A 230,686-nucleotide genomic window follows, 5' to 3' on the forward strand; every position below is an offset into this window, starting at 1 on the left:
ACGAAACGGAGAAGGAATGGCGTGAGGCCAGGGGCAGGGCGCGCTTTCAGGGAGACCCCAGCGTGGCTGCGCTCAAGGTTTCTTTCTTTGGTCCGTTCTACGGAGGCTACAACGTGGTGAGCCTGGATGACGACTACCAGACTTCCCTGGTGATAGGCAACAGCTTGGACTATTTCTGGTTGCTTTCGCGCAGCAAGACCATGCCTGAGCCGCAATTCAGACGACTGCTTGAAAGGGCTCAGTCACTGGGCGTTGACCTGAGTCGTGTGCAGGTTGTCGCACAGTAGTTCAAGCACTGCAGCGATAGTTTGCAAAGCGGCAGCAAAAGGTACAGGACTTGGCAAGCAAAAAAAGCCGGCTCATGCGGCACCCCGTCTGGATTCAGTCAGTTCATGTTTGGCGTCGTGGCGCGGGACTGTGAGTGCCGTCGCCGGCCTTTGACCATTCGCCTTGATTGCTGCACGGCAATGTGTCCAGGTGGGCGATGTCTTCGACTGTGACTGCCCGATCCAAATAAATGCAGCCGGTGATCTGTCGCCCGCATCTTGCCTTGATGCGTATTCCGGTTGAACTGATTCCTCGCGCCGCAGGCGAGGCATGGTGTTGCATCGGACGATTGACTCCACCGCCTGAAGCTGTCAGCCTGAGCATTTCTTGGTGCACTGCTTCAGGCCGATTGCGACGGGCCGCCAGTGGTATATGCGTTCAATGCGGGAGTGCTCGAAGTGAATGGCACTCTTGTGAATCGTCAGCTTGCTTGAGGTAGGCGATCAAGTCGCTACGCTCCTTGGTGTCAGGGATTCCGGCGTATGTCATCGTTGTATCTGGTAGTACCTTCATGGGTTGGGTCAGGAAGCGGTCGAGTGTTTTTTCGTCCCAGATGAAGCCAGAATTCTTCATGGCATCCGAGTAAGCAAAGCCGGCAACCGTACCCGCACGCCGTCCCAACAGACCACAATGATGAGGCCCCACTCGGTCATATGCCAGCGCATGGCAGGCTGCGCAGCGGGTGTATATCTGCTCGCCGGGAAGTTTGTCAGGTGCAGCATGCACTGTCGCCGCGAACGACAGCATGCCAAGCAGCAGCCACCGTTCGGTGTTCATGATACGAATGCCGTGGGGACCGGTGCTTCGCCCACTGCCTGGCGCAGTATTGCCCAGTGCATGGCTTCATCACCCAGAATGCTGGCCGCAGCCTTGGATAGTTCTCGATTGCCGAACAAGGGAACGGCTCCCAGATAAGCACTGACGGCCCCTTGCTCCAGTCGTGCCGCAAAGCGCAGCACATCCTCCGGTGATTTCAGCTGATTTGCTGGGAAGTTGTAAGCAGTCTTGGGGACTGCCGGCTTGCCGCCCAGCTTTTCAACCGTCCTGGCTAGTAGTTCGGCATGCGCTTTGTGATGGCCCTGGAAGGTCAGGGCCAGATCCAGCACCGAGGGTTGCAGCAGTTTGCTTTCTGCTCCCAACTGATAAGCAGCGATGGCCTCCAGTTCTGCACTCAGGGCGGTGTTCAGGATTTGAGTGTCCTGGGCTTTTCCATCGCCGGTTTTGGCGGTTAGCGCTTCACGACCGGCTAGTAGCGCAACAGCGGCGCCTGAAAGCATCAGCCCGGATTGGCCAAGAAAGAGGCGGCGCGCCTCCTGTGGATGAGCGATATGCAAAAACGACATGATGCACTCCTTCGTAGGTGACGAGGCCTGCTTTGGGAGACCGAAAATCCGGCGTCCAGGGCAAGCACTCATCCATTGGATGGATCGGAGCGTCACCACGTTCCGCCCTTGTTGGCAGCAGGGCCGCGAATCAGATCGACACAGGAACGCTGGATGCGGATACACCATCCAATGGTCAAAGGAGGCGCACATGTCGCACACTCACCCTTCGAACCACAGCCCTGCGGTTGCCGATGCTTCGGATCTGGAGCTCGCTTTCAGAGCCGCAGCTGGCGATGAGGTGGCTTTCGAGGCCATCATGCGACGCCACAATCGCTTGCTGTTCCGCACCGCACGAGCCATATTGAAAAGTGACACGGATGCCGAAGATGCCGTGCAGCAGGCCTATTTGCAGGCTTGGCAGGCATTGGGAAATTTCAGGGCGGATGCCAGGTTGTCGACATGGCTGGTACGCATTGTCGTCAACGAAGCACTTGGACAGACTAGACGTCGTCAGTTGAAGATCGTGCCGCTGGAGTCCGCGATGGCATCGACCCAGCAGGTGGATACCAGTTGGCAGCAAGACGATATGGACCGCGGCCCCGATCGAACAGTCATGCGTTCGGAGTTGCGTCAAATCATGGAGGCGCGCATTGACCTGCTGCCCGATGATTTCCGCAGGGTTTTCATGTTGCGCGGCGTCGAAGAGATGAGTGCGCAAGAGGTGTCGCAGATACTGGAAATTCCAGAGGCCACGGTGCGCACGCGCTTCTTCCGTGCACGAAGCATGCTTCGTGAAGGGCTTTTACAGGATCTGGATATGGCGCTCAGCGACGCCTTCAATTTCGATGGGGAGAGGTGCAATCGCATCGTGTCCTTGGTACGGGCAAGACTACCCCAGCGTTAAGCACGCATGCTTGAATTATTGGTTCTGATGACCATGCAGCAGATGCAGACCGATTCGCAAGAGTGGATAGCAGATCTGCACTTCACTAACTCTGGATTTCTTCATGCGTAGACCTCCCTGGGGTGGACTCTCTACTTTTGAGTGAAGCGAAGATTCGAGGAGGCTTCAAAGCGTACAGCAGGTGGCGACATATGCCACGAAGCCGTCATACAGAAAAACTCACCGCGGAGACATTCCTGGAGCAGCAGCTGGAATCCAGGTGGATGGAGAAACTAGAGGACTGATTGACATTTTCGCAACGGCTGCTGCTGAGACACTTGTTGCATATCGATGATCATCGCTTCACATTGCATGCTTTTCCAGATTAAATATTGACAAAAGCGGTGTGAGTCGACTGTATGTAAGAGGGGGCATGCAGATGAACGATCTGGAGGTTGACGGGAATCGCCATCTCAATCATTTGATGAGATCAGGTGTGTGCGCAGAAGGAGTGGATCGAATACTGCGTGCGGTTCGCAAGCACCTGGGAATGGATATCGCCTTTGTCTCACACTTCGGCGCTGCCGAACGGGTGCTGAGGCACTTGGACAGTGTTTCGGGTGGACCGCTCTATCAAGGCCAGAGCATTCCCATGCAGGAGGGATACTGTCTGAAGGTCGTTCATGGCGAGCTGCCCGAATGCATTCCGGATACAAGTCGTGTGCCGGCGACTCAGCACATTTCTGCAACACACGCAATTCCAATTGGGTCCCATTTGAGTGTTCCCGTCCGTCTCACGGATGGGCATGTGTACGGGACGCTTTGCTGCTTCAGCTACCTCCCGAATCCAACGCTAGGGGAGCGCGACATGCAATTGCTGCGCGCATTTGCAGAGATCCTGGCTGATCGTATCGAAGAGCAGGCTGCCGAGGAGCAAGTCAAGGCACGGTTGGTCGGAGAGGTCCAATCCGCGTTGGCACACGGTGATCCGAGGATGGTTTTCCAGCCGATCTGCAGTCTGCGTGACAAGGCCATCTGCGGCTTTGAGAGCCTTTCGCGTTTTGATGTCGAGCCCAGGCATGCGCCGGATTATTGGTTCGATGTGGCAGACAAGGCCGGTTTGGGCATTGACCTGGAGTTGTGCGCTGTTTCCAAGGTGCTGCCAGCGCTGGAGCGGCTGCCTGCCAACTGCAGCGTAAGTGTCAACTGCTCGCCACAATTGCTGCTTAGCAGCAAATTCCATCAACTACTTGATGGCATTGGTGATCTCTCCCGTCTGGTCCTGGAGATCACTGAACATGCTGCGGTCAAGGATTACAAAGCTCTTGTCGTTGGGCTGGAGCCTTACCGTCGCCGAGGCGCGAAACTGGCGGTTGATGATGCTGGTGCAGGCTATTCCAGCATGCGGCACATCCTCAATCTCGAGCCCGAGATCATCAAGCTTGATATGAGTCTTACTCACTCTATCGATACGGATGAGAAACGGCGTGCACTGGCCAGAGGTCTCATCAGCTTCGCGCATGAAATAGGAAGTCTGGTGATTGCAGAGGGCGTTGAACGGCCGGAAGAGCTGGATATGCTGCAAAGGCTTGGAGTGGATTGCGCTCAAGGGTATTTGCTTTCCAGGCCACTTGAGATTGATGCCGCGGCGGTGTTCTCGCTTCACTAATCGGTGTGCTGTGGGATGTGTCGCTGCATGGGCGGTCGCATCGTTTAAGTGTCTGGCAACTGATCTCGTCCAGCAGCCAGGTGGCTTAGCTCGCTTCCTGCGCCTGCATCGAGCAGGCCTTGGCTTTCTCGTGACTCTTTGGCAGAGGGCACGGAGCTTCTGTTGACAGGTGCTTGGTCTGTGCCTGGCCCTAGCGTAAACATCTATTTAGTGCCATCAATCAATGCGAGCATACTGTTTGCAAATATCAATTGCACGAGGACGCTATGAAATGGCTACTTGTCAGTTTTGCGCTCATGGTATTGATGCTCTGCATCAGCTTTGTCGCGTCGGTCGCTGACGACCTGAGGCAAGGTAGCGACCAGGATTGATTGCCAGGGTCTTCAGGACCCCTCACGAGGCATTTCCGCACCATCGACTGCAATCGTCACGCCCATGATGTTGCGGTCGATTTCCATTGGGCGTCCAAATCTCTCAAGCTTGGCGATGTAGCTGCCTGGCTTTGCTGGAGCAGCTTGTGCGCCTGGGGCCTTGTTGTGCGTCTTCCAATGCCTAGGAATGCGTGGCAAGCGCGCTTGTGAACGGTGTTGATCTGAAATTCATAGATCAGGGCTGAAATCTCCAATAGCAAGCTTTGCGCCGTCGGCTCTGAGAAAACCCGAAGGAGTACCTTGCTGTCTCCAACCGGAAGCGGCTTTGGAGCGGCCTCGGGCAACTGCACACTGCATCGCAGCCGAATTGCTTGACCATTCACCACCAAGGACTCACTGCACCCATTGAGGGCGAGAAATGAGTGCGGCTGCATGGCGCTTCCGGCAGAAGAAATACCTGATTTCAGTGATTGCTGTTGTCATCTTTGCTGGGTGACATGTTTGTCACATTTTTTGACAATTAAGACTTTTGCATACCTATTGAAGTTTTGAACATGAATTTCGTTCGCTAAGTCTTGCTGTCAAACCGTCCTTGCCACCATCCCCTCGCAGATATGAACGCTCTTGCTCACCACCGGCCTGAGACAAATTTTCGTGGCCGTGTCCGGTTCACGGCCCTGCTAGGCTCGGCCATCTGGCTCACCGGCTGCGCCAGCCTGACCGGCCAAGCGCTTTCCACGGAAGAAATCCAGTCACAGGTTCAGGCCGATCGGCAGAGTCTTGGCAAGGACGTGGCTGCGCTTACCGGGCCAGTGAGCCTTGAAGAGGCCATTGCGAGAGCCATCAAATACAACGCAGCCCAGCGCCTGCGCGGTATGGAAGAGGCGGTGGCCCAGGGCACGGCCAATGTTGCCAAGTTCGACATGCAGCCCAAGCTGGTGGCCTCGGCTGGCTACCGCTACCGCGACAAGGACCTGATCAGCCGCAGCACGGACTCCGTCACGGGCGCGCCTTCCCTGGCCCATCCCTATATCTCGTCGGATCGCGAGTCGACCCTGGCTTCGCTGAGCTTCTCCTGGAGCCTGCTGGATTTCGGTCAGAGCTATTACGCTGCACGCCAGCACGCGGATCGCGCCCAGATTGCTGCCGAGCGTCGCCGCAAGGCCATACACACGCTGATCCAGGATGTGCGCATTGCCTACTGGCGTGTGGCTGCGGCCCAGGCTCTGGAGTCCTCGCTGCAGACCGCAGGCCAGGATGCAGACAGGGCCCTGGAAGACTCGCGCAAGGTCGAAGCGGAAAAACTGCGCTCCCCCATGGAGCCGCTGCGTTATCAGCGTCAGTTGCTGGAGAACATCCGCCTGCTGGAGGCCATTCAGCAGGAGCTGTCCTCCTCGCGCATCGAACTGGCTTCGCTGATGGGCGTGTCGCCTGCCGAGCTGAACCAGCCTTTGCGTGTGATCGAGCCTTCAGCCTCGAATGCCCGGCGCTGGCTGGAGCAACCGGTGGACAAGCTGGAAGACCGGGCCCTGCTGCTGAACCCGGATCTGCGCGAGAGCCTGTACAACGCCCGTATCGCCAACGAAGAGACCAAGCGCGTCATGCTGCGCATGTTCCCCGGCCTTTCCTTCAACTACGGTGTCAACAAAAGCAGCGACAGCTATCTGATCAACGACCGCTGGCAGGATGCCGGCCTGCAGATCTCTTTCAACCTGCTGGGATTGCTTTCCCTGCCTGCACAGCGTCAACTGGCTGACGCGGGTGTCCAGCTGGCCGATCAGCGTCGCCTGGCTACCCAGATGGCGGTATTGACACAGCTGCATGTGGCACGTTTGCAATTTGCAAACGCCGTGCGCCAGTACGAAAGAGCACAGACCATTGCCTCCGTGGATCAGCGTCTGTCCGAGCATGTGAACAATCAGGTGCAGGCCGACAAGCTCAATGCGCTTGAGCGGGTCTCCCAGCAGACCGCCACCATTCTTTCCGTGCTGCGCCGGTATCAGGCCCAATCCAATATGCAGGCCGCCAGCTCTCGCCTGCAAGCCACCCTGGGCATGGAGCCCGTGATCGAAGGCTCCGACAGCATGCCCTTGCCTGAACTCACACAGGCCGTGGGTAAATCGCTGCAAAGCTGGGACGCGGGCCAATTCCAATGAAGTCTTGCGCGTCTCCTTTGATTCTGGGCTTGGCGTTGGGCTTGTCTCTGGGCGCTCAGGCCCAGACTGGCCCGGCAGCCCAGAGCCTTCCCAAGACTCAGGTCCCCTTGCCCAGCGTGCTGGACCAGCGCGAGATCCGTGCCCAGCTTTCGCCGCGCCGCTACACCACTCTGGCAGCAGAGATTGGTGCCAAGGTGCAGCGCCTGCCCGTGGTTGAGGGGGGCGCATTTCGCCAGGGTCAGCTGCTGGTGCAGTTTGACTGCAGCCTGCCGCAAGCCCAACTGAACAAGGCCCAGGCGGGCGTGGATGCCACCGAGAAGACCTGGAAGGCCAACCAGCGCCTGGCCGAGCTGAACTCTGTTGGCAAAGTGGAACTGGATGTCTCTCAGGCCGAATGGAACAAGGCCAGGGCTGAAGTCGCCGCCAACCGCAGCCTGCTGAGCAAATGCCAGATCACCGCGCCCTATGCTGGTCGTGTGGCCGAGCAGAAGATCCGTGAGCAGCAATACGCGCAGCCGGGTCAGGCTCTGCTGGACATTCTGGACGACTCCGCGCTGGAGCTGGAGTTCCTGGTGCCCTCGCGCTGGCTGAGCTGGCTGCATCAAGGATCGGAATTCCAGGTGCGTATCGACGAGACCGGCAAAACCTATCCAGCCAAGGTGCAACGCCTGGCCGCGCGCGTGGACCCGGTGAGCCAGTCGGTGAAGGTCAATGCGGCCATTCACGGAAAATTCAACGAGCTGATCGCCGGAATGAGCGGGCAGGTGCTGCTGGCACCGCCCCAGACCGGCAAGCCCTAGACATTCAAATACAAGAGCATATTGCGCATGTTATTAAAAGGTTTCAGATCACTTCTGTGCTGAAGTCTAGATTTAAAAGGTGCAGCATGCTCATATTTTTATAGTCCGATGGCAAGAGACCGACAGCTCCAAGGAAGAGGGGGGGCCGGCGGTCTGAACCTGCAAGGCAGGCAAGCGCCATGCCACCTTCATACAGGAAGGACACTTTGATGACCCGCAAATCTCGCCCATTCTGGAACCGTCTGACACAGGCCATGACGGCGCAGGCCGTAAAGACCGATGTCCCTCAGCGTCTGCAGCCAGTCTCCGTCGTGCGACCGCTGGCATTGGAGCAGCGCTTTATGTTTGACGGTGCAGCAGCGGTGGATGTGGCACATGCGGCCACGGACGCTGCGGTGCCGGGGGGGGCGGAGCACGCGGTGGATACGGCCAGCGCACTGCGGCATGCACTGACTGCAGAAGCACAGAGAGCGGCCGAGGGTTCCTCAGGGGCACCACAACGCCAGGAAGTGGTGTTTGTGGACAATCGGGTTCAAGACTATCAGCAGTTGATAAGCGGCCTGAAACCGGGCACCGAAGTGGTGGTGCTCGACAGTAGCAAGGATGGTTTGCAACAGATTGCCGACTATCTGAACGGCCGCAGCGACCTTGATGCCGTCCACCTGATCAGTCACGGCGAGGCAGGCAAGATTCAATTGGGCCGTGACTGGCTCGACAGCAGCACGCTCGATTCACGCAGTGAGACTCTGGCTCGTATTGGTAGCGCCTTGAGCACCGATGGCGACATTTTTCTTTATGGCTGCAATGTGGGGTCGAGCAGCGTCGGCCAGAACTTTATCCTGAACATGGCAGGAAAGACTGGTGCGGACATCGCAGCCTCCAGCAATGCAACCGGTAGCGCTGCGCGAGGCGGCGACTGGGTGTTGGAAACCAGCACGGGGAGCATTGAGCAAAGCATTGTCTGGAAAACCCCGCCCACCGACTATGCAGGGTTGTTGGCTAATGGCACTCTGACTTTTACCAGTAACTCGAATGTGAGCGGCGGCGTCGCCCGGGACGGCCAAGGTGGTTCCAGCGACTTGCCGGGAATTACCCTGGAGATTTTCAATATTCAGGACACGGACGGGACCAGGGACACGCAGCCCGGCAGTGAAATCAAATGGTTTGACAATAGCTACCTGTCCAGTCCGCAGGCTGGGTACACGGCCCTGACCAATGAGCTGAACGCGGGCTCCAAAGGCATGGCGATCAAGTCCAGCGACGGCAGCCCTTTCCAGATCAATGGGTTCACCTATTACAACTGGGGCGAGACTGAAAACGCCACCTATACCGTAAAAGGCTATTTGAATGGTGCCGAGGTAGCCTCCCAGGAATTCACGGTCATATATGACAAGGTCCGACAAGCATCAGATGTTACGACCGTCAGCCTGGGTAGTGCGTTCGACTATGTTGCTGAAGTGCGCTTGTACATTTCCGCGGGCGGCTATCTCGGTGATCAATCGGCCTCCAATCATTCCATTAACAATATCCAGATCGCAGATGCTGTTGCGCCCCTTCCCTCCGCAACCATTGCGATGTCCCGCGCAGCGCTGAAAATCGGCGAAACCTCTACCGTCACCTTTGCCTTCAACATGGCGGTGACCGGTTTCACCACCGCCGACCTCACCGTACCCAACGGCACTATCACCGGATTGGCCTCCAGCGATGGTGGTCTCACCTGGACCGGTCTGTTTACGCCCAATTCCAGCGTCACCGACAGCACCAACGTGATCACCGTCAACCTGGCCGGTGTCAACGCCGTCAGCGGTGGCCTCGCGGGTGTCGGCACTGCCGACTCCGTCAACTACTCCATCGACACTGCAGCGCCGACCGTCGCCTCGGTGACCTCCAGCATCGGCAACGGCACCTACAAGGCCGGGGATGTGATCTCGGTGCAGGTGAACTTCGGCGAGAGCGTCACGGTGAGCGGCACGCCACAGCTGACCCTGGAAACCGGCAGTACCGATCGTACGGTCAACTACGCCAGTGGCTCCGGCACCAGCATCCTGACCTTTAACTACACCGTGCAGGCCGGCGATACCGCCGCTGACCTGGACTACATCAGCACCAGCGCCCTGGTGCTCAATGGCGGCACTATCCGCGATGTCGCCGGCAACGACGCCGTCCTGACCCTGGCTGCGCCCGGATCAGCCGGCTCGCTGGGCGCCAACAAGGACATCGCGATCAACTCCGCACCCAGCATCGGCAACCTCAACGGCGACACCGTCGCCTGGGCCGGGGCCGGCAATACGGTCACGCTCGATAGCAGCGCAAACGTCACCTTCAACGACACCGAGTTCGGTGCGCTCAATGGCGGCAACGGCGACTGGGCGGGCGCCATCCTGTCGGTGCAGGCCGTGGGCGGCGCACTGTCGTCGGATATCTTCGGATTCAACACTGTAGGTGCGAACTTCACCATCAGCGGCAGCACCCTGCAGTCGGGTGGGCAGACCTTCGCCACCTTCACCAGTACCGGCGGCGTGCTGACCATCACCTTCACCAGCAGCGGCACCAGCGCCACCACTGCGCTGATCAACGACGTGGTGCGGCACATCACCTACCGCAGTGACACCCCTGCAGGCGATGCCACCATCCGTTTCAGCCTGAACGACGGCTCTTCGACCGCGACGGCGAATACCACGGTCACCAGCGATACCATCTACATCACCAACACCACCGACACCGGCACCATCGATCGTTCCAATGGCGTGAGCTTCAGCGAGGCGGTGGCCATCGCCGCAGCCGATGGTACCGGCAGCCAGACACTGATCTTCACCAGTGCGTTCAGCAGCGGCATGAGCCTGGCCGGCAACCTGTCGATCGCCGAGAGCCTGACCATCAATGCCGACTCGGCCAGCGGCCTGAGCATCAACGGCAGCACCATCACCCTGGGCGGTGGCACCACGCTGAACTTCACCAACGCCACCGGCACCGTCACCATCGCCAGCACCCTGGCGGGCAGCGGCTCGCTGAGCAAGGCTGGTGCCAGCGGCACCCTTGTGCTGAGCAGCACCAGCAACGAAGCCAACATGTCCGGTGGCATCACCGTGACCGGCGGCAGCCTGCAGATCAGCAACGACGACCAGTTGTCCTCCGGCAACCTGACGCTGAACGGCGGTACCCTTACCAACAACTCCACGGGTTTCACCATCGACAACGCCATCGCCATCGGCGCATCGGGTGGCACCATCAATGTCGGCGGTGGTGGCGGGGCGACCCAGCTCACCCTGTCCGGCGTGATTTCCGGCAGCGGCACGCTGGTCAAGAACGGTCAGGCAATCCTGCAGCTCGACGGCAACAACACCTATACCGGTGACACCAGCCTGGTGGCCGGCACCCTGATCCTCAACCACGCCAATGCCCTGGGCACCACGGCGGGCGGCACGACCGTGGCCGCCGGCACCAGCGTGCGCGTCAATGGCGGGTTGACGGTGGCCGAAGCCTTTACGGTCAGCGGCACCGGCAAGACGGTGAGCGCCGTGGACTACGGCGCGTTGCACCTGCTCAGCGGCAGTTCCACCCTGAGCGGCAACATCAACTTCACCGGCGACAGCGACATCAGCGCCGCCAGTGGTTCCACGCTGACCCTGAGTGGCGCGCTGGGCGGCGGAGCCTATAACCTCAACAAGACCGGTGCGGGCACCCTGATACTGTCCAGCGCCGGCAACGAGGCGGGCCTGACCGGCGGCACTACCATCACCGCCGGCACGCTGACGGTCGCCAACGACGACCACCTGGCCGCCGGCACCATCACGCTGAACGGCGGTACCCTGGCCATCACCGGCGCGACCACCATCGACAATGCGATCACGGTGGCCTCCGCCTCCACCATCAGCGCCACCGCCAACGCCACGCTGAGTGGCGCCCTCAGCGGCGCCAATGCACTGACCAAGAGCGGCGCCAGCACCCTGACCCTGGCCGGTGCCAGCGGTGGCCACTTCGGTGCCCTCAACATCACTGCGGGGGGCGTGACCCTGAGCGGCGGCTCGGCGCTTGGCGATTCCAGCTTGGTGACCATGTCTTCAGGTACCACGTTGACGGTATCCAGCGCCGAGGCCATCGGCTCCCTGGCAGGCGCGGGCAGCGTGGTGCTGAATGGCGCGCTGACCATCGGCGGCGACAACGGCAGCGCGACCTATACCGGCGTGATCTCGGGAGCGTCCGGCCTGACCAAGGTCGGCAGCGGTACCCAGACGCTGACCGGCGCCAACAGCTACACCGGTGCCACCAGCATCTCCGCCGGCGGGCTGGCCATTGGCTCCGGCGGCGCCCTCGGCAACGACAGTGCGGTGACGGTGAGCTCGGGGGCTACGCTTACGTCTAACACCGCGTCGCTGGCAATTGGCTCGCTCGCGGGCGCGGGTGTTGTTTCCTTTGGCGCCAACACCTTCATCAGTGGCTCCAACAACAGCTCGACCACCTTCTCTGGCGCCATCAGCGGCTCGGGCACGCTGGGCAAGGCGGGCAGTGGCACCCTGACGCTGTCCGGCACCAACAGCGGCAGCTCGGCGGCGATCCTGGTCAATGGCGGCGCGCTGGCCGTTGCTTCCGATGCCAACCTGACCAGTGGCACTGTCACGCTCCAGAACAGCAACCTGCGTATCACCGGTGCCGGCACCATCGATAACAACATCGTCCTGAGCGGTGGTTCCGGCGGCATCGTCGCCGATGCGGCCGCGACCCTCAGCGGTGTCATCAGCGGTGGAGGCCTGCTTGCCAAGTCGGGCACCGGCACCCTGAAGCTCTCCGGCACCAACACCTACAGCGGTGCCACCAACGTGGCCAGTGGCAGCCTGATCGTGGATGGCGCGCTGTCCGCCACCTCCGGCGTGGTCGTCTCCAGCAGCGCGACCCTGGGCGGCAGCGGCAGCATCTTCGCCAGCAGCTCGACCAATACGCTGACGGTGGTGAATGGCGGCACCCTGTCTCCGGGCAATGGCGGGGCCGGCGCCCTGACCGTCAACGGCAACCTGGTGATGAACAGTGGCAGCACGCTGGCGCTGGATATCAGCGGCACCTCGGCCGGTAACCATTACGACCAGGTAATCGTCAACGGCACGGTTGACGTCACCGGCGCCACCCTGGCGGTGACTCATGCCTACGCCGCAGGCACCGGCGACAGCTACAGCATCATCGTCAACGATGCCGCCGACGCGGTGACCGGGACCTTCAGCGGTCTGTCCGAGGGCGGCGTGGTGACGGCCGGTGGCAACAGTACCCCGCTGACGGCCAGCTACATCGCGGGTACCGGCAACGACTTCACCCTCACCGCGCCCACCGCGCCGCGGGTAAACGACGTATCGTCCAGCACCGCCAACGGCACCTACAAGATCGGCGACACCATCACCGTCACCATCACCTTCGATACCACCGTCGATGTGACCGGAACGCCCAAGCTGCAACTGGAGACCGGCGACAGCGACCGGACGCTCAGCTACGTTTCTGGCTCGGGCACCACCACCCTGACCTTCGGCTACACCGTCCAGGCCGGCGACAGCTCCGCCGACCTCGACTACACCTCCACCTCGGCCCTGACCCTCAACGGTGGCACCATCAAGGATGGTTCCAGCCGCGACGCCATCCTGACCCTGCCAGCCCCCAGCACCGCCGGTTCCCTGGGGGCCAATAAGGCCCTGGTGGTGGACGGCGTGCGCCCGACGGCCAGCAGCATCTCGCTGAGCGATACCGCCCTGAAGGCCGGCGATACCGCCACCGTCACCATCACCTTCGCCGAAGCGGTGACAGGGCTGGATGCCAGCGACTTCACCGTGGCCGGCGGCACCATTGGTGCCCTGAGCAGCGCCGATGGCGGCTTCACCTGGACCACCACCTTCACCCCGACCAGCAACCTCACCAGCGGCACCAACGCCATTACCCTGAACAACACCGGCGTCACCGACGAGGCGGGCAACCTCGGTAGCGGTACCACCAGTTCGCTCAACTACATGATCGACACCCAGTTGCCGACGGCCACCATCGATGTCGCCAATACCGCACTGAAGGCCGGGCAGACCACCACCGTCACCATCACTTTCAGCGAAGCGGTGAGCGGGCTGGACACGGGCGACTTCACCGTGTCCAACGGTTCCCTCAGTTCCCTGAGCAGCAGCGACGGCGGCATCACCTGGACGGCCACCTTCACCCCTGCGGCCGGTATCACGGCCTCCACCAACCTGATCACCCTGAACAACACCGGCTTCGCCGACCTGTCAGGCAACGCCGGTGGCGGCATCACCAATTCGAACAATTACGTCATCGACACTCTGCGTCCGACAGCGACCATCGTCCTGTCCGATCCGACCCTGAGCGCCGGTGAGACCTCACTGGTGACCATCACCTTCAGCGAAGCGGTGACCGGCTTCACCCTGGCCGACCTGAACGCCAGCAATGGCAATCTGAGCAATCTGAGCAGCAGCGACGGCGGCATTACCTGGACGGCGACATTCACGCCGAGCGTCGGGATCAACGACGCCACCAACCTGATCATCCTGGACAATACCGGCGTTGCCGATCTGTCAGGCAACGTCGGCGCTGGTACGACCAACTCCGCCAACTTTGTCATCAATACTGTGCTGCCGACCGCCACCATCGTGGTTAGCGACAGCGCACTGAAGGTCGGCGAAACCTCGCTGGTGACCATCACCTTCAGCGAAGCGGTGACCGGCTTCACCAACGCCGACCTGACCATTGCCAACGGTACGCTGTCGGCGGTGTCCAGTGCGGATGGTGGCATCACCTGGACGGCGACCTTCACCCCGACCAGCAACATCACCGACGCCACCAACCTAATCACCCTGGACAACACTGGTGTGCAGAACGCTTATGGCAACGCTGGCAGCGGCACCACCGTCTCCAACAACTATGCCATCGACAATCAGCGTCCAACGGCCACGATTGTGGTGGCGGATGCGGCCCTGGGTGTCGGCCAGACCACCACGGTGACGTTCACCTTCAGCGAGGCGGTCACCGGTTTCACCCTGGCCGACGTCACGGTGGCCAACGGCACGCTCTCCGGCCTGACCACCTCGGACAACATCACCTGGACGGCCACCTTCACCCCGGCAGCAGGCATCACCGACACCAGCAACCTCATCACCCTGGACAACACCGGAGTGGCCGATGTGGCGGGCAACGCCGGCACGGGCAGCACCGATTCGAACAACTACGTGATCGACAGTCTGCGTCCGACCGCGACCATCGTCATCAGCGATACCGATCTGCGCCCCGGTGAAGCCGCCACGGTGACCATCACGTTCAGCGAAGCGGTGACCGGTTTCGACAACTCCGATCTGAGCGTCGTCAACGGCACTCTGAGCAATGTCTCGTCGAGCGACGGCGGCATCACCTGGACCGCCACCTTCACGCCGAACATCGGTGTCAGTGACGCCACCTACCTGATCGTCCTCAATAACACCGGGATTGCCGACTTGGCTGGCAACACCGGTACCGGTGCCACCAACTCGGCCAACTATGCGGTACAGACACTGGTGCCGACTGCCACCATCGTGGTCGCCGACACAGCACTCAAGGCCGGAGATACCTCGCTGGTGACCATCACCTTCAGCGAAGCGGTCAGCGGTTTCACCAACGCCGACCTGACCATTGCCAACGGCACGTTGTCGGCGGTTTCCAGTGCGGATGGCGGCATCACCTGGACCGCGACGTTCACGTCGACCAGCAACATCACCGATGCCAGCAACCTGGTCACTCTGAACAACGCCGGTGTGACCAACGCCTCGGGCAACGGCGGCGTTGGCACCACCGACTCCAACAACTTCGCCATCGATACGCTGCGCCCAACGGCGACCATTGTCGTGGCGGACACCAGCCTTGCGGTCGGTGAAACCTCGCTGGTGACCATCACCTTCAGCGAAGCGGTCAGCGGTTTCAGCAACGCCGATCTGACGGTAGCCAACGGCACCCTGAGCGCGGTCAGCAGCAGCGACGGCGGCATCACCTGGACCGCGACGTTCACGCCGACCAGCAACATCACCGATGCCACCAACCTGATCACCCTGGACAATTCCGGGGTGACTGACGCTGCCGGCAACGCCGGCAGTGGCACCACCGATTCGAACAATTACGCCATCGACACGCTGCGCCCAACGGCGACCATTGTCGTGGCGGATACCGCGCTGAAAGTCGGCGAGACCTCGCTGGTGACCATCACCTTCAGCGAAGCGGTCAGCGGTTTCACCAACGCCGATCTGACCATTGCCAACGGTACGCTGTCGGCGGTTTCCAGTGCGGACGGTGGCATCACCTGGACGGCTACGTTCACGCCGACCAGCAACATCACCGATGCCAGCAACCTGATCACCCTGGACAATTCCGGGGTGACTGACGCTGCCGGCAACGCCGGCAGTGGCAGCACCACTTCGAACAATTACGCCATCGATACCGTGCGCCCAACAGCGACCATTGTCGTGGCGGATACCGCGCTGAAAGTCGGCGAGACCTCGCTGGTGACCATCACCTTCAGCGAAGCGGTCAGCGGTTTCAGCAACGCCGATCTGACGGTAGCCAACGGCACCCTGAGCGCGGTCAGCAGCAGCGACGGCGGCATCACCTGGACCGCGACGTTCACGCCGACCAGCAACATCACCGATGCCAGCAACCTGATCACCCTGGACAATTCCGGGGTGACTGACGCTGCCGGCAACGCCGGCAGTGGCACCACCGATTCGAACAATTACGCCATCGACACGCTGCGCCCAACGGCGACCATTGTCGTGGCGGATACCGCGCTGAAAGTCGGCGAGACCTCGCTGGTGACCATCACCTTCAGCGAAGCGGTCAGCGGTTTCACCAACGCCGATCTGACCATCGCCAACGGTACGCTGTCGGCGGTTTCCAGTGCGGATGGCGGCATCACCTGGACGGCGACCCTGACGCCGACGGCCAGCATTACCGATACCACCAACGTGATTACGCTGGACAACACCGGCTATGTGGATGCAGCGGGCAACAGCGGTACGGGAACGACAGATTCGAACAACTACGCGATCGATACCCAGCGTCCCACAGCCACCATCGTGGTAGCGGATACGGCGCTGGCAGTGGGCGAGGCCTCGTTAGTAACCATCACATTCAGTGAAGCCGTAACCGGTCTGGATCTGTTCGACTTTAGCGTCGAGCATGGAGCACTGAGCAATCTGACGTCCAGCGATGGCGGTCTTACCTGGACGGCGACCCTGACGCCGACGGCCGGCATTACCGATACCAGCAATGTGATCACGCTGAACAACACCGGCTATGCGGATGCGGCGGGCAACAGCGGTACGGGAACGACAGATTCGAACAACTACGCGATCGATACCCAGCGTCCCACAGCCACCATCGTGGTAGCGGATACGGCGCTGGCAGTGGGCGAGGCCTCGTTAGTAACCATCACATTCAGTGAAGCCGTAACCGGTCTGGATCTGTTCGACTTTAGCGTCGAGCATGGAGCACTGAGCAATCTGACGTCCAGCGATGGCGGTCTTACCTGGACGGCGACCCTGACGCCGACGGCCAGCATTACCGATACCACCAACGTGATTACGCTGGACAACACCGGCTATGTGGATGCAGCGGGCAACAGCGGTACGGGAACGACAGATTCGAACAACTACGCAATCGACACCCAGCGCCCCACGGCCACCATTGTGGTGAGCGACACGGCGCTGGCGGTGGGTGAGAGCTCCACGGTCACGATCACCTTTAGCGAAGCGGTGACGGGGCTGGATCTTGGTGACTTCACTGTGGCCAATGGTGTGCTGAGCGACCTCAGCAGCAGCGACGGCATCACCTGGAAGGCCACCTTGACGCCGACGGCGGGCAATACCAGCGCCGGCAACCTGATCACGCTGGACAACAGCGGCGTGCAGGATGCAGCGGGCAACACTGGGGCGAACGTCACCACCTCCAATGCTTACGCCATCGACACCCAGCGCCCGACAGCCACCATTGTGGTGAACGACACGGCGCTGGCGGTGGGCGAGAGCTCCACGGTCATCATTACCTTCAGCGAAGCGGTAACGGGGCTGGATGTTGGTGACTTCACCGTTGCCAATGGCAGCCTGAGCAATCTGATGTCCAGCGACGGCGGCTTGACCTGGACGGCGACGCTGACGCCGACCGCCGGAATCACCGACACCACGAATGTGGTCACGCTGAGCAATACGGGCTATGTGGACACGGCCGGCAACAGCGGAACGGCAACCACAGCATCCAATGTTTATGCCATCGATACCCTTGCTCCGGTTGTGCCAGGAATTACTCTCGATCAAGCCACGCTGGTGAATGGGCGCCAGGTTTCGCCAACGGGCTTGGTCTTCATTTCTGGTCTGGAGGCGGGAGGAAGCTGGCAGTACTCCTTGGACAATGGCGTTTCCTGGATTGAAGGCCGCGGGAATTCCCTCAAGGTACCTGGTCTCGGTGCATTCAGCCTCTGGGTTCAGCAAAAGGACATGGCGGGTAATGCATCTTCGGTAACGTCACTCAGCGGCATTGTTGAACCGCTGGTACCTCCTGCCGTGCATGCTCCGTTTGCCTTTGCTGTGAGTAGTTCCTCTGATGGACTTGGTCTCACACCATTTCAACCTTCCGAGGTACCAGAGCCGAATGCTGATTTTCTGCATTCGGCGTCGATGATGCTTAGTTCCGTATCTCAAGACAAAGGGATGCCTCGTCAAGATAGCTGGTCTGAATATGGCCTTCCGCAGTCAATTGCAGGCGTCAATGACTGGATGTGGGCGTCGCTTTTCGCACCGGTAGAACCCAATCGCTCTGGATTTGAGCCGGCACCTGAGCAGTTCTCGGTCACGACTGGGGCCAGCATTCTGGATCTGAAGCCTGTTCTCCTGGCGTCAGAGAGCCCGTGGGATATCGAGTCGCTCCAGTTCAGCTTCGCCGGTAAGCAGGAGCTGCCCGGATGGGTGCGCTTGGACCGCCATAGCGGTCAGCTAACCATCAACGCACCCAAGGACCTCAGCACAATGCTTGTTCTGCAGATCAAGGTCAGCGATGGAAAGGGGCACGAGTCGGTGCGAACTGTCAAGCTGGTGGTCGGCGATGCACGGGCCACATCCAGTGTGCCCACAGGGCGAGCGGGACTGAGTGAAAAGATGGCAAATGCAGCGAGTCAGCAGGCGGGGACAAGGGTGTCCCAGTATGTCCATGGTTGATGGGGTCATGAGTACAGCAGATGAGGCGGTTGTGCCATGAACGCAGCCGTTTTTCCTCAGAGCGTGAACCCGGCAATGCTGCTGCTTGAGCTGGGGCATCGCGCCAGGGCTGCACGCAGTAATGCCGAACTGCGGTTTTTGCTGGTCAACGATAGCCGTTTGCTCGTACCTTACCGTCAAGCATGTTTGTGGCTGGATGACGGCGGGGTAACAGCCCTATCTGGCGTGGTAGAGACGGATAGAAATACGCCTTATGCCCAATGGCTGCATGCGGTATGCCAGTTTCTCCAGGCGCAGCAACCGATTCAGGTTCGGCGCATTGAACCGGCTCAGCTTCCTCCCGAGTTGGCAAGCTCATGGAACGAATGGCTGGGGCCCTATGCGGTATGGGTGCCTCTGCTGCAAGATAGCCAAAAGCCTGTTTCTAAAGGCGGACTGCTTCTTTCGGGAGCGCAGGCAATTGAAGAGCAGCGCTTTCCGCTTCTCGCCGAATGGGGTCATATCTGGTTTCATGCCTATTCTGCAGTGCAGGCAGGCCAGCCCAGATTCTGGCGAAAACCTGCGGCATCGAGAGTCAACGCCAAAAGCGGGTGGCAAAAAAAATCTACCTGGATCCTGGGCGGAATTTTTGTGCTTGGCGCTGTGCCTGTGCACATGAGCGTGCTTGCTCCTGGTGAGCTCGTTGCCGCGCAGCCTGTGGTGTTGAGAGCGCCTTTGGATGGCGTCATTGATCAAATTCATGTCCAGCCCAATCAAGTGGTACGTAAAGGCGAGCGCTTGTTTGGACTGGATGAGGCCCAGATCAGCAGTCGGCTGGAGGTTGCCCGGCAAGCTCTGCTGACCGCTGAAGCCGAATATCGACAATCTGCCCAACTGGCCTTGGGCGACGCTCGCTCCAAGGCTCAGCTTGCAGCGCTCGTCGGGCGCATAGGTGAGAAGCGCGCAGATGTGCAATATCTGAGCGATCAGCGTGAGCGCAGCCGGGTGCTGGCACCTGAAGATGGCATGGTTTTGTTTGACTCTCCCACCGAATGGCTAGGCAAGCCTGTGCAGACCGGCGAGCGGGTGATGCGTATTGCCCGGCCCGATGAGGTGGAAATCGAGGCCTGGGTTCCCATCGGTGATGCCATTCCATTGGCCCAGGGCTCCACAGTGAAGCTGTATCTGGCAGCGAATCCCATGGCAGGGCTGGAGGGCAAGCTACGGTATATGGCGTATGACGCCAATGCCAGGCCAGATGGCAGCTACGCCTATCGAGTGCGTGCGTCCATGTCGCTCGCCAAGGAGGAGGCCCGTATCGGCCTCAAAGGTACCGCCAAGCTGCAAGGCGATTGGGTACCCTTGGCCTACTGGGTTCTGCGCAAGCCCTGGGCCGTCCTGCGACAGTTTATTGCCTGGTAAGTCCCATGAGTACCGCATGGCCTGCTTTGCGTGAAGAACTGGACCTGCTTCCCGGTCCTGTGCTGCCCGATGGTCAACCGAGCTGGACCCTGCATGATCCCGTGCGCAACCTTTTCTTTCAGCTGGACTGGGCCAGCTTTGAGGTGTTCAAGCGCTGGCATCTGGGCGTCGCTGACGCGATTGTGCAAGATGTCTGTGCTCAAACGACATTGACGCTTCGTGAGGAAGACGTGAATGCGCTTTTGCAGTTTGCGCAGCGCAATGATCTGTTGGAGCCACTTCCCAATAGTGCCGGCACGCTGGCCGAGCGGTGGCAGTCCAGGCGTTCAAGCTGGATGCAATGGCTTTTGCATAACTACCTCTTTTTCCGGGTTCCGCTGATCAGGCCTGATCGCTGGCTGACACGGTGGGCGCCGCGGCTGGACTTTCTTTTCAGCCGAACTTTCGGCTGGAATACCTTGCTGGCTCTGTGCGCTGGACTTTGGGGCGTTTCCCGCGCGTGGGGTGTGTTTACTGCGACCTTGGTTGATTCGCTGACCTGGCAAGGACTGCTGGCCTATGGACTGACGCTAGGGTTTGTCAAGGTGCTTCATGAACTGGGGCATGGCTTGATGGCCAAGCGATTTGGATGCCGCGTCCCGACCATGGGTGTCGCCTTCCTGGTGCTTTGGCCGGTTGCATACACCGATACCAACGAGGTCTGGAAATTGACCCGGAGCGATCAGCGCCTCAAGGTCGCGGGCGCTGGCATCGCAACGGAGCTGATGATTGCCGCATGGGCCTTGCTGGCGTGGGTCTGGTTACCTGAAGGGACCCCCAAGTCCATGGCCTTTTTGCTGGCCACTACGACATGGGTCAGCACGCTGGTCATCAATGCAAGTCCGTTCATGCGTTTTGATGGATATTTTCTGTTGTCCGATTTTCTACAGATGCCCAATCTGCACTCACGTGCCTTTGCGCTGGCACGCTGGGATCTCAGAGAGAAATTATTCAAGCTCGGTGAACCTCCCCCGGAGTCTTTTACCGTTGTCAAACGTCGCGGGCTTATCTTGTTTGCCTGGGCTACCTGGATTTATCGACTGGTTCTTTTTTTGGGCATTGCCGCCTTGGTGTATCACTTCTTCATCAAGGTGCTGGGCATCTTGCTGTTTCTGGTGGAGATTGTGTGGTTCATTGCCAAGCCTCTCTGGTCCGAGATTGCAGCATGGCATTTGCGCTGGCCTCAGATCGTCCGTAGTCGAAGAGCACGTTGGAGTGGCATCGTAGCTTTTGTACTTGTTGCACTTTGCTGGCTGCCCCTGCCTGCCCCAATCCGTACGGAGGGTATGTTGCAATCCAGCGAGATATGGCCTTTGCATGCGCTTGATGCATCGCAGCTGCAGCAGCAAATGCTTGGCGACGCACGCATGGTCGAGGTTGATGCTCCAGTCTTTATGCTGGACTCCCCGGCTCTCAAGGCCGCTCAGGCTCGGAACGATGCGCAGAGGGCCCAGTATTCGCAGCAAATAGCGGCAGCAGGTTTCGACTCGGAGCTGCGCAGGGACTGGCAGATTCTGCAAGAGCGTCAGCTGCAGGCGGCCACTCAACAGCAGGCGGTGGAAACCGAAGCCAGTCGTTACCGTCTGCATGCCTCGGGCGCTGGAGTGCTGCGCGACGTGGATCCGGATCTTCGAACGGGAGACTGGCTGGCCCGGAATGAATTGCTGGGTAGAGTCGTTGGCAGCGATCGACTGGAGGTTCTTGTCTATGTGCAGGAAGAAGATGTTCAACGCATCAGCATCGGCGACAGCGCAATTTTTATCGCCGACGCTGGTGTGGGGCCGGTACTGGATTTGATGGTGCGCAGCGTTGATCGAGATGCGAGTCGCACGCTCTCGGAAGCTGCGCTGTCTGCGGCAGCTGGCGGCATGGTTCAGGTCCGAAGCATGCAAGGCACCCTATACCCGGAGCGTCCGGTCTACAGAGTGGTGCTGGATGTGGTGACACCGCTTGAAACGGACGCTGTTTTGCAACACCGTTGGCGTGGCAGAGTCAGCATTCGCGGCAAATGGGAAGCGGCTGCTGCGCAGTTTGTGAAAACTGCAACAAGTGTCTTTTGGAGGGAGGCAGGTTTTTAGCCTCAATCAATGACTGCAATGGGCGGCGATTCAACCGTTCGATGCATCCGCCCCGCAGCGGTCTGTGGCCGTACTCCTTGGTCGCGTGGAGTTTCACGGAGCGAAAATCGTGTGGCTTGCCGATCCTTCCTGCCGCAGCGAAGAACGGTGGGTGATTACTAAGGAAGGACGCTGTCAGCGTAAGCCTGCACGAGTGCCCAGCGTGCGTACGCGCTCTATCCAGGCGGCGCGCCTGGCAGCACTGGACTTGACCACCGGGCCGAAACTGTGCACGTGCACGGGCCGGATCCCGCTGAACTCAAGGATGCTCTGCTTCATTTGCCGGTGACCTGGCTGGCGTTGTATCCATCGGTAGTACCAAGGGGGAAAATCCATTGTCACAAGCAGTTCAGCAGTGCGGCCGGCCAGCAGGCGGTCCCACAATGCAGAGTTGGCCCGGTATTTGAAGGCGAAGCCTGGCAGGAAGATGCGATCCAGAAAGCCCTTGAGCAGTGCCGGTAGTCCGCCCCACCATATCGGATAGACCCACACCAGATGTTGCGCCCAGCTAATGTCGACCTGAGCGCCCCTCAGGTCGGCCTCCAGCGGCTGGCTGTGCTCGTATCCGTGGCGCAGGATGGGGTCGAATTGCATTTCACCCAGCTCCAGCAATCGGACCTCGGCTCCGGCGTGACGTGCGGCATCGGCATAGGTACTCGCCAAGGCAGCACATAGACTGTTGGAGGAGGGCTGGCCGAGGATGATGAGGATGCGACGGGACATGGTGATAGAGGAGGCTTGAGTTCGTGAGCCGTCAGCATCACCTTGTCCTTCGGGACAGAGTCAAGCCCTACTACGTCAAGTGGAGAGTTGCTCCGGTGAACGGCATGTCTTGGCACCGTCGCATGTGCTCAGTTCCATGGTCAATGCAGCCAGGGCTGCGTCGGCAGCTAGCAGCCGCGCCAGCTCGTCGGCAATGGCACGTCGCCGGGTCTGGAGCAGTGCCTGGACGGCGGCGGCACCGGCCGGGGTATCGATGCTGCGTAGCGGCTGTAGAGCAGCCAGACGAAAACCCAGCGCCAGGGCTTGGCGGATCCACTGCACGCGCTGCACATCTTCGGGGCCGTAGTTGCGGTAGCTGCCCCGGCGTGCCACGGTGCCGAGCAAGCCGTGCGCCTCATACAGGCGTAGTGCCTTGGGCGTGCAGCCTGTGAGCGCGGCGAGTTCACCGATACGCATAGGCGACTCCCGTACGCTTGGAAGCATGTGTCTTTTTTGCTGAAAGGGCTGTTGGCTCAGGTTGCATGAATGCTTGGAGTCGTTTGAATGTGTTGTGGGAGTTGTTGATCCATGAATTTCGAGTGTTCGCGACAGGCGGCTCACGGCTCTGGGCCTTGTCAGGGGCTATCGTGCGAATTTACGGCAATCCCATGGCTCGATAGCGGCAAATTTCGGTGCTGCCCTGGCAAACTGGCATGTCAGGTGTGCTCGCTTCGCGGGGGATGATGCAAGCGATTCCTAGGTGGAGTGGATTTGGTCTTTGTGCCGGTCTGTCTTGGTGCACGCATACAAGACAAGCGCCCGGTTTGTCGGCATGTTCAGAGCTTGTCGAGAATCTTCTGCTAACGGCTTGCCTCTGGTGAGCAATGCCTTGCAGCCGCTGCTTTTCTGCCCATATTGGCCGGGCTCGCGGTAGCGAGCGTTGAGGGGGAACTACGGGATGTCTCTGGCCAGGCCGAGGAGGGTAGTTGCAAGCTTCCATCGCATACCTGAGCTTTGGGGGGAAAGACCTGGAGGGCGCGAGCAGCCTGGGTGCGCAACTGGTAAAATCATTCAAATAACCTGTTTTTGGCCGTGTCAATGCTTGTTGATGACTCGGGCTTTTAATCCGTTGGTCGCGAGCTTCAATCTCGTGGAACCACTCGGAACCACTCAGAATACAGGCGCTACAGCTATAGAAGCGGTAGCGCCTTTTTCGTTTACCAGTTTTCATCGTGCGTGTAGCTGGCTCGAACAACAGAGTCGAGTCTGCTGATTTGGCCGTTGAAATAAAATTTCTGCTTGGCGCGTAGACGCTGCGCTGCTGGAAAAATCAAATGAAATCAATCGACTCCGTTAGCCCCACGCAAACCACAATCCCCAAGGTGGGCTTTGTTTCGCTGGGCTGCCCTAAGGCCTTGACTGATAGCGAGCTGATTCTCACGCAGCTCAGCGCCGAGGGTTACCAGACTTCCAAGACCTTTGAAGGCGCGGATCTGGTCATCGTCAACACCTGCGGCTTCATTGACGATGCCGTCAAGGAAAGTCTGGACACTATTGGCGAAGCTCTGGCAGCCAACGGCAAGGTGATCGTGACCGGTTGCCTGGGTGCCAAGGCTGGCAAAGAGGGCGGCTCCACCATGGTGGCCGAGGTGCATCCCAGCGTGCTGGCAGTCACCGGCCCCCATGCCACGCAAGAGGTAATGGACGCCGTGCACACCCACCTGCCCAAGCCGCACGATCCGTTCGTGGACCTGGTGCCTGGCAGCTTTGGCGACGCGGGCATCAAGCTCACGCCCAAGCACTATGCCTATCTGAAGATTTCCGAAGGCTGCAATCACCGCTGCACCTTTTGCATTATCCCCAGCATGCGCGGCGATTTGGTCTCGCGCCCGATTGGCGATGTGCTCAAGGAGGCCAAGGCGTTGTTCGAAGGGGGCGTGAAAGAGCTTTTGGTGATCAGCCAGGATACCTCGGCCTATGGTGTGGATGTGAAGTACCGCACCGGCTTCTGGGACGGCAAGCCCGTCAAGACCCGCATGCTGGAGCTTGCCGACGAGCTGGGCAAGCTGGCGCAGCAGCACGGTGCCTGGGTGCGTCTGCACTATGTCTACCCCTATCCCACCGTGGATGCGGTCCTGCCCTTGATGGCCGAGGGCAAGATCCTGCCTTACCTGGATGTGCCCTTGCAGCATAGCCACCCCGATGTCCTCAAGCGCATGAAGCGACCCGCGTCGGGCGAAAAGAACCTGGACCGTATCCGCGAGTGGCGCAAGATCTGCCCCGAGCTGGTGATTCGTTCCACCTTCATTGCCGGTTTCCCCGGTGAGACCGAGGAGGAGTTCGAGCATCTGCTGGACTTCATTCGCGAAGCCGAGATCGACCGTGCCGGCTGCTTTGCCTACAGTCCCGTCGAAGGCGCCACAGCCAACGAACTTCCCGGCATGTTGCCTGAAGAAGTACGCGAAGCACGTCGTGCGCGTTTCATGGAGGTGGCCGAGGAGGTCTCCACCAAGCGTCTGCAGCGTCGCGTAGGCCAGGTCATGAAGGTGTTGGTGGACAAGGCTGTCAGCCTGGGCAAAAAGGGCGGTGTGGGCCGGACCTATGCCGATGCTCCCGAGATCGACGGTGTGGTTCACATCCAGCCGCCCGAGAAGGCCAGCAAGACCTACAAGGTGGGCGAGCTGATCAGCGTGCGCATCGTGGGTACGCAGGGGCATGATCTGGTGGGTGTTCCGGTTTGAATTTTCATGGCGTCACTGTACGGCGCCATTTCAATCCAGTAGAGACAAAAGGCCGCGACTGCGGCCTTTTTTGCATCCGATATCTTGGCCTCTTGGTTGTCGCTCTTGCCTGCCAATGGCCTGCGGAAGATCCTGATGCAACGAAGGGCTCAGATTTGTCTCTGATCGGGGCAGCACCGCCTCCGGGGTCGATTTGAGATCCAAGACATGACGTCAGCACGAAACACTTTTCCTGGGAAAAGCGCTGCAGCATTTGTTATTCATGTGAGAAATTGCCTTTCTCGGAAGACAGCCTCTTGTCTGTAAAGAGGTTTCCATCGAAAGGTGACGAGCCTGATCTCGGCACTGTATCCACAGTTAGGGCTGCTTGGTTCCCCACCTGACCCGGTTGGCTGCTTCCCCATGCGAGGAGGCCCGTCACGCTCGATTATAGATGCAAAACCGACACAGCCCCGCGAGCTGTGAAATGAGATTCCAGGAGCTGGCTTGTTGGCATGCCCCGGCCCCGTAGAATCAGAGGCTATGTCTTATTTAGTGCTTGCTCGCAAATACCGGCCTCGTACCTTCACCGAAATGGTGGGGCAGGAGCACGTGGTTCAGGCTCTGACCAATGCGTTGACCCAGCAGCGCCTGCACCATGCCTATCTGTTCACGGGCACACGTGGCGTGGGCAAGACCACGGTGTCGCGCATTCTGGCCAAGTCTCTGAATTGCCAGGGCCTGGACGGTAACGGTGGAATCACCGCAACCCCTTGCGGGGTTTGTGCAGCATGCACTGAAATCGATAGCGGCCGTTTCCCTGACTACACCGAGCTGGATGCTGCATCCAACCGGGGTGTGGATGAGGTGCAGAGCCTGCTGGAGCAGGCGGTGTACAAGCCGGTGCAGGGGCGCTTCAAGGTCTTCATGATCGACGAAGTGCACATGCTGACAAACACCGCGTTCAACGCCATGCTCAAGACGCTGGAAGAGCCTCCGGAATATCTGAAGTTCGTGCTGGCCACGACCGATCCGCAGAAAGTGCCAGTCACTGTGCTCTCGCGCTGCCTGCAGTTCAATCTGCGCCCGATGGCGCCCGAGACGGTTCTGGAGCACCTGACCCATGTGCTGGACAAGGAAAGCGTGCCGGCAGAGCCTCAGGCGCTGCGATTGCTGTCGCGTGCTGCGCGTGGCTCCATGCGCGATGCGCTGAGCCTGACCGATCAGGCAATTGCCTTTGGCAGCGGTCAGTTGCAGGAGGCGACGGTGCGCCAGATGCTGGGCAGCGTGGATCGCAGCCATGTCTTTCGCCTGATCGATGCCTTGGCGCAGGGTCATGGGCGTACGGTGGTTGAAGTCTCCGAAGAGCTGCGCCACAACGGTCTGTCTGCTGCATCGACTCTGGAAGAAATGTGCACCGTGCTGCAGCGCATGGCCGTGTTGCAGGCCGTGCCCGATATGCCACTGGATGCCAGCGATCCGGAGGCCGCCGAAGTAGACCGACTGGCCAGTCTGATGCCGCGCGACGAGACTCAGCTGCTCTACAGCATCTGCCTGCACGGTCGTGCAGAACTGGGGCTGGCCCCGGACGAGTACGCTGCACTGACCATGGCGCTGCTGCGGCTGCTGGCCTTCAAGCCGGAAAACGCCGACGCCGGCATGGCTGAAAAAAAAACTCCGGCGCTGAGGCCTAGCCGGCCTGTTGTCCAGACTCCGACTCCGATTCAGCAGCCTCCGGCTTCACCGCCAGCGGCGATGGAGGCACCACCGGCCAAGGTTCAGTCCGTGCAGCCCGTTGTGGAATCCGCGCTGGAGTCCGCACCGGCACAGGAGCCCGCGTCAGTGGTCGGCATGGCCGAGCCAGAACAGATTCAAGCAGTTGCCGATCGCCCAGATTCAGCGGCGTATTCCGTAGCAGATCTGGTGGTGCAGGCCGTCCCGGAGTCGACCCGGTCGCCAGTTCCTGCGGTGATGCCTGAGTCTGCTGCGGTTCAGCAACCCACGCCCTTGGCGAATCATGAAGCAGTCGCAGAGGCTGGCCAGATGCCCGCCGACGATGCGTCCGAGAGCGCAGAGGGCACCGATATGGCTGATGCTCCCGAAGAGCAGGATGCCAGCGAGGCGGCCTGGGCAGGCATGCCCGATGAGGGCTGGTCTGACGATGGGCGCTGGGGCGATGATGCCGACCTGGATGTCGGCCAGCCCCTGCATGCCATGCCGCCCATGGAGTCTGACGAACCTGCGGCCCAGAGCGCAAGCGGCGGCTATGTCAGCACGGCCCAGGATGCCACCCCCGTGGAGCGCACAGCCGAGGGCGATCTGTGGTTTGGCGTGGTTCAGCAGTTGCTGCAGAGCGAGGCCGTGGTGGCCGTGGCGCGGCAGCTGGCGCTGCAGTCGCAGCTGCTGGGGCGTGAAGGCGATCTGTGGCGACTGCGCGTGGAGTCCAGCTCGCTCAATCAGGCTGGCACACGTGATCGTCTGCGTGCTGCGCTGGAAGCAGCCGGTCATGCGCGACAATTGCAGGTTGAGCAGGGGCCCGTGACGGACAGTCCTGCCCGTCGACTGGCCCTGGAAAGACAAGCCAGCCAGTTGCTGGCCGAGGACATTGTCAAAAGCAATCCGCAGGTTCAAGCCTTGATGCGAGACTTTGGAGCGAAAATCGTGCCCGGTAGCATCAAGCCCATATCTATTCAGCCTGAATAAGGCGTTTCAACAAAAGAAGGAATTCTCATGTTCAACAAAGGACAACTCGCCGGTTTGATGAAGCAAGCTCAGGCCATGCAGGACAACCTGAAGAAGGCTCAGGAAGAGCTGGGCAATATTGAAGTCGAAGGCGAATCCGGTGCCGGTCTGGTCAAGGTCGTGATGACCTGCAAGCATGACGTCAAGCGCATCACCATCGACCCCAGCCTGCTGGCCGAAGATAAGGACATGCTGGAAGACCTGGTGGCTGCCGCCTTCAACGCCGCTGTGCGCAAGGCCGAAGAGACCTCCAACGAGAAGATGGGCAAGATTACTGCCGGTATGCCCGGCCTGCCCGGCGGAATGAAGTTCCCGTTCTGACGGATTTCCCCCTGAGCGGCAGTGCCGCTTCCCCGGCTTAGGGCATGCGAGCGTTGTGGGCAGGGGAATGAATGGCGATCTGCGTAGTGGCAGATCGCCTTTTTTCTGGTGACTGAAAGGACAGGCCTGTGTCTGATGTGCAATCTCTGGACGCCTTGATCGAGGCCTTGCGCCGACTGCCGGGCGTGGGCATCAAGTCGGCGCAGCGTATGGCGTTTCATTTGCTGCAGCGTGATCAGGCTGGTGCGCTGCAGCTGGCGCGGGCGCTGGATTCTGCGGTGAACTCTGTTCATCACTGCGAGCGCTGCCATACGTTTACCGAAGGCGCTATCTGCAGCATCTGTGATGACGCCGGGCGCGACGGGGCCCGGCTGTGCGTGGTCGAGGCTCCGGCCGATCTGGCCGCCATGGAACGCACGGGGGCCTATCAGGGCTATTACTATGTGCTGATGGGGCGGCTGTCGCCGCTCGACGGCGTGGGTCCCAAGGAAATCGGCATGAAGCAGCTGCTGGAGCGCGCCTGTGACGGTGTGGTGCAGGAGGTGATTCTGGCCACCAGCTTCACGGCAGAGGGCGAGGCCACGGCCCATGCCATCAGCGAGGCGCTCAAGTCGCGCGGCATTCTGGTCACGCGGCTGGCGCGTGGCGTGCCGATAGGCAGCGAACTTGAATATGTGGACCTCGGCACGATTGCCCACGCGCTGGTGGACAGGCGCTGAAAATATTGCTTGAATTGGCTGCCAGCGCTTTTATATCGCGCGTGTGCCGCTATTGATTTCTTTGAATGAGTGGAGATGAAAAAGCCCGCTGGTTTTTGCGGACAGCGGGCTTTTTTGCGGGGGGCGAAACTTATTTGCGCTTCTTGGCTGGTGTGCCGCCACGTGCCTTGGGTTCGCTCTTGCCGCCACGGGGAGCGGGCGCGCTGCCGGCTCTGGTGTTCTTGCTGGCGGCTGCCACCTTGCTGCCGCCACGGGTATTGCGGGCTGACTCGCGTGGGCTGTCGTTGGCTTCGGCGCGTGCGCTGCGGGCTGCGCGGCTGGGCAGGTAGGCAATCAGCGACTGGCCGGGGCGCAAGGATGCCGTGGACTTGAGGTCGTTCCAGTCCGCGAGGTTGGAGACGCTGATGCCATAGCGGCTGGCCACGCTGACCAGGGTATCGCGCTTGCGCGCCTTGACCGTGGTGCGCACGGTCACGATCTCGGGGGCGAAGGAGATCTGGCCGTTGTCTGCCACATGGCCGGGCACATCGGTCTTGACGTTGGCATCGCGCGGCACCATCAGAGCCGAGCCGGCCTTGATCAGCATGCGTGGAGGGATGTTGTTGATGGCGCGCAGGTCGGCTTCACCCAGGCCTGCACGCTGGGCGGCTTCAGCCACGGTGATGGTGGTGGGCACGGTCCATACCGTCCAGCTGGCAAACTGGCCTTCGCTATAGGCCTGCAGATTGCGGCGGAAAACCTTGGCGTTGTCCCAGGGCAGCAGCACCTGCGGCGTGGCGCGCGCAAAGATCACCGGTTTGTGAAAGCTGGGGTTGAGCGCCTTGAAGTCCTTGACGCTCACATCGGCCAGCTTGGCCACCAGCTCAACGTCGATGTCGTGCGGCAGATCCACGGCCTGGAAATAGGGGTGGTTCTCGATGATGGGAAGCTCGGTGTTGAACTTCTCGGGCTCGGCCACGATGTTCTTGACGGCTTGCAGCTTGGGCACGTAATTGCGGGTTTCGGCAGGCATCTGCAGATCAAGGTAGCCCGCGGGCTGGCCCAGCTTTTCGTTGCGCTTGATGGCGCGGCCCACGCTGCCCTCGCCCCAGTTATAGGCGGCCAGGGCCAGATGCCAGTCGCCGAACATGTTGTAGAGCTTTTGCAGATAGTCGAGCGCGGCGCGGGTCGAGGCCAGCACATCGCGGCGATCATCGCGGAAGACATTCTGCTTGAGGTCGAAATAGGTGCCCGTGGCCGGCATGAACTGCCACATGCCGGCGGCCTTGGCGCTGGAGACAGCCTGAGGATTGAAGGCGCTCTCGATGAAGGGCAACAGCGCCAACTCTGTCGGCATATTGCGGCGCTCCAGTTCCTCGACGATGTGGAACAGGTATTTGCTCGACCGCTCCGTCATGCGCTGTATGTAGTCGGGGCGCGTGGCATACCACTGCTCCTGGTTCTGGACCAGATCCTGCTCAAGATTGGGCATGGCAAAGCCCTTGCGGATGCGAACCCAGAGATCGCCCGTGGCTTCAAGCTCCGCGACTTCAGAGCTGCCGACTTTGCCCTGGCCCAGGGGTTTGAGCGGGCCGTTCGGATACATGGGGTCGACGCTGCTGGTGGTGGCGCAGCCGGTCAATATCAGTGCGCTTGTCAGCAGCAGGGTGGATAGCAGCTTCATCAGAAAACGTTTTTCCATTGGCGCAAGGTAGACAGCACGCTGGCGGGCTCCTCGGGCCTGGTTTGAGGATCATGGTGCACGGCGGCTGCGATCACATCGGCAGCGCGGCTTCGCATGAACGGGTTGATGGCCAGCTCGGTCTGCAATGTGGAGGGCAGCGTGGGCTGCCCGTTCTTGCGCAGTTGCTGGCAATATTCCAGATACTGAGCCAGTTCCGGGTTGTTTGGTTCCACGGCTTGCGCAAATCGCAGGTTGGAAATTGTGTACTCATGTGCGCAGCACACCAGCGTGTTGCCGGGCAGGGCGGCCAGTGCGTCCAGCGAAGTCTGCATCTGCGCTGCCGTGCCTTCGAAAAGGCGCCCGCAGCCGCCCGAGAACAGCGTGTCGCCGCAGAACAGCAGGGGCTGGTCTTGTGCCTGTGTGCTGAAGAAGGCGATATGACCGCTGGTGTGTCCCGGCACATCGATGACCCTCCAGGGGCCGCCGAGCAGCTCCACGCTGTTGCCTCCCTGCACGCGTGTGACGGGCTCCGGCAGGGACTCGTAGGCGGGGCCCCAGACCGGGGCGCCGGTGGCCGCGCGAATGGCATCGATGCCGCCCACATGGTCGGCATGATGGTGGGTGACTAAAATGCCCTGCAGTTTCAGGCCCCGCTGTGCCAATGTGCTCAGCACAGGCTCGGCCTGACCCGGATCGACGACCACGGCATGTTCTGCATCGTGGAGCATCCAGATGTAGTTGTCGGAAAAAGCGGGAATGGGCAACAGGTTCATGAGCTGCAAAATTATAGAGATGCATCACTGGACGGATTCAGCCCTCGGGCACTATCTCCTGGAATGGGAGCAGCAGCGCTTTGACGAGGCGGTTGCGGATATCTTTGGCTACCACGCCTTGCAGCTGGGCTTGCCACAGCTGCAAGGCCTGCGCAGCAACCGCATGCCTCATCGCTGGCTGGCGCTGGAGGGCCTCGATCCCGTTCCGGATGCAAAAGCAGGCACTGTAGCGCAAGCGAAGGCGACCGCAGTGTCGCCGCCGCTGCCACCCGCTGATGATGCACAGAATTTTGCCCCGTTGGTGCCGGCGCTCAGAACCGCCCCGGAAGCCCTGCCTTTTGCCGAGGCCAGCCTCGATCTGCTGCTGATGCCGCATACGCTGGAGGCTTGCAACGATCCGCATGCCGCGCTGCGCGAGGCTGCGCGGGTGCTGGTGCCGGAAGGCAGACTGGTGATCAGCGGGCTGAACCCCTCCAGTCTGCTGGGCTTGCAGCGCCGGGTGGAGCGCAGTGCGGGATATTTGCCGGACTTGAGCCTGGGTGTGGGTTATTGGCGTTTGCGCGATTGGCTGCGTTTGCTGAGCTTCGAGATCGAAGCAGTGCAATTTGGCTGTTATCGTCCTGCCACTCAAAGTGAGAAGTGGCTGAGCCGCTGGCAGTTCATGGAAGGCCTGGGCCACCGCTGCTGGCCGGTGATGGGGGGCGTCTATTGCGTGGTGGCCGTCAAGCGTGTGCAGGGCATGCGGCTGATGAGCCCGAGCTGGCGCAAGAGCAGCGTGCCGGCCGGCATGAAGGCGCCCGTGACCCAGAAGCAGCCGCCGGACATGTCCTGGCGTAACAAGGAAGAAAATTGAATCAAGTTGTGATCTATACCGATGGTGCCTGCAAGGGCAATCCCGGCCCTGGCGGCTGGGGCGCATTGCTGCAGGCCGGATCGGCGCAGAAAGAACTCTTCGGTGGTGAACTGGGAACCACCAATAACCGCATGGAGCTCAAGGCCGTGATCGAGGCGCTGTCCGCGCTCAAGCGTCCCTGCGATGTGGTGCTGTATCTGGACAGTCAGTACGTGCGCAAAGGCATTACCGAGTGGATACAGGGCTGGAAGGCCAAGGGCTGGGTCACTGCTTCCAAGGAGCCCGTCAAAAATGTCGAACTCTGGAAGCAGCTGGACGCGCTGGTGCAGGGCAGCGGCCACCGTATCGACTGGCGCTGGGTCAAGGGCCATGCTGGAGACCCCGGCAATGAGCGCGCCGATGCGCTGGCTAACAAGGGCGTGGAGCTGGCGCTCAAGAACGGCTGAGCCAGGAGCCGGGCCAGCTGCGCTGGCTCAGCTCGTGATTTGTGCCAGCGCTTCTTGGATCTGTTGTTCGGATTCGGGGCGTACGATGCGCGCCACTTCCTTGCCGTCACGCAGAAAAATTAGCGTGGGCCAGAGCTTGACGCGATAGCTGCGGCCCAGCGGCCGGCCGGGACCGTCTTCCACCTTGATGTGCGCCACTTCCGGCTGGGCTGACAGCGCGGACTGCAACAGCGGCTGGGCGCGTTGGCAGTGGCCGCACCAGGGGGCGCCAAATTCCAGCAAATTCGCGCCCTTGAGCGCATCGATGGCCTGCCTTGTGGGTTCTGTGGCCCAGTGGGTGGCTTGGTATGGCATGAAATATTTCCCAGAATGGATCGAGGGTCGAAGACCAGGCAGAAAGTCCGTCTTCAGATCAGACCCTGCAGCAGCAGGACATTGACGGATTCTCCGGGCAGGACATCGCCGCGCGCATCGTCCAGCACGATGATGCAGTCGGCGGCGACCATGGAACTGAGCACGCCCGAGCCTTGCGGTCCCGTGGTGCGCACGGCGGTCTGGCCCTTCTCATCGAGTTCGAGCACGCCGCGCAGATATTCGGTACGGCCCGGGCGTTTGCGCAGGCGCTCGCTGCTGATCGCCTGCAGCAATGGCATGTGGGTGCTGCGTTCGCCTGCCAGCATGGCCAGGGCTGGGCGCACAAACATCAGAAAGCTCACCATGGCGGCCACCGGGTTGCCGGGCAGTCCCAGCAGCACAGCCGGGCGCTGAGTGGGCGGCGGATTACTCTGATTTTGGGGGCTGCTTGCGCTTGTCTTGATCGGGATGCCTGCCGATCTGGTCAGTGAGATTCCACCGGCGGGAGCGAGCAGGCCCACGGCCAGCGGCCGACCGGGACGCATGGCCACCCGCCAGAACTGCACGGTGCCCAGGCGCTGCAGCATCGCGCGGGTGTGATCGGCCTCGCCGGCGCTGATGCCGCCACTGGTCAGCACCACATCGGCCAGGGTGGCTGCTTCGCGCAGGCGGTCTTCCAGTGCGGCCGGTTCATCGGGCACGGCCCCCAGGTCCAGCACATGGGCGCCCAGTCGGCGCAGCAGCGCCTGCAGGCTGAAGCGGTTGCTGTCGTAGATGGCTCCATCGCGCGGCTCGGCGCCTGGGGTCAGCAGCTCGTCGCCGGTGGAGAAGTAAGCCACGCTGAGTCGGCGCCGCACGCTGACCTGGCCCAGTCCCAGACTGGCCAGCAGACCCAGGGCGGCTGGTGTGAGGCGCTGGCCGGCCTGCAGCGCCACGGAGCCTTGCTCCAGGTCTTCGCCGCGCAGGCGACGATTGGCGCCTGCACGCAGGGCACTGCCGTCAAACTGAATGCACTTCTCGTCAGAGCTGGCCTGCTCATGGGCGACTACGGTATCCGCACCCACCGGCATGACCGCACCCGTCATGATCTTCACGCATTCGCCCGCGCCAAGCCGGCCTTGCCAAGGTCTTCCTGCCAGAGCCGTCCCCACCACACGCAGCATCAGCGGCTGGCCGGACCACGCCTGCTCCAGTTCGCTGCCGGCAAAGGCATAGCCGTCCATGGCACTGTTGTCATGGGGCGGTACGTTGACGGGGCAGATCACATCGGCTGCCAGCACACGATCCAGGGCATCGGGCAGGGCGACGGTTTCCACCTCGGCGACCGCACCCAGCGGCTGCAGCAAGGCTTGCAGCTGTTGCAGCACCTGGTCAGTGGTCAGCGTCTGGGCGCTGGTGGAAGCGGCGGGTTGAAAAGTCGCAGTCATAACAGCAAAAAAATAAGAAACCTCATGACAAGATGCGGCCATGGGGCTGCGTGGCACTTTACGCTTGTGGCAGGTGGTGCCGGTGACTCAGGATTGGCGTTCGGGGGCGGTTTGCTCCAGATCAAGCAACTGGGCCAGCGTGTTGGCGTTGCTGAAGGCCTGCTCGTCTCCGGGGCGGTCAAATACGGCCTGGGCGCTGCGATGCTGGCCGGTCCAGGCGTCTATCTTGCGGCCGCCGCCGGTGATGAAGCGCTCAAGGCTGGAGGCGAGCCCTGCCCGCAGCAGGCAGAACACAGGCTGGGCGCGCAGTTGCGGCGGCAGCCCTGGCTGGGCATGCTCGGTATCCCAGCCGTGAGCGATGACGATATCGGCATCGCCACGCGACGCCAGCATTCGCGCAGCCAGATCGAGGGGCAGCAGCGGCGTATCACAGGGCACGCACAGCAGCCATGGCGTGCGGCAATGCGCGAGTCCGGCCATGAAGCCCGCCAACGGGCCGGGGTAGTCGGGCAGGCTGTCGGCGCAGACCTCGGCAGCCAGTGGCTGACCCAGCTCGGCGTAAGCCTCTGTATTGCGATTGGCATTGATGAGCAAGGGGCCGACCTGCGGAGCCAGGCGCTGCAATGCATGCAGTGCCAGTGGCAAGCCTTGAAAGCTTTGCAGGCCCTTGTCCACCCCGCCCATGCGCACACCGCGTCCTCCAGCCAGCACGCAACCGGTGATCTGTTCGGGGGCGATGCGTGAGTCAGCCACCGATATAGCTCATCTCGATGCGCCGACCTTGCCGCACCGGCGCCACATCGGGGGGCATTTCGCTGCGCATTTGCGAGTACCGATCATCGCGCTGCTGCCAGATGGGGGCAATGGCGGCTGCAATCTCGGCATCGCTGGCACCGGTGCGCAGCAGGCTGCGCAAGTCCCAGCCCTGGCTGGCGAACAGGCACAGATAGAGCTGGCCCTCGGTGGACAGGCGTGCACGGTTGCAGTCGCCGCAGAAGGCGTGGGTCACACTGCTGATGACGCCCACCTCGCCCAGTTGCGGATCATGTCGGCCGCTGGCATCGGCATAGCCCCAGCGCACGGCGGTCTCGCCCGGGGCGCTGGGGGCCAGCGGGATCAGCGACAGCTCGGCGCGCAGACGGGCTATGACCTCATCCGAGGGCAGTACCTCGTCCATGCGCCAGCCGTTGGTGGCTCCCACGTCCATGTATTCGATGAATCGCAGCGTGATGCCCGTGCCGCGGAAGTAGCGGGCCATGGGCAGGATCTGGTCGTCATTGGTGCCGCGCTTGACCACCATGTTCACCTTGATGTGCGACAGGCCCGCAGTCTGTGCAGCCTCGATGCCGGCCAGCACATCGGTCACGGGGAAGTCCACATCGTTCATGTGCCGGAACACGGCATCGTCCAGTCCATCGAGGCTGACGGTCACGCGGTTCAGACCGGCGTCCTTCAGGGCGCGTGCCTTGCGCGCCAGCAGCGAGGCGTTGGTTGTCAGTGTCAGGTCCAGCGGCTGGCCATCGGGCGTGCGCAGCTCGGCCAACTGGGCAATCAGGGCTTCGATGTTCTTGCGCAGCAGCGGCTCGCCGCCGGTCAGGCGCAGCTTGCGCACGCCATGGGCGACAAAGAGCCTGGCCAGGCGCGTAATTTCCTCGAAGCTCAACAGCGAGCTGTGGGGCAGATATTGGTAGTTCTTGTCAAAAACTTCCTTGGGCATGCAGTAGTTGCAGCGGAAGTTGCAGCGGTCGGTGACGCTGATGCGAAGGTCGCGCAAAGGCCGTCCCCATTGATCCTGCAGCAACCCGGTAGGGGCTTGCAGGGGGCTGGGGACGATTGCGTTGCGGGTCGCCGCACGTTCATCGACCAAAGGGATCACACGTTCTGCCATGGGCTCGATTGTGCCGCAAGCGCGAAGTCCGGGCCGGCTGCGGGCTTGTTGTGGCTTATCAAATTTGATAGCTGTTAGCGCTTGATGGTATTGCGGATCAGTCTTTTATAGTGGTTTCCGCGGGTTGCTGAGCGAGCGGCTTCCAGCCTTTGAACTCGGGGTAGAACTCGGCCACGCCGGGGCCGTTGAAGTCCCAGCCCAGGCACTGGCCCAGATGGCGTGGCGGCAGGCCCGAGCCATTGGGGCCGAACTGGTTGAGCACGGTGTGAAAAGCGGGCGTTGCCATATTGAACAGCAGCTCGCGCAGATGCGTGCAGCCCACCACCCCGCCCAGATTGTCGGCAATGGCACGGCGCCAGCCGCGGGCTATGCAGCAGCCCACCATCTTCTGCATGGACTTTGTGGCCTGGGGGCAGTGGCCCAGGGGGTGCTCGTCCATGGCGGCCTCTATGCCGTGCACCACCATGTCGGCATCGATGGTCAGGCGGATCCACATATGGTGAATCGGCTTGCCTGCCGGCACTTTGCGGCGGCCGTGCAGCTCGATGTCATAGGTTTTCTGGTCGATAAGCTCGGCTTCCACGTCCCACATGCCGTCATCGCGGGCATAGCCCCGGTATTTGACGTCGCGCATATTGATGGGGGCTGGCTTGCGGCTGGCACTGGGAGACAGGGGCATGGGGTATCCGTTGTTATGGCGGGCGACAACGACGCCATGTCGGAACTCGGCTGGGTCGCCCGCGATGATCTTGAGCCGGGTCTGGTGCATCAGACCCGGTTTCATTATCAAAGAGATAGCAGTCTTGTCCAGCACCAAGCGGACAGCGGGGCGGGACGGGGGACCCCGAGCCAGGCTGGCAGCGCTTAGCTGCTCGTGGGTATTTCCCCGGTGAGTGCGGCTGCCTTGAGTGCGGCCAGGTCGAGAACTTCCAGCTTGCCGCGGCGCAGTTGCAGCCAGCCGGCCTGCTGCAGCTCCTGCAGGATCTGGTTGGTAGTCTGGCGTGACAGGCCCAGCATGCGTGCAATCTGCTCCTGCGAGACGGCCAGCTCGCGGTGGGTGCGCATGCGGTCGGCCCATTGCTCGTGGCCCATGGCCATTTGCACCAGACGGCACATCACGCGCTGCGGTGCCGGCAGCACGGTCTGCTCCTCCAACGCGATCAGGCTGGCACGCAGCTTGTGGGTCAGCAGCAGGGCCATGTGGCGCCAGCAATGCGGGTTGGCATCCAGCCATTCGCGCAGCGGCGGTATAGGGATATGCAGCAGGGCGCAGGCGGTGTTGGCGCAGGCGTCGTTGGTGCGGGGCTCGCCATCGAAGAGGGCGATCTCGCCCAGCCAGCTCGGCGGCTCGATCAAGGTCAGCAAGGCCGTGCGGGTGTTTTCCTGAAGTGCTGCCGTGCCGGAGATGCTGAGCGAGCCCCTGGCCACCGCATACAGGCCGCAGGGGGCATCGCCGCGGCGAAACAGCCATTCGCCGGCGGCCAGCAGCCTTGGCTGGGCCAGTTGCTGCATCTGGGCGGTCAATTCCGGCGGCAGTGAGCGGAACCAGCGGCCGGCCTGCACGATGGCCCAGAGATCATTGGAGTTGACATGCTCGAAGCTGCCGCGATTGCGTGCAGTGGGCACTGAGGCCAGTACAGGCCTGGGTGAGGGGTTTAGCGCTTGTGTCGGTGGCATGACAGACGGCAAGGTTGATGCTGCGCCACCATGCTCTGACAAGCGACCAGGAGATACAGCGATGAAAACCCTAATCGATCAACTGTCGAACTACGCCGACTACCACCGCGACCCGCGCAATATCGTCACGCACTACATCGGTGTGCCCATGATCATGCAGGCGGTGGTGATTCTGCTGGCCAGGCTGCAATGGGGAGCGCTTGGCGGTATGCCGATCTCTCTGGCCCTTCTGGCAGCGGTTGCTGCAGCAGTGTATTACTGGCGGCTCGACGGGCGCTACGGCCTGTTCATGAGCGTGTTGCTGGCCGCCATGCTGGCGCTGGCGACTCCTGTCGCCGCGCAGCCCATGGGGAGCTGGCTGGCCTGGGGGCTGGGCCTTTTTGTGCTGGGCTGGGTGATCCAGTTCGTCGGTCACTACTGGGAAGGACGCAAGCCCGCTTTTCTTGACGATGTGATGGGTCTGCTGATAGGCCCGCTGTTTGTGGTGGCCGAGCTGGGTTTTGCTCTGGGGCTGCGCAAGGAGGTGCAGGCGGCGGTGGAGCAGCGCAGCGGTCCCGTGCGTCGCCGGCATCCGGTGAGCGCCTGAAATGCTCTCGTTCTGAGAGCTAAGTCGGCTATGTGCATATTGGTTTGAGTGAATTTTCATGGGTGTCGCGGCCGGCGGCGCCTGGCGGTAATACACAACTGCGCGTGCATCTTTCAAATATGTAATGCCTGCGTTAGGGTCATGCGCCTAAAATCGCGGGCTGACCCTCAGGTGCCGATGCTTTGTTGGCTCTGGCGGGCTTTTTGTATTACTTCTCCCAACCATCATGTCTCTGAACAATGTGACCCCCGGCTCCAAGACGCCTGAAGTCTTCAACGTCGTCATCGAAATCTCGGCCAACTCGGCTCCCGTGAAGTACGAAGTGGACAAGGAAACCGGCTGCCTGTTCGTGGACCGTTTCATGGGCACAGCCATGCACTACCCCGTGAACTACGGCTATGTGCCCAAGACCCTGGCTGGCGACGGCGACCCCGTGGACGTGCTGGTGATGACTCCCTTCCCCCTGCCCAGCGGTGTGGTCGTGCCCTGCCGTGCCATCGGCATCCTGGAGATGGAAGACGAGTCCGGCATCGACGGCAAGGTTCTGGCTGTGCCCACACAGAAGCTGCTGCCTTCCTACGACAAGATCAACCACCTCAGCGACATCCATGAGCTGACCCTGCAGCAGATCGCTCATTTCTTCGAGCACTACAAGGATCTGGAAAAGGGCAAGTGGGTCAAGGTTCTGGGCTGGAAGGGCGTGGACGTGGCACACAAGGAAATCGTGGACGGTATCGCCAACTACAAGGGCTGATCCAAACTAGTAAAGGGTCTCTAACCTTTACTTGCAGAGAAGCTTCGCAATCTGTATATATACAATTTGAAACGCACCTGGCGGATCTCGCTTGGTGCGTTTTTTTTATGGCCTGCATCGATAGATACGAGGGGGAGCGCATGAGTTGGAAGATTTCGGACTGGCGCGTGGGGACCAAGTTGGGCGTCAGCTTTACGGCGCTGGTGTTTTTCTCCGCATTGCTCGGCCTGGTGGCCTGGTTGCAGCTATCGAGCATTCATGCAGCGGGCCGTGAGGTTTCCGAAGTGGCGCTGCCCAGCGTCTACAACGCAGCCTCCATGCGCTCCGAGTACAACCGGCTGCGACGCCATGAGGCGGGCATCGCCACCGCTCGCACGCTGGTCGAGATCGAAGGCTACGAGCAGCAGATCCTGCAGCGCCTGAAAACCATCGCCGAGCAGGAAAAAGTGGTCAACGACCTGATTGCCAGCCAGCCGCTGCGCGAGGCCTACGAGGGCTATCAGGCCAACAAGGCGAATTTCCTGAAGCTGCACGAGCAACTGCTGGCGCGTGCTCGCGACGGCGACTACAACACCGTGGACAGCCAGGCCGGCATGGCCGACGAGCTGGGGCTGTTTTTTGCCGGGTTGTCCGAGCAGGCCTTCAGCCAGCTGGCGGAAAGCACGGGCAAGCTGATGACGCTGCAGCTCGAGAATGCGGCCCAGGCCCAGAAGGCCGAAAAGTCCAGTTTCGAGCTGGCCCGCTACTGGCTGCTCGGTACGCTGGCGCTGGTGGTGCTGTTTGCCGCCGTGGTCGGCATTGCGATGACACGTGCCATCACGGCTCCCGTGGCCACGGCAGTTGAGTTGGCGCAGGCCGTGGCTGCCGGCAGGCTGGGCATGGTGGTGAAGAACCAGCGCCGCGATGAAATGGGCTTGCTGCTCAATGCGCTGGAAGACATGCGTCGGCAACTGTCCTCCGTGGTTCAGGATGTGCGCGGCAATGCCCATGGCGTGGCCCTGGCGTCCAGTGAAATCGCCCAGGGCAATGCGGATCTTTCGGCACGCACCGAAAGCCAGGCCAGTGCCCTGGAGCAAACGGCGGCCTCCATGGAGCAGCTGGGTTCGACCGTGCGCCAGAACGCCGACAACGCCCAGACAGCCAATCAAATGGCAAAGAATGCCTCCGATGTCGCGGGTCGCGGCGGGGATGTGGTTGCCCAGGTGGTGGACACCATGAAGGGCATCAACGACAGCAGTCGCCAGATCGCCGACATCATCGGGGTCATCGACTCGATTGCCTTCCAGACCAATATCCTGGCCCTGAATGCGGCCGTGGAAGCGGCACGTGCCGGCGAGCAAGGCCGTGGCTTTGCCGTGGTGGCGGGCGAGGTGCGCACGCTGGCCCAGCGCAGCGCCGAGGCGGCTAAGGAAATCAAGCAGCTCATCCATGCCAGCGTGGAGCGCGTGGAGCAAGGTTCGCAACTGGTGGACAAGGCCGGCGCCACCATGGCCGAGATCGTGACGGCCATCGGCCGCGTGACGGACATCATGGGCGAGATCAGCGCAGCCAGCCGTGAGCAGAGCCAGGGCGTTGCTCAGGTGGGCGAAGCCGTCACCCAGATGGATCAGACCACGCAGCAGAATGCGGCCCTGGTGGAGCAGAGCGCGGCAGCCGCCGACTCTTTGCAGCGCCAGGCCAAGGCACTGGTCGATTCGGTGGCGATTTTTCAGTTGGGCAATCAGGCCCAGAGCTTTGCCACTGCGGCGCTGAACAATCGGGTCGAGCCGGCTGCAAAGGCCGGCATGAGCGCTGGCTCGAGGGCTGCAGCGTTAGTCGATCAAGGCCAGCGCAAGCCTGTGCCAGCGTCGGTCAAAACGGCTCAGCCCGCTTTGACCAATGATCAGGATTGGGAACAGTTCTGAGGCATTGCCGGTTTCAACGACTTCCGACTCAAAACCCCGATAGCGAATGCTGTCGGGGTTTTTTTACAAGCTTTCTTGAAACTGTCTTGATATTGATCAAGAAGAGGGGTGGCTTGATGCTTTTTCAGGGCTATGTAGGTTGCTATGGCATCGAGAATCTCGGCTGTCACTGGTCGGTAACCCTTAGTAACTCGAGTGCAACGTAAGTGACTGCCTACATGACTGTAAGCTCTTGAAGATAGGCAAGGAATATGAAACTGGAAACAATTGATAACATATGAGCTGCTATCAAGGACCATTCCATCTCTGGTATGCCATTCAGGGAGATATTTTCCGATCGAACAGAAAAATTGAATTCTTGTGCTTCGTGGGTATGGATTCAAAAGAAGTATTTATAAAAACTAATTGGTAATAGAGGGAGGTGCAATCAATGAAAAGCATCAAAATCTCCACGCGGATTCTCGGCACGTTCGGGGTTCTGGTCTTGCTGCTGGTCGTGGTGGTCGCCATGGCATTGCTGCAGCTGCGCTCCATGCGCTCCAGTGCTGAAACCATCACCGGCAATGCCCTGCCCAGTGTGGAAGTGATCAATACACTCAATACTGATCTGGCGCGCACCCGCCTGCTCGAGTTGCGGCATGTCAACAATGACGAGCCTGGCTATATGGCTCAGGTGGAAGCTCAATTCGAGCAATTGCAGAAACACCTGGCGGAGGCAAAAAAGCTCTATGAACCTTTGATTGTCACTGCCGAGGAGCGCGAGCTGTACACGCAGTTCCTGCGCGAACGGGAGCGTTACGTCGAATTGAACAAGCAACTGTTCGAAATTTCGCGTCGAGGCGATAAAGAGCAGGCCAAGCAATTGCTGGGAGGCGAATCTCTCAAGCTCTATGACCAGTCTTCGGTGACCCTGCAAAAGCTGATCAAGTTCAACAGCGATGTGGCAAGGGGCGAGACTCTGGCTTCGGAGAGAGTTTACGACCGGGCCGTGAGCATGCTTGCCCTGGCTGCCTTGATGGCGGTGCTGGTGGCTGCAGGGGCAGGCATCTGGCTGGTGCGTTCCATCCGTGCGCCGCTGGAGCAGGCGGTGCAGGCCGCGGACCGTGTGGCCAATGGGGATCTGAGCGGCGTCATCCGCGTGGAGCGAGAGGACGAAACAGGCCGCTTGCTCAGCGCCCTGGAGCGTATGCAAAGCAGTCTGGTGCAGACCGTGCGCTCGGTACGCCAGAACGCGGAAGGCGTGGCCTCGGCCAGTTCGCAGATTGCCTCGGGCAATGCTGATCTCTCCGGTCGCACCGAGGAGCAGGCCAGTGCGCTGGAGGAAACCGCCGCCTCCATGGAGCAGCTGGGCTCTACTGTGCGCCAGAACGCCGACAACGCCCGTGCCGCCAATCAAATGGCGGTAAATGCTTCCCAGGTGGCAGCGCAGGGTGGTGCCGTGGTGGCCGAAGTGGTGGAAACCATGAAGGGCATCAACAACAGCAGCCAGCAGATTGCCGACATCATCACCGTCATCGACTCCATCGCCTTCCAGACCAATATCCTGGCGCTGAATGCGGCCGTGGAAGCGGCGCGCGCCGGCGAGCAGGGCCGTGGTTTTGCCGTGGTGGCGGGCGAGGTGCGTACCCTTGCCCAGCGCAGCGCCGAGGCCGCCAAGGAAATCAAGGCCTTGATCAGCACCAGCGTGCAGCGGGTGGAGCAGGGCACGCAGCTGGTGGACAAGGCCGGTGCCACCATGGCCGACATCGTGTCGGCGATCAGCCGGGTGACGGATCTGATGGCCGAGATCAGTGCCGCCAGCCAGGAGCAGAGCCAGGGCGTGGCCCAGGTTGGCGAGGCGGTGACGCAGATGGATCAGACGACGCAGCAAAACGCGGCGCTGGTGGAGGAAAGTGCCGCCGCCGCCGGTGCGCTGCGCAAGCAGGCGCAGGATCTGGTTCAGGCTGTGGCCGTCTTCCAGCTGCCTGCCAGTGCGCTTCATGACCAGGCCCCCAAGGCTGCCGCCCCGGCGCGTCAGGCGCCTGTCCGTCGTGTGGCCGCCCGTCCTGCCACCATGCCGGCAGCCCCGCGCTCATTGATGGGAGGGGCTGTTGCTGGCGAATCCGCTGCTGCCCGTAATGCGCAAAAGTCCTCGCTGGATGAGGATGACTGGGAAACCTTCTGAATGTCTCCTGGAGTCTGAGCTTCAAGGCCGCTGCAAAGCGGCCTTTTTTGTCTCCGCCTTCAGGCCTTGCGCAGCGGACTATGGGCTTGCAGCTCTTCCACATATTGGGCCATGCCTTCGCTCTCGCGCTGCAAGAAGCGCTCGATGGCATCGGCAAAAGCGGGATGGGCCACCCAGTGGGCGCTCGGTGTCTCCACGGGCAGCAGCGCGCGGGCCATCTTGTGCTCGCCCTGGGCGCCGCCTTCGAAGCGGGCGAAGCCGTTGGCGATGCACCATTCGATGGGCTGGTAGTAGCAGGCTTCGAAATGCAGGCTGCCGATCCGCTCCAGAGCGCCCCAGTAGCGGCCATAGGCGACCTTGTTATTGATAGCTGCTTGCGCTTGTCTGCCGTCAAAAAACAATGGATCTGAATATGAAATCGTTGACTGCAATGCGTTAATAGCTATCAAACTTGAGGCTATGGGCTGTCCGTTGCGTTCGGCGATGAACATCACCCAGTTCTCGGGCATGGCCGAGGCCATGGCCGCAAAGAACTCCGGTGTCAGATACGGCGGGTTGCCATGTTCCAGGTAGGTGCGCTCGTAGCAGCGGTAGAAGAAGGACCAGTCCTGCGCACCGATGTCGCTACCTTGCATGGCTTTGAAGCTCACGCCAGCTTCGCGTATCTTGCGCCGCTCCTGGCGGATTTTCTTGCGCTTTTCCTGGTTCAGCGAGCCCAGAAAGTCGTCGAAGTCCTTCCAGCGGGACGGTGTCGCCGCAGTGCCGGCGCAGGTCTGCATGCTGGTGGGCAGAGTGCCGCCCGCAGCGGGGGGCGCGGGCGGCGTGTTCGTCCAGTGAAACTGCACCGTGCTGCGCTGCATCCAGCCGGCTGCGGCGCAGGCGGCAAGATCGTCGGCATCGCCAAACAGCAGGTGCAGCGATGACAGCTGCTGCTCGGCTGCCCAGGCCTGGACGGCATGCACCAGCGCCACGCGCAGCGCCTGGGTGCGTGCCAGAAGGCGGGAGCCTGGCACGGGCGTGAAGGGGACGGCCAGCAATCCCTTGGGGTAGTAAGGCAGGCCATGCTGCTGATAGGCGCGCGCCCAGGCCCAGTCAAACACGTATTCGCCGTAGGAGTGGGTCTTGATATAGAGGGGGCAGGCAGCCAGCAGCTCATCGCCGTCCCAGACGGTGATGACCCGGGCGATCCAGCCGGTATCGGGCGTGGCGCTGCCGCTTTGCTCCATGGCTGCCAGGTATTCGTGGCGCATGAAGGGCGTGGGCGTGGATTGAGAGGCCAGCAGCACATTCCAGGTTTGTGCGTCCAGCTGCTGCACGCTGGCAAGCACGCGAGTGATAATCTTGTTTTCGGCCATGCCCTGATTGTCGCGGGGGCTGGTGGCCTCACCGCCTAGCTTGCTTTTCATGACGCTTTCCATTTGCTGTGCCCAACGCAATTTTGTTGTGGGAGACCTCTCTGGCAATGTCCAGAAAATCATCGCCGCTGCTGCTGAAGCTTATGCCAACGGTGCTCGCCTGCTGCTCACGCCCGAGCTTGCCCTGTGTGGCTACGCGGCTGAGGACCTGTATCTGCGTCCGGCATTTTTGGAAGCCTGCGATGCGGCTCTGCAGCAGTTGCAGCAAGCCAGTGCCCAATGGCCGGGGCTGGCGCTGGTCATCGGTCACCCGCAGCGCGATGAGCAAGGTGAGAGACTGTTCAACGCCGCCAGCGTGCTGCGCGACGGCCAGCGGATTGCGCGCTATTACAAGCAGCTGCTGCCCAATTTTGGCGTGTTCGACGAACAGCGCTACTTTGCGGCCGGTGAAGAGAGCTGTGTCTTCGAGCTGGACGGCATCCAGGTCGGACTGCTGATTTGCGAAGACGCCTGGCATGCCGGCCCTGCGCGGGCGGCCGTGGCCGCCGGCGCCCAGTTGCTGGCCGTCATCAATGCCTCGCCGTTCCATGGCGGGAAGCCCTCCGAGCGCGAGGCGGTGATTGCGCAGCGCGCCATGGAAAATGCGGTTCCCCTTGTGTATGCCCATCTGGTAGGCGGCCAGGATGAAGTCGTGTTCGACGGCTGCTCGTTTGCGGTCGACGCCAGCGGTCAGGTGTCGGCTCGCGCGGCAGCTTTCGAGGAAGAGCTGCCCATGGTGGCTGCGCATGCGGGCGATGGCGGCGTGACGCTGATGGGCGAAGTCAGGCCTCTGCCGGGCCACCATCAGGCGCTCTGGTCTGCGCTGGTGCTGTCCGTGCGCGACTATGTGGGCAAGAACCGTTTCCCGGGCGCACTTATCGGCCTGTCGGGAGGCATGGACTCGGCCCTGGTACTGGCCATCGCCGTGGACGCGCTGGGTGCGGACAAGGTGCGCACGGTCATGATGCCTTCGCCCTATACGGCCGATATCAGCTGGCTTGATGCGCGCGAGATGTCCGAGCGCGTGGGCGTGGAGCATGAGGAGATCGATATCGCTCCGCAGTTCGAAGCCTTCAAGGCCGCGCTGGCAAGCACTTTTGCCGGACGCGCCGAAGACACGACCGAGGAAAATCTGCAGGCACGCATTCGCGGTACCCTGCTGATGGCCATGAGCAACAAGTTTGGCTCCATCGTGCTGACCACAGGCAACAAGAGCGAGATGTCCACCGGCTATTGCACGCTGTACGGCGACATGGCCGGCGGTTTTGCCGTCATCAAGGATGTGTTCAAGACCGAGGTGTTTGCGCTGGCACGCTGGCGCAATGCCAACGATCCCTTCGGCACGGGGCTCGATCCCATCCCCGAGCGCATCATCACGCGTCCGCCCAGTGCTGAGTTGCGCCCCGATCAGAAGGATCAGGACAGCCTGCCGGACTACGAGGTGCTGGATGCCATCGTGTCCCGCTACATGGAAAACAACGAGAGCATAAGCTCCATCGTCGCCGAGGGCTTTGCGCCTGCGGATGTGGAGCGGGTCACGCGTCTGATACAAATCAATGAGTACAAGCGTCGCCAGGCGCCGGTCGGTCCACGTCTGACGATGCGTAGCTTCGGCAAGGACTGGCGCTATCCCATCACCAACAAATTTCGCGCCTGAGGTTCTGCCTCCGGTGTTTTGCCGATTTCAATCAATTGAGGAACCAGCCCCATGAAAATGATTACTGCCGTCATCAAGCCCTTCAAGCTCGAGGAAGTGCGCGAGGCCCTGGCCGAGTGTGGGGTGAACGGTCTGACCGTGACCGAAGTCAAGGGTTTTGGCCGCCAGAAAGGCCACACCGAGCTCTATCGTGGCGCCGAGTATGTGGTGGATTTTCTGCCCAAGGTGAAGATCGAAGTCGTGGTGCGAGATGAAGACGTGGACCGCTGCGTGGATGCAGTCGTCAATGTCGCGCGCACCGGCAAGATTGGTGACGGCAAGATCTTCATCACCCCCGTGGAGCGGGTGGTGCGCATCCGCACGGGCGAGTTGGACGACACTGCTGTCTAAGTCGCCATGTCGCGCCCCGGTCATGCGCCCCAGTCAGAAAGCCAGACCTTGTGTCTGGCTTTTTTCATGGCCCGGGGGGTGGGTGTGCGCACTGCCTGCAGGCCGGCGAACGTCGCCCTGCAGAGAGTTTTCAGGGCTTAGATCACCGAGCGCAGAGGCGGTGTATCCAGCTGGCTGCCGGCATTCTGGACGAGATTTTGCAGCAGGGCAGAGGTGTCGCTGCCGCTTTCGACCAGGCCCATCTGCCACTCGCCCATGAAGCCGTTGCCCACGCAGGACTGAAGAAACTGCAGCATGGCGTCGTAATAGCCATCCACATTGAGAATGCCGACGGGCTTGTCGTGGTAGCCCAGTTGGCGCCAGGTCCAGACTTCGAACAGCTCTTCAAACGTGCCGATGCCGCCGGGCAGGGCCACGAAGGCATCGCTGCGCTCGGCCATCATGGCCTTGCGCTCGTGCATGTTCTTGACGATGTGCAGCTCGTCGCAGGCCTGGTTGGCCAGTTCCTTGTCGACCAGTGCCTGAGGGATGATGCCGACTACACGGCCGCCAGCTTGTTGCGTGGCTTCGGCCACCACGCCCATCAGGCCGCTGCGTCCACCGCCATAGACCAGCTGGCCGCCGCGCGAGCCTATCCATTGGCCCACGGCCTTGGCGACTTCGGTGAATTGAGGGTTGGTGCCGGGGCGTGAGCCGCAGTACACGCAAATGGAAAAAGCGGGTTGAGTCATACGATGAAACGGTGATAGAGAGCGGCAGCCCAGACGGCTCCGCAAAGGCACAGGGCCAGAAATACAGCGGCGCTGCCCATGTCCTTGGCTTTCTTGGACAGCTCGTGCCATTCGGGGCCGATACGGTCTATGGCTGCCTCTATGCCGGTATTGAGCAATTCCACAATGAGAACCAGTATGACGGTGCCGGCCAGCAGCGCTGTCTGCTCCCAGCCCTGGCCCAGCCAGAGCGCCAGAGGAAGCATGACAGCAGCACAGATTGCTTCTTGCTGAAATGCTTTTTCATGCCAGCCGGCCTTGAGGCCAGCCAGTGAGTAGCCGCCGGCATGCAGCACCCGGGACAGTCCGGTACGGCTTTTTTGCGGGTTGACGGGGTCGGGTGAGGAGGTGCTCATGGAGAGATCGGGTCAGCGGATGCGTTTGGGAGTTGGGGGCTGATGCACCAGCTGGGTGCCGGCCCAGGCGTCGTGCCAGAACTGCTTTCTGGGGTGAAAGCGGCTCAGCAGCGCCCAGATCAGAATCCAGCCCATGAGCAGCACCAGCACCTCCAGTGGCGGCAGGCCCAGCGGGTAGAGCAGGGCCAGCGGTGGCAGCCACCACATCCAGCTGGCTGCGTAGCGCAGCAGGGCGCGGGTTTGCGTCAAGGGGCGACCTTGTGTATCGACCACGCGGATATGCCAGGTCTTCATGGCCAGCGTCTGGCCCTTGCTCCAGAACCAGACAAAGTAAATCCCCAGCACCACCAGCATGAAGGCCTGCAGCAGATGCCGATTGTCGAGTGCATTGCGCGTCTGAGACAACGTGCCGAACAAATAGCCGGCGATGAACACCACGCCAAACAAAAGCATGCCCTCGTAGAGCCAGCAAGCCATGCGGCGACGCAGGCTTGGTGCTATGAAGTCAGGACTGGTTGAGGGTGCTGCACTGCCTTCGCGGATCGGGGTGTCTTGCTGCATGAGGGAATTGTAGGGTCCAGGTCAGCAGGCTTGAAACTCGGCTTGCCGCATCGGCACTGTCATTGGTGCGAGTCTTGACCTGGCGCATCCAGCGGAGGCAGGGTGATCGGGGTGGCGCGAGGAATGTCCACGGGAGCCGTCTCCACAATCACCGAGGGCGTACGGATGGGGTGCGTCTCCACCATGGCTGGGGTTGCGGGCACGGGCGGTGGTGGGTGATGAATGGTCGCGGGCGGAATCTTGGGCAGATTGGGGACGGTATTGGGGGAGGCCGTGGCAGCAGGAATGCGCGCCAGCTTCTTGGAGGGCACAGGCTTGATGGCCGGTGCGGCGCTTACCACCTTGGGGGTGGCGCGGGCGGCCAGCAGTCGCTTTTCTTCATCGCTCAGAGCCTGGTAGGCCTCCCACTGGGCCTGCTTGTCTGTCGCGAGCTTGTTGGTAATGGCGAAGTTCAGGCGAGCCTGGTTGCGCTGGGCGGCACTCAGGCCGGACCAGGCTTCCATGCGGTCATGAAGTTTTTGCTGTTCGTGCTCGCTGAGTTTGTCAAAGCCATCCGCCAGGGCAATCCAGCGGCGCTTCTGTACCGAGCCGATCATGGCCCAGCGCTCTTGCAGCGGCTGCAGAATCTCGCGCTGGTGGCTGCTGAGTTCGCCCCAGCGTGGACCCGAAGCCTGTGCCGATGCTCTCTGGCGCGTGGACGGGTCTGCATGCATGGATCTGGATGCAGCTACCGTGGCGGGGGGGACGGAGCTGGGTGCCAGCCTGACTTGCTGCACGACATTCCATCCTGTCCAGCTCAAGGCCACCAACAACAGCGCCGCCATGATGGCGGCGGTGATGTCGGGTTTCAGGAGGGAGCGCTTCTCAGTGGGCATCAAGGCAGAGGTGGCAGGCTGTTTAGTGTTCTGATGGGGTGGCTGCCGAGGTCTTGAGGTACTGGATGAAGCCAGGGTCAGAGTAGGCAGCAGGAGGCAGATCATCGGTCAGCAAGGCGGTATCGACCTCGGTGACTTCGCTCAGCATACTTTGTTCGGTGTCGGAGTTGTAGATTACCAGGCCCGCAATGAGTGCAAAAACGGGGATGGCCGAGACCAGGGTGCGCCACCAGCCGTTACCCTCGTCGGGGCTGCCCAGTGTCAGGGTACTGCCCTGGGCAGATGTCGCGGTACTAGTCTGAACGAGCAGTACAGACGCTTCGCGGCGGCGTATGGACACGGCTTGCTCACGGGAGGCGCGCAGACGTTCGGTGACTTCATACGGGAGCAAGGCTTCACCCTCACTCAGTCGGGCAGTGATTTGACGGGCGATACGGTCGACGGCCTGTTCTTGCCGGAGGGTGGGCACGGATTTCATAACTCGATTCCTTTGGCCTTGAGTGCCTTGCTCAATGTTTGGATGGCGCGAAAGCAATGGGTTTTGACGCTGCCTTCTGAGCAACCCATGGCGGCAGCGGTCTCCGCGACATCCATCTCTTCCCAGTAACGCATGAGAAAGGCCTCGCGTTGACGCGCAGGCAGCTCCTGTATCTCTTTTTCTATGCTTTGCAGTGTCTGCTTGCGTTCGGTTAGGCTCTCGGCATTGCTGGCGGCCGATTCGTCGCTGTTGGTGGCATAGGTTTCCAGCCAGTCGAAGTCGCTGTCTGAGTCTACGGAGGACTCCAGGTCGCTGAAGTGGGTGAAGACGGCTTTCTGGGTCTTCTGGCGGCGAAACCAGTCCAGGGTGCTGTTCGACAGGATGCGCTGGAACAGCATGGGCAGTTCATTGACCGGTTTGTCCCCATAGTGCTGGGCCAGTTTGAGCATGCTGTCCTGCACGATATCCAGGGCGGCCTCCTCGTCGCGGACGTGGAAAACGCTGCGTTTGAAGGCGCGCTTTTCAACGTCTTTGAGGAATGCAGACAGTTCTTGTTCTGTGGCCAAGAGAGAGTAACCCTGGAGAAAGCGGGAGTTAGGTAGTGGCGAAAGCGGCAGATTATCGCATCCGATGATGTTTTTTTGTGTACTGCATTTGAAGGTCTTGTTGCAGTGCGATAATGATCTTCAACTTAAAGAAGCAAACGGATCACGGTCCGGCGTACACACAAACGTCCATGGCATGTGGTCTTAAGTCCTAAACCGGCCTCACAAGGGCTTCAGGCTAAGGGCACCGAAGGTTTTTCGTTAGAGAAATTCACAAAGGTTGATCATGGAAATCTCCAAAGCCGAGCTGGCCTCTGCAGCCGCCGCATCGTCCCCCAAGGGTGCCCAGGAATTGATGGGCTCCGAAATCCTCATCAAGTCGCTTCAGGCTGAAGGTGTCAAGCACCTGTGGGGTTACCCCGGCGGGGCAGTTCTCTATATCTACGACGCGCTCTACAAGCAGGACAGCATTCAGCATGTGCTGGTGCGCCACGAGCAGGCGGCCGTGCATGCAGCCGACGGTTTTGCGCGTGCCACCGGTGAAGTGGGCGTGGCGCTGGTGACTTCCGGCCCCGGTCTGACCAATGCGGTGACGGGCATTGCCACCGCCTATACCGACTCCATCCCCATGGTGGTGATCGCGGGACAGACATCGACCAATTACATCGGTACCGACGCATTCCAAGAGTGCGACACCGTGGGCATCACTCGTCCCATCGTCAAGCACAACTTCCTGGTCAAGGATGTGCGCGAGCTGGCCGAGACCATGAAAAAGGCTTTCCACATCGCCCGCACCGGCCGCCCCGGCCCTGTGGTGGTGGATATTCCCAAGGACGTGTCCTTCAAGAAGGCGCTGTACACGGGCTATCCTGAGAAAGTGGAAATGCGCTCGTACAACCCTGTCAAAAAGGGTCATGCCGGCCAGATTCGCAAGGCTCTGCAGTTGCTGCTGACGGCCAAGCGCCCTTATATCTACACCGGCGGCGGCGTGCTGCTGGGCAATGCCTGCAACGAACTGCGTCAGCTGGTGGACATGCTGGGCTACCCGGTCACGAATACGCTGATGGGCCTGGGCGCCTACCCGGCCAGCGACCGGAAGTTCCTGGGCATGCTGGGCATGCATGGCACCATCGAAGCCAACAATGCCATGCAGAACTGCGATGTGCTGCTGGCCGTGGGTGCGCGCTTTGACGATCGCGTGATCGGCAATCCCAAGCATTTCATGTCGGTGGAGCGCAAGATCATCCATATCGACATCGATCCTTCCTCCATCTCCAAGCGCGTGAAGGTGGATGTGCCCATCGTGGGCGATGTCAAGGATGTGCTCAACGAGCTGATCGCCATGCTGCGCGAGTCGGCGCAGCGCCCTGATGAAGCGGCCGTAGCCCAATGGTGGACCACCATCGAAGGCTGGCGCAGCCGCGACTGTCTCAGCTACGACAAGTCCAATACCGAAGTCATCAAGCCCCAGTACGTGGTCGACACGCTGTGGAACATGACCAAGGATGCGGACGCCTACATCACCTCCGATGTGGGTCAGCACCAGATGTGGGCGGCGCAGTACTACCGCTTTGATGAACCCCGTCGCTGGATCAACTCCGGCGGTCTGGGCACCATGGGCGTGGGTTTGCCTTACGCCATGGGCATCAAGCTGGCCAAGCCCGACTCCGAAGTCTTCTGCATCACGGGCGAAGGCTCGATCCAGATGAATATTCAGGAGCTGGCCACTTGCAAGCAGTACAACACCCCGGTGGTCATCTGCGCGCTGAACAACCGCTTCCTGGGCATGGTGCGTCAGTGGCAGGAAATCGAATACTCGGGTCGCTACTCGAGCAGCTATATGGATTCGCTGCCCGACTTCGTGAAGCTGGCGGAGGCCTTCGGCCACCGTGGCCTGCTGATCGAAAAGCCTGCCGATGTCGAAGCTGCGCTGCGCGAGGCACGCCGCATCGTGCGCGAAGAAAGCAAGACGGTCTTCCTGGACTTCCGCACCGACCCGACCGAGAACGTGTTCCCCATGGTGCAAGCCGGCCGTGGCATCACGGAAATGCTGCTGGGCGCTGACGACCTGTGATGCATGGAAAGCCGATTTCCAATGAAATCGGCATCAAGCGCTTACATGTCGATCCCAAGTGGCTATATTTTAAATAGCATTTTTTGACGAATCTATTGTCCGCCGAGCCTGGCACTTACCGGTGTCAGGGGAGGGCGGCGAAAAGAGGAATCTCCCAATGAAACACATTATTGCCGTGCTGCTCGAGAACGAGCCTGGAGCACTGTCACGCGTCGTGGGCCTGTTTTCTGCCCGTGGCTACAACATTGAATCCCTGACAGTTGCACCGACCGAGGATCCCTCTCTGTCGCGCATGACCATCCTCACCACGGGCTCGGACGATGTGATTGAGCAAATCACAAAGCACCTGAACCGACTGATTGAAGTGGTTAAAGTGGTGGACCTGACCGAAGGTGCTTACACCGAGCGCGAGCTGATGATGGTCAAGGTGCGTGCCGTCGGCAAGGAACGCGAGGAAATGAAGCGCATGGCGGACATCTTCCGCGGCCGCATCATCGACGTGACCGAGAAGAGCTACACCGTTGAGCTGACCGGCGACCAGTCCAAGAACGACGCCTTCCTGCAAGCCCTTGATCGCACTGCCATCCTTGAGACCGTTCGCACAGGCGCCTCGGGTATTGGTCGTGGCGAACGCATTCTGCGTGTCTAATGGCTGCGTTGCACCACTTTTGAATCTGAACAAACCTTTTTAACCCCCTCAAGATAAGAGACCTGGAGCCATCATGAAAGTTTTCTACGACAAGGACTGTGACCTGAGCCTGATCAAGGGCAAGACTGTTGCCATCATCGGCTACGGCAGCCAAGGCCACGCACATGCTCAAAACCTGAACGACAGCGGCGTGAAGGTTGTGGTCGGTCTGCGCAAGGGCGGCTCTTCCTGGGACAAGGTCGGCAAGGCCGGTCTGACCGTGATGGAAGTGAACGACGCGGTGAAGGCTGCCGACGTGGTCATGATCCTGCTGCCCGACGAGAACATCCCCGAGGTGTACAAGAACAACGTCGAGCCCAACATCAAGTCCGGCGCTACACTGGCTTTCGCTCACGGCTTCAACGTGCACTACAACCAGGTCGTGCCCCGCGCCGATCTGGATGTGATCATGGTCGCCCCCAAGGGCCCCGGCCACACCGTGCGCTCCGAATACCTGAAGGGCGGCGGCGTGCCTTCCCTGATCGCCATCTACCAGGACAAGTCCGGCAAGGCTCGTGACGTGGCCCTGTCCTATGCTTCAGCCAACGGCGGCGGCAAGGGCGGCATCATCGAAACCAACTTCAAGGAAGAAACCGAAACCGACCTGTTCGGCGAGCAGGCCGTGCTGTGCGGCGGTGCCGTGGAGCTGGTGAAGATGGGCTTCGAGACGCTGACGGAAGCTGGCTACGCTCCCGAAATGGCTTACTTCGAGTGCCTGCACGAGCTGAAGCTGATCGTTGACCTGATGTATGAAGGCGGCATCGCCAACATGAACTACTCCATCTCCAACAACGCGGAGTATGGCGAGTACGTGACCGGCCCCGAAGTCATCAACGAAGAATCCCGCAAGGCCATGCGCAACGCCCTCAAGCGCATCCAGAGCGGTGAATACGCCAAGATGTTCATCAGCGAAGGCCGCCTGAACTATCCTTCGATGACTGCCCGTCGTCGCCAGAACGCCGATCACGCCATCGAGCAAGTGGGCGGTCAGCTGCGCTCCATGATGCCTTGGATCTCCAAGAACAAGCTGGTCGACCAGACCCGCAACTGATGCAGGCAAGTCATTCGGCGCAAGCCGGATGACTGTGCTTGGGCAAGAGGCCACCTTCGAGGTGGCCTTTTTTCATTCCGGATGCGATCTGTGTGGCGGGTACACTGGTGGCAGGGACATGGTCATGATGGCCGTGCTTGAAATACTATCGTTTTAATAGCTGCATGCATCTGACATGCAAGCACTGGAGGTCTGTTTGATGCAAAACAGCAATGATTCTGCCGATCTGAGTGGAATGCCGCGCAAGCCGCGCAAAGGCATTTATGTGCTGCCCAATCTGTTCACGCTGGCAGCGCTGTTTGGCGGTTTCTACGCCATCGTCATGGCCATGAACAACAAGTTCGAACTGGCGGCCGTGGGTGTTTTTTGCGCCATGGTGCTCGACAGTCTTGACGGTCGCGTGGCGCGCATGACGCACACGCAAAGCGCGTTCGGCGAGCAGATGGATTCGCTCTCCGATATGGTGTCCTTTGGTGCCGCGCCTGCGCTGATTGCCTATGAATGGGCCTTGCGTCCCCTGGGGCGCTGGGGCTGGATTGCCGCCTTTGTGTATTGCGCCTGCGCGGCACTGCGCCTGGCTCGCTTCAACGTGAATACGGCCGTGGTGGACAAGCGCTACTTCCAGGGCATGCCTTCACCTGCGGCAGCGGCTCTGGTAGCGGGCTTTATCTGGCTGACCAGTGCCTTGATGGTTTCCCATCGCGACGTGCCCATCTTTGGCGATGTGATTTCCTGGTTCGGGGGTTATCCCACGGACAGGGCCGATCTGTCCTGGATCATGTTCGCCATCACGCTGTTCGCAGGCCTGACCATGGTCACCAATATTCCCTATTACAGCTTCAAGGACATCGGCGGCGCCAAGAGCATGCCATTCGTCTCGCTGGTGGTGGTGGCCCTGCTGATGGCCGTGGTCAGCATCGAGCCTGCAACCATGCTGTTCCTGGTGTTTGTCGGTTACTCGATCTCGGGTTATGTGATCTACGCCTGGCGCCGTTCCAAGGGCGAGCAGGTCAGCATCGTGGCAACCTCCAAGGACGAGCCTGATGAGCGTGGTCTGCACGACGATTGAAGCGCGGCTCCAAAAAATCCTGGCCCTGTCAACTTTTCTTGTGTTAAAGTGAGCCGCATGCAAAACCTGTCGCTAGCTCTACTACTAATGTCCAACGGGCAGAGAAAGTAGCGCGCGCGTACAAACACACCCTACTTGGCGGCCCGTAGCATCAGCGACGGGCCGTTTTTGCTTTTGGGCGTCGCTGGAGCTGGGTTCAATTTCCTCTAATTTCGACTAAAGAGACTCACCATGTTGCAAAACCCTTCCACCAAATACCGCGCTTTCGCCCCCGTGCGTCTGACCGATCGCACCTGGCCCGACGCGGTCATCACCAAGCCCCCGGTCTGGTGCAGCGTGGATCTGCGTGACGGCAACCAGGCCCTGATCGAGCCCATGGACATCGAGCGCAAGGTGCGCATGTTCGAGCAACTGGTGAAGATCGGCTTCAAGGAAATCGAAGTGGGCTTTCCTTCGGCTTCGCAGATCGAGTTCGACTTCATGCGCAAGCTCATCGAGGAAAACCGCATTCCCGACGACGTGACCGTACAGGTGCTGACACAGGCGCGTGAGCACCTGATTCGTCGCACTTTCGAGGCGCTGGAAGGCGTACCTCGCGCCATTGTCCATCTCTACAACGCCACGGCTCCCGTGATGCGCCGCGTGGTGCTGAACATGAGTGAAGACGAGATCGTGGAGCTGGCCGTGACCAATGCGCAGATGTTCAAGGACATCGCGGCCCAGCACCCCAACACCAAGTGGACCTTCCAGTACTCGCCCGAAATGTATTCGGATACCGAGCTGGAGTTCTCCAGGCGCGTGATCGACGCCGTCACCGATGTCTGGCAGCCCACACCCGAGAACAAGTGCATCATCAACCTGCCCACCACAGTGGAGCATTCCACGCCCAATATCTTTGCCGACATGGTGGAGTGGACGCATCGCAACATCAAGCGCCGTGACAGCGTGGTGATCTCGGTCCATCCTCATAACGACCGCGGCACGGGAACGGCGGCAGCGGAGTTGTCCCTCATGGCCGGCGCGGACCGTCTGGAAGGCTGCCTGTTCGGCAATGGCGAGCGCACCGGCAATCTGGACGTGGTGAATGTGGCGCTCAATATGTATATCCAGGGCGTGAACCCCGGCCTGGATTTTTCCGACATCGACGATATCCGTGCAACGGTTGAGCATTGCAACCAGTTGCCCGTGCATCCTCGTCATCCTTACGTGGGTGACTTGGTCTACACCTCCTTCTCCGGCTCCCACCAGGACGCCATCAAGAAGGCTTTCGCCGCCCACAAGGAAGGCGATATCTGGGATATGCCTTATCTGCCCATCGATCCCAAGGACCTGGGTCGCAGCTATGAGGCGGTGATTCGCGTGAACAGCCAGTCGGGCAAGGGCGGCATTGCCTATCTGCTCGAAAGCGAATACGGGCTTCAGCTGCCTCGTCGCCTGCAGATCGAGTTCAGCCAGGTCGTGCAGCGCGAGATGGATGCCAGCGGCAAGGAATTGTCGGCTGCGGATCTGTGGGAGCTGTTCCAGCGCGAATATGGAGTCAACACCGTCAAGGCGCCTCAATATCGCCTGAGCGAGGCAGATGGCGTGGTCAATATGACTTCCCACATCGAGATCGCCGGAGAAAAGTATTTTTTGGAAGGCGAAGGTACGGGCCCCATTGATGCCTTCGTGCAGGCGTTGTCGGCTAACGTCGGTCGCAATGTGCGCGTGCTCAACTATGCCGAGCATGCGATTGGCGAGGGTGCGAATGCCAAGGCGATTGCCTATGTGGAATTGCGCGTGGACGATGCTCAGGTCTGCTACGGCGTAGGGGTGGATGCCAATATCGTTTCCGCCTCGTTGCGCGCCATCATCTCGGGAGTACAGCGCGTTACCGCTGTCGCTGAAGAGGCGGTAGCTGCATAAAAGGTTCAAAGCCGGTGTCGCCAAAAGCGCACCGGCTTTTTTGTCGGCAATCCTCCAGTCAAAACAGGTGCCTACCGGCGCCATCACATAGAGAGTCCCCACCATGTCCGATCAGCTCATTATTTTCGACACCACCTTGCGTGACGGCGAGCAATCGCCCGGCGCTTCCATGACACGCGATGAAAAGCTGCGTATTGCCCGTCAGCTGGAGCGTCTGAAGGTCGATGTGATCGAGGCGGGGTTTGCTGCGGCATCCAATGGCGACTTCGAGTCCATCCAGACCATTGCACGTGCCATCAAGGACTCCACGGTCTGCTCGCTCTCCCGCGCCAACGACCGCGACATCGCGCGTGCGGCCGAGTCGTTGAAGGATGCCAACCGCGCTCGCATTCATACCTTCATCGCCACCAGCCCGCTGCATATGGAGAAAAAGCTGCGCATGACACCCGAACAGGTGCTGGAGCAGGCCAAGCAGGCGGTGCGCTTCGGGCGCAATCTCATCGAAGACATCGAGTTCAGCGCGGAGGACGGCTATCGCAGCGAACCCGATTTTCTGGCGCGTGTGATCGAGGTGGTCATCAAGGAAGGTGCAACCACCATCAACGTGCCCGACACCGTGGGTTACGCGATTCCCGAGCTCTATGGTGAATTCATTCGCAACCTGCGCGAGCGCGTGCCCAACAGCGACAAGGCCGTCTGGTCCGTGCATTGCCACAACGACCTGGGCATGGCGGTTGCGAATTCTCTGGCGGGCGTGAAGATCGGCGGTGCGCGCCAGATCGAATGCACCATCAATGGTCTTGGGGAGCGCGCGGGTAACTGCTCACTTGAAGAAGTGGTCATGGCCATCAAGACGCGCAAGGACTACTTCGGCCTGGATGTGAATATCGATACCCAGCATATCGTGGCCGCCAGCCGCCTGGTCAGCCAGACCACGGGCTTTGTGGTGCAACCCAACAAGGCTGTGGTGGGAGCCAACGCCTTTGCCCATGCCTCCGGCATTCATCAGGACGGCGTGCTCAAGGCGCGTGACACCTACGAAATCATGCGTGCCGAGGACGTGGGCTGGGCGGCCAACAAGATCGTGCTGGGCAAGCTCAGTGGGCGCAACGCTTTCAAGCAGCGCCTGCAGGAGTTGGGGGTGGAACTGGACAGCGAAGCTGCCATCAACCAGGCCTTCACGCGTTTCAAGGAGCTCGCGGACCGAAAGAGCGAGATTTTTGACGAGGACATTCTGGCGCTGGTGAATGCCGAAGGAGCGGAGCACCAGGACAATCAGTTCCAGTTCATTTCGCTGGCCCAGCAGAGCGAAACAGGTGAGCGCCCACATGCCAGCGTGGTCTTCAGCAATGCAGGCCGGGAAATCAAGGCCAGCTCCGACGGCAATGGTCCGGTCGATGCCTCGTTCAAGGCCATCGAGTCCGAAGTCAAGAGCGGTGCAGAAATGGTGCTGTATTCCGTCAATGCCATCAGCGGCTCAACCGAGAGTCAGGGCGAGGTGACGGTGCGCTTGCAGCGCAGTGGTCGCGTCGTCAACGGAGTGGGTGCTGACCCCGATATTGTGGTCGCATCGGCCAAGGCTTATCTGAGCGCTTTGAACAAATTGCATAGCAATCAGGAAGTTGTTGCAGCACAAGGTTGACTGCTGGATTTATAATTTCACTCAGATTATCGAGAAGGTTGTGCAAGTGCTTGTCACTGCACAACTTTTTTGATTGAATTAAATCCTTACACCTTGTTGTCTGGAGTATCGCATGCAGCTGCTGCGTCCATTTCGCCTTGCAAAACTCACCCAGGTGGTGTCTTTGGCTCTGTTGAGCTGTGCTCTGGCTGCTCCGGCAGCGCATGCGGCGGCGCCCAAGAAAGACTCCAAAAAGCCCGTGGCTGCTGCGGCTTCTGCGAAGAAAGCGGCCAAGGAGCCGGCTGGTAAGGCTCGTGCTGCAGCCCAGCCCAAAAGCGCAAAGGTCGCCAAGGGCAAGCCGGAAAAGGCAGACGCCAAGCTTGCAAGCAAGAAGGGCGGCAAGACTGTTCTAGCAGCCAAGGCCGAAAGAGACGAGAAGACCGGCGGCAAGAAGCGTCTGGCCAGGGCAGGAGCCACCGGTGCTGCGGTGGCGGCGGCAGCAACTGCCGCGGCGGTCGAGCCCGCACGCCTGTCCTACGGGCAGATGGCGGGTCTTCACTCCGTCTCGGATCCTCTGGATCTGCAAAGCAGCGTGGCTTATGTGATCGACCAGGACACACATGAGGTCCTGCTGAGCAAGAACGATCAGGCCGTGCTGCCCATTGCCTCGTTGACCAAGCTGATGACCGGTCTGCTGATCTCTCAGGCCCGTCTGCCCATGGACGAGATGATCACCATCACGCAGGACGATGTGGATACCGAAAAGCACAGCAGCTCTCGCCTGCGTGTAGGTACCACCTTGACGCGCGCCGAGATGATGCATCTTGCGCTGATGTCCAGCGAGAACCGTGCTGCCCATGCCCTGGGACGAACCTATCCCGGCGGTCTAGCGCAGTTTGTGCAGCTGATGAATTCCAAGGCGCTGCAGCTGGGCATGAAGGACACGCGCTATGTCGAGCCCACCGGCCTGTCCAGCAGCAACCAGTCCAGCGCGCGCGATCTGGCGCGCCTGGTGGCGGTGGCCCATGCGGATCCGCTGATGCGCGAATACTCCACATCGCCCGGCTATGAAGTGGCCGTGGGTCGTCGCACGCTGCAGTTCAACAACACCAACCGTCTGGTCAAGAGCGACAACTGGGATATCGGCCTGCAAAAGACCGGCTATATCTCCGAAGCCGGACGCTGCCTTGTGATGCAGGCCCATGTGGCCGGGCGCAAGCTGATCATGGTGTTCCTGGATTCCGCAGGCAAGTTCAGCCGCCTGGCAGATGCCGAGCGAGTGCGTCACTGGATGGAAAGCAAGGGCCCCACAGCCAGCAACACGATTGCCAGCCGTATCCGCGGCTGAGCCTGGCGAGGGCCAGGTCCGTCAGCAAAAAAGCGCTACCTCGGTAGCGCTTTTTTATTGGGTCCATATCTGAAATGGCCTTCCAGCCCTTTTGCAGATGATTGCGAGATGAGCTCGCTCCAGTCATTGGAGCGAAGAGATTCAGCCGTGCTGGCTGCGGCTATAGGGGTTGGCCGTTGCTTGAGCCGGGGCCGGGCGTGTGCCGCTGAAACCCAGTGCCACGGAAATTTCCTGAACCGTGGCCTGCAGCCTGGGGGCCCAGCTCTCATCAAGGCGGTCTGCAGGGGCAGAGATGGACAGGCCTGCAATCAGCTTGCTCTGGTCGTCGTAAATGCCGGCGGCCATGCAGCGCACGCCCAATTCCAGCTCTTCGTTGTCGCGGGCAATGCCGTATTGGCGTACCTTGGCCAACTCATGTTCCAGGTCGCCCAGCTGGGTGATGCTGAAATGGGTCTTGCCTGGCAGGCCGGTGCGCATGGCGTAGGCGCGCACCTGCTGGGCGTCATCGGCCGCCAGAAACAGCTTGCCGTTGGAGGTCAGATGCAAAGGGGCATGGCCACCGATGGCGCGTACCACCTGCATGCCGGAGCGCTCGCTGTAGGCGCGTTCCACATAGACAATCTCGTCGCCCTGGCGCACGGACAGGCTGATGGGCTGCTGAATCTGCTTGTAAAGCTGACGCATGGGGGTCAGCGCCACTTCACGTACGTTCAGCCGGGCCTTGACCAGGTTGCCCAGTTCCAGAAAGCGCATGCCCAGGCGGTAGCTGCCTGATTCGGGGCGATCCACAAAGCGGCCCAGTGCAAGGTCATTGAGGATGCGGTGCGTGGTGGATGGATGCAGGCCCGTGCGTTCGCTGATCTCCTTCAAAGAAACCGCTTCCTCACGCGATGCCAGCACGTCGATCAACGTGAACATGCGTTCCAGAACCTGGACGCTGGGCTTTGCGGAGGCCGATAGGTCGTCTTTTTTCATGCGTTGGAGATACTTTGCGGGATGGGGGCATTCTAGCGGTGCTGCAGCCTTGCAGCCATGTCATCCGCTCATATATCCATGTGCAGTTTTTTGTGGCGTCACTCTTCAATTTGCGAGCGCACAATGCTCTGCCTGTCTACGCGTTGCCATAGCTCGCCCTGGCGAATCTCATGTGGCAAAAAGCTGGCCTTGTAGCGCATCTTCTGACTCTCGGAGATCCAGTAACCAAGATAGACATAAGGCAGGTTCATGGCCTTCGCCTGCTGAATTTGCCACAGCACATTGAAGGTGCCGTAGCTGGCGTGGTCTTCCGGATCGTAGAAGGTGTAGACCGCCGACAGCCCGTCCTCCAATACGTCCAGAATGGAGAGCATTTTGAGTGTGCCGGGCTGACCGTCTGCGCCCGGCTCGCGGAACTCGACCAATCGGGAGTTGACTCTGCTTTGCAGCAGAAACTGCGTGTACTGGTCCACGCTGTCGTTGTCCATGCCGCCGCCGCTATGGCGGTGCTGCTGGTAGCGTAGGTAGAGCTGGTAGTGCTCGTCGGAGTAGTGCAGGCGCTGAATGGAGGCGACAAGTTGCCCATGCTGTTTTGCAGCGCGCCGCTGGCTGCGGCTGGGGCGAAACTCCTGGGCCAGAATTCGCAGGGGAACGCAGGCCTTGCAGCCATCGCAGTAGGGGCGATAGGTGAACATGCCGCTGCGCCTGAAGCCCAGCGTGACCAGTTCCGAATAGGTGGTGTTCTGAATCAGGTGACTGGGTGTGGCGACCTGAGAACGTGCCAGCCGGCCCGGCAGATAGCTGCAGGGATAGGCTGCCGTGGCATAAAACTGCAGGGCATGTAGCGGGAGGTCGTTCGGGTGCGTCATGATCGGACTCGGCTGCAGATGCGGTGCGTCAAGCCTCAGTATGGCTCAGCAATTGTTCCCAGTATATGGGCCTGAATTGCCACTGCATATCGGGCAGCTGGGCCTGGGCTTGAACGGTTCGGGCGAACTGTGCTCTTGTGACTTCTCGAGCTCCCATGAAAGACAGATGTGCGGTGGCCTGCTGGCAGTCGATCTGCGGCACCTGATGAGCCCTGCACAGGGCCACCAGCGCCGACAGTGCAATCTTGGAGGCATCGGTCTGCAGTGCGAACATGGATTCGCCAAACACAGCTCTGCCCAGCGCCACGAAGTAAAGGCCGCCAACCAGCTGGCCATCAATCCAGGTTTCCACGCTATGTGCAGCGCCTTGCTGATGCAGCTCGGTATAGGCATCGACGATGGTTTGCACAATCCACGTACCGTCCTGTCCATCGCGCGGGGTCTGCGCGCAATGCTTCATCACCGCGGTAAAAGCGCTGTCGATGCGAATTTCACAGCGCGGATCATTGCGGAACTTCTGCAGTTTTTTGCGCAGACTGCGGTGCAGACGAAATTCGTCGGGGTGCAGGATCATGCGCGGGTTGGGAGACCACCAGAGCACCGGCTGTCCTTCGCTGAACCACGGGAAAATGCCTTGGCTGTAAGCAGTGCGAAGGCGTGCCGCATCCAGCGTATTGCCGGCGGCCAGCAGCCCGGGGATGGGATCCCGTTCCCCCCAGGTCTGATCGATGGGGGGGAATTCTTGTTCGGGCTGCAGCCAGGGCAGGGAGTGGGTCATTGGCAGTGGGAGTGGATGGACTGCCCTTAGTCTTGCACAGACTGAAGCGGTTTTGCGCGTCGCGGTAGATGACGGGTGCTGGCGTAATCCCGCTGTTGGAGGCAGAAATGAAAAAAGGCTTCCTGAAGGAAGCCTTTTTGCAGGGGAGCAGCTGCGGCAGCTGCCGCCACATTACACGCGCTTGCGGTATTCGCCGGTACGGGTGTCGATTTCGATCTTGTCTTCTTGAGACACGAACAGGGGCACGGCCACTTCGAAGCCGGTGGCGATCTTGGCGGGCTTCAGAACCTTGCCGGAGGTATCGCCCTTGACGGCGGGCTCGGTCCAGGTGATTTCGCGCACGATGGTGGTGGGCAGTTCGACCGAGATGGCCTTGCCGTCGTAGAACACCACTTCGGCAGTCATGCCGTCTTCCAGGTAGTTCAGTGCGTCAGCCATGTTTTCGGCTTCGACTTCGTACTGGTTGAACTCTTCGTCCATCCACACGTACATGGGGTCGGCGAAGTAGGAGTAGGTGCAATCCTTCTTGTCCAGGATCACGTTGTCGATCTTGTCGTCGGCCTTGAACACGTTTTCCGTGCCGAAGTTGCCGATCAGGCTCTTGAGCTTCATGCGCACGGTAGCAGCGCCACGGCCGCCACGAGCGTATTCGGTCTTCAGAACGATCATGGGGTCCTTGCCGAACATGATCACATTGCCTGCGCGGATTTCTTGAGCGATTTTCATGGCTTGCTTGCGTTTGAAAGGTTGGAGCCGCTCTACACGGCAGGCAAGCTGTTCGCAATGGTCGCTGGAGAAAGCAACGCATCAAAGGTGCGGCGGCGGGGCCTGCCGCATGTACCGCGGCGGGGCGCGACCCCGAAAGCAAGATCGCTCGGCATACCGGCTGCGACTGCCCTCAGAGAGGCAAAACGTGGATTTTAGCTTTTTTCGGCGACAAAAGCTTGAAGCTGTGCAATCAGTTCGGTTTGCTCCATCAATCTGGCGCGTGCAGCCCTGATGCAGCAGGCCCATTCGTCCAGCATTTGCCGGTTGAGCAAAGGCAATGCTTGCGGTGCGGTCATGCCATTCCAGGTGTGGTGGAAGCGCCTGAGGCTGTCCGGAGCCTGGAGCCAGTCCAGAAAAGCGTTCAGCTTGTCGTGGTGGGCGTTGTCATGCTGAGGGTAGATCTGCCAGACCATGGGCTGGCCGGCCCAGAGTGCACGGACCAGAGAGTCCTCGCCGCGCACCAGATTCAGGTCGCAGGCCCAGAGCATTTCGTCGAACCGGGCTTGAGGGCGGGCTGGCAGATAGACCGGCTGCATCTGCTGCGCTTCGGGTAGCGCCTGCACGGCAGTCGTGGCCCGTCCCGGGGTCACCAGCAGCCTGGCGTTGAGCGTCTGCTTGTCCGAGAGCTGCGCGAGCAACTGGGGCAGGGCGGCTGGCTCGTAGCAAAACAGCGAGACGGCACATTCGCCATGTTGAATGCCCTCTGTGTGGCGCCACGAGTCGCGCTGCGCCATGAAGGCCTGCTGGCGTTGTGCCAGATTCTGCTCGCGTACCAGCGAGCCGGTTGCCGCCGTAAAGCCAGGGTAGAAGAACCAGCGTGTCAGCCCTGAGGCGGGGCCGCTCATGATGCGTGAGGGCAGGCGATGGCAGCGCTCCACATAGTCTTCGGCCGAGAGATATTCGAGGTTGATCCAGACCGCAGGCTTGCTCTTCGACGCCTTGTCAGCAATGGCGTTCACAAATGCTGCAGGAATCTCGCAGCCGAATGCCTCGATGACCACATCGCCGATCGATGCAGGAGCGTCTGCGGCTTGCGCGGGCCAGGCATGCACGCTCAAGCCTGGCGGCCAGGGCCGGGGCGCCATCCATTGCAGTGAACTGGCATCGTCCATCCACAGGCGTACCTGCTGGCCGCGTGTAGCCAGTTCCGCAGCCGTGCGCCAGCACACGCCCACGTCGCCATAGTTGTCTATGACCTGGCAGAAGATGTCCCAGCTCAGTGATGGATGCTGTGGCGTGCTGGCGGATACGGCCAATGGTGCGAAATCGGGCATGGCTTCAGTCTTGATCGGTTGAGGCGCTCTGGCACAGGTGCTCGACCAGCAGTTGTGCGACGGGCGAGAGTGCATCCTGGGAACGTACGCAGAGCATGAGTTGGCGCTCGGCCCAGACTTCGTCCAGGCGGATGCAGCGCAAGGGCAGGGCGCCCATGTAGATATGGGCGCTGCCTTCGGGAAGAATGCCAATGCCCAGGCCGGCGGCCACCATCAGGCACAGCGCGTCATAGCCTGTCACCTTCATGCGCAGGCGCGGCTGCAGGCCCTGGTCGGCGGCAGAGCGGGTGATCAGATGGTTGAGCGCACTGTCGGCATGCATGCCGATCAGATCATGCTCGAGGACCTGCTCCAGGCGCAGCCTGTGCTCGCCGGCCAGCGGATGGGATTGGGGCATGACCACGGCCAGCCGGTCCCGGCGATAGGGGCGCAGGCTGATCTTGCTGCCGTAGCTGCCGTTGTTGAGCAGGCCGATATCGGCCTCGTTGTCGGCCACGGCGCGCGCGATATCGGTGCTCACGCGCTCCTGCAGCCGCACGTCCACCAATGGGTGCCGGCTCAGAAAGCTCTGCAGCTGGGCCGGCAGAAACTGGGTGATGCTGGAAATATTGGCCATCACGCGCACGTGGCCGCGCAGGCCTTGCTCGCCGCCCTGGGCGTAGTCCTTCATCTGCGTGGCGATGCCGTCCAGCTCGTTGAGCACGCCGCGCGCCATGTTCAGCAGTGCGTAGGCGGCGGCCGTGGGCTGGCTGCCCCGGTTGCTGCGTGTGAACAGCTCAAGCTGCAACTGGTCCTCCAGCTCGGCCAGGCGGCGGCTGGCGGCCGAGGGGGCAATGTGCTCACGTGCAGCGGCACGTGCGATGGCGCTTTCTTCCATCACGGCCACAAACAGGCGCAGGGTGATCGGGTCCAGTTTCATGAGGACTGCATTATCCCGCCTGGCTATGCCCAAATGCGATGGCAACTTCGCATTTCAGCGTTTTGCAGGACGGCTCTTCAAGGGCAAGATGATTGAAAAGCCGCTTTGCATGGCGTTGGTCAACGCAAAGCGGCACAGCAAGACAGCCATCAAGAGACAAACGGATGACGACGATGAATATCCAAGACCCCGCCACGCAGATCGCCACGCCGCGCGCGCTGGAAGGGGTGAAAGTGGTGGAAATGGGCCAGCTGATTGCCGGTCCCTTCTGTGGCAAGACCCTGGGCGAGTTTGGTGCCGATGTCATCAAGATCGAGGCGCCCGGTGCCGGCGACCCGCTGCGCAACTGGCGCCTGATCAAGGAAGGCACCTCCGTCTGGTGGCAGGTGCAGTCGCGCAACAAGCGCTCGGTGGCACTGGATCTGCGCCAGCAGGAGGCGCAGGCCGTGGCGCGCCAGCTGATCGCCGAAGCCGACGTGCTGGTCGAGAACTTCCGCCCCGGCACGCTGGAGGGCTGGGGTATGTCGCCCGAGGAGTTGCATGCCATCAACCCCGGGCTGGTGATCCTGCGCATCTCGGGCTACGGTCAGACAGGCCCCTATCGCGATCTGCCGGGCTTTGGTGTGATCGGCGAAGCCATGGGCGGGCTGCGCCACCTGACGGCCGAGCCGGGCCGGGTGCCGGTGCGCGTGGGCGTGTCGATAGGCGATACGCTGGCAGCCCTGCATGGCGTGATCGGCGTGATGATGGCTCTGTATCACCGCAAGGTGAACGGCGGTCCCGGCCAGGTGATCGACGTGGCCCTGCATGAGGCCGTGTTCAACATCATGGAAAGTCTGATCCCCGAGTACAGCGCCTTTGGTGCCGTGCGCGAGGCCGCAGGCAGTGCGCTGCCGGGCATTGCGCCCTCGAATGCCTATCCCTGCCAGGATGGCTGGGTGCTGGTGGCGGGCAATGGCGACTCCATCTTCAAGCGGCTCATGACGGCCATCGGCCGCCAGGATCTGGCGGATGCGCCCGATCTGGGCGACAACGCCGGCCGCGTCCAGCGCGTGGCCGAGATCGATGCCGCGATTGGCACATGGACGCAGGCACGCAGCGTGCAGACGGTGATGGACGAGCTGGGCGCGGCACGCGTGCCGGCCGGCAAGGTCTACACGGCCAAGGATATTGCCGAGGATCCGCATTACCGGGCGCGCGAGATGATTCTGACCCAGCGCACCCGCGATGGTTTCGAGCTTCAGGTGCCCGGCGTGGTGCCCAAGCTCTCGCTGACGCCGGGCACGGTGCGCAGCAGCGCCCCCCATGTGGGCGACGACACCGATGCCGTGCTGGCCGAGATCGGTCTGAGCGCCGAGCAGATCGCGCAGCTGCGCGCCAAGGGGATTGTCCAATGATGGCCGCCGACCTGAATACGACGGTGTGGACCGGTGCGGGTCGCCGCATCCACATGAACGAAGTCGGCACGCGCGACGGTCTGCAGATGGAGCAGGCCTTTGTGTCCACCGAGGACAAGATTGTGCTGGTCAACGCACTGTCCGAGGCCGGCCTGTCCAAGATCGAAGTCACGGCCTTTGTCTCGCCCAAGGCCATTCCGGCCCTGCGCGACGGCGAGATCGTGATGCGCGAGATCGTGCGTCGGCCGGGCACGGTCTATACGGCGCTGGTGCCCAATGTGCGCGGCGCGGAGCGTGCCATCGATTCGCAGACCGACGAGCTCAATCTGGTGATGTCGGTCAGCGAGACGCACAACCTCTGCAATCTGCGCATGCAGCGCAGCCAGTCCTTCGAGGCACTCAGGCAGGTGATTGCCGCGGCGCAGCAGGCGGCAACGCCCGTCAACCTATCGCTTTCCTGCTGCTTCGGCTGCCCCATGGAAGGCGATGTGGCCGAGGCAGAAGTGCTGGCCTGGGTGCAGCGCTTTGCCGATCTGGGTGTGCAGGGCATCACGCTGTGCGACACCACGGGCATGGCCTATCCCAACCAGGTGCACTCCATGGTCCTGGCCTTCAAGGCGCGCTGGCCGCAACTGGGCCTGACCCTGCACTTCCACAACACGCGCGGCATGGCGCTGGCCAATGTGCTGGCCTCCATAGCTGCGGGTGCGGATCGCTTTGACGCCTCGATTGGCGGTCTGGGCGGCTGTCCCTATGCGCCGGGTGCCTCGGGCAATGCCTGCACCGAAGAGATCGTGCATGCGCTGCAGCTCATGGGCTATGACACGGGCACGGACCTGGCCCGCATCGTCGCGGCCGCCCGCAGCCTGCCGGCACTGATCGGCCACGAGACGCCGAGCCAGATCGTCAAGGCCGGTGCGCGCTGGGACCTGCACCAGCCGCCAGCGGATTTTGCCGAGATCAAGGAACGCGCCCAGGCCAGGGCCTGAGGCTGATTTCGCCCCGCTGCATCGGCTCTTTCGGGGGAAGGAGCTGGTGCGGCTCAACATTCCAACAAGGAGACAAACATGACTGTTCAACGTCAACGCCTTCATTTCCTGCTTGCGGCGGCCGCTGCCGCCACCGGTCTTGCCGGTGCCCCGGCCATGGCCCAGGGCAGCTATCCCAGCAAAACCGTGCTGATGATCGTGCCCGCCGCTGCGGGCGGTACCACCGATCTGGCCGGCCGCATGGCCGCACAGGCGCTGGCGCCGGTGATCGGGCAATCGGTGGTGGTGGACAACAAGGGCGGCGGCAACGGCGCCATCGCCGCCAATCTGGTCAAGCGTGCCGATCCCGACGGCTATACGCTGCTGATGCAGTACTCGGGCTACCACGTCATCTCCCCGCACCTGACCAAGGCCAGAAGCTGGGAGCAAAGCGACTTTGCCCCTGTGGCCAATGTGCTGTCGGCACCGCAGATCATCGTCGTGCGCTCCGAGCTGCCGGTGAAGACGCTGGCCGAGCTGGTGAGCTACACCAAGGCCAACCCCGGCAAGCTCAACTACGCCTCGTCGGGCAACGGCTCGCTGCAGCATGTGACGGGCGCCATGCTGGAGCAGCAGGCCGGCGTGAAGATGGTGCACGTGCCCTACAAGGGCACGGGCCCGGCGCTGCAGGACTTGCTGGGCGGCCAGGTGGACCTGACCTTCGGCACCGCGCCTCCCTTCATGCCCCATGTGCAAAGCGGCAAGCTGCGCGTGCTGGCCGTGACGGGCAAGCAGCGCCTGCCCAGTCTGCCCAATGTGCCCACCACCGCGGAAGCTGGCTACCCGGGGGTGAACGCCACTTCCTGGTTTGCCGTGTTTGCGCCCAAGGCCACGCCACAGCCCGTGATCGACAAGCTGGCTGCCGATATCAAGAAGGTGGTGCAGGACCCCGCCTTCAGGAAAAAGGCCGAAGAGCAGGGCGCCACGGCAGACTATATGAACCCTCAGCAACTGGCGGCCATGGTCAAGACCGAATACGGCAACTGGGCGCAGGTGGTGAAGTCGTCCAAAATCGAAGCCGAGTAAGCTGCAGGGCGCAGGGATTGCCCTGAATCCCTTGCATCTAAAAATGGAGCTGCTACCGCTTGATTGATAAGGATCTCAGATTGAAAACTATCTGAGATTCAATCTCATCAAGCGCTGGCAGCTCCTTTTATCGATAGGCAGAACGCTGGCCTGGCGTTTGAGCCGCTTGCTGCAGGATTCGTCCACATGCGCAGACAATAGCGCCCATGTCTTCCACGCATTCCGCCGAACTGCTGGCCCAGGTGGCCGCGCTGCCGCCATTGCCGGGCGTCTATCGCTATTTCGATGCTGCCGGTGCCCTGCTCTACGTGGGCAAGGCCATCAACCTCAAGCGTCGCGTTTCCAGCTATTTTCAGAAGGAGCATGGCGGCACGCGCATAGGCCATATGGTCAGCAAGATCGCGCGGCTGGAGACCACGGTGGTGCGCTCCGAAGCCGAGGCGCTGCTGCTGGAAAACAACCTCATCAAGACGCTGTACCCCAAGTACAACATCCTGTTCAGGGACGACAAAAGCTATCCCTATCTCAAGATCACCGGTGTGGCCCACCGCGACGGCAAGGAGGGTGAACCCGCGTTTCAGGAATTTCCTCGCATCGCCTACTACCGTGGCGCGGTGGACAAGAAGCACCGCTACTTCGGCCCCTATCCCAGTGCCTGGGCGGTCAAGGAAAGCATTCAGCTGCTGCAGAAAGTCTTCCGGCTGCGCACCTGCGAGGACACGGTGTTTGCCAACCGCAGCCGCCCCTGTCTGCTCTATCAGATCAAGCGTTGCACCGGCCCCTGCGTGGATCTGATATCTCCCGAGGCCTATGCGCTGGATGTGCGCAATGCCGAGGCCATGCTGCGCGGCGAAACCAGCGAGCTGCTGCAGCAGCTCGAAGCGCGCATGATGGCGCATTCCGACAAGCTGGAGTTCGAGCAGGCGGCCGAGGTGCGCAACCAGCTCACGGCACTGTCGCGCGTGCTGCACCAGCAGGCGATCGAAACCACCGACGATAAGGATGTGGACATCCTGGCCGTGCGCGTGCAGGGCGGCCGCGCCTGCGTGAACCTGGCCATGGTGCGCGGCGGCCGCCACCTGGGCGACCGGCCTTACTTCCCGGCGAATCTGGGCGATGCCGCATCGGTCTACTCCAGCGAGGAAGAGGTGGATGCCGCAGCCGAGGCGCGGCCCGTGGAGGAGCTGGTGCTGGAGGCCTTTATCGCCCAGCACTATGTGGGCGTTGCCGTGCCGCCCACGCTCATCGTCAGCCATCCCGTGGAGAAGCGGCTGGTGGAGCTGCTGACCGAGCAGACCGGCGTGCGCATCACCGTGGTCCAGCAACCGCGCGAGCAGCGCCGCATCTGGCTGGAGATGGCGCAGAAAAATGCCGACATCCAGCTGGCCCGGCTGCTGGCCGAGGAAGGCTCGCAACAGGCGCGCACCCGTGCCCTGGCCGAGGCGCTGGACCTGCCGGTCGAGAATCTCGACGAGCTGACCATCGAATGCTTCGATATCTCGCACACCAGCGGCGAAAGCACCAAGGCGTCCTGCGTGGTGTTCCATCACCACAAGATGCAGAGCAGCGACTACCGCCGCTTCAATATCGAAGGCATCACTGGCGGCGACGACTATGCGGCCATGCGCCAGGTGCTCACGCGCCGCTACAAACCCGTGGCCGAGGCGCAGCGCGAGGCGGGCGGCGCCGAGCTGACCGGCAAGCAGCCGCATCTGCCCGATCTGGTGCTGGTCGACGGCGGCAAGGGCCAGGTCAGCATGGCGCGTGAGGTATTCACGGAGCTGGGGCTCGATCTGTCGCGCATCGTGGGTGTGGAGAAAGGCGAGGGCCGCAAGGTCGGCCTGGAGGAGCTGGTGTTTGCCGACGGGCGTGACAAGGTCTACCTGGGCCATGACTCGGCGGCACTGATGCTGGTGGCGCAGATTCGCGACGAGGCGCACCGCTTCGCCATCACCGGCATGCGTGCGGCCCGCGCCAAGGTGCGCACGGGCAGCAGCAGCCTGGAAGACATTGCCGGCGTGGGGCCCAAGAAACGGGCGCGATTGTTGCAGCGTTTTGGCGGCGTGCGCGGCGTGGCCGATGCCAGCGTGGACGATCTGATGACCGTGGAGGGCATTTCCGCAACGCTGGCCGAAGAAATCTACAAGGCGCTGCATTGATGCAGGCTGCGCGAGCGCTAATCCGCGCTGGCGCAGCCTGCTCGTGACACAATGACACCCATGTTTTTCACCATCCCTACTGTGCTGACCCTTACGCGGATCGTGGCGATTCCGCTTATCGTGGGGGTGTTTTACGCGCCGCTGGATCAGGCGACCCGCAACCTCATCGCCACCGTGATGTTCGTCGTGTTTGCCGCCACCGACTGGTTCGATGGTTATCTTGCGCGCAAGCTCAATCAGACATCGGCATTCGGTGCTTTTCTGGATCCCGTTGCCGACAAATTTCTGGTCTGTGCATCGCTGCTGGTGCTGGTTCATCTGCAACGCGCCGATGTGTTCGTGGCGCTGATCATCATCGGACGTGAGATCGCAATCTCGGCGCTGCGTGAATGGATGGCTCAGATCGGTGCCAGCAAGAGCGTGGCCGTGCACATGATCGGCAAGGCCAAGACCATGGCACAGATGGTGGCCATTCCCTTTCTGCTCTATGACGGAGTGGCGTTCGGCGTGATCGATACCGGCGTCTGGGGGCAGTGGCTGATCTGGATTGCAGCGGTGCTGACCGTCTGGTCCATGGTCTACTACCTGCAAAAGGCATTGCCCGAAATTCGTGCCAGGCTCTGAAATCCGGGGTGGGCCTCTCTGAAAGCGCTTGCTCATCAAGCGCTTTTTGCTATCTGGCGGGCTGCTTTCGGAGCAGCAAAAAGATTTTGCGGCTACGCATTGCATGACTTGATCGGACTGCAGATTTTGTCAATTGTTGTCAATCGGTGAAGCCGACACGGAAGAAGCTTGAAAAAAGCCGCTGTGGATGGCCGAACCCGCTCAAAAACCGCATAGAATCTGGTTCTGTCGCTGGAATGCGCAGCGCGAGTTGGCGTCAAAAATGTCAGCGGCTTCAGGTAAAAATGGGCTTGCCCATACACAGAAACTGATAGGCTGGCTTCCGTCTTTATCGCGACTGGTTTCTTGCTGCGCAAGGTTTGCGTTTGCAGAGACATTCCATTCACTTATTTCTCGAGAGGCATCTTGTGAATAAAACCGAACTGATTGAGCACATCGCTAACAACGCCGATATTTCCAAGGCCGCAGCTGCGCGTGCACTGGACTCCACGATCGACGCAGTGAAGAAAACACTGAAAAAAGGTGGTACAGTATCGCTTGTTGGTTTTGGCACATTTGCTGTTGGCAAGCGTGCAGCTCGCACTGGTCGTAACCCCCGTACCGGCGATTCCATCAAGATCAAGGCGGCCAAGGTGCCTAAATTCCGTCCGGGCAAAGCATTGAAAGATGCTCTGAACTGACACCCAGTTTCAGTGGGTCCTTAGCTCAGTTGGTAGAGCGGCTCCTTTACACGGAGTAGGTCGGCGGTTCGAGACCGTCAGGACCCACCACTAAAAAACTAAAGAAATCAAGGGCTTAGAGAAATCTAAGCCCTTTTTCTTTGCCCTCTCTACCAGCTCGAATAGCCGTCACAAGCCGCCTCTACCAACTGAAAATCGTTGTCTACCAACTCTGCAGGGATTAGTATGGCGCTCCTTTTTGGGAGGTTAGATGGCAGGCAAGAAGCAGTTTCCAAATGGATCGTGGCAGTACGTCTTCAAGAAGAAGGGCGTTCTGGATAAGCCGCTGTATCTCACGTTTTCCACAGAGGCAGAAGGCGATGAATATGCGGCCAAGTTGGAGGCGCTGCTAGCGCGCGGCATTGTTCCTCTTGAGCACAAAAAGACCGAACAGGTTTTGACCATCTCCGACCTTGTGGCCGACTACGAGCGCGAGGCCCATCCTTCGCCCAAGGATGTTGCATCGCTGAGAACCATAGTGCCGATCCATGGCACGGTGCGTTTGACTGAAATCAATGCCGCCTGGGTGGACCACTGGATCGCGCAGATGAAGCGCATTGATAAGGTAGCGCCCACTACGATTCACGCGAAAGTCGGCGCTCTGGCTCGAGCCACGGACTGGGGTATGCGCAAAGGCTTCCTCACCATGCCTGACCACGCACTTCGCTCGCTGCCAAGTGGCTATGCCCAATACACCAAGGCTGACGCGGCCGTGGCCGGCGTGCAGCGAAAAGACAATGAACGGGACCGTCGGCTTGAGCCGGGAGAGTGGGAAAAGATCTTGGGAGTGATCGCTACGGGTGTGCTGCCCCGCACACAGCGGCCCCTCGTGCTTGAGGGGCGGCGGGACAAAGTGGCGTTGAAGTGCATCACAGTGCTGGCGGTTGAGACAGCGATGCGGATGCGTGAGATGTACACGCTGCGCTGGAGCCAGGTGGATCTGCCGCACAAGACAGTTTTCCTGGACAAGACCAAAAACGGGGACAAGCGGCAAGTCCCGCTGTCGTCCGTGGCACTGGCGGAACTGCGCGCGTTCCAGCCAAGTGATGCCGGCCCTGCTGATTTGGTGTTCCCCTTCCTGCAGGGGGAGGAGTCAGCGAAGAAGCTGAATGAAACGACAGATTTCTTGTCGCGCCTTTTCGTGGATATTTTTGAGCAAGCCGGGGCGACGGGGCTGCTTTTCCATGACCTGCGCCACGAGGCGACGAGTCGCCTGTTTGAGCGCACCAAGCTCAGCGAGACGCAGATCATGAAAATTACTGGCCACAAGAGCCACAGAATGCTCATGCGATACGCAAACTTGCGCGGATCGACCTTGGCCGATGACCTTTGGTAAGCCGCTCTGAAGTCTGGTCAAGGATGACTTTTTCTGCATAGCGGTGCACATCACTGGTTCGCATCACGTAGGCGCGACCAATGCGGCCGGCCGGCAGCACGCCGCCGGCAATGAGTTTTTCAATGGTGGAACTATGCACCTGAAGAATCTCCGCCGCTTCTGTGACGGAGCAGGTGAAATTGTTTGTGGATTTGGTCATAGTGCTATCAAAAGTTAAGCCCCTCTCGGGGCTTTCTGCTTATTTTGGGGTGCGAGGTTCAGGGCTTGGAATGCCTGCAGGTAGAGGTCCCATAGGCGCTGGCCATCTGGGCAGCGAGCCTGCTTGCCGCCGGATAAGCCGGCAGCGCAGCAGGTAGGGCAGTTGAAGTGGTGGGCTATGTAGGCCTTGTCTTCTGGTAGGCCCACGGTGCTGGCGCTGGTCATCGCGGTTTCTCAATGCGCTTGAAGTCGATCACCCAGACCCAAGGGTTTGCGGCCCAGTCACCACCGGTGGACTTCCAAACCTCGGCAAACCAATCGCGCGGGTCTGCACCATCGGCCATGTTGGGGAACGGGCATCCTTCGGCCATGACATCCCCTCGGCTGATGGACTGCAGGCGCTCCACCCGCACTCCAGTGATTTCCAGCCAGACTCGGGCCAGATCTTTGGGCATGTGAATCGCTGGGGTGTACTTCACGCCTGCGGCCTTGTCGCTGCCGTCCTGGTAGTCGGCGGCAAAAACAACCTCATCGCTGCCGCAGACCGTGGCACACGGGCGAATGTCTCGCGCACATAGATGCGGTCGCCGGGCTGGCCCACCGGTGAGAACTGCTGCACATATGCAAGGTCGTTGGGTTGCAGGCTCCCCTCGTCCAGAAAGTGCGACACCTCTCTAATGGCAGCAGCAGCGCGCATCTGCTTCATCATGTGCTCGCTGAATGCGCGGCGCGTCTGGGTCTTCAGGTCGCTCAGGATGTCGCGCACCAAGGGCGCTTTGAACATCAAGCCGGTTTCTTTCATTGGGTAGCTCCCTAAAAGCAGAACCCCGCTCAGTGGCGGGGCTCGGGGTGGTTGATTGGTTCGCGCCATCTGTCGCGCTTGTCGCCTCGGTCGCGGGCTCGGCGGCTCATGCTTGGCCTTTCTGCGCCTGGGCGCGCTGCGTGGCTTTGAGGCCGCTGTCCCATTGGTCGATGTAACCGGCCATGTAGGCATGCTTCGCCCACAGCGGCCATTGCTCTCGGTCTTGGCCAAGCCACATAGCCTTGCCTTGTGACCGCGCGCGTCGGCCCATGGCCTCAAACCATCGCTTTCCTGCGAGTCGCTTAGACATGCTTGCCCCCTTGTGTCTGCTGGGCTGCCAGCTTTTCAAAATAGAAGACGATCGGCTCGCTGTTGAGCGTCACCAGTCCGTAGCGCACGGCGCGGCGGAATGTGGACACATCGCGCATCAGCACCTCATTGCTTCGCTGCATCAGCTCGCGCCAGCCTTCCAGCGTGAGGCTGTGCTTGTCGATGTTGCAGGGCGGGCATGCCGGATTCATGTTGGCCAGCGTGTCGCGCTCGGGGTGGTCTGGCGGGCAGTGGAGTTCCTTGGTAAATCCGGCGCGCTTGAACCAGTCATTGCGAACAATGGGCTCAACATGATCGGCATGCCATTTGTCACCCAGCAGGCTGCCGCAGTAGGCGCAGCGCCCGCCAAACTTCTCGCGCAGCTCGGCGCGCTGCTTTTTACTGAGCGCCATCTCCACCTCCCTGCTGGGCTACCTGGGCGGCGATGGCGGCTTCATCTTCCAAATGCAGCGGCCCGGTGCAGTACGGGTCGCGCTCGATGCGAGCCATGGCCTCACGAATCGCCCGCCGTGGCTCATCGCCGCAGACCTCCGAAACCACGCGCTCACGGGGCTCGCCCATGTGGTGCTGCACTGTTCGCCATCCCACATCGTCCCCGTCGCTGGTAGTGAAGCAGCGCAGGTCAATGCACTGGTCTTTGAGAAAGTCCAGCAGCTCCGTATCCCGCGCGTCTGCCTGCGCCTGGGGTGCATGCATGGGCAGAGGCGAGTGCTTCGGCTTTGCTGCCTGCTTTGCCCGGATGGCTTCGACCTTTGTCCAGATGCGCGCCAGCTTCGTCTCGCCGCATGCGTGCATGTCCAGGCCGCTGGCCAGGCACAGCGCCGCGAGCGTGACCATCACGCCGCCAGCCTCCTGCGCTGGTTCGCCAGCAGGCCGCCCGAATACATAATCCACCAGCTGATGCGCCTCGCTGGCCGTGCAGCCAAGCGACTGCACCAGCTCCAAGGACTCTTCCAGAAAGCGGTGGTTGCGCTCAATGTGGTCAGCGGAGATTTCAGGGCCGAAGCAGGTCATCATCCAGGGCTGCACACGCTGTTGGAACTTTTGCGAATACGCTGCTGGATCGGAGCGCAACGCAAGGGCTGCACGTGCAAAGCCAAGCACTCCAGGTGCGCCGGCGTGGTACTGGGTGCCGTGACCGAGCTCGGGGTATTTGCTCGGAGACTCTCCGAAATAGCACTCGCCGGCGTTCAGAGCTATCAACTCAGCATCTGTCGGCTCCACCGCCTGCGCTGCCGGTGCAGATGCTCCGGCCAGCAGGGTGCGCACGGTGTCGGCGGTGTAGCAGTCAGCATCACCAGTGATCGGCTTGCTGAATGAGTACCGTCCAGCGCTCGCGCTCCATTTCAGCTGGAAATCAGGCTCAGGCAGCACCACTTGCGCAGCTGCTGCCGGGGTGGCGGCAAGCGCGGCGCGGGCCAGCCATGCCCACCATGCATATCCGGTGCTTCGGTCTTTGTAAGCGCCATCCGGCCAGCATGCCAATCGCTCTGCGATATGGTCTTCACCTGCGTCATGCATCGTCTCTTTGACTATCCGCTCAAACGCCGCGCGCTCATCAGGCACTGCCACGGCTGCGGGCGCTGCCTGGGGTGCAATGCCTTCGCCGCGCGCCGACAGGAATGCGCAGAAGTTCGCAACGTCAACGGGATCGCCCTTGTCAACGTGGCCACGCAGCAGTCCCGACAGGTGCTGCTGGCTGCACTCGGTATCGTCCCAGCCGCCGTAGCCCTTGTCTCGCTGCTTCGCCAGCTTGGCCTTCATGAGCGATGCCAGTGCGTCGACAGCGGCATCGTCAGGATGTTGCGCGGCGAGCTGGTTGGCTTCGGCCTGTGCTCGGCCTCCGTCCAGTCCTGCATGCCATGCGGCTTGTTCTGCTGCGGCTGCCGTCTTCAGGCCGGCTTCAAACGCTGATCGGCCGTAGCCCAGCAGGTGCTGGCGATCTTGTCCGGTGACAAGGTTCAGGCTGAAAGGCGCCATGAGTGCTGTCAGGTGCAGCTCATCGCCAGAGGTCATCTTGATTGGCTGTTTCATGAGGGTGGCTCCCAGAATGAGAAAAGCCCGCGGCTGCGGGCTGGGGTGTTGGTGGTCAGGGCATGCAGCTCATGCCCGCTTCGATGAAGATGCGCGCCTGTTCCGCGTTGATGGCATTGCCGTAGGCGCGCAGGCGTCCCACTCTGGCGGGAGCCCCATGAGCCAGCGGGAATGTGCTGGGTTCTACTGGCCGCCACTTTCCATCCCGGCACAGGAGCCAGTCAGCAGCTGACCATGGGCCGTTAACCGGGCCGGGCCCGGCAGGAGCGTGAATGCCTGCTCGCTCAGCGGTTTGCCCCGCGTCTGCTCCGCTCGCGCCGCAAGGAATTCTGGCGATGCGCTGGCTGAGTGCCAGTCCCGCGCGCTGGGCGTTGCCCATGTCGCCAGTTGCACTTGGTGAGCTAGGCATGTCGCAACCTCCCCGCAAGCATGCTTCTCCTTGCGCTTTATTGCTTGCTCCGGTGATCCGCCTGGAGTACTGGCCGTTGGGGTCCCCCATCCTGCCAGGCATGCTGCCGCGGCTAGGTCCGGGCCATGGTTCCGCATTGCTTCCAGCAGGCCACCCTCGAAGGTCCTCACGCCCTTGTCTGCTAGGGCTGCTGTTGGAGTCGGCCATCCAGATAGCTGCACCGTGTCGTTCAAGTTCGCCATCCCGTGCCCTTGGGCTTTTTTCGCTGCGATGTATTCCGCCGAGTGCGCGGGAAATGTGTCGCGTGCCATTGGCGTGGGCCATCCAGTAGAGCCGGTCACGGATGTGCGGAGCACCGACGCCCGCAGACGGAAACGGGACCGCCCCGACCCTGTATCCCAAGCCTTCCAAGTCATCTTGTACAAGGTCGATCCAAGGATTTGCGTCACGGCTCGCAACCTGCTCTCCAAAGATTCCTGCAGGGCGGCGCTGTTCAATGAGGTGGAAGAAGTGCGGCCAAAGGTGCCGCTCGTCATCAAACCCAGCTCCTTCGCCTGCCGAGCTGAAAGGTTGGCAGGGACAGTAACCGGTCCAAACAGGTCGATCATCTGGCCAGCCGGCGCGGCGAAGTGCATAGGACCAGACACCGACGCCTGCGAAGAAATGGCACTGGGTGTATGGCTTGAGGTCTGAGGGGTGAACATCCTCGATGCTCCTTTCGTCAACGTCGCCTGGTGCTATATGTCCGGCGGCAATGAGGTTGCGCAGCATCTGTGCCGCGAACTTGTCTATTTCGTTGTAGTACGCCGGTTTCATGGCTCCAGAAAGCAAAAAGCCCGCTCAGTGGCGGGCCGGTGGATGAATAGGATGTGGTGGCTAGTGAAGTGCTTCTATCGCTTGAATCAAAATATCAGCTTGATTTTTGTTCCGCTTTGCTATTTCACCAAGCTGCTGGTCTTCAATAATCAGCATGGTCGTTGGGTGCCCATTGATAACAGGCTCTACGCATCGCAGATTGCAATCTGCAATATGGGCAGGCTTAGCTAGATCAAGTTGCACTACTTGCTGGAAGCCTGTTCTTGGAGCTGCTATGCCTGTGAGCTGGGTGACTTGGAGAGAGATAATCTCTCCGTCGCGGAATCGCTCGCGAAATTCAGCTTGCCCCACGAGATGCATATCGGGTGTGTAGATGGCTGCAAGCATGATTACTCCTTATCGTTGATTCAGCATGGACTCACCAAGCTTGATGAATTCATCTCTTAGTCCGTTGTTTGCAAATCGGTTAGTGTTTGCATGGTGGCGTACAGCGCCCATGGAGCGGTTATCGATATGTGAAAACAAGGTGCGCAGATATGATTCAAGCGTTTTACTGTCTTCAAAAACCCATGCTGATACCGTGTTGGTCATATAAGACTCCGTTGCTGAAGAGCTTTTATTGTATTTTGATTCTCCATTTCTTGTTATTGCTGAATTTTGTTTTAATAATGCTTCGTCATTTTATTGATTAACGGAAATCATTAATAAGATAATCAGCCGCCTGTAAGTCGTTGACGCCTATGGATTTATGGGATTATGTGAAGAAGATTGGCGCAGCAACAAAAAGCGTCGTATTTGCGGTATGTCGTCGTGCAGGTTGCTGCAATCTCCCTGTTCTTTGCTCAGTTAGTCGCATTTGCAGGTAATTGATAGGCAAGGGGCTGGCTAGCGATCAAGAGACGACTTTCTTGATTTCTTGGAGTTGCACTTCAAGCCAGCCTGCCTTGATGGCAAGCTCTTTGCAGAGCTGGGCGGCTTCTTGAAGGGGGTAAGGCTTGCTGCGAACTGCAGTGCGTTTTGCGGCGCGCAGCCACGCGGTTTCATCAAACGGCTCTGGAGGCTTGCCGCCGGCCTTCTGCGCCATTTGGCATAGCCGCTCGTGCGCCTGCATTGCCTCGTCGAGCAGGCCGGGCGCTATACCTGACACGCGCCAGCCCTTGTGCACGGACACGGGATCTGCCTTGGCGGCCAGCCGGCGCTGGCGCTCGAGCTCCATTCCTTGAGCTCGCATGGCGGCCATGCGGGAATCGGTGATGGGGTCGCCGTTGTGATTCACGAAAGTCAGACTCATGGGAGCCTCCAAAGAAAAGCCCGCTTGTCGGCGGGCAGATGATTCATTGATGTGGGCGCCTAGCCCTGGATATGCAGATCTATGAATAGATGATCAGTTGCTGGCGCTGGTAGCCGGCGAGGCGGGCAGGTCGCCCAGAGCGGTGCGGCCTTCGCCGCCAAGAGCCTCAATCAGGTCGGGGATCAGGCGCGACAGCTCGCCGGTGGCAATGGCTACATCGGTATCAAAGCCGCCGTCCTCTTTGCTGTTGCCGTCCATGACCGCATCCAGCAGCGCGATGTTCTTTATCTGCAGGCCTTCGGTCAGCACAAAGCTCACTCGGTCGTCCCAGGTCATGGCCACCTTGGTGGGTAGCTTCCCGTGCTCGATGTGCTGGCGGACTTCATCAATATCCAGCGGGTGACGGGCGTAGCGCACCACAGCCTTGGACTCGTCCGCAGCCTTCAGCTCCGTTTCGCGGTCGGCGGTGAAGCCGGCGGGCGGCTCCTGTGTCATCAGCCAATGTGCCATGGCGGCCTGTGGGCTGGTCTGGGTATCCAGCAGGGCCACCGCAAAGCCTGGCAGGCTTTCGACCAGCAGCGTCACCACTTCATCGGCGCGGCCCTGGGCGCTGGTATCGAGCACCAGCGTGCGCGCCTGCGGGTCGATCCAGACCCACATGCTGCCCTGCTTGGTGAAGGCCATGGGCAGCAGATCCAGCTTGGCCTCGTCCTTGAGGTCGCGCTTTTCCTTCTTGCCGGGCTTGCGGCCCTCGGTATTTTCGATGTGCTCGGCCTTCTCGTTGACCTTGCGATTGAGCACGCTGGCCGGCAGCACCTTGGCCTCGGTCATGAAGCGCATGACCCACTGCCCGGCCACGGACTCGACCAGCGGGCCGTGCTGCTCGCCGCGCGGCGGAACCCAGCCCACAGAGCGCTCCTGCGTGGCGCTGCACTCCTCGAAAACTGTCTTTCGCAGGGCATCCTCCAGCGCCTGCAGATCGCCTTGCCAGCTCTTGGCAATGCGGTAAATGATCATGCTCTTGAACATCTGGACTCCAGAAATAGAAAAAGCCCGCGGGTGCGGGCTTGGTGCGAGTGAATAGAAGGGTCCCAGGAGATAGGGAGCCGGGAAGGTGCTATTTGGGGCTAAGCGGCGTGGCGCAATGGGTAGAGGGCTTTTCAGCACAGAGCATTCTTGGTGAGCAATGCGTGCGCCCATCACATCGCTGTTTGGGTGCTTTGATCGTGGTGTTGGTCAACACTTCGACGGCCCGGGCACGCTGATGCTCATTGAATAGACTTGCGGATGACTTCACCTGTAGCGGGTAGTACGCGGTGCAGGTTTTCCACGCAATCAATGGGATCAACGAGTACACGAATAGTCGAAACAAGGTAGCCCCGTCATTTGGATTGTTCAGGAATGTTAGCTTATGTAACGGCTTTAATCATCCTAAATAATCACATCGGCTTTTCCTTCAAACACTGCACAGTCTTCTCGTCCAGCCACTCGGCATGCATGCCTGGGCAGGCGAACTCGTCGCGCAGGTTCTGGGCGATGGTCTGGGGCTCATCTGCCTGGGCATCTGGCACGGCCAGCCATGTAAGGCCCAGGCAGATGGCAACGATCAAGATCAGGGCTTCAAGCAGCTTTGTCATGGTTTCGTTCCTTAGCGCTTATCCAGAAAGCGCGAGCAGCTATCAAAATTGAACGATCAGACGGGCCAGGCCTCGGGTGTGAGGGCAATAACCACGACCGCGCCGATCAGGCAGAAGAGGCCGAAGCCGGTGAGAGCCCATTGCGCCGCGAGCAGCAGCTTTTGATTGGGGTGAGGATGAGCGGCCATTTCACAGGCCTCCCTTCTCGCGCAGGCGCTGAACCATGTCTTCATCGACAGGGTGTTGGTTGCTGTATGGATTCATCACGCAGCCCTCAATCCCATTGCTCGCCGGCGGCGCTTTCAACTTCGTCCGCGTCCATGTCCAGCTCGATAGAGCTGCGGCCAACGTAGAGCGCGAGCAGAAGGCCGTCAAACCTGCCCACAGCATCGGGAATGCTCTTGGGCGTGATGTCGCGGCCGTCCAGTTTCAGTGAATAGACCTCACCGTTTTTGTTGATGGACAGTCGCATGTCGGCGCTGTATTTGCTGCTAGTGCTTTCATCGCTATCAAGCGAAAGCCAGCCGCCGCCATACTCGCTTGGTTCGTAGTGAGCGTAGAAGGCTTCATGCCGCTCCTTGTGGAAGGCTTCGCGCGCCTTCCCAACCAACTCGGACAGCTTGATGCGCTCTGGCACGTCCGGGATGGAGCTTTTCAGGCCTTGAGCGATAGCTGTCTTGATGGTTTCAGCGTTCGCGCTCATGACGGCCTCCGTGACTGCGCTATTGGCCATAAGCTGGAACTTCGCCACATCATCAATTGCCAGCCCGTGGGGCATGGCGTCCTTGAGCTGGGTTTCAAGCGCCTTGCGGAACGGGCTGGAATAGTCGGTAGCGTCCCGGATGGCGGCACCGACAGCTTCGGCAATGGCCTTGTTTACCAGGGGCTGGATGCGCTCGGCGCTGACGGCCTGGGAGATGATGCTGGGCAAGTCCAAATCGATCTTGATTTCCATGGGGACTCCTGTGGAGGGTGGTTGGGGCAAAGAAAAAGCCCGCGAGCGATTGCTGCGGGCTTGAATAAAGAGCCGGTGACCTTTCGGGTCTGCCTGGGGAATGGTTTAGAGAGGGAGGGAGGAGATAGGCCCCAGACCCGGCGGAAAAGTTAGATGGCGCAGCTTCCTTCTGCCCGATGAGGGGCAGGCAGAAGAAATGCGCACTTGGGTTAATAAAAGGTGCTGCGCCATCTGGCGTGACCACTGTCGCCACGACGCAAGCGCCGAGTTCGTGACTGCCGCCAGCCCAGGCGAATTCCTGTGCTGCCGTACCTGCTCGAGCAGTCACGCCAGATAGCCCCCGCTACTTTCCCGGGGTGTTCATGATGGGCACCTAAGACCGGTGCAATTACCCTCTTGCAGTATTCCAGCCGGGCCTTGCAGGCCTGGTTTGTAAGAACCGGGGAGCCGACCCCCGACACCATCAAGAAAAAGAGCGGATCACCCGGCTGGCGGTCTGTCGGTGGCGGCATCTCGGATTGCCAAACTCCACGCCCGGTTTCAGTTTTTCAGTGCCGCGCTCTTTCTTGATGGCCCCGCTATAGCCCTGCGGGGGAGGGCACATGCATAGCCGCATGCTGGCGAATCGCTCACATTTTTGAATCTCCGTTACTCACGTAGGCACCTATGCATTCAGCAAGTGAGCCTTGATGAAGGGCCCGAAAAGTGGGTTGTCGCCTTTTTTGTATTCCAGGCGGATGCGGTCGCCGGGGTGGAAGCCACCAGGCGGCGCGATATGGGCATCCACTCGGACGTCAAATCCCATGTCTCCGCTGCGCACAGTCAGGCTCCAGGCCCCGCTGACGAATTGCTCGGCGCATTGCACAGTGGCACCCAGGAAACATGTCTGCAGAGTGGCTGTCACCACCTCGTCCTGCTTTGTGGCGGGAATCTTGGTGTCCACCTGCTTGGGCAGCTTGGCCCATGCGAGGGTTTCGTCGGCGCCATCACTGTTGCGCAGCGGGCGTAGCTCGCAATCCCTATAGACGACAGTGTTTCGCGGGTCGGGAGGGCAAGTAAGGTCGCCAAACTTGAAGGTGGAGAGAGGACGCCCCTCCCAGTCTGCAGGGATCGAATGGGCCCCCGGTGTGGCGCGGCTGAGAATTTCCAGCAGACAGCCGTTGTTGTTGGGGTATTCAAGATCGTTGACCACGATGGCCAGATCACCAAGACGACAGTTCATGGCATTCCTTGATTCAACTGTTTATTTATACAGTATTCTTGAGCGAATTGGGCCTGTAGGTCAACTCAAACGGAAGCCCTGCAAGCAAGGCTTTGGTTTGAACTCCGGATGCGCTCCGGACGGCGGCGCTAGCGCGCTGGGCGTTGTTGCTCTTGGCCTCCCTGAATGCCTCACCGCCGTATAGAACCCAGCGGATGGATTTCGCGTGGCCTTTCGATGTTCCTGTTGCCGATCCCATCCGGGGGCAGAGCAGTACTGACTAGAGCGACCGACGACCTTTTGTATCCCGCTGCCGCCCGCGGTGCCCTGTGTTTACCCAGCCGTGCGGCTGCATGAGCTTCGGTGCTGGCTCGATCACTTCGCACCCATCGCAGCGGTTTATTGCTGCGACGAGTGAATTGTTAGCTTCGGCGAACAATATGTCAATAGCTTAGGCTAACAAATTGGAAGCTTGAGCAAATTTTCAGAGATCCCCAGAAAGCCGCAGACGAAAAAAAGCCCGCTCATCGCGGGCTAGTCTCTGAGGCATATGGGTGCTGCTTCTCACCGAATCTCAATGGTCTCCAACATTTAAAACACCATCGAATCCGGCCCAACCGATCCGGCCACGCGGCAGATGCATTCCACCTCTTCCTTGGAGATAGTCATGGGGGCATAGCCGTTGTTGATGCTTAGCAGTTGGATTTCATCACCACGAATCCAGTTGAGTTCCTTGAGCAGACACTTGCCATCGTGAAGCTTCACAACGACATCACGGCCTGGCTGGGCTTCTATGCTGGGGGTGATGACGACGAATTCCCCGGCGCGGTAGCGCGGGTGCATGGAGTCTCCCTTTATGCGCAGGGCATAGGCCTGGGGGTCTCCCGTCCAGTATTCCACCCAGCCATCGGGAGTGGTGTCTTGCACCAGATAGCCGTCGTCTCCACCGCGTACGCTTCCTGTAATTGGCACTCTTCTTGATTTCTTCAGTTCTAGGGCGGGCTCCACATTCGAGTGCTCCGCAATTACAAGCCGAGAACCTGGAGCTAATTCCTTAGGGCCGATGCCTTCGGCTAGCCACGCTGGGGACACGCTCAGTTGGTACTCGGTGCAAATGATTTCTGCATGGGTTCTGCTGATTGAAGAGACCTTCTCAGGGTTGTTGAACCATGCGGAAACCGTTGGCCGACTCACATCGCACTTTTTGGCGATGTTGGCCATGACTCCGCGTTCCAGCGGCAGCTGGAAAACATCTCTGAGTCTTTCTTGAATGCTAGTCATTAGCTTAGCCTAACTTTTTATTTGTTAGCTTGGGCTTGCGTTGTTTGTTAGCTTGATCTAACATTCTGCGCATGAACACATCCGCAACCAAGGTAATTGACGCGCTCGGCGGGACGTTTGCCGTCGCACGGATCTTTGACATCAAGCCCCCCAGCGTCAGCGACTGGAAGAGGGATGGGATTCCTCGTGCTCGGGTTATGTACCTGAAGGCGGCATATCGCAAGGTGCTCGCTGGAATCGACTTGGCAGAGGCAACGGCCACGCATCGCCTGCGCCCATCCGACCAGGAGCTGGCTCAGCCATCCACCCAAGAAAAGGAGGTGGACGGCAATGACTGATTCCACCAAGCGCATCGCGCAACTCGCTCACCTGTCCAAGGCCCAGAAAGCCGCTCTTGGGGCCGTGCTCAATGCGCTGCAGGGCCTTTCCCCGGACGACGCCCAGGAGGTCTTGGATCACGCCATTGGTCATCTTGCTGTTGATGATCAAACTCCGATGTTCGCTCGCGGAATTTCGGGTCCGTTTGGCAAGCTGGACACCCCGATCAAAACGTGGATCGACTCGCACACAGACGCTCTGTTCAGGAACATTGCTGCCGCCCGCCAACAAGACGTGTCCAGTGCTCAGCGCGATTGCATCTATGCAGTCGTGCACAAGAAGACTTACACATTGATGGTGGCGGAGCGAGCTTTGCATGACGCCAATGCTATGGACATCCGCGAACAAATGGCAGTGCCATTTGCGGGCCGCGAATTCGGAGGGCGCGGCCGATGAGTCTGAATTCGACAATTTCACTGGTGGCGGTACCGCTGACCATGAGCAGCCGCGACATTGCGGAGCTGACCGGCAAGGATCACTTTCATGTAATGCGCGACCTGCGCGCCTTGCATGGACAGCTGGGTGCTTTGTTTGGCGGGTCTATCCATCCTTGGATACACCCCCAGAACGGCCAGACCTACGTCGAGTACCTGCTGGACAAGGACACCAGCCTGACCTTGCTGCTGGGCTACGACCCGGTGGCGCGCATGAAGGTAGTCAAGCGCTGGCAGGAGCTGGAGGCCCAGCAGCCTGCGCCAGCACAGCTGACGCGCATGGACATTCTCAAGCTGGCCATGGAGTCCGAGCAGGCCCGCATTCAGGCGGAAACGCAGCTGGCGCTGGCAGCACCTAAAGCTGAGTACGTGGACCGCTACGTGGCGGCCAATGGCTCTCTGGGTTTCCGCCAAGTTGCCAAGCTGCTGAATGCCAAGGAGCCGGAATTCCGCGCATTCCTTGAGGACAGCAAGATCCTCTACCGCCTGGCCGGCGTGTTGACCCCGTACCAGAACCACATTGACGCGGGCCGCTTTTCCATCAAGACCGGCGTTAGCCAGGTCAACGAGCACGCATTCAACACCACCAAGTTCACCCCTAAGGGCGTGGAGTGGGTTGCAGGCCTGTGGGGCAAGCACAAGGCCCGACAGGCCCAGGAAGCTGGGGTGCAGGCATGAGCACCATCATCATGGCGGCCTGCTGGCCCTTGCAGGGCATGAGCCCCAGCCAGAAGGCTGTCCTCATTTCTCTGGCTGACCAAGCGAACGACGACGGCGTGTGCTGGCCTGCAGTTGGGACCATCGCCGCACGCACCTGCTTGTCTGAGCGCGCCGTGCGCGATGCCTTGGCCTGGCTGCAAGCTGCTGGCGCTGTGTTCCGTGAGTACCGCCACAACACCAGCACCAGCTACACCGTCTGCCCCAAGCGTTTTGATCCGGCCAAGGCTCCGGCGGAGAGCAAGCGCACCACCAAGCGCAAAACCAATGTGGCGGCAAATGCCGCCCCCCCTGCGGCTGCCGCCCCCGGTGCAGATGCCGCCCCACCGGCAAATGCCGCAGTACCCCCGGCAAATGCCGCCCCAGCCCCGGCAGATGCCGCAGGTCTGGAGGGGCAAATGCCGCCCCCAAATCATCAGTTGAACCGTCACTTAACCGCCAATGAACCATCCCCGGCCGCTTCGCAGCCGGGCCGCGATGGAGCAGGTGAGCAGGAAGGCGAAGGGGAGACGGCTCTGCAGGCAGCCTGCCGGGAGACTTGGGCGGCTTACTGCGATGCCTACGTGGAGCGCTACGGGGTCAAGCCTGTTCGCAATGCTGCGGTGAACGCGAACGTGAAGACGCTGGTCAAACGCCTGGGCTACGAGGAATCGCCGCTGGTGGCTGCGTGGTACGTGCGCTGCGTGAACGAGACTTTTGTGACGAAGAACACCCACGGCGTGGGTGTGTTGGTCAACCAAGCCGAGAGCTATCGCACCCAGTGGGCGCGGGGCCAGGCCGTGACAGCAACGGCGGCGCAGGCTGCGGACAAGAGCAGCGCCAACTTTGACGCCATCGAGGAAGCCAAGCGCCTGACGCGCCAGCGCAAGGAGGGCGGCAATGCTTAACGAGCACGACACCGACTGGCTGCTTGAGGAGCTGGGCGCAACCATTGAGCTGTCCGGGCAGCAGATTCGCCCTGCGGCGCTGGCGCTGCTGGCATCCGATCTATCTCACATCGAGAAATCTCTGCTGCGCATGGCGCTGGCCCGCATTCGTGCCGAGCACAAAGGCCCGATCCTCACCGGCACCGTGCTGCAGTATGTGGACCATGCCATGGGCCGATTGCTGCCAGCGGAGGCCTATGCCTTGGCACTGTCCAGCTCGGACGACAGCGCCACCATCGTGTGGACGAACGAGATTGCCGATGCCTGGGCCGTGGCCGCGCCGCTGCTGCGTGCTGGCGACAAATTCGGCGCCCGCCAAGCTTTCATTGAGGCATACGGCCGCATCACCGGTGAGGCCCGCGCGCTGCGCCAGCATCCTGTGGTGCAGGTCAGCCTGGGTCATGACCCTGAGGGCCGCACCCGCGCTCTGCAGGAGGCCATGACTGCCGGCCGTCTGCCGGGCGGTTTGGAAGCGTTGACCGAGGATGTGCGTCACCAGCTGCAGCTGCCCGCCCCTCGATCTGCGCTGGCGCTGCCAGCCCCTGAGAGTGCACCAGCAGGCCCAGCGCGTAGCACGCTGCAGCAGTTGGCCAAGCTGCGCGATCACTTCGCCCGCAAGGCCGGTCGATTCACCCATGCCCAGGTCCTGGCTCGGGCAGACCGCATGCGCCTGAATCAGGAGAAGCGCAAAACTGCCGCCGCTGTGCTGGCCTACCAGCAGGGGGGCAGGTGATGAATGCCAAACGATTTACCAACGCACTACCTCGCAGTCAGGGACCATCTGGTGCAGCTGGCAATGACGCCGGGGTGGTGGCACTACTCAAGGCAAAGGGCTACGGAGTTGGAAGAGGAATCCGTGACACATGGTCACGGGCTGTGGCCGGGAATGCGGGAAGCGGTGCGGGCCGAGCTCAAGCGCCTGGGGTTCAAGCCGCAACCAAGCGATCTGGAGCCGGCGGAGCCAAGTACGGCAACAAGAAGACCGTCACCCCCGATGGGGTGAAGTTCGACAGCCGGGCCGAGGCACGCCGCTGGGGGCATCTGTGCATGCAGCTGCGAGCTGGGGAAATCAGCGATCTGCGCCGCCAGGTGGCCTATGAGCTGGTACCCGCCGTGAAGTTTGCGGACGCAAGCCGCGTCAAGCCCGCGATTCGCTACGTGGCGGATTTTGTGTACGTGGAAAAGGGCGTGGAGGTGATCGAGGACGTGAAGGGCGTGCTGACCACCGAATTCAAGCTCAAGCGCCATCTGATGAAGGCTCTGCTGGGCCTGGAAGTGAGGTTGGTCAAATGATCCAGCCTTTGAACCCCGCCTTCTTTGGCAAGGTCGTGCCGCTGGCCGGCGAACGCAAGCCCCCCAGCGTCTCGCGCATCACGCGGCTGGTGTGGCCTGAATATGAGCGCCTGGCGGACGGGCGCTACCTCATTGAGCGCTGGATGGAGAACCGCTGCTGCAACCGGGTGCAGGCTGGCGCTCGCACTGTCTACGTGTGTAACGACTACGGTGTTCTGGTGCCTGTAGAGGACTGGGGGCGCTCATGGTACTGAGCCGCTATGACCAAGCCTTAGAGATTGAGCGCGAACGCGCCTTAGAACGGCAGCGCCGCGACCGAATGCTGCGCGACTGGATAAAGCCACGCATCAAGCGAGTGGACGGCACATGGGTTTGCACTGGGCGCGGTACCACCGCGACAGGATTCAGCACCTTGGCGGCCTACAGCGCGTGGTTTATGGCGCAGTCGCAAAGCTTCATCTACACGACAACGAATGCCGCATATGGCGGGGCATTGGAGGGAGTGTCATGCTGATGCGCCGCGCCCCTCTCAAGCCCGGCAAGGGCTTCAAGTCTCGCGGCAGCTGGGCTGGCGCTGGGCTCCGTGACGAGCAGGACGAAGGCCACTACTGCGAGCCGGGCCAGGCTGCCAGCCGAGAGCAGCGCCTTGCTGATCGCGCTGCCCGTCAGATCGAGAGCGCCCTTGCTACGGCCAGCATGGTTCCCGGGAACGTCACCATGGCCCCAGGGGCTGGCACGACGGGCATCGTGGTTCCGAAAGAGCACGCCATAGAGAGCGAGCCCTACCGCCGCCTGGTGGCAGAGCTGCCTTGCTTTTGGTGCGGCATCAGCGGCTATAGCCAGCATGCCCACCTCAATTACGGCAAGGGCCTGGGCCTGAAGACCGACGACCGCACGGGCTTCCCGCTCTGCTGCAGTCGCCCTGGCATTGAAGGCTGCCATGTGGCCTATGACCAGTATCGACTGCTGGAGAGCGGAGGGCGAGAGGCCCACCGTGAGTACGGCATCGAGGCCGGCCGCTTTACCCGCGAGCAAATCCTGAAAGCTGGGCTCTGGCCCAAGAAGCTGCCGCTGTGGCAGGAATCCCCAAGAAAAACAAACTGATGGCCAGCTCCCCCCATATCTACAAGCGCTTCATTCTCCCGTCTGGAAAGGTTGTGGAGGTCCGCCGCATCGAGCAGGGCGCCAACCCCGAGGCGGTCGTTCGTGAAGTGAACGAGAACGATCAACTTGCGCCGCGTGAGGACACACTTACATTGCGCTTCCTTCTGACCCATTGCAAAAAAGCCCTTTGATGAACCAACCCCAAACCGATAACCGATGGCCAGATGGCACCCCTCGCAGCCAGGGCAATGCATTTGATGTCCTGTATCGCTCGCGGCATGCTCCGGACACTCCGGAGCCTGACTCCCGCCGCAAGGCTGGCGCCAAGCATGGCAGGGCCCTGCCTTTCAGCTTGCCGGGCACTCGTGTCCGCACACGTTGAGAGGACGAGCGCGTATGGATGAAGAACTGAATATGCAGGTGGCTGAACATGTCTACGGAATGACACGTCAGGCGATTGAGGCATTGCCGTGGGGTGTTCCTGATTTTTCCGGGGATAGGACGTGGGCTGCAGGGGTTGCGAATCGGATGCTGCGACAGCCGCGACCTGTGCTCTCGCGCTTCGATGCTGCGTTGAGCGAGGCCGCAAAAGCCTGGGGCTGGGGATCAAAGCCTGAGCACCAGGGGATCTCCGTGCTGCTCATCGTTTTAACGGCCGATGAGATCTGCAAGGCAGCGCTAAAGGCTATTCGCGGATGTGACGTCGAAGTATCGACTTGAGCTGCTGGTAGGGGTCGCCGGGCATACCATCGAGAAGGCTTGACCCCTTTTGCTGCAGCTCGTTATTGAAGTCAAACACGTCGTTCATCGTCCGTTCGTTTTGTGGCCGCTGCAGCCAACGGCGGATGATTTCAGCGTCTCGTTCGTTTTTCTTCATCTTTGTGAGTGCTTTAAAGCAAGGTTCAGCGCAGGTCGCATGGTTTTCCGCGAAATGTAGCAGAGGGCCTGCTTCATACCCCCTTGAAATCGCCTCGGCACTGTCGTTTCATAGCGCGCGCCGAGGCCGTTTGTGTGCGCCTGCGGTATGGCAGGGGAACACATGGCAAGCCCAATCATTGCATTCCTGGCGGGGGCCGGTACCGGCTATCTGAAGCAGCGTGACGTAGAGGACCAGCGCAAGCGGGACGATCAAGACCAGCAGTTCAGAAATGAGCAGCGCGAGGTCTGGCGCAAGCAGCAAGCCGAAGCGGACTCGCTGAATCAGTCCCTCAAGCAGGCCCAGGCCCCTGCTGAAGTCATGGACGGCCCTTTGGGCGATCAGAGCGCGGGCCCTCCGGTACCTGCGGCATTGACCCAGGGCAGCACTGGTCAGCCAGCGCCGCAAACCTTTCGCATGGTTGCGCCAGGGGTCAACAAATCTTTTTCCACCGCTGCGGAAGCCCAGCAGGCCCAGGCCGATTACGCCAAGCCCGAGGCGATGAATCAACGTGTGGTGGCGGCGTATCGTGGCGCCGGCCTGGTCGACAAGGCCCTTGAAGTAGAGCGCAACGTCAAGCAAGGTCAGTTTGCAGACCTGCAGTTCAATGAGGCCCAGAAGGCTGCAGTTGCCAAAGATGCCGACAGCAAGCTGCGTGCCGCGCTGGGTGGTGGAGCCCAAGGCCTGAGTTCATTTGCCAGCGAATCCGGCCTGTTCGGCGGTGCGAAGGTGGGCTTCGATACCGGCAAGGACGGCAGGGTGCAGTTCTATACGCTGGGCGCCGATGGCGCGAAGTCGCTGCTAGGCCAGCCGGTGGATAACACTCAGGAGGCACTGACTGCCCTGGTGTCTCCCCACTGGAAGAGTCTCGACACATCGCATTACCTGGACATGCTTCATCGCAATGCCCAGGCGCAGCGCGCGCAGGCGAACGACGACCGCAATTACGCGCTGAATGAGCGCAGGCTGAATGCGGACATCAGCCATCGGAGTCAGCAACTGGCTATTGCCGCCGGCAAAGCATCTGGCAAAGCTGCCGGAGCAGCTCCGGAGATCGATCTTCTCTATGGATTTGATCCTAAGCAGGCCATGGGAGAGGCGTACAACCGCGCTGCCAAAGCTGCTGATGCTGCTGCTGCCGAAGGAAAGCCAATGACCCAGCAGCAGGTTGCCCAGTATGCCCAGAATGATTTTGAAGCAATGCGCCGGGCAGCCGTCAATGGCAATCAGCAGCGCTTGGCTGCATCTGCTGTTTCAAGCGCGTTGAACTCAGTCAAGGACGATCCTGCAGCGTATGCGGACACATACAAGCAGGTCATCGCCAAGGGGATAACCGCGCAACAGCTGGAGCGCATGGGCTTCGCTTCCCCGGAGAAAGCCTCAGAAAAGTCTTCCGTAAAGCCAGTCGCTGCCGCGCCGATTGGGATGCAAGCGCCGGCAGGCCAGGCGAAGACAGCAGGCACCTTGTCGATCGCAGAACAGGAGGCGGCAAGTCGTGCGAACTATCAGCAGTTTCTGCGCGACTCCGGTTCGCAGTCGGTTGCGGCCCGCCAGGCGGAGCTGAGCGAGAAAAAGCGCCGGGAGCGCCAGGAAAAGGAAGCGCGAGACGCCGAACGCGAAGCCGAGCGCGCCGCTCAGAGGCGACAGATCGGAGCTGGGGCAGAAGCCCTCAAACGCGGCACGGCCGCTCGTGACCAATAAGGAATCAAGATGGCAAGCAAGAAGACTCCGAAGCTCCCCTATGAATCGGTAACGCTGAAGGACATTCCCGATGGGTTCTTCAGCGGCATGTACGACCCTCAAGATGTGCAGCCCGCTCCAACGGCTGAAGCGCCCAAAAGTCGCGGCCTTCTGGCCGTAGCCAACGACACGGTAATCGAAGCTGCCAATGCGGCCGCCGGTGGGTTGTCGTCTGCTGCCAACTTCATCAAGCCGGGCAACGCGGTATCGGGCTGGATTGACAAGAACATCATCCAGGCCGGTGAAGAGTCCCAGAGCGATGTGGTCAAGGCCTCAAAGAAGAAATTCCGTGAAGGGGTGGATAAGGCCGACGGGGTGATGGGTGAGCTGGGGGCTGTGGGCAGCTACATTGCCGAGAACCCTCTGCTGGCTGCTGCTCAGGCGGCAGGTTCCTTTGTGGGGCCCGGTGCCGCAGTCAAGGGGGCGGGCATGGCTGCCCGTACAGCAGGCCTGGGCGCCAAGGGGATCGAGCGCGCAGGCCGGGCTGGTGGCGTGGCTGCTGGGGCTGCTATGGCTGGCGGTGATGCAGCCGGTACCGCCTATGACCTGGCGATCAAGGCGGGGGCCACGGAAGAAGAGGCTACGGCCGCTGCACGCCAAGCCAGCGTGATTCCGGCCCTGGTGGGCGGTGCTGGTGGTGCCTTCGGTGCTGAAAAGCTGCTGGCTGGCGCCAAGGGGTTCGGCGGTGGTGCTGCTGCGCGAGCAGCCAAGACCGGCCTAAGCGAAGCCGCCCAGGAGGCCGTGGAAGAGGGTGTTACCCAATACGAGGGCCAGCGCGCTGCTGTTCCCTTTGATCCGAGCATCGACCCATCCAAGGGGGTGGCAGCAGCTGCCGGTATGGGCGCTGCGCTGGGGGGCATGACGGGCGCTGGCACTTCGCTGCTTACCGGTGGGCATGCGCCCGTCATGGATAACGCCCTGGATTCAGCCATCAATCAGCCGCAGCTGACTGTGGAGCAGGCACAAGCCGCTATCGACTCTGTATCAAATGGCACAGCTTCGCCTGATCAGCAGGCCCTGCTGGCGCAGTTGCAGGCCGACCGCACGGGACAGAACAACGTCAGCCCCATCATGGACATGGATGCACTGCAGCGTAATGGCGTGCCTCCCATTGGCCTGCTGGACGAGGTGGCCTTGAGCCGCGAGGGCTTGGGCGCCCCGGCGCAGGTCGTGCCAGAGCGTGGCGCGCTGTCACGCGCGGCCAACCTGTCCGCGGCGACGCAGCAGGCAACCCCCTTGACAACAGCCGCGGAGACGCAAGAACAGCAACAGTCAGCCCAGCCCACAGAAGGCGCAGACATGGAGACGGGGGAGATTTCCCCCGAAGCCCGCGTCGGCCAAATCCAGGAGCATCTGGACTTCCTGGCCCAGATGGGGCGCAGCCAGGGCTGGACCAACGAGGCCTTGGCGCAGCGCACGGCCTTGCAGCAGGAGCTGGATCTGCTCTCGCCTGCCCAGCGTATGGCGGATCTGAATGACCAGGCAGCAGAAGCGGAGGCCCGAGCCGCCGACTGGGCTGGCCGTCAATACCGCCCCAACCCCACGGAGCTGCCAGAGCATGTAGCCAAGGGTGGCCCGGCAGACATTCAGGAAGCGAACGAGCAGCGCCGGCTGAAGAACATCCAGCAGGCCCAACAGGAAGCGGCGGCAGCCCGGGCGCAGGTCGACCAGGTTGAAGGCGAAGGTAATGCACAGGCGCAACTGGCCGCGCAGCAAGACCGCGCCGCGCGCGTGGCCCAGGCCGCCCCGGACATCCTGAACAAGCAGGGCAAGCCCTTCACAGTCAAGCTGCCAGCAGTGAAGGCGGCTCAAGCGGCTGGCGCTGGATGGGAGCCTGTGAAGGTGGATGGCGGCTATGTCGTGCGCCAGGTGCAGCCCTCGGACAGCCCTGCACCCGCAGCGCCCAAGGCAGCGGCACCGGCCATGCAGGAAGCAACGGCCAAGGCTGAGGAAATCGCGCGCGAAGGCAACGCCCAGCGCCAGCAGGTGGCCCAAGCCGACCAGGACGCAGGCGCCCGATGGGATGCCATGCAGCCCGATGCGCAGCGCGCCGTGCTTGCGGCCGTGCCCAAGATGGCAAAGGTCATTCGCCAGAACCTGGAGGGCAAGGCCTGGGAAAAGATGAGCGCCGGCAACCGCGAAAAGGTGCTGAGTGCTATGAATTCAGAAGCTTTCATCGCAATGCAGAAAAGCAATGAAGCTATAAAAGAAGTAGCAAAACCATCGTCTTTGCAGTCACCTATCGACTACGAAGCCCAGGTTGCGGAATTGCTGGATCCCAAGCATCCACGATCCGAAGTGACGATTGCGGCTGGTGATGAAATCCCGGAATCCGTGCTCCGTGCTCAGACCTCCCGACGCAACGATCCGGGATATGTGATGAAGCCGGGCAAGGGCGGGACAGTTCTGCTCACGTCCAGCACCAAGAATGCGCAACCAGCGGCCCCGAAGGTCGAGGGCAAGGACCTGGGCAACGGCTGGGCCGCATTCGCCCCCGAATCTGGCACCAAGGCCGTGCCCCGTGCCCAGATGCCGCAGATCAAGGCCGAGCATCGCGGCGCCATGGTCAATTTCATGAACGCCAGGGGGATCGCGCACCAGGAGGAAACCGTGCCTGCCGCGAGCTTGAAGCCCACGCAGGCCGAGTTTTCGCGCGAGAAGGTGCAAAAGGCTCTGGGCTACGAGGGAGGCGACCGCTCCATTCTGGTTTCCAAAGACGGCCATGTGCTGGACGGCCACCACCAGTGGATGGCGGCGCGCGAGCAGGGCAAGGACGTGAAGACGATCCGCCTGGATGCGCCTATCGAGCAGCTGCTGGAGGCGGCCCATGATTTTCCCAGCAGCACCACCAGAGGGGGCGCTACCGATTCAAAGACTGAAGATGCTGGAAGCGGCGCGACGTTCACTCCGTCGGTGGGAACTGCAGTTGAAATCACCAGCGGCCTCTATCAAGGCAACAGTGGAACTGTGGAAAGCATCTCCGATACAGGCCGGGTGGTTGTTCGTGGCGATAACGCGCTGGCGACAGGATTCGCCACGACGGCTAGCGATCTGGCACCGTCAGCGCAGCAGGCTCCAACCTCTGGGCAGTTTCCTCTCGCAGAGGCAGACCGCAGCTACAGCGGAATTTCCCGATCTGGCTCGCAGCGTGCGAGGGCCGACCGTGAAGCATTCGAGCAGTTCATGGCGAAAGCCGAGCAGTCGGGAGCATCTGTCGCCACCACCGAAGCACAGCGCCAGGCAGCAAGCACCGCGCTGGAGGCCTTGCGCACTGACTATCTGGCCCAGTACCGCAGCCTGATGAATACCCGGTCCGGTGCCTATAGCGGCTTTGTTGCTGGTCGGGGCAACCTCAACAGCAAGCAGGCGAACAGCCGTAACGCCGCGCTGGACAAGGCAATGGAGCGCTTTGATAGCTGGGCCGGTGATAACGCTGATCGAGTGAGAAAGGCTGTGCTTGCCGCTCGCACCCCTGAGCAGGTAAAGGCCGATCGGGACAAAATGGCCGCCGACATGAAGGAGAAGGAAGAAAAAAGGGCTGCTAACCTGAAGGCGCAGTTGCTGAAGTTCCTGAGTTTCAAGAGCGGCGAGAGCATGCCTTATGGCAAGAACGCCATCATCACCCGTGTCAGCTATGACCGTGACGGTTACCCCAGCAGCCTGAACTTCAAGATGGCCGACGGCTCTCCGCTGACCGATGACAAGGTGGAACTGGTGGCCACGCTCAAGGATAAGGGTGAAACCTTGGAACAGGCCAAAACGCGAATTCGCGCTTTGGTCGATGAGTTGCGCGCCGAAAATCCCGAACTGGTCAAAGGCATTGGTGCAATGCGTACTGCAGCTTCAGCGAAAGCGGAGAAGCCGGCCAAAGAAGACTCCAGCCCTGCACCTGCTTCCTTTCTCGACCGACATAACACCATCGATGACGGCATCAACTCGGGCCAGCTGGCGCTGGATGACTACAAGAGTGCCTTTGCTGAGCTGGAATCCAACCCGGATGCGGTGCATGCCGAGCTGCAGAAGCTGACCAAGGACCAGTTGTTGCGCGCCGGCGGCCCGGCATTCGCCTATCGGATGGGAAGCGAGAAGAAGGACGCTATTGTCCTGGCCGCCTATCAAAAGATGCTGGACACCTACGCGCTGGGGCGCAGCTATGGGCCGAGCTTTCAAATCCTGTCTGCAGCCAATATTGCCAAGAACAAGGCCGACAAAGCCCAGGCGCTGCGCGAGCTGGTGGGCAACACCACGGCCGAAGACCTGGCCGCCCGGGCTGCTGAAATCAAGGCCATGCGCGATGAGTTCAAAGCCAAGCGTGCGGCCGAGGCCGATGCGCTGGCCAACCCCAAGACCTTGCAGGACTACCGCGGCTTCATGAACCATTGGGTCGATCAAGGAGACACCAGTGAAGCGGCCTATCTGCGCCTGACGCCTGAGCAGCGCCAGCAGTTTGATGCCCTGGAGGCAGAGCAGACCAAGGACCAACGCGAGGCGGAGAAGCGCCGGGCACGGGTCACGGTGCAAAGCGCAGGCAACACCACGGCCGGCGAAATCATCGCCACCAAGCACACAAAACACGGTCATGACCTGTTTGTGGTGCAGCTGGCCGAGCGCGTGGAGCGCGATGCTTACGACACCCTCAATAGCAGCGCCAAGCGCCTGGGCGGCAGTTACAGCAGCTATCGCGGCAATGGCGCCGTGCCTGGCTTCCAGTTCCGCAGTCGCGATGCGGCCGAGGCCTTCCAGAAGCTGGTGGCCGGCGATACAGAGCAGGCCCAGGATCTGGCCAATCAGCGCCGCGATGCTTTCGAGGATGACAAGAGCCAGACCACGGTAGAGCGCTTGCGCGCCATGGCTGAGGCTTTGGACCAGAGTGCAGACGAGCAGTTGGGGGCTGACCGCAAGACCAACACTGCCCGCCGGGCGCGCATGGCCAATGCTGCTGAGGACGCCGCGCGCGGTAGCAAAGCCTATGCCGGGACCATGCGCAACCTGGCTGACGCCATTGAGGCAGGCCAAGTCCAATTCCTGGATGGTGTTCGCACCAAGACCCAGCTGTCTCAACTTCTGCAGGCTCTGGGCTCTGCCAAGGTGCAGCAGCTGATGGCCAAGCATGGCTCTTGGGCTGCGGTCGAAGAGAACAAGCACGCGCCCATGGATGCCCAGACGGTTGACTTTGCCGAGTTCCCCCGCTTCACCATGTACCGCAGCGACCTTGCAGGCCTGGCGCGCCAGCTGCAGGAAATCGAGGGCGGCAAGAAGATGGGCGCGGCCCTGGCTCGCCTCGCAGATGATGTAACGGAGGCCTATACCAGCTGGGCGAAGGACAACCTACTGAGCGTGAGCCACTTCGGCAACAAGACCAAGGGAGGCTTTGCCGACTACTCCACCAAGGACATGGCCGAGCGCGCCATCAGGAAAAGCGGCCTGGTGGGCAAGGCTGTGGTCCTGCAGGTCAAGCGCGGCCAGAACCGAATCGTTCTGTCGCCAGGTGAGGCCATGCAGCAGGGCCTGTGGCAGGGTGACGGTGACAAGCGCATTCAGCTGGGCATGGAGTTTGTGGAGAATCTCGCCAAGCTGGGTAAGCGCAAAGGTTCCAAGGTGCTGGCGCTGCCTTGGCAGTTGGAGAGCACGCTGGAGAAGCGCCAGCGCCTGCAGCGCATGGGCATTCAGACACCCGCAGAATTCCGCAGCGCCCTGCGCGAGCTGCAGGCCTTGCGCCAGGAACGTGCCGAGCCTGACCGCATCAAGCAGCTAGAGCGCGCGATGGTCGGCCGTGCCAATGATGGCTTGGACTTCTTCCCAACTGGTGCGGCAGCAACTGCGGCGGCCATTGACGCCGCCGAGATTCAGCCGGGCATGGATGTGCTGGAGCCGCACGCCGGCATGGCGCACATTGCTGATGCAATTCGTGAGCAGACAGGCGTGGAGCCTGATGTGGGCGAGTTGTCCAATGCACGCCGCGAACTGCTGGAGGCCAAGGGCTACAACCTGGTTGGCTCGGATTTCCTGGAATTCCAAGGTAAGCAGTACGACCGTATCGTGATGAATCCGCCGTTTTCTGATGGGCGCGACATTCAGCATGTGCAGCATGCCTATGGCTTGCTCAAGCCCGGCGGCCGCCTGGTTGCTATCGTTGGTGAAGGTGCATTCTTCCAGTCCAACAAGCGCGCCGAGGGATTCCGCGAATGGTTGGACGAGCGTGGCGCCACGAATGAAAAACTGCCCGATGGCTCATTCATGGATCCCAGCCTGCCTGTGAACACTGGTGCTGCTGCGCGGATGGTGGTAGTCGACAAACCGGCCACATCAGCGGCTGGCGACAGTGATACTCGTTTCCGCCGCCAGGAGGCTGACGCTGATTTCGATGTGGAAGGCTTCCTGCAGGCTATGAACGATGGTCAGCCCGTGGCCCTGGCCCGGGCAGAGGCTATGAGCGCGGTACAGAAGACCGTGGATGCCATTCGTGCGGGCTGGGCCAATGGCCCCGAGGTCACAGTGGTGTATGACATGGCGGATCCCGCAATCCCAGCAACTGCGCGCCGTGCTGACCAAGCACAGCGCAGTGGTGGGGCCGATGGTGATCCCGAGGGCTTCTACTACGGGGGCAAGGCCTATCTGCTGGCCAACCAGCTGCACACCGACAAGGATGTGGCCCGTGTGCTGATGCATGAGGCGCTGGGCCACCATGGCCTGCGCGGCGTGTTCGGTACCGGACTGGACAGCGTGCTCGAGCAAATCGTGGCCGTGCGCCGTGGGGACGTGCGCCGTAAGGCCGCCGAATACGGCCTGGACTATGACAAGCCGGCACACCGCCTGCAGGCAGCGGAGGAAGTGCTGGCAGAGTGGTCCCAGAGCCGCCCCGAAATGGGCTTTGTGCGCCGCGCAGTGGCAGCCGTCCGCTCCTGGCTGCGCCAGCATGTGCCCGGTTTCAAGGGCATGCGGGTAACGGATGACGAGATCATCCGCTCCTATATCCTGCCTGCCCGTGGCTGGGTGGAGCGCGGTGCTGGCGCTGGAATGGCGCGTGACATCGCATTCAGCCGCACCAGCGCGACCAGCATGCCGGATGCCATCATTGGCAGCACACTGGGCACTGCCTCCTCGCATCCTGACTATGCCGCCGCCAAGGGCGGGAATATTGAGGCTGCCTTTCGCCTGGCCCAAGACATCGTGACTCCCGAGCTGGTGGCTAAGGTGCGTGCGGCGATTGGGGATACCAAGCCCGTGGTGGTACCAGTGGCGGCGGAGGAGGCCACAGGGCGCAACAGAATCCCTGTGGCAGCAGCCGGGGTGCTGGCCCAGCGTCTGGGGCTGTCCACTTCTGGAGCCATCGTGCAGGCCAATCGTGCTCACCGCACTGGCATGGACGGGCTGGATCGCATCTTTGCGCCCGTGGACTTCGCCGGCAAGGTGGAAGCCAAGCCCTACTTGCTTGTGGATGACACTCTCACCCAGGGCGGCACGTTCGCGGCGCTGGCAAGCCATATTCGGGAAGGTGGCGGGACCGTGGCCGGGGTCATTGCATTGACCGGCAAGCAGTACAGTGCAAAAATTCAGCCCTCTGCAGAATCTCTGGCATCTCTCCGGCAAAAACATGGTGACCTCGAAAACGAATTCCGCGCCGCCACCGGCTACGGCTTCGACTCGCTCACCGAGTCGGAAGCCCGCTATCTCGCGCGCTACGAACCGGCTGACCGACTCCGAGATCGAATCTCTGCAGAAGGACACCGAGGCCGCGCTGGCGAAGATCAAGGAAATGCTGGCCCAGGCTCACTAGAAGACGGCCCGCTCTTCAGCCGCTCGCGCCTGGCCGACATCAAGGACAGCGCGCTTACCCAGCTTGACAGCATCCTGAGCCACCCCGGCAAAGTCTCCATGTGGGACAAGACCGTGGGCACCATGCGCCATCTGGCTGAGCGCAATCCTTTTTTCAAACCCGTCTACGAATCCGCGCAGCAGAACATCGACGATGTGAGCATGCTCGCCAACGATGCCGCCGACCAAGCGCCGCGCATCCTGCCTCGAGTCGACAGCATGGGCGACATCGTGGGAAAGAACCGCAAGCGTCCGGTATCTGCTGCTGACAACAAGGCCGTGGCCCGCCCTCTGTTTGAGGGGACCCTGCTGTGGGCTCGCGACATCAACGGCCAGGCCTCCCTGGTGGAGGATCTGACCAAGAAGTACGCGAACCTGGGCGTGCACAACAAGGCAGCCATGCTGCTGAAGGCCAACCGGATCGACGCCGGCGTGCTCGCCATGTGGCAAGGCCTGCCCGCGCAGCAGTATGAAAAGCTGATTGACTCCCGTTTTGAGAGCAAGATTCTCAAGGCTGGCATTGTCTGGAGTGATAAGGAGCTGCAATCGCAGTTTGGCGCAACTCCGGATCAGATCAGACTGTACCGAGAGGCACGCGCGGCCATTGATCGCTCCATCGACATGACGGCCCGCGCCGACATGATGCGGACCCTGGGCGATGAATATGCCGCCATGCGTGATGCCGTGCTTGAGCAGCCGTCCATGGATAGCGCGGCCCAGCTTCTGCTGGACATGCTGGAGCAGGACGCCAAGGCCGTGCCCGACAACCGCGACCGCCTGGCGGTGCAGATGCAGCAGATCCGCAAGCGCCTCGAGGATGCCAAGGCTCTGCAGGACTCCGGCTATGCTCCGCTGTCTCGCTTCGGCCGCTACACGGTGGACGTGGTGGACGCCGCCGGCGAGCGCCAGTACTTTGGCATGTACGAGACGATCCGCGAGGCCAACACTGCTGCGCGCAACTTCCGCCTGACCTTCCCCGACGCCAAGGTGGAGCAGGGAACCATGAGCCAGCAGGCTTACAAGCTGTTTGCCGGGGTGACTCCGGAGAGCCTGGAGCTGTTCGGCAACATGCTGGGCCTGGACTCCGAAGGCAACGAGGCCCAGGACAAGGCATTCCAGGAGTATCTGAAGCTCACCAAGAACAATCACAGCGCGCTCAAGCGGATGATTCACCGCAAGGGCACGTCGGGCTTTTCTGAGGATGTGGGCCGCGTGGTGGCGAACTTTGTCTATTCCAATGCGCGCCAGGCTGCTGCTGGCTTGAACGTGGGCACGCTGGACAAGGCGATCAACGCCATCCCCAAGGACCAGGGCGAGCTCAAGGACCTTGCCATGGGCCTGCGCAGCTACATTCAGGATCCCCAGGAAGAGGGCCAGGCCGTGCGCGGCATGCTGTTTGCCCAGTACCTGGGCGGCTCGCTGGCTTCGGCATTTGTGAACATGACCCAGCCTTTCCAGGTGACGCTGCCATGGTTGAGCCAGTACGGCGGCATGAAGAAGGCCGGGGCGCAGTTGGCCCGCGCGCTCAAGGACATGGGTACCAAGGGCTTCCAGTACGAGGCCGACCTGGCCAAGGCCCTGCAGTCTGCCGAAGACGATGGCGTGGTCAGCCCCCAGGAAATCCACCAGTTGATGTCGCAGGCCCGCGGAGCAGGTGCGCTGCGCGCCGGTGATGGGACCGCTGCAGGGAATGCTCGAGCAACGGCTGCCAATGCATGGGAGCGCACCAAGGTGGCATGGGGCCAGCCCTTTGCCCTGGCCGAGCAGTTCAACCGCCGCAGCACCTTCATTGCCTCTTACCGACTGGCGAAGGAGCAGGGCATTCAGAACCCGTCCGCATTTGCACGCAAGGCGGTGCTGGACACCCAGTTCGTCTACTCCAAGGCTGTGAAACCGCAATGGGCACGGGGCACCATAGGCGGCACACTTTTTACGTTTAAGACGTACAGCGTGTCCTACCTGGAGCTGATGCAGCGCATGTGGACGCAGGGCGGCAAGGAGGGTAAGCGCGCCGTGGGCTGGTCAATCGCCATGCTGATGCTGATGGGCGGCGCTGGCGGTCTGCCGTTCGCTGAAGACATCGAGGACCTGATCGATGCCGGCGGGCAACTGATGGGCTACAGCATGAGCGTCAAGCAGTGGCGCAAGCAGTTGATGCAGGACGTACTGGGCAAGGAGCTGGCTGATTTCATCGAGCAGGGTGTGTCGGGTCTGCCTGGCGCGCCGGTGGACATTTCTGGCCGCCTGGGCATGGGCAACCTCATCCCCGGTACCGGCCTGTTCCTCGAGAAGCGCGACCACAGCCGGGACTTGTTGGAAATCATCGGCCCAGCCGGCGACTTGATCCAGCGCGCTGCCACTGGCGCTCGCAAGGCGCTCACAGGGGATATTGCTGGCGCTGCTCTCGAGGTATCGCCCACGGCCGTGCGCAATGCTGCCAAGGGCTACGACATGGCTGACAGTGGGGTCTACAAGGACAGCAAGGGCCGCAAGGTGATCGATGTGACGCTGGGCGAGGCCGTGGCAAAGGCTGTCGGCTTCCAGCCCAAGTCGGTTGCGGAGACGCAAGAGGCCACGGCCACCGAGCAGAACCTGATTGGGCAGAACCGCGCCATGAAGGAGCGCCTGACTGCTGACATGGCCCAGGCCGTGTATGACAAGGACGTGGAGCGACAGGCCGAGATTCGTGAGCGTCAGCAGGCCTGGAATCGTCGAAACCCGGAGAGCCCGCTTTTCATCGACAGGCGCTCAGTGCGTCAACGGGTGATCAAGATGCGCCAGACCAAGGCCGAGCGCGTTGCAGCAGCTGCCCCGAAGTCGATTCGCGCGAGCGTGCGTCAATCTTTGGCGGAAGCGCAAGGGCCCACAACAGCCCCTTGATCCGAGGTGTGGGCGTGAAGATAATGCGCCCACACACTCACTGCCCGGGGCGTGCGGTTCCTACCAAGGAACCTCGATGCCCATCACACACACAACGGCGCCGGCCGCATACGGACATGCCGCCACCTCTCGCACAGGAGGTGCTGCCGCATGAAGAACGAAACCATTGAGCTGATGGCGAATGCCGGCAACCGGACTACCGGCGGCGGCGCCATCGTGAGCTTTTTCGGCTGGCTGGCCTCTTCCAACGCCATCGGTATTCTGGGCCTGGTGGTGGCCATCATCGGGGCCCTGGTGAACTGGTACTACAAGCGCGAGGCTGATCGCCGCGCCGTGGCCCAGGCCGACCTGAACCGCGAGGAGCAACTGCTGCGCATCAAGCTGATGCGAACCACAGGTATGCCCACAGCCACACCTACCTGCCCAGAACGGGAAGCGGAGGTGGAGCTATGACGATGCCCACCGTGCTCAAACAGCGTCTGGTGCAGACCGCGCTGACCATCATGCTGCTGGGGGCTGGCGCTGCCAGCATGTTGCCGCCCGGTGAGCCTCAACCATCCGAGGCGGTGCTGCTCGCCATGGACATTGGCGCTTACTACGAGAGCAGCGGCCGGCACATCGGCAGGCCCTACGTGGACAAGGTGGGCAAGGGGCAGCCGCTGACGGCCTGCAATGGGGTAACGGGCCCGGAGGTCGTGGCTGGGCGCTATTACACCAAGACCGACTGCTTGCGGCTTGAGCTGCCCATGTACCTGGCGGCTGAAGCTGCAGCAAAGCGCATGTTCCGCTACTGGAGCACCTACAACGTGTGGGTGCAGGCCAGCCTCATCGACATGATCTACAACCTGGGCGAGGCGCAGGTGGCCGGCAGCACGATGCGTGCCCTGGCTAATGCCGGAGATCTGGATGGCGCTTGTGCCCAGATGCCCAAATGGGTACGTGGCACGGTCAACGGCAAGAGTGCCGTGCTGGCCGGACTGGTGGATCGGCGCGGCACGACAGCTGAGCTGTGCTCGAGCTGGGGTCGTGATGGGCACTTTATGGCCGGGGTTCTGCCATGAGTGTGAGAGCTATTACTCACATCGCTGCTGCCGCTCTCGCAGCTGCTGGCGTCTGGTACTTCCAGGAGGCCCGTCTAGGTGCGGACCTGGCCGACGAGCGCCTGCAGGCCAGCCAGTACCGCGTGCAGATCGCTGATGAGCGCACGGCCGCCGGCCGGCGTCTGCTGGCCGTGGAACGCACGGTCAACGACAAATACCAAGGAGCCCTGAATGACGCCATCCAGAAGCAGGCCGGCTTGCAGGCTGCTGCTGATCGCGCTCGCCGTGAGCGTGACGGCATGCGCAAGCAACTGTCCGATGCCGAGCAGCGACTTGCTGACGCTTCCCCCAGCGCCCTCATTGAGTACGCCTCTACCCTCAACTCGCTATTCGGACAGTGTGTCGAGCGATACACGGAGTTGGGGTTCAAAGCAGATGGCCACGCAGCTGATGCAGCAACCTGCCGCGCAGCCTGGCCAGTGATCCCCCAGACCAAGGAGAACCAATGACCCCCCGTTTGTATGAAGGCACCAAGCGCCTGCTGGCAACGCCCATGACCCGTGGCGCATACAACCAGTATCGAGGCTGGGAGACTCCTGCCGACGAGAACCCCAAGGACGAGGGCTACCTTGTCGAATATCAAGACGGCGGCAAGGCCAATGACGCCCGGCATGCCAACTACATCAGCTGGAGCCCAAAGGATGTGTTCGACCGCAGCTACAAGGAGCTGCCCGTATCCACCTTGCCACCCCACCAGCAGCGCGTGCTGGATGAAAAGCAAGAGTTGGACATCCGAATCACCAGGCTGGACGAGTTCATTCTGCGCAATGCGTTGTTCCGCCAGTTGGATCCCGAAGAGCAGGCCCGCCTGCGCCGCCAACTCGATGTGATGCGCGAGCTGGCAGTGATTCTGGGTGAGCGTATCTCTGCTTTCTGAGCCGTACGATCCGCCCAGGCGTTGTCCGCTTGATGGATCGCGCAGCTTCTTCCCGGGCGGATCGAGCCCCTGTCCTAGATAAGGGGTTTGGACAGTGCATTCCGCGACACACGGAACTGGCAATCCGAGCTGATGGCCAAGCAGCTAACGCAGCAACCTGGAGCGTGCTCGGGCCGGATATTTATTGGGGAGATCGGGTCATATTAAAGGCAAATTCCTAATTTCTTACAGGTGAAACCTTCTTTCCCAACTAGATCGTGGTGGTCGCCAGGGCCTTTTGTAATATCGCTGATAGCATTTTCCAGATGGATACGAATGGTGTTATTTGGTCCAAAACATCCATTGGACGTACCTATTCCCTGTTTGCATTTTTGAAGCTCCGCCTGAGTTAATCTCGTCGCGATACAAGAGCCCACCATCTGAGGGTTTCCGGCTGTGCTGCATTCTGCTGCAAGTTGTGCTTCTCTATTACCACCGAGTGCACCAGCAATTCCGCTGGGAGTGGTTGGGAATTGGGGTAAACCTCCTTGTTGCGGGTGAGGTTGGGGCTGGGGAAATGGCTGCTGCGGATAGGGTTGCTGAGGGTATGTTTGTTGTGGGTATGGAGTTTGAGGAGCTTGTTGCCATGGATCAGGAATCGCATATCCGAAGCTACCCATTCCGTCAGTGCATGGGTTGCCAACAGCTGTTTCAGTTATTGGAATTCCAGGTGGAAAATATTGCCACTGGCCCGCTTTGGGTCCATGTGAATATGAGCAAGTTCTTGACGCAAGGACTTCTGACGAATAACCAAAAACTAACGCCAATGCGATAATTTGGTAGCAGATTCTGATCATCTTCGCTCCTAGAAATTTAGGAGAAATAGTAAATACTGTTACTGAATGTCGTCAATGGTCATCAAGACAAGAGAATCAGCATTTCTGTCTGCTTTACGTCACGACGTTCTTGATGCCCCCTCTTGAAATCTTCCGCGACTTGTTGTTTCATTGCCCGCGCCCAATAGAGGGCATGCAAACGACAGGACTTGAGCAAGAAGCGCGCGTCACCTGATCAAAACGCCAAGACGGCCACGAAGCCTGTCTCAACACGCGCCCGTACTGCCTCATTCAAGGCCCCGGCTTCCAGCAAGAAGCCGCATGCGGCCGCCAAGACAACATCCCCCAAAAAAGCAGCCAAGCCCCTGACACCATTTCAGAAATGGTCGTTGGGTGTTGGCGCGCTTGATCAGTTCCTGGCATTTGTTCTGGAAGGCGGCCACATGGCCGATTTCTGCCGCCAGCACGAGTTTGCCTACACGACGATGCTGGACTGGATCAACGCCGACAGCTCACGTGCCGAGATGTACGCACGCGCACGCGAGGATCGATCGGACAAGCTGGCCGACGAAATAGTGGCGATTTCGGACGAGTGCGAATACGCACCGATCACGGACATGAGCACGGGCCAAACGATTGCTGTGGCCTTTGACAAGACCGCCGTGGCCCGCAACAAGCTGCGCGTGGATGCACGCAAGTGGATTGCCGCCAAGCTCAAGCCCCGCGTCTATGGCGACAAGGTGCAGGTCGAGGGGACTGTCGACCACAAGGTGATGAGCGATGACGTGCTGCTGCAGCGCCTGGCAAAGCTGGGTGTCTCTGTAGCCAGCATCGTGCCGGTGGGACCAACGGAGGGCGGCGATGCTGGCTGACTCCGTTCTGCACCTCACCCCAGAGCAGCGCATCGAGCTGGGCGGTCTGCTGGATGAGCTCGAGCGCCGCCGGCGCACTCGCATGCTCGAAACCATGTTTCCGGACACGGGGGCATTGCGCCGTGCGCTATATCCGCGTCATGTGCAGTTCTTCGAGCTGGGCGCGACCTGCAGCGAGCGGGTGTTTATGGCCGGCAACCGTGTGGGCAAGACCATGGCCGCCGGTACCGAGCTGGCTTATCACCTGACGGGGCGCTATCCCTGGTGGTGGGCTGGCCACCGCTTCACCAAGCCCGTGCGCGCGCTGATCTCCGGCGATACGCACGAGACAACGCGCGACATTCTGCAGCTCAAGCTGCTGGGCTCCACCACCGACAAGCCGGAGAACTTCGGTACCGGCCTGATTCCTGGCGATGCGATCACGGGCATCGTGTCGCGCACCCATGTGAAGGGAGCCGTCGAGCGCGCGATGATCCGCCACGAGAGCGGTGGCGAGTCGGAGCTGTGGATGCGCAGCTATGTGCAGGGGCGCGAAATTTTCCAGGGCTTCGAGCTGGACATCTTCTGGGCCGACGAGGAATGCCCCGAGGATGTTTACGAGGAGGGTCAGGTGCGTCTGATGACGCGCGAGGGTATCTCCATGCTGACGTTCACGCCACTGTCGGGCCTGACGGCTTTGGTGCAGCAGCTGACATCGCCCGACCCCGAGGGCAAGGTGATCGGCCGCGCGGTGGTGCAGTGTGGCTGGGACGATGTGCCCCACCTGACCGAAGAGGCCAAGGCCAAGCTGCTGTCGCGCCTGATGCCGCACCAGCGCGATGCGCGGATCAAGGGCGTGCCAGCTCTGGGCGCGGGCGCGATCTACCCGGTACCCGAGAGCGACATCGTGGTGCCGGACTTCCAGATCCCCGACTTCTGGCCCCGGGCCTATGGCATGGACGTGGGCTGGAACCGCACGGCTGCCGTCTGGGGCGCGCACGACCGCGACTCGGACATTGTTTACCTCTACAGCAACCACTATCGCGGCCAGGCCGAGCCATCTGTGCATGCGGCATCGATCAAGGCGCGCGGCGATTGGATACCGGGCGCTATCGATCCGGCATCGCGCGGCCGCAGCCAGAAGGATGGCGAGCAGTTGCTGCAGAACTATGTGGATCTGGGCCTGCAGCTGGTTACGGCCAATAACGGCGTGGAAGCCGGCATTTACCAAGTCTGGGAGCGCATGAGCACGGGCCGCTTGAAGGTCTTCAAGTCCATGCACGACTGGCTCAACGAATACCGCATTTACCGGCGCGACGACAAAGGGCAGATCGTCAAGAAGGACGACCACGCTATGGACGCGACGCGCTATCTCATTGTGACGGGGCTAGGTCTGGCCACCGTCAAACCCCGTGCCGCCGGCCAAGCGCGGCGCAAACTGTCCTGGAGGGTGACATGACCTCAATTCTCGGCCCACGCGGCACTCCCATGGTCGAGCTGGGCGGCGAGCGCGCCTGGCGCCAGCGCGTTCTTGGCGATGTGGTCTGCAGCTTTCAGTGGCTGGACCTGCGCGCCGCAGGCGATGAGACAGCGGACGGGGACCCTGAGCCCTGCATGGTGCTGTTTCCGGCCTTCCGACGCATGGAGACTGGCTCCTATGTGATTCCCCAGCGCAATGCCTATGCCTATGTGGATGCCAAGGGCAACCCCACGCCGCAGTTCATCAAGACCGCAGCGCTCGCGGCGGAAACCATGGGCTTCACGATGACGGACCGCAGCAGCATCCGCCGCATGCTGGACATCATCTGCGAGGGAATGCCGGATCTGGTGGATATGCCACTGGAGCAGCCACCCAGCCTGGAGGTCAAGCGTCACCGCCTGGGCATCGAAGTCACCGCCCGGGCCTATGGCAAGGACCTGCATAGCGAGGTGCTGTGATGTTTGAAGTGCGCGACATTCCCTCCAGTGCTCGAGCAGCAGACTCCTCGAGCAACGCCGATCAAGAGCAGCCCGCCGAGCGCGCGGCAGCTGGCAATGACGAACTGACCAGGCAGCGACACCGCACGCTGATGGAGCTGCTGAAGTACGAGAGCGAGCGCCAGGGTGAAGAGCGCCAGCAGATGCAGATCGATGAGGACTACCAGGATCATCTGCAGTGGAAGCCCGAAGATGCCCAGGCACTGATGGAGCGCGGCCAGGCGCCAGTGGTCTTCAATGAGGGACGGCAGACCATTGAATGGATCTGCGGTACCGAAAAGCGCATGCGCAAGGACTACAAGGTGCTGCCGCGCGAGCGCGACGACGAGGCCATGGCCGAGGTCAAGACCAAGCTGATCAAGTACACGGACGACGTGAACATGACCCAGTGGCACCGCAGCCGGGCTTTCCGACAGGCCGTGACTGCCGGCCTGAGCTGGCTGGAGGAGGGGGCCAACCGCGACCCCGAGGCCGAGCTGATCTATTCGGGCTGGGAGGACTGGCGCAACGTCTACCGCGACAGCCATAGCCGCAACATCGACTACAACGTGGACGCGCGCTATCTGTTTCGCCGCCGCGTGGTGGACCTGGACTGGGCCGTGGCCCAACTGCCGGGCAGTCGCGATCACCTGATGTCTCAGGCTGGCCGCCACGACGACGTGGATCCGGACGGGATCTGGTACCTGGGCGAGCGTCTGACCAGCGCCAGCGAGACGGAATGGGGCACGGCCAGCAACATCTACGGGGCGCGCGCGGCCTATATGTCCCGTGCGGGCTACTACGACAATAGCAGCCGCCGGTCGGTGGAGTTGCTGGAGTGCTGGTACCGCATCCCTGAGCGGGTGCCGGTGTTTGCGGACGGTCCATTCGCGGGCAAGGTGTTCAACCCGGCAGATTCGCGCCACGCCTTCGAGCAGGCTCAGGGCCGCGCCCGCCTGTATGAGGCCGTGAAGTTCCGCATGCGCCTGATGCTGTGCACCAAGGATGCGCCCTGCCTGGATATGGCGAGCCCCTTCAAGCACAACCGCTTTCTGATGGTGCCCATCTGGGGCTATCGCCGTGCGCGCGACGGGCTGGCCTATGGCGCCTGGCGCGGCATGCGCGACATTCAGGACGACCTGAACAAGCGCCGCTCCAAGGCGCTGTATGCCCTGAGCGTGAACCGCATCATTGCGGAAAAGGGTGCAGTGGACGACTGGGATGATTTGAGGGATGAGGCGGCGCGCCCCGACGGCATCATCATCAAGAACCCCCAGAGGGAACTGAAGTTCGACAACAACATGGGCGACTTCCAGGCCAATGTGGCCTTGGCCGCCCAGGATGCGCAGCTGATTCGCAATGCCGGCGGCGTGACCGATGAGAACCTGGGGCGCGATACCAATGCGAACAGCGGGCGCGCCATTCTGGCCAAGCAGGACCAGGGCTCGCTGACCACCAGCGAGTTCTTCGACAACCTGCTGCTGGCCATCCGCCAAGCCGGCCAGCTGCGCCTGAGCCACATCGAGCAGTTTTATACCGAGGAAAAGGTGATCCGCATCGTGGGCGAGGGTCAGCGCCCCATTGAATGGCTCACGATCAACCAGGTGGATCCTGCAACCGGCCAGATCCTCAACGACATCACGGCGCGCGAAGCGGATTTCATCGTGGATGCCCAGGACTATCGATCCTCAATGGCCCAGGCCGCGCTGGAGCAGATGTTTGGCCTGCTGGGTCAGATCGCCACCTATGCGCCCCAGGTGGTGCTGTCGGTGCTGGATCTGGTGGTGGAGTCTGCGGACATCCAGGGCAAGGAGGAGTGGGTGGCGCGCATTCGCAAGATCAACGGCCAGCGCGACCCCAGCAAGCCGCCCACCCCCGAAGAGATGAAGGCCGACCAGGATGCCCAGGCCAAGCAGGCAGAAGCAGAGCAGATGGCCAGCGAAACGGCGCGCACCCAGCTGGCCAAGATGCAGACCGAAATCCAGCTGGCGGAAGCCCAGATCAAGAAACTGGGCGTGGACGACATCCTGAAGAAGGTACAGACCATGCTGGCTGCGCTGGAAGGCGCCCAGATCGTGACCGCACAGCCCGGCCTCGCACCCGCTGCCGACGAAATCACCGCTGCAGCCGGCCTGGTTGATGACGGCATCAATCCCCCTGCGACCGCTGACGCCACACCCATGGCGCAGCCCCAACCCCAACCAATGACCCAACCGGTACCCACCGAGTAAAGGAGCCACTATGTCCATGTTTAGCGAAGAAGACCTGGCCGGACTGAGCGAAGCAGAGCGCGAAGCACTGCGCGACCTGGCAGAAGACGACCAGGATCTGCAGGCCACTGCGGGCGAGTCTGGTGAAGCCGGCGCGGCCACTGCTGCTGCTGATCATGATGATGATGACGAGAGCGCGGCAGCGGCAGCAGCTAACAAACCAGCAGAAGGTGCTGCGACTGGTGCCGATGACGCGGCTGCCGGCGCGGCCCCTGACGCCGGCGAAGCAGGCGCGGCTGACGATGACGCTGATGCAGCGACCCCCGCAACGATTCAGCCCGTGTCTCCTGCTGACGCTGACGAGCAGCGCACGGCCCTGCGCGCCGAAAAGGCCACCGCGCTGCAGCAGCTGCTGGATGGCGAGATTGACCAGGAGGCCTATCAAGAGGTCGAGTCCCGCGTGCAGGACAAGCTGGACGACCTGGCGCGCGCGGCAGCCGTGGACATGGCGCGCAACCAGATGCAGCAGGACGCCATGATGCAAGAGTATGGCCAGCACCTGGGCGCAGCACGGAAGGAACTGAAGGCAGCCGGCATCGATCTGGAAGGGGAGGCCGGCGCGCAGTTTGACCGTGCTATCCGCCTGTTTGCGCAGGATGCGATTGACCGCGGCCTGACTGATGCGATGGGCAATATGGCCGCTTCGCGCGACGCGCTGGCCGAAGCCCAGGCACTGATGCTGCGCCGCTTTGGCAAGGCCTCGGGCGCGGCTCCCGCTGCAGCACCTGCAGCTGCCGCACCAGCCGCACCATCCGCGCGCAAGCCTGCAGCTGCCGACCGTTCGGCACTGCCGCCCACGCTGGCCGGGGTTCCTGCTGCAGCAGACGCTTCAGTGGGTAACGAGTTCGCGCACCTGGATGGCCTGGAGGGCACGGCGCTGGAAAAAGCCCTGGCCCGCATGACGCCCGATCAACAAGAACGCTACCTGGGGGCCTGATGTCCGGACGCAGACTCATACGACAGATCAAGGCAGGCGAGAGCCTGTCTTTCGACGGCGGCCGCGTGGTGGTGACGCTGCGCCAACGCACGGGCCAACGCGCTGAGTTGAGCCTGCATCTAGAGGACGACGTGGTGGTGGACAAGCCCACGCACGCACGGGGCGACGAGCCCCGGGGTCACAAGACCCTGCAGTCGCGGCGCTACGCCCCCATGGGTACTTGATTTCCTGGAATTCAGGATTATTCTTTTTTCCTAGCTGCGGCGCCTTTGCTGGCGCCATCTTCATGCAGCAGATTGCCGCCGGGGGCCGTTGCCCGGTTCAAGCGCAAGACGCGCTCAGTGCTCGCAAGGGCAGGAGTTGCGTTATGCGTACATTGATCGGCGTCAACGACCCGCAAGCCGTCAAGAAGTGGGCCTCTCTGATGGCCGTGGCCATCAACAAGGAAAGCTATTGGTCCCGCAAATTCGTGGGCAATGGCAAGGATTCGCGTCTGCCCATCCAGCGAATCGATGACCTTCAGCAAGGCGCCGGTGACGAAGTGACCGTTGACCTGCTCATGCCCATCAACCAGGAACCCATCATTGGCGATGAAACCCTGGAAGGCAAGGAAGCGCCGCTCAAGTACTACACTGACCGTCTGCGCATTGACCAGGTGCGCGGCGGCGCGGATCTGGGCTCGCGCATGACCAAGAAGCGCACCCTTCGCGACCTGCGCAGCGATGCCAAGCGCGCCGGCACTGACTGGTGGAAGCGCCTGCAGGACGAGCTGTATTTCATCTACCTGTCGGGCTCGCGCGGCCATGGCACGGGCTTTGTCTGGTCTGCCAGCAATCCCTTCTTCCAGGTCAATCCCCTGACGGCACCCGACAGCCAGCACATCCTGTTCGGCGGCGCGGCCACGTCCAAGGCCTCGCTGACTGCTGGCGACACCTTCAAGCTGCGCCTGATCGATAAGGCCGTGGCCAAGGCCGAAACCATGGGCGGTGACGGTACCGACGAGCTGTCGATGATTCCCGTCTCCATCGAGGGCGGCAGTCACTACATCTGCCTGATGCACACCTACCAGGCCGACGCGATGCGCCAGGACGCGGGCACCGGCGGCTGGCTGGACATCCAGAAGGCAGCCGCTGCGGCCGAGGGCAACAAGAACCCCATTTTCCAGGGCACGCTGGGCATGTACAACGATGTGGTGCTGCACAAGCACCGCAACGTGATCCGCTTCAACGACTACGGCGCCGGCGGCAATGTGAACGCCGCGCGCGCGCTGTTCCTGGGCGCTCAGGCCGCGCTGATCGCTTACGGCGACAACGAAACCGGCACGCGCTTCCGCTGGACCGAGGTTTCCAAGGATCACGGCAACAGCGTTGCCATCGGTACCCACGCAATCATGGGCGTGAAGAAGGCCACCTACAAGTCCAAGGATGGCAACGTCCAACGCGACTTTGGCGTGATGGCTCTGGATACCGCCAACACCGACCCCAATGCCTGATGAGCCCGCGGCCCGCGCCGTGGGCCGTGGCTTCACCAGCCCTTTCCCTCATCAGACATAGGAGCTTCAAATGCCTAAATATCAATCCGATGTTGCGACCGGCAAGAAGGCTGTGCCGCAACCCTTCGACGCCAGCGTGCTGACGGTGGCAGTCGACCTGACTCTGCCTGCCGCGGCTCTCGTGGCCAACGATCTGCTGGAGCTGCTCGACATTCCCCCCAACGTGCAATTGGTGGCAGTGGACGTGGTGGCGCCCCAGCTGGACAGCAACGCGGCCCCCACGCTGGCTTTCTCGCTGGGCGTGATCAATGCAGCCGGCACTGACCTGGCTACGGTCTACGACACGGGCCTCAAGCTCGGCGTGGGCGCGGCGGGCTCCGTTGCCACAGCCAACTCGGCTGCGCTGGCATTCGCTAACCGCGACACCGTGCGCAAGCTGGGCCTGAAGGTGACCACAGCGGCCGCGACTTCTGCCACCGCCGGCAAACAAGTGCTGGCACTGGTCCGCATGCGTTATTGAGCCGCGCAGCCCCAGGCAATGAGTGTGTAAAGGGGCTGCGCCGTGCGCGCGGCCCTTTCTTTATTGAACCGGCAAGGAGTGCCACATGACCGCCATCCACGCATACCGCCGCACAGATCCCACGATCGTGGAGCTCTACGGCCAATCCATTCAGTTCAAGCCCAACGACAAGAAGGACGTGGTGGCCGAGGTGCAGCATGAAAAAGCCGCCGCGCGACTGCTGTCCATCACCGAGGCCTATCGCCTGTATGAGCCTGTCGAGCAGGGCGGCACTGTCGCCCAGCAGCTGACGGCCAGCCTTGGCTCCAGCGCGCCCACAGACGCCGAGGAGCTGCAGAAGGTGGTGGCCGACCAAACCAGCCAGATTGAAGCCCTGAAGCGCCAGGTGCACGAGCTGAACCAAGCAGCTGCCGCCGCTGCCTCTGCCGCTGAGTCCACCTCTGTCTCTGCCGATTCAGGCACTGGCGATGGTGCCAAGGCTGGCGAGGATGCCGACAAGCCTCTGCAGCAGGCATCCGGCGAGGGTCAAAGCACCAGTACGGATGAGAGCGCCAGCGAGTCGCCCTATGTGTTTGCCAACGAAGCGGGCGAAACCATCGACATCAGCGAATGGACAGCGGCTCAGATCCGCGCGTTCGCCGAGTCCAACGAAATCAACCTGCCCAAGGGCAACAGCGTGAAGGTGGGCGAGCTGCGCGACCTGCTGGCGGACGCCCTGCGCGCTGGCTCCAAGGAGTAATCAATGCCTATTGCAGCCAAAGACGTAGTTCAGCGCGGCGTGGTCACCACGCAGGACACCACCTCGATCCGCTGGCCTGTGGGCGAGTGGGTTCGTTACCTCAACGACGGACAGCGTGAAATCATGCTGCACCGCCCCGATGCCTTCAATAAGAGCGCGACCATCACCTGCGTGGCCGGTACCAAGCAGGCGCTGCCCAACGACGGTGCCAAGCTGATCGACGTGCAGCGCAACGCGACGACAACCAGCAAGCGCGCGATTCGCATCTGCAGCCGTGAGATTCTGGACGCCCAGATGCCCAACTGGCACAACATCACAGGCTCGGACGAGATCGTGCATTACATGTACGACCCGCGCGAACCCAAGGCGTTCTGGGTCTACCCGCCGGCCAATGTCACCGCCAAGGTGGAAATCAACTACTCGGCTACCCCTACGGACATCAGCGAGCCTGCGGCAGGCAGCGACTACACCGCCGTGGTGGGCAATATCTCGGTGGCTGACATCTACGCCAACGCGCTGCTGGATTACATGCTGTACCGCGTGTATCTCAAGGATGCGGACTATGCGGGCAACGGCGCGCGCGCCCAGGCCCACTACGCGGCATTTGCCACCGCGCTGGGCATCGAGCTCAAGACCACCATGGCCATCGCACCGGTGTCTGTCTCCAATCCCAACTTCCGCCAGGGCAGCAGCGCGGCCACTGCCGCTGCGACAACGGACGTTGCGAGCCGCTGATGCGCGATTGGGCGGACTTCTTCCCCGACGTGCTGCCGGCAGTCGAGCTGGGCACGCCTGAGCCGACCGTGGTGCACCAGTTGCGCCGCGCGGCCCAGGACTTCTGCCATCGCACGCGCGCCTGGCGCATGACGCTGGAGCCGATCATCACGGTGGACGGTCAGTCTGAATACGCCATCCCGCTGCCCGGGCAGAGCGCTCTGGTGCGGGTGGAAGCTGCAGAGCTGTCGGGGCATGGATCCCTGGCGCTGTGGCGACCGGGCCTGGGCGACGGCCAGTACCTGATGACACCGGATGCGCGAAAGGTGGTGTTGCACCGCCCTGTAGCCGCTGATCTGGGCCTGGTGCTGGAGGTGACGCTCAAACCGGGCGATATGTCCATGGGCATCGACGACGCGGTGTTTGATCAATACAGCGAAGTGATTGCTCTCGGCGCCGTGGCGCGCCTGCGCGGTGATCCCGTCTTGCGTGGTGACTTCAATGCGCGCTGCGAAACCATCAATGTCGAGGTGTGGCGTGGTCGGGCTGCGGTGCGCCCGCGCGTGCGCCCGTATTTCTGAGGGGTGGTGATGAAGGTTACGGTTTCTGGTTTCTCTGGCGCCGTGAATGCGCCGCACCCCAAGCTGCTACCGGAGACGGTGGGCACGGTTTCGTGGAACCAGAAGCCGGGGCGCGGCGACTTTCGGCCCTGGCGCGATCCGCTGGATGTGGCGACGGTGCCATCGGGCCGCAAGACCATTTACCGCTTTGGCCGCGATGTGGCCGAGGATGGTCGCTACTGGATGTCCTGGACGGGCATTGTGCATGCCGTGCGCGCCATGGTGGCCGATGACACGACGGAGCGCACCTATTACACCGGTGATGGCTTCCCGAAATGGACGGACAACACGATTGCGCTGGCTGGTGGCACCTATCCAGCAGCCTGGCGCAAGCTGGGCGTGCCCGCGCCCTTGGCTGCGCCTCTGTTGTCTACCTCTGGCGGCGCCAGCCCGGAAACCGAGGTGCGCTACTACGTCTACACCTATGTGACGGACAAGGGGGAGGAGAGCGCGCCCGGACCGGTGTCGGCTGCACTGACCGCGCCCACGGACGCGACAGTCACTATCTCGGCCATTCTTGGGCCACCTTCTGGTGCGTTTGTCATCAATCGCGTGCGGATCTACCGGACTCAGACGGGAACGACCGGGACCGCTGAATTCTTCTTTCTGCGCGAGATTGCTGCAGGTACGACGAGCACCACCGACGACGGGCGCACGCTGGGCGAGGTGCTGGAGACGGTGGAGTGGCTGGAGCCGCCCCAGGATCTGTCGTACCTGACAGCCATGTGGAACGGGATGATGGCAGGCATTAGCGGCAATGCGGTGCGCTATTGCGAGGCCTACAAGCCCTATGCCTGGCCCATGGCCTATGAGACTTTGCCGCCGGATGCCAAGCCGCTGGCGCTGGCCACCTTCGGGCAGCGGCTGCTGGTGCTGACTACGGCCGATCCGGTTCTGGTGGCTGGGACTTCGCCCGATAGCCTGGACGAGCAGCCGCTGGAGGTGGGCCAGGCCTGCCTGGCACCGCAGGCGGTGGTGAGCTTCGGTCATGGCGTTGCCTGGCCGGCCCCCGACGGCCTGGCTTACTACGGCGCTGGCGGGGCCAAGCTGGTCACTAATGGGCTGCTGACGCGCGATGACTGGCAGGCGATGAAGCCAGCCGGCATGGTGGCGGGTCTGTATGAAGGCCTGTTTCTGGGCTTCTACACCGACGCCGGCGGCGTGCGGCGCGGCTTTCTGGTGGATCCAATCAATCCCACGGGCATCTTCTATCTGGAAAAAGGCTATGACGCGCTGTACCTGGACCGGCTTCAGGATGCGCTGTATGTGCTGGATGGCACCAAGGTGCGCAAATGGGATGCGGGCGCGGCGCTGATGAGTGCGCGCTTTGTGTCCAAGGTGTTTGCCATGCCGGCGCCGGCGAGCTTTGGCTGGTGCAAGGTGGTGGCAGACGGCTACCCGGTGACGGTCAAGCTCAATGCCCTGGAGCTGAGCGCGCGCGAGGTGGCGGCGCATATCGCGACCTTTGGCCCGCGCTGTGTGGCGGTGAATTCCGGCAATAGCAGCGGAGTGCAGTTCACCTTGTCTGCGCTCGGGCCAGAAGCGTTTCGGCTGCCGCCCATTCCTGCGCGCGCCTGGCAGATTGATCTGTCGGGCCAGCAGGCGGTGCAGGGCGTGGCCCTGGCCCAGGCCGTGGAGGAGCTGCGCTAATGGCAACGACTCCCCGCAAGGATTTACCGGGTACCAACGCGCCGAACTGGAGCCAGCGCGTTACCGAGGAGCTGCGCGTGCTGATGGGGCGCGGCGGCAATGGCCGGGCACTGACGGCCAAGGACTTGATTGATTCCGGGATCGCCAAGCCCGGAGCGGGTGGTGGCCTGGTGCCCGGTGTGCCTGGAGGCGGCGAGACAGAGCCGGATCTGACGCCTCCACCAACCCCCACCGGGTTTGTGGCTCACGGAGCTATCTCCAATCTGGTCATTGAGCACGACCCTCCCATTTATCCGCAAGGTCATGGGCATGGAATGACAGTTGTTTACGGCGTTATCCAGAGTCCATCTAGTCCATTGCCGACTTTCGACAAGGCTGTTGAGCTGATGCGGTTTGCTGGAGCTGTTGCAAGCTATGCAAGCAACCCTGGGACAACTTGGCGTCTGTGGATCAAGTGGCTCAGCGCAGATGGCGTTCTTTCTGTTGACCCTGCTGGAGGTATCAATGGCCTCGAAGTAAGCACTGGACAAGATGTGAGCCAATTGCTAGATGTGCTCAACGGCAAGATCACCCAGAGCCAGCTCTACGCCACATTGTCTCGGGAGATTGACCTGATCAGCGGCACGGGCTCCGGCAGCGTCAATGCCCGCGTGCTGGCCGAAGCCCAGGCGCGCGCCCAGGCATTGGTTGCCGAGTCCAGCGCTCGTGCGCAGGCGATTGCCGCTGAGGCCGCAACCCGCGCGCAAGCCGTGGCCTCCGAGGCGGCAGCGCGCGGCCAGGATGTGGCAGCTATGGCTGCAGATTTGCAGGCTGCGGCCAACGACCTGCAAGCCCGTATTGATGCCGTGAATGCCCAGGTCTCGGACATCATCGGCGCAAGCGACTTCGACCCAGCCCAGGCCTATGAGGCGGGGCAGCTGGTCAAGTACCAGAACAAGCTCTACCGCGCCAAGGTCAACACCGTGGGCAACCTGCCCACGAACGCCACCTACTGGGATCTGGTGGGCGACTATGCCAGCCTGGGCGAAGCCGTAGCAGCGCATGCGGCGCAGCTGGCCGACCACGCCAACCGCATCACCCAGACCGAGCAGGGCCTGACTGCCGAAGCAACGGCGCGCACCACTCTGGCCGCCCAGCTGCGCGGCAACTACACCGGCAGCGATGTGGCCCAGGTCACATCTGGCCTGGTCTGGAGCGAGCGCCAGGCGCGAGTGTCTGGTGACAGTGCTAATGCTTCGGCCATTGATGCAGTCAAGGTGCGCATGCCCACTGGTACCGGAAAGGTGGCCAGCGAGGCGAGCGTGACCGATGAGGCGGCCGCCCGCGCTGCTGCCGATGCTGCAGCGGCTTCGCGCACCACCGCCATCGAGGCGCGTTTGCCTGCCGGTACAGGATCGCTTGCCACTGCGTCAGCAGTGACGGCGCTCGACACCCGAGTAACCGCTGCCGAGGGATCGCTAACCAACCAGAGCGGCCAGATCACCAGCCTGCAAAACAGCCTGGCAGAGGCTGGTGGCCAGAACCTACTCTACAACCCGAGTTTCGACGTGGAGGGTAGCGTCGCGGGTATCGCAGCCGGGTTTGCCAATGTCCGGTCGTCTGGAGTTACCGCCAATCCTAGCCTTGTCCCATCGTGGATAGATCCTGCTGGGCGCGCCCAGCGACTGGATTGCACGGGGCTGACGACCACGCTGTTTTCCGACATCTTTACAGACAGCAACTTCCGGCCGGCCGCAGTCGAGGGGCAGCGTGTTGCGCTTTCAGCCTATGTGCGCGCAAGCGCAGGCCTTACTGTGCGCCTGCATATCCAGGCCCGCGCCAGTCAGACCGCCACTGCTTTGCTGGCAACCTATAACGGCCCGGTAGTGACGCCGGGGGAGAGTGGTGCACGCATTACTGTGCTGTCCTCGGCTCTGCCGGCCGGCACTACTGCACTGGTCATCCTTTTGCGGGTACTGGGCTCGGCCACGGCAAGTGCGGGATGGGTGGAATGGGACCGTGCCCAGGTGGAGTTGGGTGCCACGGTTACAGGGTGGAGTGACAACAGCCAGGCGCGCGATGCGGCCACTAGCTCGGCCTTGTCGGGCCTGACTTCGCGCGTCACTGCCGCAGAAGGGAATATCACCTCTACCTCTGGCCAGGTCACCAGCCTGAGCAACACGCTGACCACCACCACCGGCACAGCCAATGCAGCCCAAGCGGCAGCGCAGGCTGCCAGTGATCTGGCCGGTGGCAAGGGCAAGGTGATTTACAGCACCACGGCCCCGGCTGTAGCTGACCGGCAGACGCAAAACCTGTGGATCGACACCACAGGCGGTGCCAACACGCCGAAGCGCTGGACGGGTAGTGCCTGGGGGGCTGTGACGGATAAGGTGGCCACGGACGCTGCAGCCGCTGCTGCGGCAGCCCAGGCAACTGCGAACACCAAGGCGGATGCTTCGGCACTGTCGGCGCTGGATTCAAAGGTGACTACGCAGGGCAACACCCTGACCAGTCAGGGCACGGCCATCACGGCGCTGCAGAATTCGATCACCAATGGCCCGGTGCTGCCCAGCGATTTCAGCGCCGGCCTTGGCAACTGGACTGCCTCGCGTCAAGGCGATCCAACCGCGGTGAACACCTTGCCTGGCTCCATCGTGACCGACGACGCCGACTTCGGCGTGTGCGCTCAGTTCAACAACTGGACCTCACTTGGAGCAGGCGTGCAGACCAAGGGCCTCGTGCAAGCCGTTCCAGGCCGCGTCTATCGTGTGCGGGCTCGCTTCAAGATCGTGGCGGCGCCGTCGTTCCCGGTTGGAATGAACATCGTTGCTTGCGGAAATACCGCCACCTATACAGCTGGCGGCGATGCCTTCAGCAACCCTGTAACCATCTCCGCCGCTGGGCAGATCGCGGAGATCACGGCCCTGTTCTCGGACAAGGCCGCGAATGCGGCGGGCGCTGTCGCCTGGGGTGCAACTGCCGTTCTCCTGCGCTTCGGGCTGCGCATGAATACAGCGCTGGCAAGCGGTTTGCAGCTGCGCGTGCAGTCGATCACGGTGGAAGATGCGACTGCTGATGCCGCGAATGCGGACGCCACCACGGCGCTCTCATCGCGTGTGACCACAGCCGAGGGTAACATTACCTCCACCTCCGGTGCTCTCACGACGCTGACCAATCGTGTAACGGCGGCCGAGGGCGTCAACGCTTCGCAGGCCACAGCGATCAGCGGCCTGCAAACGAGCGTGACCAATATCAACGGCACGCTGACCAGCCAGGGCAGTAGTATCACCTCGCTATCGAATTCGCTCGATGCGCTTCAAGGCGCTGGCGACAACCTGCTCAAGGCATCGAATGTGGAGCTGGTGCGAGCTGCTGGAGCGTACAAGATCGGCAGCTACATACCAGCGGAGGCGCTGACTCGCGGCGAGTATTACACGCTGGTCGCATGCATCACGCACACGCCTGCAAGTGGTGACACAACATCCTCTGTGGGGGCTTGGGTCAATGGTCAGCAAGGGATTACGACAAACCTTGTGCGCAATGGAAACAAGGTCATCGCAACCTATACCTTTGGCTTCAACCATGCGACTGCGCCGGGCACGTCGGTCGATTTCTACTACTACCCCAGCACGGTGACGAGTGGCGCGGCAACGGTGCATTGGGCCTGCTTGTACCAAGGCACGGTGGTGCCGCCCAAAGCATGGCAGCCAAGTGTTGCCGAGCTGGGGCAAGCGGTGCAAGGCAAGGCCGACGCCTCTGCTGTGTCCTCGCTGCAGTCCACGGTCACCCAGCAAGGCGACACCATCACCAGCCAGGGCAGTTCTTTGGCGGCGCTCAAGAACACCGTGGAGAGCCCAACCACGGGCCTCGGCAGCAAGGCCAGCAGCTCGGCCCTGACCGCATTGGACAGCAAGGTCACTGGCATTGACGGGCGGTTGACCAGCGAGACCTCGCGCATTGACTCGCTGCAGGTCAGTGTGTCGGAGGCGGGCGGGCAGAACCTGCTGCACAACCCCAGCTTTGAGCTGGAGGGCAGTCCTGCAGGCATGGCATCCGGATATTTCATCGGCCGTGCGACAGGTGTGACCGCTAATCCTTCCCTCGTCACTTCATGGTTGGAGCCGACTGGCAAGGCGCAGCGTCTGGACTGCACTGGGTTAGCTACGGCCTTGTATGCGGACATCTATCCCAATGCCAATCTGAAGCCGGGTGTTGTCGAGGGGCAGCGTGTTGCACTTTCCGTCTTTGTGCGGGCCTCTGCAGGGTTGGGGGTGCGAATTTATCTGCAGCCACGGGCCGATCAGACAACAAGTGCCAGCTTGGCAACCTACACCAGCGTCCTGGTGACACCGGGAGAGGGAGGCACGCGCATCACGCTGGTTTCGCCAGTTCTCCCGGCAGGCACTGCAGCAATGCACATGATTCTGCGCGTTTTGGGGACAGCCTCAATCAGCGCCGGCTACGTGGAATGGGACCGCGCCCAGATGGAGTTGGGAGCCACGGTCACAGCCTGGCGCGATAACGGCGTGGCCGGCCTGAGTGCCGTGAATGCTGCGGTGAATACCTTGGCAGCAGCCAGCGCGAATGCCGATGCGGCGCTGGCATCCCGCGCTACAGCGCTGGAAAGCCGCATGCCAACCGGTACCGGCCAGCTGGCTACGGCCGCAGCGCTGACGGCAGTGGACACGAGGGTGACGAACATCGACGGGCGCGTGACCAGCGAATCCTCTCGCCTTGATCAGGTGCAGGCGGCTGTGGGGTCTGCAGCTGCTGGTCTGCAGGCCTTGAATCCGATGGGCGGTGAGTCGGAATGGACCGCTGACGCCGGTAACGCAGCAGCCACATTTGTGACGGCTGCGGCGGCTGACGCCCGTGGTGGAGCGGTTCTGACTGTAGGCCATGCAACGGCCAGCGGCTTGAAATGGCTGCGCCACTTGCCCACGATCCCCTTTGACGACGCCAAGCTCTACAAGCTGACTGCACGTTATCGGCGCACGGTCGGCTCAGGCACCGTCTACTTGGGTATTGCTGCCCGTAACGCTGCCAATACGTTGTATGTGAACACGAACAACGCAGAGCTCTCTAACCTTAGCTCAGCGCACTATGCCGTATCCAATGCGGCCCCTGCGCTGGGAGCTTGGCAGACCGTGGAGTATTACTTCCAGGGGCGTGCGGCTGGCTCATCCACTGGGGCCGGCACCAAAGCCTCGCCGCGAACCATGGCGAACAAGACGGCGCTGCTGTCGCTGATGTTCCTGGGGAACTACAACGGTCAGGTGGGGTTTTGCGAGCTGGACTACATCACCCTGGAGGATGTGACCGCTGCAGAGCAGGCCTCGGCCGCCATCGCCACCGAGGCCACGGCCCGCGCGACAACCGACGGCTATCTGGGTGCGCAGTACTCCGTGCGCATGCAACTGTCCCAGGGCGGCCAGCAGGTGGTGGGCGGCTTCGGCATCTCGGGCACGACCAGCGACACGGCGGGCCCGCAGATTGATTTTGGAGTGCTGGCCAATTCCTTCTGGATCGCGGCCCCCAGCGGATCGCCTGCAGGCGTGAGTAACGTCAAGCCGTTTGTGGTGCAGACCACGTCGCAGACGGTCAACGGGGTTTCGGTGCCGGCCGGCGTCTATATGGATGCGGCCTATATCAACAACGTGACGGCGCTCTGGGCCCGCTTTGGCAACCTGGTGGCGGACACGATCCAAGCCACCAGCATCAGCGTGACCAAGCTCACGGGCGGCAATCTGTCTGTGGGATCTTGGATCAACTCCTCGAACTACGTGACGGGTTCGACGGGCTGGAGCATCAACTCCAACGGTCAAGCCGAGTTCTCAGGTGTGACCGTGCGCGGGACCATCTACTCGAGCGCAGGAACCATTGGCGGCATCACCATCAATGGCAATGGATTGAACTCGGGCGGCTACTCGGGCTACCTGTGGCCGCCGGCGGGGCAGAGTGGCTTTCACATCGGGCCTAACGGCATCTTGCTGGGTAACGCCAACAACGGCAGGTATGTCGAGATTCAGGCCAACGGAAACATTTTCATGCCTGGATTCAATGTCCAGAATGGAAATGCCACCTTCTTCGGGAATCTGTCCGGTGCATCTGGCACTTTCAGCGGCACGTTGACTGCGCAGCGTGTCATTTCCATGGAGAACCTTGACTACAACATCGCGACGGTTGCAGTAGGGGTTACGGCCGCGGATCAAGTCTCGCCTATCGATGGAGAAATTCTCGGCGTGACGGCACCAGCTGCTGATTGGAGTGCGACGTACATCGTCAGTTTTCACGCAGAGGTGAGGGCCGGCACCAGAGGGGTTTTGCGAATACAGGTGGATGGTGGCACGCAATTCGAGTTTTCGTTGAGCGAAGGCGGCATGAAGTCTTTCGGCTTCACGTTCTCGGGTAACGGGCTAACTCGTCGTGTGCGCCTCTATGTGGCCGGCAACAACACGGCACCTGTGTCATCGGTAATTGCCCGTTCCATTTCAGTAATCGTTTCCAAGAGGTAATTCACATGCGCTACGCAATGCACCGTTCTGGCGAAACCGCCATCTTCCAAATGCTGGAATGCCCTGAATCCATCGTCGCAGAGATCACGCCGCCTGGCGTGGTCTGTGTGCCTGTTGGCCTCGATGTCACAGACGCCACTCACCTGATCGTAGATGGCGTGCCCGTTCTGAAAACGGAGGTGGACGCACCAGTCAGCTGAACCATCCACGCTCCCTCAAAACGCTTGTCTCTATTTATTCCGAAGGATGAACAACATGACTGAAAACATTATCGGCATCCACGCTTCCCTGTTCGACGACGACTCGGGCGCGCCTATCACGCACTTTGTGATTGCCCAGTACACGATCCGCACGCTCAACTCGCCCGGCAGCCAAGCCGTGCTGCAGGGCTATGTGAGCCAGTCGGCGTTTCAAGCGGGCAAGCGCCCTCTGACCAGCCGCGTGATCGATGTGCCCCTGGTGCCGCCCGGTGGTGATGTGGTGCAGTGGTTGTATGAGCTGACGCCCACGGTCGAAGGGACCGACCTCTACGGCTCTGTGCCTGTGACTGCGAGCGCCTGATGGACTGGACGCCGCTGATTCACGCGCTGATCGCCATGCTGGCCCAGGCACTGGTCGGCCTGGTGCTGGGCAACTGGTGGTTGGGTGGCGCGCTGGCCTGTAGCTGGTGGCTGGCGCGCGAGCACACCCAGGCCGAATACCGATGGATTCGGGCATTTGCGGGCGGGCACCGCACGGGCATGCCCTGGTGGGGTGGGTTCGATCCGCGGGCCTGGAGTATGGGGAGCTTGCTGGATGCTGTTGTGCCTATGGGTGCATGCATAGCGGTGTTCTTGGCAGTCTCCTGATACCCCCTTGAATCTTGGGCAGGGCCGTCGTTTCATGTGCCCTGCCGGATTTGCTGGCGCTGGAGAACCAATGCGTGGATTGCTTGCTGTGGCCCTGGCCAAGCGTATCGGACTGCCCTTGACCGTTGATGTGGCGCGCGAGGTGGTGGCCGAGTGCCTACCGGATCTGTCCGTGGGCGCGGTGGCTGTGGAGCGGCGCGGCGACCTGGTGTTCCAGGCCGAGCAGCTGGGGCCGGATCCGGCCGCCGGCGAGCTGGCCGCCCAGCGCCTGCGGTTCCTCGAGGAAACCTTGCCCCATGGCGTGCCGGCCCATGTGCAGTGGGATGAGCTACGCCAGATTGAGCGCTCCGGACAGCTGCTGATTCTGACTGTGCGCCGCGATGGCCTGCTGTTGGGCAGCGTGTGGCTGAACCTGTATCAGGACCTGAATACGGGCGAACCGGTGGCCTGTGACGACATGCTGTTCATGGAGCAGGGCGCGCGCGGCGGAATGGTGGTAGTGCACCTGTGGCGCTATGCCGAGCGGGTGCTGGCTCAGCTGGGGCGCGTGCAGATGAGCTGCCATTCGCGCGAGGCCAACAATGCCGGCCGCCTGGCGCGGTTTGTGGGCGGACAGATCACCCACACGGGATTCTCGAAACGAATTGGCTGCGGCCAGGAGCGGGCGCAGCGCGCCGGAAAGGACTGAGCAATGGGAAAGAGCACCAAAGTAGACACCAGCGGGCAAAACGCGGCCGCGCTGATGCAGGCGCAGCTGTCCAAGGAGCAACTGGAATGGGCGAAGCAGATCTACGGCGAGACAGCCGATGAACGCGCCACGGCCACGGCGATTGCCGACCAGGTATCTCGCTCGCAGCTGGAAGCCCAGAACCTGCAGAACAAGGTGGCCCAGGCGGGCTATGAGGACTACACCAGCACCTACCGCCCGCTCGAGCAGAAGCTGGTAGCGGATGCCCAGGCCTATGACACTCCGGAGCGCCGCGCGGCCGAGGCTGCAGCCGCAAGCGCCGATGTGGAAACCAGTATCGCGGCCCAACGCGGCGCCACGATGCGTGCCATGGAGCGCTCGGGGGTGAACCCCGCCAGCGGCAAGGTGATGGCCATGGCCGGAGCTTTGGACATTGGCGCGGCCAAAGCCAAGGCCGGCGCGGCAAATGCCGCCATGAAGACTGTGGAGCAGCAGGGCTATGCCAGGCGCATGGACGCGGCAAACCTGGGGCGCAATATTGCAAGTGCTCAGGGCACAAGTGCCTCCATTGCTTCTCAACTGGGCTCAAATGCAGTAGGTAGCGCAGGGGCTGGGCTCAGTGCTGCCACAAGCGGGCAGGGGGTTTTGAATTCGGGATTCGCAGGCGCCCAGGCAGGGCTGGCTGGGGCTGCGAACACCTATAGCCAGATCAATCAGAACAAGATTGCAGCCAGTCAAGCTAGCGATGGCATCTGGGGAGCGTTTGGAAGTGCTGCAGGAAAGCTGGGCGCCGCAAAGATTTCAGCGACTGGCAGTCTGTTTTAGTCGCTCACTCAATGCAATCGAATACAAACTGATTGACTGTCGGCTTTCCTGATAGGCGTGCATGTAGCTTGTGCTTCTTGCATTCATTCTCAGCAAGGTCCTGAGCCTCCTGAACCAAGGCACTTCCACCACGGACGACGATAGTGCGCGGGCTGCTGCTGATGACTTGAGGTCCTGTGGCGCACCCCGACAGCACAATGCACGCAATACCGAATGCGGCAATCGGACAAGGTCTCATCTCTCTTATTCCTCCTATGTGAAGGAATGTAGCAGAGGGGGGCCTTGGGAGAGCAACAAGGACTGCGGCAAGCCTCTAGCAAAGCGCTAGGCTTCACTTCCCATACTGCTGCAGCATCTGTGCTTTTGCATTTTGTAATGCACTGCGCGATGCCGCAATATCGCCGACCTTGTCGACTAAACCTTGCTTAATTGCTTCCTGCGCAAAAAATCGGATTGATTTGTCAAATTGATCGTTGATCGGGCCGTTTAGGTCAATGCCTGCACGCTCTAGGTCGTGTATTGCGCTTTCAAGAGCTGTGTCGTACTCCTTCTTCATCAGATCTTCTTCACTGAGATTGTTCCGGGCTGGACTCAGCCAAGGCGGAATCTTCTCCCCCTTCAAGGTGTATCCCATTTGTTTCTCGCTGAGTGTGAAGCCAGTGGCCACCGAGCCAATGATTTTTCCATCAGCGGACATGCTTGCGGTCAATGCCCTATTTGGCCACTCACATTCAAATGCGAACGATTCGTCGTGCTCGCACTTGCCAGGAGATCCGTATCGTTTCTTGAAAGTGTCAAGCGTGACGGGCGCCGTATAAGTTAGCCTGACCCACTCAACAGTGAGTGCGTCATCGTCTTTCTGGGCCGCGATTTTCTTGTAGGCGCTGCTATCTTTTTCTTTCGCAAGCAATCTCTTCGCGGCAGGCCTCAGATCTGTAAAAGCTACACGAAGAGTGCCGCCCAACCCTACTCCTGAGATCTTGATGAATGCATCCTCTTCGGTCAGCCAAGCAGGCTTTAGCTTCTCGTATGTTGCGTTTGGGTACAGTCTCTTGATGTCGCCGAGCGTGGCGTGGTAGTTAATTCCCATGAGCACTTCTGCCTGTGTTGCCATGGTTGTAAGCATCAAAGTTGCAACCACTGTACCGATTGCAATAGTCCGAACAGCTCTCATTTCTCCCATTCCTCCCATGTAAAGGAATGTAGCAGAGGAGCAGCGGATGCCCGCCAGCCTATCAGTAGCCTTCAATCAAAGGCATTTCCGTCCCATCGACCGCAATCATCACGCCCGTGGTGTTGGAGTCGACCTCAATCGGGACGCCCCACATCTCATCGGGCTTGGCAAAAGCGTTGACGATGTTGAACTGACGCAGCGACGCGCGAGCGGATATCTTTAACTACATCGAAATGTTCTACAACTCGCAGCGCCGTCATTCGTCTGCAGCGGGGCTATGGCCCATCGATTTTGAACAGCGCTATTTCCAACGGCTCAAGAGTGTCTAGTCAAGCCGGGGCGATTCACATCTAAAGCTTTGCCCATAACCTGGTTGAGAAGGCTTTTGAAAATTACCAAGCAGAGGCTGCACAATTGAAATCAGTCAGGTAAAAATCGTCTGCAACCTTACGAATAAATTACTTTATCAATAGTATTTGATCAAAGAATATCTGTAAGAGAAATTTTATTTAACTCAAAGTTAAAATCCAAACAAAAATGAGAGTTCAGATGATACCTGTCAGCATCGCATATCTGACAGCTTGTGCTCTGGTTTTGACCTGCATTTTTCCATAAATGTTTTTTACATGTGTTGCCACAGTCAATGGGCTGATTTCCAAGTAGGACGCAATCTCTTGAGTGCTTTTTCCTTGAGCTATCAAATTCAATATATCTATTTCTCTTTCAGTCAGCGACTCGAATTTTCTGTGAGTGAAGATGTTTTCCCCATGCATAGCTGCATTGAATATTTTTGGAATGATTTTCTTCGCCACTCGGGGAGATATCGCAGCCCCACCATTGGCTACTTCCAGCACAGCCTGCAAATAGCTTCCAAACCATGAGTGCTTAACCAGATATCCAACAGCGCCTCGCTTAAGAGCATCCATAGCCGCATCGTCGTTTTCACTTGCGGAAATTGCAATGCATTGCACTTCAGGCCTTTTTAGTTGGATTGACTCCAGCAGCTCAACTCCTTGGCCTTCACCAATAGCTAGGTCGATGAGAAGCACATCGAACTCTTGTGAAAAGACGTTCTTGCGAGCTTCTTTGTAGCTGGAAGCCTGCCCTACCAGAAGAGTGCGCGGGTCACGCATGAGCTCCTGCGCGATCACGTTCCTGATGTGTCTGTCTTCATCGGCCAGAAAGACTCGCACAGGTTGGTTCTGCTGACCTTTCATGTCAGATGGCCACATACCACCGAAGGCAATAGATGCGCCTTCCGTTCTGCCGACGTCAGATCGCGAGCTCATAGATGCGTCGGATAGATACATGTTGCACCCCTGCAGGTAGATGGATTGGTTGGCAGTCCCGGGAAAATAAAATCTACCTTATTGAAAATCTACAAAAAACAAATAAAGAATATTTTGGTTTTATTTTTTACAAATTAAAACTCCAATATTTGGTATTAGCTTATGCAAATGAACAGAAATAGATGAAAACCCTTTGTTCTTGAAATAATCGATATAAAAAACAAAAAGAAATATAGATTACTTATTTTGACGCTGTAAGAATTTTTCCCTAGATGCTATATATTAAATAGCGTGACATGTACAAAATTCAAGGATGCGATAAGTTTTGTAGTAGATATTTTTCTTGAAGAAAATATTTACAAATAGGGTATTACTGTTTCTCATTCATTTTCTGAAACTGCCTCTACCGAAAGCCTGTTTTGGAAAGTAAATAAGCACTCCAAGACTTGATGACGGTTAACAGGAGCCTCTTGCAGATCTGCAATTGGTCTTTTGCTCACACACACTCTCTTTCACTTGTCTGAGAACTCGCTATTCAAAGGAACGATTATGAAAAAGTCTCTGATTGCCATGGCGGTTATTGCATTGGCTGGTGTTGCATCTGCTGCCGTTAGTGGCTCTAGCATCGCTGCAACAAACACGACGTCGAGCGCATCTTCAGCTACGGTGTCGGGTGCAGCCAGCTCGGGCAACGGTGCTGCGCTGAGCATGAATAGTGCAACCTCTGGTGCAACCTCCAACGCCAATGCTGCTGGTGGCGGCATTGCTGTAGGCCCTTACGGTGCTGGTGCTGCTGCGGTCAGTGGTGGCGCAACTACCTACGGTAACGTGAAGAGCCTTTCTGCAACTTCGGGCAACGCTGTTGCAGGTGGCGGTGCTGCGACCAACGCCAACGCAGGTTCTGCGGCCCTGGCTGGCTATAGTGCAGGCCCAGTCAGCGGCGGCGCAGCTGGTGCGGCCACTTCGCACACAGCCAACCAAGTTGCCACTGGCGCTGGCCCTGGTGGCGGACTGTCCTATGTGAACAGCAATGCAGGCACCACTTCCGGTTATGGCGCAACTTCGGCAGCTATCTCTGGACCTGGCGGCGCATGGACCAACACCGGATCGGGCGCAACTTCGGTGGGTACCGTCCATCAGAATGCCGGCTCCTGGGGTAACGCTGGCTACTTCTCCAACGGTGGCGGCACCTCCGGTACTGCTGGTGCAGGCTCTACTGCCAATGCCAACTAAGGCAGCTGTCCCAAGATAGTTGTGTTTGTCCCGGGCCTGGCTGCCTGGCCGGGCTCGGGCAACGTAGGAGCCAAGCATGAAATTCTCAATAGCTCTGTTAAGTCTTTGCGTTCCTTTGTGCAGTTATGCGCAAAGTGCCGACAGCAGCGCGCAAAGCTCCTCTAGCTCCTCTTCTGTGGGGGCGCAACAGAATCAGTCGGTCACCATTGTCAATCCGGTTGCTGCTCCGGCCGAAAGCCGCTCTGTAGCCACGATGGACAGCAGATCCACTTCAACGTCCGATCAAAAAATAACAACTAGCGGAACGACCACTCAGAACCTGAACAACACGGTATCCGGGACGTCCAAGAACATTGTGGAGTACACAGGCACTTACACCATGAAGAACGTTCCCAGCGTGAACGGCCCCAACCTCACGACCAGCAACGACACCTGCATGGGTAGCAGCAGCGGCAGTGCCAACGGCCCTGGCTTTGGCGTGAGCTTCGGCACAACCTGGACGGACGAGCATTGCAAACGCCTGAAAATGAGCCGTGAGCTCTGGAACAAGGGCATGAAGGCAGCCTCGCTGGCTATGGACTGCATGGATCCTGCCGCTCGCGTGGCACTGGAGATCACGGGTTCGAAATGCCCGCAATCCATGACCGCAGATGAGCGTCGGAAAAACTACGGGCCGGATGCTTCGGCACAGGGCAGCCCAACTCCTGCTGCTCCCTCAGAGGCTCAGTCGAGTTATGCACCGGAAATCACTCGCCCCACGGCTATCACCTCTGTGATGGATGACCCACGTACAGCACAGCTGTACGACAATTAGTGGGCGTGATTCCTATTCGAGGAGGCCGCTATGGGCAAGACTCTAGTTCTTTTAGCGATTGCACTATGTTGCGCTTCGTCTTTGGCTGCACCCGATTCCAGGGCCACCAATGAGCCGTTGAGCATTCAACGCCAGATCTTCGGAAGTGGCGAGCAAGGTGCAGCAGGCTCGCAGCAAGCAGAGCCAGTCGGTGACTATGGGGTATGGCATGTGCCGCAGTACCTGCCTGGTTACCCTACTGCAGCAACTATCTGGCCCCGCGCCATACCTGTGAAATGCAAGGACAGGCAATGCGAAGGCTATGTGATTACCCCGCAGATGGGGCCAGGTGAGTACCTGTTTTTCGTGCCTACAAGCGAATAGACTGGTCAAAGGCATAACAGGACGGCAGCACCCCATTGGTGCCGACGGCAACTCACCTAACAAGGGCGGCTTCGTGCCGCCCTTGTTGATTGCAGACTCACATCCCATGATGAGTCGTATGCACAAGCCAGTCCCCAGGCTGCTGGCTGACCAGCATGACAAGCGGAGCGTGATCTCAATCGAGATGCACGACATTGATCAGTGGCCGGCGGGGACCCAGAAAGAAGCATCTGAGCTGTTACGGTTTGCGCCGGTAAGCGTATTCGACGCGGCCCCAGCATAGGCCGGGTTCCTACCTGCCAGATGCTCTCGCTAGGTGCGTGCAAATGGCCCTGAATAAATGCCCCCGTGCAGCGCGCCGCTGGCGCAGCCTTTCCACAACTTGCTCACACTCGCGAATCGCCATAAAACTGTTCTCCGAATGCTCCCGAAAAGCTGCAGCAAGCGCTCGGCAGCGGTTGAGCTGGAATTAGGCGTTCTGGCGGCTTGTGGCGGCCTACTGTTGTTTACTGCACTAATAGGCGCTCGGAGTTGGTGTGGAAGGTTGGTCTTGTATGTAAGTTGTTGATTTTTATATTAAGTGTAAACCTTTACACGGAGTAGGTCGGCGGTTCGAGACCGTCAGGACCCACCACTAAAAAACTAAAGAAATCAAGGGCTTAGAGCGATCTAAGCCCTTTTTCTTTGCCCTCTCTACCAGCTCGAATAGCCGCCACAAGCCGCCTCTACCAACCGAAAATGACCAGCCTGAGCCCAGCTTGGTGCCGGCAGGAGAGCTCATGGCAACTTGAGAAAAGCTCGCGGTGGCGGGCCGAGGTTACATCGTTTCGGGCTTCTTACGCTCTCGCTCTCATGCCTGCTTTTAGAGTGTCTCTTGAGCTTTCTAGATCGGTGTCTCGCTCATCGGACAGGCATAGATAAGGTGAAATCAGAGCAAATGCCGATGAGAGTCTCAGGGTGTGAGTTTTGCAAAATTGGCTCCATTTCGCGTAACTGGTCGGGCTAGCATGCTTACGTGCTCGATGACAGGAGGCCAATCATGAAATCTCTATCTGCTATCGCGTTGCTGGTGGCCGCTGGCGCGCTGAGCGCCTGCGATGACAAAGCACCAAGGCCTGAACTGGAAACGCGGCCCCCGGCAATGGAGGGAATACAGCGACCACAGCCAGATCCTGGAGCTGCAGTGCCGAGGCCTGAGCCATCTCCTGCGAATCCAAATCCACGGCCTTAAAGACTGGGACTTGGATGGGACTGCTAGGAAGTCTGCTCATTTGGTTGTTTGTGCGGGCTCGCTTCGTTGTTGTTCCCGGTCACGATCAGCCAGAGGGTTGACGCTGTTGCCGGCCGTTCGCTTCCGGACCGTTTTTGTGGAAGACTGGTCTGCAGCCGGGCGATCGATGATGTAGCTCGGCGGGAAGTCCTGGGCGCTATAGCGCTCACGCATGCATGAGCATGCGCAGCAATGTCTATGGTTACCTCGCGCTCGCCCTTGGGCTGGATACGTTCAGCAGGTCTACAACTACCCACCCGTGGCTTCGCGCGGCACATCTCCCGAATGCCCGCGCGATAGTGGCGGGTCTTCGGGGGGCGGTGTTGGCATCGGGTGTGCCGATTGCGTCGGGGTCATGGTTGATCCCAGTGTCAATGGAGCGGCTGCTGGCATGCTCAATGCCTGTGCTGGCATCGCAGTCACAGGTCAGTCATCAGTTTGACAGGCAGTGCCCGCCCGAATTGAGATGTAAGCATGTGCTCCAGAAAACAAGCCCGCTTGGTGGCGGGCTGTTCAGCTTGAAAAGTTAGAGATTGCTGGTGCTGAAGATTCCAGTTCAGCGGTTTTGCTCATTGGCTTCATAGTGTTGGGTTGCTCCTACTTGTTGTGGGCTGGGCAGATGCGGTACCTTATAGATTGGGGCGACTGCGAGGGGGTAGCTGATTTGATTGCTGTGTTCCGAGAGGATCGGAATATCAACCAATTTGGCAGGACTCTTCACGCGACTCTCCCTGGCTAGGAGTTCGCCATGGAAACGATCGAACAGATGGCTGAAAGACACATCCGCGAGTCTGAAGCGGACTTGGTTCATATAGATGTGTTGATGAAGCGTGCACAGAAAATGAGTGCGAACGCTGCCGATCAAGTGGAAGCTGAGAGGCTTTTGGATCAGGCCATGAGGCAGCGCGCTAAGTTAGATATGCATCTTGCGGCCCTAAAGAGCAAGCAAGAGTCCGATTACAAGAAGCTGGCCGATGAGGGCAAGCGCTTTAAGGAGACGCTTGAAAAAATACGGTCGAATATTGAAGTGATGCTGGCTTCCTGGCTTTGAGCGCCAAGCAGTTGCGAAGATGGGCGACGCTCCGAGCGTTCCTGTGTGGAGCCGCAGTCGGCAAAGAAAATCTGTTGCGGGGTAAATCCTCCCGCACCTGTAGATCGCCCTGCCAGTCGATGGCGATGCACTAAATGATCATGTTCTTGAGCATTGCTCCCCAGAACGCCAAAAGCCCGCTCAGTGGCAGGCTGGGAAAGCTCCCGCTACAGGGTTTTCATAAAGCGCTGCGGCAGGTCATCTTGCAACTATGGGTCGAGGCTGGGATGAGTGCTCTCGATAGAGATATCTGGATAGCTTATTCCCGATACATGCACTTGATCACGTCCAGCATTTTTTGCCTGATAAAGAAGCTGATCGGCTTCTCTCAAGGCATGGTCCAGCTGGGATGGATCGGTGATTGATGCAATCCCAAAGCTCATGGTCAATTTTGTGCCAGAGAGAAGAAGGTCTTTATTCGAGCGGAGGTCTCGTCGGATGCGTTGAGCAATTTCTTCTGCATCTTGCAGTGCGATGTCGGTCAACAGAATCACAAACTCTTCACCACCGAACCTGGCGACGAGGTCGTGCTCTCTTGCATGGTTTTGCAGAGTCGCGGAGACAAGCTGCAGCACCTTGTCGCCACATTCGTGGCCCCAGATATCGTTGATTCGTTTGAAGTGGTCTATATCACAGGCCAGCACCGCCATGGGATAGAGCCTCATGTCGGTTAAAAGCTTCTGGGCATATTCATGGAAGGATCTGCGATTCAATGTCTGGGTCAAAGTATCAAGGTCACGTTCTTTCTGTAGTTTGCCAACAGTTTCTTTTGCAGCAATGGCGGTCATGACCAAGGTAAAGAGTATCGCGAAGTTCAATATGCTCACCAGTGTCAAGAGCCAATACGGCGATCTTGGAAATGACCGTGGATCCCGGTATCCCAGCAGCGAAATAATCATGGGTCGAGTAAGGGTGTAGGCTGTGAAAATGATGCTCAGCCAGAGCAGTGACTTGTCGAGCCAGTCAAATGAGTTTTTCCTTGAATAGACCTGGAGGACAGGTAGCAGCAAAACAAGACCTGAACCAACACTGAAGGAGTTCACTCGAGCCCAGACGTTGGGGCTGATCCGGCTGAAGTAATACAGCGCAGCTAACGTGATGCTGGCAATCAGTAGCGCTACAAGTGGCTGGGCCGATACACGCCATCTCTCTGCCCAACTTTTCGCAAGGCACCAAGCGCTCAGCAGGTAGAAACTGCCAATCAAGAGTGCGTAGCGAGTGAGCTCCTCCAGGGGCATCAAGGTTTGAGCTGCAAGAGGCAGTGCAGCGAGTGAATAGGCGCAAGATTGCCAAAGCAGAAAGCGCTGAGATCGTTGGGCGAGCCAGACAGCAACCAATATGACTGCCAGAACAAAGATCGCCAGAGGTGGCGTCAGAACCAAGAGGTCGTCATTCGCGAACATATGACCAGAGCCTCCTCGATCGAAGAGTGGTAGCGCCTGTTCCTTGAGCGCAAAGCGACAATCTGCTTTCACCGTACATGTGTTTCGCTATTGGTGCCGCAATTAATTACAGCGTGCGTCCTCCCTCATCTATGTCAGCCTGCTTCTTGTTTGGAGTGGTAAATCAGTCAAAATTTGTCAATGCCAAGATTTTTTCTGCGAATGAAAATCGTTCCAGGTTATTGATTCGCATTCGTCGCTGGCATGTAACTTCCGTGGGACTTCTGACTGTTATGCCGTAACCTTTTTAATCTTCCGGATCTGAATAGCCAGCCTGCCTTTATGGTCAGCTCCTTGTATTGCCGGGAGGCCTTTTGAAGGATGTACGGCTTGCTGTGTACTGCTGTGCGAAGCCATGAGGCTTCGTCGAAGGGCTTCGGTGGCTTGCCGCCTGCCTTCTGTGCCATCTGGGAAAGCCGTTCATGGGCCTGCCTTGCCCCATTCAGCTTCCCGGGTCGGATGCCGGTGACCCGCCAGCCTGTGTGAACAGGCGCAGGTTCCGCCTTGGATGCCAGGCGACGCTGGCGCTAGGTCTCCCCTCCTTGGGCGCGTATGTCACCACTGGCGAAGACCGTGGGCAGCAGATCCAGCTTAGGCTCATCCTTGAGATCGCGGAGCTCTTTCTTGCCATGCTTGCGGCGGTTGACCTTCTCGTTGACTTTGCGCTTGAGCACGCTGGCCGGCAGCACTTTGGTCTCGGTCATGAAGCGCACGGCCCATTGCGCAGCCAGCGGCAGGGCATCTTCCTGCACCTGCAGATTTTCTTGTCAGCTCTTGGCAATGCGGTAACTGATCATGCTCTTGAGCACCTGAGTTCCAGAAAAGCGAAACCCGTTGAGAAGCGGGTCGTGTTGTCGTTGAGGCGGGGGTAGGGGGAGCCGCGTGCCGTTGGAGGAGATCAGCAGGCCATGGGCGCGGCTTGGCAGCTCAAACACACGGAAGCGGCTATCAGGAATGCCCAGTGTGCGCTGCAACTCTTTGCAGTCATAGCTGTCCTAGGCGGGATGTGACGCTCTGCAGGCTCTCCAGGTGACAGGACTGGTCAGCCGAGCACCTTGCTTCACTGGGGATTCTGGTCATTGTTTCACTTTCAGGCATTGAACGGCTTTTTCATCCAGCGCTCGGTGTGCATGCCGGGGCACGTGAATTCATCGCTCAGCGTCTTGATGGGAAAGGTTGGCTCATCTGCTTGTGCGGGAGTGCTGGTCCGCCCATGCAGATGGCGGCGGTCAGGATCAATCCTGCAACGAGATTTTTCATGATTTCGCTCCGTAGCACCTGTCTATAAAGCGCAAGCAGCTATCTCGATTGAGTCGATCGCACTTACATCGGCCAGGCATCTGGTGTCTTGGCATTCACCACGGGAACGCCAATCAGGCAGAAGAAGTCAAAGAGGGTCAGCATCCACTGAAGCGCGATCAGCAGCTTTGTTCCAGGGACGGTGCTATCAGAAGCGCGAGGGCCAGGGTGCGGGTATGTGGCCATTTCACAGGTCCCCTTGGCAATCAGGCTCTGGAGCAGGGTGAGTGACTTTGCCAGTTGCTTGGCCTCATGGTGTGCGTCATGCAGGGCGTAGTGCTTTACGTCCACAAACTCGCCCACATCTTTTGCTGTGGGGTGAAGGTCGAGGATGGTTCGCATGTCGCGGTCAAAGAAGCATTCCCAGGGTAGTAGAGACTGCGAAGGATCATGTTGTAGAAGCCTGCTCTTCACATCGGGTGCTCGGGGGGGCGTCCTTGAGATGCCGACGACGAGGCCAAGGAGGACGCCGGATGGGATTGGATTAGGGCGTTCTGCGAGTAGCTTCCGTGGCCTGAACCAGGCGTCAAACAGTGAATGCCTCAGCAGTCGCGTGCGTGTGCGCCATCCTTGAATGTGGGTGCTCAGGAAAGTTGGAGACTTCTGCAAGTTGCTGATATTTCTGGAGATATGGACCTTTGCGCAGAGTGGCTAGGCGGTTCGAGACATTCAGCATCCGCCGCTACAGCGCAAAGAAGGCTTAGAGAGCTCCAAGCCTTCTTTGCGTTTTGGCGTTTATTGCTACTGGAGGTGACGGTTGTTCGGGGTATTTCTATGCAAGATGCCCTGGCTGGACAGCGGCAATGGAAAAGCTGGCAGTTAGAATGGACAGGATTAGCCTAACCCTGTTGGTGGAGGTTGGATGGCAGTTCTGTAGAGCATCAGTGCCCTGTAGAGGCCCGGTCGGTGGCGCAAGCGGGTCGCACGGCTTTCACCATTGTTAATGAGGCGAACGCAAGTTCGCCTTTATTTTTGCTGCCGCAGAAAGATTGACCATGTTCGAATCCATCCGCAAGCATTCCAAGTTCGTGATGATCTTGTTGTTCTTGCTGATCATTCCCTCTTTCATTTTTGTCGGAGTCAACCAGAACTATTTCACCGAGTCCAGCCAGACTGTGGCCCGCGTGGATGGGCATGACATCACCCAGCAGGACTGGGACAACGCTCACAGGGCTGAAAGCGACCGCCTGCGTGCGCAGAATCCGACCATGGATGCCAAGCTGCTCGACTCGCCAGAGGCGCGCTATGCCACGCTGGAGAAGCTGGTGCGTGATCGCGTGCTGGCAGCTGCTGCAGCCAAGATGCACCTGACAACGCCCGATGCACAGTTGGTGCGTACCTTGCGTGAAATCCCCGCGATTGCCTCCTTGCAAAAGCCCGATGGCTCGCTGGATGCAGAAGCCTACAAGGCTCTGGTCGGCTCGCAGGGCATGACTCCCGAAGGGTTTGAAGCCAATCTGCGTCGTGAACTGGCTCTCAATCAGGTACTGGGTTCCGTGTCTTCGACCAGCTTCACGACTGCCGCGCAGTTGCAGCAGGCCATGGACGCCCTGTATCAGCGCCGAGAAATTCAAGTTGCCCGGTTTGATGCCAGTGCCTTTGCAGGCAAGGTCCAACCCACGGAGGCCGAGCTCAAGGCTTTCTATGAAGCTCACACCAATCAGTTCAAACAGCCCGAGGCAGCAACGGTGGAATATGTCCAATTGGACCTGGCCGCTGTACAGCAAGGCATTGTTCTGAGCGAAGACGACCTGCGCACCTATTACAAGGAAAACGCCGCCCGTCTTGCCGGTCCCGAAGAGCGTCGTGCCAGTCACATCCTGATCAATGCGGCCAAGGATCTTCCGGCTGCAGAGCGTGAAAAAGCCAAGGCCAAGGCTGAGCAATTGCTGGCCCAGGTGCGCAAAGATCCCAGGAGCTTCGCCCAGGTAGCCAAGGCCAACTCGCAGGATCCCGGCTCTGCTGCCAATGGTGGTGATCTGGGTTACTTTGGCCGCGATGCCATGGTCAAGCCATTTGAAGAAGCCGTTTTCAAGATGAAGCAGGGCGACATCAGCGATGTGGTCGAGTCTGACTTTGGCTTTCACATCATCGAGCTGACCGGCATCAAGCAGCCCAAGGTGCCCTCGTTCGAGGAAATGCGCCCCAAGCTGGAAGCAGACCTCAAGCAGCAACAGGCCCAGCGCAAGTTTGCAGAGGCGGCCGAAGCCTTCTCCAACGCCGTTTACGAGCAGTCCGAAAGCCTCAAGCCTGTGGCCGAGAAGTTCAAGCTGAGCGTTCACAAGGCCGAGAACGTGACACGTGAGCCAGCCCCTGGTGCGCAAGGTCCTCTGGCCAACAAGCGTTTCCTTGAGGCACTGTTCTCCGCAGATTCTCTGGAGAACAAGCGCAATACTGATGCTGTGGAGCTGGCTCCCAGCAACCTGGTGGCTGGTCGTGTGCTGAGCTATGCTCCTGCGCATACTCAGTCCATGGATGAAGTGGGTGAGAAGCTCAAGCAGCTATATGTGACGCATCAGTCCGCAGAACTGGCCAAGCAGGAGGGCAAGGCCAAGATGGCCGAATGGAAGGCCAAGCCTGAAGCGGCTCAGCTGCCTGCGGCGGTCGAGGTAGGGCGCGATCAAGCCAGGGATCTGCCGCGTGAAGTGCTGGATGCGGCATTGCGCGCCCCCACGAATGCCCTGCCTGCATGGGAGGGTGTCGACCTTGGCAATGCAGGTTACGCGGTGATCAAGGTCAACCGCATTGCCCCGCGTCCTGCGCAAGATGCTCAGGTCCTGGAGCAGCAAAAAGCGCAGTTCACTCAGTGGTCTTCCATGGCTGAAGTCATGGCCTACTATGAGCAGTTGAAGAAGACTTTCAAGGTCCAGATCAAGGTTCCGCGTCCTCAGTAAGGCATTTAAATCAGGCGCGAGTTTATTTGCGGTCTGATTTATGCATTACAATAGATGCTTCTACGGTGGCTGTAGCTCAGTTGGTAGAGTCCAGGATTGTGATTCCTGTTGTCGTGGGTTCGAGTCCCATCAGCCACCCCAGAATTTTGAAAACGCTCTGCAGCGCAGAGCGTTTTTATTTGATGAGAGGTGTTTGCCTTGAATCGTTGCTAGTTCAGTGTTTATTGCTCTCAATTTTGATTTGATAGCTCAAATTCTGAAGTACAATAGAGACTTCTACGGTGGCTGTAGCTCAGTTGGTAGAGTCCAGGATTGTGATTCCTGTTGTCGTGGGTTCGAGTCCCATCAGCCACCCCAGTTTATAAAATGCCTCACAGGTTTTCTTGTGAGGCATTTTTGTTTTTGAAGCCCTACTTCCTTGCCAAACAGGCCCCTAGGCGCTGAAAGCCTCGTGAAGGCGGTTGGGCTTGTCCATTGCGCTACCTGCGTGTTATTGGCGCTGCACACCTTCAATTGCAGCCAGGGCAGAGTTGCGGCCGTCCCGCCAGCAGACGATGTGCAGCATCACTGCGGCAGGCGCAAGCGGTATCACTGGCTCGGCAGTTGCGGGGGACAAGCGCGGCGCCGTGCCGGCCATCCTTTCCTGTCGGCAGCATGGTGTCGGCCCTGGCGGCAAGGTGCTTCTGACGCTCAAGCTTCATTCCTGGGTTCGTATCGCAGCCATCCTGGTCCTGGATGTTGGGGGGGGCTGTTGTGCTTCGCCAAAGTCGGGTTCATATGAAGCTGCAGAAACAAAAAATCAGTTCAAGGCCGACGGGGTGTGGGCAGGAGCTTCACTTGCTTACACATCGAATACCTGTAAGCGATTGAATAACCTAGACTTATTGCTATGAAAAAGTTACTTGGAGTCTCGGCATTCGCGTTGTTCTTGTCTGGCTGCTACGCACATCACGGACATGGTGATGGGCACCGTCACCATGATGGGTTCTACGGGCATTCGCACGGTCACAAGCATCATGGTCATCGGTCAGGTGGTCATGGCGGGGGGGCATAAGCACCACGGCGGACGTGGGCACGGTCGACGCTAGGCCTGAAACACAAAAAAGCCACCTTTGAGGTGGCTTGGTTTATCTGGAGACTGTTTAGAAAGCGTCAGCGCTGTACTCGCCTTCGGGAGGGTTCTGGGACAGCATCCGCAGAACTTCTTCGGGAGAGCGCGGGTCAGGCATTGGCGTCATGATCTCTTGAATCGTCGCTTTGAGTTCAGGATAGGCGGCGTACAGGTAGGTCATGGCTACTCCTTGAAGGGTGGATTGAAGCTGATGTGTCCCTTTTTAACGTTTGACTGTGTCAGTTCGTTGACAGGAATGCAAGCCGTGAGGTGTGCCTGCAGATTTTCAAGCGGGCATTGCTCGGTCCTGCCGTTCGGTCGTTAGGCTGTCTGCCCGGGCAGGAAAAGGCTGCGCGTGCAGGGACTCGGATCGCATCGCCAGGGGGGGCTGAGGTCTGTATACGTCCAATCCGGGTCAGCGGCTCAGTGTATCGCTGCTGCGGAGGGCAGGCCGCAAACGTGATGGCGCAGTCGAGAAGCTCTGGCCTGTGCTCCGGTTGAGAGCCGTGCTTGTGATTGCACAACGGTGTTTGGCTGTGCTGCTGCGGTTGCCGACTTGATTGGCTTGATCGTGGAAAAAAGGCTTGGCTAATAGGAGAGGGCCGCTGGCTAGCTAAAACGCTGCAAGCCCTCGCTTGTCAGCGCCCCACGATGAAGAGGCGGTGCAGCGATTCGCCGCACCATGGGATGAATGATAATTGCAATTGAGAATCGTTTGCAAATAACCTTGCGATTCTCAAGACTATAGAAAGAAAGGGTCACTGCCTGGAGGCATGAAACTCAATTGCTCCACGAGTTACCGGATAGATACGGGCGAAGCCATGGGGCGCAAAGCAGGTTGAAGGTGCCGCTTGGAAGAAGGCTGGTGGTCTGAATGAAGCGCTCCAAGAGGCGGCTGAAAATAAGCAACACGAGTTCTAGTGGGCAGAGTCCGCTAGGCCAGCCAGCTGGCTTTTGTGTTGTTTCCTGGCGGGGATCATTACTGAATATCTATTCATGCTGTAAATTTATACATATATGCTACAATGCAGCCGTCGGGGAAATTATGCTGGCGCCTAGGAATGGTGGTTGGCCCCCGACGCGGAATATCGCGAGGTGGAGCAGTCTGGTAGCTCGTCGGGCTCATAACCCGAAGGTCGTTGGTTCAAATCCGGCCCTCGCAACCAATAAAGCCCTGGCCGGAAACGGTCAGGGCTTTTTGCCATCTTTCTGTCATATTTCGAGAGCAAGATACGCATCGCTAGGTTCAGGTTGTAGCACTGAAAGATGGCTTAACCCCTGGCTCCAATTCCCAAGCCCTGGCTGTAGCAGTCAGGGCTTTTTCTTTTGCCTTCTGTCAGCCGAGAGTTGGTTGTTGCGGTCAGGGCTTTGCCTCATCGACTTTTCTTGTTCCCTTGAGCCAGCCAAGGCTGCGCCCGAGTGGCATGCAGCACGGATGACGAGGGCTGCTTCATAGCTCGTGGAGAGCTCTTGCATGTGTCACCTTGGGCCGAAGGTGTGGAAGCTGGAGTTGCGGGGGCCGCCGGTTTTCTGCCATGAGGGCGCAAAGCATCAATGTTCCGTGCTGGCCTCAAAGGGGGTTGAGCGATTCTTGGTCGGTCAAGCCACAAATAAATATGATGGCGCGTATAAGCAACCGTGAGGCTGCGAAGTGTAGACAGACAAAAGGGGTTAGATCTTTCGATCTAACCCCTTGTCATTTGGTCGGAGCGGCGGGATTCGAACTCGCGACCCTCTGCTCCCAAAGCAGATGCGCTACCAGGCTGCGCTACGCTCCGAAGCCTCTATTCTAACTACAAAAAATTGCGCATCTTTTGAAAGTGGCGAATTTTTGATGATGAGGCGCTATTTATTTTGAACGAGGTGTCGTGGGGGCCGGGCCACGGTTGGCCAAGTGGCGGAAGGTGATACGGCCCTTGGTAAGGTCGTAGGGCGACATTTCCAAAGACACTTTGTCGCCGGCCAGAATGCGGATGTGGTGCTTGCGCATCTTGCCGCCGGTATAGGCAATCAGTTGGTGACCGTTGTCCAGCGTGACGCGAAAACGCGAGTCAGGCAGGACTTCCGTCACGGAGCCTTGCATTTCAATCAGTTCTTCCTTGGCCATTTGTTCAATCTCTCAGAAAAGGTCAGTTGCGGCGCTTGCTCGTCATCACCACGGAAAAGGCCTGAGCAGTACAAGTGCTCAGGCCTCAATGTGGCAAGGGCGCTGCGCTGTTTGCGCAGACCGAACAAAAGGCCGATATCCAATCAAGCCATGCTGTGAAACAGCATTCAGCTAAACATTGGAATTGTAGCGTCTCGCCTTCGCTTATGCCCTCATAAAGGGGTAAAGCGTCGCAGCGATGAGACGGGTGCATGGCTCTTTGTCATGACGCTTGCATCATTGAGATATCGTGCCTGGGCGGTGGCCTGGATGGGGTAAAACGCCTGTAGCCCTCAAAGATAGCCGCCGCTGTCGTGGTCTTGGCTAGAATCCTGTTCGACAGCTCTATAACTTTGATAGCAAAAATCCATTGTGTCTGATCGACTTGCCGTACTTTCCCAATATTTCTTGCCCAAGCAGGCGCTGACCGCGCTGATGGGAAAACTTGCGCAAGCCGAGGCCGGCGGATTGACGACGGCGGTCATTCGCCGCTTTATCCAGCGCTACCGGGTGAACATGGCCGAGGCCGCCAATCCCGATCCTGCCGCCTACAAGACCTTCAATGCCTTTTTCACGCGTGCGCTCAAGGACGGTGTTCGCCCTCTGGCGCAGGCCGACTGGATTTGCCCTGTAGATGGTGCGATCAGCCAGTTCGGCAGAATCGAAGGCGAGCAGATATTTCAGGCCAAGGGGCATCAATACAGTGCGACCGCCCTGGTGGGGGGCGATGCGGCTCTGGCCCGTCAGTTCGATAACGGCAGCTTTGCCACGATCTATCTGAGCCCGCGCGACTATCACCGCATTCATATGCCTTGTGCCGGCAAGCTGCGCAGCATGATCTATGTACCAGGGGATCTATTCTCGGTGAACCCGGCTACTGCACGTGGCGTACCCGGCTTGTTCGCGCGCAACGAGCGCGTGGTCTGCGTGTTCGATAGCGATCATGGGCCATTCGTGCTAGTGCTGGTGGGGGCGACGATCGTGGGCAGCATGGCAACGGTGTGGCACGGCCTGGTCAACCCGCCGCGCCCAGGCCATATCAAGACCTGGAATTACGATGGTGCCGAAGCGGTGATGCTGGCTAGAGGCGAAGAGATGGGTCGCTTCCAGCTCGGCTCCACAGTGGTCATGCTGTTTCCACAAGCGGCAGGCCTGCAGTTCAATCCGCAGTGGCAGCCAGCCGCGCCGGTGCAGCTGGGTCAGGTCATGGGCAATGCACAGGTCAAACTGGGCTGATAGCCGGAGGATTCCATAGAAAAAGCCGCTGATGCCATGAGCTCGGCGGCTTTCTTGTTTTGAGGGATCAAAGAAACCAGGTCAGTGGTTCAGGCCGGCGTTCGGTGGTGAACACCGTGGGTGCAAGACTCAGGCGATCGGGTTTTACCGGGTCGTCTTGACCTCGGAGGTAGACCATCAGTTCGCGTCTGCGCAAGATGACATGGCTGACGATTTCGCGTCGGCCATTCTGAGTGACCTCGGTGCCGGGGCGAAACAACGGCATATGAAACAGGCCACTGCGTGTGGTGGGCGGCGATGCCGCAACTTCATTGGAGGCGAGCTGCATGGGCTTTCCGTAGTAGTGGTGACTGCTTATCGGCAGCGAATCATCAAACTAAAGCTCGAATTGCCGGGCCTGATTCAACCGGGCTGGGCCAGGGCCTTGAGCAGCTCGGTCTCCATGCGCAACTGGCTGTTGTTGTCCTGCAGCTCCGGGCCTTCGATGAGGAAGGTGTCTTCCACGCGCTCGCCCAGGGTGCTGATCTTTGCCAGATGCACGCTGATATGGTGCTGGGCCAGGATGCGGGCAATGATGTAGAGCAGGCCGGCGCGGTCTGACGCTGAGATGGACAGCAGCCAGTGCTGGGCTTTTTCATCGGGGCGCAGGATGACGCGCGGAGCGAATGGAAAGCTTTTGACGCGGCGCGACAGCCGTCTTTGCGAGGGTGTGGGCAGCGGGCCGCCCCGCAGCAGTGTCTGCGTCAGATCGCTTTCCACCATGTGCATGAGTTCGCGGTACTGCTCCTGCATAGTGGGTGCGACGACCTGGAAGGTGTCCAGTGCGTAATCGTTGTTGGCCGTGTGCACGCGCGCATCGAGGATGGAAAATCCGGCCCGGTCGAAGTAGCTGCAGATGCGAGCAAACAGATCGGGCTGGTCGGGTGCATAGACCAGCACTTGCAGGCCTTCGCCGGCCAGCGACCGCCGCGCGCGCACCACGGGTTTGCCCTGGCCTACATGGCGTGAGAGATGGCGGGTATGCCAGGCGATGTCGGCCGCTTCATGGCGCATGAAGTAGCTCACATCCAGTGTCTCCCAGAGTTTCTTGTGGGACTCGAAAGGCTGTGCGGACAGGGCCAATTGCACCAGCGCCTCGCGTTTGCGGGCTTCGATTTCGGCGGCGGCATCCGGGGCGCGACCACCCAGCACGCGCAGGGTCAGTCGGTAGGTGTCTTCCAGCAGCTTGCCTTTCCAGGCACTCCAGACCTTGGGGCTGGTGCCGCGAATGTCGGCCACCGTCAGCAGGTACAAGGCGGTGAGCTTGCGCTCGTTGCCGACGCGTTCGGCAAAGGCGCGAATCACATCGGGGTCGGACAAGTCCTGCTTCTGGGCCACCTGGCTCATGGTCAGGTGCTCGCGCACCAGAAACTCGGCCAGCTCCGCATCGGCCTTGTCGATCTGGTGGGCGCGGCAAAAACGTTTGACCTCGACGGCGCCGATCACGGAGTGATCGCCGCCACGGCCCTTGCCGATATCGTGGAAGAGGGCCGCCAGATAGAGGATCCAGGGCTTGTCCCAGCCTGCTGCGAGCTGGGAGCAGAACGGATACTCATGCGCATGCTCGGCCATGAAGAAGCGCCGCACATTGCGCAGCACCATCAGGATATGCTGGTCCACGGTGTAGACGTGGAACAGATCATGCTGCATCTGCCCCACGATGCGGCGGAAGGGCCAGAGATACCGGCCCAGTACCGAGGTCTGATTCATCAGCCGGATGGCATGGGTGATGCCGCGCGGCTGCTGCAGGATTTTCATGAAGGTGGCGCGATTGACCGGATCGCGACGGAAAGCACTGTCCATCACATCGCGGCTGGCATACAGCGCACGCAGGGTGCGCGTCGACAGACCCGTCAATCCTTCATGCTGCTCATACATGAGAAAGGTTTCGAGAATGGCATGCGGATCGCGCTCGTACAGATCGTCGCTGACTACCTCGATGGTGCCGGCCTTCTCGCAGAATCGATCATTGAGCTGAATCAGCTCGTGCGAGCCGGGGTTCAGGCGTTCCTCGATGCTCATGCGCACGATCTGGCACAGCTGGGTCACCGCCTTGGCGGCCCAGTAATAGTGGCGCATCAGGGTCTCGCCAGCGCGCATGGCCAGCTTGCGGCCCTCCGGCGTGGTGGAGCGGTAGCCAAAGGCTTCGGCCACGGCGGTCTGCAGGTCAAAGACAAGCCGGTCCTCATGGCGGCCGGCAGCGGCATGCAGGCGTGCACGGATCAGGCTGAGCAGGGACTCGTTGGATTCGAGCTGCTGGACCTCGAAATGGGTGATCAGGCCTTGCTCGGCCAGCTCATGCCAGCTGTTGCCGAAGCCTGCGGCCTTGGCCAGCCAGAGCATGGTGTGCAGATCGCGCAGCCCGCCGGGCGATTCCTTGCAGTTGGGCTCGAGCGAGTAGGGCGTGAAGTCGTATTTTGCGTGGCGCTGGCGCATCTCCAGCAGCTTGCCTTCGACAAAGGCCTTGGGATCGAGCTGCGCGCGGAACTGCTGCTCGAAGTCGGCAAACAAGGCCTTGCTGCCGGTTATGCGGCGTGACTCCAGCATGGCGGTCTGCACCGTCAGGTCCTGTGCAGCCTCCTGCAGGCATTCGGCGATGCTGCGCACGCTGGAGCCGATTTCAAGGCCTGCATCCCAGCAACTGCTGATGAACTGTTCGATGTTGCTCGCAAATTCCACAGCTGGCTGTGCACTGCTTTGGGGCAGCAGCACCAGCACATCGATGTCCGAGTAGGGAAAGAGCTGGGCGCGCCCATAGCCACCCACGGCCAGCAGGGCAGCGCCTTGCGGCATCTGCGCGCGTTGCCAGAGGGTGCGCAGCAGACCATCGGCCAGTTCACTGAAATGGTGCAGCACTCCGCGCACGCTGCGTCTGCCCAGCGTGGGGTTGCGCAGCAACTCCATCTGCCGGGCCTTGGCCTCGCGGTATTGCTCGCGCAGGCTCTGTAGCGAGGTGAGGTCGGAGACGTCGGCAGAGTGGGCGTAGGAGTGGGCAGAGGAGGTCATGCGCAGTAGAAAAAAGCGTTTCAACAGGGCAAGTGCTTGAGCGTCACCTTAACCCAACTGACTTGGGCTTGAGGCCTGTGATGGCAAAAAGATGAGCGCATGGCGCTTGCAGCACAAGGTTTACAAGCAAAAAATATGCCGCATCCAGCTTTGGCCGGATGCGGCATGCAGATCAGCGGCAGCAGCGCGCTCAGGTACGGATGGCCGTGATGAAGTCGGGCGGAGTGGGCGAGCCATCGGACCAGGTCAGCACGTCATAGCCAGTCTTGGTGACGGCCAGCATCAGCTCCCACTGGGCGGTCAGGCTGCGATCCTTGGTGACCACGGTCCAGCCGTCGGGCATGGCCTTGATGTCGCGCTTGCCCAGATTCAGCATGGGCTCGATGGTGAAGACCATGCCTTCTTCCAGCACCATGCCTTCGCCGGGGCGGCCGTAGTGCAGCACCTGGGGCTCGTCGTGGAACACCTTGCCGATGCCGTGGCCGCAGTATTCGCGCACCACGGACAGGTTGTTGCTCTCCGCATAGGTCTGGATGGCGTGGCCGATATCGCCCAGCGTGGCACCGGGCTTGACCTGGGCGATGCCCTTCCACATGGCCTCGAAGGTCAGCTTGGATAGCCGCTTGGCAGCAATCGTGCCTTCGCCGATGATGAACATGCGGCTGTTGTCGCCGAACCAGCCGTCTTCGGTGATGATGGTCACGTCGACATTGACGATATCGCCCTTCTTCAAAGGCTTGTCGTTGGGGATGCCGTGGCACACCACATGGTTGACCGAGGTGCAGACATAGGCCGGATAGGGCGTCATGCCCGGAGGCTGATAGCCCAGGCAGGCCGTCTTGGTGCCTTGCTCGGCCATGCGTTTGGCACAGAGATCATCGATCTGCTGGGTGGTGATGCCGGGTTTGATGTGGGGGGTGATGTAGTCCAGCACATCCGAAGCAAAGCGGCCTGCAACGCGCATGCGCTCGATGTCTTCGGGGGTCTTCAGTGTGATGCTCATGGCCGCAATTATCCCATTGCGCGCTTGAACATGCAGGGCTTGTGGGTGTGAGCATTCGGACTAACCCCGAGGCACGGTAAAATCCGAGGCTCACCGAATTCAGCGCTTTGGCCCGGTCCTCTCAGGCAGAGGATTGGCCAGGACGCTTTTCAACAGCCTTCACATAAACAGGCCGCCACGTGACATTGCATCTGACACAGTTTGAGGGTGGAAACGCCCTGAGCTCGTTCCGCGCCCAACAGCTTCTGACCGACCTGGTCGCCATCCACCCCAAGATCACCGGCGTATCTGCACGCTTTGTGCACCTGGTTGCCACCGAGGGAGCAGTTGCGCCCGCATTGCAAGAGCGCCTGTCGGCGCTCTTGACTTATGGTGACCCCTATAAGGGCAGCGCAGAAGGCCTGGCTTTCATCGTCACCCCCCGCCTGGGCACCATCTCTCCCTGGGCTTCCAAGGCGACCGATATCGCCCGCAACTGCGGCCTGAATGTGTTCCGTGTGGAACGCATGACCGAGTATCGCGTGGACATGAAGTCCGGCCTGCTGGGCGGCAAGCCCGAGCTGTCGACAGAGCAGACCGCCCAGGTCGCCGCTTTGCTGCACGACCGCATGACCGAGTCCGTGTTTGCGACACGCGCGGAGGCCGAGCAACTGTTCACCACCCTGGCTGCACAGCCCATGGAGTTTGTGGATGTGCTGGGCGGTGGCCGCGCAGCGCTGGAAACCGCGAACAAGCAATGGGGCCTTGCCCTGGCCGAAGACGAGATCGAATATCTGGTCAACGCTTTCAACGATCTCAAGCGCAATCCCACGGACGTGGAACTGATGATGTTCGCACAGGCGAACTCCGAGCATTGCCGCCACAAGATCTTCAACGCCAAGTTCACCATCGACGGCGTGGAGCAGGAAAAGTCGCTGTTCGGCATGATCCGCAACACCGAAGCCTGCTCGCCCCAGCACACCGTGGTGGCCTATGCAGACAACGCTTCCATCATGGAAGGCCATGAGGTCGAGCGATTTGTCGCCAAGTTCGATGCCAAGGCAGACGCAGTCAGCGCGCCCAGCTATCAGAAGCAGGCGGCTACCAACCATGTGCTGATGAAGGTGGAAACACATAACCACCCCACGGCGATTTCGCCCTTCCCCGGTGCATCGACCGGCAACGGCGGCGAAATCCGTGACGAAGGCGCAACCGGCCGTGGCTCCAAGCCCAAGGCCGGCCTTACCGGCTTCACCGTCTCCAAGCTCTGGGGCAGCGAAATAGGCAAGCCCGAACATATCGCCAGCCCGCTGCAGATCATGATCGAAGGCCCTCTGGGTGGCGCGGCGTTCAACAACGAGTTCGGTCGTCCCAATCTGACCGGCTATTTCCGCGAGTACGAGCTGCAGGTCGGCGACATCACCCGCGGCTACCACAAGCCCATCATGATCGCCGGCGGCCTGGGCGTGATTGATTCCGAGCTGACCAAGAAGATCGAGTTCCCTGCTGGCACGCTGCTGATCCAGCTGGGCGGCCCCGGCATGCGCATCGGCATGGGCGGCGGTGCGGCAAGTTCCATGGCTTCGGGCACCAATGCGGCAGAACTGGACTTTGACTCGGTGCAGCGCGGCAACCCCGAGATCGAGCGCCGTGCACAGGAAGTCATCAACCATTGCTGGCAGCAGGGCGCAGGCAACCCCATCCTGGCCATCCACGACGTGGGTGCCGGCGGTATCTCCAATGCCTTCCCCGAGCTGACCAACGATGCCGGGCGCGGTGCACGTTTTGACCTGCGAGCCGTCAAGCTCGAAGAGTCAGGCCTGTCGCCCAAGGAAATCTGGTCCAACGAATCGCAGGAGCGTTACGTGCTGGCCATCGCTCCCGAATCGCTGGAGCAATTCACGGCCTTCTGCGAGCGCGAGCGCTGCCCGTTTGCCGTCATCGGCACGGCCACCGAAGAGCGCCAACTGGTGCTGGAGGACACGGCGGTCGAGTCCGGCGACCAGAAGTTCCCCGTGGACATGCCCATGAACGTGCTGCTGGGCAAGCCGCCCAAGGTGCACAAGGATGTGACCAGCGTGGAGCGCGAGCTGCCCGCCATGGACCTGACCGGCGTGCCGCTGGAAAAGGCCGTGATCGAAGTGCTGGCCCACCCTACTGTGGCTTCCAAGCGCTTTCTGATCACCATCGGCGACCGCGCCGTCGGTGGCCTGACCCATCGCGACCAGATGGTCGGTCCCTGGCAGGTGCCTGTGGCCGACGTGGCCGTGACCCTGGCCGACTACAAGGGCTTCAAGGGTGAAGCCATGGCCATGGGCGAGCGCACACCGCTGGCCGCCATCAATGCGCCCGCCTCGGGCCGCATGGCCGTGGCCGAAGCCATCACCAATATGCTGGCCGCGCCCATCGAGCTGTCCAAGGTGAAGATGTCGGCCAACTGGATGGCCGCCTGCGGCGAAGTCGGTGAAGACGCTGCACTGTACGCCACCGTCAAGGCCGTGGGCATGGAGCTGTGCCCTGCGTTGAACATCTCGATTCCCGTGGGCAAGGACTCCCTGTCCATGCGTACCCAGTGGAGCGAGAACGGCCAGACCAAGAAGGTGACCTCGCCCGTGAGCCTGATCATCACCGGCTTTGCCGCCATCGACGATGTGCGCACCACGCTCACGCCCCAGCTCAATGCCGGGGTGGAAGACAGCACCCTGGTGCTGATCGACCTGGGCCGCGGCAAGATGCGCATGGGCGGCTCCATCATCGGTCAGGTGCTCAATCAGTCGGGCAACGAAGTGCCGGATCTGGACGAACCCAAGGATCTGATCGCCATGGTGGATGCAGTGAACGCACTGCGCGCCAAGGGACTGATCCTGGCCTACCACGACAGGGGTGACGGCGGCCTGCTGGCCACGGCCGCCGAAATGGCCTTTGCCGGCCATGTGGGCGTGGCCTTGAATGTGGACATGCTGATCACCGAAGGCGATGGCATCTCCGACAGCCGCATGGACAGCGGCGAAGGCAAGAACTGGGGCAAGCAGGTCTCCGGCCGTCGCGAAGACCTGACCCTGCGCGCGCTGTTCAACGAAGAGTTGGGCGCCGTGCTGCAGATCAGGACGCAAGACCGTGCCGAAGTGTTGCAGGTGCTGCGTGAACATGGCCTTATCCAGTGCAGCCATGTCATCGGCAAGACCCGTCCTGCTTCGTCTCCTGTGGACGCCGGCAAGGGCGAGCTGCAGGTGTGGCGTGATGCGAACAAGGTGTTCGGCGCAACCCTGTCCGATCTGCACCAGGTCTGGGATGCCGTGAGCTGGAAGATCACCCAGCAACGCGACAACCCCGTGTGCGCCGACAGCGAGCATGCTGCGGCGGGCGAACCCAGCGACCCCGGCATGCATGTGCATCTGACGTTCGACCCTCAGGAGAATGTGGCAGCGCCCTTCATCAACGTGGCTGCCAAGCCTCGCGTGGCGGTGCTGCGCGAGCAGGGTGTGAACTCCCATGTGGAAATGGCCTACGCCTTCACCGAAGCCGGCTTTGATGCAGTGGACGTGCACATGAGCGACCTGCAGTCCGGCCGTGCGCAGCTCAAGGACTTCGCCGGCGTGGTGGCCTGCGGTGGCTTCAGCTACGGCGATACCCTGGGTGCGGGCATTGGCTGGGCGCGTTCCATCACTTTCAACGACCGTCTGTCCGAGCAGTTCCAGGCCTTCTTCGGTCGTACCGACACCTTCGGCCTGGGCGTTTGCAACGGCTGCCAGATGTTCGCCGAACTGGCCGACATCATCCCTGGTGCACAGGATTGGCCGCGCTTCACGCAAAACCAGAGTAACCGCTTCGAGGCGCGTCTGAGCATGGTGGAAGTGCTGGAGTCGCCCAGCCTGTTCCTGCAAGGCATGGCCGGCTCCCGTCTGCCCATCGCCGTGGCGCATGGCGAGGGCTTTGCCAACTTCCAGTTCCGTGGCAATGCCGAGCAGGTGGTCAAGTCCATGCGCTATGTGGACAATCACGGCCAGCCTACCGAGCAGTATCCGTTCAACCCCAACGGCTCGGCTGGCGGGCTGACCGCAGTGACCACGGCTGATGGCCGCTTCACCGCGATGATGCCTCACCCCGAGCGCGTGTTCCGCAATGTGCAGATGAGCTGGACTTCGGGCGACAAGTCCGAATTCAGCCCCTGGATGCGCGTCTGGCGCAACGCACGCAAGTGGCTGGGTTGATCCCCTGGCACTGCTAGTGCAATCAAAAGGCTCTGCATTGTGCAGAGCCTTTTTTCATGTCTCATGGCCTTATGGAGATCGGTTGCAGGCAAGGGTGAGTCGCTTTACGCGTTCTGTTGAAGGCCTGTGCCTAGATCGTTTCGAGCTGCTGCATCAGATGCTGGCGCATCAGCTCGGCCATCTTTGTGGCTGGTTTTGCGTCCACATGCCAGCTGCCGTGGCGGGTGAGGATCTCGAAGCCTCGTCGCATGTCCGGCACGTGGTGACTCAATGCATAGCCGATCAACTGCGCTTCGTGGCAGGCCATCTGGGCTTGCGGCACGGTTGCCGGTACCAATGAAGCCGCTGCCGCAACTGCCTCGCCATCCGGATGCTGATCGAAAATGTCTTGGCTCATGACTCAAGGCTCCAGCCAGGGCATGCTTGGCAGTCCCTGGCGTAGGTGTTGAATAGCGCATGCTTCAGCTGCACCGACTTCCTCGCCGCAGTCGCTGATGCTTTGACAGCATCAAGCCCGCAACATGCGGGAGCCAGTCAAAGGCCGCGAATGCCTGGCTCTGCAACAGATATTCCCAGCGTGACTGTTGCTGAGGCCGGCATGGCGACAGCTATCGAGCGGGCAACGCTGATTTTGGGCTGCTTCATGCATGTAAGGCGGGCGAATGCCTTGACTCTCAAGTCAGGCGTGCGTCCGGGCGCAGAGATGTAGCTGCTTCATGTCAAAATCCATCGATTGGTGTGAATAGGTGCAGTAGCTCTGTGCAAAGGGCTGCTGCTGTTTGCCGCTGGTGCAGCGTCGTTAGGCGGCGCCAGCATGGCTTGGGTATGACAATGGTACGCAAATGCGTATATTTGTCAATATTAAGTTACGCATATGGGTATTGGTTCGCGTTTGCGTGAGGAACGAGAACGCCTTGGTTTGAATCAGGAAGGGTTTGGCCAACTTGGCGGCGTGCGCAAGCAGGCGCAACTGCTCTATGAGAAAGACGAACGAAAGCCGGATAGCGAGTACCTTGCTGCAGTTGCCGCAGCAGGCGTTGATGTGCTGTTTGTGCTGACCGGCCAGCGTCAGTCAGATTTGCCAGCGGAGGATGCCAGCGAACAGCTTTTGCTGGATCACTTTCGACGCTGTTCCTCGGCTGCCAAACAGCATCTCTTGCAGTCTTCTATTTTGTTGGCAACGGGCCTGTCAGATGAAGTGTCCTCAGTGGCCGAATCACCGACCCGCAACCGGCTGCCAAGGCCTTGACATAGGGTGTGTGGCTTCGCAGGCGTCCTGGCCGGTTTGACCCAGAGAAGCCAGATCCTCAGTATCCATTCGACAGCCGCATGGGTAGCCAGCTGCTGTTGCGAGCAGCTTGAACGGCATGAGCACCTACGCCGGGTCAAGCTATTGGTAAGCAAAAGTAGCACGGATGCTAAGGTGTGGCGGCAGCGGAGTCGGCACTTGCATCTGCGGCGGTAGTGATGACTCCGGCAATTGCTTGAAAGCGCGGCGCTGCAAATGAGTGAAGAAGCCGGGTGATGCATGTCAGCCGGCTTCTTTATGTTCTGATTTTTTGTACGTTTTCATCGGCACAGTGCCGTGGCGATGATAGGCTGACGCATTGCGCGCAACGGTTTGCGCGGTCTGTCAAAACACGGTTTTTGCCGCGCTGAAAGCACTGTTTCAGCAAAGTGCGGACGAGGTTTTTCGAGGGTAGTCTCGCACTCGCCCTTGGTGCGTTAGCGCCTCGAACTATCAAGATATGGCGTCGATTCGGGACGGGAGACATTGGTGTCGCGTGTATTAGCAACGGAAGCGGAAGTTTTGGCACTGTCGCCGGATGCTGCGTCATCCAAGGCGGCCAAGGGACTGCAGTCCCTGAGCAAATGGCCGAACACAGGCAGCAATGATGCTGCGGTATGGGGGGAGTGCCAGGGCAGCGGCAGCAAGCCGTATCAGACTCAGGTCGATCTGAGCGGTCCGGCCTTCAAGTGCTCCTGCCCCAGCCGCAAGTTCCCCTGCAAGCATGGGCTGGCGCTGATGCTGCTGCGCGCAGGCGGCCAGGTGCCGGAGGGCGGCGAGCCCCCGGAGTGGGTCAGCAACTGGTTGGGTGGTCGTCAGCAAAAAGCCGAACAGAAAGAGGCCAAGGCGGCGGCCATTGCCGCTGCGCCGGTTGCCGATCAGGAGGCTCTGGCCAGACAGCAGGCCAAGCGCGAGGACAAACGCTGGGACAAGGTTGCTGGCGGCATGCATGAACTGTCGCTATGGATGCAGGACATGGTGCGCACCGGTCTGGCCAATCAGGCCGGCGACAGTCAGGCGCGCCAGCACTGGAACACCATGGCGGCACGCATGGTGGATGCCCAGGCCACGGGCATGGCCGCACGAATCAGGGAAGCCTGGGAGCTGGTGGACAGCCACCCGACCTGGCCGCGTGACCTGCTGGTGCAGCTTGGCCATTGGCAACTGCTGGTGGACGCGGTGCAGCGGCGTGACTCGCTGAGCCCAGAGGTGAAGGCCGACGTGATGGCTGCCCTGGGCTGGCCCATGGACAAGGCCGAAGTGCAGGCCCGTGGCGAGACCATCAGCGACGATTGGCGGGTGCTGGGCCAGCGCCTGATCGAGCGCGAGGGTCGACTGCTGGAGCGCCGCGTCTGGTTGCAGGGCCTCAATACCGGCCGCGTGGCCCTGATGCTGGACTATGCCCAGGGCGGGCGCGGGTTCGAGACGGCCTGGGTGAGCGGCGGCGCCTACCGCACAGCCTTGAGCTTCTACCCTGGCAGGGCGAGCTTGCGGGCGGTTGCCGTCAATGGGGTTGAAGCACTCGACAGCTGCGATGCCGCTGCCCTGGCGCTCAAGGCTCTGGGCGAACCTTTGCAACAACTGGGCGAGCGCATTGCCGCCAATGCGCTGCAGCCGGTGCAGCCGCTGTGGTGTGCGAATGCCCAGCTGCTGTATGCCGAGGGGCAATGGCTGGTGGGCTGGCCCACAGGGCAGAGCCAGGCGGCGCCGGTGCCAGCCGTAATTGCCGATGATGAAGCCTGGCGGCTGCTGGCGCTGAGCGGCGGCACGCCTCTTGCCCTGTTTGGCGAGTGGGAGTCCGGGCCGCAACTGGGGCGCTGGCGCTTGCTCAGCGCCTGGCAGCACGATGCTCACAGCCAGGCCTTGTCCCCCATCTGGCAGAACCAAGGAGAGATGCGATGAGCAGCGCCAATTTATGGGCTGCGCTGCAGCAGTCAAGTCTGGTCGGCGCGGACAGGCTGGCCGTACCTGCGGTGCTGACCGCACAGGTCGATACCGCAGCCAGCCCCGGTTTGCAAGCCATGCAAGCCGCCTGGCTGCAGCCGGCTGCATCAACGGCTGCGCAGTTGCTGAGGGCCAGCGCCGTCGCAGCCGTCCTGGAGCGGGCGGGCTGGCAACCCGGTGCGCAGGTTCGGCTCGGCGCACCTTTGAGCTCCCCGGCATTGCCTGCCGACGAGTCTCGTTGTGCGCCCGAGGATGAGCGCTTGCATGGCCTGATGCGTGATGTGTTGCAGCATGGGCCCGAGAGCATGCTCGCTCCCATGTTTCATGCCCTCGATCAGGCTGGACAGCGCTTGCCCTATGCGCTTCTGGTCGAGGCTTTGAACGAAGGCCGCCGTTCTGTGGAATTGCGTACCTGGCTGACGCCGGTGCTTGGCGAGCGAGGACGCTGGCTGGCCGGGCTCAACCCGCAATGGAGCTATGCCAGCGGCGTGCAGGAAACGGCCAATGCCGAGCTGATCTGGCAGGAGGGCTCCATCGAGCAGCGCGTGGCGCTGCTGCACAGCGAACGTGAGACCGATGCAGACCGGGCGCGCGCCAGACTGGAAGCCAGCTTGAAGGAGCTCAATGCCAAGGAACGTGCGCCCATGGTGCTGGCCCTGGGCGTGGGACTGTCCATGGCGGACGAGCCGCTGCTGGAAAAGCTGCTGACCGATCGCAGCAAGGAGGTGCGCGAGAACGCGGCCCGTCTGCTCTCGCGTCTGCCGCAAAGCGCGCACAGCCTGCGCATCACGGGCTGGCTGCAGTCCATGCTGAGTCGCAATGCCAAGGGGGAATGGCAGGTCGAGCCGCCCGAGGAGGGCAGCAAGGACTGGGAACGCGACGGCATTGCGCTGCAACCGCCAGCCTATATCAAGGGCGTGAAAGCCTGGTGGCTGCAGCAGATGGTGGAGCTTGCACCCCTCGATTTCTGGCTGCAGACCCTGGAGATGACGCCCGAGCGGCTCTGGGACTGGAGCCGCCGCAGCGACTGGAAGACCGCTTTGCGCCAGGGCTGGCTGGCGGCCCTGCGCGATCAGCCCGATGTGCGCTGGATTGCGCTGCTGCAGACCATGGAGCGCGATTCACGAGCCCAGGCGTTGCTGTCGGCCCTGCTGGACCGGCTGAGCCAGCAGGAGCGCGAAGCGCTGTGGCAGACGCAGTTGCAGCAGGCCAAGGGCAGCCTGGTGGACCGCATCAACACCATCGAGAGCAGCATGCCCGTGGTTGGCGTGTTTTCTCAATCCATGTCTGAGCAACTGATGGACGCTCTGGACAAGGCGCTGGGCGGCAAACAGGCCACAGGCAGCTGGCATAGCTGGCAGGCCGATCAGGCCGTGCTGGCCTGCGCGCGCCGACTGCATCCGGCCGTTCTGCCGCGCTTTGTGCGACTCTGGCGTCAGCCTCCGCAGGCTGAGGAACTTGCCGTGCCGCAGCCACCCGAGGCAACTGCTCCGTCAGGGCTGGCCGGGCTCTGGAAAAAGCTGGTATCCAAGGTGGCCGATGCGACCGAAGAGGTCGCCGCAGTGGCTGCGGAAAGCACCCTGACGCCCGAACAACAGGCGCGGCTGGAGCGCGCCCGTCTGCGCCCCTGGGATGACGAGCGCGTGCTCGAGCAACTCAACCGTATTGTCGATCTGCGCCTGGCCCTGCATGCTGCACTGAGCGCCTAAGCCTTCGAATTTTTCTGCATTCAACCCGAAAGTCACCATGAGCCAAGTACTACGTCAGCACGCCGAGGCGCAATTTGCCGAAGAACTCGATGCCCTGCAGAAGGTGGACGACCGTCCGCGCCCGCCCAACTGGAAGCTCTCGCCCTGGGCCGTGCTCCAGTATCTGATGGGTGGCAAGCTCAGCAACGGGTTTGAGCTCAGCCCCAAATACATCGGCAATCCGCGCCTGATGGAGATTGCCGTGTCCACACTGGCCACCGATCGTGCCTTGCTGCTGTATGGCGTGCCCGGCACGGCCAAATCCTGGGTGTCCGAGCATCTGTCTGCGGCCGTGAGCGGCGATTCGACCATGCTGATCCAGGGCACGGCCGGCACCAGCGAGGAGCAGCTGCGCTATGGCTGGAACTATGCCCAGTTGCTGGCCCACGGTCCGTCCGAGAAAGCACTGATTCCCAGCCCGCTGGTCAATGCCATGAAGTTGGGCAAGATTGCGCGCATCGAGGAGCTCACACGTATTCCCGCCGATGTGCAGGACACGCTGATCACCGTGCTGTCCGAAAAGACGCTGCCTGTGCCGGAGCTGTCCATGGAGTTCCAGGCCGTGCAGGGCTTTTCGGTCATTGCCACGGCGAACAATCGCGACAAGGGCGTCAACGAGCTGTCCAGCGCCCTGAAGCGCCGCTTCAACACTGTTGTGCTGCCTGTGCCGGCCTCGCAGGACGAGGAGGTGCAGATCGTCACCAAACGCGTGGCCGAGCAGGGGCGGGCGCTGCAGTTGCCCACCGAGCCGCCTGCACTGCAGGAGGTGCGCCGTGTGGTGCAGATTTTCCGCGAGCTGCGCCACGGCCAGACCGAGGACGGCAAGACCGTGCGCGTGAAGTCGCCCAGCTCCACGCTGTCCACGGCAGAGGCCATCTCGGTCATCAACAGCGGCATGGCGCTGGCTGGCCATTTCGGCGATGGCGTGCTGCGCGCGGCCGATGTGGCCTCGGGCCTGCTGGGAGCCGTGATCAAGGACCCGGTGCAGGACACGGTGGTATGGAAGGAATATCTGGAAACCGTGGTCAAGGAGCGTAGCGACTGGAAGGATTTGTACCGCGCCTGCCGCGAGCAACTGTAATTCGGCGAGCGGCTGCCACAGCCCTTGATACTTCGTTGCTTTGTCTCGCCGTAGCGCTGCTACTGTCTTCGACAAAGACGCCTCGTCTCAAGCGCGAATCTTCGATTCGCTGGGCTGTGCCAACCGCATTGAAATGCAGTCGCTCCTCAAGAATTTCTGATTGACCCAGCCCATGGCCACTTCCGCTGATTCTGTTCATTTCTTTGGCATACGCCATCACGGGCCAGGCTGCGCGCGCAGCCTGTTGCAGGCGCTTGAGGCCTTGCAACCCGATTGCCTGCTGGTGGAAGGCCCGCCCGAGGGGGAGGTGCTGCTGCCCATGCTGCAAAGTGCCGAGCTGCGCCCGCCGGTGGCCATGCTGGTCTATATGCAGGACGAGCCCAGCCAAGCCGCGTTCTATCCGTTTGCCGAGTTCTCACCCGAATGGCAGGCATTGCAGTGGGCCAGTCGCCAGGGTGTTGCCACCCGCTTTATCGACCTGCCCCAGACCCATGGCATGGCCATCGAGTTTGCGCGACGCGAAGCGCTGAAGAAGGCGGCTCAGGAAGCCGAGGAGACTGTGCTGTCGGCGGCTGTCCCGGACTCGGAGCAGGATGCCGCAGAAGCGCCAGAGGATGCGAAGGCCGCGACGCTGGCCGATATGCAGGACGGTGACGAGCATGAGTTGCAGTTGGACCTTCCGGCACCGGCCCCTCAACATCTGCACCGCGATCCGCTGGACTGGCTGGCCCATGCCGCAGGCTTTGACGATGGTGAGAGTTGGTGGAACCGTCTGGTCGAGGAGCGAGGTGACAGCGAAGCACTGTTTGAAAGCATTGGCGAGGTGATGACGGCAGCGCGCGAAGAGCTGGCCAAGGACGGCGAGCATTGGCGCGGCGAGGAATACATGAAGCGCGAAGCACTGCGCGAAGCCTATATGCGCCAGTGCATTCGCGAGGCGATCAAGGCCGGTCACCAGCGCATTGCCGTGGTCTGCGGTGCCTGGCATGTGCCGGCGCTCAAGGCCAGCGTGACGGCCAAGGCCGACAGTGCCCTGCTCAAAGGCCTGCCCAAGGCCAAGGTGATGGCGACCTGGGCCCCCTGGACCTACCGCAACCTGGCCAGCAGCAGCGGCTACGGCGCGGGCGTGACTTCCCCAGGCTGGTACCAGCATTTGTGGCAGTGCTATCAGCCCCCCCCGGATTTGGAGTCAGATCAGCCTCAAACTATTGATGGTAAAGCGCAAGCAGCTATCAAAAACGAGATTTCTCCAGCCACGCTGCGCACGGCGGGCTGGCTGACGCGCGTGGCCCATCTGCTGCGCGACAAGGATCTGGATTGCTCCAGCGCTCACATCATCGAGGCCACGCGGCTGTCCGAGAGTCTGGCGGCGCTGCGCGGCCAGCCCATGCCCGGCCTGGAGGAAATCAACGAGGCTATAGTCACCGTGATCTGCATGGGCGAGGACGCTTCGCTCAGATTGATCGACGAGGAACTGACCGTCGGTCATGTGCTGGGCCAGGTGCCTGCCGATGTTCCCCAGGTGCCGCTGCAGCGCGATATCGAGCAGCAGCAGAAGTCGCTGCGCCTCAAGCCCGAAGCGGAAAGCAAGTTGCTGGCGCTGGATTTGCGCAAGGACACCGATCTGGCACGCAGCCATTTTCTGCACCGTCTGCGTCTGCTCGGCATCGACTGGGGCGTGCGCGCCACCGATGCCCAGCGCAACCGGGGCACTTTCCGCGAAAGCTGGCAACTGCAGTGGGAGCCCGAGCTGGCGGTGCGCATCATCGAGGCCAGCGTGCACGGCGCGACCGTGGCCCAGGCGGCCACGGCAAAGCTGCGCTCCAGCCTGACGCCCGAGACCTCGCTGCCCGAAATCGCGCAGGCCATCGACGATGCGTTGCTGGCCGATTTGCCGCAGCTGGTCGAGGCCCTGATCGCCACGCTGGCACAGCGTGCCGCCACCACGGGCGATGTGGCCCAGCTTCTGCAGGCCTTGCCTCCGCTGGCCAATGTCTATCGCTATGGCAGTGTGCGCCAGACGGATACGGCCCTGCTGGCCGGCGTGATCGATTCGCTGGTGCTGCGCGCCGCCATCGGCCTGCCTGTCGCCTGCATGGCCATGGATGAGGATGCTGCGGCCGCCATGAAGACCAAGGTGCTGGCGGCGCACGAGGCACTGCGGCTGCGCACCAGCGACGGCGAGGCGCAGCAGGCGGTGGATGCCTGGCGCCTGGCACTGCGCAGCCTGGCCATGGGGGATGCTGCAGCGGCGCTGCTGCGCGGCATGGCCTGCCGTCTGCTGCTGGACGAGCAGTTGCTGGAAAGCGCTGAAATCGTGCGCCAGTTCAACCGCAATCTTTCGCTGGGTGCGGCACCTATGGATGTGGCGGCCTGGCTGGACGGTTTCCTGAACCGGCAGGCGCTGGTGCTGCTGCATGACGAGTCCATCTGGGGGGCCGTCGATGCCTGGCTCAGCGGTCTGGGTGAGGTGCAGTTTGCACAGATTCTGCCGCTGGTGCGACGCAGTTTCTCGAGCTTCAGCAATCACGAGCGGCAAAGCCTGGGCGACAAGGTCAAGCGAACGCCTGTGGGGGGCGCTGTGGCACCCGGTCCTGCGGTGGGCGCTGCGGACGATGCCGCGCCCTGGGATGAGTCGCGTGCCTTGCTGGCCTTGCCCGTGCTCAATGAGTTGCTGGGCTTGAATCTGTCTCAGGCGCTGATGGGCCAATCCCAAACAGCTACCGATTTTGATGCGGCTGCGGCCAAGGTATGACGATGAAGCAGACAGCAAATTTGGCAACCGAGCCGCAACAGGAATCCGAAGAGCTGCAGCCCACCACGCGGCTGCAGCGCTGGCGCATGGTGCTGGGCAGCCCCGCTGACGCGAGTTGCGGCGGTGTTGCAGGCCGCTTGCAGGAGATGGATCAGGCGCTGGCGGCCTTGTATGAGGAAGACAGCAAGCTGGCATCGCGCAGGGGCGGACGCGGCAACTCCTCGCCTTCGGTGTCGCGCTGGCTGGGCGATATCCGCAAATACTTTCCGAGCCAGGTTGTGCAGGTCATGCAGCGCGATGCCATGGAGCGCCTGAATCTGCGCGAGCTGCTGCTGCAGCCCGAGATGCTGGAGAACGTGCAGCCCGATGTGCATCTGGTGGCGGACCTGATTTCGCTGGGCTCGGTGATTCCGCAGAACACCAAGGCCACTGCGCGGCTGGTGGTACGCAAGGTGGTGGACGAGCTGATGAAAAAGCTCGAGGAACCCATGCGCAGTGCCGTGGCCGGGGCATTGGACCGCAGCCAGCGCAACCGCCGCCCGCGTCATGCCGAAATCGACTGGAATCGCACCATACGCGCCAACCTGCGCCATTGGCAGCCTGAGTACAAGACCATTGTTCCAGAGACGCTGATCGGCTATGGGCGCAAGGCGCGCCGCCCGCAGCGCGAGGTGATTCTGTGCATTGACCAGAGCGGCTCCATGGCCAACTCGGTGGTCTATTCCAGCATCTTCGGTGCGGTGATGGCCAGCCTGCCGGCCGTGGCCACCAAGCTGGTGGTGTTCGATACGGCCGTGGTCGATCTGACGGAAAAGCTCGACGACCCCGTGGATGTGCTGTTTGGCGTGCAACTGGGCGGCGGCACCGATATCAATGGTGCGGTTGGCTATTGCCAGGGGCTGATCAGCGAGCCGCGCAACAGCATTCTGGTGCTGATCTCCGACCTTTACGAGGGCGGTGTGGAGTCGGGCCTGTTGCGCCGCGCCAACGAGCTGGTGGAAGCAGGCGTGCAGTTCATCACGCTGCTGGCGCTCAGCGACGAGGGCGCACCGGCCTATGACGCGGAACTGGCGGCCAAGCTGGCAGCACTGGGCGTGCCCTCGTTTGCTTGCACTCCCGATGCGTTTCCGCAGCTCATGGCCGCGGCCATCCGCCGCGACGATGTGGCCGCCTGGGCGGCGACACAGGGCTTCAAGACCAGCAAATAAGAAGACCGCCCGAAGAAGGCTGCTCGTTGAGGCTCAGCCCGGCAGATCGATACCAAGCCTGGCCAGCCTGGCGGCCATCACATCGCGGCGGCGCGCGGCCTTGGCAGCGGTTTCGCTGACCGTCGCAATGGTCTTGGGGCCTTTGCCCGCTGCGGCCTTGACCAGTTCCGCCTTCTTGGCGGCCTCTGCGGCAAGTTTGCGGTAGCTGGCAATCAGTTCGGCATGAGCGATGGCTTGAGTCACAGGGTTTCCGTTCGATGAGGGCGCTCATTGTCGCTGCAAAGCCTTTGCCGTGCTGATTGCCTAGGCGATTGGCAACTTCCTGCCGCAGTCGCTGCACGGTTTGCAGGCATGATGATGGACATTGAAACCAACTGGGGAGTGCGATGGCAGGTGCCGGCCTTTTGATGCTGCTAGACGATATTGCAAGCATGCTCGACGACGTGTCTTTGATGACCAAGACCGCTGCGGGCAAGAGCACGGCGATTCTCGATGACGTGGCCACACAGACCAAGGTGGCGGTGCAGAAGACGGCCGGCGTGCTGGGCGATGATCTGGCTCTCAATGCCGAGCAGGTCACGGGAGTGAAGGCCAACCGGGAGCTGCCAGTGGTCTGGGCGGTGGCCAAGGGTTCGTTGATGAACAAGGCCATCCTGGTGCCGGCGGCACTGTTGATCAGCGCCTTTGTGCCCTGGTTGATCACGCCTTTGCTGATGGTGGGAGGCGCTTTTCTGTGCTTTGAAGGCGTGGAAAAGATCCTTGAGCTGTTTCACAAGCACCCAGAGCATGACGCGCATGACGCCGTGGTGGATGCTGAGGAGGCGGCCCATAAAGGTGTTGCGCCTTCATCGGTGCGAGCCGCACGTGAAAAGCAGATGGACCCGATGGAGTATGAAAAGCAGAAGGTCAAGGGGGCCGTGCGCACGGACTTTATTTTGTCGGCCGAAATCATGGCGATTGCGCTGGGTACGGTGTCTGCCAAGCCCATCTGGGAGCAGGCCTCGGTGCTGATCGCCGTGGCTCTTGCCATCACCGTGTTCGTCTACGGACTGGTGGCCGGGATCGTGCGCATGGATGACGTGGGCGGCTGGCTGATGGCCAAGGGCAGCAGCGCTGCCAAGGCCATGGGCCGTGGTCTGATTGCTTTTACCCCGTGGCTGATGCGAGGGCTGTCCATTGTGGGCACGGCTGCCATGTTCATGGTGGGCGGTAGCTTGCTGGTGCACGGCATAGAGCCGGTCGAACATTGGATAGAGCAGGTGATCGTGCCCACGGGCGGCATTGTGGCAGCGCTGGGACCGGTGTTGGTGCATGTGGCTGTTGGGGCCGTCATTGGCGGTGCGGTAGTGGTGTGCGTGGAGTTGTGGCACAAGCTGCGGCCAGCCAGGGTGGCTCATCCGAATTGACGACTACCATCACTGCTGACGCAAATTTTTGCGCTTCATCAGTATCTTGGGCGGACGTGGCCGATGGGCAACGTCCGCTTTTTTCTTTGCGGTGTTGGTGCGCGGGTTGACCTGGGACAAACCCGTGTGGGAGTGGCTTTGTTTCAATGGATGCCAAGGGATGCAAAGCATTGCACTCACCCAATTCTTCAAGGAAAGAACCCATGAAAAAGACTCTGATCGCGATTGCTGCTGTTGCCAGCGCCCTGACCGCAGGTACCGCTTTTGCCCAATCTTCGTTTGACGGCTCCAGCCCCTGGCAGGTTCGTGTGCGCGCTCTGCATCTGGACAGCGACAACGGTGGTGCTGCCGGAGACGCAGGCGTGAGCATCAACAACAAGTGGATGCCTGAGCTGGACGTGTCCTACTTCTTCACGCCCAACATCGCGGCAGAACTGGTGCTGACCTATCCTCAAAAGCATGATGTGCGCCTGAATGGCGGCAAGATCGGTTCGCTCAAGCATCTGCCCCCCACCTTGCTGGCGCAGTACCACTTCACCAACTTTGGGGCCTTCAAGCCTTATGTGGGGGCGGGCGTGAACTACACACGCTTCTCGAACGTGGACATCCTGGATGGTGCCGTGACCGTGAAGAAGAACAGCTTTGGCGGCGCGCTGCAGGTTGGCTTCGACTATGCGCTGGACAAGAACTGGTCACTGAACTTCGACATCAAGAAGGTGTATCTGGGTACCAAGGTCACAGGTGCAGGCGTGTTTGAAAACACCAAGTTCAAGGTTGACCCATGGCTGGTGGGTGTGGGCGTGGGCTATCGCTTCTGATAGCTTCACGGCAAAGAGTGTTCTCGTCTGCGGCCTTCTTCCCGCAGGCGAGGCACGCACCGCAGGCTCTGCGGTGCATCGGAGTCAGCAGGTCGGCATGGCCTGATGATTTCGGAGGCTAGGGTGTATGTTTAGATCGGTATTCCGCCAGCGCGGGATACCGATTTTTTTTGCTGAATTCTTTGGCCAGTATTGACTTTGTCAGCATTGCTGCATGCGCATGCAGTAAAAGGATCGCTGGCTTCAGTCCTACTTCTGCCGATTGTCGGCCGCGCTAGGCTGAGGGTCTAAAGCAGGCTTGGCAGTGATGGCGCGGGCAATGGCTGCATCGCGCGATCAGCTCTTCAGGAGGATCAGCATGCGCGCGACACCCGACAGGCAGGCAGCATCGATAGAGTTTGCATCACGCGCAGGGCGCATTCCATTGCCCCTGGCGTCCTCGTTGAGACCTCCACCGCTTCAGGGCGAGGGCTGCACCTTCATGGAGGCATATGCCCCCCCGACGCATCTGCGCTATGAACTGGCGCAGGGGCTGATGCAGCGGCAGGCGCAGATTTCTCCCAAGTTCCTATATGACGCGCATGGCTGCGCCCTGTTTGAGCAGATAACCGAGCTGCCCGAGTACTACCCCACAAGAACCGAGGCTGCCATCATGGCCCGCTACGACCTGGAGATCGCCCAGGCCATGGCGGGTTGCCAGGTGTTGATAGAGCTGGGAGCAGGCAATTGCGAAAAAGTGCGACGCCTGTGCCGCAGTGTGGGGCCGCAGCAGTTTCTGGGAGTGGATATTGCGGTCGAGTTTCTGCAGGCCGCCGTGGCCAGGCTGGAGCATGACTTTCCGCGACTTACGGCTCGTGCGGTTGCAGCGGATTTCACGGGGGACTGGCATTTGCCGTCAGGTGTGCCACAGACGCGGCGTGAACTGTTCTATCCTGGCTCCTCGATCGGCAACTTTGATACGCAGCAGGCTTTGCATATGCTCGGACATATGCATTCACTTCTGGGGGGCGACGGCGGGCTGCTGATTGGCATTGATCTGCCCAAGCCGGTACCGGTTCTGATAGCCGCTTACGACGATGGGCAGGGCGTTACAGCCGAATTCAATCTCAATGTGCTCAATCATGTGAACCGTCTGCTTGGCAGCGATTTCAATCTTCAGGACTGGGCGCATGAGGCGCGCTTCGACAGCCAGACATCGCGGATAGAGATGCATTTGCGCGCCCGTCGCCCCGTCATGGTGTGCTGGCCTCAGGGCCTGCGCTATTTTGCTCAGGGCGAGACCATCCATACGGAGAACAGCTACAAATACCCGCTGTCCGATTTCCTCTCCATGCTGGCTTGCGCGGGATTTGCCGAACCCAGGGTCTGGACCGATGAGCAGCAATGGTTTGCCGTCATTCATGCCCATGCCTGAAACCATGGCGCCTGTTGCCAGGGACTGGATAGTGCTGGCGCAGCAGTACGAGCGGGTGAGGGCCTGCACGCAAAAGCTGGCTGCGCCCTTGTCTGCAGAAGACGCCTGCGTGCAATCCATGCCGGACGCCAGTCCTGCCAAATGGCATCTGGCCCATACCAGCTGGTTCTTCGAAACCTTTGTACTGGCCGTGCACCAGCCAGGGCATCAGGCTTTTGACGGCAGTTTTCGCATGCTGTTCAACTCCTATTACCAGCAGGTGGGTGCACGCCATCCCAGAGCCCAGCGGGGCTTGCTGACCAGACCTGCTCTGGCGCAGGTCATGGCCTATCGCGCTGTGGTGGATGAGCAGATGCTGGCGCTGATGGCCGTCATGAAAGAGAAAAGCCCGACGACGCAGCAGGCTGTTGCTCAGCTCGTCGCATTGGGCTTGCAGCACGAGCAGCAGCATCAGGAGTTGATGCTCACCGATATCAAGCATTTGCTTTCTTGTCACCCGCTCTGGCCTGCTTATGCGTCAGATGGGATAGCAGAGGAGAATTTCATGCAGGCCTATGCTGATCTCACATGGCTGCCAGTTGAGGCGGGCATCTACAGCATAGGTCATGGTGGCGGTAGCTTTGCGTTTGACAATGAAATGCCCAGGCACAGTGTCTATGTGCAAGCTGCGCAGATTGCATCGAGGCCCGTGAACAATGGCGAGTTTCTGCGCTTTGTGCTGGATGGCGGCTACAGTCGGCCTCAATGGTGGTTGGCCGAAGGCTGGGACTGGTGCCAGGTCCAGCAACTGAGCCACCCCTGGTACTGGAGGCAAGCTCAAGATGGTGCGCGTGATGCGGGCTGGCAGGAGTTCAGCCTGTATGGCGTGACGGCTCTGCATGCGCTGAGGCCTGCCTGCCATATCTCCTACTTTGAGGCTGATGCCTATGCGCGCTGGGCCGGTGCGCGCCTGCCGACGGAGATGGAGTGGGAGGTGGCAATGGGGGCGCATGACTGGCCTGTGTCCTCGTCTGTGGGTCATGCCAGCCTGCATCCTGAAGTCTCAGGCGCTCATCATGGGGTGGCAACTGGCCAGGTCTGGGAGTGGACGCATTCGTCCTATGCCGCCTACCCGGGCTTTCGCGTGGCCGAGGGTGCCGTGGGGGAGTACAACGGGAAATTCATGGTCAACCAGTATGTGCTGCGCGGCGGCTCCTGCCTCACGCCTGCCGGTCATGCGCGGCTGACCTATCGCAACTTCTTTCCCGCAACGGCTCGCTGGCAGATGACGGGGCTGCGTCTGGCGCGCGATGCCTGAAGTCGCGCGCCAGACGCAGCCGCTTCAGACCTGTTCCAACGCCTGGTTCAGGTCGGCCAGCAGATCGTCAATATGCTCGATGCCCACTGACAGGCGCACCATGCCTTCGGTCACGCCGGCCTTGGCCAGTTCGTCCGCATCCAGCTGACGGTGCGTGGTTGAAGCGGGGTGGGTGGCCAGCGACTTGGCATCGCCTATATTGACCAGGCGCGTGAACAGCTGCAAGGCGTCCAGAAAGCGTGCTCCGGCGGCACGGCCTTCGCTGCCCTTGAGGCTGAACGACAGAATGCCCGATGCACGGCCGCCAGACTGTTTTTGTACGACGGCGTGGTCAGGGTGGTCCTTGAGGCCTGCATAGCGCACCCATTCCACTTTTTGGTGCTGTTGCAGTGTCTCTGCAATCTTCTGCGTGTTATCGCAGATGCGGTCCATGCGCAGAGCCAGGGTTTCAATGCCTTGCAGGATCTGGAAGGCGTTCTGCGGCGAGATGGCGGCGCCCATATTGCGCAGCGGAACGACGCGGGCGCGGCCTATGAAGGCGGCGGGGCCAAGCGCTTCGGTGTAGACCACGCCGTGATAGCTGACGTCGGGCTCGTTCAGTCGCTTGAAGCGGGCCTTGTGCTCGGCCCAGGGGAACTTGCCGCTGTCCACGATCGCCCCGCCAACGCTGGTGCCGTGGCCGCCCAGGTATTTGGTCAGCGAATGCACGACGATGTCCGCGCCATGCTCAAACGGGCGCAGCAGATAGGGAGAGGGCACGGTGTTGTCTACGATCAGCGGTACGCCATGCTGGTGGGCCACATCGGCCAGCGCACGGATATCGGTCACATTGCCCAGCGGGTTGCCGATGGATTCGATGAATACCGCCTTGGTCCTGGCGTCGATCAGCTTGCCGAAACTGGCCGGATCGCGTGGATCTGCAAAGCGTACCTCGATGCCTTGCTGCGGGAAGGTGTGGGCAAACAGGTTGTAGGTGCCGCCGTAGAGCGTGCTGGCCGATACGATGTTGTCACCCGCTTCGGCCAGGGTCTGGATAGCTGCGGTGATGGCAGCCATGCCCGATGCCAGGGCCAGTGCGGCAATGCCGCCTTCGAGCGCCGCGACGCGCTTTTCCAGCACGTCGGTGGTGGGATTCATGATGCGCGTGTAGATATTGCCCGGGACCTTCAGATCAAACAGATCGGCGCCATGCTGGGCGCTGTCAAACGCGTAGGCCACCGTCTGGTAGATGGGCACGGCCACCGCCTTGGTGGTGGGGTCGGGGGAATAGCCGGCATGTACGGCGAGTGTCTCTATGCGCATGTGTGTGTCTCTTTGGCAGGTTATTCGAACGCCGCAGCCAGAGCGTTGGCGTCATTGATTATGTGCAGGACGCTGACTTAGGAGAACGACCTAATGGCTATGTGCTTATGCCAGAGTGAAAGCGAGCGCTGTATTGGAATATTGGAGATACTTCTCGCCGGAGAATGGACGACGTTGAATTCACAGTTTCCTGCGCGGAGAACCTAAATTGGGCCAGCCTGCAGATTTGTACTTTGCCTTGATTGCGCCGGCTTGCGTGGTGCTGTTCGGGCTTGCCTTGTTGGCTTGCTGGTATGTGCAGCGCCGACAGCCGCGTGCGCTGTTCCTGCTCTGGCTGGTGGGCGGTTATGTGCTGCTCGCAACGGCTCTGGCTGCGCAAAGCCTGATGAGCAATGCACAGCTGAGCCAGTTTGCAATCGCCACGGCATGTCTGTACCTGCTGGGGACCTGGTCGCTGGCGCAAGGGGTTTCCTTGCGGCTGGGGTCTGCAGGAGCGAGTGTGCCAGGCGGTATTCTGGTGGCGGTCGTCGCCTTGTCCGTGCTGTACTATTTTTCCCGGATCGAAAATGATCTGTGGGTCCGCGTGCAGTGCCTGGCACTGGCCATGGCCTTGCAGCTGACCCTGGCCATGCCGGCGTTTCTCAAGGCCGATTCGTCAAAGGACTGGCTGGAGCGTGGCGTGCGCTGGGCCTATGGGCTCAACGTCTGCTATGCCTTGTTCAGGCCGGCGGCCGTAAGTCTGTTGCCCGTTCACGAAGTGCAGGAGCTGACCCGATCTGGATACTGGCTGCTCACCCAGGCCATAGCGCTTCTGTTTGCAATGTGGTTTGCCGTAGGACTGCTGGCATGCTCGGTCAGGGACGTGATGACGACATTGCGCGAAGAGCGCAACCGTGACTCTTTGACGCGCCTGCTCAATCGTCGTGCCTTCATGGAGGCCGCAGAGTTGCGCTTGGCCGATCAGCGGCTGGTGCCCTGGGCCGTGGTTGCCGTGGACATCGATCATTTCAAATACATCAACGACAACTGGGGCCATGCGGCCGGCGATCAGGTGCTGCAGCAACTGGCACAGTTGCTGACTCAGCAGGTCAGAGACTGCGATCTGGTTGCCCGCTTCGGCGGAGAAGAGTTTCTCTTGCTGCTCTCACGAGTACAGCTGTTCGAAGCGCAAGCCATTGTGGAGCGTGTACGTGAGCGCTTGCAAAGTCAGGCGCTCGGAGGATTGGCTGCGCAACTCAGGGTGACAGCCAGTTTTGGCATTGCTGCACTCAGTTCCGCGCAGGACTTCGAGCAGGCACTGGCTCGGGCTGATGCGCTGCTCTACAAGGCCAAGAAGGCGGGGCGGGATTGTGTCATGAGCTCTGCGCAAGACGAGAGCGAGCTGCAATGGAAAATGTTTGCCTGAATCCCGCTATCAGGCGCAGAGCCCATGGCGCTTTGCGGTTTGGGTTCTTTTCGCGATCTGAGGCTTGAACGTTCACGACCTCGGACTCCTGGGACCGCGTCGGGGAAGGACGGGTATTGTGCTTTCCCAGGCGGGCAGGTGGGCATAGATCACGACTGGAGCATGGGCGTCATTGGCGGCATAGCGTCGCTGGGCCGGGCTGAGTTCCGTGGCAGCCCAGTTGGAGGTGGTGGTGCGCTTGGACTTGCGAAAGCTCTGCTGGAGTACCAGCGCTGCGGCCGCACGCACACCCACCGATGGGCCATAGCCGAGCCGCTTGAAGCGGCTGTCCAGATCCTGAATATTGATCAGCGGCGCCCCCAGCCTGCGGGGCAGGGAGTGTTTGTCGTTATCGAGCCCGAAGCCGACCTTGCAGATATGTTCTGCAGCCAGCACCATGCGCGATACTTCCAGAGCCATGGGCCTGTGCAGCTGCAGCAGCCAGACCTGACTGGCCGTGGCAAGCTGCACCAGATGAGGGCCGTTGTCTTGCTGGCCAATATTGAAGATGGGTTTGCTTTCCGTGTCAAAGCCGAGCACGGGTTCGGCATTCATGGCCTTGAAGGCAGTCTCGAATTCGGCTTCGGACTGCGGAATGTGGATTGCATGTTCGGGCAATTCCAGAAACGGAGGGAGCAGGGCACTTTCGTCCTTGCTGGGAGCAATCAATCGGGGCATGCCGGTGATTACACACCAGCTTCGTGCTTATCCCCAGAACATGTGGTCTGGCCTGTGGGTAAATATCGGAATAAATGCGCAAAGCCTTGACTGGCAAGGCTTTGCATGTTGCGCCTAAAAAACAGGCAATCGATTCAGCGACGCTTAAACACGGGCTTGCGCTTTTGCAAAAAGGCCGTCACGCCTTCGAGGCTGTTGCCGGAGCGGGCGCAGGCCAGCATGGTTTCGCGCTCGGCACCCAGTTGCTGCTGAAGGTCCTGCCGGTGTGCCGAGTCACAGAGGTTTTTGATGCCCGCCAGGGAGTTGGTGGGGCCGCCGGCAAGCTCCTCGGCCAGCGCGGTGGCCGCCGTGAGCAGCTGTTCGGGATCGTGCACCTCGTCGACCAGGCCCATGCGCAGACAGTCCTCGGCCGCGATAGCGCGGTTGCTCATCAGAATGTATTTGGCCCTGGCAGCGCCGGCACGGCGGGTGAGATAGCCCGATACACCCAGATCCGGGCTCAGGCCGATGGCCGAATACCCTCCGCGTAAAAACATGTGACGGCTGGCCAGTACCAGGTCCGCACACAGTGCGAGCCCGATGCCGCCGCCTCCGACAGGGCCTTGCACGGCACTGATGACCGGCAGCGGCAAGCTGGCCAGCTGATGCATGACTGGATTGAGCACATCCAGCATGGCACCGATCAACGGTGCCAGTTGCTCTCGATGTACGCCAAATTCACTGATGTCACCTCCGACGCAGAATTGTTTACCGCTTGCAGAAATGAGCAGGGCGCCGATATCTGCGTTGCAGGCCTGCTGTACCACTGCCTTCAGGTCGTGAGCCATGGCCGTGCTGATCACGTTGCCCCGCTCGGGCTGGTTCAGAACCACATGACCTACGCCGTTGCGAACTTCCCAGAGAACCAGATCAGACATCAGGTGACCTTTCTTTCATATGGAGTCCGTAAGAAGGCCAAGACGCTCTTTGGCGTCTTGCGACTTTGGACAATGTGGGTGAATTGATGAAGCTGGCAGCGCACATGCTCTTGCTTCGGTTCAGGCTGCATTCGGTGGCACGCAGCTCATGCCTCGTCCTTGTTTCGGCGACCATGTCCCGCTGTCCTCAGACGCGCTCATACAGAGTGACCACGCAGGCTCCACCCAGGCCCAGGTTGTGCTGCAGGGCCAGGCGTGCCTCTGGCACCTGGCGTTGCTCGGCCTTGCCGCGCAGTTGCTGGACCAGTTCGGTGCACTGAGCCAGACCAGTGGCACCCAGCGGGTGGCCCTTGGAGAGCAGACCGCCCGAAGGATTGGTGACGAATTTGCCGCCGTAGGTGTTGTCGCCATCAAGCACAAACTTCTCAGCCCCGCCGACGGGGCACAGTCCCAGGGCCTCATAGGTCAGCAGTTCATTGTGGGCAAAGCAGTCGTGCAGCTCCACCACATCCACATCCGAAGGGCCGATGCCGGCTTGCTCATAGACTTGCCGGGCCGCGTTGCGGGCCATGCTGAAGCCCACGACTTCGCGCATATCCTGGGCCGCAAAGGTTTCAGGGCCATCGGTGGTCATGGCCTGGGCACGAATGCGCACGCTATGGTCCAGTCCGTGCTTGCGTGCATAGGCCTCGGACACCACGATGGCGGCCGCTGCGCCGCAGGTGGGCGGGCAGGCCATGAGTCGGGTCATCACGCCTTGCCACAGCATGGGCGCGGCCATGACTTCCTCCTCCGACACCTCGGTGCGGAACAGTGCCAGTGGATTGCGTGCCGCATGGCGGCTGGCTTTGGCGCGAATCTTGGCAAAGGTGGACAGCTTGGTGCCGTACTGTTCCATGTGGGCCTTGCCTGCCCCTCCGAAATAACGCAGTGCCAGAGGCACTTCGCCGTTGCCGACCAGTGCGTCCGTGGCTTCATCGAAGCGGTCAAACGGGCTGGGTCGGTCGGTGTAGACCGATCCCAGTGCGCCGGGATTCATCTGCTCGAAACCCAGGGCCAGCACACAGTCGGCAGCGCCGCTGGCGACGGCCTGGCGTGCGAGGAACAGCGCGGTGGAGCCAGTGGAGCAGTTGTTGTTGACGTTGACGATGGGGATGCCGCTCATTCCGACCTCGTACAGCGCGCGCTGGCCGGCAGTGGAGTCTCCGTACACATAGCCCACATAGGCTTGCTGCAGCGAGGCATAGGAAATGCCGGCATCGGCAAGCGCCAGTTGCGTCGCGGTTGAGCCCATCTGGAAATAGGGATCGCTCTTGCCAGGCTTGGCAAACGGAATCATGCCGACACCAGCAACAAACACATCGCGACTCATGGGGGCTCCTGCAAAGGGTTGGTACAGCAGCCATGCTAGGAAAACCTCTTGCATTTGCCCATTGCGGAGTACATCGTCGACATGTCAAAAGACCTCATGATGACTCAATGAAAACCCGCAAGAATATTCCCTATACCGTGTCGATTGAGCTGGTGCGAGGGATCGTGCAATCCATCGAGCGCAAAGGCCATGCGCCGGAGACTTTCCTGCTACAGGCCGGCATAGCACCAAAACTGCTGGAACAGGCGGGCGCGCGCGTCAGCTCGGATCAATACATCGCATTGATGTGGCGCGTGATCTCGGCGCTCAACGACGAAGCGCTGGGCCTGTTCTCGCGCCCGCTCAAGCGCGGCAGTCTGGAGCTGATAGCGCGTGTTGCCTCTGCGGAGCACACGGTGCAAGGGGCGCTGGAGCGCATGTGCGAAGTCCACAACCTGCTGCAGGACGATGTGGAAGTGAGTCTGCTGGTCAGGGCCGGTGAGGCCGCCATCTGCGTGCGTTCCCTGAGCAGCCAGCCTCCGGCCAATTTTCTGTACGAGTACCTGCTGCGCATACTGTGGCGTATCGCTTCCTGGTTGATGGGTGGCGGGCTCAAGGTGCGGCAGTTTGATTTTGTATTTGAGCGGCCCGACTATGTCAGGGACTATGGGGAGGCGTTTCCAGCCCCCATGTGCTTTGGGCAGACGGTAGCGGCGTTCTGGTTTGAGGCCGGTCTGCTTCGGCGTGTGTGCCGGCGCGACGAGAGCGCTCTGCGCAGCTTTGTCGCAAGCTGGCCTGCGGCAGCCGTCATTCCTGCGCGCGCTGGCAATGAGATTGCTGCCCTGGTGCATGCCTATCTGCAGCAAAGCCGCCCGCACTGGGTGGGGCTGGAGGCCACGGCAGCGGCGCTGCATATGTCTGCTCCTACCCTGCAACGCAAGCTGAGTGCGGCCGGCACCTCGTTTCAGGTCATCAAAGATGGACTGCGCCGTGATATCGCCATCTCCCGTCTGGGCTCCAGCACGGTCAGCTTTGCCACGCTGGCTGCGGATCTGGGCTTTGCCGATGCGGCTGCGTTCCAGCGTGCCTTCAAAGGCTGGACTGGGAGCCCGCCGGGCCTGTACCGGGTCAGAGCGGCTTAGAAGAGCAGTATTCGGGTGCACTCGCAGTAGCTCGTTCGAGCTGTGGAAAACCCTTGCGTGAAAGTCCTGAATATTTTTGCCAATCAAGTGATTGGTAAAAATATAAGACGCCGATATGCTGCATCTCATGCAAGCAGTTCATGAAGAAATTCCGACCGTCAAACGCGGACGCGGCAGGCCGCCCAAGTCTACCGAGGAGCGCAATGAGAGCGCGCGCCGCAGCGAGCTGGTGCGTGTCGCAGCCAGGCAGTTTCGCCTGCGAGGCTTTCACGGCAGCAGCACCCGCGACATCGCCGCTGCTGCAGGTATGCAGCCGGGGTCCATTTTTTACTTTTTTGAGAGTAAGGAAGCCATGCTGCATGCCGTTATGCGGGATGGGATGGCCCAGGCTGCGGATAGTCAGAACGCCGCACTGCAAGCGCTTGGGGCCCGTGCCAACGGAGTGGAGCGACTGCGCGCCTTGGTGCGTAATCACCTGCAGATCATGGTGGGTGGCGAGAGCGACTTCATCCCCGTGATGCTCTACGAATGGCGCTTGCTCAGCGATGCGCAGCGCATGGATGTGAGCGCACAGAAGGATGCCTACGAAGCGCAATGGATGCCCGTGCTGCAGGCGCTGCAGCGCACGGGCAAGCTCAAGGCCCGCCCCGAAATCGCGCGATTGCTGATCTTTGGCGCTCTGAACTGGACTGCGCAGTGGTTTTCCGAGGACGGCAGCCTGAGTCTGGATGCGCTGACCGATCAATCTCTGGCCTTGTTCATTGGAGAGAGCTGATGTACCAATCCGTTTTTCGTCCGGATTTGTTTGCCGGACAAGTGGTGGTGGTGACCGGTGGTGGCTCGGGGATAGGCCGCTGCATAGCGCATGAGCTGGCTGCGCTGGGCGCACATGTGGCACTGGTGGGGCGCGATGCACAAAAGCTGCAGAGCGTGCAGGACGAACTGGCGCAGCAGGGAGCTCAAGCCAGCAGCCACAGCTGCGATATCCGCGACGAGGCGGCAGTCAAGGCCGTGGTCGAAGAGATGCTGACCCGGCACGGTCGTATCGACGCCTTGGTCAACAACGCGGGCGGACAGTATCTCTCGCCGCTGGCGTCCATCAGCGCCAAGGGCTGGCAGGCGGTGCTGGACACCAATCTCACCGGCGGCTTTCTCATGGCGCGCGAATGCTACGCACAGCACATGGCGCGGCAGGGAGGCTCCATCGTCAACATGGTTGCCGATATGTGGGGCTCCATGCCGGGCATGGGGCATAGCGGCGCAGCACGGGCGGGCATGGTCAGCTTCACCGAAACCGCTGCAGTGGAATGGGCCGCGCAGGGGGTGCGCGTCAATGCCATTGCGCCGGGCTATATAGCCTCCAGCGGCATGGATCACTATCCGCCCGAGGCAGCGGACATGTTGCGAAAGATGCCGGCAACCGTGCCAGCAGGGCGCTTTGGCAACGAGGCCGAAGTCTCCGCTGCCGTGGTCTTTCTGCTCAGTCCGGCGGCCAGCTTCATCAGCGGAACGGTTCTGCGGGTCGACGGCGCCCGTCCTCAGGTGCGCATGGGCATGGGGCCGGTGGCTGCCAGTACCGAAGCGCAGCAGCGCAGTGCAGTGCGTGCATTTGACGGCTTTTCTCTCTACCAGACTCCCAAGGTGTTTCAGTCATGAGCGTCTTTGCATCCCAATGGAATGGCGGTGGCGAGTTGGCGCAGCAGCGCCGGGCTGCCACGCTGGGGCGCATCGCCGCGCTGCGAGAGCTGGAGCAGCGGGCGGCCCAGGCATCGCAGCGGGCCAAGCCGCAGTTTGAAAAGCGCGGCCAGTTGCTGCCGCGAGAGAGAGTTGCATTGCTGCTGGATGCAGGAATGCCATGGCTGCCGCTGTGCACGCTGGCGGGTTTCATGCAGGACCAGGACGACCCGGCCAAGTCGGTTCCCGGAGGCGGAATGCTGGCGGGCATCGGCTTTGTAAGCGGTGTGCGCTGCATGGTGGTGGCCAGCGATTCGGGCATCGAGGCCGGGGCCATCCAGGAAAAAGGCCTGGACAAGATGCTGCGCGTGCAGGAGATCGCCCTGCAGAACAAGCTGCCCTTCATTCATCTGGTGGAGAGTGCAGGCGCCAACCTCATGCGCTATCGTGTCGAGGGCTTTGTGATGGGCGGAGCCTTGTTTCGCAATCTGGCTCGGTTGTCCGCGGCAGGTTTGCCGGTCATTACCGTGCAGCATGGCTCGGGCACGGCCGGCGGGGCCTATATGCCCGGGCTGTCGGACGTGGTCATCATGGTGCGCGGTCGCTCGCGTGCCTTTCTGGCCGGGCCGCCCTTGCTCAAGGCGGCGACAGGCGAGATCGCGACCGAGGAAGAGCTGGGTGGTGCCGAAATGCACACCAGTGTCTCGGGGTTGGGCGAGTATCTGGCGGAGGACGACCGCCATGCCCTGGGCATGGCACGCGCCGTGGTGTCTCAGCTGTCCCAATGGAAAAAGCCTGAAGCTATATCTACACGGGAAGCTATTAATTCAGGAATCGTCGAGCCGCGTTACGACGCCGATGAGCTCTTGGGTCTGATGCCGGCACACCACCGCGAGCCGGTGGATATGCATGAGGTCATGGCGCGACTGGTGGACGGCTCCGAGCTGCTGCTTTTCAAGTCCGGCTACGGTGCGGCCACGCTGTGTGTGCAGGCGCATATCGGAGGCCATGCCGTGGGTCTGATCTCCAACAACGGCCCCATCGATGTGGCTGGTGCCAGCAAGGCCGCGCACTTCATTCAATGGATGTGCCAGTTGGGCCACCCCATCATCTATCTGCAGAACACCACGGGCTATATGGTGGGCAAGGACAGCGAGCAGGCCGGCATGATCAAGCACGGCAGCAAGATGATTCAGGCCGTGACCAACGCCACAGTGCCGCAGATCACCATCCAGTGCGGCGCCAGCTTCGGTGCGGGCAACTACGGCATGTGCGGCCGAGGCTATGCGCCGCGCTTTCTTTTCAGTTGGCCCGGCGCCAAGACGGCGGTGATGGGCGGCGAGCAGGCGGCCAGCACCATGCGTCAGGTCACCGAGGCCGCCATGGCACGCAAGGGCCTGGCCGTCGATGCCGAGCTGATGCAAAAGCAGTACGACCAGATCGTGGCCATGTTCGAAGCCCAGTCCGATGCGCTGGTCACCAGCGGCTTGCTGCTGGACGACGGCGTGATCGATCCGCGCGACACCCGCGCAGTGCTCTCGTTCTGCCTGCAGACCTTGCACGAAGCGCAGCAGCGCACCTTGCGCCCCATGCAGTTCGGGGTCGCGCGCATGTAGTGCCGCGCCTCTTCCCCCTTTTTTTCTTCCAAACAGGACTCGACGGAGACAAGCCATGCAATGGACCCATGAACATCTGGAAGTGCGCAAGACCCTGAAGCGCTATATCGACGAGAAGATCAATCCTCATGTCGATGAATGGGAGCAGGAGGAGATCTTCCCTGCGCACCAGGTGTTCAAGGGTCTGGGCGATCTGGGCCTGCTGGGCCTGACCAAGCCCGAAGCCTATGGCGGCTCGGGGCTGGACTACTCCTACAGCCTGATGATGGCCGAGACACTGGGCCATATCCGCTGCGGCGGTGTGCCCATGGCCATTGGCGTGCAGACCGATATGTGCACACCCGCACTGGCACGCTTTGGCAGCGATGCCTTGCGCGAGCAGTTCCTGGCTCCCGCCATTGCGGGCGATATGGTGGGCTGCATAGGCGTGAGCGAGCCCGGTGCGGGCAGCGATGTCTCGGGCATCAAAAGCCATGCCCGCAAGGATGGCGACGACTACGTCATCAGCGGCCAGAAGATGTGGATCACCAACAGCATTCAGGCGGACTGGATGTGCATGCTGGTCAACACCGGCGATGGACCGGTTCACAAGAACAAGAGTCTCATCATGGTGCCCCTGCGGGAGGGTCCGCGCGGCAAGCTGACCAAGGGCGTGGAAGTGGCGCAGAAGCTGCGCAAGATCGGCATGAACTCTTCGGATACGGGCCTGCTGTTCTTTGACGAGGTGCGCGTGCCGCAGCGCTACCTGGTGGGGCAGGAGGGGCAGGGCTTCATCTACCAGATGCAGCAGTTTCAGGAGGAGCGGCTCTGGGCCTCGGCCAGCGGCCTGCTCGCCATGGAGGACTGCATTCAGCAGACCATAGAGTGGGCACAGCAGCGCCAGATGTTCGGCAGCACCCTGATCGATCAGCAATGGGTGCAGTTCAAGCTGGCCGAGTTGCAGACCGAAGTCGAGGCCCTGCGTGCACTGACCTATCGTGCCGCCCAGATGTATATGGCGGGTCAGGATGCGCTGCAACTGGCAAGCATGGCCAAGCTCAAGTCGGGTCGGCTGACGCGCGAAGTGGCCGATACCTGCCTGCAGTTCTGGGGCGGCATGGGCTTTACCTGGGACAACCGTGTCTCGCGCCTTTACCGCGACGGGCGTCTGGGATCGATAGGCGGCGGTGCCGATGAGGTCATGCTGGGCATCATCGGCAAGACCATGGGGCTGATCAAGCGCCAGGCGCACTGAGGAGCAGCGCATGACTCAGGTGCTTGAAATCGAACGCCTGCCCTTGGGCAACGGCTTTGTGGAATGGTGGCGGCTGAACTCGCCGCAAACCCGCAATGCGCTGACCGATGAACTGGTGCAGGCCTTGCGCGATCACGCCACAAGAGCGCAGAAGGATTCACAGTTGCGCGTGGTCGTGCTGTGCGGCAACGGCGGGCATTTCTGTGCGGGCGGCAGCCTGGGAGGTTTTGCCAGCAGCATAGGCTCGCCGCTGCCTGCGAGGGCGCAGGACCCGCTGGTTCAGGTCAACCGGGAGTTTGGTCAGCTGCTGCAGCAACTGGCCGAGCTGCCCCAGCTGCTGATCGCCGCCGTGCAGGGCGCAGCCATGGGCGGCGGTGTGGGGCTTGTCTGTGTGGCCGACTGGGTGGTGGCGGATCAGCAGGCCGTCTTTGCCACGCCCGAGGTGACGCTGGGCATTGTGCCCGCGCAGATTGCACCTTTTGTGCTGCGCAGGCTGGGCGATGGCTTGGCGCGCCAATGGCTGCTGGGCGGTCAGCGCTGGTCCGCAAACCAGGCACAGCAGGCAGGCCTGGTTCAGACCGTGATCCAGGCCGCAGACGCTGCCCACTGGCAGAGTCAGCTGCAGCAGCAGCTCGAGATCTGCGCGCAGGCTGCACCGCAGGCGGTGGCTGCCACCAAAAAGCTGCTGGCAGCCATTGGCGGGCAAAGTCTGGATGCATCGCTGAACCAGGGCGCGCAGGCCTTTGCCAGAGCGCTGCGCAGCGCTGAAGCAGGGGCCGGGCTCAAGGCCTTTTCCAGCAAGCAGCCCGCTCCCTGGACCTGCAATGCAGGAGGCACATCATGAAGCGCATTCTGATTGCCAATCGTGGCGAGATTGCGCTGCGCATCATGGCCACCGCCAGGCGCATGGGCATAGAGACCGTGGCGGTGTACTCGGATGCGGATGCGGGAAGCCTCCATGTGCAACAGTCCACGCAGGCCTATGCACTGGGCGGGCTGACATCGGCCCAGAGCTATCTGGACGTGAACAAGCTGCTGGCAGCCGCCAAGGCGACAGGGGCCGATGCCGTTCATCCCGGTTACGGCTTTCTCAGTGAGGATGCGGGCTTTGCCCAGGCCGTGCAGCAAGCGGGCCTGATCTGGATTGGCCCACCGCCAGCCGCGATCCGTCAGCTCGGCAGCAAGGCCGCCGCCAAGCAACTGGCCAAGGCCCATGGCGTGCCCTGTCTGCCAGGCTACGAAGGTGACGACCAGAGCGATGCGCGCTTTGCCGACGAGGCAGCCATGATTGGCTATCCTGTCATGGTCAAGGCCGTGGCCGGTGGTGGCGGGCGCGGCATGCGGCTGGTGGAAAGTGCCCAGCAGCTGCATGCCGCTCTGAGCAGCGCACGTTCCGAAGCCCAGGCCGGCTTCGGCAATGGTGACTTGCTGGTGGAGCGTGCCGTCATGCACCCGCGTCATGTGGAAGTGCAGGTGTTTGCCGACGGGCACGGCCATGTGATTCATCTGGGGGAGCGCGATTGCTCGGTTCAGCGCCGCCACCAGAAGATCATCGAGGAAGCCCCCAGTCCGGCCGTCAACGCCGAGCAGCGCGAGCACATGGGCAGCTGCGCCGTGGCCCTGGCCAAGGCCGCGGGCTATGTGGGGGCAGGTACGGTGGAGTTCCTGGTCGAAGGCCGGCAGTTCTATCTGATGGAGATGAATACCAGACTGCAGGTCGAGCATCCTGTGACCGAGGCCTTGACGGGCCTGGATCTGGTCGAGTGGCAGATTCGCGTGGCGCGCGGCGAGGCCTTGCCGTTGACGCAGCAGCAGGTTCAGTTTGAGGGCTATGCCATCGAGGTGCGATTGTGTGCCGAAGACGAGAACTTTCAGCCCCAAACCGGCGTGGTGCGACATTTCTCGGCACCCGAGGCCGCCGTCTTCAGCCGCGCGCCGCTGCGCTTTGACCATGCATTGCATTCCGGCAGCGAGGTCACGCCCCACTACGACGCCATGCTGGGCAAGCTGATCGTCCATGCACCAACGCGAGAGCAAGCTATCGACAGGCTGATTCATGCGCTGGGCCAGCTCACGGTGCTGGGTTTGCCGACCAATCGCGCATTTCTGATTGAATGCCTGAGCGACGAGGTGTTCAGGCGGGGCCAGGCACTGATCTCCTATCTGGCGGGCGATGCGCCGCGCTTGCAGCAACTGCTGCGAGAAAAGGAAGCTCTGGCTCACCAGCAGTGGGGAGCGCTGTGCGCCGTGGGCCAAGGGCCGGGGCCGCTGGCCTGCAGCTATGTCCAGTTGCGCAAGCTGCAGCACCGGGGCCGGACGCGGGAACTGGCACTGTGGCCCGAGACCGCACAAAGCTGGCTGCTGCGGTGGCACGGCGCAGAGCCTGCGCTGCTGCAGGTCGACAGGTTGCTGGCCTATGGCTGGCGAGCGAGATCGGCGGGCCTGACCCAAATCGTGCAGGCCGTGCAACTGCCCGTCGGGCAAGGCGGGATGCGCTGGCATCTGCAGGCTGGTGGTGTGGACTGGTGGGTCGAAGATACAAGCTATGCCCCGCCCGAGCATGCAGCCGGAGCCGGCCAGACCGCAGAGCTGCGCGCCCCGTTCAACGGCCGTGTGGTGCAGTTGGGCGTGGAGACCGGGCAGGCGCTGAAGGCCGGCGATGTGGTCGTGGTCGTCGAGTCCATGAAGCTGGAGCACAGCCTGAGCGTGAAGGCCGACTGCCGGGTGGAGGCCGTGCTGGTCAATGCCGGCCAGCAGGTGGCGCCGGGCCAGGTGCTGCTGAAACTGGTGCCCATGTCTGGAGGTGCTGCATGACGGATGCCACTGAACGCGAAATGCTCTATGACATGGTGCGCCGCTTTGCGCGTGAGCATATCGCTCCTCATGTAACCGCCTGGGACGAGGCTGGCGAGTTCCCGCGCCAGCTCTATCGCCAGGCTGCCGAGCTGGGGCTGCTGGGCATTGGCTACCCCCAGGAGCTCGGTGGCACTGCGGCCACGCACAGCCTGCGCGCCGCCCTGTGGCTGGCGCTGTGCCGCCACGGCGGCAGCGGTGGCGTGCTGGCCAGCCTGTTGTCGCACAACATCGGCCTGCCGCCCGTGGTGGCTCTGGGCAGCGATGTGCTCAAGCAGCAGGTGGTTCCCGATGTGCTGGCAGGCCGCAAGATCGCGGCGCTGGCGATTACCGAACCTGGCGGCGGATCGGACGTGGCGGCACTGCGCACCAGGGCCAGGCGCGAGGGCGACGAGTATGTGATCGAGGGCGAGAAGACCTTCATCACCTCGGGCATGCGTGCGGACTGGATCACGGTGGCGGTGCGCACGGGCGAGCAAAGAGGTGCATCCGGCATCTCCCTGATCCTGGTGCCGGGCGAGAGTGCGGGATTGCGCCGCAGCCCGCTGCACAAGATGGGCTGGCAATGCTCGGATACGGCCCATCTGTTCTTTGATGGCGTGCGCGTGCCTGCCAGTCATCTGCTCGGGGCCGAGGGCGAGGGCTTTCGCGCCATCATGCAGAACTTCAACGGCGAGCGCCTGGGCATTGCCTGCGCTGCGCTGGGCTTTGCCCAGGCCTGCTATGACGAGGCGCTGGCCTGGGCGCAGCAGCGCCAGACCTTTGGCGTGACGCTCAATCAGCATCAGGTCATACGCCACAAGCTGGTGGACATGCAGCAGCGCATGCGCAGCACCGAGGCCTGGATCAACGCGGTCTGTGCACGTGCCGATGGCGGCGATAGCGGGGCGGACTGGGTGGGCGAGGTCTGCGTGCTCAAGAACCACGCCACCCAGACCATGCAGTTCTGCGCCGATACGGCGGTGCAGATTCTGGGCGGCATGGGCTTTATGCGCGGCACGCTGAGCGAGCGCATCTACCGCGAAGTCAAGGTGCTGACGATTGGCGGCGGCACCGAGGAAATCATGAAAGAGCTGGCCGCGCGCCAGTGGCGTATCTAGCGCGGCTGTTGCAGCGGCAGCTGTCGTTGTCGGGGAGTTTGAGCGAAATCAGCCTGAAACGCTTATGTGTAAAGCGTTATCAGCTTCTATTTAAGGAGCGATATGTCCGATAAAGCCATTATTACCTGTTCCATTACCGGGGTGCTGACCGACCCGAATCAGCATCATGTGCCTGTGACGCCAGAGCAACTGGCGCAGGAAGCACGCCGAGCCTATGACGCGGGCGCATCGGTGGTGCATGTCCACTTCAGGCGCCAGGAGGAGGGCAAGGGTCATCTGCCCAGCTGGGATCCGGCAGTGGCCAGGGCCTGCGTGGATGCCATGCGTGCAGCCTGCCCCGAACTCATCATCAATCAGACCACCGGTGTGGTCGGCCCCGATTACCAGGGACCACTGGATTGCCTGCGTGCCACGCGACCCGAGATGGCGGCCTGCAATGCGGGCTCGCTCAACTATCTCAAAACCCGCAGCAACGGAAGCTGGGCCTGGCCGCCCATGCTGTTCGACAATCAGCCCGCCAAGGTGCAGGACTTTCTCGATGTGATGGCCGAGACCCAGACGCTGCCCGAGTTCGAGTGCTTTGACGTGGGCATCGTGCGCTGTGTGGGCATGTATGTGGAAACCGGCATGTACCGAGGCCTGCCCGAATACAACTTCGTGATGGGGGTGGAGTCCGGCATGCCCGCAGACCCCGATCTGCTGCCCATACTGCTCAGGCTCAAGATCAAGGATGCGCCCTGGCAGACCACGCTGATCGGGCGCAGCGAGATCTGGCCCACCCATCTGCGCACGGCCGAGCTCGGCGGACATCTGCGCAGCGGACTGGAAGACACTTTCTATCTGCCGGACGGCAGCAAGGTCACATCCAACGCTCCGCTGATCGAGCAACTGGCGCGCTATGCGCGTGATGTGGGGCGTGAAGTCGCCACTCCCAGGGAGGCCAGGCAGATGCTGCACCTGGCGGCCTGAATCAGGGAGAAGTTGCAGATGAACACTTGTACTCCTCCTCGGTCCGTGGCGCAGGCACTGGCGCAGACCGTGGCCGCCCATCCTCACAGGAATGCCTATATCGACCAGGGGCGCAGCTATAGCTGGCAGCAGGTGGATGTCATGGCCAGCGCCTGGGCTGCCCATCTGTCCTCGCTGGGCCTGCGACCCGGTGAGCGCATCGGCATCATCCTGCCCAACGGTCTGCCCTGGGTGCTGAGCTATCTGGCTGCGGCGAAGACGCGGCTGGTCGTGGTGGGCCTCAGCGTCAGATACCGCGATGCCGAGCTGGACTTCATGCTGCAGGACAGCCAGGCCAAGGCCGTGCTTGCGCCGCGCGAGTTTGCCGGTTTCGACTACCAGAACTATCTGGCACAGGCCCGTCGGCGTCTTGCGGCGCTGGAGCACCTGTTGTGGGTGGATGAAGGATTCGAGCAAGCGCTGCAGTCCGGCGCGAAAGCCTTGCATGAAGGCACAGGTCCCGAACCGGATGACCTGCTGATGATCATCTACACCTCCGGCACCACGGGCAGGCCCAAGGCAGCGGGGCTGACACATCGCTCCCAGCTGGGCTCGGCGCTGGCGCAGCATGCGCATGTGAAGGCTGTGGCGGACGATGTGGTGCAACTGGCCATGCCGCTCAACCATGTGGGCGGCATCACCTGCGGCGTGCTGACCATGCTGCTGGCGGGCGGCACCTGCGAGCTGGTGCCCATGTTCAGCCCCGAGGCCGTCTGGAAAATGGCGCACCGGCATCCGCCGACCTGGCTGGTGGGCGTGCCTACCATGCTGACGCTGCTGCTCATGCATCCGCTTCTGGCAGAGGTGGATATGAGCCGGCTGCGCCTGGTCGTGGTGGGCGGATCAAATGTGGATCCGGTGTTGCTGCAGCGGTTGCAGCGGCAGTTTCCGGGCGTGGACATCATGAATCTCTACGGTCTGTCCGAGACTTCGGGGGCCATCGTGATGACGCCCTGGCAGGCGGATCAGCAGGCCCTGCTGCACAGCATAGGCAAGCCTTTGCAAGGGGCGCAACTGCGCGTGACGGGGGCTGATGGAGAGGAACTGCGGAGTGGCGAGGTCGGAGAGCTGTGGTTTCGCGGTGCGGGGGTGATTCCGGCCTATGTGGGGCAGCAGCAGGACGCAGAGGCGTTTGCCGGCGGCTGGCTGCATTCGGGTGATCTGGGGCTTGTCGATGAGCAGGGCCTGGTCCACCTCAAGGGGCGGCAAAAAGACATGTTCATACAGGGCGGTTTCAACGTCTATCCCAGCGAGGTGGAGAGCGTGATTGCCAGTCATGCGGGCGTGCTGATGGTCGCGGGCATCGGCGTGCCGGACCCCGTGCTGGGCGAGGTGGGGCGCTATTACATCGTGATCAGACCCGGTGCCGGCGTGACCGAGGAGGCGCTGCTCGCGCATTGCCGCCAGCAGCTCGCTGACTACAAGCTGCCGCGCCAGCTGGTGTTTCGTACCGAGTTGCCGTTGACCCCGGCAGGAAAGATCCAGAAAGCCTTGTTGCGAGCAGAGGAGTGCCGTCCATGAATGTGCAATTCGATTTTTCGGGCAGCCATGTGATGGTGTTTGGCGGCACCACAGGCATCAACCTGGGCATTGCCCAGCACTACGCGATGGCAGGAGCCAGGGTCTCGGTCGCCAGCCGCAAGCAGGCCAATGTGGATGCGGCCCTGGCGACGCTGGGGGCGCAGGCCTTTGGCGTGGTGGCCGATGTGCGCGATGAGCAGGCGGTGGGCGCGGCGCTGGCGCAGGCAGTGGCCTGCCATGGGCCGGTCGACGTGCTGGTGTCTGGTGCAGCCGGCAACTTCCTGGCACCTGCGGAGCAGATGTCGTCCAACGCCTTCAAGGTGGTGGTTGACATCGATCTGCTGGGCAGCTTTGATGTCGCGCGTCAGGCTCTGGTGCACCTGCGGCAGCCGGGCGCCAGCCTGATCTTCATCACCGCGCCGCAGTCCACCGTGCCCATGATGTACCAGGCCCATGTCTGCGCTGCCAAGGCTGGAGTGGACCATCTGGCGCGGGTGCTGGCGCTGGAGTGGGGGGGCAGGGGCATTCGTGTGAACGCCATTTCTCCCGGCCCCATCGAGGGCACGGAAGGCATGCGCCGGCTGGCCCCACAGGGGGCAGAAGGAGACGCTCTGGTACGCAGCATGGTGCCGCTGGGGCGCATGGGTACGACTGCGGATATCGCCCGGCTGGCGATGTTTCTGGGCAGTGATGCGGCCAGCTATATCTCCGGCACGGTCATTGCCTGTGACGGCGGGGCGCAGGGCCAGCTCTCGCCCATGGTTGCCGCCGCGGCGATGGCAATGCCGCAGCAGGCGTAGAAACACAACAAGAAAAAGCGTGGGTTATGGGTTCCGGGTTGCACACTATCAAGGAGACAAGCCATGATCGAGATGAGTCTGACGAAGGAGGCACGGCGCATCCGGCGCATTGCGCTGGGCGACCTGCTCTACCGCAGTGCGCGCAAGTTTGGCGGCCGCACGGCGCTGGTCGATGGTGCTGAGCGCATCAGCTATGACGAGCTGGATGCGCGAAGTTCGCGCTTCGCGCACTATTTGCTGTCGACGCTGGGTACGGGCAAGCAGATCGGCATGCTGTGCGCCAATTCCATAGACATGGTGGTGGCCTGCAATGCCATTCACAAGGCGGGGCAGGTGTGGGTGCCCGTCAATATCAAGCTGGAGGTATCGAGCATCGACTACATCCTGCGGCATGCTGAGGTGTCGGCAGTGGTGCTAGATCAGGAGTTGCTGGCCCTGCCCGGACTGGCCGAAATTCTGCAGCAATTGCAAGTGCCGCTCATCATCACGCGCCTGCAAATGCAGCAAGGACTGCCGGGCATATCGCTGACACAGGCCGAGGCAGGCCAGTCCGATGCTTTGCCCGAGGTTGATATTGACGACAACCAGGCGGCCTTGCTCATGTATACCAGCGGTACCACGGGCAATCCCAAGGGTGTAGTGCATTCCCATCTGTCGGTATACGCGGCGGTCAAGGGCAATATCGACGAGATGAAATATGGCGAGGCCGATGTGCTCAGCGGCTGGTTGCCCCTGTTTCATTGCGCCCAGCATGCGCTGGTGCAGACTGCGCTGGCGTCAGGCGCTTGCACCGTGCTCACGCGACAGTTTGTGCCGGCGGAGGTGGGGCAGCTGGTGATGAAGGAAGGTGTGACGATCTTTGTCGGGCTGCCCCTGATGTATGCAGCGGTGCTGGCCGATCCGGGTTTTGCGCCTACCACCATCCGGCAATGCATCTATGCCATGGCGCCTATTCCCAAACCCTTGATCGCCCAGATTGCGCAGCGCATGTGCCGCAATATCTCGCTAGCCACTGGGCAGACGGAGATATACCCGGCTACCATGACTTTTTACCCTTTGCTCAATGCCGAATGCGATGCCAATTTCTGGGGGCGCTCTCTGAGCACTTGCGAGACCGCCGTCATGGATGACGATGGCAATCTGCTGGGGACCTGCCAGGTCGGCGAGATCGTGCATCGCGGCCCCAATGCCATGCTGGGCTATTTCAAGGATCCCAAGGCGACGGCCGAGGCACAGAAGTTTGGCTGGCACCATACCGGCGACCTGGGCATGTGGGATGAGCAGGGTCGCATGGAGTTCATAGATCGCAAGAAGGACATGATCAAGACCGGTGGCGAGAACGTCGCCAGCGTGAAGGTTGAGGCCGTCGTGCTGGCTCACCCGGACGTAGCTGCCGCTGCCGTGTTTGGTCTGCCGCACCCTCACTGGAGCGAGGCGGTCTGTGCCTTTGTCATGCGCAAGCCGGGGGCTCAGGTGGATTCGGAGTCGATACTGGCCCATTGCCGCAATCATCTCAGCGGCTTTGAAGTGCCAAAGCTGGTCCATTTTGTGGAGGCCTTCCCGTCCACGGCGACGGGCAAGGTGCAGAAAAACGTGATGCGACGCCAGTTCGAGCAGGTGGCCAGAGAGCTCTGGGGCACCTGATATCCGGACTTGCTCCGCAAATGCTGCCAGGGCCTGCAAAAGCAGGCCCTGGTTTCACTCTGCGGTTTCCTGCGTCCAGGACAGTACCGGGTCGGCGCGTGTCTCGATGAGCTTGTTGCGGGCCTTGAGCAGCGGGTCCAGCATCTCCGGCTGAGGCACGATCCAGTATTCACCACGGTCAATGGCTGCAAAGACGCGGCTGGCGAACTCCTCGGTGTCCATACCGTTTTCGTCGAGCATATGGGTCATCATGCCGTGAAACTGCGCCGACGCCGCGTCAGGTGCTTCCCGGAAGATGGCGGTCCTGACGGGGCCTGGTGCCAGCAGCGAGACCTTGATTTGCGGCTCAATGGCCGCGAGTTCGCCAGCCAGACCTTCGGTCAGCGCCACCACTGCGAACTTGGTGGCGGAGTAGGGAGCCATCATGGCGCTGGGCAGAAAGCCGCCTACCGATGCTGTGTTGATGATGCGGGCAGGCCGGTTGGCTCTGAGCAGACGCGGCACAAAAGCGCGCAGACCATTGACGATGCCGTTGACATTGACTTGCCAGGCCTGCTGCCACTTGGCATCGCTGATCTCCCAGCTATTGCCGGTGCTGAGAACGCCTGCGTTGTTGAACAGCAGATCGACCTGACCGAAAGCTGCATAGGCCTTGTCGGCCAGCGCATCCAGCGACGCCTGACTGGTGACATCGGTGGCCACGGCCAGGGCCTGATCTCCAAGTTCCTGGGCGATTTTCTCCAGACCCGGCTGGTCGCGGTCTGCAAGCACGACCCTCATTCCAAGACTGACTGCCTTTCTGGCAAGGCCTGCACCAATTCCACTGGCGGCGCCGGTGATGACTGCAACTTTCATGATTTCCTCATTGGCTGAATTCGAATGAATTAAAGCATTCCCGGCATATCTGTATTTCCCGCGAATTCCCGCTTGACAGTTATTGAAGGTGTTTACAGTCTTTATTGACTGATTAAATTAAAAGATGAAATGACCTGCTTGACATATAAAAAACCTGGGCACAGTACGTCCGAATGAATTAATGGTTTTTACTAGGGACTGTAAACACAAACTTATTTTGTAAAGAGGAAAACTCAGAGTGATTTGAACTTGAAAAAAACAAAGAATCGCAATCCTCATCGCCAATTGGTGGCGGTCAGCCAGTATTGAGGTTTGAAAATGAATCCATTCATCAGTGGTTTGGAAGGAAAAGTGGTTCTGGTTACAGGTGGTGCCTCGGGCATAGGCCTGGCCAGCGCCCAGGCCCTGGCAGCCAGCGGAGCCAAGGTGGTGTGCGCCGATCTGCAGCAAAGCCAGGATTTGCCGCAGGGCTGCGAATTTCGCAAGCTTGACGTGAGCAGCGAGAAGCTGACCAATGAGTTGGTTGCTTACATGCTGGACCGCTATGGGCAGGTTGATGGGCTGGTGACTTCTGCTGGCATTTCCCGCGTGGGTGATCTGGAGAGCATGCTCTTGCAGGAGTGGGAGCAGGTACTGCAGGTCAATTTGACGGGGACCATGCTCAGTGCTCGTGCCGTGGCCAGCCACATGAAACAGCGCGGTCAGGGCTCCATCGTCACCATCGCCAGCATCAACGGCATGCTGGGCAACCCGACCAATCTGGCCTATTGCACCTCCAAGGGGGCGGTGATCCAGATGGTGCGCAGTCTGGCAGCGGATCTCGGTCCTTATGGGGTGCGGGTCAACAGCATCAGCCCCGGCTATATCCATACGCCCATGACCACCATGCTTGATGAACTGCCTGTAGGCCTGGCTTTCGAGGCCATGCATTTGCTCAAGCGGGCGGGCAGGCCGCAAGAGGTGGGTAATGCCGTGGCATTTTTGCTTTCCGATGTTTCTTCATTTATTACCGGGGTCAATCTTCCGGTAGATGGCGGATTCTCTGCAGCAAAAGTAATTAATATTTAAGGAATTCCAATGAAATATGACGTCATAGTGATTGGCTGCGGAATGTCCGGCATTCTGGCTGGTATTCATCTGAAGAACAGCGGGAAGAAATTCATTATTCTGGAAAAGGCCGGGACATTAGGGGGAACCTGGCGGGATAATACTTATCCAGGCCTGACTTGCGATGTGCCATCGCACGCCTATACCTATTCTTTCGAGCCAAACCCCGAATGGTCTCGGGTACTTCCACCCGGAGCCGAGATTCAGCAGTATTTCGAAGGCGTGTTCCAGAAATACGGTATTGCCGATTTTTCGCAGTTCGGCACCGAGATCACGCGTGCCGAATGGACTTGCGATGCCTGGACGCTGCAGGATCAGCATGGCAAGCAATACCAGGGCAAGGTGGTGGTTGCCGCCACAGGTGTGCTGCACCACCCCAACTATCCGCAGATCAAGGGCCTGGAGGAGTTCGAGGGGGACACGATTCACAGTGCGCGCTGGGATCATTCGGTACCGCTGGACGGCAAGAGGATCGCCGTCATCGGCACGGGATCAACGGGCGTGCAAATTGTCTCGGCACTGGCGTCGCGTGCCAGGGTGCGGCATTTTCAGCGCACGGCCCAATGGATTTTCCCGGTCGAGAATCCAGCTTTCAGCGAAGAGCAGCGTGCCGAATTCCGCAGCAACCGCGATCTGCTGGTTTACCTGCAGCGCGAACCTACTTATGTGGCCAATGTTGAACGCTTTACCGAGGGTGTGCTGGATCCGAATTCGGAACAGATTCAGGAAATTCAGAGAATCTGCCAGGACAATCTGGATGGTTCTGTCGCAGACGCAGCCCTGCGTGAAAAACTGCAGCCTCATTACCGGGCTGGTTGCAAGCGCCTGATTTACTCACCCGACTATTACAAGGCGATCCAGCATCCCGATTCCGAGCTGATCACCGAAGCTATTGCCAGGGTCGAGAAACAGGGAGTGCGTACCAGCGATGGCGTGCTGCATGAGGTGGACGTCATCGTCCTGGCCACGGGATTCAAGACCGACCGCTATGTGCGCCCCATGGATGTGACGGGCCTGAACGGAGCCACGCTGGAGCAGGCCTGGAGCGATGTGCCCACGGCATACAAGTCCATCTCGGTGCCGGGCTTTCCCAACTTTTACTTCATGAACGGGCCGACCTCTCCCGTGGGTAACTTCTCGTTGATCGATACCTCGGAAATGCAGTGGGGCTATATCTCGCAGCTGATAGAGCGTGGCCAGCAAGCCGGTGTGGCAGGGCTTTCGGCCAGGCCCGAAGCCCTGGCTCACTACGACCAGGAGCGCTTGCAGGCCGCCAAAGGCTCGGTCTTCGGCTCGGGTTGCAATAGCTGGTATCTGGACAGAAACGGTGTGCCCAACACCTGGCCCTGGTCGCAGTCGCGATTCAGGCAGGAGATGAGTGCGCCGGTGTGGCAGGACTATATCCACCACCAGACCGAAGAGCTTGTGGCCTGAGTGCCACCTTGCGCCCGTCCTGATCGGGCGCTCCATCAACTTCAAGGAGTCCCAATGCAGATACACCCCGAAATGGCTGCCGTGCTGGAGCAGTTCAAGGATGCTCCGCCCATGGATTTTGCGGCCACTCCGGTGCCCGAACTCCGCAAGCTCATGGACCACATGGCCTTCCAGCCTGCCGACCTGCCCATGCATGAGGTGCGTGAGATCGACATCCCCGGTGGCGACGGCCAGCCGCTCAAGCTGCGCCTGTACCGTCCCGGCACCGCGCAGGCAGCGCCGGTCATGGTCTATTTTCACGGCGGTGGCTGGTGCATAGGCACGCTGGAAACGCATGACAACCTGTGCCGCCACCTGGCGCGCCTGACCGGCATGAATCTTGTGTCGGTCGATTACCGTCTGGCTCCCGAGCATGTCTTTCCCGCCGCGCTGGACGACGCCTATGCCGCCACGCGCTGGGTAGCGCAGCATGCGGCCGAGCTGCATTGCGATGCGCGACAGCTGATGGTGGCGGGTGACAGCGCGGGGGGCAATCTGGCCGTCGCCACCTGCCTGCGCGCAAAAGAAGACGGCTGGAAAGGCATAGCCCAGCAACTGCTGTTCTATCCGGTCTGCGATGCGCATATGGATGCGCCATCACATGCGCTTTATGGACAGATGCCGTTTCTCACAACCGAAGCCATGGCCGCGATGTGGCGTCACTATCACCCTGTCATGCCTGCACATCCACTGGCATCCATCATGCAGTACCCCGATCTCGCCGGTTTGCCAGCAGTGGTGCTGGTGACTGCAGAGCTGGACATACTGCGCGACGAAGGAGAGGCCTTTGGCCTGCGCCTGCAGCAGGCCGGCGTACCCGTTTCCAGCCTTCGTGCGCAAGGCATGTTGCATGGGTTTGCCAACTTCAGCACCCTGGTGCCGGCAGTGGCAAAGTTGCTGCAAGAGGCTTGTGCAAAGCTGTCTTTCGGCAAGATATCGGCGGTTGGACAAGCCTGATACATGCAACTGTTCATGTATACAGTTATGTGTGATGGACGCCTCAGTTTTATCCCCGCATCATGTGGACGCTCTTGTGGAAAACTATGCTTTCAAGCCTTGAAACCCGCGCCAGATGGTGCTTTGCACGGATTGCCTAAAAAATAGACGATTTGATCAAGGGGATTGAGTCAAGGGTTTTTACCAGTGGTTCTGAGGCTGTAAAAAAGCCCGCCAACCGTTGCCGGTCGCGGGCTTTTTCTGTGGGCTCAAACGTGCTCAGGAAAGTTGCTGAGGCGTTGGGCGTGTGCGGTAGAACTGCATGGGAGACTCTTTCATTTCCTTGGCATGCTGGTTGAGCACTGACTTCTTCATCTTGCCCACCACATGCATCTCGCAGGGCTTGCAGTCAAAGCGCAGTGTGAGCTTTTCCTTGCCGTTGATCAGCTGCAGCGGCTCTGCCTTGATGGTGCCCTTGACGCCGATCACGCCCTTGGCCTGCTTGGGGCACAGGCTCATCGAGAAGCGCACGCAGTGCTTGGTGATCATCAGCGAGACTTCGCCTTCTTCTTCCTTGCTCTCGTAGGCGGCGTCGATGATCTTCACACCATGCTTCACATAGAAGTCATGGGCCTTCTGGTTGTAGACATTGGCCAGATAGGTCAGCGTGTCTTCAGGAAAAGGCACGGGCGGCTCCACGGGCTTGGCGCGGGGCAGACGCACAAAGCCGTCGGCGCGGGCCTGCTCCAATGCGGCAACGGCATCGCGACGCAGCTGGTTGAGCACCGAGGCGGGTACAAACCAGGGCTGGCTCAGGCTCAGTGAAATATCGTTCACTTCGAAAACCGTCGCGCCAAATCGTCCCAGTTGCTCGCGCAGCGTGGCTTCTGCCTTGGCTGGGTCGGTGGCGCTCTGGTGCTCATGCGCGATGGCGGCAGCCCCGACAAAGCCGTCCTCATCGGTCAGCGTCAGCGCGAAGCCGGCAGCAGCTTCCTTGAACTCGGCCCACAGACCGATGCGGCGTTCGCTGGACTTCTTCTCCAGTGTGCGCACCCAGTCCATATCGCGGTTGCGGTTGATTTCCAGGCCCTTGCGCAGATCCTTGAATTCGGCAATCTCGTTTTTGGGGAAGACACGCCAGATGCCTTTTTTGGCACTCACGCACTCGGCACGGTTGATGTGCACACCCACCAGTTCCTTTTGCAGATCGTAGTAGCACAGGCCGTCGCCGTTGTGCAGCTCGGCAGCCTTGTCGCTGGTCTCGATCTCGAACCATTTGTCGCCGACCTGGGTCACCCAGCCGATGGCACGACCCGGTGTCTTGGGCGTGTCGAAGGCGCCGATGTCATCCTTGCGGCCGTTGACGAAGTAGTCGGTGAACTCGCGGTTGAAATTCTGGTCCGGATCGGGTTCGAACGAGAAGGTGGTGCGGCCTGAGGACGAGCGCGCCAGCGGCTGATCCGAGAACTCGCGCTCCTCGATGATTTCGTCGAGCAGCTTGCGGTAATGGGCCGTGATGTTCTTTACATAGCCCATGTCCTTGTAGCGGCCCTCGATCTTGAAGCTGCGCACGCCGGCATCGATCAGGGCGCGCAGGTTATCGCTCTGGTTGTTGTCCTTCATGGACAGCACATGCTTTTCGTGCGCGATGATGCGGCCGCTGGCGTCCGTAACCTCATAAGGCAGGCGGCAGGCCTGGTTGCAGTCACCACGGTTGGCGCTGCGTCCGGTATGAGCATGGCTGATGAAGCACTGGCCCGAGTAGGCCACGCACAGTGCGCCATGCACAAAGTATTCGATGGTGGTGCGGCTCGGGTCTGTCGCGGCGCGCACGGCTGCAATCTGCTTCAGATCCAACTCGCGCGCCAGCACGATCTGCGACAGGCCGGCGTCCTGCAGAAAGCGGCCCTTCTCGGGCGTGCGGATATCGGTCTGGGTGGACGCGTGCAGCTGGATGGGCGGCAGGTCCAGTTCCAGCAGACCCATGTCCTGGATGATCAGCGCATCGGCGCCGGCGTTGTAGATCTGCCAGGCCATATCGCGCGCGCCCTGCAGTTCATCGTCGCGCAAGATGGTGTTGAGCGTGATGAAGATGCGGCTTCCGAAGCGGTGGGCATGCTTGATGAGCCGCTCCAGATCGCGGATGTCGTTGCCTGCCGTCGCGCGCGCGCCAAAGGCCGGTCCGCCGATATAGACGGCGTCCGCGCCGTGATTGACGGCTTCGATGCCGATATCGGCGTCGCGCGCCGGGGACAGGAGTTCGAGCTGGTGGGGCAGGAGAGACATAGGGGCAGGATTATCTCAGCAAGCCCCGGTTTCGGCACAGCGGCGGGTAATCGCCCGTATCAATGGCCGCGTGGGCTGAATGTGCGCGGAAATACCACGGGCCCGCTGCGGTCCGCCAGCCGGTAGCCCATGGCGGGGCGGTTCGACACGCCTTCCACATGGCCGGCTTCGACCAGAAAGTTCGCCGCCAGCATGCGGGTGCGAAAGCCGCTTTTGTCCACGCTGCGACCCAGCACGGATTCATAGACTTGCTGCAACTGGGGCAGGGTGAAGGGCTCGCTCAGCAAAAAAGCGGGCAGCGAGGTGTATTCGACCTTGCTGCGCAGTCTCTCCACAGCAGCCTGCAAGATGCTGCCATGGTCAAACGCCAGTGCGGGCCTGCGCAGTAATTCATCCACTTCGAACCATGCCACATCGGCCGCATTGGCGCCTTTGGTCAGTTGCAGCTCATGGGCGGGAATCAGCGCAAAGTACACATGGGTGGCTGACCAGCCACGCGGATCACGTGCCGCGCCGCCCCAACTGCCAAGCTGCTCCAGATAGGGGCTGTCCACACCCGTCTTCTCCCTGAGCTTGCGCGCGGCGCAGGCCTGCAGATCGGCATCGAGATCCACATTCACAAACCCTCCGGGCAGGGCCCATAGGCCGGGAAATGGATCGTCTTGATGACCTGGGCGTTGCACCAGCAATACATTCAAGCGGCCTTGCGCAATCGTGAAGATCACCACATCCACCGTGGTGTAAGGACGGGGAAAGTCCGGCGCTGGCTTGGAGTGATGCTGTGTAACGCTCATGAATCAGGCTTGACGGGATGAAGGATGGGTTGTATTGTACAACTTGCATAAGTTGTCCAATGCAACTTATGCAGAAACGTCCAGGCAGGCCCTGGCTGCCCTGCAGCGCAAGCAGCTGTCGATAGCCAGGCAGGCCGCCTGGAGCAAAGAGAAAAAGAGAAAAAGAGAAAAAGAGAATGAAAAACCAAAACACCACCACACGCAGCAAATTCCTCAGCCTGGTGCTGAGACACAGTCCCGAGACCATAGGCCTCAAGCTCGATGATGCGGGTTGGGCTCAGACCGATGAGCTGCTGGCCTGTCTGGCACGTTCCGGTCGACCCACCAGTCTGGTGGATTTGCAGACCATGGTGGCTGACAACAACAAGCAACGCTATTCCTTCAGCGCGGATGGCAAGCGCATACGCGCCAACCAGGGGCATTCCATCAAGGTCGAGCTGGGCCTTGAGGCAAGGCGCCCTCCGGCAGTGCTCTACCACGGCACGGCCACGCGTTTTCTGGACGCGATCTTCCATGAGGGCCTGAACCGGCAGTCACGCCACCATGTCCATCTGTCGGAAAGCGTGGAAGTGGCCGCTCAGGTCGGCAGTCGTCACGGCAAGCTGGCCCTGCTGCAGGTGGACGCCGCGCGTATGCAGGGCGAGGGCCATGTGTTCTATCGCTCCGACAACGGTGTGTGGCTGACCGATGTCGTCCCGGCCAGATATCTGCTGAAGCTGCCATCATGAAATTTGCAAAAATCATAGCGCTCGACGCAGATGGCGTGCTGCTGGACTACAACCTCGCCTATGCCTCAGCCTGGGAGCGGGTATTTGGCGAGCGTCCGGTGTTGAAGCAGCCTGACGCCTACTGGGCGATGGAACGATGGGATGTCGCCAGCCTGCAGGGCGAGGCTCTGAACCGTTTTCGGACCAGCCTTGATGCGCAGTTCTGGTCAAGCATTCCCGCGATTGCAGGTGCGCTCCAGGCTTGCGAGCAGCTGTGCGCCGCTGGTTACGAGCTGGTCTGTGTGTCGGCGATCAAGCCGCAGTTCGCCGAGGCCCGGCAGCTCAATCTGCGGCGGCTGGGTTTTCCGATCTCGCGTGTGATCGCCACCAGCGGCCGTGCCGATCCAGGTCCCAGCCCCAAGGCACAAGTCCTGGCGCAGTTGCAGCCCCTGGCATTTGTCGATGACTTTCTGCCGTATTTCGACGGTGTGGATGCCCGGATTCACAAGGCGCTGGTGCTGCGCGAGCAAGGCGGGTCGCCCAATACGGGGCCGGGTCTGCAGGCCATTGACTCCACTCACGACACTCTGTGGGACTTTTCCCATTGGTGGCTCAATCAATATCAAGAGGAACAGACATGAACCGAGATTACGAAATTCGATCTGTAGCCGATCTGGTGGCCCAGCTCGACCAGGGCTACCGCCCCAAATACCTTTGCTTCTGGGGCCATCAACCCGAAAAGAATGGCTTGGTGGGAAAGGGCTGCCTGAGCCAGTGGTTTCCTGCTCCATTCACCGTCGAAGGAGACCGCTTTGCCACGGCAGAGCATTTCATGATGGCAGGCAAGGCGCGGCTGTTCGGGGATGAAGAGGCGCGCGCGCAGGTGCTGGCTGCGCCGTCTCCGGCCAGTGCCAAGCAGATAGGGCGCAGCGTGCGCAATTTCGACGAGGCACGCTGGAAGGCGGAGTGCTTCGATATCGTGGTGAGCGCCAGTGTGGCCAAGTTCTCGCAGAACCCGGCCATGGGGGAGTTTCTGCTGAGCACCGGCGAGCGTGTGCTGGTCGAGGCCAGTCCGCGCGACCGCATCTGGGGCATCGGCATGGGCGCGGCCAATCCCGACGCCGAACAGCCGCGCAAGTGGCGCGGACAGAACCTGCTGGGTTTCGCGCTGATGGCCGCGCGTGCGCAGCTGAGAGCCGGACAATGAACACGCTGGAACGTTTTGAAGGTGCTCTGCTGGGGCTGGCCTGTGGTGATGCCGTGGGTACGACACTGGAGTTCCGGGCGCGCGGCAGCTTTGCACCGCTGACCGATATGGTGGGGGGCGGGCCGTTTTCGCTGAGGGCCGGACAGTGGACGGATGACACGTCCATGGCTTTGTGCCTGGCCGAGAGCCTGGTCGTCAAAAGCGATTGCGATCCCCGGGATCAGATGACGCGCTATGCCAACTGGTATCAGTGGGGCTACTGGAGTTCCACCGGCCACTGCTTTGATATCGGCATGGCAACGCGCGAGGCGATACAGCACTATCTGCGTACTGGCAATGCGCTGGCGGGCAGCGAGGATGCGCGCAGCGCAGGCAATGGCTCGCTGATGCGGCTGGCGCCGGTGGCCATGGCGTATGCCCTTGATGAACAAAGAGTGCAGGAGATGGCGGCGCTGAGCTCTCGCACCACACATGCGGCTGCGGAGTGCCTGGATGCCTGCCGTCTGTTTGCCGTGGCATTGAGCCGCGCCCTGCGGGGTGAAGGCAAGAAGCAGGTGCTGGATCTTGCCGCGCTGCCGTTTGGCAGCCCGCGCATCGCCGAAGTTGCACAAGGCAGCTGGCGCGGCAAAAGCCGCGAGCAGATCCAGAGCTCGGGCTATGTGGTGCACAGTCTGGAAGCAGCTCTGTGGTGTTTCGACCGGCACGAGAGCTTTGAAGCCGCCGTGCTGGAGGCGGCCAACCTGGGTGACGATGCCGACACCACTGCGGCCGTTGCCGGCCAGATTGCGGGTGCATTCTGGGGGCGCAGCGGCATTCCAGCGCACTGGCTGGAAAGACTGCATCAGCAGGCCGATATTCGCGCGCTGGCGCAATCGATTTATGCGCTGAATCAGGTACTGGCACGATAGATTTTGCGTGGCCATGCACCCTTCGCGGGAGCTGTTCACACCTTGCAAGTAGGTCGCAGGCCCCTGGTTGTCGCAGCGCAGGTCGCGAAAGCCGCTCCGAGCCTGCATGGTCTGCGGGTACCTGTGGCCGTGGTGAACTTGCCGGCCTCCAAAAAAGGCTTGCCCTGCAGCCAGGAAAGTCCGGCGCAGCGTGCACCACCCCTGTCAACGCGGCACAATCGAGGCGCTGGGCCGACGACGGTGCAAGAGCATGGTCGGCATGCTTCAGCCGAAATCCGAAATATACCCAGCAGCCGGAGCCTGTGCTCAACGCCGGAAGAGTCGGGCCTGCTCGGGCTTGCTAGCAATTGCTCCAATGGAGTTCTGGTCCTTAGACTCCAGGGTTTGCCCCTTCGCTTGCACATTGAGCTGGTATCGCAGGCTTTGCCGCTACGCTTGAGGCTTTGGCCTGACGTAGGCTTGCGTGCCACAGCCTTCCGCTTCATCAAGGAGAAAGCATGTCCATGACTGATCGCTCGGCCCAGAGCCGCCGTGTTCGCACCTCGTCTGCCCTGAACCTGGCCCTGGTCGCTGTGTCCCTGACGTCCGCCCATGCAGCGGATGCGGAAAAGCCTCTGGTGGTGCGCATCGCCCATGGCGGACCGCTCTCCGGTCCTATCGCTGCCTTGGGCAAGGATGAGGAAAACGGCGTGCGCATGGCGATTGACGAGCTCAACGCCCGCAAGCTGCAACTGGGCGGCCGTCCCGTGTACTGGAAGCTGGAGGCCGGCGACGATGTGGGCGACCCCGGCCAGGCCACGGCGCTGGCACGCCGCTTCTGCGACAAGAAGGTGGCAGCCGTGGTGGGGCATCTTCAGTCGGGCACGACCTTGCCGGCTGCCAAGATCTACAACGACTGCGGCATTCCCAATATCACCCCTGCAGCCACCAATCCCGCGATTACCGAGGCAGGCTATGACGACACCTTCCGCGTCATCGCCAATGACCGGGCCATGGTCAATGCCCTGCTGGACTATGCCGTCAGGCACCAGGGCGTCAAACGCATCGCGATCGTGGACGATCGCACGGCCTATGGACAGGGTATCGTCAAGCTGTTTGAAGCCGCAGCTGCCGAGCGCGATGTGCAGATTGTCGACAAGCAGTACACCAGCGACAAGGCCACGCAGTTTTCGTCCATTCTCACGGCCATCAAAGGCCGTAAACCCGATGCGATCTTCTTCGGCGGGCTCGATGCGCAGGCCGGTCTCATGCTGCGTCAGATGTCGCAGCTGGCCATGAATCAGGTGAAATTCCTGGGCGGCGATGCGCAATGCTCGGAGCGTCTGCCTGCCATGGCCGACAAGGTGCCGGCACTCAAGAATGTGGTTTGCGTGATGAGCGGCAGCTCCCTGGGCAATATGCCCGGCGGTCTGCTCTGGAAGCAGAAGTATGACCAGCGCTTTCCCGGCCAGTATCAGGTCTACAGCCCTTACGCGTATGACGCGACCATGGTGCTGGCCAAGGCCATGCTGAGTGCCGATTCAGCCCAGCCCGAGGCCTATCTGCCCCGCTTGCGCCAGACGCGCTACGAGGGGGTGACGGGGACGATTGCCTTTGATTCACAGGGAGAGTTGCAAAGCCCGCGGGTCACGCTTTATGGCTATGACTCCGGCGAGCGCAAGGAACTGGTGGTCAGCGGTCATTGAGCAGTATCGGTGTGGCTTGAAGGAATATCTGCCAAGCCTTCGTCTGTCAGGCGCATATAGCTATGGATTTTGATGTTTCCGTGCACGAACACTTCATGCACCAGGCACTGGAGCAGGCGCGCTGCGCCGCCGCTTGCGGCGAGGTGCCGGTGGGGGCCGTGGTCGTCAAGGACGGGCAGGTCATAGGCCGCGGCCATAACAGCCCGCTCTCGGCCCAGGACCCCACGGCCCATGCCGAGGTGCTGGCCCTGCGCGAGGCTGCACGGGCTCTCGGCAATTACCGGCTCGAGGGCTGCACGCTGTATGTGACGCTTGAGCCCTGCACCATGTGCAGCGGCGCCATGCTGCATGCGCGTGTGGATGCCGTGGTCTACGGTGCGGCCGAACCCAGGACCGGTGCGGCGGGGTCGGTGCTCGATGTCTTCGGCTACCCCGCCATCAACCACCAGACGCAGGTGCTGCGCGGCGTGCTGGCCGCGCAATGCTCGGCGCTGATGGCCGAATTCTTCCAGCGGCGACGCCAGGAAAAAAAGGCGCAGCAGCCGTACCCGCTCAGGGACTGGGCGCTGCGCAATGCCGATGAGGCGTTTGCCGACCTGCCCGCCTGGCCCTGGCAGTCGCAGTGGCGCAGCGACCTGCCGGCGCTGCAGGGCCTGCGCCTGTCCGTAGTCGATGAAGGACCTGAGGATGCTGCGCTGACCTGGCTGTGTGTGCATGGCAGCCCGGGCTGGGGCTATGGCTTCCGGCATCTGATGCCCGATTTGCTGGCTGCCGGTCATCGCGTGGTGGTGCCCGATCTGCCGGGTTTCGGCCGCAGCGACCAGCCCAAGAAAGACAAACAGCACAGCGCGCAGTGGCATTCGCAGCTCATCGTCGAGCTGATTGAGACGCTCAACCTGCGGCGGCTGGTCCTGGTCGGGCAGGGCGATGGTGGCCGTCTGGGTCTGGCTGCAGCGCAAGCCCTGCCAGAGCGCTTTGCTGGCGCGTGGCTGATCGGTACCTGGCCGCTGAACACGCAGCCGCAGCAGCGTCAGCAATGGTTTGAACAGGCAGCGCGCAAGCCTGGCTGGGATGTGGCCAGGGCCATGGCCGAATTGGAAGGGCGCAGCAATGCCGAAGAGGCCCGCGCCTGGAATGCCCCGTTTGTGCAGCCCGGCCATCGTGCCGCAGTCAAGGCCTGGCCGCGCCTGCAGACCAAGCTGGCTGAGCCGCCCGCCGATCTGCTGATGCATTGGGCGCTGACCGACAGATTGTGGCTGCAGCCAGCAGCCACTCAGCAGCTCGTTTCTGTCGCGCAATGGCAGGCCGCCTGGCTGCAATCCGTGCCGCAGTTGGCGGCGCAGGGCAAGGTCTGGCGGCAAACCCGGCATGGCGCTCCGGTTCCTGCAGCACAGCAGGGCGGCGGTGCAGCGGCTGTGGAATACTTTGCGCCGTAGCCCGATCGGTCCGTCCGGCGGAGCAAGAATCTGAACTAGGACTTACGCAAACCAGAATGCAACAAGGGCTCGCCTTCTGAGGCAGTCGCCCGGCCTGAACCAGTTTTGCGTAAGTCGTATGAACTTCTGAATCTGCGGATTCACTCACTTTTCATGGAGCATGCGGCCGATGGCCGCATGAAAAGGCTTTGGCAACCTCGCGCAAATCCCCAGCATCCACTGCAGCGTCCCAGCAGCAAGATCCGCAGCACCACGCTCACTCGCACGGGCATGAGCCGGCTCATCAGGCACATGTGCATGACGAGCACTGCAGCCATGAGCACGGTCACCACGATCATCACGACCATGTGTACAGCGCCGACGGCAGCTGCTGCGGCCATGATCACAGCCATGGCGGCAAACACATCTATATCTATTCGCCCTCGGGTGCGGTGCGCGACAAGGCAGCCTTCAAACGCGGCATCAAGCTGCTGGAGGCCCTGGGCCACGAGGTGGAGGTCGATGTCGATGCACTGGCCAGCAGCCAGCGCTTTGCGGGTGACGACGCCACCCGTCTGGCTGCTATCCACCGTGCAGCGGCCAGTGGGGCCGATGTGGCGCTGATTTCGCGTGGCGGCTACGGTCTCACGCGCATCCTGCCGGGCATCAAGTACAAGACTGTGGCCAAGGCGATTGCGGGCGGCACCAAGTTTGTCGGCCTCAGCGACTTCACGGCTTTTCAGCTGGCCATGCTGGCACAGACCGGTTCGGTCACCTGGGCGGGCCCCGCGCTCAATGCCGACTTCGGTGTGGACAGCAAAAAGACCGGCGAGCCCGTGGACGACATCATGCTGGACTGCTTCGAGGACCTGCTCAGCGGCCAGGGCGAGGGCGCTGGCTGGCAGATGCCCAGGATTGGCGAGCTGCCCAATGGCAAGCCCCAGCTCAAGGACTTTTACGTGCCCGGCGGGGCCACCTTGTGGGGTGGAAATCTGGCGGTGCTGGCGTCCCTGCTGGGCACGCCTTACTTCCCGCAGGTCGATGGCGGCATTCTGTTCATCGAAGACGTGGGCGAGCATCCCTACCGGATCGAGCGCATGCTGACGCAGCTGCTGCTGGCGGGCGTTCTGCAAAAGCAAAAAGCCATCGTCTTTGGCCAGTTCACCGAATTCAAGCTCACCACGCATGACAAGGGCTTCAAGCTGCAGACCGTCATCGACTGGCTGCGCATGCAGCTCAAGCGCCCCGTGCTGCAAGGCCTGCCCTTCGGTCATGTGCCCACCAAGGTGCTGCTGCCCGTGGGGGCGCAGGTGTCGCTGTCCGTGGAAGGGCGGGATGCGCTGATCTACTGGGGACATGTCTGACGGCAGATTGCCGCTGAGGCTGCTGGGGGCGTCGCCAGGGGCCTGCGCCTTGTGCTTGCACCTAAGCAATCTCTGTGTGATAGCTGTTAACGCCGGCTGCATATGAGCTGAATGCCAGTCTGGCTTGTATTTTGAGATCGGGAAGGACGCACGCATGGGCAAGACTGCACTGCAGTGGACCGAGGAAATGATGGCCCTGCTGGGCCAGGAAAAAGACGCCGTGCTGGCCGAACGCTGGGGAACATCGGCCAAGACGGTCAACCTCAAGCGCAATGCACTGGGTATTCCTGCCTTCGGGCATTTCCAGTGGACGCCGCAAGCGCTTGCTCTGCTGGGGCGGGAGGCCGATGCCGAAGTGGCAAGGCAACTGGGTATCAGCAAGGCCAGCGTGGTAGCCAAGCGCACCGAGCAGGGCATTGCCTCGGTAACGGGCGCTGCTGCCAGCAGCGCTTTTGACTGGTGCGACGAGGCTGTGGCTTTGCTGGGCACGGCATCCGATGCCAGGATTGCCGAGCAACTGGGCCTGAGCCGCCTGACGGTCTACAACGCTCGCATCGCCAGGGGTATTGCCGCAGCGGGTCGGGGAGCGGGCAAGAGTCGCGAGCCATGAACCGCGCCGACGCGCCAGTGACCGAGCCGGGGCTGAGCCGGCCGCAGGTCCTGCTGCGCGCGGTATTGCTGGGTTGGCTGTGGCTGGCGGCCCTGGCCGGCTTTTCCCATCTGCTGACGCGCTTGCCGCCCTGGGGCTGGCTGCTTGCAGTCCTGCTGCTGGTGTTGCTGCCAGCCTGGGGGCATTGGCTGCTCCTGATGCTGCGCAAAAAGCTGCTGCACTTGCAGTTCGCGCCGCAGGGGCATATCGGCCGCTGGCTTGGCGGCGGTTGGTGGCCGGCCTGCAAGGCATTGGCACTGGCCTTGCTGCTGTGCACCAGCTCACTCTGGCAGGCCTGGTTTCTGGCGTCCTGGGAATGGGGGCTGCTGGCGCTGGCTCCCTTGCTTTATGCCTTGCTGGCCTGTGGCATGCAGGCGGGCCTGAGGCGAGAGTTTTCATCCGCGGCCTTTGCCTGGGCCTGGGCTCAGCGTGGCGCCGGCTGGCTGCTGCTGGTGCTTCTGGGCGGGGGCTGGCTATGCGCCATGGCCAGTCAGCAGGATCTGGGGCGGGGGCTGGCCCCTGGCATGGAGCCCGAGGCATTGAATCATGCGCTGGCCCAGATTCACGCAGCGCCCTCTGGCCTGGTGCGCTGGGGGCTGGATGCCCTGCTGGCCGTGCAGCTGGCGAGTGGCGCCATGGCCGACCTGCCTCAAATGCCCGTCCTGCGCCTGGTGCTGCTGGCGCTGTTCGGCCCGGTAGGCGTGCTGCTGTGCCTGGGGCGCGCCATGCAGGGGGCATCGGCTTCCTCGGCCCTTTTGCTGCAGGCCAGGCCTTCGGGGGCAGTGCGCAATGCCGCCTCTTCGCCGGTCGCCTCTTCGTCGGCCGCGCCTTTGCTGGCCCTGGTTGCCGTGCTGGTGCTGGGCATTCTGGTGCAGACCACGGCCGTCCTTGATGGTCTGGCCCGTGCGCAGGAGAGCCCGCTGGCACTCAAGCGCCTGCCCGGGTGCGAGCGCATCGGGCAGCAGCTCTACCGCCTCGGCACGCTGGACGTCACGCGCCAGCAGGTCCTGCAACTGCTGGGCCGGGTCCAGGCCGGACAGGCCCTGTGCGAGAGCATCCCGCAGATGAACCGGCAGCTGGATGCCGCCGTCGAGCGCTATCTGGACTGGTATTTCAGTCTGGGGGCGGAGTGGGGGCGCATCCTCAGTCTGCTCACGGGCGATGTGAGCCAGTTTCTGCAGAACAAGCTCAGCGAAATCCTGGGAGCCACACCGGGGCTGGAGGGCTGGATGCAGACTTTGCAAAAGCAGGCACTGACCAGCGGTGCCGCTCTGGCCGAGGGCCAGCAGCGCATCGAGGAAACCCTGGCACGCCATCATCTGGCCCTGAGTCCCGAGCAATGTCTGGTGCGTGCTGAGGTGGCCAGCCTGCCTGCGCTGGAGCTGCTGGGCGATGCACGCCAGCGGCTGACGGCCAGCGCCCTGGTGGGCACGGGGGGCGGTGCTTTTGCCGCAGCCGTCGCGGGCAAAGCCATGGCCAAGGCCTCGATGAAGGCTGCCAGCAAGGTGCTGGCCAAGGCCGCTGCCAAGCAGGGTCTGGGCAAGGCCGGGGCCGCGGTAGCCGGTGCGGCCGTGGGCTCCGTCGTTCCCGGTGTCGGCACGGCCGTGGGGGCGGTGGCGGGTGCGGTCGCCGGTGTGGTGCTGGGCGTGGGGATTGACTGGGCGGCACTTTATGCCGAAGAACTGCTGACACGCGATGCCATGCGTGCCGATCTGCGTGCCGCGCTGGGTGAGCAGCTGCAGGGCCTGAGCCGGGCCATGGGCTGTCCATAGTCGACTCCGCAGTCGGGCGGGTGCTGCGCCATGAGCCGCAAAAACCTGTGCTGCGGGTGCTGTCTAGGGCTGCATTCCATCGAGCGCAGGCGTACAGTGAAGTTTCGCTGCAGGAGTTGCATATGCTCAATTACTCCCTCATGAAACCCGAAGGCATCTTGCTGCTGGAGCCCCATGGGCCCCTGACCGAGCAGGATTTCGACGGCGTCAGCCAGGACGTGGACGATTTCCTGGCCGAGCATCCCAAACTACATGGGGTGATGATCCAGTCCAAGGACTTTCCCGGCTGGGAAAACTGGGCCGGCTTCAGCGCCCATATGGGCTTTGTCAGAGAACATCGCCATCAGGTGGAACAGATCGCTCTGGTGACCGACAGTCATCTGGCGGGCATGGCCGAATTCTTCGGCAGGCATCTCACGCATGCCGAGGTCAGGCATTTCCCGTTTACCGAAGATGCCAGGGCCATGCAGTGGCTGCATGCGGCCTGAGCCGCCTGTATGAATCAGCCAGGCAACTTTGCCGCCGAGCAGCGGCAGAGTTGCCTGGATCATCCTATCCCTGCTTTCGGTGGCCGGTCGCCGCGCTTGAAGCATTCGCGCTGGCGGCTGCCTGCTGCGGGGCCTGTGCGTAGCGCTTGAATTCCATGGTGTAGGTGGCTCGGCCCTGTGTCATGGAGCGCAGATGCGTGGCATAGCCGAACATTTCCGATAGCGGCACCTCGGCCCTGATGGTCTTGCCGTCGCCCGCGATATCGTCCATGCCCTGCACGGCACCGCGGCGCGAGGACAGGTTGCCCATCACGGCGCCTGCGTATTCTTCGGGCGTCTCCACCTCGACGGCCATGATGGGCTCCAGAATCACCGGGTCGGCTCTCTTGCAGGCTTCCTTGAAGCCCAGGATGGCGGCCATGCGGAAGGCCTGCTCCGAGGAGTCCACCTCGTGGTAGGAGCCGAAGGTCAGCCGCACCCGCACGTCGACCACCGGGTAGCCGGCCATAACGCCCGAGTTCATGGCTTCGCGCAGGCCTTTTTCCACGGCAGGAATGAACTCGCGCGGAATCACGCCGCCCTTGATTTCGTCGACGAACTCAAAGCCCTTGCCCGATTCCAGCGGCTCGACGGCCAGCACCACATGGCCGTACTGGCCCTTGCCGCCGGACTGGCGCACGAACTTGCCGTCCACATCGCGGACTGCTTTGCGAATGGTTTCGCGGTAGGCCACCTGGGGCTTGCCCACATTGGCGGCCACATTGAATTCGCGTTTCATGCGGTCGACGATGATCTCCAGGTGCAACTCGCCCATGCCGGCAATGATGGTCTGGCCCGATTCCTCGTCGGTGCTGACTCTGAAGGACGGGTCTTCGGCCGCGAGGCGCGCCAGTGCCTGGCCCATTTTTTCCTGGTCGGCCTTGCTCCTGGGCTCTACGGCCTGGGCGATCACGGGTTCGGGGAAGGAGATTTTTTCGAGCACGATGGGCGCTTGCGGATCGCACAGCGTCTCGCCCGTGCTCACGTCCTTGAGGCCCACGCAGGCCGCAATGTCGCCGGCGCGGATTTCGTCGATCTCCTGGCGTGCATTGGCATGCATCTGCACGATGCGGCCTATGCGCTCCTTTTTACCCCGGGTCGGGTTGTAGACCAGATCGCCCTTGGCCAATACGCCCGAGTAGACGCGTACAAAGGTCAACTGGCCCACGAAGGGGTCGGTCATGAGCTTGAAGGCCAGGGCGGCGAATCTTTCATCGTCGCTGGCATGGCGTATCAGCGTGGTGCCGGCGCTGTCATCTTCGCTATGACCTTCGACGGCAGGAACATCGAGCGGCGAAGGCATGAGCTCGACAATCGCGTCGAGCAGACGCTGAACGCCCCGGTTCTTGAAGGCCGAGCCGCAGAGCATGGGCTGAATTTCGGTGGCGATGGTGCGCAGGCGCAGGCCGGTGATGATGTCCTCGGCACCGAGGTCGCCACTGTCCAGGTATTTTTCGGTCAGGGCTTCATTGGCCTCGGCAGCAGCCTCAACCATCTTCTTGCGCCATTCCTGTGCGCTGGCCAGAAGCGCTGCGGGGATCTCCTGGTACTCGAATTTCACCCCTTGTGACTCGTCGTCCCAGAAGATGGCCTTCATCTTGATGAGGTCGACCAGACCATGAAAATCGGCTTCGGCTCCGATGGGGATGACGATGGGAACGGGGTGGGCCTTGAGGCGGTCCACCATCATCTGGCGCACACGAAAGAAGTCGGCTCCCACGCGGTCCATCTTGTTGACGAAGGCCAGGCGCGGCACCTTGTACTTGTTGGCCTGGCGCCAGACGGTCTCGGACTGCGGCTGCACGCCGCCCACGGAGTCGTAGACCATGACAGCGCCGTCGAGCACGCGCATGGAACGCTCGACCTCGATGGTGAAGTCCACGTGGCCGGGTGTGTCGATGATGTTGATGCGATGGGCCGGGAAATTGTGCTCCATGCCCGACCAGAAGGCCGTGGTGGCTGCTGAGGTGATGGTGATGCCGCGTTCCTGCTCCTGCTCCATCCAGTCCATGGTGGCAGCGCCGTCATGGACTTCGCCGAGCTTGTGGTTGACCCCGGTATAGAACAGTATGCGCTCGGTGGTGGTGGTCTTGCCGGCATCGATATGCGCGGAGATGCCGATATTGCGATAGCGCTCTATGGGCGTGTGGCGAGCCATGATGACCTCCCTGAAACACAGTTATGAAACTGAAGCGCCGGCACCAGGGTTGCGGAGCCGGCAAGCAGAGGAAATGCATCGGAAATACTAGAGAGATGGCTACAAACTCACTGCCAGAGTGGGTATGGCCCGTGGCATAAAACCAAAAAGCAGGCCGTGGCCCGAGGCCTGTAGCCTGGCAGGCATCCGGCTTTCCCTTCATTCAAGAACAAGGACTTGTGAACATGACAGAGCAGAGTATTCAGACAGCCGCCCACAAGATGGTCTACATCCTGGTGGTGGAGCAAAGCTTGCGTGCTGGCGAGGCAATGAGCGAGAAAGCGCTCGCTTCCGACCTGCAAAAGCATGGCATCGGCGAAGGCGAGGGTCAGTCTGCGCTGGACTGGGCCGTCGCCAGGGGCTGGCTGCAAAAAGCAGGCGGCGAGGTGCGCTTGACCGAAGCCGGCTTCGATATGAATTTCACACAGTAGCGGCAGGGCAGCGGCAACCGCCCGTGCACCTATTCCAGATAAACGCCTTTTTCCTTTTTGCGCGCCCGCATGCCGGTGCGCAGGAACAGCTCGCTGCCGCCCTGCACGGCCAGGGGCTGGCCGGGCTTGCCGCCGTCCTGGGCCAGGTGGGCATCGGCGCGCGCATTCCAGTGCTCCCGCAGATCCTGCAGGGCAAGGCGCTCTGTTTCGGTCAACTGCGGATGCTGCTCCAGGAACTCCTGCAGATACTGGCGCGCATCCTGCTCCAGTTGCTCGCGCGTGGTCGCCAGCGAGATATAGCTGATGTCATCGTCGCGCCCGCTGGTGTGCGTGCCCAGCAGATAGCAGCCGATATAGTCGCCCCGGGGCTGACCCACGGCCGGGTCCTGGCTGAGTTTCTTGAACAGACTGAAGGGCCACATGCGCTGAATTCCTTGGGACTGACGCAAACAGGGACGCACGATAGGCATGAAACACCATGCCTGATCCGAGTCTGCGTAAGTCGTTTACCTAACACCGGGCCAGAGCCCAAACAGGTATTGTCGCCCATGACTGGAAGCGATCAGCATGTGGATGTTGCGCACCGGACGCATGACAAGAGGCGATATGGGAGACATCACTTCGGCGGCAGAGCCCTCTGCCCATCCCTGGCTCAGGCGCTCACTGCATCTGGCGGCCGCGGCCTGCGGACTGGTTTTGCTGGCAGGGGCCGCGTTGGCAGTCTATGGCGTGCGGGCCCAGCCGCGCATGGATGGCAAGCTGGTCCTCACCGGGCTTGAGCGCAGCGTGTGGGTCAGACGCGACGAGTCCGATGTCACGCATATCAGTGCCCGGTCGCCGCAGGATGTCTGGCGGGCCCTGGGCTTTGTCCATGCGCAGGAGCGCGGCTGGCAGCTGGAGTTCAACCGTCGTCTCATGCAGGGGCGGTTGTCGGAGATTCTGGGGCCGGCCACGCTGGAGCTGGACAGGCTGATGCGTGCTCTCGATGTTCATGGCGCGGCGCGTCGCCAGTATGCGGCGCTGCCGCCCTCGGTGCAGGAGGCCTTGAAGGCCTATAGCCAGGGTATGGCTGCCTTTTACGCCAGGCCCTCGCAGGCTGCCGCGCCGGAGTTCCTGCTGCTGGGCACCAGGGCCGGCGCCTGGGAGCCGGAAGATACCGTGGGCTGGGCGCTGATGATGGCGCTGGACCTGGGGGGCAACTGGGGCAACGAGTTCGCGCGTCTGAATCTGCTGCAGGTCCTGAGCACCGAGCAGCTGTGGCAGCTGATGCCGGCCTATCCGGGCGAGCCGCCCGCGACGGCGGTGGATCTGGCCAGCCTGTACCGCCAGCTCGGTGTTTACCGGGAGGCGGATGTCCAGCCCAAGGTCTCGGCACCCGCCGGGCAGATGCAATCAGCCTTGCAGCAATGGGCGGCCTCCATGGCGAGGGATATGGGTACGAATGACGGACTGGGCAGCAACAACTGGGTGGTGGCCGGCAGCAAGACCCGAAGCGGCAGGCCCTTGCTGGCCAACGATCCGCATCTGGGGCTGAGCGCTCCGGCCATCTGGTATTTCGCGCGCCTTCAGTCGCCGCAGGGCCGGGCCGGCGACGGCAGCGTCCTGAGCGCGCTGGATGTGACGGGGGCCACCTTGCCCGGCATGCCCTTTGTGGTGCTGGGCCGCACGACGCAGGTGGCCTGGGGCTTCACCAACACCAACCCCGATGTGCAGGACCTGTATCTGGAGCAGATCAACCCGGCCGACGCCAGCCAGTACCGCACGCCCACGGGCTGGGAAAAATTTGCTGTGCGCGAGGAGGTCTTCAAGGTCAAGGGCCAGGGCGATGTCAGGGTGACGCTGCGCAGCACGCGCCATGGCCCCGTGATCAGCGACGCGCAGCAGCAATACGGCAAGGTCATCAACACCGATCGCTATGCGCTGGCCCTGCGCTGGGCGGCGCTGGACACGGACAACCGCACGGTGGAGGCCGGCCTCAGGGCCAACGGTGCCCGGACCGTGTCCGAACTGTTCGAGGCGTTTTCCATCTACCACTCGCCCATGCAAAGCATTGTGGCGGCCGATGTGCAGGGACATATCGGCTTCAAGGCAGCAGGCCGGGTGCCTTTGCGTGCGCCTGACAATGACTTGCGCGGCGTGGCGCCGGCGCCCGGCTGGCTGGCGCGCTATGACTGGCAGGGCTGGCTGGGCTACGACCAGACGCCCCAGGACGATGGCGGCACGCGGGGCTTTGTGGCCACGGCCAACCAGCGCGTGACGGAGGCTGGCTATGCGCATTTTCTGACCCAGGACTGGAGCCTGCCCTACCGTCACCAGCGCATAGAGCAGTTGCTGGCGGTCGGCAACCAGCATGATGTGGCCAGCATGGCGGCGATCCAGAACGATGTGCAGTCCCTGGCCACCCGGGCCTTGCTGCCTGTGCTGCGCAAGGCGCAATCGAGCCACGCCCTGGCAGCGCAGGCACAGCAACTGCTGGCGGGCTTTGACGGACAGATGGAGCGGGACAGGCCCGAGCCGCTGATCTTCTCGGTCTGGGTCGACGAGCTGACGCGCGCGCTGGTGATTGCGCGCATTGGCGAGCGGCGCTTTGCCATGACCTATGGCAAGCGGGACTTCCGTGCCGGGCTGCAGGGAATGCTGGCGCGCAATGACGCCTGGTGGTGCGCGCCGCTGAGCTGCGAGCAACAGGCAGGGCAGGCGCTGACCCGCACGCTTGACAAGCTGCAGGCCGCCTATGGCGAAGACCCGCGCCAATGGCGCTGGGGCGCTGCGCATCCAGCGCTCAGCGCGCACAAACCCTTGGGCGCGGTGGCGGCGCTGGCCGGCGTGTTCAATGTGAGCGTGGCCTCGGGCGGTGATACCTATACCGTCAACGTCGGGCAGTACAACGCCAACCCCCAACCATCCGATGCCAAAGGCCCGCTGGGAGGGCGCTTTGTCAGCCGTCATGCGCCGTCGTTGCGTGCTATCTACGACCTCGGTGATCCGGAGTCATCTCAGTTCATCTACCAGACCGGGCAGAGCGGGCTGGCACTGTCGGACCGCTATGCCGACATGAGCGCGGAATGGGCCGATGGACGCTACCGCAAGCTGCAGATGCAGCCGGGGCGCTGGCGCCATGTGCTGGAGCTGCAGGCTCGGTGATGCATGAGGCACTATGAATAAATGAGCTTGTAGCGCCTGTTCTCATTGGATTTCAGATATATAACAGTTTGAAATCAAATCATGTCATGCGCTAAAAGCTCTTACTTGAATAGCGATTGATCAGCGCAGAAAGTCCTCGATCAGCCTGGCCACGGCCTCTGGCTGGTCGTGGTGCAGCATATGGCTGGCGTCCTGCACGCGGGCTATCTCGCATTGCGGGATGTGGCGAATGCGTTCGTGGTATTGCTCCAGCGTGTAGCGGCCCTGGTGCCACTGGCCCAGGCTGTCGTCCGAAGCTTCGACCGACAGGGTAGGCGCGCTGATGGCAGTCAGGCAGGCCAGGGCTTCGTCCACGCGGTAGAGATAGGGGTTGGAGAGCTTGTGTGCGGCGTCGCCCAGAATATGCCAGCGGCCCTGATCATCGGGGGCCGACCAATGGTGAGCCAGCCATAGCGCCTTGTCGCGTGGCAGGCGGCGATTGGTTTTCTGCAGACGATTGGCAACGGCCTCCACGCTGTCGTAGGGGGAGAGCCCCATGCCGCCTGCCCGCTGCTCGCGCAGCTGATCCATCCATTGGGCCAGACGCCCGGGGGCCTGGTCGGGCGTTGTGGGCGCCATGCCGAAGCCTTCGAGATTGACAAAGCGGCGTATGCGCCCGGGCCGCGCACCTGCAAACATGCAGGAGATGTTGCCGCCCATGCTGTGGCCGACCAGGTCGATGGGCCGATCGGGCGAAATCTGCTCCAGCAGCATGTCCAGATCGGCCAGATAGTCGGTGAAGTAGTAGCTGTCACAGGGCTCGGTGCTGCGGCTCAGGCCGAAGCCGCGCCAGTCGTGGGCAACGATGCGGCGGCCCTGCACAAAGGCGTCACTGAAGGCGTCGACCACAAACTGATAGGAGGCGGCCACATCCATCCAGCCATGGGCCAGCACCAGCACGGGCAATTCGGGATCGATTCCGGAAGCTGGCTCGGGCTCCCAGCTGCGCAGGTGGTAGTGCATATTGCGCACGGGCAGCATCTGCGAGCGCCACTGGCGGCGCGGCTGATAGGGCGGGATATCGGTGAGCTGGCCGGTCTGCGTGGGGGTGTGCGTTGTCATATTGTCTCCGTTGTTTTGATTATTGCTGCGCTTGCAGCATGGCCCGTCGTGCGCGGGACAGCTGTGTCAGCAAAAACAAGGAGTCTGCCCTGATCTTGCCCTGACCTTGTACTCTCAGGCCCTAAACTTGGAAGCATGACTTCTGCTGCATCCACTTCCCGTCTTTCCATGAATCCCGTTGCTCTGGGGCAGAGCGATTTGCGCGTCAGCCCCATCTGCCTGGGCACCATGACGTTTGGCGAGCAGGTCGACGAAGCCGAAGCCTGGCGCATCATGGATCGAGCCGTGGAGCGCGGCGTGGATTTCTTCGACACGGCCGAAATGTATGCCGTGCCCGCCCGTGAGGCCACCTTTGGCGCGACGGAATCCATCATCGGCCGCTGGTTCAAGGCCCGCCCCGGCATGCGCGAGCGGATCACGCTGGCCAGCAAGGTGGCCGGTCCCTCGCGCGGCATGCCCTGGATCCGCGAAGGCTCGGGCCTGTCGGCGCAGGACATCGTGCGCTCCTGCGACGCCAGCCTTGAGCGCCTGCAGACCGAGGTGATCGACCTCTACCAGATCCACTGGCCCGAGCGCCATGTGCCGGCCTTCGGCGCCATGTATTACGACCCGCAAAAGGAAAGTTCGCTCACGCCCATCCACGAGCAGTTGCTGGCGCTGGCTGGTCTGGTCAAACAAGGCAAGATTCGCCATATCGGTCTGTCCAACGAGACGCCTTATGGCGTGCATGAGTTTGTGCGCCTGGCAGAACAGCATGGACTGCCGCGTGTGGCGGCGGTTCAGAACCCTTATTGCCTGATCAACCGCAGCTATGAGAACGGGTTGGACGAAACCTGTCACCGTCTCGATGTGTCGCTGCTGGCCTATTCGCCGCTGGCCTTTGGCCTGCTGACGGGCAAGTTCGACCAGTTTGCACCGAGCGAGGCCGGTGCACCCAAGCAGGCACGCATCGCCAGGTATGAGTCAGTGCAGAGACAGCGCTGGGGTCGCCCCGATGCGCTGGCCGCTGCGCGCCGCTACAACGCGCTGGCGCGCAAGCACGGCCTCACCCCCACGCAGCTGGCATTGGCTTTCTGCTACACCAGGTGGCAGGTGGCCAGCACCATCATCGGCGTGACTTCGGTGGCCCAGCTCGATGAGGATCTCGATGCCTGGGGAACCGAGCTGCCAGTCGAGCTGCTGGCTGAAATCGACCGCATCCGCTGGGAGATGCGCGATCCCGCTGTCTGACGCTTTATTGAGGGAGAATGGCTGATGGCCCATATCGAACATGCGCCACTAGCTATCAAAATTGAATCATGGCAAAAAAAGACAAAAACGCCCATGTGAGCGAGACTCCGGCCACGCAGATGCTCAAGGCCCACAAGGTGGAGTTCACCGAACACCCCTATGACTATGTGGAGCATGGCGGCACCGAGGAGTCGGCGCGTCAGCTGGGGCTGGACGAGCATGCGGTCGTCAAGACCCTGGTGATGCAGGATCAGGATGCCAAGCCGCTCATCGTGCTCATGCATGGCGATTGCAAGGTATCGACCAAGAACCTGGCGCGCCAGATCGGGGCCAAGAGCGTGGAGCCCTGCAAGCCCGAGGTGGCCAACCGCCACAGCGGCTATCTGGTGGGCGGCACCTCGCCCTTCGGCACCAGGCGCGAAATGCCGGTCTATATCGAGGAAACCATACTCGCGCTGCCACGCATCGCCATCAACGGCGGACGGCGCGGCTATCTGGTGCAACTGGCGCCTGAGGTCTGCACCCTGTTGCTCGATGCCCGGCCGGTGCACTGCGCGCTGGCAGAATAGGGGGCTGGTTAGCCGGGGCAGACGCCGGCTGGCAAAAAAGCAAACAACTAGAACATACGCAATCAGGAATCTACAACGGCATTGCTATCGACAAGACAGCATGCACGGTCCGAACTTGCGTAAGTCGTGACAACAATCGGTTCCGCCGACTTTGGTTGGCGAGCCTAAGGGCCAGTCTCTGGCCGAGGAATTCCTTTGAACGCCCTCTATCCCGTTATTGCCGTCATCGCGGCCTATCTGATTGGTTCGCTGTCTTTCGCCGTCATCGTCAGCCGCGTCATGGGCCTGAACGACCCGCGCACCTATGGCAGCGGCAACCCCGGGGCCACCAATGTGCTGCGCTCGGGAAGCAAGGCGGCGGCGGCTGTCACGCTGCTGCTGGATGCACTCAAGGGTCTGGTGCCCGTGCTCCTGATCAAGGCCTTCGGCGAGCCGTTCGGTCTGGGCGACAGCACGGTGGCATTGGCCGGCCTGGCCGCTTTCCTGGGCCATCTGTACCCGGTGTTCTTCGGCTTCAAGGGCGGCAAGGGCGTGGCCACGGCGCTGGGCGTGCTGCTGGGCATCAGCGGCTGGCTGGGTCTGGCGACGGCGCTGACCTGGGTCATCGTGGCCGTGTTCTTCCGCTATTCCTCCCTGGCCGCGCTGGTGGCCTCGGTGTTCGCGCCCGTGTACTACGTGCTGTGCAGCGGCATCGTCTGGGATGCGGAAACGCCCATCACTGCCGCGATTGTGGTGATGGCGATCCTGCTGGTCTGGCGTCATCGCGAAAACATCCAGCGCCTGATCGCCGGCAAGGAGTCCAGGCTGGGCCAGAAAAAGACCGAGGGCTCCAAGCCTGCAGAGGGCGCGGCCCGCAAGAGCGGCAAGAGCAAGCATCGCTAGGGCGCGGCTGCTACATTTCGCCGGGGCCGCCTTCAGGCCTCTTCCATTCAAGCGCAAGAAGCTCCTGATTAAATAGCAAAAAGATATGGCTTCCAGCCCATCGCAGCGCGACTACAGCGCTCCCTGTCCTGGTTGTGGCGCACCGGTCCACTTCGCCAGTGCGCAATCGAGTTTTGCCGTCTGCGAGTTCTGCCGCAGCACCGTGCTGCGCGATGGCGAGACGCTCAAGCGCATTGGCTCCATGGCCGAGGTGTTCGAGGACTACAGCCCGCTGCAGCTGGGCGCCTCGGGCATGGTCAAGCGCAACGGCAAGCCCGAACCCTTCACCATCGTGGGGCGCGCGCAGTACAAGAGCGCGGCTGGCAGCTGGTCGGAATGGGTGGCTGTACTCAGCAATGGCGAGCTGGCCTGGCTGAGTGAGGACAACGGCAGCTTTGTCTTTGCCGTGAACTGGCAGCCGCCGGGCTGGAACGTGACCGAGTTCCAGCAGCGCGAATGGCGCATGGGCCGCGAGCTCAAGGCCGGCACGGAATCCTTTACCGTCACCAGCATTCAGGATGCGCAGCTGATGGCGGCTCAGGGCGAGCTGCCCCAGTTGCCCCAGCTGGGCAAGAGCTTCAAGCTGGTGGAGCTGCGCAGCGACAAGAACCAGATTCTCTCCATCGACTTCAGCGACAAGACACCGGCCTTCAGCCTGGGGGCGGCCGTGGCGCTGGAGGCTTTGCAGATGCAGGGCCTGCGCAGCAGCGCCCAGCAGAAAACCCAGGGGCGCCACTTCAACTGTCCCAAGTGCGGTGCCGTGGTGCCCGTGCGCTTTGATACCACCAAGGCCCTGAGCTGCCCCAGCTGCGGCAGCCTGATCGACATGTCCAAGGGCATGGGGGCGGAGCTGAGCTATGCCGAGCAGCGCAGAAAGGTCAAGCCTCTGATCCCGCTGGGCAGCGAGGGCACGCTCGACGGCCTGAAATGGCAGGTTGTGGGCTTTCAGAGGCGCAGCGGGCGTGGTCTGGGCGAAGATGAGGACGACAGCTTCACCTGGGACGAGTACCTGCTCTACAACAAGAAGGCGGGCTTTTCGTTCATCGTCGATTCGGAAGACGGCTGGAGCACGGCCCGCGTCATCACGGGTGCTCCCAAGCTCAGCAAGAACGGCGCCACTGCCACCTATCTGCAGCGCAAATACCAGCGCGACTACGCCTACCTGGCGGAGACGGAATATGCCGAGGGCGAGTTCTACTGGCCCGTCTTCAAGGGCGCCAAGTCCAGCAATGTGGACTTTGCCAATGGCGGCAAGCAGTCCACGCTGGCGCTGGAGACCGCCAATCAGGAAACCACCTGGACCCACGGGCAGCGTGCGTCGGCAGAGACCATTGCCCAGGCCTTCGGCACCGGCAAGCTCAAGGATCGCTCCCAGGTCAGTCCTCTGTCGGACAGCGGTTTCAGCTGGGGCACGATCCTGTTCTGGCTGTTCCTGCTGCTGTTCATCCTGCCGTTCCTGCGCGCCTGCATGTCCAGTCCCAACTGCGACCCGCGCACAGATCCCAACTGCACATACAGCCGCTCCAGCAGCGGCTCCTACGGTGGTTACACCTCGGGTGGCAGCCATAAATAAGCGTCGCTGCTCTCACAGGCAGGTCCCCTATCTCATTACAGGAGAGACATCATGAATTTCGACTGGTTCAGCGCCCAGAACTTCTTCGGCTCCATCATCTACGCCCTGGTGGGCGTGGTGGTGTTCTGGCTGTGCTTCATCATCATCGACAAGATCACGCCCGTGGACATGTGGGCCGAGATCGTGGAGAAGCACAACAAGGCGCTAGCCATGGTGGTGGCGGCCATGTGCCTGGGGATCAGCATCATCGTCGCTGCGGCGATACATTGAGGCTCCCCCTGAGGCGCTGCGCGCCTTGCTCCTCTCTCTACGCGCTGGGCGCTAGGGGAGGGAGACGACAGCTTCGCTGCGGGGCGGCGGGGCCGCCCAGGCCCTTGCTCGCTGTCCCTGGCAGGCAGAGGACGGCGCGCCTGTTTTACGGTTAAAGGAATTAGATGACTTCGATGGTGGCCGAGGAGCATAGCGCTGGCCAGGGGCCGCGGCCCATTGATGTGGCGCTGCTGGCCAGCGTGTTCGTGATTGCGGCCTGCGGCCTGCTCTATGAGCTGGCAGCAGGCGCGCTGGCATCCTATCTGCTCGGCGATTCGGTGCTGCAGTTCTCCACCATCATCGGCACCTATCTGTTTGCCATGGGCATAGGCTCGTGGCTGTCGCGCTATTTCGAAGACCAGCTGCCTGCGCATTTTCTGCGTGTGGAGCTGATGGTGGCGCTGGTCGGCGGTGCCTTGCCGGCCGTGCTGTTTCTGGCCAATGCCTATGCGCCGGGCGCGTTCCGCTTTCTGCTCTACGGCATGGTGATGGTGGTGGGCACGCTGGTGGGGCTTGAGATTCCGCTTGTCATGCGCATTCTCAAGCGCAATGCATCGCTCAAGGATCTGGTCTCCAAGGTACTGACCTTCGACTATCTGGGTGCCCTGGCCGTGTCGCTGGCGTTTCCCATCGTGCTGGTGCCCAAGCTGGGGCTGGTGCGCACAGGTCTGCTGTTCGGCTTCATGAACGCGGCCATTGCCGTGTGGGCCCTGGTGCTCTTCAAGCATGAGCTGCGCAATCTGCGTGCCCACGCCTGGGCCTGTGCGCTGGTCCTGCTGGCCCTGGGCGGCGGCATCGCAGGCGCGGATCAACTGACCCGGCTGGCCGACGACCATTTCTACCAGGACCGCATCGTGCTGAGCAGCAGCTCGCCCTATCAGCGTATTGTGGTGACGCAGGGACGCCAGGGCGCGCGCCTGTATCTGAACGGCAATCTGCAGTTTGCCCAGAGTGACGAGTACCGCTACCACGAAGCGCTGGTCCACCCCGCCATGGCCGCACATGGCGCACCGAAGAAGGTGGCGGTGCTGGGCGGCGGCGACGGCATGGCCGTGCGCGAGGTGCTCAAGTACCCGGGCGTGGAATCCGTCGTGCTGGTGGAGCTGGACCCGGTCATGACCGATTTGTTCAAGAGCAATGCCATGATGACGGCGCTCAATGGCAATGCGCTCAACGACGCCCGCGTGAGCATCGTCAATACCGATGCGTTTCACTGGCTGCAGGAAACTGCGGACACCTTCGATGTGATCGTGGTGGACTTTCCCGATCCCACCAACTTCGCCATTGGCAAGCTGTTCACCAATAGTTTTTATTCGCTGCTGGACAAGCGTCTGGCAGCCAGCGGCTATGCCGTGATTCAGACCACCTCGCCGCTGATTGCGCGCCAGAGCTTCTGGACCGTGGTGCAGACCGTGGAGTCCGTGGGTCTGACGGCCAGGCCCTATCACGTGCATGTGCCCAGTTTTGGCGAATGGGGCTTTGTGCTGGCCAGCCACCGTCCCTGGCGCGAGCCAGAGGCCTTGCCTGCCGGCATGCGTTTTCTGACCCTGCCCACGCTGCGCCTGATGTTTGACTTTCCTCTCGATATGGCGCGCGTGTCGACCGAGGTGAATCGCCTGTCCAATCAGGTGCTGGTCAACACCTATGAGCGCGAGTGGGGCAAGGTGGAGCATTGATGCCGAACTATCTGCATCGGCGTGACTGGCTCAGGCGGGCGGCAGCCGGCGCTTTCGGTGCGGCCGGCCTGGCCGGCTGCAGAAAGGAGCTGCCCAGGCTGGAAGATCTGCCAGGTGGCTTCAGCGGCGTGGCGCTGGAACGTGGTCATGGTCTGCGCCCTTTCTGGCAGCGCCTGGCGCAGGGGCTGGAGCTGCCCGCACCTGCCGTGGTGCACCGGGCGCCGGTCGTGATAGCCGGTGGCGGCATGGCCGGGCTGGCTGCGGCGCGCGCGCTGGAGCTGGCAGGCGTTCAGGGCGCAGCCTTGCTCGATACCCAGACCGCCGTGGGTGGCAACAGCCAGGGTGGGCAGGTCAAGGGCATAGCCTGCCCCCTGGGCGCCCACTATCTGCCCGTGCCCGGCGACGATGCCCATGAGGTGCAGGACTGGCTGGAGGAGCTGGGCGTGCGCCAGCGCTTCGCCGGCCGCTGGCGCTACGACGAGCGCTATCTCTGCCATAGCCCGCAGGAGCGTCTGTACTGGCAGGGCGGCTGGCACGAAGGGCTGCTGCCGGTGCAAGGCGTGAGCCAGCGCACGCTGGAGCAATATGCGCTGTTTGAAAAACAGGTCGAGGCAGCGGCTCGGGCGGCGGCTTTCGCCATGCCTTCCATCCGTGTCTGGAAGCGCGAAGCGGGTCTGCCAGCCTCTCATGCCATGCTCGATGCGCAGCGTTTCGATCAGTGGCTGGCAGCGCAGGGCCTCGATGACGAGCGTCTGCTCTGGTATCTGGACTACAGCTGCCGCGATGATTTCGGTGCCGGTCTGAGCCGTGTCTCGGCCTGGGCGGGGATTCACTATTTTGCCAGCCGCCATGGTTTCCACGCGCCGCGTCCGCAGTCCGAGCATGAGAGCGAAGCGGATGGCGAGCAGGTGCTGACCTGGCCACAGGGCAATGGCTGGCTGGCGCAGCAACTGGCGGCGGGACTGAAAGCCACACAGCTGCAGACCGATTGCAGCGTGCTTGCGGTCACCGAGGACGCGGGCGGCGTGCAGATCGAGGTTTATCACCATGGCCGCCAGCAGCATGAACGCTGGCTGGCGCGCCATTGCGTGGTGGCGCTGCCCAGCTTTATTGCTGCAAGAGTGCTGCGCAATGCGCCCGATTTTCTGCGTGCCGTAGCGGCTCGCCTGGACTGGGCACCCTGGCTGGTGGCGAACATCCATATCGACCGACCGCTGGCCGACTACCCCGGCGCCGAGCCCGCCTGGGACAATGTGCTGTACCGCGATGGCAATGCAGGCGGGCTGGGCTATGTGGATGCTGGCAATCAGCGACTGGACCGAATCCGCAGCCAGCCCACGGTACTGAGCTACTACCAGGCGCTGGGGGACTGGGCCGATGGGCGTCGGCAATTGATGCAGCAGCCGTTTGCCTTCTGGCGCGAGCGCATCGTGAACACGCTGAGCGAGCCGCACCCAGACTTGCTGCAGCATGCCACACGCATGGAAATCACCCGCTATGGCCATGCGATGGCGATTCCGCGACCTGGCGATCAGCAGATGCTGAGCGAAATAGCAGTCAAGTTCAGTGCCAGCAAGCGTAACCTGCTATTGAATGGGGAGCGAGTGCAAGGTCTGCCCACGCCTGCGACGGCGCGGCTGAGCCTTGCGCATTCGGACTGGGCCGGCTATTCGGTACTGGAGGAGGCGTTCACGCGTGGCCACCATGCCGGCCTGATCGCTGCACAAGGCGTTTAGAAAGGGTTAGCGTCTGCTGCCCGGCAGCTTGACCATGCGGTACAGCTCGGCATTGCCGCGTGCACTGTGAATGCCCAGCTGTGCCATGGAGCGCAGGTCCAGATCCAGCGTCAGCGACGAACGAGCCAGCGCGGAGGTGATGGCCGGCCTGCGTCCGTCCGGATGCCAGATGGGCGGGTACATGCTGTGGCCGTCGCGGTCGATCACGCTGGCAATCTCGGGTTCTTCCAGGCTTTTTCCGCGGCGCAGCACCACGGCCACTTCGCCATTGTCCAGCTGTACATAGGTGCCGGGCGGGTACAGGCCCACGACATCAATCAAGGCCTGCTTGACCTCATCGGCGTATTGGCCGCCCTGCTGCAGCACTTGCAGAGACTCGGTGGCCGAGCGGCCGCTACGGGTCTTGCGTGGGCTGATCAGGGCTGCATAACGGTCTACCGTGCCCAGAATGCGGACCAGACGCTCCAGCGGCTGCAACTGTGCCAGCGGCGCGGGCTGCAGCACCACATGGTGGTATTGCACGCTGTCCAGCCAGAGCGGGTCACGCACCATGAGCCGCTCCAGCATCAGCCGGCCCTCTGTGGGGTGCTGCTTGACGGCTTCGGCCTGCTGGCTGCTCAGCGGTGTACGTTGCTCGGCCAGCTGGTTCTGCAGCACGGTCATGCCGATGTTCATGGTCAGGGCGGCCCGGATCAGCATGTCGCGCTCGGATTGAGGTAGGTCAAGCTCCTTGGCAAGGATATGGCACAGGCCCGCGCAGACCACGGCGTGAGACGGGCTATAGCCCACGGTTGTCGAGCTGGCACGCTGAAACATCAGATACAGCGCGGCATCGCTGTCCTGCGTGATGAGGTCTTGCAACCACAGATCAAGCTGGTGCAGCTTGATGGCAAAGCCTGGGATGCGCAGCGGCTCGGTCAGCAGAACCGCGAGTGCGGCCTCCAGATCCGACCATAGGCCCAGCAGGTCTTCATAAGGGTCGTCGTAGCGTGCGTGCATGGGCGAGAGGCGGGTTCAGTTCTTTTCCAGAACCATCTCATTGCCCTTGCGGGTCATCTGAAACCGGGTCAGCAGGCTGTTGCCCAGCAGCACATAGGGCATGGACTGGGGGGCAACTACGGCCTCTATGCCGTAGACCTCCATCTCGCCCAGTTTGACGCTGTCGAGCTTGATGCGCCAGCCTTGGGCAGTGCCGTTGGCTGTGCGCATCAGGACGGGGACACCCTGCTCGTAGGGCAGGCCCATGCGATCGGCATCGGCGCGGCCTATGGCAATGGTGCTGGCGCCGGTGTCCACCATGTACTGCATGGTTTTTCCATTGATATAGCCGCGATCCACAAAATGGCCGCGCGAGTCGGCGATCAGGACCAGCCGGCCCGAGCGCGCGGCGCCGCCAATGCCGCCCCGGCTGCCCACGCTGACCGGAGCATCGCCCAGGCGCACGGTCTGGCGCCGGCCCTTGATATCCACCACGGCGGTGTCGCCGCTGATCTGCAGCAGGCGCACCTCCTTGTGGCTTTCGTTGACGGCCAGCGCCTTGGGGGCACTGCCATCAATGACCAGCAAGGCCTTGCTGCCCAGCACGCCAGTCAGGGCTACGGACTGTCCAAAGACACTGCTGGAGGCCACAGCGACTGAAAGCATGAGCCCCATGCGACGCAGGCGGGAGGCGCTGGGCAAGGAGCTGAGCCGGCCGCGTCGCCCTGTGGCAACGGCCTCGCCCCCCTCCCACAAGGCGAGGGAAGGGGAAGCAGCGGAGCTGCGCAGGGGGGGCTTCATTCAATCGCGGAAGTTGTTGAACGACAGAGGGTGGTCGGCCAGATCCTTGCGGATCAATGCCATGGCCGCCTGCAGGTCGTCACGCTTGGCTCCGGTGATGCGGACCTTCTCTTCCTGAATGGCGGCCTGCACCTTGAGCTTGCTTTCCTTCATCAGCTTCTGGATCTTCTTGGCCAGCTCGGACTCGATGCCGTTCTTGACCTTGATGAGCTGCTTGACCTTGTCGCCGCCAATCTTCTGTGCCTTCTGGATGTCCAGGAAGCGCACATCGACATTGCGCTTGGTCAGCTTGTTGCGCAGCAGATCTTCGACTTGCTGCAGCTGGAACTCGGCATCGCCGTAAATGGTGATTTCCTTGTCCTTGAGTTCGACGGCGGCCGATGTGCCCTTGAAGTCGAAACGGGTGCCAATTTCCTTGGTGGCGTTGTCAACGGCGTTCTTCACTTCGACGAAATCGGCTTCGCAAACAGTGTCAAAAGAAGGCATGTGTAATTCCTATCAGTATCAGAGCGGTAAACAGCCACAGTGCGCCGGGCCGTGATGTGCTGCTTGCCAGCAGCAGAGCAGGCGCAGTGCGACAATTGGATGGATGTTAGTCGAGAAAAATGTTCCCCTGCAGCATTGCAACACCTTTGGCATTGCCGCGCGCGCCGAAACGCTGGTGCGCATTCGTAGCCAGGACGATATCCGTCAGTTTCTCGCCGACCCGCTATGGGGGCGGCAGCCTGTGTTCGTCCTTGGCGGTGGCAGCAATGTGGTGCTCACGGGCGACGTAGCCCCCGTGGTGCTCAAGATGGAAATCATGGGCATGCGGCTGCTGCGCGAAACCGACAAGCACTGGATTGTCGAGATCGGGGCGGGCGAGCGCTGGCATGACATGGTGGCATGGACGCTGGCACAGGGCTATACAGGCCTTGAAAACATGGCCCTGATTCCAGGCACGGTAGGCGCGGCCCCGGTGCAGAACATCGGCGCTTACGGGCTGGAGCTGCAGGATCGCTTCGACTCCCTGGACGCGATCGATCTGGTCACCGGCGAGCAGTTCAGCCTCAATGCCGCGCAATGTGCCTTCGGCTACCGTGACTCGGTGTTCAAGCATGCACCGGCTCAGCCCAAGTACTGGCCCGTGACGGGCTCGACGGCTGTCCCTCGCGGCCTGGGACTCAAGGGGCGGGCGGTGATTACCCGGGTGCGTCTGGCGCTGCCCAAGAGCTGGCAGCCGGATCTGGGCTATCTCGATCTGCAGCGCAAGCAGGCGGAAAAAGGCATAGAGCAGCCGACTGCGCAGCAGATCTTTGAATGGGTCTGCGAGATTCGTCGCGCCAAGCTGCCGGACCCAGAAGTCATCGGCAATGCGGGAAGCTTCTTCAAGAATCCCACGGTGACGACCGAGCAATGCGCGGACATCATCGCGCGCGAGCCAAAGATTGTTCACTATCCCATGGATGATGGCTCCATCAAGCTGGCGGCCGGCTGGCTGATCGATGCCTGCGGCTGGAAAGGCAAGACCATGGGCCGGGCGGGCGTTTACGACAGGCAGGCGCTGGTGCTGGTCAATCGCGGAGATCGCCACAGCCTCGACGCCAGCGTGACCGGCGGCGAGGTGATGACGCTTGCAGGGGCAATTCAGACCAGTGTCTACGAGCGCTTTGGCATTCGCCTGGAGCCCGAGCCGGTGGTGATCTGACTTGGTCGGTGCCAACAAAAAATGGAGCCAGGAGGCTCCATTTCTGATGGTGAAGAGCGCTTATTTCCAGAAGGCTGGGCGCAGCAAAATGCCCGAAATACGGTAAGGAGCCTTGGGCTCGACCGCCAGCTCCATGGGTACAAAGCCCTTGGTGCAGCTCAGCAGCACGCTGGTGGCCAGAGGTGTGGAGCTTTCCATGCGGCCAACCGCCTGGCAACTGCCGACGCCGGTGCGCACGGAGTCCAGGGCTTTCTGCACGGTGTCGATGGGGGAATTCTTGAGGAACTCCTCGTTGAAATTGTTGGCAGCCAGCTTGGACTTGCCGTCCATGGCTGCGACAACTGCCTGCAGGCGCTTGCGCAATGCGGCGTCTGCGGCCGCGGCATCCACATTGGCAGGGGCTGCCTGGGCTGCAGGTGCAGCCTGCGGCGCAGCGGCCTTGGCGGCGTCGGCTGCAGCGGCATCGGGCTGGGCCTGCGCTGCAGTCATGAAGCCGGCGGCAGCCAGCAGGGCGGTCAGACAAACAGCATTGCGTGTTTTGGTGGTAATCATCCGTTGAGCCTTTCGTCAAACAACGAGAGGCACTGTAAACCTTCTGCAAGCTTGATTTCGATAGACGGCAAACTGTTTTTTGTGAATAAATGGCAAAGACCTGATGCTGGCTGTGACGGCGGTGCGACTTTGTTGCAGCGCAGACAAGCTTGTTTGTCAGGGTTACTGCTTGCCGATGAGGCTTGTGCACTGCCTAAAATCTGTTGCACTGCAATAGCTCAATTGACGACGGGGCCGACCCCCAGAACATAAAGGACTTGCGATGCAAGAAAACAAAGAGGGCAAAGAGGGTGATGTCCAGGTGGGGAGCCAGCGAATCATCAAGAAGTATCCCAATCGCCGCCTCTACGACACGAATACCTCTTCATACATCACTCTGGCCGAGGTCAAGCAACTGGTCATGGATAGCGAGCCGGTGGTCATCAGGGATGCCAAGACCAATGAAGACCTGACGCGTTCCATCCTGCTGCAGATCATTCTGGAAGAAGAAGCGGGCGGGGCTCCGATGTTCTCCGAGGCCATGCTGGCCAACATCATTCGCTTCTACGGTCATGCCATGCAGGGCTTCATGGGGAGTTACATCGAAAAGAATGTGCAGATGTTCACGGACTTTCAAAGCAAGCTTGCGGGCCAGTCCCAGGGCATGAACCCCGAGGCCTGGAAGCAGTTCATGAGCATGCAGCCTCAAGCCATGCAGGGTTTGATGGGCAGCTATATGGAGCAGTCCCAGAACATGTTCACGCAGATGCAGGAGCAGATGCAAAAGCAGACGGAACAGATGCTGGGCGTGTTCGGCATCAAGCGCTGAACGAAAACTGCTTTTCCATAGCGGGCCAACGGCCCGCTTTTTTTGTGTCTGTTGCTGGCGTCTGCCTGTGCTAGTCCTAATTGACGATGTTTGCGATTGTCGCTGGTCGAACAATGATTTCGTTGCTTCGGAATCGCGAGTGGGCAAGGAAGAAGAACGATCAGAGAAGTTCAATGACAGGTAGATGCATGGTGGATGCATCCAAGGAGACTAGGCATGAAGTTAGGAGAGGGACCCCGTTTGCTGGCGGTCTTGGCTGCAGGTGCATTGTTTGTTGGGGCGGTCTGGGCCAAGGCGACGCCCGATGAACTGGCCAGGCTGGGCAAGTCGTTGACCTGCACGGGAGGAGAAAAAGCCGGTACAGCCAGTGGTGTGCCCGAGTTCACGGGGAAATGGCTGGGTACGCCACCTGGCATTCAATACAACCCGCATGCTGGCCAGCACCCGGTGGACCCCTATGCCGGTGAAAAGCCTTTGTTCATTATCACGGCTGAGAATCTGGCTCAGCATGCCGAGCGCCTTGCAGAAGGCCAGAAGGCCATGTTTGCCAAATACCCCAGGACCTATCGCATTCCGGTCTATCAGGGGCATCGCGACTTCCGCTTTTCGGATGCCGTCTGCGCGGCGGCCCGAAAGAACGCCCAGGATGCGGTGATGAACGCAGACGGTCAGGGCACAACGGGTGCGGTCAAGGGAGCGCTGCCCTTCCCGTTCCCCAGAAACGGACTTGAGCTGGCCTTCAACAATCTTTTGCCATCGCGTGCTTTCACCGAACACACGCTGCGTGACAACGCCAATGTGCTGGCCGATGGAAGCATCGTCTGGGGTCGTGCCGACAATCGCGCCTTCAGCCAGGTCAACGACCCGGCCAACGCAGGACAGCCACTGAGCAGTCCCATGTCCCAGGGCATGAATGCAGTCAAGCTGCCAGAGCGTGAGAAGGGCGGCGTCAGCGTAGTGTCCGAGCCGGTTGAATTTGGCAAGGAAAAGCGCCTGGGCTGGAGCTATGACCCCGGCACACGTCGTGTGCGCCAGATTCCCGAATACGGCTTCGATCAGCCTCTGTCGGGCACCGGCGGCAAGCTGACGATTGACTCCGATCGTCTGTTCAACGGCTCGCCCGAGCGCTACAACTGGAAGTCACTGGGCAAGAGGGAAGTCTATGTGCCGGCCAATGCCTACAAGATTCACGGCAGCAACGTGAAGTATGCCGATCTGCTCAAACCCGGTCATGAAAACCCCGACTACATGCGCTACGAGCTACGCCGTGTCTGGGTGCTGGAGGCTTCGCTCAAGGATGGCTATCGCCACATGTTCGGCAAGCGCGTGCTGTTCCTCGATGAAGATACCGGCCAGGCGCTGATGAGCGATTACTACGATGCACGTGGCCAGTTGTGGCTGCAGGCGGTGGTCAATCATTACTACGCCTTCGACGCCCGGATCTGGCATGCGGGCACCAGCTTTTATCACGACCTGAACTCTGGCGGCTATGTGGCCTACAACCTGTTCCAGGAACGCCCCCAGGGGCCTGTCTTGAACAAGGGCAATATGACTGCGGCCATGTTTACGCCCGAAGCGGCGCGTAACGCGGGCAACTAAAAAATGAATCCGGTAAACAGCCTGTGGCGTACTTTGTGTGGCTGTGGGCTTTTGCCATTCAAGCCAGGAGGCGCTTGCACCTCCTTTTTTATCTGGCCGTAGCAATGCCCTGCTCAGGGCTTGGAAAAAATCAAGAGGAGACAGAGGATGACAAATCGTTTGCAGGGCAAGGTGGCGCTGGTCACTGGTGGTGCCAGTGGTGTGGGTCTGGAGGTGGTGAAGCTGCTTCTTGGTGAAGGCGCCAAGGTCGCATTCAGCGATATCAATGAAGCGGCGGGGCAGCAACTGGCGGCTGAATTGGGAGAACGCTCCATGTTCGTCCGCCATGACGTGGGCAGCGAGACGGACTGGACGCTTGTGATGGCGGCGGTGCAGCAACGTCTTGGCCGGCTCGATGTGCTGGTCAACAATGCCGGCATCCTGCTGCCTGGCGATATGGAAACCGGGCGTCTGGAGGATTTCAGCCGCCTGCTCAAGATCAACACCGAGTCGGTCTTCATCGGTTGCCAGCAGGGCATTGCGGCGATGAAGCAGACAGGGGGCTCCATCATCAACATGGCCTCGATATCCAGCTGGCTGCCCGTGGAGCAATACGCCGGCTATAGCGCCAGCAAGGCAGCTGTGTCGGCACTGACCCGTGCCGCTGCCCTGAACTGTCGCAAGCAAGGCTATGCAATTCGCGTCAATTCCATTCATCCTGATGGCATCTATACGCCCATGATGCAGGCTTCGCTGCCAAAGGGCGTGAGCAAGGAAATGATCTTGCATGACCCCAAGCTCAACCGCGCCGGCCGCGCCTATATGCCTGAGCGTATCGCGCAGTTGGTGCTGTTCCTGGCCAGCGACGAGTCCAGTGTCATGAGCGGTAGCGAGCTGCATGCCGATAACTCGATTCTGGGCATGGGACTATAGATGAGAGCTTGAACCTGACCGTCCCCGGAAGGCCTTGAAGCGTTTTCAAGGCCTTTGCCGTTTTGCTGGGTAGGATGATGCAGGCAATGGTCTTGGACGGTAAAGATGCAGCCGTTCAAGTTCGGTTGGGTTTTGAGAGGATACCTTCATGAAATTGGGTTACACAATCATCTACGTCCCGGATGTCTCGGCATCGCTGGAATTCTTTAACCGGGCATTCGGCATACAACAGCGTTTTCTGCATGAATCCGGAACCTATGGCGAGCTCGAGACAGGGCAGACCACGCTGGCATTTGCCGTCCATGAGCTGGGCGCGTTGAATTTTCCTGGAGGCCATGTCGAAGCGCACAGCTCTGCCAAGCCATTGGGATTTGAAATCGCGCTGGTCACTGAGGATGTGGAGGTGGCCCATAGGAGCGCGCTGAGCGCAGGCGCCATCGAGATGGCCGCTCCGACGGCCAAACCCTGGGGGCAGATGGTGTCTTATCTGCGTTGCCCTGACGGCACCGTGGTGGAGCTTTGTACGCCCATGGCTGCCTGAGCCGGAGAGATGCTTGCCCGCAAAGGCGCAAGGTCCGGGTCGGGTCTCCCGCACTGTTTGCAAGATCGCAAACATGCGGTGCAAGTTGCACGCTGGCAGAGTTCGAGCAGGCAGATCTCTGTGCCGCCTGGCCCGAGCGAGCCTCGAGCAGCAATGCTGTCCCGAGACAAGAGACACTGCGCGGGCACATGGCGGCTCTGTGACGATGGGCCAGGACCAGCCCCATCGGCAGTCATTTCCATGCTGAGGCGGTTTAGTATGGTTTTGATAGCTGTCAACGCTTTATGGGCAAGGTATTGCTTCTATATACTCACATTTTTTTGTGAACAGGGGAAGCAATGCTTGCGCGATGGTCTGGTGCTTTGGTGCTGTCGGCTTGGCTGTCAGTTTTGGGTTGTGCGCAGGCTCAGCCCAGCGAAATGGTCAATGCCGCGAAGACAGGCGATGTCGCGGCACAGTACGAGTTGGGAAAGGCCTATCTTTACGGCAATGGCGTGGAAAAGAATGCCGACGATGCCTTGCGCTGGCTACGTCTGGCTGCTGAGCACAATCACGCGCCGTCTCAGTATCTGCTGGGTCTGGTCTATGTGCTGGGTGCCGAAGGTGTGAAAAAAGATCCTGAGGCAGGCCTGGCACGCATTCATCAGGCTGCAAACGCTGGAAATCTCGATGCGCAGAACCTGCTGGGAACGATCTATCTAAAAGGCGAAACAGTTGAGAAGGATGCCGCAACAGGTGTCGCATGGCTGGAGCGCGCCGCACGGCAGGGCTCTGTGACGGCACAAAATGGCCTGGGCTTTGTCTACCGCAAAGGCGAGTTGCTGCCTCAGGATTTGCAGGCCTCGTTTCGCTGGTATCTGAAGGCGGCCCAGCAGGCCGATGTGCTCGCGCAGTTCACGGTGGCCGAGATGTATTACCTTGGCGAAGGCGTGGAGAAGAATCGTGCCGAAGCCGCGAAATGGCTGGCCCCGCTGGCAGACAAAGGCGTGCAGAAAGCCCAATTGCTGCTGGGAAAGATTTGCTTCGAAGGCCAGGGTGTGGACCCCGACTACAAGCGGGCCGTGCTGCTGCTGCACGCTGTGGCCATCCGCGGCTCGGGCGAGGCTTACTATGAACTGGGCCGCCTGTTCGAACAGGGAGAGGGCGAGTATCGCAACGAGAAAGAAGCGATTGCCTATTACACCCAGGCGCTGAAGTACCAGCATGCGGCGGCGGCGCAGCGGCTGGGGCAACTCTCCGCTTCATCGCCCAAGTCGGCGGAGTTTGCGCAGTCCATGGAATACATGGAGAACCTGAACTCGGCACTCAAGGGCAATGTTCTGGCCCAGTACAACGTCGGTGTCTTTCAATATCTTGGCAAGGGCTTTGCACAACCCAACTACACCGAGGCCGCCAAGTGGTTCACCATGGCAGCCAATCAAGGCTATGCCAAGGCCCAGTACAACCTGGGCACCTTGTATGAAAACGGCGAGGGTGTGGGCAAGAGCCTGGCTCAGGCGCTGAAGTGGTATCGGCTGGCCGCCGAGCAGCAGGATGCCCCTGCCCAGTACGCGCTGGGAACTTTGTACCGGGACGGTCTGGGTGTGAAGAAGAATGCCAAGCAGGCTCGTGAGTGGTTGCAGCGCGCCGCAGAGCAAGGCCATGCACCGGCACAAAAGGCTTTGGCACAGCTCTGACCGGGTGCCGGGGGGCATGCCTCCCGGCCTCGGTTGATCGGAGTTATGGCGGCTAGGCCAGCTCCGAGATTTCGATGAGGTTCAGGTCGGGATCGCGCAGATAGATGGAGCGGATTCGGGATGTGGCTCCGGTGCGCATCACGGGACCTTCTGCGATGGGGATGGACAACTGCTCCAGGCGTTTGATGACCTCGTCCAGCGGCACGGAGGCCAGAAAGCACAGATCCAGAGCTCCGGGTACCGGCGTATGAGCCTTGGGTTCGAACTCGTGCCCTTTCACATGCAGATTGATCTTCTGCTGACCGAACACAAAGGCCTTGCGCTCCACGGGCGGAGTGCCGCCGATGAAGGATTCCAGTCGCATGCCGAGGACTTCGGTGTAAAAGCGTATGCATTGCGCTTCATTGGCCGTGGTGAGAACCAGGTGGTCGAGGTGACTGATCGTGACAAGGCTACTCTCTGGTTGTGAAAACGAGTGTGAGGGCACGCGAGCTCGCGTTGCAGGGGAACGGCATGAGCA

General features: G+C 61.1%; 195 protein-coding genes, 5 tRNA genes, 1 other RNA gene and 3 pseudogenes (1 of these 204 running past the window's edge). 131 read left to right on the top strand and 73 right to left on the bottom strand.

Annotated elements, in window-relative coordinates:
* On the top strand, positions 1-287 hold the 3' portion of the coding sequence (locus tag NOX35_RS09480) for a lipocalin family protein (protein WP_371878541.1). Its footprint begins 157 nt before the window's first position; 287 of the gene's 444 nt are visible here — the last part of the coding sequence; the start codon falls outside the window, past its left edge; it ends in the stop codon at positions 285-287.
* Between the two features lie 418 nt (positions 288-705).
* Here the strand turns inward: NOX35_RS09480 and NOX35_RS09485 are convergent, their stop codons facing one another.
* A complete protein-coding gene (locus NOX35_RS09485; protein ID WP_256496463.1) occupies positions 706-1,104 on the bottom strand; it encodes a cytochrome c family protein in 399 nt (132 codons plus the stop codon).
* On the bottom strand, positions 1,101-1,670 hold the full coding sequence (locus NOX35_RS09490) for a ferritin-like domain-containing protein (RefSeq protein WP_256496906.1): 570 nt from the start codon (positions 1,668-1,670) through the stop codon (positions 1,101-1,103). Before NOX35_RS09490 ends, NOX35_RS09485 begins: the two co-directional genes overlap by 4 nt.
* Positions 1,671-1,860: 190 nt before the next feature.
* Here NOX35_RS09490 and NOX35_RS09495 point away from each other — a divergent pair, with 190 nt between their 5' ends.
* The 7 genes from NOX35_RS09495 to NOX35_RS09525 all read left to right on the top strand — a co-directional run bounded on the left by NOX35_RS09495 (position 1,861) and on the right by NOX35_RS09525 (position 22,256).
* Positions 1,861-2,556, top strand: a complete 696-nt coding sequence (locus NOX35_RS09495) for an RNA polymerase sigma factor (protein WP_256496464.1) — start codon at positions 1,861-1,863, stop codon at positions 2,554-2,556.
* A 412-nt stretch (positions 2,557-2,968) separates the two neighbouring features.
* Positions 2,969-4,204: an EAL domain-containing protein gene (locus NOX35_RS09500; RefSeq protein WP_182286437.1), complete on the top strand. Its 1,236-nt coding sequence runs from the start codon at positions 2,969-2,971 to the stop codon at positions 4,202-4,204.
* A gap of 985 nt (positions 4,205-5,189) precedes the next feature.
* On the top strand, positions 5,190-6,731 hold the full coding sequence (locus NOX35_RS09505) for a TolC family protein (protein WP_256496465.1): 1,542 nt from the start codon (positions 5,190-5,192) through the stop codon (positions 6,729-6,731).
* Positions 6,728-7,531, top strand: a complete 804-nt coding sequence (locus tag NOX35_RS09510; protein WP_342760609.1) for an efflux RND transporter periplasmic adaptor subunit — start codon at positions 6,728-6,730, stop codon at positions 7,529-7,531. The genes NOX35_RS09505 and NOX35_RS09510 overlap by 4 nt, the downstream gene beginning before the upstream one ends.
* 209 nt (positions 7,532-7,740) lie before the next feature.
* The gene (locus tag NOX35_RS09515; protein ID WP_256496467.1) at positions 7,741-18,738 is read left to right on the top strand and encodes an Ig-like domain-containing protein; all 10,998 of its coding nucleotides are present in this window, start codon (positions 7,741-7,743) and stop codon (positions 18,736-18,738) included.
* A gap of 75 nt (positions 18,739-18,813) precedes the next feature.
* Positions 18,814-20,139, top strand: a complete 1,326-nt coding sequence (locus NOX35_RS09520; protein WP_256496468.1) for an efflux RND transporter periplasmic adaptor subunit — start codon at positions 18,814-18,816, stop codon at positions 20,137-20,139.
* A 5-nt stretch (positions 20,140-20,144) separates the two neighbouring features.
* Positions 20,145-22,256 (top strand): site-2 protease family protein, encoded by a 2,112-nt coding sequence (locus tag NOX35_RS09525; protein WP_256496469.1) that lies wholly within the window; start codon positions 20,145-20,147, stop codon positions 22,254-22,256.
* Positions 22,257-22,430: 174 nt separating this feature from the next.
* On the opposite strand, the gene NOX35_RS09530 is transcribed toward NOX35_RS09525, so the two are convergent.
* Entirely contained in the window at positions 22,431-23,018 is a 588-nt protein-coding gene (locus NOX35_RS09530) for an NAD(P)H-dependent oxidoreductase (RefSeq protein WP_256496470.1), read from the bottom strand.
* Positions 23,019-23,093: 75 nt separating this feature from the next.
* Positions 23,094-23,474 carry a MerR family transcriptional regulator gene (locus NOX35_RS09535; RefSeq protein ID WP_182286444.1) on the bottom strand — a complete coding sequence of 127 codons (381 nt, stop codon included), beginning with the start codon at positions 23,472-23,474 and terminating at the stop codon, positions 23,094-23,096.
* Positions 23,475-24,331: 857 nt separating this feature from the next.
* On the opposite strand from NOX35_RS09535, the gene rimO reads away from it, so the two are divergent.
* Positions 24,332-25,738 (top strand): 30S ribosomal protein S12 methylthiotransferase RimO, encoded by a 1,407-nt coding sequence (gene rimO, locus NOX35_RS09540; RefSeq protein ID WP_182286445.1) that lies wholly within the window; start codon positions 24,332-24,334, stop codon positions 25,736-25,738.
* 323 nt (positions 25,739-26,061) lie between these two features.
* On the opposite strand, the gene ffs is transcribed toward rimO, so the two are convergent.
* An RNA gene (gene ffs, locus NOX35_RS09545) (signal recognition particle sRNA small type) lies at positions 26,062-26,157 on the bottom strand.
* A 103-nt stretch (positions 26,158-26,260) separates the two neighbouring features.
* Here ffs and dnaX point away from each other — a divergent pair.
* The 3 genes from dnaX (at position 26,261) to recR (ending at position 29,499) form a co-directional block, all read left to right on the top strand.
* Positions 26,261-28,420, top strand: a complete 2,160-nt coding sequence (gene dnaX, locus NOX35_RS09550; protein ID WP_256496471.1) for a DNA polymerase III subunit gamma/tau — start codon at positions 26,261-26,263, stop codon at positions 28,418-28,420.
* Between the two features lie 27 nt (positions 28,421-28,447).
* Entirely contained in the window at positions 28,448-28,780 is a 333-nt protein-coding gene (locus NOX35_RS09555) for a YbaB/EbfC family nucleoid-associated protein (RefSeq protein ID WP_003066189.1), read from the top strand.
* A 128-nt stretch (positions 28,781-28,908) separates the two neighbouring features.
* Entirely contained in the window at positions 28,909-29,499 is a 591-nt protein-coding gene (gene recR, locus NOX35_RS09560) for a recombination mediator RecR (protein WP_043007509.1), read from the top strand.
* 130 nt (positions 29,500-29,629) lie between these two features.
* On the opposite strand, the gene NOX35_RS09565 is transcribed toward recR, so the two are convergent.
* Positions 29,630-31,162 carry a transglycosylase SLT domain-containing protein gene (locus NOX35_RS09565; protein ID WP_182286447.1) on the bottom strand — a complete coding sequence of 511 codons (1,533 nt, stop codon included), beginning with the start codon at positions 31,160-31,162 and terminating at the stop codon, positions 29,630-29,632.
* Positions 31,162-31,935 (bottom strand): hydroxyacylglutathione hydrolase, encoded by a 774-nt coding sequence (gloB, locus tag NOX35_RS09570; protein WP_182286448.1) that lies wholly within the window; start codon positions 31,933-31,935, stop codon positions 31,162-31,164. Before gloB ends, NOX35_RS09565 begins: the two co-directional genes overlap by 1 nt.
* Before the next feature lie 19 nt (positions 31,936-31,954).
* Here gloB and NOX35_RS09575 point away from each other — a divergent pair, with 19 nt between their 5' ends.
* Positions 31,955-32,788, top strand: a complete 834-nt coding sequence (locus tag NOX35_RS09575) for a class I SAM-dependent methyltransferase (protein WP_182287147.1) — start codon at positions 31,955-31,957, stop codon at positions 32,786-32,788.
* Positions 32,785-33,234: a ribonuclease HI gene (gene rnhA, locus NOX35_RS09580; RefSeq protein ID WP_003056672.1), complete on the top strand. Its 450-nt coding sequence runs from the start codon at positions 32,785-32,787 to the stop codon at positions 33,232-33,234. Before NOX35_RS09575 ends, rnhA begins: the two co-directional genes overlap by 4 nt.
* A 27-nt stretch (positions 33,235-33,261) precedes the next feature.
* Here the strand turns inward: rnhA and NOX35_RS09585 are convergent, their stop codons facing one another.
* From NOX35_RS09585 to NOX35_RS09610, 6 genes are all read right to left on the bottom strand, one after another.
* Positions 33,262-33,588, bottom strand: a complete 327-nt coding sequence (locus NOX35_RS09585; RefSeq protein WP_256496472.1) for a thioredoxin family protein — start codon at positions 33,586-33,588, stop codon at positions 33,262-33,264.
* Positions 33,589-33,641: 53 nt separating this feature from the next.
* Positions 33,642-35,015, bottom strand: coding sequence for a molybdopterin molybdotransferase MoeA (locus NOX35_RS09590; RefSeq protein WP_256496473.1), 1,374 nt, complete (start codon positions 35,013-35,015; stop codon positions 33,642-33,644).
* A gap of 87 nt (positions 35,016-35,102) precedes the next feature.
* Positions 35,103-35,768, bottom strand: a complete 666-nt coding sequence (gene mobA / locus NOX35_RS09595; protein WP_256496474.1) for a molybdenum cofactor guanylyltransferase MobA — start codon at positions 35,766-35,768, stop codon at positions 35,103-35,105.
* On the bottom strand, positions 35,761-36,903 hold the full coding sequence (gene moaA / locus NOX35_RS09600; RefSeq protein ID WP_256496475.1) for a GTP 3',8-cyclase MoaA: 1,143 nt from the start codon (positions 36,901-36,903) through the stop codon (positions 35,761-35,763). The genes mobA and moaA overlap by 8 nt, the downstream gene beginning before the upstream one ends.
* 97 nt (positions 36,904-37,000) lie before the next feature.
* A complete protein-coding gene (locus tag NOX35_RS09605) occupies positions 37,001-37,687 on the bottom strand; it encodes a DUF2889 domain-containing protein (protein WP_256496907.1) in 687 nt (228 codons plus the stop codon).
* 80 nt (positions 37,688-37,767) lie between these two features.
* A complete protein-coding gene (locus NOX35_RS09610; RefSeq protein WP_256496476.1) occupies positions 37,768-38,580 on the bottom strand; it encodes a Crp/Fnr family transcriptional regulator in 813 nt (270 codons plus the stop codon).
* Between the two features lie 61 nt (positions 38,581-38,641).
* Between NOX35_RS09610 and NOX35_RS09615 the strand changes: the two genes are divergently transcribed.
* From NOX35_RS09615 to NOX35_RS09630, 4 genes are all read left to right on the top strand, one after another.
* The gene (locus NOX35_RS09615; RefSeq protein WP_256496477.1) at positions 38,642-39,166 is read left to right on the top strand and encodes a DUF962 domain-containing protein; all 525 of its coding nucleotides are present in this window, start codon (positions 38,642-38,644) and stop codon (positions 39,164-39,166) included.
* 226 nt (positions 39,167-39,392) lie between these two features.
* The gene (gene ppa, locus NOX35_RS09620; protein ID WP_182286454.1) at positions 39,393-39,920 is read left to right on the top strand and encodes an inorganic diphosphatase; all 528 of its coding nucleotides are present in this window, start codon (positions 39,393-39,395) and stop codon (positions 39,918-39,920) included.
* Between the two features lie 140 nt (positions 39,921-40,060).
* Positions 40,061-41,824, top strand: coding sequence for a methyl-accepting chemotaxis protein (locus NOX35_RS09625; RefSeq protein WP_256496478.1), 1,764 nt, complete (start codon positions 40,061-40,063; stop codon positions 41,822-41,824).
* 430 nt (positions 41,825-42,254) lie between these two features.
* A complete protein-coding gene (locus NOX35_RS09630; protein ID WP_256496479.1) occupies positions 42,255-43,988 on the top strand; it encodes a methyl-accepting chemotaxis protein in 1,734 nt (577 codons plus the stop codon).
* Between the two features lie 59 nt (positions 43,989-44,047).
* On the opposite strand, the gene NOX35_RS09635 is transcribed toward NOX35_RS09630, so the two are convergent.
* Complete coding sequence (locus tag NOX35_RS09635; RefSeq protein WP_182286457.1) at positions 44,048-45,394, bottom strand: GNAT family N-acetyltransferase; 1,347 nt, start codon at positions 45,392-45,394, stop codon at positions 44,048-44,050.
* Between NOX35_RS09635 and NOX35_RS09640 the strand changes: the two genes are divergently transcribed.
* Positions 45,393-47,039, top strand: coding sequence for an NAD+ synthase (locus NOX35_RS09640; RefSeq protein ID WP_256496480.1), 1,647 nt, complete (start codon positions 45,393-45,395; stop codon positions 47,037-47,039). The genes NOX35_RS09635 and NOX35_RS09640 overlap by 2 nt on opposite strands.
* A gap of 51 nt (positions 47,040-47,090) precedes the next feature.
* Complete coding sequence (locus NOX35_RS09645; RefSeq protein WP_003056652.1) at positions 47,091-47,429, top strand: P-II family nitrogen regulator; 339 nt, start codon at positions 47,091-47,093, stop codon at positions 47,427-47,429.
* A gap of 137 nt (positions 47,430-47,566) precedes the next feature.
* Here NOX35_RS09645 and NOX35_RS09650 read toward each other — a convergent pair whose 3' ends face one another.
* From NOX35_RS09650 to NOX35_RS09675, 6 genes are read right to left on the bottom strand one after another with little or no spacing between them, the layout of a single operon-like run.
* Entirely contained in the window at positions 47,567-48,160 is a 594-nt protein-coding gene (locus NOX35_RS09650; RefSeq protein WP_182286459.1) for a TIGR00730 family Rossman fold protein, read from the bottom strand.
* Positions 48,157-48,555 carry a diacylglycerol kinase gene (locus tag NOX35_RS09655; RefSeq protein ID WP_182286460.1) on the bottom strand — a complete coding sequence of 133 codons (399 nt, stop codon included), beginning with the start codon at positions 48,553-48,555 and terminating at the stop codon, positions 48,157-48,159. The genes NOX35_RS09650 and NOX35_RS09655 overlap by 4 nt, the downstream gene beginning before the upstream one ends.
* A gap of 12 nt (positions 48,556-48,567) precedes the next feature.
* Positions 48,568-49,116: an RDD family protein gene (locus NOX35_RS09660; RefSeq protein WP_256496481.1), complete on the bottom strand. Its 549-nt coding sequence runs from the start codon at positions 49,114-49,116 to the stop codon at positions 48,568-48,570.
* A gap of 59 nt (positions 49,117-49,175) precedes the next feature.
* Positions 49,176-49,991 carry a DUF3106 domain-containing protein gene (locus tag NOX35_RS09665; RefSeq protein WP_256496482.1) on the bottom strand — a complete coding sequence of 272 codons (816 nt, stop codon included), beginning with the start codon at positions 49,989-49,991 and terminating at the stop codon, positions 49,176-49,178.
* A 22-nt stretch (positions 49,992-50,013) separates the two neighbouring features.
* Positions 50,014-50,469 (bottom strand): DUF3619 family protein, encoded by a 456-nt coding sequence (locus NOX35_RS09670; RefSeq protein ID WP_182286463.1) that lies wholly within the window; start codon positions 50,467-50,469, stop codon positions 50,014-50,016.
* The gene (locus NOX35_RS09675; protein ID WP_182286464.1) at positions 50,466-51,035 is read right to left on the bottom strand and encodes an RNA polymerase sigma factor; all 570 of its coding nucleotides are present in this window, start codon (positions 51,033-51,035) and stop codon (positions 50,466-50,468) included. The genes NOX35_RS09670 and NOX35_RS09675 overlap by 4 nt, the downstream gene beginning before the upstream one ends.
* Positions 51,036-51,300: 265 nt before the next feature.
* Between NOX35_RS09675 and NOX35_RS09680 the strand changes: the two genes are divergently transcribed.
* The 7 genes from NOX35_RS09680 to pbpG all read left to right on the top strand — a co-directional run bounded on the left by NOX35_RS09680 (position 51,301) and on the right by pbpG (position 60,770).
* Positions 51,301-53,088, top strand: a complete 1,788-nt coding sequence (locus NOX35_RS09680) for an acetolactate synthase 3 catalytic subunit (RefSeq protein ID WP_182286465.1) — start codon at positions 51,301-51,303, stop codon at positions 53,086-53,088.
* A 157-nt stretch (positions 53,089-53,245) separates the two neighbouring features.
* Positions 53,246-53,737 carry an acetolactate synthase small subunit gene (ilvN, locus tag NOX35_RS09685; RefSeq protein ID WP_182286466.1) on the top strand — a complete coding sequence of 164 codons (492 nt, stop codon included), beginning with the start codon at positions 53,246-53,248 and terminating at the stop codon, positions 53,735-53,737.
* 73 nt (positions 53,738-53,810) lie between these two features.
* Entirely contained in the window at positions 53,811-54,827 is a 1,017-nt protein-coding gene (gene ilvC, locus NOX35_RS09690) for a ketol-acid reductoisomerase (RefSeq protein WP_003056637.1), read from the top strand.
* 199 nt (positions 54,828-55,026) lie between these two features.
* On the top strand, positions 55,027-55,896 hold the full coding sequence (gene pssA / locus NOX35_RS09695) for a CDP-diacylglycerol--serine O-phosphatidyltransferase (protein WP_087865766.1): 870 nt from the start codon (positions 55,027-55,029) through the stop codon (positions 55,894-55,896).
* 231 nt (positions 55,897-56,127) lie between these two features.
* Positions 56,128-57,801 carry a 2-isopropylmalate synthase gene (gene leuA, locus NOX35_RS09700; RefSeq protein ID WP_182286467.1) on the top strand — a complete coding sequence of 558 codons (1,674 nt, stop codon included), beginning with the start codon at positions 56,128-56,130 and terminating at the stop codon, positions 57,799-57,801.
* Between the two features lie 103 nt (positions 57,802-57,904).
* A complete protein-coding gene (locus NOX35_RS09705; RefSeq protein ID WP_182286468.1) occupies positions 57,905-59,443 on the top strand; it encodes a 2-isopropylmalate synthase in 1,539 nt (512 codons plus the stop codon).
* A gap of 112 nt (positions 59,444-59,555) precedes the next feature.
* The gene (gene pbpG, locus NOX35_RS09710) at positions 59,556-60,770 is read left to right on the top strand and encodes a D-alanyl-D-alanine endopeptidase (protein WP_182286469.1); all 1,215 of its coding nucleotides are present in this window, start codon (positions 59,556-59,558) and stop codon (positions 60,768-60,770) included.
* 141 nt (positions 60,771-60,911) lie between these two features.
* Here the strand turns inward: pbpG and NOX35_RS09715 are convergent, their stop codons facing one another.
* The 6 genes from NOX35_RS09715 to NOX35_RS09740 form a co-directional block, all read right to left on the bottom strand.
* The gene (locus NOX35_RS09715) at positions 60,912-61,745 is read right to left on the bottom strand and encodes an IclR family transcriptional regulator (RefSeq protein WP_182286470.1); all 834 of its coding nucleotides are present in this window, start codon (positions 61,743-61,745) and stop codon (positions 60,912-60,914) included.
* Positions 61,746-61,843: 98 nt separating this feature from the next.
* On the bottom strand, positions 61,844-62,614 hold the full coding sequence (locus NOX35_RS09720; protein WP_003066251.1) for an arginyltransferase: 771 nt from the start codon (positions 62,612-62,614) through the stop codon (positions 61,844-61,846).
* A gap of 28 nt (positions 62,615-62,642) precedes the next feature.
* Complete coding sequence (aat, locus tag NOX35_RS09725) at positions 62,643-63,392, bottom strand: leucyl/phenylalanyl-tRNA--protein transferase (protein ID WP_256496483.1); 750 nt, start codon at positions 63,390-63,392, stop codon at positions 62,643-62,645.
* 171 nt (positions 63,393-63,563) lie between these two features.
* Positions 63,564-64,118, bottom strand: coding sequence for an elongation factor P (efp, locus tag NOX35_RS09730; protein ID WP_003056627.1), 555 nt, complete (start codon positions 64,116-64,118; stop codon positions 63,564-63,566).
* Between the two features lie 194 nt (positions 64,119-64,312).
* The gene (earP, locus tag NOX35_RS09735) at positions 64,313-65,434 is read right to left on the bottom strand and encodes an elongation factor P maturation arginine rhamnosyltransferase EarP (RefSeq protein ID WP_256496484.1); all 1,122 of its coding nucleotides are present in this window, start codon (positions 65,432-65,434) and stop codon (positions 64,313-64,315) included.
* A 4-nt stretch (positions 65,435-65,438) separates the two neighbouring features.
* A complete protein-coding gene (locus tag NOX35_RS09740) occupies positions 65,439-66,353 on the bottom strand; it encodes a LysR family transcriptional regulator (RefSeq protein ID WP_182286482.1) in 915 nt (304 codons plus the stop codon).
* Positions 66,354-66,517: 164 nt separating this feature from the next.
* Between NOX35_RS09740 and NOX35_RS09745 the strand changes: the two genes are divergently transcribed.
* The 8 genes from NOX35_RS09745 to NOX35_RS09780 all read left to right on the top strand — a co-directional run bounded on the left by NOX35_RS09745 (position 66,518) and on the right by NOX35_RS09780 (position 74,642).
* Entirely contained in the window at positions 66,518-67,750 is a 1,233-nt protein-coding gene (locus NOX35_RS09745) for a CaiB/BaiF CoA-transferase family protein (RefSeq protein WP_182286483.1), read from the top strand.
* The gene (locus NOX35_RS09750) at positions 67,747-68,739 is read left to right on the top strand and encodes a hydroxymethylglutaryl-CoA lyase (protein WP_256496485.1); all 993 of its coding nucleotides are present in this window, start codon (positions 67,747-67,749) and stop codon (positions 68,737-68,739) included. The genes NOX35_RS09745 and NOX35_RS09750 overlap by 4 nt, the downstream gene beginning before the upstream one ends.
* Before the next feature lie 78 nt (positions 68,740-68,817).
* The gene (locus tag NOX35_RS09755; RefSeq protein ID WP_256496486.1) at positions 68,818-69,804 is read left to right on the top strand and encodes a tripartite tricarboxylate transporter substrate binding protein; all 987 of its coding nucleotides are present in this window, start codon (positions 68,818-68,820) and stop codon (positions 69,802-69,804) included.
* 206 nt (positions 69,805-70,010) lie between these two features.
* Complete coding sequence (uvrC, locus tag NOX35_RS09760) at positions 70,011-71,963, top strand: excinuclease ABC subunit UvrC (RefSeq protein ID WP_256496487.1); 1,953 nt, start codon at positions 70,011-70,013, stop codon at positions 71,961-71,963.
* 60 nt (positions 71,964-72,023) lie between these two features.
* Complete coding sequence (gene pgsA / locus NOX35_RS09765; RefSeq protein WP_019043474.1) at positions 72,024-72,587, top strand: CDP-diacylglycerol--glycerol-3-phosphate 3-phosphatidyltransferase; 564 nt, start codon at positions 72,024-72,026, stop codon at positions 72,585-72,587.
* 407 nt (positions 72,588-72,994) lie between these two features.
* A complete protein-coding gene (locus NOX35_RS09770; RefSeq protein WP_003056615.1) occupies positions 72,995-73,267 on the top strand; it encodes an HU family DNA-binding protein in 273 nt (90 codons plus the stop codon).
* A gap of 14 nt (positions 73,268-73,281) precedes the next feature.
* Positions 73,282-73,357, top strand: a tRNA-Val gene (locus tag NOX35_RS09775).
* A gap of 160 nt (positions 73,358-73,517) precedes the next feature.
* On the top strand, positions 73,518-74,642 hold the full coding sequence (locus tag NOX35_RS09780) for a site-specific integrase (protein ID WP_256496488.1): 1,125 nt from the start codon (positions 73,518-73,520) through the stop codon (positions 74,640-74,642).
* On the opposite strand, the gene NOX35_RS09785 is transcribed toward NOX35_RS09780, so the two are convergent.
* The 17 genes and pseudogenes from NOX35_RS09785 to NOX35_RS09865 all read right to left on the bottom strand — a co-directional run bounded on the left by NOX35_RS09785 (position 74,590) and on the right by NOX35_RS09865 (position 85,596).
* Entirely contained in the window at positions 74,590-74,841 is a 252-nt protein-coding gene (locus NOX35_RS09785) for a helix-turn-helix domain-containing protein (RefSeq protein ID WP_256496489.1), read from the bottom strand. The two genes, NOX35_RS09780 and NOX35_RS09785, sit on opposite strands and share 53 nt — an antisense overlap.
* Before the next feature lie 220 nt (positions 74,842-75,061).
* Complete coding sequence (locus NOX35_RS09790) at positions 75,062-75,295, bottom strand: hypothetical protein (RefSeq protein WP_256496490.1); 234 nt, start codon at positions 75,293-75,295, stop codon at positions 75,062-75,064.
* A 20-nt stretch (positions 75,296-75,315) separates the two neighbouring features.
* Positions 75,316-75,642, bottom strand: a complete 327-nt coding sequence (locus NOX35_RS09795; RefSeq protein WP_256496491.1) for a hypothetical protein — start codon at positions 75,640-75,642, stop codon at positions 75,316-75,318.
* A gap of 106 nt (positions 75,643-75,748) precedes the next feature.
* On the bottom strand, positions 75,749-75,880 hold the full coding sequence (locus NOX35_RS09800) for a hypothetical protein (protein WP_256496492.1): 132 nt from the start codon (positions 75,878-75,880) through the stop codon (positions 75,749-75,751).
* A gap of 64 nt (positions 75,881-75,944) precedes the next feature.
* Complete coding sequence (locus tag NOX35_RS09805; protein WP_256496493.1) at positions 75,945-76,364, bottom strand: HNH endonuclease; 420 nt, start codon at positions 76,362-76,364, stop codon at positions 75,945-75,947.
* Complete coding sequence (locus NOX35_RS09810; protein ID WP_256496494.1) at positions 76,351-78,006, bottom strand: hypothetical protein; 1,656 nt, start codon at positions 78,004-78,006, stop codon at positions 76,351-76,353. The genes NOX35_RS09805 and NOX35_RS09810 overlap by 14 nt, the downstream gene beginning before the upstream one ends.
* 55 nt (positions 78,007-78,061) lie before the next feature.
* On the bottom strand, positions 78,062-78,415 hold the full coding sequence (locus NOX35_RS09815; protein ID WP_256496973.1) for a hypothetical protein: 354 nt from the start codon (positions 78,413-78,415) through the stop codon (positions 78,062-78,064).
* A gap of 360 nt (positions 78,416-78,775) precedes the next feature.
* A pseudogene (locus NOX35_RS09820) lies at positions 78,776-79,231 on the bottom strand (DNA cytosine methyltransferase); the annotation flags it as partial.
* A 60-nt stretch (positions 79,232-79,291) separates the two neighbouring features.
* Entirely contained in the window at positions 79,292-79,618 is a 327-nt protein-coding gene (locus NOX35_RS09825; RefSeq protein ID WP_256496495.1) for a hypothetical protein, read from the bottom strand.
* Positions 79,619-79,627: 9 nt separating this feature from the next.
* Positions 79,628-79,822 carry a hypothetical protein gene (locus NOX35_RS09830; protein ID WP_256496496.1) on the bottom strand — a complete coding sequence of 65 codons (195 nt, stop codon included), beginning with the start codon at positions 79,820-79,822 and terminating at the stop codon, positions 79,628-79,630.
* Positions 79,823-80,123: 301 nt separating this feature from the next.
* Entirely contained in the window at positions 80,124-80,522 is a 399-nt protein-coding gene (locus NOX35_RS09835) for a hypothetical protein (RefSeq protein ID WP_256496497.1), read from the bottom strand.
* A 93-nt stretch (positions 80,523-80,615) separates the two neighbouring features.
* A complete protein-coding gene (locus NOX35_RS09840; RefSeq protein ID WP_256496498.1) occupies positions 80,616-81,551 on the bottom strand; it encodes a recombination-associated protein RdgC in 936 nt (311 codons plus the stop codon).
* A gap of 410 nt (positions 81,552-81,961) precedes the next feature.
* Positions 81,962-82,159, bottom strand: a complete 198-nt coding sequence (locus NOX35_RS09845; protein ID WP_256496499.1) for a hypothetical protein — start codon at positions 82,157-82,159, stop codon at positions 81,962-81,964.
* 56 nt (positions 82,160-82,215) lie between these two features.
* Positions 82,216-82,392 carry a hypothetical protein gene (locus NOX35_RS09850; protein WP_256496500.1) on the bottom strand — a complete coding sequence of 59 codons (177 nt, stop codon included), beginning with the start codon at positions 82,390-82,392 and terminating at the stop codon, positions 82,216-82,218.
* A gap of 41 nt (positions 82,393-82,433) precedes the next feature.
* Positions 82,434-83,114 carry a hypothetical protein gene (locus NOX35_RS09855; protein WP_256496501.1) on the bottom strand — a complete coding sequence of 227 codons (681 nt, stop codon included), beginning with the start codon at positions 83,112-83,114 and terminating at the stop codon, positions 82,434-82,436.
* Positions 83,115-83,778: 664 nt separating this feature from the next.
* Positions 83,779-84,336: a hypothetical protein gene (locus tag NOX35_RS09860; RefSeq protein ID WP_256496502.1), complete on the bottom strand. Its 558-nt coding sequence runs from the start codon at positions 84,334-84,336 to the stop codon at positions 83,779-83,781.
* A gap of 570 nt (positions 84,337-84,906) precedes the next feature.
* Complete coding sequence (locus tag NOX35_RS09865; RefSeq protein WP_256496503.1) at positions 84,907-85,596, bottom strand: S24 family peptidase; 690 nt, start codon at positions 85,594-85,596, stop codon at positions 84,907-84,909.
* A 71-nt stretch (positions 85,597-85,667) separates the two neighbouring features.
* Here NOX35_RS09865 and NOX35_RS09870 point away from each other — a divergent pair, with 71 nt between their 5' ends.
* The 10 genes from NOX35_RS09870 to NOX35_RS09915 all read left to right on the top strand — a co-directional run bounded on the left by NOX35_RS09870 (position 85,668) and on the right by NOX35_RS09915 (position 91,168).
* Complete coding sequence (locus tag NOX35_RS09870; RefSeq protein ID WP_256496504.1) at positions 85,668-85,934, top strand: helix-turn-helix domain-containing protein; 267 nt, start codon at positions 85,668-85,670, stop codon at positions 85,932-85,934.
* Positions 85,927-86,370 carry a hypothetical protein gene (locus NOX35_RS09875; protein ID WP_256496505.1) on the top strand — a complete coding sequence of 148 codons (444 nt, stop codon included), beginning with the start codon at positions 85,927-85,929 and terminating at the stop codon, positions 86,368-86,370. Before NOX35_RS09870 ends, NOX35_RS09875 begins: the two co-directional genes overlap by 8 nt.
* A complete protein-coding gene (locus NOX35_RS09880) occupies positions 86,367-87,086 on the top strand; it encodes a phage antirepressor KilAC domain-containing protein (protein WP_256496506.1) in 720 nt (239 codons plus the stop codon). Before NOX35_RS09875 ends, NOX35_RS09880 begins: the two co-directional genes overlap by 4 nt.
* On the top strand, positions 87,083-88,012 hold the full coding sequence (locus NOX35_RS09885; protein ID WP_256496507.1) for a helix-turn-helix domain-containing protein: 930 nt from the start codon (positions 87,083-87,085) through the stop codon (positions 88,010-88,012). The genes NOX35_RS09880 and NOX35_RS09885 overlap by 4 nt, the downstream gene beginning before the upstream one ends.
* Positions 88,005-88,784 carry a hypothetical protein gene (locus tag NOX35_RS09890; protein ID WP_256496508.1) on the top strand — a complete coding sequence of 260 codons (780 nt, stop codon included), beginning with the start codon at positions 88,005-88,007 and terminating at the stop codon, positions 88,782-88,784. The genes NOX35_RS09885 and NOX35_RS09890 overlap by 8 nt, the downstream gene beginning before the upstream one ends.
* Positions 88,784-89,344, top strand: coding sequence for a DUF1064 domain-containing protein (locus tag NOX35_RS09895; protein WP_256496509.1), 561 nt, complete (start codon positions 88,784-88,786; stop codon positions 89,342-89,344). The genes NOX35_RS09890 and NOX35_RS09895 overlap by 1 nt, the downstream gene beginning before the upstream one ends.
* Positions 89,341-89,598 (top strand): hypothetical protein, encoded by a 258-nt coding sequence (locus NOX35_RS09900; protein WP_256496510.1) that lies wholly within the window; start codon positions 89,341-89,343, stop codon positions 89,596-89,598. Before NOX35_RS09895 ends, NOX35_RS09900 begins: the two co-directional genes overlap by 4 nt.
* A gap of 253 nt (positions 89,599-89,851) precedes the next feature.
* Positions 89,852-90,448 carry a hypothetical protein gene (locus NOX35_RS09905; protein ID WP_256496511.1) on the top strand — a complete coding sequence of 199 codons (597 nt, stop codon included), beginning with the start codon at positions 89,852-89,854 and terminating at the stop codon, positions 90,446-90,448.
* Positions 90,448-90,639, top strand: coding sequence for a hypothetical protein (locus NOX35_RS09910; protein ID WP_041744171.1), 192 nt, complete (start codon positions 90,448-90,450; stop codon positions 90,637-90,639). Before NOX35_RS09905 ends, NOX35_RS09910 begins: the two co-directional genes overlap by 1 nt.
* 205 nt (positions 90,640-90,844) lie before the next feature.
* Positions 90,845-91,168 (top strand): hypothetical protein, encoded by a 324-nt coding sequence (locus NOX35_RS09915; RefSeq protein WP_256496512.1) that lies wholly within the window; start codon positions 90,845-90,847, stop codon positions 91,166-91,168.
* On the opposite strand, the gene NOX35_RS09920 is transcribed toward NOX35_RS09915, so the two are convergent.
* Entirely contained in the window at positions 91,134-91,325 is a 192-nt protein-coding gene (locus tag NOX35_RS09920; protein ID WP_256496513.1) for a hypothetical protein, read from the bottom strand. The two genes, NOX35_RS09915 and NOX35_RS09920, sit on opposite strands and share 35 nt — an antisense overlap.
* Positions 91,326-91,487: 162 nt before the next feature.
* On the opposite strand from NOX35_RS09920, the gene NOX35_RS09925 reads away from it, so the two are divergent.
* The 6 genes from NOX35_RS09925 (at position 91,488) to NOX35_RS09950 (ending at position 105,776) form a co-directional block, all read left to right on the top strand.
* Complete coding sequence (locus tag NOX35_RS09925; protein WP_256496514.1) at positions 91,488-93,065, top strand: hypothetical protein; 1,578 nt, start codon at positions 91,488-91,490, stop codon at positions 93,063-93,065.
* Between the two features lie 9 nt (positions 93,066-93,074).
* Positions 93,075-103,799, top strand: a complete 10,725-nt coding sequence (locus NOX35_RS09930; protein WP_256496515.1) for a PLxRFG domain-containing protein — start codon at positions 93,075-93,077, stop codon at positions 103,797-103,799.
* Between the two features lie 150 nt (positions 103,800-103,949).
* The gene (locus NOX35_RS09935) at positions 103,950-104,252 is read left to right on the top strand and encodes a holin (RefSeq protein ID WP_256496516.1); all 303 of its coding nucleotides are present in this window, start codon (positions 103,950-103,952) and stop codon (positions 104,250-104,252) included.
* Positions 104,249-104,860, top strand: a complete 612-nt coding sequence (locus NOX35_RS09940) for a lysozyme (protein WP_256496517.1) — start codon at positions 104,249-104,251, stop codon at positions 104,858-104,860. Before NOX35_RS09935 ends, NOX35_RS09940 begins: the two co-directional genes overlap by 4 nt.
* Positions 104,857-105,348 carry a hypothetical protein gene (locus tag NOX35_RS09945; RefSeq protein ID WP_256496518.1) on the top strand — a complete coding sequence of 164 codons (492 nt, stop codon included), beginning with the start codon at positions 104,857-104,859 and terminating at the stop codon, positions 105,346-105,348. The genes NOX35_RS09940 and NOX35_RS09945 overlap by 4 nt, the downstream gene beginning before the upstream one ends.
* Positions 105,345-105,776: a hypothetical protein gene (locus tag NOX35_RS09950; RefSeq protein WP_256496519.1), complete on the top strand. Its 432-nt coding sequence runs from the start codon at positions 105,345-105,347 to the stop codon at positions 105,774-105,776. The genes NOX35_RS09945 and NOX35_RS09950 overlap by 4 nt, the downstream gene beginning before the upstream one ends.
* A 203-nt stretch (positions 105,777-105,979) precedes the next feature.
* On the opposite strand, the gene NOX35_RS09955 is transcribed toward NOX35_RS09950, so the two are convergent.
* Positions 105,980-106,612 (bottom strand): hypothetical protein, encoded by a 633-nt coding sequence (locus tag NOX35_RS09955; RefSeq protein WP_256496520.1) that lies wholly within the window; start codon positions 106,610-106,612, stop codon positions 105,980-105,982.
* A 368-nt stretch (positions 106,613-106,980) separates the two neighbouring features.
* Here NOX35_RS09955 and NOX35_RS09960 point away from each other — a divergent pair, with 368 nt between their 5' ends.
* The 18 genes from NOX35_RS09960 (at position 106,981) to NOX35_RS10045 (ending at position 127,198) form a co-directional block, all read left to right on the top strand.
* Positions 106,981-107,463, top strand: a complete 483-nt coding sequence (locus NOX35_RS09960) for a hypothetical protein (protein ID WP_371878542.1) — start codon at positions 106,981-106,983, stop codon at positions 107,461-107,463.
* Positions 107,453-108,901 (top strand): terminase large subunit domain-containing protein, encoded by a 1,449-nt coding sequence (locus NOX35_RS09965; RefSeq protein ID WP_256496522.1) that lies wholly within the window; start codon positions 107,453-107,455, stop codon positions 108,899-108,901. Before NOX35_RS09960 ends, NOX35_RS09965 begins: the two co-directional genes overlap by 11 nt.
* Positions 108,898-109,380 (top strand): hypothetical protein, encoded by a 483-nt coding sequence (locus NOX35_RS09970; RefSeq protein WP_256496523.1) that lies wholly within the window; start codon positions 108,898-108,900, stop codon positions 109,378-109,380. The genes NOX35_RS09965 and NOX35_RS09970 overlap by 4 nt, the downstream gene beginning before the upstream one ends.
* Positions 109,380-111,629, top strand: coding sequence for a portal protein (locus tag NOX35_RS09975; protein ID WP_256496524.1), 2,250 nt, complete (start codon positions 109,380-109,382; stop codon positions 111,627-111,629). Before NOX35_RS09970 ends, NOX35_RS09975 begins: the two co-directional genes overlap by 1 nt.
* A 10-nt stretch (positions 111,630-111,639) precedes the next feature.
* Positions 111,640-112,605, top strand: coding sequence for a gas vesicle protein GvpG (locus NOX35_RS09980; protein ID WP_256496525.1), 966 nt, complete (start codon positions 111,640-111,642; stop codon positions 112,603-112,605).
* On the top strand, positions 112,605-112,829 hold the full coding sequence (locus NOX35_RS09985; protein WP_256496526.1) for a hypothetical protein: 225 nt from the start codon (positions 112,605-112,607) through the stop codon (positions 112,827-112,829). The genes NOX35_RS09980 and NOX35_RS09985 overlap by 1 nt, the downstream gene beginning before the upstream one ends.
* A gap of 143 nt (positions 112,830-112,972) precedes the next feature.
* On the top strand, positions 112,973-114,097 hold the full coding sequence (locus NOX35_RS09990) for a N4-gp56 family major capsid protein (protein WP_256496527.1): 1,125 nt from the start codon (positions 112,973-112,975) through the stop codon (positions 114,095-114,097).
* A gap of 70 nt (positions 114,098-114,167) precedes the next feature.
* Positions 114,168-114,617 carry a hypothetical protein gene (locus NOX35_RS09995; RefSeq protein WP_256496528.1) on the top strand — a complete coding sequence of 150 codons (450 nt, stop codon included), beginning with the start codon at positions 114,168-114,170 and terminating at the stop codon, positions 114,615-114,617.
* 85 nt (positions 114,618-114,702) lie between these two features.
* A complete protein-coding gene (locus tag NOX35_RS10000; RefSeq protein WP_256496529.1) occupies positions 114,703-115,356 on the top strand; it encodes a hypothetical protein in 654 nt (217 codons plus the stop codon).
* A gap of 3 nt (positions 115,357-115,359) precedes the next feature.
* Positions 115,360-116,091, top strand: coding sequence for a DUF6682 family protein (locus tag NOX35_RS10005; protein WP_256496530.1), 732 nt, complete (start codon positions 115,360-115,362; stop codon positions 116,089-116,091).
* Positions 116,091-116,651, top strand: coding sequence for a hypothetical protein (locus tag NOX35_RS10010; RefSeq protein ID WP_256496531.1), 561 nt, complete (start codon positions 116,091-116,093; stop codon positions 116,649-116,651). The genes NOX35_RS10005 and NOX35_RS10010 overlap by 1 nt, the downstream gene beginning before the upstream one ends.
* A gap of 9 nt (positions 116,652-116,660) precedes the next feature.
* Complete coding sequence (locus tag NOX35_RS10015; protein ID WP_256496532.1) at positions 116,661-118,340, top strand: hypothetical protein; 1,680 nt, start codon at positions 116,661-116,663, stop codon at positions 118,338-118,340.
* A complete protein-coding gene (locus tag NOX35_RS10020) occupies positions 118,340-124,837 on the top strand; it encodes a DUF1983 domain-containing protein (RefSeq protein ID WP_256496533.1) in 6,498 nt (2,165 codons plus the stop codon). Before NOX35_RS10015 ends, NOX35_RS10020 begins: the two co-directional genes overlap by 1 nt.
* 5 nt (positions 124,838-124,842) lie before the next feature.
* Positions 124,843-125,037, top strand: a complete 195-nt coding sequence (locus NOX35_RS10025) for a hypothetical protein (RefSeq protein WP_256496534.1) — start codon at positions 124,843-124,845, stop codon at positions 125,035-125,037.
* A gap of 55 nt (positions 125,038-125,092) precedes the next feature.
* Positions 125,093-125,398, top strand: coding sequence for a hypothetical protein (locus tag NOX35_RS10030; RefSeq protein WP_256496535.1), 306 nt, complete (start codon positions 125,093-125,095; stop codon positions 125,396-125,398).
* Entirely contained in the window at positions 125,398-125,685 is a 288-nt protein-coding gene (locus NOX35_RS10035; RefSeq protein ID WP_256496536.1) for a hypothetical protein, read from the top strand. Before NOX35_RS10030 ends, NOX35_RS10035 begins: the two co-directional genes overlap by 1 nt.
* Positions 125,686-125,755: 70 nt before the next feature.
* Positions 125,756-126,373: a GCN5 family acetyltransferase gene (locus NOX35_RS10040; RefSeq protein WP_012837629.1), complete on the top strand. Its 618-nt coding sequence runs from the start codon at positions 125,756-125,758 to the stop codon at positions 126,371-126,373.
* A 3-nt stretch (positions 126,374-126,376) separates the two neighbouring features.
* Positions 126,377-127,198, top strand: coding sequence for a hypothetical protein (locus tag NOX35_RS10045; protein WP_256496537.1), 822 nt, complete (start codon positions 126,377-126,379; stop codon positions 127,196-127,198).
* A 331-nt stretch (positions 127,199-127,529) separates the two neighbouring features.
* On the opposite strand, the gene NOX35_RS10050 is transcribed toward NOX35_RS10045, so the two are convergent.
* A complete protein-coding gene (locus NOX35_RS10050; RefSeq protein ID WP_256496538.1) occupies positions 127,530-128,447 on the bottom strand; it encodes a hypothetical protein in 918 nt (305 codons plus the stop codon).
* 119 nt (positions 128,448-128,566) lie between these two features.
* Here NOX35_RS10050 and NOX35_RS10055 point away from each other — a divergent pair.
* A pseudogene (locus NOX35_RS10055) lies at positions 128,567-128,701 on the top strand (IS3 family transposase); the annotation flags it as partial.
* Positions 128,702-128,917: 216 nt separating this feature from the next.
* On the opposite strand, the gene NOX35_RS10060 reads toward NOX35_RS10055, so the two are convergent.
* A complete protein-coding gene (locus NOX35_RS10060) occupies positions 128,918-129,682 on the bottom strand; it encodes a LuxR C-terminal-related transcriptional regulator (RefSeq protein WP_371878528.1) in 765 nt (254 codons plus the stop codon).
* A 528-nt stretch (positions 129,683-130,210) separates the two neighbouring features.
* Between NOX35_RS10060 and NOX35_RS10065 the strand changes: the two genes are divergently transcribed.
* The 4 genes from NOX35_RS10065 (at position 130,211) to NOX35_RS10080 (ending at position 134,392) form a co-directional block, all read left to right on the top strand.
* On the top strand, positions 130,211-130,894 hold the full coding sequence (locus tag NOX35_RS10065; protein ID WP_256496539.1) for a hypothetical protein: 684 nt from the start codon (positions 130,211-130,213) through the stop codon (positions 130,892-130,894).
* A gap of 379 nt (positions 130,895-131,273) precedes the next feature.
* Complete coding sequence (locus NOX35_RS10070; protein WP_256496540.1) at positions 131,274-131,708, top strand: hypothetical protein; 435 nt, start codon at positions 131,274-131,276, stop codon at positions 131,706-131,708.
* Positions 131,709-131,738: 30 nt separating this feature from the next.
* Positions 131,739-132,071, top strand: coding sequence for a hypothetical protein (locus NOX35_RS10075; RefSeq protein ID WP_256496541.1), 333 nt, complete (start codon positions 131,739-131,741; stop codon positions 132,069-132,071).
* Between the two features lie 2,018 nt (positions 132,072-134,089).
* On the top strand, positions 134,090-134,392 hold the full coding sequence (locus NOX35_RS10080; protein WP_256496542.1) for a hypothetical protein: 303 nt from the start codon (positions 134,090-134,092) through the stop codon (positions 134,390-134,392).
* Positions 134,393-134,640: 248 nt separating this feature from the next.
* Here the strand turns inward: NOX35_RS10080 and NOX35_RS10085 are convergent, their stop codons facing one another.
* From NOX35_RS10085 to NOX35_RS10100, 3 genes and pseudogenes are all read right to left on the bottom strand, one after another.
* Positions 134,641-135,834, bottom strand: coding sequence for a diguanylate cyclase (locus NOX35_RS10085; RefSeq protein WP_256496543.1), 1,194 nt, complete (start codon positions 135,832-135,834; stop codon positions 134,641-134,643).
* A gap of 605 nt (positions 135,835-136,439) precedes the next feature.
* Positions 136,440-136,631 (bottom strand): annotated as a pseudogene (gene rdgC / locus NOX35_RS10090) (recombination-associated protein RdgC); the annotation flags it as partial.
* Positions 136,632-137,196: 565 nt separating this feature from the next.
* On the bottom strand, positions 137,197-137,514 hold the full coding sequence (locus NOX35_RS10100; RefSeq protein WP_182287337.1) for a hypothetical protein: 318 nt from the start codon (positions 137,512-137,514) through the stop codon (positions 137,197-137,199).
* 653 nt (positions 137,515-138,167) lie between these two features.
* On the opposite strand from NOX35_RS10100, the gene NOX35_RS10105 reads away from it, so the two are divergent.
* From NOX35_RS10105 to NOX35_RS10115, 3 genes are all read left to right on the top strand, one after another.
* Positions 138,168-140,066 carry a SurA N-terminal domain-containing protein gene (locus NOX35_RS10105; protein WP_256496544.1) on the top strand — a complete coding sequence of 633 codons (1,899 nt, stop codon included), beginning with the start codon at positions 138,168-138,170 and terminating at the stop codon, positions 140,064-140,066.
* 65 nt (positions 140,067-140,131) lie between these two features.
* Positions 140,132-140,207 (top strand) — tRNA-His (locus NOX35_RS10110).
* Between the two features lie 140 nt (positions 140,208-140,347).
* A tRNA-His gene (locus NOX35_RS10115) sits at positions 140,348-140,423 on the top strand.
* Positions 140,424-141,208: 785 nt separating this feature from the next.
* Here the strand turns inward: NOX35_RS10115 and NOX35_RS10120 are convergent.
* Positions 141,209-141,358 carry a hypothetical protein gene (locus NOX35_RS10120; RefSeq protein ID WP_182286543.1) on the bottom strand — a complete coding sequence of 50 codons (150 nt, stop codon included), beginning with the start codon at positions 141,356-141,358 and terminating at the stop codon, positions 141,209-141,211.
* Between the two features lie 908 nt (positions 141,359-142,266).
* On the opposite strand from NOX35_RS10120, the gene NOX35_RS10125 reads away from it, so the two are divergent.
* Positions 142,267-142,343, top strand: a tRNA-Met gene (locus tag NOX35_RS10125).
* A gap of 535 nt (positions 142,344-142,878) precedes the next feature.
* Here NOX35_RS10125 and NOX35_RS10130 read toward each other — a convergent pair.
* Positions 142,879-142,955: transfer RNA gene (locus NOX35_RS10130), tRNA-Pro, on the bottom strand.
* Positions 142,956-143,026: 71 nt separating this feature from the next.
* Entirely contained in the window at positions 143,027-143,284 is a 258-nt protein-coding gene (infA, locus tag NOX35_RS10135; protein ID WP_003056533.1) for a translation initiation factor IF-1, read from the bottom strand.
* A 411-nt stretch (positions 143,285-143,695) separates the two neighbouring features.
* On the opposite strand from infA, the gene asd reads away from it, so the two are divergent.
* Positions 143,696-144,559 carry an archaetidylserine decarboxylase gene (gene asd, locus NOX35_RS10140; protein WP_256496545.1) on the top strand — a complete coding sequence of 288 codons (864 nt, stop codon included), beginning with the start codon at positions 143,696-143,698 and terminating at the stop codon, positions 144,557-144,559.
* 67 nt (positions 144,560-144,626) lie between these two features.
* Here asd and NOX35_RS10145 read toward each other — a convergent pair whose 3' ends face one another.
* The 3 genes from NOX35_RS10145 to map form a co-directional block, all read right to left on the bottom strand.
* Positions 144,627-144,887, bottom strand: a complete 261-nt coding sequence (locus NOX35_RS10145) for a hypothetical protein (RefSeq protein ID WP_182286562.1) — start codon at positions 144,885-144,887, stop codon at positions 144,627-144,629.
* Positions 144,888-144,961: 74 nt separating this feature from the next.
* On the bottom strand, positions 144,962-147,604 hold the full coding sequence (locus tag NOX35_RS10150) for a [protein-PII] uridylyltransferase (protein WP_256496546.1): 2,643 nt from the start codon (positions 147,602-147,604) through the stop codon (positions 144,962-144,964).
* 190 nt (positions 147,605-147,794) lie between these two features.
* Positions 147,795-148,607 (bottom strand): type I methionyl aminopeptidase, encoded by an 813-nt coding sequence (map, locus tag NOX35_RS10155; RefSeq protein ID WP_256496547.1) that lies wholly within the window; start codon positions 148,605-148,607, stop codon positions 147,795-147,797.
* 179 nt (positions 148,608-148,786) lie between these two features.
* Between map and purL the strand changes: the two genes are divergently transcribed.
* Positions 148,787-152,797 carry a phosphoribosylformylglycinamidine synthase gene (gene purL / locus NOX35_RS10160; protein WP_256496548.1) on the top strand — a complete coding sequence of 1,337 codons (4,011 nt, stop codon included), beginning with the start codon at positions 148,787-148,789 and terminating at the stop codon, positions 152,795-152,797.
* A gap of 130 nt (positions 152,798-152,927) precedes the next feature.
* Here purL and NOX35_RS10165 read toward each other — a convergent pair whose 3' ends face one another.
* Positions 152,928-153,194 (bottom strand): hypothetical protein, encoded by a 267-nt coding sequence (locus NOX35_RS10165; RefSeq protein WP_256496549.1) that lies wholly within the window; start codon positions 153,192-153,194, stop codon positions 152,928-152,930.
* A 477-nt stretch (positions 153,195-153,671) separates the two neighbouring features.
* Between NOX35_RS10165 and NOX35_RS10170 the strand changes: the two genes are divergently transcribed.
* The 6 genes from NOX35_RS10170 to NOX35_RS10195 all read left to right on the top strand — a co-directional run bounded on the left by NOX35_RS10170 (position 153,672) and on the right by NOX35_RS10195 (position 162,821).
* Positions 153,672-154,046: a helix-turn-helix domain-containing protein gene (locus NOX35_RS10170; protein ID WP_182286566.1), complete on the top strand. Its 375-nt coding sequence runs from the start codon at positions 153,672-153,674 to the stop codon at positions 154,044-154,046.
* A gap of 561 nt (positions 154,047-154,607) precedes the next feature.
* Positions 154,608-155,987, top strand: a complete 1,380-nt coding sequence (locus tag NOX35_RS10175) for an SWIM zinc finger family protein (RefSeq protein WP_275054614.1) — start codon at positions 154,608-154,610, stop codon at positions 155,985-155,987.
* Positions 155,984-157,738 (top strand): DUF5691 domain-containing protein, encoded by a 1,755-nt coding sequence (locus NOX35_RS10180; RefSeq protein WP_256496551.1) that lies wholly within the window; start codon positions 155,984-155,986, stop codon positions 157,736-157,738. Before NOX35_RS10175 ends, NOX35_RS10180 begins: the two co-directional genes overlap by 4 nt.
* A gap of 37 nt (positions 157,739-157,775) precedes the next feature.
* Complete coding sequence (locus NOX35_RS10185) at positions 157,776-158,858, top strand: AAA family ATPase (protein ID WP_003069729.1); 1,083 nt, start codon at positions 157,776-157,778, stop codon at positions 158,856-158,858.
* Positions 158,859-159,030: 172 nt separating this feature from the next.
* Positions 159,031-161,613 carry a DUF5682 family protein gene (locus tag NOX35_RS10190; protein ID WP_256496552.1) on the top strand — a complete coding sequence of 861 codons (2,583 nt, stop codon included), beginning with the start codon at positions 159,031-159,033 and terminating at the stop codon, positions 161,611-161,613.
* 2 nt (positions 161,614-161,615) lie between these two features.
* Positions 161,616-162,821 carry a VWA domain-containing protein gene (locus NOX35_RS10195; protein ID WP_256496553.1) on the top strand — a complete coding sequence of 402 codons (1,206 nt, stop codon included), beginning with the start codon at positions 161,616-161,618 and terminating at the stop codon, positions 162,819-162,821.
* Positions 162,822-162,854: 33 nt separating this feature from the next.
* Here the strand turns inward: NOX35_RS10195 and NOX35_RS10200 are convergent, their stop codons facing one another.
* Positions 162,855-163,064 carry a hypothetical protein gene (locus NOX35_RS10200; RefSeq protein ID WP_256496554.1) on the bottom strand — a complete coding sequence of 70 codons (210 nt, stop codon included), beginning with the start codon at positions 163,062-163,064 and terminating at the stop codon, positions 162,855-162,857.
* Between the two features lie 143 nt (positions 163,065-163,207).
* Between NOX35_RS10200 and NOX35_RS10205 the strand changes: the two genes are divergently transcribed.
* The 4 genes from NOX35_RS10205 to egtB all read left to right on the top strand — a co-directional run bounded on the left by NOX35_RS10205 (position 163,208) and on the right by egtB (position 167,756).
* Entirely contained in the window at positions 163,208-164,227 is a 1,020-nt protein-coding gene (locus NOX35_RS10205) for a DUF808 domain-containing protein (protein ID WP_182286572.1), read from the top strand.
* Positions 164,228-164,430: 203 nt separating this feature from the next.
* A complete protein-coding gene (locus NOX35_RS10210) occupies positions 164,431-165,045 on the top strand; it encodes an OmpW family protein (RefSeq protein WP_003080665.1) in 615 nt (204 codons plus the stop codon).
* A gap of 481 nt (positions 165,046-165,526) precedes the next feature.
* Positions 165,527-166,459, top strand: coding sequence for an L-histidine N(alpha)-methyltransferase (egtD, locus tag NOX35_RS10215; protein WP_256496908.1), 933 nt, complete (start codon positions 165,527-165,529; stop codon positions 166,457-166,459).
* Positions 166,446-167,756: an ergothioneine biosynthesis protein EgtB gene (gene egtB, locus NOX35_RS10220; protein WP_256496555.1), complete on the top strand. Its 1,311-nt coding sequence runs from the start codon at positions 166,446-166,448 to the stop codon at positions 167,754-167,756. Before egtD ends, egtB begins: the two co-directional genes overlap by 14 nt.
* A 24-nt stretch (positions 167,757-167,780) precedes the next feature.
* Here egtB and NOX35_RS10225 read toward each other — a convergent pair whose 3' ends face one another.
* Positions 167,781-169,058 carry an O-acetylhomoserine aminocarboxypropyltransferase/cysteine synthase family protein gene (locus NOX35_RS10225; protein ID WP_256496556.1) on the bottom strand — a complete coding sequence of 426 codons (1,278 nt, stop codon included), beginning with the start codon at positions 169,056-169,058 and terminating at the stop codon, positions 167,781-167,783.
* A gap of 208 nt (positions 169,059-169,266) precedes the next feature.
* On the opposite strand from NOX35_RS10225, the gene NOX35_RS10230 reads away from it, so the two are divergent.
* Complete coding sequence (locus NOX35_RS10230; RefSeq protein WP_256496557.1) at positions 169,267-170,463, top strand: diguanylate cyclase; 1,197 nt, start codon at positions 169,267-169,269, stop codon at positions 170,461-170,463.
* Between the two features lie 72 nt (positions 170,464-170,535).
* Here NOX35_RS10230 and NOX35_RS10235 read toward each other — a convergent pair whose 3' ends face one another.
* From NOX35_RS10235 to NOX35_RS10245, 3 genes are all read right to left on the bottom strand, one after another.
* Positions 170,536-171,180, bottom strand: coding sequence for a 3'-5' exonuclease (locus NOX35_RS10235; RefSeq protein ID WP_182286576.1), 645 nt, complete (start codon positions 171,178-171,180; stop codon positions 170,536-170,538).
* A 134-nt stretch (positions 171,181-171,314) separates the two neighbouring features.
* Entirely contained in the window at positions 171,315-172,097 is a 783-nt protein-coding gene (locus NOX35_RS10240) for an enoyl-CoA hydratase/isomerase family protein (RefSeq protein WP_256496558.1), read from the bottom strand.
* A 187-nt stretch (positions 172,098-172,284) separates the two neighbouring features.
* A complete protein-coding gene (locus tag NOX35_RS10245) occupies positions 172,285-173,469 on the bottom strand; it encodes a lipid-transfer protein (RefSeq protein ID WP_256496559.1) in 1,185 nt (394 codons plus the stop codon).
* 107 nt (positions 173,470-173,576) lie between these two features.
* On the opposite strand from NOX35_RS10245, the gene NOX35_RS10250 reads away from it, so the two are divergent.
* The 12 genes from NOX35_RS10250 to NOX35_RS10305 all read left to right on the top strand — a co-directional run bounded on the left by NOX35_RS10250 (position 173,577) and on the right by NOX35_RS10305 (position 188,040).
* On the top strand, positions 173,577-174,590 hold the full coding sequence (locus NOX35_RS10250; protein WP_256496560.1) for an AraC family transcriptional regulator: 1,014 nt from the start codon (positions 173,577-173,579) through the stop codon (positions 174,588-174,590).
* Positions 174,591-174,717: 127 nt separating this feature from the next.
* Complete coding sequence (locus tag NOX35_RS10255) at positions 174,718-175,365, top strand: TetR/AcrR family transcriptional regulator (protein ID WP_232538184.1); 648 nt, start codon at positions 174,718-174,720, stop codon at positions 175,363-175,365.
* Positions 175,365-176,246 carry an SDR family oxidoreductase gene (locus tag NOX35_RS10260; protein WP_182286581.1) on the top strand — a complete coding sequence of 294 codons (882 nt, stop codon included), beginning with the start codon at positions 175,365-175,367 and terminating at the stop codon, positions 176,244-176,246. Before NOX35_RS10255 ends, NOX35_RS10260 begins: the two co-directional genes overlap by 1 nt.
* Positions 176,243-177,880: an acyl-CoA carboxylase subunit beta gene (locus NOX35_RS10265; protein WP_256496561.1), complete on the top strand. Its 1,638-nt coding sequence runs from the start codon at positions 176,243-176,245 to the stop codon at positions 177,878-177,880. The genes NOX35_RS10260 and NOX35_RS10265 overlap by 4 nt, the downstream gene beginning before the upstream one ends.
* Before the next feature lie 55 nt (positions 177,881-177,935).
* Positions 177,936-179,114 carry an acyl-CoA dehydrogenase family protein gene (locus NOX35_RS10270; protein WP_182286583.1) on the top strand — a complete coding sequence of 393 codons (1,179 nt, stop codon included), beginning with the start codon at positions 177,936-177,938 and terminating at the stop codon, positions 179,112-179,114.
* Positions 179,115-179,124: 10 nt separating this feature from the next.
* Entirely contained in the window at positions 179,125-179,958 is an 834-nt protein-coding gene (locus tag NOX35_RS10275; protein ID WP_256496562.1) for an enoyl-CoA hydratase/isomerase family protein, read from the top strand.
* Positions 179,955-181,928 (top strand): biotin carboxylase N-terminal domain-containing protein, encoded by a 1,974-nt coding sequence (locus tag NOX35_RS10280; protein ID WP_256496563.1) that lies wholly within the window; start codon positions 179,955-179,957, stop codon positions 181,926-181,928. The genes NOX35_RS10275 and NOX35_RS10280 overlap by 4 nt, the downstream gene beginning before the upstream one ends.
* A complete protein-coding gene (locus NOX35_RS10285; protein WP_256496564.1) occupies positions 181,925-183,067 on the top strand; it encodes an acyl-CoA dehydrogenase family protein in 1,143 nt (380 codons plus the stop codon). The genes NOX35_RS10280 and NOX35_RS10285 overlap by 4 nt, the downstream gene beginning before the upstream one ends.
* A 102-nt stretch (positions 183,068-183,169) precedes the next feature.
* A complete protein-coding gene (locus NOX35_RS10290) occupies positions 183,170-184,036 on the top strand; it encodes a 3-keto-5-aminohexanoate cleavage protein (RefSeq protein WP_182286587.1) in 867 nt (288 codons plus the stop codon).
* 18 nt (positions 184,037-184,054) lie between these two features.
* Entirely contained in the window at positions 184,055-185,596 is a 1,542-nt protein-coding gene (locus NOX35_RS10295; protein ID WP_256496565.1) for a class I adenylate-forming enzyme family protein, read from the top strand.
* The gene (locus tag NOX35_RS10300; RefSeq protein WP_256496566.1) at positions 185,593-186,396 is read left to right on the top strand and encodes an SDR family oxidoreductase; all 804 of its coding nucleotides are present in this window, start codon (positions 185,593-185,595) and stop codon (positions 186,394-186,396) included. Before NOX35_RS10295 ends, NOX35_RS10300 begins: the two co-directional genes overlap by 4 nt.
* 63 nt (positions 186,397-186,459) lie before the next feature.
* The gene (locus NOX35_RS10305; RefSeq protein ID WP_182286590.1) at positions 186,460-188,040 is read left to right on the top strand and encodes a class I adenylate-forming enzyme family protein; all 1,581 of its coding nucleotides are present in this window, start codon (positions 186,460-186,462) and stop codon (positions 188,038-188,040) included.
* A 54-nt stretch (positions 188,041-188,094) separates the two neighbouring features.
* Here the strand turns inward: NOX35_RS10305 and NOX35_RS10310 are convergent, their stop codons facing one another.
* Positions 188,095-188,895 (bottom strand): SDR family oxidoreductase, encoded by an 801-nt coding sequence (locus NOX35_RS10310; RefSeq protein ID WP_182286591.1) that lies wholly within the window; start codon positions 188,893-188,895, stop codon positions 188,095-188,097.
* Between the two features lie 318 nt (positions 188,896-189,213).
* Here NOX35_RS10310 and NOX35_RS10315 point away from each other — a divergent pair, with 318 nt between their 5' ends.
* From NOX35_RS10315 to NOX35_RS10325, 3 genes are read left to right on the top strand one after another with little or no spacing between them, the layout of a single operon-like run.
* Positions 189,214-189,963 (top strand): SDR family NAD(P)-dependent oxidoreductase, encoded by a 750-nt coding sequence (locus tag NOX35_RS10315; RefSeq protein WP_182286592.1) that lies wholly within the window; start codon positions 189,214-189,216, stop codon positions 189,961-189,963.
* A 9-nt stretch (positions 189,964-189,972) separates the two neighbouring features.
* Positions 189,973-191,436, top strand: a complete 1,464-nt coding sequence (locus NOX35_RS10320; RefSeq protein ID WP_256496567.1) for an NAD(P)/FAD-dependent oxidoreductase — start codon at positions 189,973-189,975, stop codon at positions 191,434-191,436.
* A gap of 54 nt (positions 191,437-191,490) precedes the next feature.
* A complete protein-coding gene (locus tag NOX35_RS10325) occupies positions 191,491-192,432 on the top strand; it encodes an alpha/beta hydrolase (protein ID WP_256496568.1) in 942 nt (313 codons plus the stop codon).
* A 258-nt stretch (positions 192,433-192,690) separates the two neighbouring features.
* On the opposite strand, the gene NOX35_RS10330 is transcribed toward NOX35_RS10325, so the two are convergent.
* Together NOX35_RS10330 and NOX35_RS10335 are read right to left on the bottom strand one after the other, a co-directional pair.
* Positions 192,691-194,697, bottom strand: coding sequence for a U32 family peptidase (locus tag NOX35_RS10330; RefSeq protein WP_256496569.1), 2,007 nt, complete (start codon positions 194,695-194,697; stop codon positions 192,691-192,693).
* A gap of 59 nt (positions 194,698-194,756) precedes the next feature.
* A complete protein-coding gene (locus tag NOX35_RS10335; RefSeq protein ID WP_256496570.1) occupies positions 194,757-195,491 on the bottom strand; it encodes an NUDIX domain-containing protein in 735 nt (244 codons plus the stop codon).
* Positions 195,492-195,667: 176 nt separating this feature from the next.
* Here NOX35_RS10335 and NOX35_RS10340 point away from each other — a divergent pair, with 176 nt between their 5' ends.
* The 10 genes from NOX35_RS10340 (at position 195,668) to NOX35_RS10385 (ending at position 205,686) form a co-directional block, all read left to right on the top strand.
* Positions 195,668-196,219 carry an RNA 2'-phosphotransferase gene (locus NOX35_RS10340; protein WP_256496571.1) on the top strand — a complete coding sequence of 184 codons (552 nt, stop codon included), beginning with the start codon at positions 195,668-195,670 and terminating at the stop codon, positions 196,217-196,219.
* The gene (locus NOX35_RS10345; protein WP_256496572.1) at positions 196,216-196,839 is read left to right on the top strand and encodes an HAD family hydrolase; all 624 of its coding nucleotides are present in this window, start codon (positions 196,216-196,218) and stop codon (positions 196,837-196,839) included. The genes NOX35_RS10340 and NOX35_RS10345 overlap by 4 nt, the downstream gene beginning before the upstream one ends.
* Entirely contained in the window at positions 196,836-197,405 is a 570-nt protein-coding gene (locus tag NOX35_RS10350; protein ID WP_256496573.1) for an NADAR family protein, read from the top strand. Before NOX35_RS10345 ends, NOX35_RS10350 begins: the two co-directional genes overlap by 4 nt.
* Positions 197,402-198,313 (top strand): ADP-ribosylglycohydrolase family protein, encoded by a 912-nt coding sequence (locus tag NOX35_RS10355; protein ID WP_256496574.1) that lies wholly within the window; start codon positions 197,402-197,404, stop codon positions 198,311-198,313. Before NOX35_RS10350 ends, NOX35_RS10355 begins: the two co-directional genes overlap by 4 nt.
* A 497-nt stretch (positions 198,314-198,810) precedes the next feature.
* A complete protein-coding gene (locus NOX35_RS10360) occupies positions 198,811-199,998 on the top strand; it encodes a branched-chain amino acid ABC transporter substrate-binding protein (RefSeq protein WP_256496575.1) in 1,188 nt (395 codons plus the stop codon).
* 62 nt (positions 199,999-200,060) lie between these two features.
* Positions 200,061-201,434 (top strand): tRNA adenosine(34) deaminase TadA, encoded by a 1,374-nt coding sequence (gene tadA / locus NOX35_RS10365; RefSeq protein ID WP_256496576.1) that lies wholly within the window; start codon positions 200,061-200,063, stop codon positions 201,432-201,434.
* Between the two features lie 293 nt (positions 201,435-201,727).
* A complete protein-coding gene (locus NOX35_RS10370; protein WP_256496909.1) occupies positions 201,728-202,777 on the top strand; it encodes an LD-carboxypeptidase in 1,050 nt (349 codons plus the stop codon).
* Between the two features lie 154 nt (positions 202,778-202,931).
* Positions 202,932-203,387, top strand: coding sequence for a hypothetical protein (locus tag NOX35_RS10375; RefSeq protein WP_182286603.1), 456 nt, complete (start codon positions 202,932-202,934; stop codon positions 203,385-203,387).
* Complete coding sequence (locus NOX35_RS10380; protein WP_256496577.1) at positions 203,384-205,198, top strand: hypothetical protein; 1,815 nt, start codon at positions 203,384-203,386, stop codon at positions 205,196-205,198. Before NOX35_RS10375 ends, NOX35_RS10380 begins: the two co-directional genes overlap by 4 nt.
* 122 nt (positions 205,199-205,320) lie before the next feature.
* Positions 205,321-205,686, top strand: a complete 366-nt coding sequence (locus NOX35_RS10385; protein ID WP_256496578.1) for an STAS/SEC14 domain-containing protein — start codon at positions 205,321-205,323, stop codon at positions 205,684-205,686.
* A 64-nt stretch (positions 205,687-205,750) separates the two neighbouring features.
* On the opposite strand, the gene fusA is transcribed toward NOX35_RS10385, so the two are convergent.
* Complete coding sequence (fusA, locus tag NOX35_RS10390; protein WP_256496579.1) at positions 205,751-207,883, bottom strand: elongation factor G; 2,133 nt, start codon at positions 207,881-207,883, stop codon at positions 205,751-205,753.
* A gap of 224 nt (positions 207,884-208,107) precedes the next feature.
* Between fusA and NOX35_RS10395 the strand changes: the two genes are divergently transcribed.
* On the top strand, positions 208,108-208,353 hold the full coding sequence (locus NOX35_RS10395; protein WP_182286607.1) for a hypothetical protein: 246 nt from the start codon (positions 208,108-208,110) through the stop codon (positions 208,351-208,353).
* A 29-nt stretch (positions 208,354-208,382) separates the two neighbouring features.
* On the opposite strand, the gene NOX35_RS10400 is transcribed toward NOX35_RS10395, so the two are convergent.
* On the bottom strand, positions 208,383-208,775 hold the full coding sequence (locus NOX35_RS10400; RefSeq protein ID WP_182286608.1) for a hypothetical protein: 393 nt from the start codon (positions 208,773-208,775) through the stop codon (positions 208,383-208,385).
* Between the two features lie 145 nt (positions 208,776-208,920).
* Between NOX35_RS10400 and NOX35_RS10405 the strand changes: the two genes are divergently transcribed.
* A complete protein-coding gene (locus tag NOX35_RS10405; protein WP_256496580.1) occupies positions 208,921-211,497 on the top strand; it encodes a penicillin acylase family protein in 2,577 nt (858 codons plus the stop codon).
* Between the two features lie 120 nt (positions 211,498-211,617).
* Here NOX35_RS10405 and NOX35_RS10410 read toward each other — a convergent pair whose 3' ends face one another.
* Positions 211,618-212,598: an alpha/beta fold hydrolase gene (locus NOX35_RS10410; protein WP_256496581.1), complete on the bottom strand. Its 981-nt coding sequence runs from the start codon at positions 212,596-212,598 to the stop codon at positions 211,618-211,620.
* A gap of 168 nt (positions 212,599-212,766) precedes the next feature.
* On the opposite strand from NOX35_RS10410, the gene NOX35_RS10415 reads away from it, so the two are divergent.
* From NOX35_RS10415 to NOX35_RS10445, 7 genes are all read left to right on the top strand, one after another.
* Positions 212,767-213,828 carry an aldo/keto reductase gene (locus NOX35_RS10415; protein ID WP_256496910.1) on the top strand — a complete coding sequence of 354 codons (1,062 nt, stop codon included), beginning with the start codon at positions 212,767-212,769 and terminating at the stop codon, positions 213,826-213,828.
* Positions 213,829-213,896: 68 nt separating this feature from the next.
* Positions 213,897-214,397, top strand: a complete 501-nt coding sequence (gene ybaK / locus NOX35_RS10420) for a Cys-tRNA(Pro) deacylase (RefSeq protein ID WP_182286611.1) — start codon at positions 213,897-213,899, stop codon at positions 214,395-214,397.
* Positions 214,398-214,592: 195 nt separating this feature from the next.
* Entirely contained in the window at positions 214,593-215,279 is a 687-nt protein-coding gene (gene plsY / locus NOX35_RS10425) for a glycerol-3-phosphate 1-O-acyltransferase PlsY (RefSeq protein WP_256496582.1), read from the top strand.
* A gap of 85 nt (positions 215,280-215,364) precedes the next feature.
* Positions 215,365-216,891: a DUF4178 domain-containing protein gene (locus NOX35_RS10430; protein ID WP_256496583.1), complete on the top strand. Its 1,527-nt coding sequence runs from the start codon at positions 215,365-215,367 to the stop codon at positions 216,889-216,891.
* A 51-nt stretch (positions 216,892-216,942) separates the two neighbouring features.
* Complete coding sequence (locus NOX35_RS10435) at positions 216,943-217,161, top strand: DUF350 domain-containing protein (protein ID WP_003063240.1); 219 nt, start codon at positions 216,943-216,945, stop codon at positions 217,159-217,161.
* Positions 217,162-217,325: 164 nt separating this feature from the next.
* On the top strand, positions 217,326-218,876 hold the full coding sequence (locus NOX35_RS10440) for a polyamine aminopropyltransferase (protein ID WP_256496584.1): 1,551 nt from the start codon (positions 217,326-217,328) through the stop codon (positions 218,874-218,876).
* Positions 218,876-220,612 (top strand): FAD/NAD(P)-binding protein, encoded by a 1,737-nt coding sequence (locus tag NOX35_RS10445; protein ID WP_256496585.1) that lies wholly within the window; start codon positions 218,876-218,878, stop codon positions 220,610-220,612. Before NOX35_RS10440 ends, NOX35_RS10445 begins: the two co-directional genes overlap by 1 nt.
* A gap of 6 nt (positions 220,613-220,618) precedes the next feature.
* On the opposite strand, the gene NOX35_RS10450 is transcribed toward NOX35_RS10445, so the two are convergent.
* The 3 genes from NOX35_RS10450 to NOX35_RS10460 all read right to left on the bottom strand — a co-directional run bounded on the left by NOX35_RS10450 (position 220,619) and on the right by NOX35_RS10460 (position 222,877).
* Complete coding sequence (locus NOX35_RS10450; RefSeq protein WP_182286616.1) at positions 220,619-221,611, bottom strand: HD-GYP domain-containing protein; 993 nt, start codon at positions 221,609-221,611, stop codon at positions 220,619-220,621.
* Positions 221,612-221,626: 15 nt separating this feature from the next.
* On the bottom strand, positions 221,627-222,256 hold the full coding sequence (locus tag NOX35_RS10455) for a TIGR02281 family clan AA aspartic protease (RefSeq protein WP_232538187.1): 630 nt from the start codon (positions 222,254-222,256) through the stop codon (positions 221,627-221,629).
* A gap of 135 nt (positions 222,257-222,391) precedes the next feature.
* Positions 222,392-222,877: a YajQ family cyclic di-GMP-binding protein gene (locus NOX35_RS10460; protein WP_003063225.1), complete on the bottom strand. Its 486-nt coding sequence runs from the start codon at positions 222,875-222,877 to the stop codon at positions 222,392-222,394.
* Between the two features lie 103 nt (positions 222,878-222,980).
* Between NOX35_RS10460 and murB the strand changes: the two genes are divergently transcribed.
* Positions 222,981-224,078, top strand: a complete 1,098-nt coding sequence (gene murB, locus NOX35_RS10465; protein ID WP_182286617.1) for a UDP-N-acetylmuramate dehydrogenase — start codon at positions 222,981-222,983, stop codon at positions 224,076-224,078.
* A gap of 60 nt (positions 224,079-224,138) precedes the next feature.
* Here murB and NOX35_RS10470 read toward each other — a convergent pair whose 3' ends face one another.
* Positions 224,139-224,630: a hypothetical protein gene (locus NOX35_RS10470; protein ID WP_256496586.1), complete on the bottom strand. Its 492-nt coding sequence runs from the start codon at positions 224,628-224,630 to the stop codon at positions 224,139-224,141.
* A 262-nt stretch (positions 224,631-224,892) separates the two neighbouring features.
* Between NOX35_RS10470 and phaR the strand changes: the two genes are divergently transcribed.
* The 5 genes from phaR to NOX35_RS10495 all read left to right on the top strand — a co-directional run bounded on the left by phaR (position 224,893) and on the right by NOX35_RS10495 (position 230,166).
* Positions 224,893-225,438: a polyhydroxyalkanoate synthesis repressor PhaR gene (gene phaR / locus NOX35_RS10475; RefSeq protein WP_052263658.1), complete on the top strand. Its 546-nt coding sequence runs from the start codon at positions 224,893-224,895 to the stop codon at positions 225,436-225,438.
* Between the two features lie 216 nt (positions 225,439-225,654).
* Positions 225,655-227,037, top strand: coding sequence for a DUF1329 domain-containing protein (locus NOX35_RS10480; protein ID WP_182286619.1), 1,383 nt, complete (start codon positions 225,655-225,657; stop codon positions 227,035-227,037).
* 147 nt (positions 227,038-227,184) lie between these two features.
* Positions 227,185-227,949 (top strand): SDR family oxidoreductase, encoded by a 765-nt coding sequence (locus NOX35_RS10485; RefSeq protein WP_256496587.1) that lies wholly within the window; start codon positions 227,185-227,187, stop codon positions 227,947-227,949.
* 148 nt (positions 227,950-228,097) lie between these two features.
* On the top strand, positions 228,098-228,490 hold the full coding sequence (locus tag NOX35_RS10490; protein ID WP_182286621.1) for a VOC family protein: 393 nt from the start codon (positions 228,098-228,100) through the stop codon (positions 228,488-228,490).
* Between the two features lie 419 nt (positions 228,491-228,909).
* Positions 228,910-230,166: a tetratricopeptide repeat protein gene (locus tag NOX35_RS10495; protein ID WP_232538188.1), complete on the top strand. Its 1,257-nt coding sequence runs from the start codon at positions 228,910-228,912 to the stop codon at positions 230,164-230,166.
* Positions 230,167-230,218: 52 nt separating this feature from the next.
* Here the strand turns inward: NOX35_RS10495 and NOX35_RS10500 are convergent, their stop codons facing one another.
* Positions 230,219-230,608, bottom strand: coding sequence for a VOC family protein (locus NOX35_RS10500; protein ID WP_256496911.1), 390 nt, complete (start codon positions 230,606-230,608; stop codon positions 230,219-230,221).
* Between the last annotated feature and the right edge of the window lie 78 nt (positions 230,609-230,686).

The organism is Comamonas sp. C11, assembly GCF_024496285.1.
In the GTDB taxonomy this organism is placed as follows: domain Bacteria; phylum Pseudomonadota; class Gammaproteobacteria; order Burkholderiales; family Burkholderiaceae_C; genus Comamonas; species Comamonas testosteroni_F.

What these genes read in the sequence shown, in the direction of transcription:
- phaR (WP_052263658.1), top strand. Translation starts at nt 224,893, where the DNA reads ATGCAAGAAAACAAAGAGGGCAAAGAGGGTGATGTCCAGGTGGGGAGC.
- NOX35_RS09940 (WP_256496517.1), top strand. Translation starts at nt 104,249, where the DNA reads ATGACGATGCCCACCGTGCTCAAACAGCGTCTGGTGCAGACCGCGCTG.
- efp (WP_003056627.1), bottom strand. Translation starts at nt 64,118, where the DNA reads ATGAAAATCGCTCAAGAAATCCGCGCAGGCAATGTGATCATGTTCGGC.
- dnaX (WP_256496471.1), top strand. Translation starts at nt 26,261, where the DNA reads ATGTCTTATTTAGTGCTTGCTCGCAAATACCGGCCTCGTACCTTCACC.
- NOX35_RS09555 (WP_003066189.1), top strand. Translation starts at nt 28,448, where the DNA reads ATGTTCAACAAAGGACAACTCGCCGGTTTGATGAAGCAAGCTCAGGCC.
- NOX35_RS10460 (WP_003063225.1), bottom strand. Translation starts at nt 222,877, where the DNA reads ATGCCTTCTTTTGACACTGTTTGCGAAGCCGATTTCGTCGAAGTGAAG.
- NOX35_RS09885 (WP_256496507.1), top strand. Translation starts at nt 87,083, where the DNA reads ATGAGCACCATCATCATGGCGGCCTGCTGGCCCTTGCAGGGCATGAGC.
- NOX35_RS09635 (WP_182286457.1), bottom strand. Translation starts at nt 45,394, where the DNA reads ATGAAAAGCAAGCTAGGCGGTGAGGCCACCAGCCCCCGCGACAATCAG.
- pssA (WP_087865766.1), top strand. Translation starts at nt 55,027, where the DNA reads ATGCAAAACAGCAATGATTCTGCCGATCTGAGTGGAATGCCGCGCAAG.
- pbpG (WP_182286469.1), top strand. Translation starts at nt 59,556, where the DNA reads ATGCAGCTGCTGCGTCCATTTCGCCTTGCAAAACTCACCCAGGTGGTG.
- NOX35_RS09610 (WP_256496476.1), bottom strand. Translation starts at nt 38,580, where the DNA reads ATGCCACCGACACAAGCGCTAAACCCCTCACCCAGGCCTGTACTGGCC.
- pgsA (WP_019043474.1), top strand. Translation starts at nt 72,024, where the DNA reads ATGTTTTTCACCATCCCTACTGTGCTGACCCTTACGCGGATCGTGGCG.
- NOX35_RS09980 (WP_256496525.1), top strand. Translation starts at nt 111,640, where the DNA reads ATGTCCATGTTTAGCGAAGAAGACCTGGCCGGACTGAGCGAAGCAGAG.
- NOX35_RS10100 (WP_182287337.1), bottom strand. Translation starts at nt 137,514, where the DNA reads ATGCGAACCATCCTCGACCTTCACCCCACAGCAAAAGATGTGGGCGAG.
- NOX35_RS10490 (WP_182286621.1), top strand. Translation starts at nt 228,098, where the DNA reads ATGAAATTGGGTTACACAATCATCTACGTCCCGGATGTCTCGGCATCG.
- NOX35_RS09860 (WP_256496502.1), bottom strand. Translation starts at nt 84,336, where the DNA reads ATGAACTGTCGTCTTGGTGATCTGGCCATCGTGGTCAACGATCTTGAA.
- NOX35_RS10265 (WP_256496561.1), top strand. Translation starts at nt 176,243, where the DNA reads ATGAGCGTCTTTGCATCCCAATGGAATGGCGGTGGCGAGTTGGCGCAG.
- NOX35_RS09575 (WP_182287147.1), top strand. Translation starts at nt 31,955, where the DNA reads ATGCATCACTGGACGGATTCAGCCCTCGGGCACTATCTCCTGGAATGG.
- NOX35_RS10250 (WP_256496560.1), top strand. Translation starts at nt 173,577, where the DNA reads ATGAAAACCCGCAAGAATATTCCCTATACCGTGTCGATTGAGCTGGTG.
- NOX35_RS10290 (WP_182286587.1), top strand. Translation starts at nt 183,170, where the DNA reads ATGTCCGATAAAGCCATTATTACCTGTTCCATTACCGGGGTGCTGACC.
- NOX35_RS10355 (WP_256496574.1), top strand. Translation starts at nt 197,402, where the DNA reads ATGAACACGCTGGAACGTTTTGAAGGTGCTCTGCTGGGGCTGGCCTGT.
- earP (WP_256496484.1), bottom strand. Translation starts at nt 65,434, where the DNA reads ATGCCCGATTTCGCACCATTGGCCGTATCCGCCAGCACGCCACAGCAT.
- NOX35_RS10180 (WP_256496551.1), top strand. Translation starts at nt 155,984, where the DNA reads ATGAGCAGCGCCAATTTATGGGCTGCGCTGCAGCAGTCAAGTCTGGTC.
- NOX35_RS10150 (WP_256496546.1), bottom strand. Translation starts at nt 147,604, where the DNA reads ATGACCTCCTCTGCCCACTCCTACGCCCACTCTGCCGACGTCTCCGAC.
- NOX35_RS09665 (WP_256496482.1), bottom strand. Translation starts at nt 49,991, where the DNA reads ATGCCCACTGAGAAGCGCTCCCTCCTGAAACCCGACATCACCGCCGCC.
- NOX35_RS09950 (WP_256496519.1), top strand. Translation starts at nt 105,345, where the DNA reads ATGACCCCCCGTTTGTATGAAGGCACCAAGCGCCTGCTGGCAACGCCC.
- NOX35_RS09645 (WP_003056652.1), top strand. Translation starts at nt 47,091, where the DNA reads ATGAAAATGATTACTGCCGTCATCAAGCCCTTCAAGCTCGAGGAAGTG.
- NOX35_RS10470 (WP_256496586.1), bottom strand. Translation starts at nt 224,630, where the DNA reads ATGATTACCACCAAAACACGCAATGCTGTTTGTCTGACCGCCCTGCTG.
- NOX35_RS10195 (WP_256496553.1), top strand. Translation starts at nt 161,616, where the DNA reads ATGAAGCAGACAGCAAATTTGGCAACCGAGCCGCAACAGGAATCCGAA.
- NOX35_RS09945 (WP_256496518.1), top strand. Translation starts at nt 104,857, where the DNA reads ATGAGTGTGAGAGCTATTACTCACATCGCTGCTGCCGCTCTCGCAGCT.
- infA (WP_003056533.1), bottom strand. Translation starts at nt 143,284, where the DNA reads ATGGCCAAGGAAGAACTGATTGAAATGCAAGGCTCCGTGACGGAAGTC.
- NOX35_RS09650 (WP_182286459.1), bottom strand. Translation starts at nt 48,160, where the DNA reads ATGACTCAACCCGCTTTTTCCATTTGCGTGTACTGCGGCTCACGCCCC.
- NOX35_RS09955 (WP_256496520.1), bottom strand. Translation starts at nt 106,612, where the DNA reads ATGATCAGAATCTGCTACCAAATTATCGCATTGGCGTTAGTTTTTGGT.
- NOX35_RS09590 (WP_256496473.1), bottom strand. Translation starts at nt 35,015, where the DNA reads ATGACTGCGACTTTTCAACCCGCCGCTTCCACCAGCGCCCAGACGCTG.
- NOX35_RS09850 (WP_256496500.1), bottom strand. Translation starts at nt 82,392, where the DNA reads ATGAAGACATGGTTCAGCGCCTGCGCGAGAAGGGAGGCCTGTGAAATG.
- NOX35_RS09835 (WP_256496497.1), bottom strand. Translation starts at nt 80,522, where the DNA reads ATGAGTCTGACTTTCGTGAATCACAACGGCGACCCCATCACCGATTCC.
- NOX35_RS09660 (WP_256496481.1), bottom strand. Translation starts at nt 49,116, where the DNA reads ATGCAGCAAGACACCCCGATCCGCGAAGGCAGTGCAGCACCCTCAACC.
- NOX35_RS10025 (WP_256496534.1), top strand. Translation starts at nt 124,843, where the DNA reads ATGCGCTACGCAATGCACCGTTCTGGCGAAACCGCCATCTTCCAAATG.
- NOX35_RS09900 (WP_256496510.1), top strand. Translation starts at nt 89,341, where the DNA reads ATGATCCAGCCTTTGAACCCCGCCTTCTTTGGCAAGGTCGTGCCGCTG.
- NOX35_RS10085 (WP_256496543.1), bottom strand. Translation starts at nt 135,834, where the DNA reads ATGTTCGCGAATGACGACCTCTTGGTTCTGACGCCACCTCTGGCGATC.
- NOX35_RS10015 (WP_256496532.1), top strand. Translation starts at nt 116,661, where the DNA reads ATGAAGGTTACGGTTTCTGGTTTCTCTGGCGCCGTGAATGCGCCGCAC.
- NOX35_RS10070 (WP_256496540.1), top strand. Translation starts at nt 131,274, where the DNA reads ATGAAGAACGTTCCCAGCGTGAACGGCCCCAACCTCACGACCAGCAAC.
- NOX35_RS10395 (WP_182286607.1), top strand. Translation starts at nt 208,108, where the DNA reads ATGACAGAGCAGAGTATTCAGACAGCCGCCCACAAGATGGTCTACATC.
- NOX35_RS09680 (WP_182286465.1), top strand. Translation starts at nt 51,301, where the DNA reads ATGGAAATCTCCAAAGCCGAGCTGGCCTCTGCAGCCGCCGCATCGTCC.
- NOX35_RS09785 (WP_256496489.1), bottom strand. Translation starts at nt 74,841, where the DNA reads ATGACCAAATCCACAAACAATTTCACCTGCTCCGTCACAGAAGCGGCG.
- NOX35_RS09805 (WP_256496493.1), bottom strand. Translation starts at nt 76,364, where the DNA reads ATGGCGCTCAGTAAAAAGCAGCGCGCCGAGCTGCGCGAGAAGTTTGGC.
- NOX35_RS10030 (WP_256496535.1), top strand. Translation starts at nt 125,093, where the DNA reads ATGACTGAAAACATTATCGGCATCCACGCTTCCCTGTTCGACGACGAC.
- NOX35_RS09720 (WP_003066251.1), bottom strand. Translation starts at nt 62,614, where the DNA reads ATGACGCACCCGAACGACCTCCCGCTACATGCCCTGCAGTTTTATGCC.
- ybaK (WP_182286611.1), top strand. Translation starts at nt 213,897, where the DNA reads ATGGCAAAAAAAGACAAAAACGCCCATGTGAGCGAGACTCCGGCCACG.
- NOX35_RS10315 (WP_182286592.1), top strand. Translation starts at nt 189,214, where the DNA reads ATGAATCCATTCATCAGTGGTTTGGAAGGAAAAGTGGTTCTGGTTACA.
- NOX35_RS09640 (WP_256496480.1), top strand. Translation starts at nt 45,393, where the DNA reads ATGACGCTTTCCATTTGCTGTGCCCAACGCAATTTTGTTGTGGGAGAC.
- NOX35_RS09890 (WP_256496508.1), top strand. Translation starts at nt 88,005, where the DNA reads ATGCTTAACGAGCACGACACCGACTGGCTGCTTGAGGAGCTGGGCGCA.
- NOX35_RS10190 (WP_256496552.1), top strand. Translation starts at nt 159,031, where the DNA reads ATGGCCACTTCCGCTGATTCTGTTCATTTCTTTGGCATACGCCATCAC.
- NOX35_RS10335 (WP_256496570.1), bottom strand. Translation starts at nt 195,491, where the DNA reads ATGAGCGTTACACAGCATCACTCCAAGCCAGCGCCGGACTTTCCCCGT.
- NOX35_RS10225 (WP_256496556.1), bottom strand. Translation starts at nt 169,058, where the DNA reads ATGCGCATAGAGACACTCGCCGTACATGCCGGCTATTCCCCCGACCCC.
- NOX35_RS09875 (WP_256496505.1), top strand. Translation starts at nt 85,927, where the DNA reads ATGACTGATTCCACCAAGCGCATCGCGCAACTCGCTCACCTGTCCAAG.
- ilvN (WP_182286466.1), top strand. Translation starts at nt 53,246, where the DNA reads ATGAAACACATTATTGCCGTGCTGCTCGAGAACGAGCCTGGAGCACTG.
- NOX35_RS10060 (WP_371878528.1), bottom strand. Translation starts at nt 129,682, where the DNA reads ATGTATCTATCCGACGCATCTATGAGCTCGCGATCTGACGTCGGCAGA.
- NOX35_RS10340 (WP_256496571.1), top strand. Translation starts at nt 195,668, where the DNA reads ATGAAAAACCAAAACACCACCACACGCAGCAAATTCCTCAGCCTGGTG.
- NOX35_RS10105 (WP_256496544.1), top strand. Translation starts at nt 138,168, where the DNA reads ATGTTCGAATCCATCCGCAAGCATTCCAAGTTCGTGATGATCTTGTTG.
- NOX35_RS10280 (WP_256496563.1), top strand. Translation starts at nt 179,955, where the DNA reads ATGAAGCGCATTCTGATTGCCAATCGTGGCGAGATTGCGCTGCGCATC.
- NOX35_RS10165 (WP_256496549.1), bottom strand. Translation starts at nt 153,194, where the DNA reads ATGAGCCAAGACATTTTCGATCAGCATCCGGATGGCGAGGCAGTTGCG.
- NOX35_RS10385 (WP_256496578.1), top strand. Translation starts at nt 205,321, where the DNA reads ATGCTCAATTACTCCCTCATGAAACCCGAAGGCATCTTGCTGCTGGAG.
- NOX35_RS09795 (WP_256496491.1), bottom strand. Translation starts at nt 75,642, where the DNA reads ATGAAAGAAACCGGCTTGATGTTCAAAGCGCCCTTGGTGCGCGACATC.
- NOX35_RS09930 (WP_256496515.1), top strand. Translation starts at nt 93,075, where the DNA reads ATGGCAAGCAAGAAGACTCCGAAGCTCCCCTATGAATCGGTAACGCTG.
- NOX35_RS09845 (WP_256496499.1), bottom strand. Translation starts at nt 82,159, where the DNA reads ATGACAAAGCTGCTTGAAGCCCTGATCTTGATCGTTGCCATCTGCCTG.
- NOX35_RS09605 (WP_256496907.1), bottom strand. Translation starts at nt 37,687, where the DNA reads ATGAAACCGGGTCTGATGCACCAGACCCGGCTCAAGATCATCGCGGGC.
- NOX35_RS09800 (WP_256496492.1), bottom strand. Translation starts at nt 75,880, where the DNA reads ATGTGGCTTGGCCAAGACCGAGAGCAATGGCCGCTGTGGGCGAAGCAT.
- NOX35_RS09880 (WP_256496506.1), top strand. Translation starts at nt 86,367, where the DNA reads ATGAGTCTGAATTCGACAATTTCACTGGTGGCGGTACCGCTGACCATG.
- NOX35_RS10480 (WP_182286619.1), top strand. Translation starts at nt 225,655, where the DNA reads ATGAAGTTAGGAGAGGGACCCCGTTTGCTGGCGGTCTTGGCTGCAGGT.
- NOX35_RS09530 (WP_256496470.1), bottom strand. Translation starts at nt 23,018, where the DNA reads ATGTCCCGTCGCATCCTCATCATCCTCGGCCAGCCCTCCTCCAACAGT.
- NOX35_RS10080 (WP_256496542.1), top strand. Translation starts at nt 134,090, where the DNA reads ATGGAAACGATCGAACAGATGGCTGAAAGACACATCCGCGAGTCTGAA.
- NOX35_RS10285 (WP_256496564.1), top strand. Translation starts at nt 181,925, where the DNA reads ATGACGGATGCCACTGAACGCGAAATGCTCTATGACATGGTGCGCCGC.
- NOX35_RS10350 (WP_256496573.1), top strand. Translation starts at nt 196,836, where the DNA reads ATGAACCGAGATTACGAAATTCGATCTGTAGCCGATCTGGTGGCCCAG.
- NOX35_RS09920 (WP_256496513.1), bottom strand. Translation starts at nt 91,325, where the DNA reads ATGAAGAAAAACGAACGAGACGCTGAAATCATCCGCCGTTGGCTGCAG.
- NOX35_RS09975 (WP_256496524.1), top strand. Translation starts at nt 109,380, where the DNA reads ATGTTTGAAGTGCGCGACATTCCCTCCAGTGCTCGAGCAGCAGACTCC.
- NOX35_RS09840 (WP_256496498.1), bottom strand. Translation starts at nt 81,551, where the DNA reads ATGTTCAAGAGCATGATCATTTACCGCATTGCCAAGAGCTGGCAAGGC.
- NOX35_RS09790 (WP_256496490.1), bottom strand. Translation starts at nt 75,295, where the DNA reads ATGCCCAAAGATCTGGCCCGAGTCTGGCTGGAAATCACTGGAGTGCGG.
- NOX35_RS10235 (WP_182286576.1), bottom strand. Translation starts at nt 171,180, where the DNA reads ATGCCCCGATTGATTGCTCCCAGCAAGGACGAAAGTGCCCTGCTCCCT.
- NOX35_RS10010 (WP_256496531.1), top strand. Translation starts at nt 116,091, where the DNA reads ATGCGCGATTGGGCGGACTTCTTCCCCGACGTGCTGCCGGCAGTCGAG.
- ppa (WP_182286454.1), top strand. Translation starts at nt 39,393, where the DNA reads ATGTCTCTGAACAATGTGACCCCCGGCTCCAAGACGCCTGAAGTCTTC.
- NOX35_RS10000 (WP_256496529.1), top strand. Translation starts at nt 114,703, where the DNA reads ATGACCGCCATCCACGCATACCGCCGCACAGATCCCACGATCGTGGAG.
- NOX35_RS09865 (WP_256496503.1), bottom strand. Translation starts at nt 85,596, where the DNA reads ATGACTAGCATTCAAGAAAGACTCAGAGATGTTTTCCAGCTGCCGCTG.
- NOX35_RS10170 (WP_182286566.1), top strand. Translation starts at nt 153,672, where the DNA reads ATGGGTATTGGTTCGCGTTTGCGTGAGGAACGAGAACGCCTTGGTTTG.
- NOX35_RS10245 (WP_256496559.1), bottom strand. Translation starts at nt 173,469, where the DNA reads ATGAGTCGCGATGTGTTTGTTGCTGGTGTCGGCATGATTCCGTTTGCC.
- NOX35_RS10485 (WP_256496587.1), top strand. Translation starts at nt 227,185, where the DNA reads ATGACAAATCGTTTGCAGGGCAAGGTGGCGCTGGTCACTGGTGGTGCC.
- NOX35_RS09510 (WP_342760609.1), top strand. Translation starts at nt 6,728, where the DNA reads ATGAAGTCTTGCGCGTCTCCTTTGATTCTGGGCTTGGCGTTGGGCTTG.
- NOX35_RS10325 (WP_256496568.1), top strand. Translation starts at nt 191,491, where the DNA reads ATGCAGATACACCCCGAAATGGCTGCCGTGCTGGAGCAGTTCAAGGAT.
- NOX35_RS09855 (WP_256496501.1), bottom strand. Translation starts at nt 83,114, where the DNA reads ATGGAAATCAAGATCGATTTGGACTTGCCCAGCATCATCTCCCAGGCC.
- NOX35_RS09915 (WP_256496512.1), top strand. Translation starts at nt 90,845, where the DNA reads ATGGATGAAGAACTGAATATGCAGGTGGCTGAACATGTCTACGGAATG.
- NOX35_RS10205 (WP_182286572.1), top strand. Translation starts at nt 163,208, where the DNA reads ATGGCAGGTGCCGGCCTTTTGATGCTGCTAGACGATATTGCAAGCATG.
- NOX35_RS10320 (WP_256496567.1), top strand. Translation starts at nt 189,973, where the DNA reads ATGAAATATGACGTCATAGTGATTGGCTGCGGAATGTCCGGCATTCTG.
- NOX35_RS09825 (WP_256496495.1), bottom strand. Translation starts at nt 79,618, where the DNA reads ATGCTTGCAGCCATCTACACACCCGATATGCATCTCGTGGGGCAAGCT.
- NOX35_RS09895 (WP_256496509.1), top strand. Translation starts at nt 88,784, where the DNA reads ATGAATGCCAAACGATTTACCAACGCACTACCTCGCAGTCAGGGACCA.
- fusA (WP_256496579.1), bottom strand. Translation starts at nt 207,883, where the DNA reads ATGGCTCGCCACACGCCCATAGAGCGCTATCGCAATATCGGCATCTCC.
- NOX35_RS09485 (WP_256496463.1), bottom strand. Translation starts at nt 1,104, where the DNA reads ATGAACACCGAACGGTGGCTGCTGCTTGGCATGCTGTCGTTCGCGGCG.
- tadA (WP_256496576.1), top strand. Translation starts at nt 200,061, where the DNA reads ATGGATTTTGATGTTTCCGTGCACGAACACTTCATGCACCAGGCACTG.
- NOX35_RS09490 (WP_256496906.1), bottom strand. Translation starts at nt 1,670, where the DNA reads ATGTCGTTTTTGCATATCGCTCATCCACAGGAGGCGCGCCGCCTCTTT.
- NOX35_RS10035 (WP_256496536.1), top strand. Translation starts at nt 125,398, where the DNA reads ATGGACTGGACGCCGCTGATTCACGCGCTGATCGCCATGCTGGCCCAG.
- NOX35_RS10210 (WP_003080665.1), top strand. Translation starts at nt 164,431, where the DNA reads ATGAAAAAGACTCTGATCGCGATTGCTGCTGTTGCCAGCGCCCTGACC.
- leuA (WP_182286467.1), top strand. Translation starts at nt 56,128, where the DNA reads ATGTTGCAAAACCCTTCCACCAAATACCGCGCTTTCGCCCCCGTGCGT.
- NOX35_RS09780 (WP_256496488.1), top strand. Translation starts at nt 73,518, where the DNA reads ATGGCAGGCAAGAAGCAGTTTCCAAATGGATCGTGGCAGTACGTCTTC.
- NOX35_RS09985 (WP_256496526.1), top strand. Translation starts at nt 112,605, where the DNA reads ATGTCCGGACGCAGACTCATACGACAGATCAAGGCAGGCGAGAGCCTG.
- NOX35_RS10305 (WP_182286590.1), top strand. Translation starts at nt 186,460, where the DNA reads ATGATCGAGATGAGTCTGACGAAGGAGGCACGGCGCATCCGGCGCATT.
- egtD (WP_256496908.1), top strand. Translation starts at nt 165,527, where the DNA reads ATGGAGGCATATGCCCCCCCGACGCATCTGCGCTATGAACTGGCGCAG.
- NOX35_RS10120 (WP_182286543.1), bottom strand. Translation starts at nt 141,358, where the DNA reads ATGACCTACCTGTACGCCGCCTATCCTGAACTCAAAGCGACGATTCAA.
- NOX35_RS09500 (WP_182286437.1), top strand. Translation starts at nt 2,969, where the DNA reads ATGCAGATGAACGATCTGGAGGTTGACGGGAATCGCCATCTCAATCAT.
- NOX35_RS09935 (WP_256496516.1), top strand. Translation starts at nt 103,950, where the DNA reads ATGAAGAACGAAACCATTGAGCTGATGGCGAATGCCGGCAACCGGACT.
- NOX35_RS09520 (WP_256496468.1), top strand. Translation starts at nt 18,814, where the DNA reads ATGCTGCTGCTTGAGCTGGGGCATCGCGCCAGGGCTGCACGCAGTAAT.
- NOX35_RS09615 (WP_256496477.1), top strand. Translation starts at nt 38,642, where the DNA reads ATGAAAACCCTAATCGATCAACTGTCGAACTACGCCGACTACCACCGC.
- NOX35_RS10185 (WP_003069729.1), top strand. Translation starts at nt 157,776, where the DNA reads ATGAGCCAAGTACTACGTCAGCACGCCGAGGCGCAATTTGCCGAAGAA.
- NOX35_RS10430 (WP_256496583.1), top strand. Translation starts at nt 215,365, where the DNA reads ATGGCTTCCAGCCCATCGCAGCGCGACTACAGCGCTCCCTGTCCTGGT.
- NOX35_RS09585 (WP_256496472.1), bottom strand. Translation starts at nt 33,588, where the DNA reads ATGCCATACCAAGCCACCCACTGGGCCACAGAACCCACAAGGCAGGCC.
- NOX35_RS10440 (WP_256496584.1), top strand. Translation starts at nt 217,326, where the DNA reads ATGACTTCGATGGTGGCCGAGGAGCATAGCGCTGGCCAGGGGCCGCGG.
- NOX35_RS10270 (WP_182286583.1), top strand. Translation starts at nt 177,936, where the DNA reads ATGCAATGGACCCATGAACATCTGGAAGTGCGCAAGACCCTGAAGCGC.
- NOX35_RS09965 (WP_256496522.1), top strand. Translation starts at nt 107,453, where the DNA reads ATGCTGGCTGACTCCGTTCTGCACCTCACCCCAGAGCAGCGCATCGAG.
- NOX35_RS10075 (WP_256496541.1), top strand. Translation starts at nt 131,739, where the DNA reads ATGGGCAAGACTCTAGTTCTTTTAGCGATTGCACTATGTTGCGCTTCG.
- NOX35_RS10145 (WP_182286562.1), bottom strand. Translation starts at nt 144,887, where the DNA reads ATGCAGCTCGCCTCCAATGAAGTTGCGGCATCGCCGCCCACCACACGC.
- NOX35_RS10495 (WP_232538188.1), top strand. Translation starts at nt 228,910, where the DNA reads ATGGTCAATGCCGCGAAGACAGGCGATGTCGCGGCACAGTACGAGTTG.
- NOX35_RS09995 (WP_256496528.1), top strand. Translation starts at nt 114,168, where the DNA reads ATGCCTAAATATCAATCCGATGTTGCGACCGGCAAGAAGGCTGTGCCG.
- NOX35_RS10345 (WP_256496572.1), top strand. Translation starts at nt 196,216, where the DNA reads ATGAAATTTGCAAAAATCATAGCGCTCGACGCAGATGGCGTGCTGCTG.
- NOX35_RS10300 (WP_256496566.1), top strand. Translation starts at nt 185,593, where the DNA reads ATGAATGTGCAATTCGATTTTTCGGGCAGCCATGTGATGGTGTTTGGC.
- NOX35_RS10445 (WP_256496585.1), top strand. Translation starts at nt 218,876, where the DNA reads ATGCCGAACTATCTGCATCGGCGTGACTGGCTCAGGCGGGCGGCAGCC.
- NOX35_RS09655 (WP_182286460.1), bottom strand. Translation starts at nt 48,555, where the DNA reads ATGAGCACCTCCTCACCCGACCCCGTCAACCCGCAAAAAAGCCGTACC.
- NOX35_RS09815 (WP_256496973.1), bottom strand. Translation starts at nt 78,415, where the DNA reads ATGCCTAGCTCACCAAGTGCAACTGGCGACATGGGCAACGCCCAGCGC.
- NOX35_RS09750 (WP_256496485.1), top strand. Translation starts at nt 67,747, where the DNA reads ATGATGGCCGCCGACCTGAATACGACGGTGTGGACCGGTGCGGGTCGC.
- aat (WP_256496483.1), bottom strand. Translation starts at nt 63,392, where the DNA reads ATGACCCACTCCCTGCCCTGGCTGCAGCCCGAACAAGAATTCCCCCCC.
- NOX35_RS10040 (WP_012837629.1), top strand. Translation starts at nt 125,756, where the DNA reads ATGCGTGGATTGCTTGCTGTGGCCCTGGCCAAGCGTATCGGACTGCCC.
- NOX35_RS09810 (WP_256496494.1), bottom strand. Translation starts at nt 78,006, where the DNA reads ATGAAACAGCCAATCAAGATGACCTCTGGCGATGAGCTGCACCTGACA.
- NOX35_RS09715 (WP_182286470.1), bottom strand. Translation starts at nt 61,745, where the DNA reads ATGAAAAAAGACGACCTATCGGCCTCCGCAAAGCCCAGCGTCCAGGTT.
- NOX35_RS10380 (WP_256496577.1), top strand. Translation starts at nt 203,384, where the DNA reads ATGAACCGCGCCGACGCGCCAGTGACCGAGCCGGGGCTGAGCCGGCCG.
- NOX35_RS10415 (WP_256496910.1), top strand. Translation starts at nt 212,767, where the DNA reads ATGAATCCCGTTGCTCTGGGGCAGAGCGATTTGCGCGTCAGCCCCATC.
- NOX35_RS10255 (WP_232538184.1), top strand. Translation starts at nt 174,718, where the DNA reads ATGCAAGCAGTTCATGAAGAAATTCCGACCGTCAAACGCGGACGCGGC.
- NOX35_RS09910 (WP_041744171.1), top strand. Translation starts at nt 90,448, where the DNA reads ATGGCCAGCTCCCCCCATATCTACAAGCGCTTCATTCTCCCGTCTGGA.
- NOX35_RS10375 (WP_182286603.1), top strand. Translation starts at nt 202,932, where the DNA reads ATGGGCAAGACTGCACTGCAGTGGACCGAGGAAATGATGGCCCTGCTG.
- NOX35_RS09625 (WP_256496478.1), top strand. Translation starts at nt 40,061, where the DNA reads ATGAGTTGGAAGATTTCGGACTGGCGCGTGGGGACCAAGTTGGGCGTC.
- ilvC (WP_003056637.1), top strand. Translation starts at nt 53,811, where the DNA reads ATGAAAGTTTTCTACGACAAGGACTGTGACCTGAGCCTGATCAAGGGC.
- NOX35_RS09670 (WP_182286463.1), bottom strand. Translation starts at nt 50,469, where the DNA reads ATGAAATCCGTGCCCACCCTCCGGCAAGAACAGGCCGTCGACCGTATC.
- map (WP_256496547.1), bottom strand. Translation starts at nt 148,607, where the DNA reads ATGAGCATCACACTGAAGACCCCCGAAGACATCGAGCGCATGCGCGTT.
- NOX35_RS09830 (WP_256496496.1), bottom strand. Translation starts at nt 79,822, where the DNA reads ATGACCAACACGGTATCAGCATGGGTTTTTGAAGACAGTAAAACGCTT.
- NOX35_RS09925 (WP_256496514.1), top strand. Translation starts at nt 91,488, where the DNA reads ATGGCAAGCCCAATCATTGCATTCCTGGCGGGGGCCGGTACCGGCTAT.
- NOX35_RS09505 (WP_256496465.1), top strand. Translation starts at nt 5,190, where the DNA reads ATGAACGCTCTTGCTCACCACCGGCCTGAGACAAATTTTCGTGGCCGT.
- NOX35_RS10295 (WP_256496565.1), top strand. Translation starts at nt 184,055, where the DNA reads ATGAACACTTGTACTCCTCCTCGGTCCGTGGCGCAGGCACTGGCGCAG.
- NOX35_RS09905 (WP_256496511.1), top strand. Translation starts at nt 89,852, where the DNA reads ATGCTGATGCGCCGCGCCCCTCTCAAGCCCGGCAAGGGCTTCAAGTCT.
- NOX35_RS10410 (WP_256496581.1), bottom strand. Translation starts at nt 212,598, where the DNA reads ATGACAACGCACACCCCCACGCAGACCGGCCAGCTCACCGATATCCCG.
- rimO (WP_182286445.1), top strand. Translation starts at nt 24,332, where the DNA reads ATGAAATCAATCGACTCCGTTAGCCCCACGCAAACCACAATCCCCAAG.
- NOX35_RS09525 (WP_256496469.1), top strand. Translation starts at nt 20,145, where the DNA reads ATGAGTACCGCATGGCCTGCTTTGCGTGAAGAACTGGACCTGCTTCCC.
- NOX35_RS10005 (WP_256496530.1), top strand. Translation starts at nt 115,360, where the DNA reads ATGCCTATTGCAGCCAAAGACGTAGTTCAGCGCGGCGTGGTCACCACG.
- NOX35_RS10020 (WP_256496533.1), top strand. Translation starts at nt 118,340, where the DNA reads ATGGCAACGACTCCCCGCAAGGATTTACCGGGTACCAACGCGCCGAAC.
- NOX35_RS09755 (WP_256496486.1), top strand. Translation starts at nt 68,818, where the DNA reads ATGACTGTTCAACGTCAACGCCTTCATTTCCTGCTTGCGGCGGCCGCT.
- NOX35_RS10360 (WP_256496575.1), top strand. Translation starts at nt 198,811, where the DNA reads ATGTCCATGACTGATCGCTCGGCCCAGAGCCGCCGTGTTCGCACCTCG.
- NOX35_RS09565 (WP_182286447.1), bottom strand. Translation starts at nt 31,162, where the DNA reads ATGAAGCTGCTATCCACCCTGCTGCTGACAAGCGCACTGATATTGACC.
- uvrC (WP_256496487.1), top strand. Translation starts at nt 70,011, where the DNA reads ATGTCTTCCACGCATTCCGCCGAACTGCTGGCCCAGGTGGCCGCGCTG.
- NOX35_RS10260 (WP_182286581.1), top strand. Translation starts at nt 175,365, where the DNA reads ATGTACCAATCCGTTTTTCGTCCGGATTTGTTTGCCGGACAAGTGGTG.
- egtB (WP_256496555.1), top strand. Translation starts at nt 166,446, where the DNA reads ATGCCCATGCCTGAAACCATGGCGCCTGTTGCCAGGGACTGGATAGTG.
- NOX35_RS09990 (WP_256496527.1), top strand. Translation starts at nt 112,973, where the DNA reads ATGCGTACATTGATCGGCGTCAACGACCCGCAAGCCGTCAAGAAGTGG.
- NOX35_RS09870 (WP_256496504.1), top strand. Translation starts at nt 85,668, where the DNA reads ATGAACACATCCGCAACCAAGGTAATTGACGCGCTCGGCGGGACGTTT.
- NOX35_RS10405 (WP_256496580.1), top strand. Translation starts at nt 208,921, where the DNA reads ATGTGGATGTTGCGCACCGGACGCATGACAAGAGGCGATATGGGAGAC.
- NOX35_RS09495 (WP_256496464.1), top strand. Translation starts at nt 1,861, where the DNA reads ATGTCGCACACTCACCCTTCGAACCACAGCCCTGCGGTTGCCGATGCT.
- NOX35_RS10330 (WP_256496569.1), bottom strand. Translation starts at nt 194,697, where the DNA reads ATGTCTCTCCTGCCCCACCAGCTCGAACTCCTGTCCCCGGCGCGCGAC.
- NOX35_RS10450 (WP_182286616.1), bottom strand. Translation starts at nt 221,611, where the DNA reads ATGCACGCACGCTACGACGACCCTTATGAAGACCTGCTGGGCCTATGG.
- NOX35_RS10045 (WP_256496537.1), top strand. Translation starts at nt 126,377, where the DNA reads ATGGGAAAGAGCACCAAAGTAGACACCAGCGGGCAAAACGCGGCCGCG.
- NOX35_RS09630 (WP_256496479.1), top strand. Translation starts at nt 42,255, where the DNA reads ATGAAAAGCATCAAAATCTCCACGCGGATTCTCGGCACGTTCGGGGTT.
- murB (WP_182286617.1), top strand. Translation starts at nt 222,981, where the DNA reads ATGTTAGTCGAGAAAAATGTTCCCCTGCAGCATTGCAACACCTTTGGC.
- NOX35_RS09745 (WP_182286483.1), top strand. Translation starts at nt 66,518, where the DNA reads ATGACGACGATGAATATCCAAGACCCCGCCACGCAGATCGCCACGCCG.
- moaA (WP_256496475.1), bottom strand. Translation starts at nt 36,903, where the DNA reads ATGGCAGAACGTGTGATCCCTTTGGTCGATGAACGTGCGGCGACCCGC.
- NOX35_RS09515 (WP_256496467.1), top strand. Translation starts at nt 7,741, where the DNA reads ATGACCCGCAAATCTCGCCCATTCTGGAACCGTCTGACACAGGCCATG.
- NOX35_RS10310 (WP_182286591.1), bottom strand. Translation starts at nt 188,895, where the DNA reads ATGAAAGTTGCAGTCATCACCGGCGCCGCCAGTGGAATTGGTGCAGGC.
- NOX35_RS10435 (WP_003063240.1), top strand. Translation starts at nt 216,943, where the DNA reads ATGAATTTCGACTGGTTCAGCGCCCAGAACTTCTTCGGCTCCATCATC.
- NOX35_RS10400 (WP_182286608.1), bottom strand. Translation starts at nt 208,775, where the DNA reads ATGTGGCCCTTCAGTCTGTTCAAGAAACTCAGCCAGGACCCGGCCGTG.
- NOX35_RS10240 (WP_256496558.1), bottom strand. Translation starts at nt 172,097, where the DNA reads ATGTCTGATCTGGTTCTCTGGGAAGTTCGCAACGGCGTAGGTCATGTG.
- NOX35_RS10275 (WP_256496562.1), top strand. Translation starts at nt 179,125, where the DNA reads ATGACTCAGGTGCTTGAAATCGAACGCCTGCCCTTGGGCAACGGCTTT.
- NOX35_RS10065 (WP_256496539.1), top strand. Translation starts at nt 130,211, where the DNA reads ATGAAAAAGTCTCTGATTGCCATGGCGGTTATTGCATTGGCTGGTGTT.
- NOX35_RS09705 (WP_182286468.1), top strand. Translation starts at nt 57,905, where the DNA reads ATGTCCGATCAGCTCATTATTTTCGACACCACCTTGCGTGACGGCGAG.
- NOX35_RS10455 (WP_232538187.1), bottom strand. Translation starts at nt 222,256, where the DNA reads ATGCTTTCAGTCGCTGTGGCCTCCAGCAGTGTCTTTGGACAGTCCGTA.
- gloB (WP_182286448.1), bottom strand. Translation starts at nt 31,935, where the DNA reads ATGAACCTGTTGCCCATTCCCGCTTTTTCCGACAACTACATCTGGATG.
- NOX35_RS09535 (WP_182286444.1), bottom strand. Translation starts at nt 23,474, where the DNA reads ATGCGTATCGGTGAACTCGCCGCGCTCACAGGCTGCACGCCCAAGGCA.
- NOX35_RS09970 (WP_256496523.1), top strand. Translation starts at nt 108,898, where the DNA reads ATGACCTCAATTCTCGGCCCACGCGGCACTCCCATGGTCGAGCTGGGC.
- NOX35_RS09740 (WP_182286482.1), bottom strand. Translation starts at nt 66,353, where the DNA reads ATGAAACTGGACCCGATCACCCTGCGCCTGTTTGTGGCCGTGATGGAA.